Annotated in this window: 201 protein-coding genes, 1 rRNA gene, 5 pseudogenes and 1 riboswitch (1 of these 208 cut by a window edge); of the genes and pseudogenes, 29 read left to right on the forward strand and 178 right to left on the reverse strand. The window is 37.5% G+C overall.

The genetic code is table 11. The features are described 5' to 3' along the window. The 13 genes from ACYQ73_RS11675 to ACYQ73_RS11735 all read right to left on the reverse strand — a co-directional run. Positions 1-126, reverse strand: a 16S ribosomal RNA gene (locus tag ACYQ73_RS11675); the annotation flags it as partial. Between the two features lie 788 nt (positions 127-914). Beyond that, complete coding sequence (locus tag ACYQ73_RS11680) at positions 915-2,363, reverse strand: S41 family peptidase (RefSeq protein WP_460012661.1); 1,449 nt, start codon at positions 2,361-2,363, stop codon at positions 915-917. A gap of 273 nt (positions 2,364-2,636) precedes the next feature. Beyond that, positions 2,637-2,807 carry a hypothetical protein gene (locus tag ACYQ73_RS11685; RefSeq protein WP_460012662.1) on the reverse strand — a complete coding sequence of 57 codons (171 nt, stop codon included), beginning with the start codon at positions 2,805-2,807 and terminating at the stop codon, positions 2,637-2,639. Next, positions 2,804-2,947 carry a hypothetical protein gene (locus ACYQ73_RS11690; protein ID WP_460012663.1) on the reverse strand — a complete coding sequence of 48 codons (144 nt, stop codon included), beginning with the start codon at positions 2,945-2,947 and terminating at the stop codon, positions 2,804-2,806. The genes ACYQ73_RS11685 and ACYQ73_RS11690 overlap by 4 nt, the downstream gene beginning before the upstream one ends. Positions 2,948-3,090: 143 nt before the next feature. Beyond that, positions 3,091-3,684 (reverse strand): redoxin domain-containing protein, encoded by a 594-nt coding sequence (locus tag ACYQ73_RS11695; protein WP_460012664.1) that lies wholly within the window; start codon positions 3,682-3,684, stop codon positions 3,091-3,093. 42 nt (positions 3,685-3,726) lie between these two features. Further along, a complete protein-coding gene (locus tag ACYQ73_RS11700) occupies positions 3,727-4,350 on the reverse strand; it encodes a hypothetical protein (RefSeq protein WP_460012665.1) in 624 nt (207 codons plus the stop codon). A gap of 647 nt (positions 4,351-4,997) precedes the next feature. Continuing rightward, the gene (locus ACYQ73_RS11705; RefSeq protein WP_460012666.1) at positions 4,998-6,329 is read right to left on the reverse strand and encodes a murein hydrolase activator EnvC family protein; all 1,332 of its coding nucleotides are present in this window, start codon (positions 6,327-6,329) and stop codon (positions 4,998-5,000) included. Between the two features lie 76 nt (positions 6,330-6,405). Next, complete coding sequence (gene ftsX / locus ACYQ73_RS11710; RefSeq protein ID WP_460012667.1) at positions 6,406-7,290, reverse strand: permease-like cell division protein FtsX; 885 nt, start codon at positions 7,288-7,290, stop codon at positions 6,406-6,408. Next, positions 7,280-7,966: a cell division ATP-binding protein FtsE gene (ftsE, locus tag ACYQ73_RS11715; protein ID WP_460012668.1), complete on the reverse strand. Its 687-nt coding sequence runs from the start codon at positions 7,964-7,966 to the stop codon at positions 7,280-7,282. Before ftsE ends, ftsX begins: the two co-directional genes overlap by 11 nt. A gap of 275 nt (positions 7,967-8,241) precedes the next feature. Continuing rightward, positions 8,242-9,435 (reverse strand): DUF4097 family beta strand repeat-containing protein, encoded by a 1,194-nt coding sequence (locus tag ACYQ73_RS11720; protein WP_460012669.1) that lies wholly within the window; start codon positions 9,433-9,435, stop codon positions 8,242-8,244. Positions 9,436-9,824: 389 nt separating this feature from the next. Beyond that, the gene (uvrA, locus tag ACYQ73_RS11725; protein ID WP_460012670.1) at positions 9,825-12,689 is read right to left on the reverse strand and encodes an excinuclease ABC subunit UvrA; all 2,865 of its coding nucleotides are present in this window, start codon (positions 12,687-12,689) and stop codon (positions 9,825-9,827) included. 7 nt (positions 12,690-12,696) lie between these two features. Continuing rightward, positions 12,697-14,676, reverse strand: a complete 1,980-nt coding sequence (gene uvrB / locus ACYQ73_RS11730) for an excinuclease ABC subunit UvrB (RefSeq protein WP_460012671.1) — start codon at positions 14,674-14,676, stop codon at positions 12,697-12,699. 313 nt (positions 14,677-14,989) lie between these two features. Next, a complete protein-coding gene (locus ACYQ73_RS11735; RefSeq protein WP_460012672.1) occupies positions 14,990-15,232 on the reverse strand; it encodes an IDEAL domain-containing protein in 243 nt (80 codons plus the stop codon). A gap of 225 nt (positions 15,233-15,457) precedes the next feature. Between ACYQ73_RS11735 and ACYQ73_RS11740 the strand changes: the two genes are divergently transcribed. Beyond that, positions 15,458-15,967 carry a competence protein ComK gene (locus ACYQ73_RS11740; protein ID WP_460012673.1) on the forward strand — a complete coding sequence of 170 codons (510 nt, stop codon included), beginning with the start codon at positions 15,458-15,460 and terminating at the stop codon, positions 15,965-15,967. Positions 15,968-16,036: 69 nt separating this feature from the next. Here the strand turns inward: ACYQ73_RS11740 and prfB are convergent. The 9 genes and pseudogenes from prfB to ACYQ73_RS11785 all read right to left on the reverse strand — a co-directional run bounded on the left by prfB (position 16,037) and on the right by ACYQ73_RS11785 (position 25,958). Next, a protein-coding gene (gene prfB / locus ACYQ73_RS11745; protein ID WP_460012674.1) for a peptide chain release factor 2 occupies positions 16,037-17,141 on the reverse strand; the annotation gives its coding sequence in 2 pieces (ribosomal slippage) (positions 16,037-17,065 and positions 17,067-17,141; 1,104 coding nt in all). Positions 17,142-17,283: 142 nt separating this feature from the next. Beyond that, positions 17,284-17,829, reverse strand: a complete 546-nt coding sequence (locus ACYQ73_RS11750; protein ID WP_460012675.1) for a competence protein ComK — start codon at positions 17,827-17,829, stop codon at positions 17,284-17,286. Between the two features lie 450 nt (positions 17,830-18,279). Continuing rightward, a complete protein-coding gene (gene secA, locus ACYQ73_RS11755) occupies positions 18,280-20,790 on the reverse strand; it encodes a preprotein translocase subunit SecA (RefSeq protein ID WP_460012676.1) in 2,511 nt (836 codons plus the stop codon). A gap of 139 nt (positions 20,791-20,929) precedes the next feature. After that, a complete protein-coding gene (gene hpf / locus ACYQ73_RS11760) occupies positions 20,930-21,481 on the reverse strand; it encodes a ribosome hibernation-promoting factor, HPF/YfiA family (RefSeq protein ID WP_460012677.1) in 552 nt (183 codons plus the stop codon). 174 nt (positions 21,482-21,655) lie between these two features. After that, positions 21,656-22,039 (reverse strand): PilZ domain-containing protein, encoded by a 384-nt coding sequence (locus ACYQ73_RS11765; protein ID WP_460012678.1) that lies wholly within the window; start codon positions 22,037-22,039, stop codon positions 21,656-21,658. A gap of 212 nt (positions 22,040-22,251) precedes the next feature. Continuing rightward, positions 22,252-22,424 (reverse strand): annotated as a pseudogene (locus ACYQ73_RS11770) (flagellar export chaperone FliS); the annotation flags it as partial. 533 nt (positions 22,425-22,957) lie between these two features. Next, a complete protein-coding gene (locus tag ACYQ73_RS11775; RefSeq protein WP_460012679.1) occupies positions 22,958-23,650 on the reverse strand; it encodes an NTP transferase domain-containing protein in 693 nt (230 codons plus the stop codon). Next, positions 23,647-24,612 carry a DMT family transporter gene (locus ACYQ73_RS11780; protein WP_268636189.1) on the reverse strand — a complete coding sequence of 322 codons (966 nt, stop codon included), beginning with the start codon at positions 24,610-24,612 and terminating at the stop codon, positions 23,647-23,649. The genes ACYQ73_RS11775 and ACYQ73_RS11780 overlap by 4 nt, the downstream gene beginning before the upstream one ends. Next, the gene (locus tag ACYQ73_RS11785; RefSeq protein WP_460012680.1) at positions 24,609-25,958 is read right to left on the reverse strand and encodes a phosphotransferase; all 1,350 of its coding nucleotides are present in this window, start codon (positions 25,956-25,958) and stop codon (positions 24,609-24,611) included. The genes ACYQ73_RS11780 and ACYQ73_RS11785 overlap by 4 nt, the downstream gene beginning before the upstream one ends. A 92-nt stretch (positions 25,959-26,050) precedes the next feature. Between ACYQ73_RS11785 and ACYQ73_RS11790 the strand changes: the two genes are divergently transcribed. Continuing rightward, positions 26,051-28,072, forward strand: a complete 2,022-nt coding sequence (locus ACYQ73_RS11790) for a sulfatase-like hydrolase/transferase (protein ID WP_460012681.1) — start codon at positions 26,051-26,053, stop codon at positions 28,070-28,072. A 202-nt stretch (positions 28,073-28,274) separates the two neighbouring features. Here the strand turns inward: ACYQ73_RS11790 and ACYQ73_RS11795 are convergent. The 34 genes and pseudogenes from ACYQ73_RS11795 to ACYQ73_RS11960 form a co-directional block, all read right to left on the reverse strand. After that, positions 28,275-29,300 (reverse strand): annotated as a pseudogene (locus tag ACYQ73_RS11795) (ISL3 family transposase). Positions 29,301-29,536: 236 nt separating this feature from the next. After that, complete coding sequence (gene fliS, locus ACYQ73_RS11800) at positions 29,537-29,947, reverse strand: flagellar export chaperone FliS (RefSeq protein ID WP_403027491.1); 411 nt, start codon at positions 29,945-29,947, stop codon at positions 29,537-29,539. A 245-nt stretch (positions 29,948-30,192) separates the two neighbouring features. Next, positions 30,193-30,552 carry a flagellar protein FliT gene (locus ACYQ73_RS11805; RefSeq protein WP_460012682.1) on the reverse strand — a complete coding sequence of 120 codons (360 nt, stop codon included), beginning with the start codon at positions 30,550-30,552 and terminating at the stop codon, positions 30,193-30,195. Positions 30,553-30,598: 46 nt separating this feature from the next. Next, positions 30,599-32,932: a flagellar filament capping protein FliD gene (fliD, locus tag ACYQ73_RS11810; RefSeq protein ID WP_460012683.1), complete on the reverse strand. Its 2,334-nt coding sequence runs from the start codon at positions 32,930-32,932 to the stop codon at positions 30,599-30,601. A gap of 25 nt (positions 32,933-32,957) precedes the next feature. Next, a complete protein-coding gene (locus tag ACYQ73_RS11815; RefSeq protein WP_460012684.1) occupies positions 32,958-33,347 on the reverse strand; it encodes a flagellar protein FlaG in 390 nt (129 codons plus the stop codon). Positions 33,348-33,672: 325 nt separating this feature from the next. After that, positions 33,673-34,896 (reverse strand): flagellin lysine-N-methylase, encoded by a 1,224-nt coding sequence (gene fliB, locus ACYQ73_RS11820; RefSeq protein WP_100545298.1) that lies wholly within the window; start codon positions 34,894-34,896, stop codon positions 33,673-33,675. A gap of 51 nt (positions 34,897-34,947) precedes the next feature. Continuing rightward, complete coding sequence (locus ACYQ73_RS11825) at positions 34,948-35,628, reverse strand: acylneuraminate cytidylyltransferase family protein (protein WP_460012685.1); 681 nt, start codon at positions 35,626-35,628, stop codon at positions 34,948-34,950. After that, entirely contained in the window at positions 35,618-36,670 is a 1,053-nt protein-coding gene (locus tag ACYQ73_RS11830; protein WP_460012686.1) for a nucleotidyltransferase family protein, read from the reverse strand. Before ACYQ73_RS11830 ends, ACYQ73_RS11825 begins: the two co-directional genes overlap by 11 nt. A gap of 4 nt (positions 36,671-36,674) precedes the next feature. Further along, entirely contained in the window at positions 36,675-37,298 is a 624-nt protein-coding gene (locus ACYQ73_RS11835) for an acetyltransferase (RefSeq protein WP_460012687.1), read from the reverse strand. Continuing rightward, positions 37,291-38,364 carry an N-acetylneuraminate synthase gene (neuB, locus tag ACYQ73_RS11840; RefSeq protein ID WP_460012688.1) on the reverse strand — a complete coding sequence of 358 codons (1,074 nt, stop codon included), beginning with the start codon at positions 38,362-38,364 and terminating at the stop codon, positions 37,291-37,293. Before neuB ends, ACYQ73_RS11835 begins: the two co-directional genes overlap by 8 nt. Beyond that, positions 38,361-39,023: a PIG-L deacetylase family protein gene (locus ACYQ73_RS11845; RefSeq protein WP_460012689.1), complete on the reverse strand. Its 663-nt coding sequence runs from the start codon at positions 39,021-39,023 to the stop codon at positions 38,361-38,363. The genes neuB and ACYQ73_RS11845 overlap by 4 nt, the downstream gene beginning before the upstream one ends. Positions 39,024-39,025: 2 nt before the next feature. Continuing rightward, on the reverse strand, positions 39,026-39,646 hold the full coding sequence (locus ACYQ73_RS11850; RefSeq protein ID WP_460012690.1) for a formyltransferase family protein: 621 nt from the start codon (positions 39,644-39,646) through the stop codon (positions 39,026-39,028). Next, positions 39,643-40,347, reverse strand: coding sequence for a WbqC family protein (locus ACYQ73_RS11855; RefSeq protein ID WP_460012691.1), 705 nt, complete (start codon positions 40,345-40,347; stop codon positions 39,643-39,645). The genes ACYQ73_RS11850 and ACYQ73_RS11855 overlap by 4 nt, the downstream gene beginning before the upstream one ends. Then, positions 40,344-41,534, reverse strand: coding sequence for a UDP-N-acetylglucosamine 2-epimerase (gene neuC, locus ACYQ73_RS11860; RefSeq protein ID WP_460012692.1), 1,191 nt, complete (start codon positions 41,532-41,534; stop codon positions 40,344-40,346). Before neuC ends, ACYQ73_RS11855 begins: the two co-directional genes overlap by 4 nt. Beyond that, a complete protein-coding gene (locus tag ACYQ73_RS11865; protein ID WP_460012693.1) occupies positions 41,531-42,694 on the reverse strand; it encodes a LegC family aminotransferase in 1,164 nt (387 codons plus the stop codon). The genes neuC and ACYQ73_RS11865 overlap by 4 nt, the downstream gene beginning before the upstream one ends. After that, positions 42,691-43,692, reverse strand: coding sequence for an NAD-dependent 4,6-dehydratase LegB (locus ACYQ73_RS11870; RefSeq protein ID WP_460012906.1), 1,002 nt, complete (start codon positions 43,690-43,692; stop codon positions 42,691-42,693). The genes ACYQ73_RS11865 and ACYQ73_RS11870 overlap by 4 nt, the downstream gene beginning before the upstream one ends. A 5-nt stretch (positions 43,693-43,697) precedes the next feature. Next, positions 43,698-44,924, reverse strand: a complete 1,227-nt coding sequence (locus ACYQ73_RS11875) for a 6-hydroxymethylpterin diphosphokinase MptE-like protein (protein ID WP_460012694.1) — start codon at positions 44,922-44,924, stop codon at positions 43,698-43,700. Between the two features lies 1 nt (position 44,925). Next, positions 44,926-45,267, reverse strand: a complete 342-nt coding sequence (locus tag ACYQ73_RS11880; protein ID WP_268636159.1) for a hypothetical protein — start codon at positions 45,265-45,267, stop codon at positions 44,926-44,928. 2 nt (positions 45,268-45,269) lie between these two features. Beyond that, positions 45,270-46,967, reverse strand: a complete 1,698-nt coding sequence (locus tag ACYQ73_RS11885) for a motility associated factor glycosyltransferase family protein (RefSeq protein ID WP_460012695.1) — start codon at positions 46,965-46,967, stop codon at positions 45,270-45,272. 99 nt (positions 46,968-47,066) lie between these two features. Next, entirely contained in the window at positions 47,067-47,879 is an 813-nt protein-coding gene (locus tag ACYQ73_RS11890) for a flagellin N-terminal helical domain-containing protein (RefSeq protein WP_403027516.1), read from the reverse strand. Positions 47,880-48,075: 196 nt separating this feature from the next. Next, the gene (csrA, locus tag ACYQ73_RS11895) at positions 48,076-48,294 is read right to left on the reverse strand and encodes a carbon storage regulator CsrA (protein WP_100545308.1); all 219 of its coding nucleotides are present in this window, start codon (positions 48,292-48,294) and stop codon (positions 48,076-48,078) included. After that, positions 48,294-48,737 (reverse strand): flagellar assembly protein FliW, encoded by a 444-nt coding sequence (gene fliW / locus ACYQ73_RS11900; RefSeq protein WP_460012696.1) that lies wholly within the window; start codon positions 48,735-48,737, stop codon positions 48,294-48,296. The genes csrA and fliW overlap by 1 nt, the downstream gene beginning before the upstream one ends. A gap of 14 nt (positions 48,738-48,751) precedes the next feature. Then, positions 48,752-49,315, reverse strand: a complete 564-nt coding sequence (locus ACYQ73_RS11905) for a DUF6470 family protein (protein WP_268636148.1) — start codon at positions 49,313-49,315, stop codon at positions 48,752-48,754. Between the two features lie 111 nt (positions 49,316-49,426). Then, entirely contained in the window at positions 49,427-50,347 is a 921-nt protein-coding gene (gene flgL / locus ACYQ73_RS11910) for a flagellar hook-associated protein FlgL (RefSeq protein WP_460012697.1), read from the reverse strand. Positions 50,348-50,376: 29 nt separating this feature from the next. Next, positions 50,377-51,918 (reverse strand): flagellar hook-associated protein FlgK, encoded by a 1,542-nt coding sequence (flgK, locus tag ACYQ73_RS11915; protein ID WP_460012698.1) that lies wholly within the window; start codon positions 51,916-51,918, stop codon positions 50,377-50,379. 49 nt (positions 51,919-51,967) lie between these two features. Next, entirely contained in the window at positions 51,968-52,468 is a 501-nt protein-coding gene (locus tag ACYQ73_RS11920; RefSeq protein WP_460012699.1) for a flagellar protein FlgN, read from the reverse strand. A gap of 27 nt (positions 52,469-52,495) precedes the next feature. Further along, positions 52,496-52,756, reverse strand: a complete 261-nt coding sequence (gene flgM / locus ACYQ73_RS11925; RefSeq protein ID WP_132360526.1) for a flagellar biosynthesis anti-sigma factor FlgM — start codon at positions 52,754-52,756, stop codon at positions 52,496-52,498. A gap of 275 nt (positions 52,757-53,031) precedes the next feature. Beyond that, a complete protein-coding gene (locus tag ACYQ73_RS11930; protein ID WP_337991578.1) occupies positions 53,032-53,445 on the reverse strand; it encodes a TIGR03826 family flagellar region protein in 414 nt (137 codons plus the stop codon). An 82-nt stretch (positions 53,446-53,527) separates the two neighbouring features. Further along, entirely contained in the window at positions 53,528-54,118 is a 591-nt protein-coding gene (locus tag ACYQ73_RS11935; protein WP_460012700.1) for a ComF family protein, read from the reverse strand. Further along, positions 54,115-55,482, reverse strand: a complete 1,368-nt coding sequence (locus tag ACYQ73_RS11940; RefSeq protein ID WP_460012701.1) for a DEAD/DEAH box helicase — start codon at positions 55,480-55,482, stop codon at positions 54,115-54,117. Before ACYQ73_RS11940 ends, ACYQ73_RS11935 begins: the two co-directional genes overlap by 4 nt. Positions 55,483-55,647: 165 nt before the next feature. Beyond that, a complete protein-coding gene (locus tag ACYQ73_RS11945) occupies positions 55,648-56,490 on the reverse strand; it encodes a DegV family protein (protein WP_460012907.1) in 843 nt (280 codons plus the stop codon). A 550-nt stretch (positions 56,491-57,040) separates the two neighbouring features. Next, positions 57,041-57,604 carry a nuclear transport factor 2 family protein gene (locus tag ACYQ73_RS11950; protein ID WP_460012702.1) on the reverse strand — a complete coding sequence of 188 codons (564 nt, stop codon included), beginning with the start codon at positions 57,602-57,604 and terminating at the stop codon, positions 57,041-57,043. 297 nt (positions 57,605-57,901) lie between these two features. Next, on the reverse strand, positions 57,902-58,576 hold the full coding sequence (locus ACYQ73_RS11955; protein WP_132360514.1) for a response regulator: 675 nt from the start codon (positions 58,574-58,576) through the stop codon (positions 57,902-57,904). A gap of 13 nt (positions 58,577-58,589) precedes the next feature. Then, positions 58,590-59,759, reverse strand: a complete 1,170-nt coding sequence (locus ACYQ73_RS11960) for a sensor histidine kinase (RefSeq protein WP_460012703.1) — start codon at positions 59,757-59,759, stop codon at positions 58,590-58,592. A gap of 156 nt (positions 59,760-59,915) precedes the next feature. Here ACYQ73_RS11960 and ACYQ73_RS11965 point away from each other — a divergent pair, with 156 nt between their 5' ends. Both ACYQ73_RS11965 and ACYQ73_RS11970 read left to right on the forward strand, forming a co-directional pair. Beyond that, complete coding sequence (locus ACYQ73_RS11965; RefSeq protein ID WP_323657230.1) at positions 59,916-60,551, forward strand: YigZ family protein; 636 nt, start codon at positions 59,916-59,918, stop codon at positions 60,549-60,551. A gap of 146 nt (positions 60,552-60,697) precedes the next feature. Continuing rightward, positions 60,698-61,759, forward strand: a complete 1,062-nt coding sequence (locus ACYQ73_RS11970; protein WP_460012704.1) for an LCP family protein — start codon at positions 60,698-60,700, stop codon at positions 61,757-61,759. 379 nt (positions 61,760-62,138) lie between these two features. Here the strand turns inward: ACYQ73_RS11970 and ACYQ73_RS11975 are convergent, their stop codons facing one another. Beyond that, entirely contained in the window at positions 62,139-63,203 is a 1,065-nt protein-coding gene (locus tag ACYQ73_RS11975; protein ID WP_427448389.1) for a glycosyltransferase family 4 protein, read from the reverse strand. Positions 63,204-63,428: 225 nt separating this feature from the next. Between ACYQ73_RS11975 and secA2 the strand changes: the two genes are divergently transcribed. Genes secA2 through ACYQ73_RS11990 form a run of 3 tightly spaced genes read left to right on the forward strand, consistent with a single transcriptional unit; the run spans position 63,429 to position 67,205 of the window. Then, positions 63,429-65,792, forward strand: coding sequence for an accessory Sec system translocase SecA2 (gene secA2, locus ACYQ73_RS11980; RefSeq protein ID WP_460012705.1), 2,364 nt, complete (start codon positions 63,429-63,431; stop codon positions 65,790-65,792). Continuing rightward, complete coding sequence (locus tag ACYQ73_RS11985; protein WP_460012706.1) at positions 65,792-66,694, forward strand: accessory Sec system S-layer assembly protein; 903 nt, start codon at positions 65,792-65,794, stop codon at positions 66,692-66,694. The genes secA2 and ACYQ73_RS11985 overlap by 1 nt, the downstream gene beginning before the upstream one ends. Positions 66,695-66,752: 58 nt before the next feature. After that, positions 66,753-67,205: a hypothetical protein gene (locus ACYQ73_RS11990; RefSeq protein WP_460012707.1), complete on the forward strand. Its 453-nt coding sequence runs from the start codon at positions 66,753-66,755 to the stop codon at positions 67,203-67,205. 47 nt (positions 67,206-67,252) lie between these two features. On the opposite strand, the gene ACYQ73_RS11995 is transcribed toward ACYQ73_RS11990, so the two are convergent. Next, positions 67,253-68,173, reverse strand: a complete 921-nt coding sequence (locus tag ACYQ73_RS11995) for a C40 family peptidase (protein ID WP_460012708.1) — start codon at positions 68,171-68,173, stop codon at positions 67,253-67,255. A 249-nt stretch (positions 68,174-68,422) separates the two neighbouring features. Between ACYQ73_RS11995 and brnQ the strand changes: the two genes are divergently transcribed. Both brnQ and ACYQ73_RS12005 read left to right on the forward strand, forming a co-directional pair. Then, on the forward strand, positions 68,423-69,742 hold the full coding sequence (gene brnQ / locus ACYQ73_RS12000) for a branched-chain amino acid transport system II carrier protein (protein WP_460012709.1): 1,320 nt from the start codon (positions 68,423-68,425) through the stop codon (positions 69,740-69,742). Between the two features lie 221 nt (positions 69,743-69,963). Then, positions 69,964-71,349: a S41 family peptidase gene (locus tag ACYQ73_RS12005; protein ID WP_460012710.1), complete on the forward strand. Its 1,386-nt coding sequence runs from the start codon at positions 69,964-69,966 to the stop codon at positions 71,347-71,349. 393 nt (positions 71,350-71,742) lie between these two features. Here the strand turns inward: ACYQ73_RS12005 and ACYQ73_RS12010 are convergent, their stop codons facing one another. The 5 genes from ACYQ73_RS12010 to ACYQ73_RS12030 all read right to left on the reverse strand — a co-directional run bounded on the left by ACYQ73_RS12010 (position 71,743) and on the right by ACYQ73_RS12030 (position 79,186). Continuing rightward, on the reverse strand, positions 71,743-72,339 hold the full coding sequence (locus ACYQ73_RS12010) for a TetR/AcrR family transcriptional regulator (protein ID WP_460012711.1): 597 nt from the start codon (positions 72,337-72,339) through the stop codon (positions 71,743-71,745). A gap of 418 nt (positions 72,340-72,757) precedes the next feature. Continuing rightward, on the reverse strand, positions 72,758-74,293 hold the full coding sequence (gene murJ / locus ACYQ73_RS12015) for a murein biosynthesis integral membrane protein MurJ (RefSeq protein WP_460012712.1): 1,536 nt from the start codon (positions 74,291-74,293) through the stop codon (positions 72,758-72,760). Beyond that, positions 74,290-75,390: a glycosyltransferase gene (locus tag ACYQ73_RS12020; RefSeq protein ID WP_460012713.1), complete on the reverse strand. Its 1,101-nt coding sequence runs from the start codon at positions 75,388-75,390 to the stop codon at positions 74,290-74,292. Before ACYQ73_RS12020 ends, murJ begins: the two co-directional genes overlap by 4 nt. Then, positions 75,387-76,532: a polysaccharide pyruvyl transferase family protein gene (locus ACYQ73_RS12025; protein ID WP_460012714.1), complete on the reverse strand. Its 1,146-nt coding sequence runs from the start codon at positions 76,530-76,532 to the stop codon at positions 75,387-75,389. The genes ACYQ73_RS12020 and ACYQ73_RS12025 overlap by 4 nt, the downstream gene beginning before the upstream one ends. A 392-nt stretch (positions 76,533-76,924) precedes the next feature. After that, on the reverse strand, positions 76,925-79,186 hold the full coding sequence (locus tag ACYQ73_RS12030) for an S-layer homology domain-containing protein (protein WP_460012715.1): 2,262 nt from the start codon (positions 79,184-79,186) through the stop codon (positions 76,925-76,927). A gap of 237 nt (positions 79,187-79,423) precedes the next feature. On the opposite strand from ACYQ73_RS12030, the gene ACYQ73_RS12035 reads away from it, so the two are divergent. Beyond that, entirely contained in the window at positions 79,424-81,580 is a 2,157-nt protein-coding gene (locus tag ACYQ73_RS12035; RefSeq protein ID WP_460012716.1) for an S-layer homology domain-containing protein, read from the forward strand. A 254-nt stretch (positions 81,581-81,834) separates the two neighbouring features. On the opposite strand, the gene ACYQ73_RS12040 is transcribed toward ACYQ73_RS12035, so the two are convergent. Beyond that, entirely contained in the window at positions 81,835-83,118 is a 1,284-nt protein-coding gene (locus ACYQ73_RS12040; RefSeq protein WP_460012717.1) for an oligosaccharide repeat unit polymerase, read from the reverse strand. Positions 83,119-83,552: 434 nt separating this feature from the next. On the opposite strand from ACYQ73_RS12040, the gene ACYQ73_RS12045 reads away from it, so the two are divergent. Next, on the forward strand, positions 83,553-85,478 hold the full coding sequence (locus tag ACYQ73_RS12045; RefSeq protein ID WP_460012718.1) for an S-layer homology domain-containing protein: 1,926 nt from the start codon (positions 83,553-83,555) through the stop codon (positions 85,476-85,478). Positions 85,479-85,776: 298 nt separating this feature from the next. Here the strand turns inward: ACYQ73_RS12045 and ACYQ73_RS12050 are convergent, their stop codons facing one another. The 10 genes from ACYQ73_RS12050 to ACYQ73_RS12095 all read right to left on the reverse strand — a co-directional run bounded on the left by ACYQ73_RS12050 (position 85,777) and on the right by ACYQ73_RS12095 (position 99,961). Next, on the reverse strand, positions 85,777-87,690 hold the full coding sequence (locus ACYQ73_RS12050) for an N-acetylmuramoyl-L-alanine amidase (RefSeq protein ID WP_460012719.1): 1,914 nt from the start codon (positions 87,688-87,690) through the stop codon (positions 85,777-85,779). A 202-nt stretch (positions 87,691-87,892) separates the two neighbouring features. Beyond that, positions 87,893-89,854 (reverse strand): N-acetylmuramoyl-L-alanine amidase, encoded by a 1,962-nt coding sequence (locus ACYQ73_RS12055; RefSeq protein WP_460012720.1) that lies wholly within the window; start codon positions 89,852-89,854, stop codon positions 87,893-87,895. Positions 89,855-90,031: 177 nt separating this feature from the next. Further along, on the reverse strand, positions 90,032-91,873 hold the full coding sequence (locus ACYQ73_RS12060; protein WP_460012721.1) for an N-acetylmuramoyl-L-alanine amidase: 1,842 nt from the start codon (positions 91,871-91,873) through the stop codon (positions 90,032-90,034). Between the two features lie 301 nt (positions 91,874-92,174). After that, positions 92,175-93,098 (reverse strand): C40 family peptidase, encoded by a 924-nt coding sequence (locus ACYQ73_RS12065; protein ID WP_460012722.1) that lies wholly within the window; start codon positions 93,096-93,098, stop codon positions 92,175-92,177. 241 nt (positions 93,099-93,339) lie between these two features. Further along, a complete protein-coding gene (locus ACYQ73_RS12070; RefSeq protein ID WP_460012723.1) occupies positions 93,340-93,819 on the reverse strand; it encodes a hypothetical protein in 480 nt (159 codons plus the stop codon). Then, positions 93,794-93,985, reverse strand: a complete 192-nt coding sequence (locus ACYQ73_RS12075) for a hypothetical protein (protein WP_460012724.1) — start codon at positions 93,983-93,985, stop codon at positions 93,794-93,796. Before ACYQ73_RS12075 ends, ACYQ73_RS12070 begins: the two co-directional genes overlap by 26 nt. Next, complete coding sequence (locus ACYQ73_RS12080; protein WP_460012725.1) at positions 93,982-94,329, reverse strand: hypothetical protein; 348 nt, start codon at positions 94,327-94,329, stop codon at positions 93,982-93,984. The genes ACYQ73_RS12075 and ACYQ73_RS12080 overlap by 4 nt, the downstream gene beginning before the upstream one ends. A gap of 40 nt (positions 94,330-94,369) precedes the next feature. Further along, on the reverse strand, positions 94,370-95,452 hold the full coding sequence (locus tag ACYQ73_RS12085) for a CAP and S-layer homology domain-containing protein (RefSeq protein ID WP_460012726.1): 1,083 nt from the start codon (positions 95,450-95,452) through the stop codon (positions 94,370-94,372). Positions 95,453-95,762: 310 nt separating this feature from the next. Beyond that, positions 95,763-96,422: an S-layer homology domain-containing protein gene (locus tag ACYQ73_RS12090; protein ID WP_460012727.1), complete on the reverse strand. Its 660-nt coding sequence runs from the start codon at positions 96,420-96,422 to the stop codon at positions 95,763-95,765. Between the two features lie 56 nt (positions 96,423-96,478). Beyond that, positions 96,479-99,961, reverse strand: a complete 3,483-nt coding sequence (locus ACYQ73_RS12095) for a hypothetical protein (RefSeq protein ID WP_460012728.1) — start codon at positions 99,959-99,961, stop codon at positions 96,479-96,481. Between the two features lie 595 nt (positions 99,962-100,556). On the opposite strand from ACYQ73_RS12095, the gene ACYQ73_RS12100 reads away from it, so the two are divergent. Further along, entirely contained in the window at positions 100,557-101,234 is a 678-nt protein-coding gene (locus ACYQ73_RS12100; RefSeq protein WP_460012729.1) for a hypothetical protein, read from the forward strand. Next, complete coding sequence (locus ACYQ73_RS12105) at positions 101,231-102,490, forward strand: efflux RND transporter periplasmic adaptor subunit (protein WP_460012730.1); 1,260 nt, start codon at positions 101,231-101,233, stop codon at positions 102,488-102,490. The genes ACYQ73_RS12100 and ACYQ73_RS12105 overlap by 4 nt, the downstream gene beginning before the upstream one ends. 828 nt (positions 102,491-103,318) lie before the next feature. Here the strand turns inward: ACYQ73_RS12105 and ACYQ73_RS12110 are convergent. Further along, complete coding sequence (locus tag ACYQ73_RS12110; protein ID WP_460012731.1) at positions 103,319-103,753, reverse strand: hypothetical protein; 435 nt, start codon at positions 103,751-103,753, stop codon at positions 103,319-103,321. A gap of 306 nt (positions 103,754-104,059) precedes the next feature. Here ACYQ73_RS12110 and ACYQ73_RS12115 point away from each other — a divergent pair, with 306 nt between their 5' ends. After that, the gene (locus tag ACYQ73_RS12115) at positions 104,060-105,121 is read left to right on the forward strand and encodes a hypothetical protein (RefSeq protein ID WP_460012732.1); all 1,062 of its coding nucleotides are present in this window, start codon (positions 104,060-104,062) and stop codon (positions 105,119-105,121) included. Between the two features lie 700 nt (positions 105,122-105,821). Here the strand turns inward: ACYQ73_RS12115 and ACYQ73_RS12120 are convergent. The 4 genes from ACYQ73_RS12120 to ACYQ73_RS12135 all read right to left on the reverse strand — a co-directional run bounded on the left by ACYQ73_RS12120 (position 105,822) and on the right by ACYQ73_RS12135 (position 107,824). Then, the gene (locus ACYQ73_RS12120) at positions 105,822-106,001 is read right to left on the reverse strand and encodes a hypothetical protein (RefSeq protein WP_400907331.1); all 180 of its coding nucleotides are present in this window, start codon (positions 105,999-106,001) and stop codon (positions 105,822-105,824) included. A 273-nt stretch (positions 106,002-106,274) separates the two neighbouring features. Then, complete coding sequence (locus tag ACYQ73_RS12125; RefSeq protein ID WP_460012733.1) at positions 106,275-107,093, reverse strand: CPBP family intramembrane glutamic endopeptidase; 819 nt, start codon at positions 107,091-107,093, stop codon at positions 106,275-106,277. 12 nt (positions 107,094-107,105) lie between these two features. After that, positions 107,106-107,288 carry a hypothetical protein gene (locus ACYQ73_RS12130; RefSeq protein WP_460012734.1) on the reverse strand — a complete coding sequence of 61 codons (183 nt, stop codon included), beginning with the start codon at positions 107,286-107,288 and terminating at the stop codon, positions 107,106-107,108. 44 nt (positions 107,289-107,332) lie between these two features. Beyond that, a complete protein-coding gene (locus ACYQ73_RS12135) occupies positions 107,333-107,824 on the reverse strand; it encodes a DUF4871 domain-containing protein (protein WP_460012735.1) in 492 nt (163 codons plus the stop codon). 397 nt (positions 107,825-108,221) lie between these two features. Between ACYQ73_RS12135 and ACYQ73_RS12140 the strand changes: the two genes are divergently transcribed. Beyond that, positions 108,222-108,650: a HEAT repeat domain-containing protein gene (locus tag ACYQ73_RS12140; RefSeq protein ID WP_460012736.1), complete on the forward strand. Its 429-nt coding sequence runs from the start codon at positions 108,222-108,224 to the stop codon at positions 108,648-108,650. A gap of 268 nt (positions 108,651-108,918) precedes the next feature. Here ACYQ73_RS12140 and ACYQ73_RS12145 read toward each other — a convergent pair whose 3' ends face one another. From ACYQ73_RS12145 to ACYQ73_RS12170, 6 genes and pseudogenes are all read right to left on the reverse strand, one after another. Continuing rightward, a complete protein-coding gene (locus tag ACYQ73_RS12145) occupies positions 108,919-109,485 on the reverse strand; it encodes a GNAT family N-acetyltransferase (RefSeq protein WP_460012737.1) in 567 nt (188 codons plus the stop codon). A 115-nt stretch (positions 109,486-109,600) separates the two neighbouring features. Next, positions 109,601-110,167 (reverse strand): group-specific protein, encoded by a 567-nt coding sequence (locus ACYQ73_RS12150; RefSeq protein WP_460012738.1) that lies wholly within the window; start codon positions 110,165-110,167, stop codon positions 109,601-109,603. Positions 110,168-110,495: 328 nt separating this feature from the next. After that, positions 110,496-110,920 (reverse strand): annotated as a pseudogene (locus tag ACYQ73_RS12155) (DUF4279 domain-containing protein). Between the two features lie 201 nt (positions 110,921-111,121). Then, entirely contained in the window at positions 111,122-111,538 is a 417-nt protein-coding gene (locus ACYQ73_RS12160) for a hypothetical protein (protein ID WP_460012739.1), read from the reverse strand. A gap of 478 nt (positions 111,539-112,016) precedes the next feature. Beyond that, on the reverse strand, positions 112,017-112,532 hold the full coding sequence (locus ACYQ73_RS12165) for a DUF4871 domain-containing protein (protein ID WP_460012740.1): 516 nt from the start codon (positions 112,530-112,532) through the stop codon (positions 112,017-112,019). A 351-nt stretch (positions 112,533-112,883) separates the two neighbouring features. Beyond that, positions 112,884-113,291, reverse strand: coding sequence for a carboxymuconolactone decarboxylase family protein (locus tag ACYQ73_RS12170; RefSeq protein ID WP_460012741.1), 408 nt, complete (start codon positions 113,289-113,291; stop codon positions 112,884-112,886). A gap of 132 nt (positions 113,292-113,423) precedes the next feature. On the opposite strand from ACYQ73_RS12170, the gene ACYQ73_RS12175 reads away from it, so the two are divergent. Continuing rightward, positions 113,424-113,864 carry an Lrp/AsnC family transcriptional regulator gene (locus ACYQ73_RS12175; RefSeq protein ID WP_460012742.1) on the forward strand — a complete coding sequence of 147 codons (441 nt, stop codon included), beginning with the start codon at positions 113,424-113,426 and terminating at the stop codon, positions 113,862-113,864. A gap of 280 nt (positions 113,865-114,144) precedes the next feature. On the opposite strand, the gene ACYQ73_RS12180 is transcribed toward ACYQ73_RS12175, so the two are convergent. The 12 genes and pseudogenes from ACYQ73_RS12180 to ACYQ73_RS12235 form a co-directional block, all read right to left on the reverse strand. Further along, on the reverse strand, positions 114,145-115,641 hold the full coding sequence (locus ACYQ73_RS12180) for an S-layer homology domain-containing protein (RefSeq protein ID WP_460012743.1): 1,497 nt from the start codon (positions 115,639-115,641) through the stop codon (positions 114,145-114,147). Positions 115,642-115,953: 312 nt separating this feature from the next. Next, a complete protein-coding gene (locus tag ACYQ73_RS12185) occupies positions 115,954-119,013 on the reverse strand; it encodes an S-layer homology domain-containing protein (protein ID WP_460012744.1) in 3,060 nt (1,019 codons plus the stop codon). 760 nt (positions 119,014-119,773) lie between these two features. Further along, positions 119,774-120,778 (reverse strand): acyltransferase family protein, encoded by a 1,005-nt coding sequence (locus ACYQ73_RS12190; protein WP_460012745.1) that lies wholly within the window; start codon positions 120,776-120,778, stop codon positions 119,774-119,776. Between the two features lie 520 nt (positions 120,779-121,298). Beyond that, the gene (locus ACYQ73_RS12195) at positions 121,299-125,774 is read right to left on the reverse strand and encodes an endonuclease (RefSeq protein ID WP_460012746.1); all 4,476 of its coding nucleotides are present in this window, start codon (positions 125,772-125,774) and stop codon (positions 121,299-121,301) included. An 86-nt stretch (positions 125,775-125,860) separates the two neighbouring features. Further along, positions 125,861-127,696, reverse strand: a pseudogene (locus ACYQ73_RS12200) (bifunctional metallophosphatase/5'-nucleotidase); the annotation flags it as partial. 1,115 nt (positions 127,697-128,811) lie between these two features. After that, positions 128,812-132,384 (reverse strand): S-layer homology domain-containing protein, encoded by a 3,573-nt coding sequence (locus ACYQ73_RS12205; RefSeq protein ID WP_460012747.1) that lies wholly within the window; start codon positions 132,382-132,384, stop codon positions 128,812-128,814. Positions 132,385-132,984: 600 nt separating this feature from the next. Then, complete coding sequence (locus ACYQ73_RS12210; protein ID WP_460012748.1) at positions 132,985-133,701, reverse strand: WecB/TagA/CpsF family glycosyltransferase; 717 nt, start codon at positions 133,699-133,701, stop codon at positions 132,985-132,987. After that, entirely contained in the window at positions 133,698-134,969 is a 1,272-nt protein-coding gene (locus tag ACYQ73_RS12215) for a nucleotide sugar dehydrogenase (RefSeq protein ID WP_460012749.1), read from the reverse strand. The genes ACYQ73_RS12210 and ACYQ73_RS12215 overlap by 4 nt, the downstream gene beginning before the upstream one ends. A gap of 281 nt (positions 134,970-135,250) precedes the next feature. Further along, positions 135,251-136,141 carry a nuclease-related domain-containing protein gene (locus tag ACYQ73_RS12220; RefSeq protein WP_460012908.1) on the reverse strand — a complete coding sequence of 297 codons (891 nt, stop codon included), beginning with the start codon at positions 136,139-136,141 and terminating at the stop codon, positions 135,251-135,253. Positions 136,142-136,285: 144 nt separating this feature from the next. Then, entirely contained in the window at positions 136,286-136,582 is a 297-nt protein-coding gene (locus ACYQ73_RS12225; protein ID WP_460012750.1) for a hypothetical protein, read from the reverse strand. Between the two features lie 38 nt (positions 136,583-136,620). Further along, positions 136,621-137,469 carry a flagellin N-terminal helical domain-containing protein gene (locus tag ACYQ73_RS12230; RefSeq protein WP_460012909.1) on the reverse strand — a complete coding sequence of 283 codons (849 nt, stop codon included), beginning with the start codon at positions 137,467-137,469 and terminating at the stop codon, positions 136,621-136,623. A gap of 203 nt (positions 137,470-137,672) precedes the next feature. Then, entirely contained in the window at positions 137,673-138,146 is a 474-nt protein-coding gene (locus ACYQ73_RS12235) for a transcriptional regulator (RefSeq protein ID WP_460012751.1), read from the reverse strand. 199 nt (positions 138,147-138,345) lie between these two features. Here ACYQ73_RS12235 and ACYQ73_RS12240 point away from each other — a divergent pair, with 199 nt between their 5' ends. Both ACYQ73_RS12240 and ACYQ73_RS12245 read left to right on the forward strand, forming a co-directional pair. Beyond that, positions 138,346-139,920, forward strand: a complete 1,575-nt coding sequence (locus ACYQ73_RS12240) for a hypothetical protein (protein WP_460012752.1) — start codon at positions 138,346-138,348, stop codon at positions 139,918-139,920. Continuing rightward, positions 139,917-142,679: a DEAD/DEAH box helicase gene (locus tag ACYQ73_RS12245; RefSeq protein ID WP_460012753.1), complete on the forward strand. Its 2,763-nt coding sequence runs from the start codon at positions 139,917-139,919 to the stop codon at positions 142,677-142,679. The genes ACYQ73_RS12240 and ACYQ73_RS12245 overlap by 4 nt, the downstream gene beginning before the upstream one ends. Positions 142,680-142,938: 259 nt before the next feature. On the opposite strand, the gene ACYQ73_RS12250 is transcribed toward ACYQ73_RS12245, so the two are convergent. After that, complete coding sequence (locus ACYQ73_RS12250) at positions 142,939-143,361, reverse strand: single-stranded DNA-binding protein (protein ID WP_460012754.1); 423 nt, start codon at positions 143,359-143,361, stop codon at positions 142,939-142,941. A 285-nt stretch (positions 143,362-143,646) separates the two neighbouring features. Then, complete coding sequence (locus ACYQ73_RS12255) at positions 143,647-143,844, reverse strand: hypothetical protein (RefSeq protein WP_460012755.1); 198 nt, start codon at positions 143,842-143,844, stop codon at positions 143,647-143,649. A 123-nt stretch (positions 143,845-143,967) separates the two neighbouring features. On the opposite strand from ACYQ73_RS12255, the gene ACYQ73_RS12260 reads away from it, so the two are divergent. Beyond that, positions 143,968-144,393 (forward strand): YwpF family protein, encoded by a 426-nt coding sequence (locus tag ACYQ73_RS12260; RefSeq protein WP_460012756.1) that lies wholly within the window; start codon positions 143,968-143,970, stop codon positions 144,391-144,393. Between the two features lie 102 nt (positions 144,394-144,495). Continuing rightward, positions 144,496-145,476 carry a nuclease-related domain-containing protein gene (locus ACYQ73_RS12265; RefSeq protein WP_460012757.1) on the forward strand — a complete coding sequence of 327 codons (981 nt, stop codon included), beginning with the start codon at positions 144,496-144,498 and terminating at the stop codon, positions 145,474-145,476. Between the two features lie 41 nt (positions 145,477-145,517). Here ACYQ73_RS12265 and ACYQ73_RS12270 read toward each other — a convergent pair whose 3' ends face one another. The 29 genes from ACYQ73_RS12270 to wecB all read right to left on the reverse strand — a co-directional run bounded on the left by ACYQ73_RS12270 (position 145,518) and on the right by wecB (position 166,024). Continuing rightward, positions 145,518-145,706, reverse strand: coding sequence for a hypothetical protein (locus tag ACYQ73_RS12270; RefSeq protein WP_460012758.1), 189 nt, complete (start codon positions 145,704-145,706; stop codon positions 145,518-145,520). Beyond that, complete coding sequence (locus ACYQ73_RS12275; RefSeq protein WP_460012759.1) at positions 145,642-146,034, reverse strand: hypothetical protein; 393 nt, start codon at positions 146,032-146,034, stop codon at positions 145,642-145,644. The genes ACYQ73_RS12270 and ACYQ73_RS12275 overlap by 65 nt, the downstream gene beginning before the upstream one ends. 183 nt (positions 146,035-146,217) lie before the next feature. Further along, complete coding sequence (locus ACYQ73_RS12280; RefSeq protein WP_460012760.1) at positions 146,218-146,445, reverse strand: hypothetical protein; 228 nt, start codon at positions 146,443-146,445, stop codon at positions 146,218-146,220. Beyond that, a complete protein-coding gene (locus ACYQ73_RS12285) occupies positions 146,442-146,630 on the reverse strand; it encodes a hypothetical protein (protein ID WP_460012761.1) in 189 nt (62 codons plus the stop codon). The genes ACYQ73_RS12280 and ACYQ73_RS12285 overlap by 4 nt, the downstream gene beginning before the upstream one ends. Continuing rightward, the gene (locus tag ACYQ73_RS12290) at positions 146,545-146,982 is read right to left on the reverse strand and encodes a hypothetical protein (protein WP_460012762.1); all 438 of its coding nucleotides are present in this window, start codon (positions 146,980-146,982) and stop codon (positions 146,545-146,547) included. The genes ACYQ73_RS12285 and ACYQ73_RS12290 overlap by 86 nt, the downstream gene beginning before the upstream one ends. Positions 146,983-147,102: 120 nt before the next feature. After that, positions 147,103-147,228: a hypothetical protein gene (locus ACYQ73_RS12295; protein WP_460012763.1), complete on the reverse strand. Its 126-nt coding sequence runs from the start codon at positions 147,226-147,228 to the stop codon at positions 147,103-147,105. After that, positions 147,185-147,538 carry a hypothetical protein gene (locus ACYQ73_RS12300; RefSeq protein WP_460012764.1) on the reverse strand — a complete coding sequence of 118 codons (354 nt, stop codon included), beginning with the start codon at positions 147,536-147,538 and terminating at the stop codon, positions 147,185-147,187. The genes ACYQ73_RS12295 and ACYQ73_RS12300 overlap by 44 nt, the downstream gene beginning before the upstream one ends. Positions 147,539-147,583: 45 nt before the next feature. Continuing rightward, positions 147,584-147,949 (reverse strand): hypothetical protein, encoded by a 366-nt coding sequence (locus ACYQ73_RS12305; RefSeq protein WP_460012765.1) that lies wholly within the window; start codon positions 147,947-147,949, stop codon positions 147,584-147,586. 107 nt (positions 147,950-148,056) lie between these two features. Further along, positions 148,057-148,440 (reverse strand): hypothetical protein, encoded by a 384-nt coding sequence (locus tag ACYQ73_RS12310; RefSeq protein ID WP_248717834.1) that lies wholly within the window; start codon positions 148,438-148,440, stop codon positions 148,057-148,059. A 229-nt stretch (positions 148,441-148,669) separates the two neighbouring features. Further along, entirely contained in the window at positions 148,670-149,107 is a 438-nt protein-coding gene (gene fabZ, locus ACYQ73_RS12315; RefSeq protein WP_460012766.1) for a 3-hydroxyacyl-ACP dehydratase FabZ, read from the reverse strand. A gap of 163 nt (positions 149,108-149,270) precedes the next feature. Beyond that, entirely contained in the window at positions 149,271-149,546 is a 276-nt protein-coding gene (locus tag ACYQ73_RS12320) for a DNA-directed RNA polymerase subunit beta (protein ID WP_460012767.1), read from the reverse strand. A gap of 47 nt (positions 149,547-149,593) precedes the next feature. Continuing rightward, positions 149,594-150,433 (reverse strand): flagellar hook-basal body protein, encoded by an 840-nt coding sequence (locus tag ACYQ73_RS12325; protein WP_460012768.1) that lies wholly within the window; start codon positions 150,431-150,433, stop codon positions 149,594-149,596. A gap of 24 nt (positions 150,434-150,457) precedes the next feature. Beyond that, positions 150,458-151,291: a flagellar hook-basal body protein gene (locus tag ACYQ73_RS12330; protein ID WP_460012769.1), complete on the reverse strand. Its 834-nt coding sequence runs from the start codon at positions 151,289-151,291 to the stop codon at positions 150,458-150,460. A gap of 21 nt (positions 151,292-151,312) precedes the next feature. After that, positions 151,313-152,308: a rod shape-determining protein gene (gene mreB / locus ACYQ73_RS12335; RefSeq protein WP_053484433.1), complete on the reverse strand. Its 996-nt coding sequence runs from the start codon at positions 152,306-152,308 to the stop codon at positions 151,313-151,315. 490 nt (positions 152,309-152,798) lie between these two features. Further along, positions 152,799-153,059 (reverse strand): sporulation transcriptional regulator SpoIIID, encoded by a 261-nt coding sequence (locus tag ACYQ73_RS12340; RefSeq protein WP_049668034.1) that lies wholly within the window; start codon positions 153,057-153,059, stop codon positions 152,799-152,801. A gap of 295 nt (positions 153,060-153,354) precedes the next feature. Beyond that, the gene (locus tag ACYQ73_RS12345) at positions 153,355-154,023 is read right to left on the reverse strand and encodes a peptidoglycan DD-metalloendopeptidase family protein (protein ID WP_460012770.1); all 669 of its coding nucleotides are present in this window, start codon (positions 154,021-154,023) and stop codon (positions 153,355-153,357) included. Between the two features lie 37 nt (positions 154,024-154,060). After that, positions 154,061-154,981, reverse strand: a complete 921-nt coding sequence (gene spoIID, locus ACYQ73_RS12350; protein ID WP_460012771.1) for a stage II sporulation protein D — start codon at positions 154,979-154,981, stop codon at positions 154,061-154,063. Positions 154,982-155,183: 202 nt separating this feature from the next. Further along, positions 155,184-156,497: a UDP-N-acetylglucosamine 1-carboxyvinyltransferase gene (gene murA, locus ACYQ73_RS12355; RefSeq protein WP_460012772.1), complete on the reverse strand. Its 1,314-nt coding sequence runs from the start codon at positions 156,495-156,497 to the stop codon at positions 155,184-155,186. A gap of 573 nt (positions 156,498-157,070) precedes the next feature. Further along, positions 157,071-157,310: a DUF1146 family protein gene (locus ACYQ73_RS12360; protein WP_460012773.1), complete on the reverse strand. Its 240-nt coding sequence runs from the start codon at positions 157,308-157,310 to the stop codon at positions 157,071-157,073. 97 nt (positions 157,311-157,407) lie between these two features. Next, positions 157,408-157,815: a F0F1 ATP synthase subunit epsilon gene (locus ACYQ73_RS12365; protein WP_268636088.1), complete on the reverse strand. Its 408-nt coding sequence runs from the start codon at positions 157,813-157,815 to the stop codon at positions 157,408-157,410. Positions 157,816-157,839: 24 nt separating this feature from the next. Further along, positions 157,840-159,255, reverse strand: a complete 1,416-nt coding sequence (gene atpD, locus ACYQ73_RS12370) for a F0F1 ATP synthase subunit beta (protein WP_053484439.1) — start codon at positions 159,253-159,255, stop codon at positions 157,840-157,842. A gap of 49 nt (positions 159,256-159,304) precedes the next feature. Further along, positions 159,305-160,162, reverse strand: a complete 858-nt coding sequence (atpG, locus tag ACYQ73_RS12375) for an ATP synthase F1 subunit gamma (protein ID WP_053484440.1) — start codon at positions 160,160-160,162, stop codon at positions 159,305-159,307. Positions 160,163-160,209: 47 nt separating this feature from the next. After that, on the reverse strand, positions 160,210-161,718 hold the full coding sequence (gene atpA / locus ACYQ73_RS12380) for a F0F1 ATP synthase subunit alpha (RefSeq protein ID WP_370044621.1): 1,509 nt from the start codon (positions 161,716-161,718) through the stop codon (positions 160,210-160,212). Positions 161,719-161,746: 28 nt separating this feature from the next. Next, positions 161,747-162,283 carry a F0F1 ATP synthase subunit delta gene (locus ACYQ73_RS12385; RefSeq protein WP_142509184.1) on the reverse strand — a complete coding sequence of 179 codons (537 nt, stop codon included), beginning with the start codon at positions 162,281-162,283 and terminating at the stop codon, positions 161,747-161,749. Further along, positions 162,280-162,801 carry a F0F1 ATP synthase subunit B gene (atpF, locus tag ACYQ73_RS12390; RefSeq protein WP_132360364.1) on the reverse strand — a complete coding sequence of 174 codons (522 nt, stop codon included), beginning with the start codon at positions 162,799-162,801 and terminating at the stop codon, positions 162,280-162,282. The genes ACYQ73_RS12385 and atpF overlap by 4 nt, the downstream gene beginning before the upstream one ends. 173 nt (positions 162,802-162,974) lie before the next feature. After that, on the reverse strand, positions 162,975-163,187 hold the full coding sequence (gene atpE, locus ACYQ73_RS12395; protein ID WP_049668022.1) for a F0F1 ATP synthase subunit C: 213 nt from the start codon (positions 163,185-163,187) through the stop codon (positions 162,975-162,977). A gap of 66 nt (positions 163,188-163,253) precedes the next feature. Continuing rightward, positions 163,254-163,976 (reverse strand): F0F1 ATP synthase subunit A, encoded by a 723-nt coding sequence (gene atpB / locus ACYQ73_RS12400; protein WP_460012774.1) that lies wholly within the window; start codon positions 163,974-163,976, stop codon positions 163,254-163,256. A 36-nt stretch (positions 163,977-164,012) separates the two neighbouring features. Continuing rightward, positions 164,013-164,384 (reverse strand): ATP synthase subunit I, encoded by a 372-nt coding sequence (locus tag ACYQ73_RS12405; RefSeq protein WP_197139682.1) that lies wholly within the window; start codon positions 164,382-164,384, stop codon positions 164,013-164,015. A 518-nt stretch (positions 164,385-164,902) separates the two neighbouring features. After that, positions 164,903-166,024: a non-hydrolyzing UDP-N-acetylglucosamine 2-epimerase gene (gene wecB / locus ACYQ73_RS12410; RefSeq protein ID WP_460012775.1), complete on the reverse strand. Its 1,122-nt coding sequence runs from the start codon at positions 166,022-166,024 to the stop codon at positions 164,903-164,905. 254 nt (positions 166,025-166,278) lie between these two features. On the opposite strand from wecB, the gene ACYQ73_RS12415 reads away from it, so the two are divergent. Further along, the gene (locus ACYQ73_RS12415) at positions 166,279-166,422 is read left to right on the forward strand and encodes a hypothetical protein (RefSeq protein ID WP_460012776.1); all 144 of its coding nucleotides are present in this window, start codon (positions 166,279-166,281) and stop codon (positions 166,420-166,422) included. A 22-nt stretch (positions 166,423-166,444) separates the two neighbouring features. Here ACYQ73_RS12415 and upp read toward each other — a convergent pair whose 3' ends face one another. Both upp and ACYQ73_RS12425 read right to left on the reverse strand, forming a co-directional pair. Further along, the gene (gene upp, locus ACYQ73_RS12420; protein ID WP_460012777.1) at positions 166,445-167,074 is read right to left on the reverse strand and encodes a uracil phosphoribosyltransferase; all 630 of its coding nucleotides are present in this window, start codon (positions 167,072-167,074) and stop codon (positions 166,445-166,447) included. Positions 167,075-167,200: 126 nt separating this feature from the next. Next, positions 167,201-169,354 carry an EAL domain-containing protein gene (locus ACYQ73_RS12425; protein ID WP_460012778.1) on the reverse strand — a complete coding sequence of 718 codons (2,154 nt, stop codon included), beginning with the start codon at positions 169,352-169,354 and terminating at the stop codon, positions 167,201-167,203. 481 nt (positions 169,355-169,835) lie between these two features. Here ACYQ73_RS12425 and ACYQ73_RS12430 point away from each other — a divergent pair, with 481 nt between their 5' ends. Continuing rightward, positions 169,836-170,042 carry a hypothetical protein gene (locus ACYQ73_RS12430; RefSeq protein ID WP_460012779.1) on the forward strand — a complete coding sequence of 69 codons (207 nt, stop codon included), beginning with the start codon at positions 169,836-169,838 and terminating at the stop codon, positions 170,040-170,042. A gap of 20 nt (positions 170,043-170,062) precedes the next feature. Here ACYQ73_RS12430 and glyA read toward each other — a convergent pair whose 3' ends face one another. From glyA to rpiB, 3 genes are all read right to left on the reverse strand, one after another. Further along, a complete protein-coding gene (glyA, locus tag ACYQ73_RS12435) occupies positions 170,063-171,304 on the reverse strand; it encodes a serine hydroxymethyltransferase (RefSeq protein WP_460012780.1) in 1,242 nt (413 codons plus the stop codon). 60 nt (positions 171,305-171,364) lie between these two features. Beyond that, a complete protein-coding gene (locus ACYQ73_RS12440) occupies positions 171,365-171,907 on the reverse strand; it encodes a TIGR01440 family protein (protein WP_460012781.1) in 543 nt (180 codons plus the stop codon). A gap of 106 nt (positions 171,908-172,013) precedes the next feature. Further along, a complete protein-coding gene (gene rpiB / locus ACYQ73_RS12445) occupies positions 172,014-172,451 on the reverse strand; it encodes a ribose 5-phosphate isomerase B (RefSeq protein WP_400725737.1) in 438 nt (145 codons plus the stop codon). 326 nt (positions 172,452-172,777) lie between these two features. On the opposite strand from rpiB, the gene ACYQ73_RS12450 reads away from it, so the two are divergent. Beyond that, the gene (locus ACYQ73_RS12450; RefSeq protein WP_460012782.1) at positions 172,778-174,283 is read left to right on the forward strand and encodes a hypothetical protein; all 1,506 of its coding nucleotides are present in this window, start codon (positions 172,778-172,780) and stop codon (positions 174,281-174,283) included. A 66-nt stretch (positions 174,284-174,349) separates the two neighbouring features. Here ACYQ73_RS12450 and ACYQ73_RS12455 read toward each other — a convergent pair whose 3' ends face one another. The 7 genes from ACYQ73_RS12455 to prfA all read right to left on the reverse strand — a co-directional run bounded on the left by ACYQ73_RS12455 (position 174,350) and on the right by prfA (position 180,719). Beyond that, positions 174,350-175,633 carry a methyl-accepting chemotaxis protein gene (locus ACYQ73_RS12455; RefSeq protein ID WP_460012783.1) on the reverse strand — a complete coding sequence of 428 codons (1,284 nt, stop codon included), beginning with the start codon at positions 175,631-175,633 and terminating at the stop codon, positions 174,350-174,352. A gap of 8 nt (positions 175,634-175,641) precedes the next feature. Further along, the gene (locus tag ACYQ73_RS12460) at positions 175,642-176,082 is read right to left on the reverse strand and encodes a low molecular weight protein arginine phosphatase (RefSeq protein ID WP_460012784.1); all 441 of its coding nucleotides are present in this window, start codon (positions 176,080-176,082) and stop codon (positions 175,642-175,644) included. A 19-nt stretch (positions 176,083-176,101) separates the two neighbouring features. Continuing rightward, positions 176,102-176,599 carry a manganese efflux pump MntP gene (locus ACYQ73_RS12465; RefSeq protein ID WP_460012785.1) on the reverse strand — a complete coding sequence of 166 codons (498 nt, stop codon included), beginning with the start codon at positions 176,597-176,599 and terminating at the stop codon, positions 176,102-176,104. Positions 176,600-177,003: 404 nt separating this feature from the next. Further along, a complete protein-coding gene (locus ACYQ73_RS12470; RefSeq protein WP_460012786.1) occupies positions 177,004-178,038 on the reverse strand; it encodes an L-threonylcarbamoyladenylate synthase in 1,035 nt (344 codons plus the stop codon). Positions 178,039-178,139: 101 nt separating this feature from the next. Next, on the reverse strand, positions 178,140-178,751 hold the full coding sequence (locus tag ACYQ73_RS12475; RefSeq protein ID WP_460012787.1) for a stage II sporulation protein R: 612 nt from the start codon (positions 178,749-178,751) through the stop codon (positions 178,140-178,142). A 44-nt stretch (positions 178,752-178,795) separates the two neighbouring features. Then, positions 178,796-179,656, reverse strand: coding sequence for a peptide chain release factor N(5)-glutamine methyltransferase (gene prmC, locus ACYQ73_RS12480; RefSeq protein ID WP_460012788.1), 861 nt, complete (start codon positions 179,654-179,656; stop codon positions 178,796-178,798). Further along, a complete protein-coding gene (gene prfA / locus ACYQ73_RS12485) occupies positions 179,643-180,719 on the reverse strand; it encodes a peptide chain release factor 1 (protein WP_460012789.1) in 1,077 nt (358 codons plus the stop codon). The genes prmC and prfA overlap by 14 nt, the downstream gene beginning before the upstream one ends. An 88-nt stretch (positions 180,720-180,807) precedes the next feature. Here prfA and ACYQ73_RS12490 point away from each other — a divergent pair, with 88 nt between their 5' ends. Next, the gene (locus ACYQ73_RS12490) at positions 180,808-180,996 is read left to right on the forward strand and encodes a hypothetical protein (RefSeq protein ID WP_460012790.1); all 189 of its coding nucleotides are present in this window, start codon (positions 180,808-180,810) and stop codon (positions 180,994-180,996) included. 180 nt (positions 180,997-181,176) lie between these two features. Here the strand turns inward: ACYQ73_RS12490 and ACYQ73_RS12495 are convergent, their stop codons facing one another. The 17 genes and pseudogenes from ACYQ73_RS12495 to ACYQ73_RS12575 all read right to left on the reverse strand — a co-directional run bounded on the left by ACYQ73_RS12495 (position 181,177) and on the right by ACYQ73_RS12575 (position 199,179). After that, entirely contained in the window at positions 181,177-181,749 is a 573-nt protein-coding gene (locus tag ACYQ73_RS12495) for a thymidine kinase (RefSeq protein ID WP_049668006.1), read from the reverse strand. A gap of 119 nt (positions 181,750-181,868) precedes the next feature. Then, positions 181,869-182,072, reverse strand: a complete 204-nt coding sequence (gene rpmE / locus ACYQ73_RS12500; RefSeq protein WP_053484459.1) for a 50S ribosomal protein L31 — start codon at positions 182,070-182,072, stop codon at positions 181,869-181,871. Positions 182,073-182,228: 156 nt separating this feature from the next. Continuing rightward, positions 182,229-183,035, reverse strand: a complete 807-nt coding sequence (locus ACYQ73_RS12505) for a hypothetical protein (RefSeq protein ID WP_460012791.1) — start codon at positions 183,033-183,035, stop codon at positions 182,229-182,231. An 88-nt stretch (positions 183,036-183,123) separates the two neighbouring features. Further along, positions 183,124-183,204: pseudogene (locus ACYQ73_RS12510) on the reverse strand (zinc-ribbon domain-containing protein); the annotation flags it as partial. A 242-nt stretch (positions 183,205-183,446) separates the two neighbouring features. Beyond that, positions 183,447-184,496: an NAD(P)/FAD-dependent oxidoreductase gene (locus ACYQ73_RS12515; RefSeq protein WP_460012792.1), complete on the reverse strand. Its 1,050-nt coding sequence runs from the start codon at positions 184,494-184,496 to the stop codon at positions 183,447-183,449. A 62-nt stretch (positions 184,497-184,558) separates the two neighbouring features. After that, positions 184,559-185,530 carry an ABC transporter substrate-binding protein gene (locus ACYQ73_RS12520; RefSeq protein WP_460012793.1) on the reverse strand — a complete coding sequence of 324 codons (972 nt, stop codon included), beginning with the start codon at positions 185,528-185,530 and terminating at the stop codon, positions 184,559-184,561. Positions 185,531-185,560: 30 nt separating this feature from the next. Further along, positions 185,561-186,595: a FecCD family ABC transporter permease gene (locus ACYQ73_RS12525; RefSeq protein WP_460012794.1), complete on the reverse strand. Its 1,035-nt coding sequence runs from the start codon at positions 186,593-186,595 to the stop codon at positions 185,561-185,563. Beyond that, complete coding sequence (locus tag ACYQ73_RS12530; protein ID WP_460012795.1) at positions 186,592-187,644, reverse strand: FecCD family ABC transporter permease; 1,053 nt, start codon at positions 187,642-187,644, stop codon at positions 186,592-186,594. Before ACYQ73_RS12530 ends, ACYQ73_RS12525 begins: the two co-directional genes overlap by 4 nt. Before the next feature lie 40 nt (positions 187,645-187,684). Next, positions 187,685-188,479, reverse strand: coding sequence for an ABC transporter ATP-binding protein (locus ACYQ73_RS12535; RefSeq protein ID WP_460012796.1), 795 nt, complete (start codon positions 188,477-188,479; stop codon positions 187,685-187,687). Between the two features lie 39 nt (positions 188,480-188,518). Continuing rightward, on the reverse strand, positions 188,519-190,243 hold the full coding sequence (locus ACYQ73_RS12540; RefSeq protein ID WP_460012797.1) for an ABC transporter ATP-binding protein: 1,725 nt from the start codon (positions 190,241-190,243) through the stop codon (positions 188,519-188,521). A gap of 92 nt (positions 190,244-190,335) precedes the next feature. Beyond that, entirely contained in the window at positions 190,336-192,243 is a 1,908-nt protein-coding gene (locus ACYQ73_RS12545) for an AraC family transcriptional regulator (RefSeq protein ID WP_460012798.1), read from the reverse strand. A 233-nt stretch (positions 192,244-192,476) separates the two neighbouring features. Continuing rightward, on the reverse strand, positions 192,477-193,760 hold the full coding sequence (gene rho / locus ACYQ73_RS12550; protein ID WP_053484460.1) for a transcription termination factor Rho: 1,284 nt from the start codon (positions 193,758-193,760) through the stop codon (positions 192,477-192,479). Between the two features lie 247 nt (positions 193,761-194,007). After that, a complete protein-coding gene (gene glpX / locus ACYQ73_RS12555; RefSeq protein ID WP_100546229.1) occupies positions 194,008-194,964 on the reverse strand; it encodes a class II fructose-bisphosphatase in 957 nt (318 codons plus the stop codon). Between the two features lie 95 nt (positions 194,965-195,059). Further along, positions 195,060-196,346 carry a UDP-N-acetylglucosamine 1-carboxyvinyltransferase gene (locus ACYQ73_RS12560; RefSeq protein ID WP_460012799.1) on the reverse strand — a complete coding sequence of 429 codons (1,287 nt, stop codon included), beginning with the start codon at positions 196,344-196,346 and terminating at the stop codon, positions 195,060-195,062. A gap of 63 nt (positions 196,347-196,409) precedes the next feature. After that, positions 196,410-197,060 (reverse strand): fructose-6-phosphate aldolase, encoded by a 651-nt coding sequence (gene fsa, locus ACYQ73_RS12565; RefSeq protein WP_370083030.1) that lies wholly within the window; start codon positions 197,058-197,060, stop codon positions 196,410-196,412. A gap of 285 nt (positions 197,061-197,345) precedes the next feature. Beyond that, positions 197,346-198,200 (reverse strand): class II fructose-bisphosphate aldolase, encoded by an 855-nt coding sequence (locus tag ACYQ73_RS12570; RefSeq protein WP_387083909.1) that lies wholly within the window; start codon positions 198,198-198,200, stop codon positions 197,346-197,348. A 622-nt stretch (positions 198,201-198,822) separates the two neighbouring features. Then, entirely contained in the window at positions 198,823-199,179 is a 357-nt protein-coding gene (locus tag ACYQ73_RS12575; RefSeq protein ID WP_427425994.1) for a response regulator, read from the reverse strand. Positions 199,180-199,335: 156 nt separating this feature from the next. Here ACYQ73_RS12575 and ACYQ73_RS12580 point away from each other — a divergent pair, with 156 nt between their 5' ends. Further along, on the forward strand, positions 199,336-199,866 hold the full coding sequence (locus ACYQ73_RS12580) for a DUF2529 family protein (RefSeq protein ID WP_460012800.1): 531 nt from the start codon (positions 199,336-199,338) through the stop codon (positions 199,864-199,866). 102 nt (positions 199,867-199,968) lie between these two features. On the opposite strand, the gene ACYQ73_RS12585 is transcribed toward ACYQ73_RS12580, so the two are convergent. From ACYQ73_RS12585 to ACYQ73_RS12665, 17 genes are all read right to left on the reverse strand, one after another. Further along, positions 199,969-201,561 carry a CTP synthase gene (locus tag ACYQ73_RS12585; protein ID WP_460012801.1) on the reverse strand — a complete coding sequence of 531 codons (1,593 nt, stop codon included), beginning with the start codon at positions 201,559-201,561 and terminating at the stop codon, positions 199,969-199,971. Between the two features lie 565 nt (positions 201,562-202,126). Continuing rightward, positions 202,127-202,666 carry a DNA-directed RNA polymerase subunit delta gene (rpoE, locus tag ACYQ73_RS12590; protein WP_460012802.1) on the reverse strand — a complete coding sequence of 180 codons (540 nt, stop codon included), beginning with the start codon at positions 202,664-202,666 and terminating at the stop codon, positions 202,127-202,129. A 151-nt stretch (positions 202,667-202,817) separates the two neighbouring features. Then, complete coding sequence (locus ACYQ73_RS12595) at positions 202,818-202,979, reverse strand: hypothetical protein (RefSeq protein ID WP_460012803.1); 162 nt, start codon at positions 202,977-202,979, stop codon at positions 202,818-202,820. Positions 202,980-203,129: 150 nt separating this feature from the next. Further along, a complete protein-coding gene (gene icmF, locus ACYQ73_RS12600; protein WP_460012804.1) occupies positions 203,130-206,378 on the reverse strand; it encodes a fused isobutyryl-CoA mutase/GTPase IcmF in 3,249 nt (1,082 codons plus the stop codon). A 129-nt stretch (positions 206,379-206,507) separates the two neighbouring features. After that, a complete protein-coding gene (locus tag ACYQ73_RS12605; RefSeq protein WP_323654254.1) occupies positions 206,508-207,140 on the reverse strand; it encodes a TetR/AcrR family transcriptional regulator in 633 nt (210 codons plus the stop codon). A 3-nt stretch (positions 207,141-207,143) separates the two neighbouring features. Continuing rightward, complete coding sequence (locus ACYQ73_RS12610; RefSeq protein ID WP_460012805.1) at positions 207,144-208,280, reverse strand: acyl-CoA dehydrogenase; 1,137 nt, start codon at positions 208,278-208,280, stop codon at positions 207,144-207,146. Between the two features lie 227 nt (positions 208,281-208,507). Beyond that, complete coding sequence (locus tag ACYQ73_RS12615; protein ID WP_460012806.1) at positions 208,508-209,644, reverse strand: acyl-CoA dehydrogenase; 1,137 nt, start codon at positions 209,642-209,644, stop codon at positions 208,508-208,510. Positions 209,645-209,713: 69 nt separating this feature from the next. Beyond that, entirely contained in the window at positions 209,714-210,565 is an 852-nt protein-coding gene (locus ACYQ73_RS12620) for a 3-hydroxybutyryl-CoA dehydrogenase (protein ID WP_460012910.1), read from the reverse strand. Continuing rightward, on the reverse strand, positions 210,565-211,770 hold the full coding sequence (locus tag ACYQ73_RS12625) for an acetyl-CoA C-acetyltransferase (protein WP_460012807.1): 1,206 nt from the start codon (positions 211,768-211,770) through the stop codon (positions 210,565-210,567). The genes ACYQ73_RS12620 and ACYQ73_RS12625 overlap by 1 nt, the downstream gene beginning before the upstream one ends. Before the next feature lie 198 nt (positions 211,771-211,968). Continuing rightward, positions 211,969-214,191 carry a heterodisulfide reductase-related iron-sulfur binding cluster gene (locus tag ACYQ73_RS12630; protein WP_460012808.1) on the reverse strand — a complete coding sequence of 741 codons (2,223 nt, stop codon included), beginning with the start codon at positions 214,189-214,191 and terminating at the stop codon, positions 211,969-211,971. Between the two features lie 475 nt (positions 214,192-214,666). Further along, positions 214,667-215,230, reverse strand: coding sequence for a cob(I)yrinic acid a,c-diamide adenosyltransferase (locus ACYQ73_RS12635; protein WP_248717808.1), 564 nt, complete (start codon positions 215,228-215,230; stop codon positions 214,667-214,669). A gap of 275 nt (positions 215,231-215,505) precedes the next feature. Beyond that, the gene (locus tag ACYQ73_RS12640; RefSeq protein WP_460012809.1) at positions 215,506-216,981 is read right to left on the reverse strand and encodes an adenosylcobinamide amidohydrolase; all 1,476 of its coding nucleotides are present in this window, start codon (positions 216,979-216,981) and stop codon (positions 215,506-215,508) included. Continuing rightward, positions 216,978-217,979, reverse strand: a complete 1,002-nt coding sequence (locus ACYQ73_RS12645) for a FecCD family ABC transporter permease (protein ID WP_460012810.1) — start codon at positions 217,977-217,979, stop codon at positions 216,978-216,980. Before ACYQ73_RS12645 ends, ACYQ73_RS12640 begins: the two co-directional genes overlap by 4 nt. Next, on the reverse strand, positions 217,976-218,941 hold the full coding sequence (locus ACYQ73_RS12650; protein WP_460012811.1) for an ABC transporter substrate-binding protein: 966 nt from the start codon (positions 218,939-218,941) through the stop codon (positions 217,976-217,978). The genes ACYQ73_RS12645 and ACYQ73_RS12650 overlap by 4 nt, the downstream gene beginning before the upstream one ends. A 285-nt stretch (positions 218,942-219,226) precedes the next feature. Beyond that, positions 219,227-219,409: riboswitch (cobalamin riboswitch) on the reverse strand. A 215-nt stretch (positions 219,410-219,624) separates the two neighbouring features. After that, positions 219,625-221,292, reverse strand: coding sequence for an acyl-CoA dehydrogenase family protein (locus ACYQ73_RS12655; protein ID WP_460012812.1), 1,668 nt, complete (start codon positions 221,290-221,292; stop codon positions 219,625-219,627). A gap of 1 nt (position 221,293) precedes the next feature. Further along, on the reverse strand, positions 221,294-222,796 hold the full coding sequence (locus ACYQ73_RS12660) for a class I adenylate-forming enzyme family protein (protein ID WP_460012813.1): 1,503 nt from the start codon (positions 222,794-222,796) through the stop codon (positions 221,294-221,296). Beyond that, on the reverse strand, positions 222,789-223,178 hold the full coding sequence (locus tag ACYQ73_RS12665) for a MerR family transcriptional regulator (RefSeq protein ID WP_460012814.1): 390 nt from the start codon (positions 223,176-223,178) through the stop codon (positions 222,789-222,791). Before ACYQ73_RS12665 ends, ACYQ73_RS12660 begins: the two co-directional genes overlap by 8 nt. 118 nt (positions 223,179-223,296) lie before the next feature. Here ACYQ73_RS12665 and ACYQ73_RS12670 point away from each other — a divergent pair, with 118 nt between their 5' ends. Continuing rightward, complete coding sequence (locus ACYQ73_RS12670; RefSeq protein ID WP_460012815.1) at positions 223,297-223,452, forward strand: hypothetical protein; 156 nt, start codon at positions 223,297-223,299, stop codon at positions 223,450-223,452. Positions 223,453-223,966: 514 nt separating this feature from the next. Beyond that, entirely contained in the window at positions 223,967-224,884 is a 918-nt protein-coding gene (locus tag ACYQ73_RS12675; RefSeq protein WP_460012816.1) for a hypothetical protein, read from the forward strand. 184 nt (positions 224,885-225,068) lie between these two features. Here the strand turns inward: ACYQ73_RS12675 and argS are convergent, their stop codons facing one another. Continuing rightward, entirely contained in the window at positions 225,069-226,736 is a 1,668-nt protein-coding gene (gene argS / locus ACYQ73_RS12680; protein WP_460012817.1) for an arginine--tRNA ligase, read from the reverse strand. Further along, the gene (locus tag ACYQ73_RS12685; protein WP_460012818.1) at positions 226,736-227,167 is read right to left on the reverse strand and encodes a YwiB family protein; all 432 of its coding nucleotides are present in this window, start codon (positions 227,165-227,167) and stop codon (positions 226,736-226,738) included. The genes argS and ACYQ73_RS12685 overlap by 1 nt, the downstream gene beginning before the upstream one ends. A 205-nt stretch (positions 227,168-227,372) precedes the next feature. Between ACYQ73_RS12685 and ACYQ73_RS12690 the strand changes: the two genes are divergently transcribed. Further along, positions 227,373-228,302 (forward strand): threonine ammonia-lyase, encoded by a 930-nt coding sequence (locus tag ACYQ73_RS12690; protein ID WP_460012819.1) that lies wholly within the window; start codon positions 227,373-227,375, stop codon positions 228,300-228,302. Positions 228,303-228,365: 63 nt separating this feature from the next. Here ACYQ73_RS12690 and ACYQ73_RS12695 read toward each other — a convergent pair whose 3' ends face one another. Both ACYQ73_RS12695 and ACYQ73_RS12700 read right to left on the reverse strand, forming a co-directional pair. Continuing rightward, positions 228,366-229,124, reverse strand: coding sequence for a CPBP family intramembrane glutamic endopeptidase (locus ACYQ73_RS12695; RefSeq protein ID WP_460012820.1), 759 nt, complete (start codon positions 229,122-229,124; stop codon positions 228,366-228,368). Further along, entirely contained in the window at positions 229,121-229,690 is a 570-nt protein-coding gene (locus tag ACYQ73_RS12700) for a TetR/AcrR family transcriptional regulator (RefSeq protein ID WP_460012821.1), read from the reverse strand. Before ACYQ73_RS12700 ends, ACYQ73_RS12695 begins: the two co-directional genes overlap by 4 nt. Before the next feature lie 523 nt (positions 229,691-230,213). On the opposite strand from ACYQ73_RS12700, the gene ACYQ73_RS12705 reads away from it, so the two are divergent. Further along, positions 230,214-230,686, forward strand: partial view of a methyl-accepting chemotaxis protein gene (locus ACYQ73_RS12705; protein ID WP_460012822.1) — the beginning only. The gene runs 1,237 nt beyond the window's last position; only the first 473 of its 1,710 coding nucleotides appear in the window; the start codon lies at positions 230,214-230,216; the stop codon falls past the right edge of the window.

The following is a 230,686-nucleotide window of genomic DNA, read 5'->3' on the forward strand; positions in this document are numbered from 1 at the left end:
CCCACGTGTTACTCACCCGTCCGCCGCTAACGTCAAAGGAGCAAGCTCCTTCTCTGTTCGCTCGACTTGCATGTATTAGGCACGCCGCCAGCGTTCGTCCTGAGCCAGGATCAAACTCTCCATAAAAGAAATTTGATTAGCTCAAATTGTTTTGCTGGCATCATGTTTGATGTCCAAAATTTTGTTTCGTTCACTAACTCAAGGTTAGTTACTAAAAACTTTATTGATTACGTTTTGCTTGTTCAGTTTTCAAGGTTCATTTCGTCACCGTTTTCTCAACAGCAACTTTTATATAATATCATGTCGTTCGCTATATGTCAACAACTAATTTCATTTAATTTCATTGTTTTCAGCAGCTGTCTTAACGACTTTTATAATATTACACTCTTAATTTAAAAAGGTCAACACTTTTTCTAAAGAAAATTTATGTTTTTTTACTTTATCGAGAAACTTCCTATTATATTGATTAAGAAATAATTTAATATTAGACTCACAATCTGAAGTTAATGTAAAGTTATAATCTATCATTTCTTCATAATTTCTATTAAAAAATTAAACAAAAAGAGTCTGGGACATACAAGAATAGACAATCAATTATACCTCGGCATAATTGCGTCCGGAATCCGCCGGAGACTTAGGCCAACAGATGTTTGCTGAAAGAAGTTAAAAAAGAGCATGTTTTGATCAATTTTTTCAAAACATACTCTTTAGATATGTTCCCATATTAAGGTTAATATCTTTAATTTAATCAAACTTAAAAATAAAGCTACAACGGGCCTACGGAATGCTTCGCTATGCGACAGAAGCACAGTAGCCCTCCACTACAATCAGCTAAATACGGGGATACAAAACAAAATATCAACAAAAGAATCCTTTTACCAGTCTACATTCCAAATCAACACACCTAATATTTTTTATTCTCCTTCAATATTGTGCAATAAAAAGCTTGTCGCCATTTGGAACTGTAAATCATTTTGACGGTCCTCTTTATATTTTTTCAACGTTTCGTTTAAGCTGTTAAAGAAGGTTGTATCCAAATTAAAATTATCTTCTGCCTTTTTCAATTTCTTATCCTCCCGATAAAGCTTAACAGCCTCCTCCGTCGATTCATCCAAGTAACCGTCTAAACGAGCAATTTTAAAGCCTAGCTTTTTCAAAGCATTTTGCGTATAAGCAATTTCCTCACTCATATCGCCCTCTTTAAATTTCCCTGATAATGGATGCATTTGGAAAGCGAATAATTCATTTGGTTCAACCACTAAATTAGCCTCAATCCCTTGCCCATGAATCCATTCGCGCTTTGGTGTCAGCCATTTATTTGTGGACAGTTTAAGCTCTCCACCATTTTTCAACGACCAAGACTCCTGTACTGTTCCCTTCCCAAAACTCTTGACACCAACAAGGGAGGCACGTCCCCAACTTTTTAATGCGCCACTAAGTACTTCACTAGCAGATGCACTGCCCGCATTCTGTAAAACAACAATCGGTATCTTATACATTGTCTGTAAATACTTCTCATCAAAGCTTTTTGATTCCGTTTTTAATGGTTCCATAGCACCTTCAGCATTTTGCATATAGGCAAACACTTTGCCTTTCTCCAATACTGTGCTCAGTAGCGCTGCGACGCTATGTAAATAACCACCTGGATTATCCCGCACATCAATCACTAACCCTTTTATATCTTTTCGAAGTAACTTACTCGTTTCGGCAACCCACTCATTTGCCGTTTTCTCACCAAAAAGCGAGATTTCCACATAACCTATCGGAGTATTTTCTACGTTCACTACTTCGCTCGTTACTGTTTTATTAGAAATTGCAGCTCGTTCCATCGTCATTTTAATATGTTTATCTTCACTTGGACGATAGACGACAATAGTTACTTTCGTCCCCTTCTCCCCTTGAATTAAATGCATTAATTCACTCATCTTTTTACCATCTACTCGAACGCCATCAACTTGTACAATTTCATCAAGAGAGCGCATTCCTGCTTTATCTGCCGGGGATGAACGGACTGGAGATACAACAATAAATTTTCCGTTATTTTCAGATAACTCAATCCCAATGCCTACTCTTTCCTCGGCTAACATTTGTCGGTGTTGTTCTGCCTCTTCCTTCGAATAATAAGTGCTGTAAGGGTCCTTTATAGCATCTGCCATACCACGAAGCGCCCCCTCCACCAATACATCTTTTTTCGTACTGTATACAGATTTTTCCTCAATTAAATTCAATGCTTCATTAATCGAATCAACCTCTGCGACGACCGGCTCCTTTTTATCCCCTAAATTAAACCAGTCAAAATAAACTCCACTACCTAGCAATAGACTACTAGCAAGTACGCCGACACCAGCCATTATTTTGCGCAAACCTTCCCTCCTCCGTCTCTTCTACTGTATGAAGTTTATTTTTCAAACATACAAGATTAAACTTCAAAATAATTTGTTGAATACTATGATTTTTGTTTCAAGAGTATTCTATTGCGTATCGTGAGTATTTGATTTCTAGCGCAGGTATTCTATCGACAATCGCGGGTATTTTCCTTCCTTCCGCTGGTATTCTCACCTATCGCGAGTATTTGCTTTCCTTCCGCGGGTATTCTATCTCCTATCGCGGGTATTTTCCTTCCTTCCCCGGGTATTCTATCTCCAATCGCGGGTATTTTCCTTCCTTCCGCTGGTATTCTCACCTATCGCGGGTATTTTCCTTCCTTCCGCGGGTATTCTATCTCCAATCGCGGGTATTTGCTTTCCTTCCGCGGGTATTCTTTCTCCAATCGCGGGTATTTTCCTTCCTTCCGCTGGTATTCTCACCTATCGCGGGTATTCTCACCTATCGCGGGTATTTCCCCTCCTACTGTGGGTATTCTCACCATTCGCGGGTATTTTCCTTCCTTCCGCTGGTATTCTATCTCCAATCGCGGGTATTCCTCTTCCTTCCGCGGGTATTCCATCTCCTATCGCGGGTATTCCATCACCTATCGCGAGTATTCGCCTCCCTACCGTGGGTATCCATCACAAATTGCGGGCGCTTTATAAACAAATAAAAAAAATCTGCTTCGTTTCTTCAAGAAAACGAGCAGATTCTTTGATTTGATTAATCTAATGCGTCTACATATTTTTTTAACATTTCTGCATTCATTGGCCCTTTAATAGCACGTTGAATATATCCATTTGAATCAATAAAATAGGTTGTTGGAATCGTTATTATTTGATAAGAAATGCCGATTGAGTTTTTCGGGTCTTGATCAAGTAAAATAGGAAATGTTAAATCAAAGCTATCTCTAAATGTCATCACAGAGTCTACTTTTGCGTCAGCTGTAACATCTCGTTCTTCACTTGTTAAATTGACAGCTATTATTTCTACATTATCTTTTTTAGCATATTGTTCATAATAATTTTGCATATGCGGCATTTCTGCCTTACACGGTGGACACCATGTTGCCCAAAAGTTTAACACAACTTTTTTTCCACGAAGGTCACTCAAAGTCACATTTTTACCATCCAAACTTGTTAAAGTAAAATCCGGTGGCGTATCTCCATTGCTTAAACCAATCTTTCGTTCATCCATTTCTTTTCCAAGAGAAGTTGTTTCAATTTCACGATCCTTATCAATCTGCTGTTTAACATATGTACCAATCATCACAGCTACTAATAACACGACGATAAGTAGCCCAATATTTTTTTTCATTCCTTACCTCCCAATAATTCAGTACTTTATTTTTGAACCGCATCATTTAGACGTGCCAGCAAAACGCTGAATCACCATACCTAATATAAGTAATATGACGCTCACACCTACAGCCGGTTGCCATAAACCATACGGCTGAAAGAGAGCAACCATCATAAAACCAATCGTATATAAAAACAAAGCACGATTGATAGCTGTTATTTTCCATAATATGAGGACTGTTAGTGTACTTAGCACAAGTAAAGTTATCACTTCGCTAGTGGTTTGATTGTCATTTAGTAACACTACAAGCCATTGATAAATCGATTGCGTTAAAACGATTGCCCAACTACAGGCAGCCACTCCAGTTGCGTCAAACTGAAATTGTTGTCGCTTCCACCAAAGCTGTAACGATGCTGCCACTACGCCTAAAAAGACACCCATTGTCCCACCATTAAAATAAAGAAGCGCAAATGGTTGGGCGATAACTGCTTTAAAATCAGTGACAATTATGCTAAATTTCCAAACGATAATAAAGGTAAAGACCGCGTCACCATATACCCCCGCCCATTTCTTTGGAAATTGCACCCGTAAAACTAGCCATACAATGAAAAAGGCCACAAGAAGAGCGACAGCTGTTGCTGGTAATGTTAGTGCTCGAATAGAGAACCATTCTGTATTATTCATCTAATAAATCCTCCAGATAGCTACAGCATAGCATATAATCTTTATATGAACTGTCATTTCACACTGTGTTCAAAAAATCTCCCTGAAACATGCAAATAATAGACTCTTGATAAACAATTCTATTGAAATACCCATCTAGGTATTCATACTACAAATATATTACATAAAATGATGGCATACTAGGAAAAAGGCTTCCCAATTATGCATCTGCTAATAAAATAAGTACAAGGTTCTACAGATGAGTATATTTTTAATTTCAAAAATCGAGATGAGCATATTATGTTGCTTTCCCTAACGTTATTCAGACTGCTCCTACCTAAATGAACTTAGTTGACGTTCTATCCACCACTTTGACGGTTCTATCCATCATTTCGATAATTCTATCCGTCACTTTGCCTTTACTATCAGCCTTAATCATTTCTAAGCGCACAATGCGAAGATTCCCCAACATTTTGCGCTGATTGACAGCTAATCTTCCTCTGTTTATTGACATTACTCAATCTTGACTAACGAATCTTTTTTAGTAGAAGTGTCGAACATTCGCTTTCATCTTGATGTGTCGATACCCAATCAATATTATAGAAATTTAATAGAAATATAAAAAAGCTATACATTAGCGTAATCCTAATGTATAGCTTTCAATATTTTTATACTGGAATATATTTCAATGGGTTTACACTTCCGACTGCTTGTCCACGCCAAGCGCCAATATGCACTTCGAAGTGTAGGTGCGGTCCTGTTACGCGTCCAGTCATACCCATTGTTGCAATTTGCTGACCTTGGGATACCTCTGAACCAACACTAACATTGAAAGAATTTAAGTGTGCATATACTGTTGTATATATTTCGCCATTGATAGAATGTGTAATGATAACAACATTACCATACGTGCTAAGTGGTGCAGCATAGGCAACAACACCGTCAGCAGCAGCCCAAATTGGAGTGCCTGTACTATTTGCAAGATCGACTCCATAGTGGAATTCTGGACCTGCACCAATATTACGCCAGCCATAAGGTGATGTTAAACGACCATTTGTTGGCTTAATCCATGTACCATTCGATTGTGGGGCATCCACTGTTGAAGATCCTGATCCTGATCCTGATCCAGATCCACCACCACTATTGTTTGAATTAGCTGCCTTAGCTGCGGCAGCAGCGGCTGCCTTACGTTTCGCTTCTTGTTGACGAGCAATTTCAGCTAATCGATTTTGTTCATCGATGATTTTTTGTTGTAATTCTGCACTAACCTCAAGGGCCTCAGAATATTCTTTCTCAAGCAATACTTTTTCTGATTTCAGCTTTTCTTGCTCTTTTTCTAATTGATCAACTAATTTATTTTTTTCAGCTTTCTGTCCATCCAATGATGCTTTTAAACGATCAAGCTCAGCTTTTTTATCTTCGAGCTTTTGACGTTTACTTTCTAAGACTTGCTTTTGTTCCTCTAATTTTTGCTTGTCTTCTTTTTGATCCTGGATAATTTGTCGATCCGCTTCAAGCAATGCATTAACAGCAGAGAATCGATCGATAAAATCTACGAAGCTATTAGAACTAAGTAACACGTCTAAATAGCTAACGGAACCACCCGCCTGAATGGCACGGGCACGATCCTCTAACAATAAATCACGTTCTTCAATTTTGTGCAAAAGCTCCGCAATAGAATCTTCTAATGTTTTTATTTCTGCATTTGTAGATTGAATATCCGCCTTCACATTTTTGATATTGCCATTTGTTTTATCAATTTCAGCATTTAATGTTTGAATTTGATCTAATAATTTTTGTTGCTTGTTTTCATTTGCATTAATAGCATTTGTTTTATTATTGATGGATGAATTTAAGCCATCTTTCTTTGATTCAATTTGTTTTTTTTCATCTTTTAAATCCGATAAACTAGTTGCATACGCTGATGGAGTTTGGATAAAAAGAAATAGTGCAGATGCTGCAGCAAGTGTTTTCAATGAGTTTTTCGCCATACTTTTCACCGGTTGAACTCCTTTTCGACTATTATTTTGGTTGATTGTCATTCCGGCTAACACAACTTGTGAAGCCTAACGAAAGCTAGATTTTTAAAAACTTACGTACAGACATGAAACTTCCCCAAATACCAATTAGAACACCGATGAGTAATAGTAGACCGCTTACTTGGTACACAAGTGGTGAGAAATCAAGTACTTGAACAAGTTCGCCTTTTAATCGAGGCGCAATAATTTTATATACATTGTGGTAAAGGGTTGCGATGACCGCAATCGGAATAATAGAACCTAAAATTCCGAGCCACATTCCTTCTAATAAAAATGGGATACGCACGAATGAATTCGTTGCTCCGACAAGTTTCATAATTTCTATTTCATCACCACGTGCAATAATAGTAATTCGAATCGTATTAGAAATTAAGAAAATTGCTGTAAATAATAATCCACAAATAAGCACTATCCCTACGTTGCGACCAATATTTAAGAAATTAAATAGTTTTTCTACTTTGCCTTCACCATACATAACGTCATATGTATACTCAAATTTATCAATCTTTTTAGCAACAGTAGCTGTTTGTTGAGGATCTGAAGCCTTCACATAAATAACATTACGCAATGGATTACTTTGCTCAAATAATTTAAAATCGTCCCCAAAATCTTTTACTAATTTCGTTAATTCATTTTCCTTTGTTGAATAGGTCATCTCTGCGACATCTGGCAATTTCTTTATTTTTTCCATGAGCGCTTTTTCAGCCGCTTTATCTGCTGTTTCATCAATTAACACTTTAATTTCAACATCGTTCTCTAAATCAGATGCTACTTTATTTAAATTCATCATAATAAGCGCGAATACGCCTACTAATATTAATGTAACTGTAACTGCACTTACTGAGGCAATAGTCATCCAGCTATTACGACCAAGAGACTTTACACTTTCTCGGAAGTGGCGTTTTACTGTATTAAACTTCATAGCCGTAGTCACCTCCGTGCTCATCACGGACAATCATTCCGCCTTCAATTGCAATTACTCGACGACGAATCGTATTTACGATTTCACGGTTATGGGTTGCCATCACAATAGTTGTACCTCTTGCATTAATTTCTTCGAATAAATTCATAATGTCCCAAGATGTCTCAGGGTCAAGATTCCCAGTAGGTTCATCTGCAATAACGACCTTCGGCACATTCACAATAGATCGTGCAATCGAAACACGCTGCTGTTCGCCACCCGAAAGTTCATTAGGGAACATTCTTGCCTTTTGCTTCAGCCCCACGAGCTCTAAAACTTCCATTACCCGACGGCGAATTTCTATTGGGTCTTCCTCGATTACCTCTAGTGCAAACGCTACATTTTCATAAACATTCAAACGAGGTAGCAGTTTAAAGTCTTGGAAAACAACACCAATTTGACGACGTAAAAAAGGTACCTTTTTATTTTTCAATTCTGCTAAATTTATGCCATTAACAGTGATTTCTCCAGAAGTAGCTTTTTCCTCGCGGTACATTAATTTAATAAATGTAGATTTACCTGCACCACTTGGACCTACAACATAGACAAATTCACCTTGCTTTATGTTAACGGAAATCCCATTTGTCGCAACAACGCCATTTGAGTACTTCTTTGTCACATTCTTCATTTCTATCATATTTAAACCACCTAAATCTCTTACCATGTAAGAGGTATTTCGTTCTCTATTATAGCACTCTATTTCTCCCTTTATTATTACAGTTTCATTTCATTACGTGGTAGTTCCTGTTATTTCGTTATTTGATTGCCATAAAAATATCATAAACTCGACATACGAGAAAACAAAAACCGAGCCCAATAGCGGAAAGTCGATTTCTGCTTTTCTTATGTTTTTAAGCAACAAAAAAGCATTCAAGCTATGCTGTTTTGCATAGCCTGAATGCCTTATATTAGTTAAATTTGCTGCTCGTCAGTTGTTGTATAGCGTACTAAAACTGCACCTGTTTTAGACTCACCTTCGATAAATAAACGATTAGCATTCTCTACCTCTTTATCAAAGCGTACTACTTTTGATAAAAATTGATCCTGCGATTCCATTTTCGAAGCGTCTTGAATACCAACATCTACTTTACCAAAATTCGTAACAATTTTACCGCTTAACGATATTGTACGTGGCACATACAATTCAACGGCTCCTGCGACTGTTTGTGCTTTGATTTTTGATGAATTAGTAGAGCAAGTTGTGACAACAACATGTCCATTAACCGATTTTGCTTCAACTTCATCCAATGCCCCATCTAAATAGACACGGCCATTCAATGTTTCAGCCTCTAAATCTTTACCACGAACATTTGTTAATTCGATGGAACCATTAGAAGAATCTACTTCTGCCTTTCCAAAGTTAAACTTAGAGCCTTTAATCGCACCGTTTAATGTTTTTACTTTTAATTGCTCGAAATCCGTATCTTGTAACGTAACACTACCGTTCATTAAACGTACTGATAATTTTTCTAATTTATCCTTTGGAACAAGTACTTTAACATTTACTTGAACAAGCTTAAGTTGACTTAAAATCCGTAGTGAATCTCCATCTTCCTTGACAACGAATTGCTCTAGGAAGTTCGCGCGCGTTTCTTCTTCACTATCATTAACAAGAGGTGCCTTCACCTTGCAAATGACTTGGAAGCTATCTCCTTCAGCAGTTTCTAATGAAAAATTGCCATTCGGTAATTCCGCAATTATTTTGTCTACATGTTCAGCTGCAACTTCTTCCGTATGTGTAAACTCGAATTTATCTCCAAATGGAGAAGTTACATCAAATTCTTTGACCTTTTTTACTGCCGTATTCATCATATCCATAAAGAGTGAACCAATTTGTGATAAATCTTTACGGAAATCTCGCATTTCTTCTTGGAAATATTTCGAGAAATCTTCATCTTTTTGCGATTGTTGATCTTTTTGACTTTCGTCTTTAAATACTGACTCTTTTTCTGTTGAGGAATGCTGGTCCTCATTTACCACATCATTCATAACATTTTGAGTGGACTTGCTAGGTTGCTCTAATGCTTCTAATAATGTAATCGCCTCTTGCGCTGAAATTGTTCCTTTTTCCACAAGTTCTAGAATTCGTTGACGTTCATTTTGCATAATAAAAATAGCCTCCCTCAGTTCGTTATATTATTTATACGATTCATCTTGTGAAAAGTTTCACCATAAATGAAAATAATGGGTATATATCTTTTTTAGGCTTCGTTCCTCTCTTGGCTCCCTCCAGGTTCTCATCTGTGACGCTAATCCCCAAGGAGTCGCCCACCCTCCACTCCAATCAACCTATCCACATGACATACGTTTTAACGTAATATCATCCAACTTTTGAATTATATCGAAACACTTTTAAGTATTATCGCCCAACTTTTGAATTATATCGATAAACCTTCGACTTTTATCACCCAACTTCCGATTTTTATCGACATCTGCCTTCGTGCATAAAAAAAAAGTTCGCAACTCCCCTTAGGGAGTTTGCGAACTTTTTATAATTATTGAGAAGCTTTTGCTAAAACAGCTTCCATACGCAGACGATCTCTTGTTAATATCGGTTTTAAATATTTCCCAGTATAAGAGCCATTTACTTCAGCGACTTCTTCTGGTGTACCTGTCGCAACGATAGTACCACCTTTATCTCCACCTTCAGGCCCTAAATCGATAATGTAGTCTGCTGTTTTGATGACATCTAAATTATGTTCGATTACTAGCACGGAATCGCCATTTTCTACAAGACGCTGTAAAACAACGAGTAAACGTGCAATATCATGCGCATGTAGGCCCGTTGTCGGCTCATCTAAAATATAGAATGATTTACCTGTTGAACGACGGTGTAATTCAGAGGCTAATTTTACACGCTGTGCCTCACCACCGGATAGAGTTGTAGCAGGTTGTCCTAATTTCATATAGCCTAATCCTACATCCACGATCGTTTGTAGCTTACGTTGGATTTTCGGAATATTTTCGAAGAATACTACTGCATTTTCAATCGTCATATCTAAAATATCCGCAATGCTTTTATCTTTATATTTCACTTCAAGCGTTTCACGATTATAACGCTTCCCATGACAGACTTCACATGGCACGTAAACATCTGGTAGGAAATGCATTTCGATTTTTATAATACCGTCACCACGACAAGCCTCACAACGGCCTCCCTTAACGTTGAAGCTAAAGCGACCTTTTTTATAGCCACGTACCTTCGCTTCATTTGTTGTTGCAAAAACATCTCGAATATCATCAAAAACGCCTGTATACGTTGCTGGATTAGAGCGAGGCGTACGACCGATTGGTGATTGGTCAATATCAATAACCTTTTCTAGCTCATCAATCCCCGTTACTTCTTTATGTTCGCCCGGTTTCACTTTTGATCGATTAAGCTTTTGAGCTAATGATTTATATAAAATTTCATTAATAAGCGTTGATTTACCTGACCCTGAAACCCCTGTTACGGCAACGAATAAACCAAGTGGTACATCAACCTTCACATTTCTAAGATTATTTTCCTTGGCACCTTTAATCGATAATTTGCGCCCATTCGGTTTGCGACGTTCAATTGGCAATGGAATAAACTTCTTGCCACTTAAATATTGCCCTGTCAAAGACTTTTCATTTTCCATTACTACCTGCGGTGTTCCCGCAGCTACAATTTGACCACCGTGCACACCTGCACCAGGACCAACATCAATAAGATAATCAGCCGCCAGCATTGTATCTTCATCGTGCTCGACAACAATAAGCGTATTGCCTATATCACGCATATTTTGCAGTGTACTAATAAGACGGTCATTATCACGTTGATGCAAACCGATTGATGGCTCATCTAAAATATAGAGCACGCCCGTTAAACGCGAGCCGATTTGTGTCGCAAGGCGAATTCGTTGAGCTTCTCCTCCTGAAAGTGTACCCGCTGCTCGACTTAACGTTAAATAATCTAACCCTACATTGACAAGGAAGCCCAGACGTTCCTCAATTTCGCGTAACACAAGTCGAGCAATTTTCATATCCTTTTCTGATAAATCCAGCTCTTTGAAAAATGTATCAGCTTCCTGAATCGAATACTGTGTAACTTCACCAATATGTTTATCTGCTAGTTTTACAGCTAATGTTTCAGGCTTTAAGCGATAACCTTTACAAGATGGACATGCTTGCTGCGCCATATATTTTTCCATTTGTTCTCGCACATAATCAGACGTTGTCTCTTTAAAACGTCGCTCCACATTACGGACAACACCTTCGAATTCAATCATTTGGTCTCGCACATTGCCAAACTCATTTTCATAATGGAAGTGGATTTTATCTTTACCAGACCCATATAAAATTTTATCCATCTTTTCTTTCGGAAGATCCTTTACTGGGACGTCCATTGGGATATCATAATGATCGCATACAGCCTTTAATAATTGTGGGTAGTATTGAGAGCTTGTCGGTTCCCATGGTGCTATAGCATGCTCTAATAAACTACGATTCCAATCAGGCACTACTAAATCAAGATCTACCTCTTGCGTCGAGCCTAAACCATCACAGCTTGGACAAGCTCCAAATGGACTATTAAATGAAAACATGCGAGGCTCTAGCTCACCGATTGAAAATCCACATAACGGACAAGCATGATGCTCACTAAATAATAATTCCTCATGCTCCATCACATCCACAAGTACACGCCCGTCTGCCAAACGTAATGCTGTCTCTAAGGAATCACTAAGACGTGCCGCGACACCTTCCTTCATCACAACACGATCGATGACTACTTCTATTGAATGCTTTTTGTTTTTATCAAGTTCAATTGCATCATCTAAATCACGTAGCTCACCGTCGATACGTACTCGAACAAAGCCTTGCTTTTTTAAATCTTCCAGTAGCTTTACATGCGTCCCCTTACGCCCTGATACCATCGGAGCAAGTAACTGCATTTTCGTTCTTTCTGGATAAATTAATAAACGATCGACCATTTGCTCAATTGTTTGGGAGGTAATTTCAATACCATGATTTGGACAAATAGGCTTACCGATACGCGCAAATAGTAAACGTAAATAATCATAGATTTCCGTTACTGTCCCAACTGTAGAACGTGGGTTACGGCTCGTCGTTTTTTGATCGATTGAAATAGCAGGAGATAATCCCTCTATTGCATCAACATCTGGTTTATCCATTTGACCAAGGAATTGACGGGCATAGGCTGAAAGGGATTCTACATAACGACGTTGCCCTTCGGCATAAATCGTATCGAACGCTAATGATGATTTCCCTGAGCCCGATAACCCTGTTAGCACGACTAATTGATCGCGTGGAATTGTGACATTGATATTTTTTAAATTATGAGCTCGTGCACCTTGCACGACTATTTCAGTATTTTTCACAAGCCATTCACCCTTCTACCTTCAATTCAAATATTGTATCGCGCAGCTCAGCAGCACGTTCGAAATCGAGTGCTTTTGCTGCTTCCTTCATTTCTACTTCTAGAGTAGCAAGTAACTGCTCTCTTTCCGCCTTCGTCAGCTTCTTACCTTTTGTTGCCTTCGTTACATAGGATTCTTCTTCCTCTGCCACCTGTGTCGCACGAATAACATCAGGAATTTTCTTAACAATCGTTTTCGGTGTGATGCCATGCTCTTCGTTATACGCCTTTTGCAGTGCTCGACGACGCTTCGTTTCCTCAATCGCCTTTTTCATCGAATCCGTCATATTATCTGCGTACATAATGACATGACCATTAGCATTACGAGCGGCACGTCCAATCGTTTGGATTAATGAACGCTCTGAACGTAAAAACCCTTCCTTGTCAGCATCTAAAATCGCCACAAGAGAAACCTCTGGAATATCTAGCCCTTCTCGTAATAAGTTAATGCCGATAAGAACATCGTAAGTACCTTTTCTCAGCTCGCGAATAATTTCAATTCGCTCTAGCGTCTTAATCTCAGAATGCAAGTACTCCACTTTTAAGCCCATTTCTTTCAAATAAGCTGATAAATCCTCTGACATTTTTTTCGTCAATGTTGTAACGAGCACTCGTTCATCACGAGCAATACGACCTTGAATCTCATCGATTAAATCATCAATTTGCCCTTCAATAGGACGTACTTCAATTTGTGGATCAAGGAGCCCTGTTGGTCGAATAATTTGCTGCACCATTTCTGGAGAATGCTCAAGCTCATACGGGCCAGGCGTTGCTGATACATAAATAGCTTGATGTATATGTTTCTCATATTCTTCAAAACGTAAAGGGCGGTTATCTAGTGCTGATGGCAGACGGAATCCATGCTCAACTAGCACACCTTTACGTGCTTGGTCCCCGTTATACATCCCTCGAACTTGTGGCAAAGTAACGTGACTCTCATCGACAACAAGTAAAAAATCATCAGGGAAATAATCAAGTAGCGTATATGGCGTTGCTCCCGCTTCACGCAATGTTAAATGACGCGAGTAGTTTTCGATACCTGAGCAAAAGCCCATTTCACTCATCATTTCTAAATCATAACGAGTACGTTGCTCTAAACGCTGTGCCTCCAATAATCTATCCTCTGCACGTAAAAGAGCTAAACGCTCCTCCAACTCTTTTTCAATATTTTCAATGGCTTTTCGCATTTTTTCTTCTCGTGTAACGAAGTGGGATGCCGGGAAAATAGCTACATGATCACGATCCGCTAGTATTTCTCCAGTTAACGCATCCACTTCGCGTATCCGATCGATCTCGTCCCCAAAAAATTCCACGCGGATACATTGTTCGTCACGGGATGCTGGGAATATTTCCACTACATCGCCACGTACCCGAAACGTCCCACGTGTAAAACTCACATCATTACGCTCATACTGTACATCGACCAGTTTTCGAAGCAACTGATTACGTTCAATTTCCATTCCAGTACGCACCGATACGACCATTTCACGATATTCTTCTGGAGAACCTAGACCATATATACAGGACACGGATGCAATAATAATGACATCATCACGCTCGAATAATGCAGATGTTGCCGAGTGACGCAACTTATCAATTTCATCATTAATGCTTGAATCTTTCTCGATATAAGTATCCGTCTGCGGTACATATGCCTCTGGCTGAAAGTAATCATAGTAGCTGACAAAGTATTCAACTGCATTATTAGGGAAGAACTCTTTAAACTCACTATATAATTGACCCGCTAGTGTTTTATTGTGTGCCATAATAAGTGTCGGTTTTTTCACCTGTTTAATGACATTAGAGATCGTAAACGTTTTTCCTGTTCCTGTAGCACCGAGCAACGTTTGATGACGTTTACCTGCACGTACACCCTCCACTAATTCCGCAATTGCCTGTGGCTGATCTCCATTAGGCGTATATGGCGCTTGTAAATCAAATGTTTGCACACATGTCCCCGTCCTTTCCTACCAATTTGATACATATATTTTAGCATAGCATTATTAAAATTTCGAACATTTAACGAACGAATGTTTGTAAAAATTTTTCCGTTTGCTATATTTAAGGTGATTACGATAGAACGTACGTACTAATGACAACGTATCTATAAATAGATTACCCTTTCCAAATGTTAGCTAATCGAGATAGGACGATGTAAATGCATTACCTTAGAGGGGATTCGATTCCCGTAGATCTGATCTACTGGAACGAAAATAGCAAAAAAATCCCGCCCTCCAATAAGCGGAGAGCGGGCTCGTCATATTATTCACTTGCTTCTTGATGTAAAGTTACTAGTTCGGCTGCGTATAGATGAAATGCCTTTTCATCTTTTTCATCGAGTGCTCTATCTATCAGAACCATGAGCTGCTCTTCACGATGCATACGCTGGATATGATTTAAAAATAAATCTAAATAAATCTCGTTTAATAATTTCTCTGCCTCATCAACTTTCTTTGACTGACCAACGGCTTTTAGAAAATCTGTATACGAATAATATTTATCCAACGATCTCACCTCGATCCTTTTCTAAATTATAAGAAAATTGAAATTAAAATGCAATGCATAAGAACTGAAAATCACTTCGATTTACTATTAATCTCGTGCAATTTCAAGCAATTTCTCTATACAATCGCTTGATATATCAATGATTTTCTCCCTTTATCTATATTTTCAGAATTTAATTTTATGTTCTACACTTCAATAACAAATAGAAAAAGGAGGTTTACATAGATGTCAGCAAACTACATCAATGGATATTTAATGTCTTTCAACACCTATTTACTTCAGCCAATGCAGTATGACTCTAAAATTTTCACACGGGTAATTGATAAGCATAATGAAATTATCGTCACACGGAAACCAATGCATATATTACGAAAATCTTGTATTTCACTAGGAACAACCTATGAAGCAGCAAGACAATCCGCCAAACGCTTTTTTGGCAATCAACATAAGCTTCCAATCGTTGTTGCTTATGATTATGGTTATCCTTGTATTTTTCTACCAACGTATTCTCCAAACTCTAACCACAATATTTGGATTGGACTTCACGCCATTTCGAATATTGTACCGAGTAAAATAGGCTGTATCGTTACACTGAAAAATGATCAACAGATTGAACTTCCTATTCAATATGCTTCGATTAGCAAGCAATTTGTCAATGCATCGATGCTCTATAAACATTACATGAATGAACGTAAGGAGATTAGCCAAGACACTCCGTATCATCCCCCTTTTTAATTTGAATGACCTATCAAACTAAAAAACCCCTCAAAAGCACAATTTCCATGTGCCTCTGAGGGGCTTTCATTACCCGATTTTCGAACGTAAATATGCATTAATGAATGGATCTACATCACCATCCATCACCGCACCTACATTACCTGTTTCTTCATTTGTACGATGATCCTTTACCATTGAATATGGATGGAATACATATGAACGAATTTGTGAGCCCCAGCCGATTTCCTTCTGTTCACCACGGATTTCATCTAGCTGTGCCTGCTGCTTTTCGATCTCTAATTGATAGAGTTTCCCTTTTAACATCGTCATGGCTTTTTCACGGTTTTTAATTTGTGAACGTTCTGCCTGACATTGTACGACTGTACCAGTTGGAGTGTGCGTAATACGAACAGCTGAATCTGTCGTATTAATGTGCTGACCACCTGCACCTGTTGCACGATACGTATCAATTTTTAAATCCTCTGTACGAATATCAATTTCAATATTGTCATCGAATTCAGGCATAACATCACAAGAAACGAACGATGTATGACGACGACCCGAAGAGTCAAATGGTGAAATACGTACTAAACGATGGACACCTTTTTCTGCTTGCAAATAGCCGTAAGCATTATGACCCTTAATGGACAATGTAACAGATTTAATCCCAGCTTCATCGCCTGGAAGGTAATCAACTGTCTCGACTTTAAAGCCACGTTTTTCCGCCCAGCGCGTGTACATACGAAGCAGCATTGAGCCCCAATCCTGAGATTCCGTACCACCTGCTCCTGGATGCAGCTCTAAAATTGCATTATTTTGATCGTATGGACCGCTTAATAGTAATTGCAGCTCAAAATCGCCCATTTTTTGCTGGAATTCTACTAATTCATTGCCAAGCTCCTCCTGCAATTCTTCATCAGGCTCTTCGCGCAATAGCTCTAGCGTCATATCTAGATTCTCATATGTTTCCAATAAATCTTTATACTCATTAACAGTTGCCTTTAAGCCATTACTCTCATTAATGATTACCTGTGCCCCTTGCTGATCATCCCAGAAACCTGGCTCAAGCATCATTTCATCTAATTCTTGAATGCGTGCCTCTTTGTTTTCTAAGTCAAAGAGACCCCCTAAAATCCGCCAATTTTTTGGCTGAAGTGTCTAACGCGTTACGTACATCTGCTAATTCAATCATTGTTAAATCCTCCGAACATTATTAATGGGGCAAACTTGTAAAACTTCTATGATAGTTACAATGGATACATTAAAGCCCCGATCTCTTTATTATAACGTTTTTACGGCGGAAAACATACTTTTTTACAAACACAGCATTCGTTTCAGTCTTTTTCAGCTTCATCCTCAAAGATCACATCGTTTGTCATACGTTGGAATACTTTATCTTGATCGTATTGAACGGATAAATTCTTTGTTCGTTTCTCCAGTTTATATTTTAGTAAAAAAGCTCTTTGAATTCTGTTTTCAAATGCTCTAACACTTAGATCCACATTCGTTTCATAGCCATTCATAAAAAGTACTCTTGTATTCTTTTTATCGACAGCTAGATAGTCCTGAATATGATGAACAGCAAACCATATACAGTCACGTCGTACATAAGACTTACTTGGAAACCATACAATATTACTTTGTTCATGAACAACTATTGGATTTTTATTCAACTTTCCAAGTATCATTCTCGATCCATCGAAAGCACCTCTTAAGCTAGAACCAAAATAACGTAGATTATAATCCATTAATTTTGTCGGTGCTAATTTTGATAGATATTCGTAATCCCGTTCTATTACACGTGTACACAAGTTACCATGGGCATCATACTCCGGTATATACAGCATCGTTTTACTACTCATAATGTCATCACTATGCATGTCAATCCTCCTTAATATAGTATTTATTTTTTCTAGTAAAGAGGCGTATACTAATAAATATATCGGTATACGCCAATGTATTTCCTTGAGAAGGTCTGGCCAGGACATCTTTTCTCGAGGATTTTTTATATTCACCCATGAATCACCCCCTTTATTCAAAGAATAGGTTCAAATCAACGAAACTTTCCTAACTATTTATATTCATAATAAATCAGAAAAAAGTTATAAACATTACCCTTTTCATTGAACTATTTACCTATTGTTGTAGTATTATATACCTTTATCTGAATTTTCAGTTTTTTATTCATTTAAACTCTGATTGAAAAACCTTCCACCGACTTTTTGGCGATTGTTCGTACATTCGCCATGGCCTTGACTATCGTGAAAATATCCTAAAACAAAGAAAAAAAGACCATTTTAACATAAAGTTAAAATGATCTTTTTCGAATATTATTGACCTGCACCATGGCAGTTTTTAAATTTCTTACCGCTTCCGCATGGACATAAATCATTACGTCCGACATTTTCAGCCTTACGGACAGGTTGCTTTTTCGGAGCTGAACCGCCATCCTCTTTCGGATTAACAGCTTGGCCTTTTGCAACTTCTTCACGCTCTAAATTATTATGGATTTCTGCCTTCATCGCATATTTTGCTACATCTTCGCGAATGGAAGCGACCATATCTTCAAACATAGCAAAGCCCTCTTGTTGATACTCACGAAGTGGATCATTTTGACCATATGCACGAAGATGGATACCTTGACGTAGCTGATCCATAGCATCGATATGATCAATCCACTTTGTATCAATTGAACGTAGTAAGATAACCTTTTCAAATTCACGCATACGCTCTGGTGTAAGCTGTTCTTCTTTTTCATCATAACGCACTTGAACAGCATTAGAAATTAGCTGATTAATCTCTTCTGCGGATTTACCTTGGAAATCTTCCACCTTTAGATCGCCTTCATCTAATAGATTTGCTGCGACAAAGTCATCAATTGCTTTTAAGTGCCAATCTTTTTGCTCACCTTGCGTATACAATGCGACAACATTGTCGATTGTTTCTTGAATCATAGACTCAACAAGCACACGCATATTTTCTGTTTCTAATACGTCGTAACGCTCTTTATAAATAATCTCACGTTGCTGACGTAACACATCATCATATTGTAATAAGCGTTTACGAGCATCGAAGTTATTACCTTCAACTCGTTTTTGAGCTGATTCTACTGCTCTTGAAACAACTTTAGATTGTAATGGCTGTGAATCATCCATCCCTAATTTCATCATCATGTTCTTCATATTATCAGAGCCAAAACGACGCATTAATTCATCTTCTAGTGACAGATAGAATTGAGTAATCCCTGGGTTCCCTTGACGACCAGAACGACCACGTAGCTGATTATCGATACGACGAGACTCATGACGTTCCGTACCAATTACCGCTAAACCGCCAAGCTCCATTACACCTTCTCCAGGCTTAATGTCCGTACCACGACCAGCCATGTTCGTAGCGATGGTTACTGCACCCTGCGTACCAGCATTCGCAATAATTTCCGCTTCACGCTCATGGTTTTTCGCGTTTAAGACGTTATGTGGGATTTTATGTTTATTCAATAAATTCGAAATAATTTCAGATGTTTCAATTGCAACAGTACCAACAAGAACAGGTTGTCCTGCTTTATAGCGCTCTGCAATATCTGCCGCTACCGCTTTATATTTCCCTTCCATCGAAGCAAAAATTAAGTCCGGACGGTCGTCACGAGCAATCGGCTTATTCGTAGGAATCGCTACAACACTCATATTATAAATATTACGGAATTCCTCTTCCTCAGTTTTCGCTGTACCTGTCATACCCGAAAGCTTTTGATACATACGGAAGTAGTTTTGGAACGTAATTGTCGCCATCGTCATCGATTCATTTTGAATCTCTACGCCCTCTTTAGCTTCAATTGCCTGATGCAGTCCATCTGAATAACGACGACCTTTCATTAAACGACCTGTAAAGCCGTCAACAATAATGATTTCGCCCTCTTGTACAACATAATCAACATCATTATGCATACTTACATGAGCCTTTAACGATTGGTTAATCGCATGGTTTAAACGTACATGTGTTAAATCAAATAGGTTATCAATGCCAAATGCTTTCTCTGCTTTTTCAACACCAGCATCTGTTAACGTAACACCTTTTGTCGACTCTTCATATGTGTAATCTGTTTCCGCACTTAACATACGAACAAATGCATTAGACTGTTTATAAAGCTGTGCTGATTTCCCAGCCTGACCCGAAATAATTAATGGCGTACGCGCTTCATCAATTAAAATCGAGTCAACCTCATCAATTACCGCATAATGTAGCGGACGTTGTACACGTTCTTCTTTATAAAGCACCATATTATCACGTAAATAGTCAAAGCCAAGCTCATTGTTTGTACTATACGTAATATCAGCTTCATAGGCTGCACGTTTTTCTTCTTTTGACAGGCTGTTCAAGTTTAAACCAACCGTTAAGCCTAAGAAATTATACAAATGTCCCATTTCCTCAGCGTCACGACTCGCTAAATACTCGTTGACTGTCACAACATGTACGCCTTTACCAGTAATAGCATTTAGGTAAACAGCCATCGTAGCCGTTAACGTTTTACCTTCACCGGTTTTCATTTCCGCAATATTACCTTCATCTAGTGCCGCAGCACCCATAATTTGTACACGGAATGGGTACATCTCTAACACACGCTTTGACCCTTCTCGACAAACGGCAAAAGCTTCCGCACGAATCGAGTCTAAATGCTCTCCGTCGGCATAGCGCTTTTTAAACTCTTCTGTTTTCGCTTGTAATTGATCATCTGAAAGCTGTTCCATTTGAGAAGCGAATCCCTCAACCTGGTCAGCGATTTTTTCTAATTTTTTTAGTTCACGTTTATTGAAATCAAATAATTTATTTAATAGGTTTACCATGAATTTTTTCACTTCCTATATAGTCTCAACTTCCATTTTACCATTGTGTAACAGTTTCATGCAAACAGAGTCCCTAGCATGAAAGGAAAGCTTGAAAAAGGCTCCCGCTTTTCGCGAGAGCCTTTGTGCATATTAAAGTTTAAGTTGTTTCAATTAAGCCATATTTACCGTCTTTGCGTTTGTAGACAATATTTGTGCCGTTTGATTCTGCATCTGTAAAGATATAGAAATCATGCCCTAGCATATTCATTTGTAAGACAGCTTCTTCTTGATCCATCGGTTTTAGATCAAATTGCTTTGTGCGAACAATAGAGTATTCGTCTTCCTCTGTTGATACATCTGCTGCTGCTTGAGAAGTAGCAAAATAAAGGCCTGTACCTTCACGCTCACGGAATTTACGGTTTACTTTTGTTTTATGCTTACGGATTTGACGTTCTAATTTATCAACGATTAAGTCAATTGCAGCATACATATCATTATGACGCTCTTCAGCACGAAGAGTTAAGTTCTTCATTGGAATTGTAACTTCCACTTTAGTTTGCTTGTCATTATAAACCTTTAAATTTACGTTAGCGTTGGCGTTAACATCTTCGTTAAAATAACGTTCAACTTTCTCGACTTTGTTCTCAACATACTCTCGAATAGCTGGAGTTACCTCAATATTTTCACCGCGAATGTTAAAGTTTAACATGTAAACTCCTCCTTTATAACTGCTATACTTACTATTTCTACACAAGTGTGCGAAATTCCTCTAAAATAATTCTTTTTTTCAAAAAAATTTTTTCTGCAATAATGTATAGCATCTGCGAAAGCAAAGAAGTTAGATATGGGATGAACAAAATCCCCCACTGATGAATGTTTCACCTTATGAATGAATGCTATTTAGTTTTGCCTCTTCAGCTTCTCTTCTTCGGCGCAGTTTCAACTCTTCGACAATCAAATCTTCAACCGATTCCTGATCATTGAAATTCACGCCATATTGCTTGCCCTTGCCAAAAGGACGACTCCAAATTATTTCACCATAAGCTCGTACCTCACTAGTATCAAGAACAAAGCGTAAATCCAAAGGAGGCGGATTAACACCTAAATCCACCTCAGTAAACATCTTTAAACCTCGTGGACTAATATCAAGCAAATCAGCCATTGCCGTTTGCGCTTGATTGACTCTTCCATCCTCATATATCGCAAAAGTCATTTTAACAGGCTCATCGAACTTAAATCGAAAGCCTTCTTGGCGTTTAAATATCATCTACCCACCCCAATACTATTCTAAACATCTATTTAGCTTGATTATGACACGATGCATGTTTTACATCTAGAGGGAATAAGTAACATATTTTACCGGATAAAGACCTATTTTATGACTAATTAAATGTTTCCCTTTTGTATGATATAAAATGCCATGTCTCGTATTTCTTGCAAAGAAAAGAGACCATCATGTATCGATGGCCTCTATGCTGTCTAAATTTGTCCAGTGTTTCCCTGACCGTATTGCTGCTGTCGATTGATGCGAATAACTTCCTTCCATGTATCACGGAATTCCGTCACTAATCCCTCTACTTCTTCAATGATAGCGACATCGTTTTGAATATTTGCCTCGACTAACGACGATTCATATATTCATATTGAGTTAGCTTATCTCTATTGGCCTGCCTTCACGCCTAAATCACGGCGGATTTCATTAATCGGCATGATTTCTTTTATCTCCTCAACTAGCTGTACTTGAATTTTTGGGACCCTTCCTTCTCCAACACTGCTTACTTTTATAAAACTTCAATTTGCTGCTTTAAATAACGATTCTCCAGTTTGTAACTTAGCAAAACTTACTCCTCCTTTGTCATAGGTATATTATTTTCCTACAGGCTGTTTAAGGCGATGTAATTCGTCATTCTTGTACCATTTCATCCATATTTTAAGCTAAAAATAATTACGAATAATCGATTCTTGTAAAACTTGTTTTGTAGGATTTCCCGCTAATCTTAGTTCAATTGCTTTCATTTTTACTTCTAAAGCGGGACTATCTTCCCCATAGAAAAAACACCTTCACGTTGATTTGATAGGGTATATACCCATTTTTCAACGAAAGGTGTTTTTATTTATCATATTTTTGTAGGGCAGTTCAATAACAAGTTTTAAAACCTTTTATCTTACTCCTAAAATAGAGTTATTATGAAATTGACTTGATAATTTTTAAATAGTCTTTTTGATTGTCCATCTCATATAAAGTATTTTGTTTTAATTGAAAAATAGTGATATTTAAAGTTTCAATTAAATCCAAAGGTATGTTATCCCAGTATAAGGAAGGTTTTTTAAGATTTTTGGATTGTAAGTATTTTGAAAAGTGTTGTTTTATTATTTTACAGTCTTTCATTTCCCAAAAGGAAACCCCAGATAAAGATGGGAGTTGTTCGTCAGTGATTTTTATATCTATTACTTTTTGATTGTTGTCTAATATTGGACACCATTCATTTTCTTGATCAACTCGAATAATTGTAAAATATGTACTTTGTATAGGTTTAAGGTTTAAAAAAACATTTTCAAGAAAGACCGTATCTGCATCGATGATAAATGAATCCTCAAAATAAGGCAGGGCTAATTTGAAGCTATAAATACTATTGTATTCTTTATACATTTTATTGAAGATTAATTTTACTCCTGGAAATTTTTTTGTCAGATATTCAAATTGATTAGCTAAATGTCCAGTAACAATGTAAATCTCATTGATTTTTGCTTCAATTAAAAATTGAATAGTTCTTTCTATATTAGGTACTTTATTTATTGGCAAAAGTGCTTTATGTTTTGTTTTTGTCCATTCTTCGAAACGAGATCCGAGTCCCGCTGCAAGTATAATTGCGTTCATATTTTCAAACCTCTTTTGAAAGATATAATTGTAAAAAATTCTTTTGGATTATTTGTTGTCAAGATAGATCCTGTAATAATAAGCAAGGCTAATAAAAATTCTTTTACTCCTGCTTCAAATCCTAATAATAGTCCAAATAAAACAGCCCACGCAGAGTAACTAATATTTAATCCCATAGCTTTAATAGGACCAACGCGATTAATCGATGTGTAGTAAAATAAATATGAAGCAGTGCCCGCTAATGCAGTTAATGCAAATAAAATAATTGTAAAGTCTTGTAATACTAATTTTACTAAAGGAATGCCCCCAATAATTGGGACTATTAAAAAGCCATAAACTATTGCAGAAACTGTTTGTCTTATTTGTAAAGCTATAGAAGGTAATACGTCATTTTTCATACCATATGCGGAGATAACAGATTCAGATCCCCATCCTAAAACGCATAACAAAGCGCAAGATAATCCTAAAATTAAATTTTGCGGTTCTTCTTGTGAAGTTAACCCTAAAGAAATTGTTGCTATTATGGCAAGAGAAAGTCCTATAATGTTTTTCTTAGTCACTTTTTCTTTTAAAAATAAAAAGCTTAAAAAAGATCCTACTGCAGGATATATTGCAGATATAATGGCCGTATAGGAAGGACCAATAAAATTAATTGACAACATAAATCCTGACATACCTATTGGTCCCCCTAAAAGTGCGGCAATCATTACTACTTTACCATCCCTACTTTTTAATGATTGTTTGAGCTGATGTGTTCTTTTAAAAAGTAAAGTATGAAATATCATCCATATACTCGAAAAAGCATCATGTAAAAAAGTTGAGATTAAAGGTGCAATAAAAATATAATCTTTAAAAATCGAGCATGATAGTATAATTCCTATGATTATCGTATTCACACCCCATAGAATTCCACCCAAAAGACCAATCCATTGTCCCCTTATCTCGTATTGTGAAATTTTCAACAGTAATCCAACCCCTTTAATAGGTTGGATCCTCTTTCATATCTTTTGTAACCATAATTCCCAAAAGAATCACCATGTAACTCTTTTATAATTGTCCAGAGGCTCCAAAGGATATCCTGTACAGATTTATAAAAATTCAACTGAAAATATTCCTCTTCTAAAAGAGGACGCTGAAAATAGAATTTTAAAAATTTTTGTTCATCATCGCTCGTCAATTCACTTTCTAAAATAAAGGCAGCCAAATCCCAAAAAGGATTATTATATCCAGAATATTCCCAGTCGATTAAAAAAATTTTTCCATCGCTCGATTTAATGAAATTTTCTGGAACTAGATCATTGTGGCAAGGACATACGGAAAAGGATTTTAGTTGCTGAATTTTATCATTTAAGAATTTTATTTTTTCTTTTTTCTCGGAAAAATTAGGGTATTTTTTATCTATGTAATATTTATTTGTTTTGGTGATAATAACAGATTCATAATCTTGGATTATACTTATAAATGAAAAAGTATTATTCATTTTAATATCAGAAGAGTGTAATTTCTTTAAAATAGCAGCTATATTCTCCATATTATTTGTAATTCCAGCTGTTTGTTTCGACAAAGTCTGTGCATTTTTTACATATTTCGCAATTTTGACACCGTCATGAGCATTAAAGTAAAAAATAGGTACATCAATTTCTAGAGCTGCTATCGACTTAGCGTTGATAATTTCATTTTGTCGGTTTACTAGACTATTTGTTCCAGCTCCTGGTATTCTAATTTGCAATTCATTACCATCTATTAAAGTAATTTTATAATTTCTATTGGTCATACCTCCAGAAAATTCAATTCCCCTAATTTCTTCAGGCTGAGTTCCAATAGCTTGATGTAAATAATTTGTAATAAACTGAATTGTTTTTCCGCTGATATTTCGATTGATATTAGAATATATAACGTCAATAGCTTTATTAAATTGTTCATTAGAATCTATATTAATCCATGTATTATTATTTACATTAATATAAGATATAGGCCTATTACCTTCTATTAGAAGGTAATCTTTATTTAGATATTTTTCTAGTAGACTTACTGATTTCATCGTGCCAGTGGATGTATATATGGAAATGATTATAAAATTTACATTTTCATTTTCTAACTCTTCTATAATTAAATCCTTTTTATAATCCACGATGATAAAAATCTCGTGAATATTTCTGTTTTTCAAAATATTTACTGTTCTTTTTATCAAGGTTTGGTGGTCAACTTTTAATAAACAAGATGGTATGTCGAAAGCATTGGAATATCCTGAAGCTAAAATAACAGCAGTATTTATATTATGTATCATTTCTTTAAACCTTTCATTCAATATCAAAACTTGGTAAAATGTGTTTATGTATTATAAAGATTATACTATATAAAAACTTTAAATACATGAGTTTATAGTAGGAGGAAAAAGTTTTGTCAAGTAAAAATGTAATTGAAATTGTAAAAAATTTACACAATCGAATTGAAGATAGTATGAGGAAAGAAAAAAGAGAAGAAGTAAAAAATGCTTTAGATGAGTTATCAAAAATTGCAAAAACCGAGACTTATTACATCGTTAGCACAACATTATTTTTCGAATCTGGGGACATTGAAGAAGCAGCTTTGAAAGTCAAAGAAGGATTACAGCAATTTTCATATTCCTATTCACTGCATTTTAATGCTGCTTTAATTCACTTTACTTTACAAAAATTTGATAATAGCTTTTATCATTTTGGAAGATGTCTAAGATTATCAGAGAATAAAGAAGAGATAGAAGCTGTACGAAATAATCTCAATGAAATGGTATATACATTAAAAAAACAACAAATTTATTCATCAGAACAATTACAAAAGTACCTAAATAAAGTTGATCAACTTTCTAAAGAAATTGATGAACGGGTCTATCCTTTAAATAAATTTGGGGAAAGCATAATTCGTAAGGTTCAAAATCGTGGCACTGAAAATGAAAATATGACGAATTTATACAAATCATTATTTATTGAAAATATTGATGATTTACACAGATTTTTTACAAAGACAGAATATTTTCAAGGACATGAAGCAAAACGTTATCAATTTGCTTTTATTAAGAAAACAACTTTACCTTTTTCATTTTTAGAAAAAGATACTGAGTTAACAATTAAAATAAATAATACTACATATGATTTTACTAATTCTCTTTTAAAGTTTAATCAATATAACTACTTGACATTTGATCCAGGAGAAATTGAAATAACTGCTAATAAACCTATATTTATTGGTAATCCGATTGCATTGAATGATGAGCCAAAAAGATATAGATTAGTAGCTCATGTTTTTATCGATGGTTTATCTGGTAAGTACTTAGAAGAAAACGATAGAGAATTATTGATTCCGAATATTTCAAATACTTTTAATAGTAAATACGAAAATACAAATTGCTATGCTTCTGCTGATTGGACTTTTCCAAGTAACGCAGGGCTAGTTACCGCAATGGATACTATTGCACATGGCCAATACCACTCAACATTTGGACATGATTTTTCAGAGAAGCAAGAATCACTAATTGAAAAGATTCGTAAATCAGGATATTTTACTGCTTCCTTTACTGGTGATTGGCGTGGCACACCACCCCACGGCTATGGAAAGAGTTTTGATCGAATTGTATTTAAAAACTCTATGGGTGGTTTTGGTGCAGGAGAAATCATGGAAGAGGTTATCGATCATTTAGAAACATTCAAAGAAAAAAATAACTATATTTGGTTAGTTCTACCTGATTTACATGATGTAGCAGATGAAATCTTCCCATCCATTAATAGTCAAGTAAATACTAACGTACTAAATCGATTATTTTCTAAGAAGGGAGATACTTCTGTTCTCACAGATTATGATAAAAATAAAATTATTCGGTATGGAGAAGAGTTGAAAAGAATAGATTTACACTTATCAGTTCTTTTCAATTATATCAAACATAACTATGATGAAGATGATGTTCTTGTTATTATTCACTCTGATCATGGGCAAGGGTATTTTGAGAAAGAACCAAATCATTTCCTAAACTATGGAAGAACCAAAGTACCATTTATGTTGTTAGGGGGGGGAATGCAAGGAACTAGTGATAAATTAATGAGCAATCTTGATATCTACCCTACAATATTGGATTTATTAAATATCGAATATGATAAAGAAAAATTGCATGGTAAAACATTAGAGGATTTCGGTGGCAAACAACGTAAAGAAGTCATGACAGAATCTTATCATCCGAATCAAACTTATAAAGCTGTAATTTATACGAGGGATTTTCAATTTTATTTTGAAACAGAGGATAGTGTTGATAATTATGGAAGAGTCGATTTAGAACACTTTAAGACAGATTTAATTAAATTAAATGATAATTTAAATGATACTAATGTAGAAGAAATAATAGACTACTATACAAATTGGATTTTAGAGAAGAGAGTAATTCTTCAGAAATAGAAAATAACATACACTTCAATAGAATAAATCCGGAAGCTTAAAATTTTTATCATGCGAAATAACATAATTGATTAATATTACTAATCATAATCCTTCTATCAAAAAATAGGAATTCGCTATATCTCATTAGCATATACTAGTATTCATCTCTTTAAATAAAGGTTCTAAGTTTAATGTTTGGGTACCCTAATCTTTCAGCACGTTAGCCCAAATGAACTCCGATTTCTTTATACTTTAAATTTAATAAGATTTTTGCTCGAAAGTGATCGAAGCGTCGAAAGCCATATGCATTCCGTTTCATCACTTTTGTTTTATTATTAATGCCTTCCAAGAAGCCGTTGGAATAACCAAAACTAAAGCTATTTAAGATTTCTACTTGAGAGTTTTTAAATGTTTGAATTGCCTTTAAGAAAGCTGGTAATTTTGTCTCTTCTACCTTACGGTAAAAAGCTAGTAATCGCTTCTTCACTTCTACGACATCAATCTTTGTCTTTGCCCAATCAATAGGCTTCCTTTAATTCATGAGCTACTTTTAATGTTTTAAACAATTCTGTATAGCGCTGTAAGTACCACTGTTGTTTCGGTGATAATTTAGATGCACGTTTATAAAATACATGACACATACATTTACATTTTGTGCGATTGTATTTGTCCCATTCTTTTTGTACTTGACGGCCCACTTCATCCATTGCCCAGTAGATATAACGGCTAAAATGAAAGCGGTCTGCCACAATAACAGGTCAACCTAGCGATTGACGAACAGCTGCTTTAAAACTTGGATTCATATCCATGACCACTATCTCAACATCTACTCCATACTGACTTAAGTAATTTTTTATTGTTTCTTTTTTACGATTCGGTAAAATATCAATCGGCTCATGTGCCTCCGCATTCGCAATTATTAGTTGATACGTACCTACATCTGTATCTCCTTTATACTCATTAATCGCGATCGCTTTTGGTAAACGTACATCCTCTACTAATTGTTTATTCCAACCTTTTTAAAACAGCGAATGATCGTCGTGGTTGATGTACCTAGTACTTCTGCAACTTCTTTAAATGTTTTGGCTTTAATAGCACGTATACTCACCACTTGATTCTATTCTTTTGAGTAGTGTTGATATTTATCTATGAAGAGGGAGTTTTGCAATTGTAAATACAACGCGATTCGATCAGCTACTTCTTCTATTTTCGTAATCTCTACATCTTTTAATCCTGGAATATTCATGTTACTCACTTGCACAGTTCACCTTTCTATTACTTGTTTCTCGACAATTCAAGTATATATGAATTAGTGAATCTCTGTTTTTTTATGCATGTAATTTTTTGAATACCCAAAAAAATATTATAGAACCTAACCTAGAAATAGGTTAAATATTTCCTTTTCTTATGATATAAATGCCGTGTCTCACATTTCTCGCAAAGAAAAGAGACCATCGATTAATCGATGGCCTCTTTTGTTGTCTAAATTTGCCCAGTGTTTCCCTGACCGAATTGCTGCTGTCGATTGATGCGAATTACTTCCTTCCATGTATCACGGAATTCCGTCACTAATCCCTCAACTTCTTCAATAATAGCGACATCACTTTGAATATTTGCCTCGACTAAACGACGATTCATATATTCATAGAGAGCAAGCATATTTTTTGATATTTCGATGTCCATATTTAATGTCGCCATAAGCTCACTAATAATCGCTTGTGCTTTTATAAGATTCGTATTTTTTTCCTGGACATTTTTTTCCTGAATCGCATGTTTTGCTTTATGTAGGAACTTTAAACAACCATTATAAAGCATTAACGTCAGCTCACCAGGAGAAGCAGTTGTAACACTATTTTGTTTGTATGCATTTTGTGCTGTTAAATTTGCTGCCAATAAAGGACAACTCCTTTGAAATGTTACTTTTCTACTAGTTTAAACCATTTTATGAAGAAAAGCTATTAACTCAAATACGCCTCTGCGGTATTGTTGCTGTCGCTTCGCTTTCGGACAGATAAACAATGCGTCTGGATTTTGAATTGTTTTATCACAATTCACTTCTTTTAAAATCCATGATATCCGCCGAGGCTTTATCTTTCATTAAGCTTGCGGCGTCCGCCACGCTAAATAGAGATAAAATGTTAATTCTTTTTGTCATAATACATCCCATCCATTACACGAACATTCGAGTAGGGATTGAAGTATTGCTGTTCACTTTTTTTCGTTTTCTGTAGGTTTGCCATATCCTGTTTTACATCATTCATGACAGCAGTCAATCGTTCTTTTATCCCGTTATCTAATTCAAGTAACGTACTGTGTATGCGATTTTGTTCATCGAAATGAAAGCCTTCCTGAATCAAAGCCTCAATAATCGTTTCACGTTTGTCCAACATGCTATTGATGTTGTCAATGTATTCATCACGCTCTTCACCATTTGGGCTGTCTCCCAATAGCTTAAATAAATTAGCTGATACCTGTAATAGTTGATCTATTAATTGCATAATGTTCTCCTACTTTGCTAATTAGAAACAAGCCAAAACCTTAACCTTATGAGAACAAACTTGATTGCTTGTTTGCTTTATTGATTGCTTGCTCCATAGCTGTAAATTGTTTCCAATAACGAGCTTCGACATCTCTTAGTTTAGCTTGTAATTTCGTCATACGCGTATCTGATTCGTTAATTGCCCTACCCAAACTAAATGTATTGTTAACAGCTCCATCTCTTCCTGCTTGTTTCTCAATTTGGGTTGTCATTTTTTTCATCTCATCGCGTAAACGCCATGCAATCCCACGACTATCTTCTGTAACTTTTACTGTTTTTCCATTCACTATTTGTTCTTTTACAGTGACATCACCCGTTTGTGAGAACATTTTAAACACTTGATCTGGATCTTTTTCTAATGCAGCATCTAGTTTTCCTTCATTAATAACAAGCTTACCACTATTTTTCATATCTTTTGAAGTAGTAATCCCAATTTCAGCTAATGAATCCATAAATTTATCGCCAAGGCCTGCAACACTACCCATAAATGTATCGCGCATTTTTGCCATACCATCTCGAATAATTGAATCACTACGCAATAAACCACTCTTCGCTTTTTCATCCCAAAGCTTTTGCTCATTTTCACTCATATCTTTACGTTGCTCAGCTGTTAGTGGTGCATAATCACGATATTTACTTTCTTTTAGCTGTTTATTAAACTCATCAATCATTTCGTTATATTTTTCAACAAACTCCGTGATTTGTTCCTTCGCAGCCTTTGTATCAGAAGTAGCTTGCATTGTGACAGGGGCTGCTGTCGTACCACCTGTTGGAGTATTGTTCTTTACTTCTTCAGCATTAGCATAAGCTTGTTCCGCATCTTTTTCGCGTTGCAAGCCAGCTTCATAGTTGCTTTTTACACTATCATAACTCGCTTTTTCTTTTTCATAAGTAACTTGCTTTGCCGCAATATCTTTAAACTCAGTTAGTCTAGTAGAATCCTGCGCAAGGAACTGTAATTGTTCTACATTTGTTCCTTTCAGCATTGTTTTTAAAGAGCCATCTGCAAGATCATTAATAGCAGTTGTAATTTCTTCTGTTGACTTACCGTTCATGCTATTTAAAAACGTAATAGCATCATCATTTGTAAGTAAATTTTTATTAGTTGCTTGATAAAGTCTTTCATCTGCTTCTTTATTCGCTTGGTTACGGAAATTCTCAAGGCTATCTGCATTATCTTTCATTCTATTTAAATCTGCATCACTATAAGCGCTAAACTGGCTCATCGTTCTTAATGTATCAAAATCATTATTTTTAATTGTATCAATATCATTATCACTTAACTTCGCAATACGATTTTTATCAGCAAAATCTTTGTAAACCGATTGCTCCTGCTCAGTTAAAGTTGAAGCAAATTTACCATTGTATGCAGTATCAAAATCTGTTTTAAATGCGCTAGGAGGCAATGTAGCATTTTTAAATTCATCTATCGTAGAAAAAGATGTCCCAAAATAACGATTCGCAGCATCGATGTATTTTTGAGTAAGCCCATTTGGTCCTGCCATAGCATCTTGTGCATTTTGAAGCTCTAATTCTGCTGCCTCATATTGCTTTAAAGCAACATCACCAGCATTAAAAGTCTGTTTTAATGTCATTTCATAACCTGAAATTGTAAAAGTATTAGATGAACGCTCTGTTTGAATACCATTCACTTCAAACATAGCATTTTTACCATTGCTTGCTAATTTACCATCAGTTGATGCGAAGCCTAGTTTATTAAATACTTCCAATCCGCCTGTAACAATAATTTCACCTTGTCCACCTTTTTCACTACCTGTATTTTTAGCAGTTAGGGACAATTTTCCACCTTCAAATAAAGCAGTAACACCTGCACCAGTACCGTTAATTGTCTTTACTAAATCATTAATTGTCATATCATTAGTAAAATTAACTTTTGTTGCCTCTGTTGTTAATCTACCATCCTTACCAATTGATTGGATAGAAATAGAATTTACACTCAAATTTAGCTCACTTAACTTTGAGTCACCGGTATATTCAGTTTGATTACCTACAACTTGAGCTGCAGAAGCTAATTGTGATACACCACCAATTGTAATATTACCAGTTGCTCCTGAAGTAGCCTTTACTGATACTAAATTTTCATTTGATGACGTTGCAGTTTTTTGATTCATTTTTCCTGAAAGAATCATTTTATCTAATAAGAAAGTATCGAATGTTTTTAACTTTGCATTAACATTACGATATGCATCACGTTTCCATTCTAATGATTGTTTTTGTTGAAACGTTTTATTCAAAGGCATACGTTCTGCCTTCATTAATTTCTCTACAAGTGAATCAATATCCATACCAGACGCTAAACCGCCAATTCTTGTTACCATACTCTTTTCCTCCTCTTTAATGTTTTTATATTTTCTTGTCTACAATCATACCAAGCATTTTCTGCATTTCATAAAATGCGTCCAATAGCTTTTTGGGAGGTATTTCTTTTACTACCTCCTCGGTATTTTGGTCAACCACCGTCACATAATATCGTTCTAACCCTTCATGATATACAAACTTCGCTGCGCTGTGTGTAACTTCTAACATTTGGTTCATTGTATTAACTGCTTGTTGAACTTTAGCTTTAGTTTCCTCATCATTTTCAAGTAATTGGACTTGTTCAACTTTAGATGTAGATATTTTTATAGTAACTTCACTTCCTTGATTCGTTCCTCCCTCGACTGCTGGTTTATTTTTAGTACCAGTTTGCATTATCAGCGTTGCATCCATATTTGTATTTTCTGATATACGCATGTTTCCACATCCCCCTTGAATTTCTTACAGGCGTTACTAAAAATAATATCGGACAAATTAAAAAGAATTTCAGTTTTTCCAGAAATCATCAAGAAAAACTGAAATTCTCATATTTATAATGGAGTTCTTGGGATAAAAAGTTGAGAATAATATAAATAACTCATTATTACGGCTAACGAGTGTACGAGTGTACCAGTGTTTAATTCCAGAGGATTTTATTCCTAAGTTTTGCAGAGAGGCCGTTATGGGCTTCCATAAAAGTGTTTTTTAAATTTTTTTCATATCTAACCCTGGTTTTATCCTACGTTGCCACAACTAACTATAATTAATTACTAATCATCACAAACATATGTCCCATTGTAGTATAACCAGAGTCCTCCATACCCTTACGAACGCCTTGTAAATAAGAAGAATTATGTTCAATTGCTTTTGCAAGTTGTTGTATACATTCAATTACCATGTCTTGAGTTAATTTTTGCTGCTTTGAGGCCATACCAATCATATGTAATTTAATGAGTGTAAAATGAATAACAAGCATCATATAACTCTCGAACATTGTATTATAATCATATGGAAATAGGTTTTTAAATATATAATTGACAACATAATTTTCAAGCATATAGCCTTGCTTTTTCATAAATGGTTCATACAATTCTAGATAGCTCTGTTGGTATTTAGCAATTGATTGATCCATGTCCTGCACTTCTTTATTGTCATTTTCGTCTAATAGTAATCCATCTAATAATTGATGTAGAATCGCTAAATACTTTTCCGATGACACCCCACCATCAGACATGCGATAACGTATTAAGTCTCTAGCCAAATTTAACTGAAAATTTAAGTTCCCTTCAATATTTTTTAATGATTCAATGAATTCTTCGTTATCTAAGCGGTTTAAATAATCTTCCATAATTGTAGGTAGCTGTTGCTCTAAGTCACTTAATTTTAATCGCTCAATTTTCTGAATAAATAGACCTAAAATTATTAATCGGATTTCAATAGGTTGTTTACGATTTTGCATCAGTTGGATAGTAAAAACTCTCAAATTCCAAAATAGTGGATGCTTCTCCAAATTAAGTTCATTACTCATTAATCCACGAGTATCTTTGGGCTCCTCTGTCTCAATAAAACCTAAACCTTCTTCACGCAAGAGAGCAACTCTTGCTGCCTCAGGGCAAGATAAAGTTAAACTTTTTTCAACAAAAGAACCTACTTTAGTAAATTGTCTTGGATAAGTAGCACAAGTATTACATAAAAACTGTTCTCCCAATTCTTTATGAATACCACATAACCCATCCTCTAACATCATATGACAATTCTTATTCTCATCTAAAATTAATTTTGCGTAACTCGAATCGTCCTGTTGACTTCGGTTACGCTTCACATAACGTTGTAACTTCTCTCTTATTTCTGGATGTTTTACTTTACGATAGTTTTGATAAGTCCTTTTATCTACCGCAATATTCCACCCAGCACAACAAGTATCTTCACAAGCACCACCAATACAACTAAACTCTTCAAAATAATCTGGAATTAAAATCGGTCTCATATTTATATTTACACATCCTAATTTCTCTTATTATAAATTAAATGGTTTGTATTAGAGGTTCGTATAAAGGTATTCACATATCTTAAAATCTTCTTCTGTATCAATATCGTACGATCTCTCAACTGGCATAACATATGCTATAGTTTCTTCTGTTATAAAGTTTCTCGTTTGTTTTAAAAGATCGATATTCGCAAGATATATTGCCCCATTTAACGTATATACTTTCGGCAAATCCTGACGTCTCGTTATCAAAGTCTGTTGTTTTAACAATGGTTGCATTTTAGTAGAACTATCTAATGTGTACATCCAATAAGGCGATTGCCCTACCTCACATACACTAACGCAGAACTCTGCATTTTCTTGTAAAAGCTGCTCTATACATCCATCTATATCTTCAACTAAACGTAGAGGAGATGTTGGCTGTAACATAACAACATATTCATAGTCAGAAAAATGTTCTAAAGCATGTAAAACTGGTTCAATCCCAGCTGTCGTATCTTCTGCTAAATTAGCAGGTCGTACAAATGGAACATCTGCACCAAATTTTTGGGCCACCTGTAAGATTTCTTTATCCTCTGACGAAACAATTATTCTATCAATATATTTTGACTTTTTTGCTTCTTCAATTGTCCATTCAATTAATGGTTTTCCTGCTAATTCTTTAATGTTTTTCCGTGGCACACCTTTTGAACCTCCGCGTGCAGGTATAATTGCTAAAACTTTAGGCTTCATTTAAAAGCTCCTTAATTTCATTATTTGCTTTATTAAAATCATCCATTTGCCCAATATCTAGCCAATATTCTCTAATTGGAAATACAGATGTTTTACTATTTTTTTCAATCAATTTCTCAAAAAGAGAAGGCATATCATAAAACTTGTCCTGTGGAATCTGGTCAAGCACATCAGGATTTAATACATAAATTCCAGCATTTACAAAACTACGATGAATTGGTTTTTCTCTAATTGTCACCAAATCTGTACCATCAGTTTCAATAACACCATATGGAATTTGATATTCATATTCTCTTACACACATCGTTGCAACTGATTTATGCTCCATATGGAATTGCATAAGTTGGTCAAAGTTAATTTGTGTTAGCAAATCTCCATTCATCACAAAAAATGGTTTCGTCGGTCTATTTTTTAGTAATGAAAGAGCCCCGGCAGTCCCCATTTTCTTGTCTTCCTCAATATACTCAATTGTTACATCCAATGCTTCTCCATTTTGAAAATAGTCCTGGATAACTTCTTTTTTGTAATTCACAGAGAAAATAAAGTCAGTATAGCCATATTGTTTGAAACCTTCTATTATTGTTTCTAAAATAGGTTTATTCCCAACTCTAAGCATTGGTTTTGGTGTATCATTTGTTAATGGTCGCAACCTTGTACCTAGTCCACCAAGCATTAATACAACCTTGTTTTTATTTAAAGAAGTTTCAATATTATCAGCAAAAAGTATATTAATAATTCTATTATTATCATCCACTATAGGTAACTGCTTAAGCATTTTAGATTTCATTAGTTGCTTATATTTATGATATTTTTGACCTCTCCTTGCACTTATTGGATCTGGGTTCATTATAGATGTAATTGTTACATCGAGACCCTCACCTCGCAAAATACCACGGCGAATATCTCCGTCCGTTACAGTCCCAAGTAAATGTTGTTCTTCATCAACGACTACTGCAAATTGCAAAGAAGAATCATCAATGATTTTCATTGTATCTAGTAAAGTATTATTTTTATTAACTAATGTTTTTTGCCATTGCTTCATAGAATTACACTTCCTTTGCAGGTACGCCAACTGCTTTTATGCCATTTGCAATATTATTAACCACAACTGCTCCTGCACCAATTAAACAGTTTGATCCTATATGAATGCCTTGAATAATTGTTGCACCTGTTCCGACATGTGTCCCTTTTTGGATATGGACACTACCCGATATCTTAGTGCCTGGCGCAATATGTATATGGGAACCTATTTGACAATCATGATCAATTAGCGCACCAGTGTTTATAATACTATTATCGGCAACTGTTGTATTCGTTTGAATAATAGTACCAGCCATTATTTGAACTCCTTGTCCTAATTGAACGGAAGGAGCAATAATGGCTGAAGGATGGATTACAGATTTAAAAAGATACTTTCTTTGCGTAAACGTATTAAATATTTTTTCTCGTAATGGTGACGGCTTAATTGTCCCTATTCCAAGTACTAGTTCAATGTCAGATGAATTATGATCTTCTATTACCTCATCAGATCCTAAGTAAGTTAAATCAAAATCATTCTCTTCTATAGTCGGTGCAGTAAATCCGATAATCGTTTGCTTCTGTGCAAGTAAAATTTCTGTTAATACCGAGGCATGTCCCCCATTCCCAATAATAATAATTGGTTTATTCATCTATTAGCTCATCCTCTTCATATGATTTTGAAGCAATTTCTCCGATAAAAGACCAGTATTTAGAAGGTTGAATACCATCCCCAGGTCTTTTTACAGTCAAATTGCTAACAGAGAATACTTCACCTGCTTGTATCGGATTTTTAGCAACTAAGCTTTTCCGTGCAGGAATACGATTTTGTAGTTCTATAGCTGTTGGACTTTTTATGCCATCTCCTAATGCCTGTTCCACTTCTCTAATCCCTATTATCATTGACTTAAGTTCATCTGGATTTAATGAGGCCACATGATCCGGTCCTTCTAACGTTTTATCTAATGTAAAATGCTTTTCTATTACTGTTGCACCTATACCTACTGCTGCAAGCGGGATATGGATTCCTTCAGAATGATCTGATAATCCAATAGGTAACTGAAAGACTTTTTTCATTTCACGCATTGCTTTTAAATTAATGGAATCCATTGGCGCTGGATATTGTGTGGTACAATGTAAAAGTGTTACGAATTTTTGTAACGCTGCTTTCGCTTCTTCAGTAGCATAAAAACTATATACTCGCTCTATCGTAACAGGTTCCTTAGATTTCACTAAACCATAGGCTATAAATGCTAATGCCTCGTGAATCTCTTCGATAGTTGCCATTCCAGTGGATAAGATAATTGGTTTTTGTTTCGTTGCAATATAATGAATAAATGGTGCATTCGTTAATTCTCCTGAAGGAATTTTAACCGTTGCAATCTCAATTTCATCTAGTAAAAAATCGACACTTTCAAAGTCAAAAGGTGTCGATAGAAATTCAATTTGCTCTGTTTGACAAAATGACTGCAATTCAATAAATTCCTCGTAAGTTAATTCTAGCTTTTTTAACATTGCAAATTGAGATGTTGCTTCTTTCAAATTTTCAACTTGATATGCTGCTTGCTGTGCCTGCTTTGTAACTAGATTTTCTGCTTTAAATGTTTGAAATTTTACCGCGTCTGCCCCAGCTTCTTTTGCAACCATTACAAGCTCTTTTGCCATTTTCAATGAACCATTATGATTGACACCTGCTTCAGCGATGATAAAAGTCTTCATAAAATTCGCTCCTTCAATATCATAAATGCCTCTGCTGCTTCAAAGCCACTTGCAGCCCCTCGAATATATGCAAGCGATTGAATAGCCTTCACGCTACGTGGAAAAGGAAATTCACTTATTTCTGATTCATAAACTTTCATAATTTCAATTTTCTTGTCAAGAAACGACTCGATATTTACAAATACATTTGGTCTAAAACCATTTGCATCTGGGTTTATAGTAAAATCCGTCTCTGACAATGTCTCATACGCCAGTACTTTTTCAACAGACGGATATCTAAACCATTTTGTACAGGCCATGGTAGCATCAAAAACAGCTTTATGGTCAGAATGTATATCACTTGGATATGGAACATATACAAAATTAGGTTGTATCTCCTTAAAAACCTCACTTATTTTACTGATTAATTCACTACTCGGAACTTGATCTAACATCGAGGCTTCAAATTCTAATTCAAATACTTTTTCGAATTCGTATTTTTCTGCAACTTTTCTTATTTCTTCAAATCTTTTTTCTTTTTTTTCTTTATCAAAAGATTTACCCATGTGTGTAATAATAAACCAATATACTTTATCACCTTGCTCAATATGCTTTAACAATGTTCCTCCGCATCCAAGTGTTTCATCATCTGGATGCGGAGTTAAAATTACTACTTTCATAATTATCTCTCCATTAATTTAGTTATTTGATTTAATCTTAGATTCCAATCGAATTCAAAATCAATACTTTCACAATATGTAACTTGAAAACCATCTTGCTCAAGGCCATTTAACTTAGAGGCTACCAACCCTAATGAAATTATTAATGCTGAAGGCACTAATGTAATATATTGATTCATTAATTCTTCCATAGTTTGCTCATAATCTAGATACCAAAAATTCTGAACAAGAATATTACCTGCATCTACAGCTGAAGTCATATAATGTATAGTAAATCCTATTGTGTCTGCTCTATCTTTTAATGCCATTAATACAGGCGATTTCCCCCGATATGAAGGCAAAATAGACTGATGAATATTTATACCTCCAAATTTTGCTTTACTTAAATGATTTTCAGAAATAATTTTATTGAACATGCATGAAACAATTAAATCGTGTTCCTCATAAAAAGCATTTTCCCAATCATTGTTATTTTCCAATCTTATATATTTTAATGAATTTGCAATGCAATATTCCACAATTTCCTCATTATCAGTAATTACACTAACAATATCGTGAAACTCATTAATAGTTTGTAAAACTTTTTTTCCTAATCTCCATCTAACACATACTATTATTTTCATTTTACAATACTCTCCAAATAAAGTTTTGCTTCATTTGGGGATTCCAACAAAAATTCAAGTGCCATAGATCCTTGTACAAAATCCCCACCATGACTTTGATTATATATAGGATGATTAAATTGCTGATAAATAACTTGTATTCCTTCATGATTAAATAAATCTTCATCCATATAATTCTTTGCACCTACACCAGATAGATATATATCTCCCTCTGCTTTTTTTATAAGATCTATTAACAAATCATTTTTATTTCCTTCTCCATCTAATTCCGAAGCTCTAACAATCTCTTTTTTTATTCCAAATAACTCCAAAGTAAACAACATAGAATTATATATTAAATCAAAAGCAGTTTCATATTCTTTGAAAAAAAAATCTTCTATTTCCCTATTAAATTGTTTCCATCCTAAAGTTTTACCATATCGATGCCTTAATGTTTCAAAATGTTGCTTGCAAACTTTCCTACTTTCATCAGAAAAAGTTAAATCTTTAATTTCCAAAGAATTTATTTGATGTTTTTTTGAATGTACTGGAATGGTTAAATATTTGCCTCCTTCTTTTGTTGAGTATAATGCTCTATTTTGAAAAGAACGTTTATTAAATTGTACATTATCTAATAGTATATAAATATCTGACATACAAATTTTTTCTAACAAACCTATCCACGGAAGATATTGTGGTTGATGAATCGTTATAGTTTTCATAAATAATTTGGAACCCTTTCCAATTCAGTTTTAAACTCTGATTGTAACTTCTTTAACATTAAATTTGGGGAATCTAGGTAACTTTTTATGTGTTCTATAATGTTATTAGGATATTCTTTATTAAAAAAAACATTTTTAAAGTCACTTTCTTTAATACAATCAATATCTTTGATAGCTTCTGTTATTAAATCCACTTTAGCATTTATATCAATGACACTTTTCCCATGTAACCTTCCACCTTGTCTGACTCCTACATTAATTGTAGGGCATTTATAAATAGGCGCTTCATATAAACCACTTGATGAGTTTCCAATCGTAAATTTAGCATTTTGTAAAAGAGAGTGATATATACTTCCTCCAAGTGAATCAAAATATATATGATTTTTTTGATTTTGTATTTCCTTTAAAAGATACTCCTTCATCTCAGAACTATCTGGATCTGAGTTTATCCCAGTCCATAAAAATACGTATTTATCTTGAAAATAACTAAGTGCTTCAATAATACTAGGCAACTCTTTTTTCCAGAATCCCTTTTTCCATGTGGGAGGATGATAACAACAATTGACTAGAGACATATGCTCAGGAATATGTATTTTCCTTTCTTTTAAGAATGAATAAATACTATCTGAATGAATGGAGAGATCATTTAATAAGTTAGAATTACCTGTTACACTTATTCTCCATCCCTCTTCTCCCATTGCAATTAAACGATTGGAATAGTCTTGATGTGGTACAAAAAATAAATGGGCGCTTTTAGTTATAGCATCTCGAATTTGTGTATCTATACAGTAGCTTATATCACATTCAGCAGGATATAGATGTCCAATCGGAACTCTATTTAAAATTAATGCATTAAGGATTGGAAGTAATTCGTATCTATCCCCTAATATTAAAACCAATTCTGGTCTTGTTTGGGGATTTCTCAAAATTTCATTATACTTATTAAAAATATTTGATAAAAACTCATAGTTTTTAGCATTGTCTCCTACAGGTATTTCTGTTAAATAAGAATCACTTATATTACTTTTAACTTCGGTATAAGTTAGTCCTAAATCCTCAAAATAGTGAGTACCTGTGACTACAACTTTTATATCAAACTGATTGTCTTGAATAAAGCATTTTATTATTGGTAACCATATTGTAAAATCCGCTCTAGAGGTCGTAATAATGTGAATCTTTTTTTTCAATTGATATCATCCTCACTTACTGGAGTACTTGGAATATTAACAACACTTCTATTCAACTGTTCTGTTACATTTAAATTTGATTTCGGACACTTTTGATAGATTGCTAAGTGGTGCATCGGAGTCCAAATCGGACGACTCATTACACCTTGCTCATTTAAAAAGCCCAATACCTCATCACGACTAAACTGCTCATCGAGTAGAATAGTTTGTAGCCAATAATTACTTCTAGTATTTGCAGGCTCTTTAAATAAATGAACACCATCTAAATTAAATAACCATTGCTCATACTGCTTGGTTAACTCGCGCTTTTGTTGGATAAACATCGGCATTTTTTCTAATTGCGCACAACCTAACGCTGCATTTAAATTCGGCATGCGGTAATTAAATCCGATTACATCGTGCTCATATGCCCAACGATGTGGAATTTTAGCAGTCGTTGTTAAATGTTTTGCATAGTCAGCTATTGCATCATCATTTGTCACAATCGCACCGCCACCGCCAGTTGTCATTATTTTATTGCCGTTAAAACTGATTGCACTTACTTTTCCAAAGCTACCTGTATGTTTTCCGTTATAATACGAACCTAATGACTCTGCTGCATCTTCAACAAGAGTCAAATTATACATTTTACATACTTGAAGTAAACCTTCTACATCAACTGCATGACCAAATGTATGCATCGGTACAAGTGCTGAAATACGTCTTCCAGTTTCTCTATTATAAAGCTGATTGTTTTGTAGTTTTCCAATTTGCTTTAAGTAGATTTTTAATTTATCTGCATCAACACCTAATGTATTAAAGGAAACATCTATAAAGTGTGGAACTGCACCTAAATATGACACAGCATTTGCTGTTGCAATAAAAGTAAGTGAAGGCATTAAAACTTCGTCTTCAGCCTTTACGCCTGCAACCTTTAATGCAATATGCAGTGCGGCTGTACCATTTACAACAGCAACTGCACGCTTAACACCGACAAATTTAGCTAAATCTTCCTCAAAACGATTAACATAAGCTCCCACTGAGGAAACCCAACCTGTTTTTACACAATCCGTCACATATTCAACTTCTTTATCATTGAATGTGGGCTCATGTAAAGGCACAAACTCTTTTCCATAAAACTGCTTTACATTATCTGCAAATTTCAACCATTGAGTATTCATATATTATAAACATCTGCCTTATATTGAGATAAGTTCTTAGGATTTGTAAACCATTCTATTGTTTCTTCAAGACCTCGATGGAAGCCTTCTTTGCCACCATATTGTGGCTCCCACCCAAGTAGTTCCTTCGCCTTTTTATTCTCTGCCCAAAGGCGTTCGACTTCACTTTTTTCAGGACGGAAACGTTGTTCATCTGTTTCGATAGTTAAATCTACACCCATAATATCTGCAATCATTTGTGCCGTTTCACCAATTGAAACCTCATAATTTGACCCAATATTAATGACTTCACCAATCGAATTAGTAGATTCCATTACAGATATAAAACCGTTAACTGTATCTTTCACATAGTTAAAATCACGTGTAGGGCTTATAGCTCCTAGCTTAATATTTGTTTTGCCACTTGCCAGCTGACTTATAATCGTCGGTATAACCGCGCGAGCAGATTGTCGTGGTCCATATGTATTAAACGGACGAATAATAGATACAGGTGTATCAAATGAGCGATAAAATGACAAAGCCATTTGATCAGCTCCTATTTTTGATGCAGAATATGGTGATTGCCCTTGTAATGGATGCTCTTCATCGATTGGTACATATAATGCTGTTCCATATACTTCACTTGTAGAAGTGTGTACCACCTTTTCTACACCTAACTCTTTCGCTGCTTGTACAACATTTAAAGTCCCTGTCACATTCGTATCTATATAAGTTGCTGGAGAATGATAGGAATACGGAATTGCAATTAAAGCTGCTAAATTAAGGACATGAGTACAGCCCTTCATAGCTTCTTTTACACCATATGGATCACGAATATCCCCCGAAAACACATCCAATGATGCTTTAATTTTCGGTGAAGACTGGTCTAACCAGCCCCATGAATTAAATGAATTATAATAAACAAACGCACGAACATCATAACCTTGTCGTACTAATGTTTCTGTTAAATGTGAGCCTATGAAGCCATCTGCTCCGGTTACCAAAATCTTTTTTTGCATCACACTTATCCCTCTTCTTCTAAATAATTATTCATTTTTTTTGCTATTAATTCTGCAAATTCCTCTTCTCTTATCAAAGGAACATTCTTGATTTTGGCTCCTTTTATAGCCGTGTTAAATACTTTCACTTTTGTTTTTTCCATTTTTTGATCATACCAATACCAAAATACTTGGAACATCGCTGTTGTATGAATATTGCTTTCATCATTTGCCTCTATATTTCTTAAAAAAGTATCATTAGAAGCATTTCTCCCTGATGTAGAATCTATTGCATGCGTTTGATTACCCGGGAATCCCAAATCTTGACCAAATAAAACTACAGTATCGTATCCTAAATACTCAAGTAAGCTAAAGGCTGTGGTCCCTACAGATCCCCCTGTTTCAATTAGCGGTGCATTTCGCTTTTCAGCCTCTTCCTCAGCTAATTTATATCCTTGCTGGAAAAGTATATAGCGTTTACTACAATGTAGAGCTACGCTTTTATAGTTTGCAGTACATAAATAATACAACTCACCTTCAAAATTTAAATCTTGAAACTGGAGTATAGTCTCATCATTAGCATCAGATATAATCGCACCTTTTGGTATAATTCCATTTGCCAATAATTTTTTTAATGCCGCCCCTACAACATAAATATCCACTTGATGTTGATACTTTTTTAACCATAGTATTGTATCGTTCAGCGATGGTCCCGCTGCAACTAAACAACCAATTCTACTCTGTTTTTTTACTTGAATGATGTCGTCATCTAAAATAGTATTGTAGTAAAAATTTTCTTCCATTTTACTTGAATCTCTTTTAAGAGAAAGTTGGTTTATTTTTATCACTTCTAAAATTGAAAATAAGGGATGACTTTGACCAATCCCTTTAATCCAGACATTTGGAAGTAAAATCTGAACATTATCATGAAGTTCTTTTTGACTTAAATCATGAACTATATGTACATTTTCCTTTTTCCACCACTGATCACTATTATGAGCTAAAAACAATTCATATTCATGTTTATCAAAATAATATACCGTCACGGGTTTATTTTTACTTTGGCTAATAAGTGCCTTTAAATGATATCCTAAACCCAAACCAATTAATAAGTAACTTTTTGCCTCTGCATTAATCTCGGCATTTATCCAGCGCAAAGCATCTTCTTTTGGTCGGTACTTGCTATAGATAAAGACCCCATTTAACTGTAATGTAGGTTCTTCATTTTTCGCTCGTTCTACTATCCATTGCAATTTATTGTACCGTACCTTTTGCGCGAACTACTTCTTCAAAAAAAGGAGCAATTTCATATTCAAACATATCGGCAACTAATACATAATCTTGCTTTTCTAAACCATCGTTTACCTCTATTAAAAACTCTTGTATTTGCTCAATATTTAATGCTACTTCAGCACCGTTTTTTACTAATAGGTCACATGCTTGCGAAAGCCAAAGTACACCTTCTGAAAAAGCTTTAATCGCTATTAAAGCATCATTTAGTTTGTCCTCACGTAAGTAGTTAGCAATATATATAGCCCCACCTGGTATCTTCTTAACATAGTCATTATAACTTTCGATAAGTTCATTAATCTCCATTTTTACTCCCCCTTAAGCTCTTCCGCTTCTCTAATTGCATCTAGTGTATACTGAATAGATTGTTCAGTAGCCTTGCTTAGTCTGTCATATAACTCTTTATTTTGTTCATAAACACGTTGGTATTTTTGTTCTGGAGTTTCTTCTCCTTGAGCCTCATAATTAGTCATAACATCTAACGTAATAGGATCATTAATACGCTCCATAACTACTTTTTTCATTAGTTTTGCTACCTTAATATCTACATCATCTAACGTTTTTAAAACACTAGGAGCAAATTCTGTAGTTAAAGTATTTTTTTCTAATGCCTGTTGAGCCAACTTTAACTCTAAAATAATATTTTTATAAATTCTTATCTCCTCTCTAGCAGAACTTACATATTTTGCCAAATCTTTTTTGTTCTCGTTTACATTATATAATTTCACTTCACTATTTCGATTTACAAATTGATGACAGAAATGTTCAAACGATTTTTGCTGTATATTCATTATCTTCAATCCACCCTCTGTACAATTAAAAATTGTATTAGGGTCTTCAATCTGCTTCAATATTTCCTCAAAACTTTCTTTCATAGAAAATAACGAATAGTCTGTCATTACTTTATCACCATAGTATCCTTCTATTTCAAATGCTCCTTGAAAAGTTAGAAACGTTGTATCAGCTGCTTTTAAATTCTTATTTCCCTCTGCGTGAGTCTTTCCTTCAGTATAAGCTAAATCCTGTCCTATTAAGGCTATTGGTCCTGTAGATAGATAACGAGCAATACTTAATGCAAAATTTGCTACCGAGCCACCTCCTAAAATATTAGGCAAGTCAATTCCAAGTGTATTGTTCACATGCTCCTTATATTTATTTTCCCTAGTATCTAAAAAAGCATATTGTCTATTTTTAAAATTTTGTTGTATTTTATAATGACTAGTTGAAGCATACATTAGCTCAGCTGACTTAACTTTTAAATCTTTAAAGTGAGAATCATAATTTATTTCAGACCCATCAATTGTTATGATATAATCAGGTTCAATATTGTGTGTTATCAAGGTATTTACAGTTGAACCAGCCGCAATTAATATAACATTTTTTCTAATATTCTTCAGTAAATTCAATTGTTTAGTTAATGACGGTCCTCCAGATGCCACTATTACTGGGCAATTATAATATTTTTCTAATACATTTAAAGATCCATTAGTATATGTTGGTAGCATATTACGAATACTATTTTCCTGCCATGTAACACTCAAATCCCTAACTGTATTATTGTAAACAATGTTTAAATTCTGGAGGTCTTTCACCTTTTTCAAAACATTCACATATAAAGAAGGGAAAATTTTATCATAGTTAGGTGCACAAATTACATTAATCTTTCTACTAAAAAAACGGAGCTTTCCTTCAATTGCTTCTTGTATTGTATCTAAATTATCCCCAAAAACAATATCATATTGTTTAGTATTAAATCTTTCAAAAGTGGTAATAGGTTCAATAAATAATATTTTATCATTACTTATTTCATCTTCTACTAGTGCATTAGCGAGGTATCCACCTCCAAATCCCAAAATAACATTTACGTAATTTTTATTAATCTCTTTCTTTATCAAACTTTCCGCTTCTCGATTAGGATTATATTTACTATGCAATAAATAACCATTCACTTCAAACGTTTCATTGCCGTCTTTTGCAGTTATACTTTTAATATTTAGTAATTCCATATATACATCTATCACCTCATTTTGTATATCGGCATTTTTTGAAAAAAATAAAGAAGGCTCTCTCAATATTCGGAGAGAGCCTTCTAAAGAATTTAAGTCTTATCGTAATAATTGTAGGACACCTTGAGGTTGTTGATTAGCTTGAGCTAACATAGATTGAGCAGCTTGCATTAAGATATTGTTCTTAGTGAAGCCCATCATCTCTTTAGCCATATCTGTATCACGAATACGTGATTCAGCAGCTGTTAAGTTTTCAGAAGTAGCACCTAAGTTGTTGATTGTATGCTCTAAACGGTTTTGTACTGCACCAAGAGCAGAACGTTGTGTAGATACTGTTTCTAAAGCTTTGTTGATAGTCGAGATAGCTCCGTTAGCTGCAGATTGTTTATCAATCTTAACTCCACTTACACCAACACCTTTAGCACCCATATCTTTAATAGTTAATGTAATATTTTGGCCTTTGTTCGCACCAATATGGAATACTTTCCCTTGGAAGCTACTGTTTAATAATTTTTGAGTATTGAACTCTGTATCAGTTGAAATACGAGTAATCTCAGAAGTTAATGCATCTACTTCTTTTTGAAGTGCACCACGATCTGTAGATACGTTTGTATCGTTCGCAGATTGTACTGCTAATTCACGCATACGTTGTAGGATAGCGTGTGTTTCGTTAAGAGCACCCTCAGCAGTTTGGATTAAAGATACTGAATCTTGAGCGTTTTTAGTCGCCATGTCAAGACCACGAATTTGTCCGCGCATTTTTTCAGAGATTGCTAAACCAGCAGCGTCATCGCCAGCACGGTTGATTTTGTAACCTGAAGATAATTTCTCTAAGTTTTTAGAAGCTTCAGTGTTGTTGAAAGAAAGGTTACGGTGTGTGTTTAAAGCTGAAATGTTGTGTTGAATTCTCATTTGGAATTCCTCCTTGAATGTTTGTTTTGTCATTCCACATCCGTGTGGAATATCGGATTAGGTAGTATGTATGTACTTCCTGCCCCTTACAATTTATATATCGTAATTAGTTGGAAATGTTTAATAGTTTTTTAAAAAATTTTTTTATTTTTTTATGTAATAAAAGATTACTAGTGTTTGTAAAGAAACATAATCTTTATTTTTTCTTTAGTTGTTCTAAGAAGCTTGATGATGCTGTTAAAGCTTCCTTATTCTGTGCTTGTATGGCTTCAAAAACTTCGGAGCGATGTACTTTCACTGTTTTTGGTGCAACAATGCCGATTTTAATTTGCTCGCCATCTACTGCTAATATTTTAATTTCTATTTGATCACCTATCATAATAGATTCATCTTTTTTACGTGAGAGCACTAACATTATTTCGCACTCCCTTCCAATGTCTGCATTGGGTAGCGTAGCGGATATGACTTATTATCTTGGAGGACAATTTGTTTACCTTGTTTTTTATCCATATTAATAATTATAGGTGCTAGCAAATTAATAGTGGAATCCTGCAATGTTCCCTTCATCGTAACAATAGTGTATGTAAGAACCTCTTCCTCTTTTTCGATTTGTAGTTGTTCACGATCCTCATCACTAATGTCAAAGCTATAATCTTTTTTGAAGGCAAATGGATAGGCTATTACAAAGCCAATTTCCATTTCATCAACTGATTGTAGTAATATTAATGGAAGGTTTGCATCAATAGGTAGTAATACGAATTTTTTGTAATCTTCAAAACCTAATAAGCCTTGCTCAAATGTTAGAATATCCTGTTCTATAATTTCGATTTCACCTAAAAATTTAGTAGCTATTTTCATTCTTTCATGCTCCTTTAAATGATAACGTCGATGTTAACATCCGGTCTTTGTACCATTGTACTAGTTACTTTACCAGGTGTGTAGTCGTGAATAGGTTTGTTCACCTTTGCGTCAATAATTGGTTCTCTTCTCTCAAAATTGATGTCTGTAGTACCTGGTGTATAATCGATTTTCACAGAACCTACAGATGGGACAAATTTAATATTAAACGGAGTACGATGAGGACCATGATTCTGTTTTGCGATATTTTGAATAGTCGCACGTCCTTGTCCTTTACCTGCATTCCCCATTAATTGACGTCCCTCTCTTGCTCTACGGGCAATCCCCTCAAGTGCTCCTTGTTTGCCCTCTTCTGCGTAGTTTGAACTTGATTCCAAAGGACTAATCATCCCTATATCTCGTCTAGCTTGGGAAGAGTCGATTTGTAAAACCCCTTTAGTTGTATGAATCTCCAAGATAGCTGCTGGTTGTTCAATAGATTGGGTGGCTCTCGGCTGTTCAATATGCTGCTGAGGCTTGCTAATTTCAAGTTCTATTTTTGCATCGGTTGTTTGAATTTGAATTTGTGGAAGTCGCATTTACAATTCTCCTTTCAAGAAAAGCGTCTGAACATATTGTCCAAACGCTTTTTTATTCAAAATAAAGTTCGCCCCTGCTACTTCGCTTTCGGGGCAGAACCTTAGTAGATTTTATCGGATAAAATCTACTAAGGTTTGCTGAATGATTTTTGCTCCTACGGATAGAGCGGCTTGGTGGATGGATTCTTGTGTGACCATTTCTGTAATCGTCTTCGCATAGTCTGTATCTTCATTTTTAGATAGTTGTTTCGTTACATTAACTTCTTGAAGACTTAGTCGATTTTCCATCATCTCTACACGGTTTTGACGAGCGCCGACATCTGCTCTTAAAGTCAATGTATTTTCATAAATACCATCTAAACCTGGAATTTTATTAGCACCATTGGCTACTTCTAAACCAAGTGCATTGCCAATCTCCGGACCTGTTGCACCACTTTCTAAAAGTGTTGTTACGTGCGTCATAAACCCATCAATATTCTCAAATAAATCAGCACCTGGAGTATTAATATTCATTGAGATACCATCAAAAACGTTGATTTCAATCGCCTTCTGTCCTCCAGTAGTAATATCTGGGTTTTGCGGTCCTGTTTCATCAGTATAAAGCGGTTGATTTGTGTGCGTGCCTGAAAAGATATAGTTTTCGCCCACTTTTGTATTGGCGATATCACGCAATTGCCCCTTAATTTGTTGCATTTCCGCATTGATCTTTTGACGATCATCAGTAGTATTTGTATCATTAGCAGCTTGTACAATAAGCTCCTTTACACGTTTTAATGCTCCGCCTACTTGATCAAGCGCTTCGTCTGTTGTATCTAGCCATGTATTTGCTTCACGTAGATTTCGTTGGTATTGTTGGTTTTTATCAAGATCTATACGATAGCCCATTCCCTTTACCGCTACAACTGGGTCATCGGATGGTCTTGTAATTACACTACCTGAGTCCAACATATTTTGATATTTAGACATTTTACTATAGCTTGTATTTAAATTGCGTAGCATATTACTCGATAGCATTGATTGTGTAACGCGCATAAATTTATCTCCTCTCAGTTAAGTGGCTATTATAGCCCTACTCTCCCCATACCGTTTATGATTTTATCTAATGTTTCATCTACCACTGTAATCATACGTGCATTGGCATTGTATGCTTGCTGGAATGTAATCATATTCGTCATCTCTTCATCTAAGGAAACGGAATTCATTGAATCACGACGCTTAGAAATTTCCAAATGACTTGTTTCAAAGTTAAATGCATGACGCTCAGCTTCCTGTCCCTTTACTGCTAAATCCCCTACTAACGATTTATAATAGTTTTGGAATGTACCTTTCTTTAAGTTATCCTGAGCCTGCGATTGTAGCGCTGCTAACTTACGCATGTTTCCGTTATTACCTTCCTCACCCTTCGTATCAGATACTGCTACCTGCTTCGCATCAGTAATTGCTACGTCAAAATCACGTGCAGTCGTCCCAGAGAAAAAGTTCTGACCTGTACTATCATCTAAACCAAAGCCTTTACTATGAACTTCATTAAATTTTGTTATAAATTCATTTGCTAGATTATCTAAATTAGCAAGCATTTCTGGATAAGTACCTTGTCCACCGCTATGCCCATACGCATCAATTAGTGCACGTAATGTACCTTTACCAGGTTCCATTTGACTGTAATCAATTGATATTCCATTCGCTGGATCTCCTGGTGGCTCGCCAATATTAGCAATTTTAATTTCCTTAAAGTTAGCATAGCTCCCAGTTGCTTGATCATCTACATCACCATCAATGCGCTTATCGTTTGTGTCCATCGTTGCAAGTGCAGCATATTGTCTACCATCCACTAATTTAATAGGAGTACCGTCCGCTGATACATATGTAATCGTCATTGAACCTTCAGCTACATCTTTTGCTAAACCACCTGATTTTTGCAATGAAACAGTTACAGGAATATATTCATTTAACTGATCTACTAATACATCACGTGCATCATATAAATCATTTGGCACATAACCACTCGGCTCAACTTCTTGAATTTGTTTATTAAGGGCTGCAATCTGTTTAAGAATTGAATTCACTTTATCCGTCGAAACACTAATTTCATTCCCGATATTGCCTTGGATTTGTTTTAGCTGTCTATCCATATAATTAAAGGAATCAGCAATTGCCTTTCCTTTAGAAATTAATACCTGACGTGCAGCTGTATCTTTTGGATTGTCAATAACATCCTCCATAGACTTCCAAAAATCTGTAAATGATTGGTTAATACCAAACTGTGAAGGCTCTGACATGATATCTTCCATCTGCGAAATCGATTTTGCCGTTGAATCCCAATAACCTAACTTATTCGTTTCTTGACGATATTGTCGATCGGTAAATTGATCGCGGATGCGTTGAATCGAGCTTACTTCTACCCCTGTTCCAAGATGTCCTGGATAGACAGGCTGATTTAAGCCTGGACTTGGAAAACCAGGAGTTGCTTGCATATTTGCTCGTTGACGAGTGTAACCTAATGTATTTGCATTGGAAATATTATGTCCAGTTGTGTATAAAGCTGTTTGTTGTGTAAATAAACCGCGTTTACTTGCTTCTAAGCCCATAAATGTTGAGCGCATTCTTTTTCCTCCCTTAGTAACTGTTTTTCAGTCATCGATTTCATAAAAACTATGCTTGAGAATCGAAATATGATTTTTTTGCCACTGTATTTGTGCCACGAACCTCATTGCCAGAATAGTTGATTTGCTCAGGACGAGGTTGTAAAGCGTCCAATGTAAAGTTGACAAATTGTAGTGATTGGAACACTAGCTTTTGATTTAAATCGTTTTGCTTTTTTAAGTCGTTGATGATTTGCAATAATCGATTGCGCACTGCTGAGAGCGTTTCTTTTTCAGTCTGTTGTTCAGCAGCCTCGATGACATCAGCCACAGTTGCTTTGTCAGTTGAAGCAAATCCTTTTGCTTCAAGGTAGTCCGTTACCTGTTTCTGACGCTGTTGCTCGAGCTTATCGATGGCCGCTACATGCGCTTGCTCATCCTTGAGCATTTGGTCCAGTGCTTCGATATTCCCAGCTGTAATGATTTCAGTTTTTTTAATGGCTAGTTCAAGTAAGCTTTTATGCATTCTTTCTAGCATTGTTAATGTAGAACAGATCGCTTCTGTAGACATTTTGCTAAGCACCCTTTCTGATATTCCTTAGAAACGATAATATTTCAGCATATCTTCTGCAACTTTGCGAGCGTCCACTTTGTATTCACCAGAAGCGATATCTTTTTTTAGTTGTTGTACGCGTTCTGCACGCTCTGTGCTGTATGTTGAAACTCCTTGCATTTCCTGTGCAGTCTTAGAAATTTCGATTTTATCTGCGAAGGATGCTTTGTTAGTGCTTGATTTTACATTGCGCACCTGATTTTTATAGGCGTTCACCGCATTAATCCCATAAGATGTAATTTTCATTTAATAACCCCCTATCTAAAAAGCTTATCTTCCTATTATTTCGGATTGTCTCACATAATGTTAAGTTTTCAAATATAAAAAAGTGTGCTAATTTTGTTTAAAATTAACACACTTTAGGCCTGCAAATGTTTTTTGTGCGAAAGCGCAGTGCTAACGTAGCGGCAGCAACAGATGTTGCGCGCTTCGCTTTCACACAGATACATTGCCACAGGACGTGGCGTTCTTAGACTGAGTTCCTCTATTTCAGCGGGTGTTTGGACACTCGCTGAAAGAAGTTAACGTTTTCGTTCTGCGTGATATGTTACACGATCACGTTCTGCCACACTGTCTCGGAACTCCTTCGCCGCTTCAAATGTACGTAGCTCCGACTTTAATTCATCCTGACATTTTGTACATAGCTTACCTTTTGTCGTTAGATGACCACAGTTATCACATGGATAGCCAAGATTAGGGAACATGGCAGTCTGTAAGCGCCCCTTGCGTACCCATTTATACAATAACTCCTCTTCAGCTCCAGTTGCTTCAACAATACGTTCTACTGTCGCAGCACGGTTTTCACGTTTACGTAAAAAGCGATAAACGATTTGATATAGGTCCTCTTCAGATTGGGCGCACTTATGACATACTTCTCTGACCCCTATATAATTAAAAAACTCATTACATTTCGGACAATTACGAACCTCTGCCATCTACTCTTCCTCCTCTTACATATAACTGCTAGATACGAATCTTATTTACTCGTAATCTATTATACACAATGCATTAGCATTTTCATCCATTAATTAGTGTGAAGCTTTTGACATTTCTAGCACCAGCATTCATTAAAATTTCGGTGGCATGCTGCAAAGTAGTTCCTGTCGTTTTTATATCGTCAAAAAGAAGATATTCTTTATGCTCTACATGTGCTCCTGCCATCAGACGGAAAAGGGGAGCTGCTTGGATTCGTTGCTCTCTATTTTTGGAGCTTTGCGTTTCTGCCGTTGTCTTTTCTAAAAGTTGTATAAAAGGAATAGTAGCAGCCTTTAATAGCTCCTCCGTATGCGAAAAGGTACGCTCCCTTTGTTTAGTGGGATGCATTGGAATCGGTATAATGGTTGCTTTTTCATGTTTGAATCGTGCATGTAGCTCCTGCCGAAATACTTTAGCAAGTGCGACATCCTGAAGAAATTTATATTGATGCAAATAATCTTTCATCGCATCGTTATATTGGTAAAGTGCTGTTGCTGTTAAAGAATATTCAAATCGAACCGAGCATCTATCACAGATGGTTGATTGAAATTGTTTAGTTAAAAGTATTTTCCATGAAATTGCAGATGGCAAAGGCTGTGAGCATAATAAGCAAAGTGTTTCAATTTTATTCATTGTGAAAATCCTTTCTTATTATAATAAAGAATTTTGGTACGTGCATCATCCATTTCAATCGTAATACCATGATGAAAAAATACAACGTCTCCATCTGCAAAATCAGCATTTCGTCCAACTCGCCCAGCTATTTGTATAAGTGCACTTGAAGTAAAAATTGTTGATTCTGCCCCAATCACTGCGACCTGCACATTCTTTATCGTAATTCCTCTTTCTAAAATGGTCGTTGTCAGTAAACCCGGAATTTCTTCATGGCGTAGTTTAAGCACTTTTTCATTACAATCAGGGTCTTCCGCATGCACCGCCATGATGCTTCCATCTAATAACTGAAAAAGGGGCGTAGCTATTTTCATTAACTCTACTGTCGGGAAAAATAATAGAAAAGGCTCTTTGCGTGCAAGGCGCTTCTCTGTCCATTGCTTTAGCTTTCGTGGGATTTTTCTCCGTTTTAAGCTTTTTTCATAGTTCCATAGGGAATGAAATCGAGGGACCGGTAATGGACGATTATGAAAGCGCTTCGGGATAAATGAATAGCTTTCATTTTGATACTGAGTCAGTAATTTATGTGAAGGTGTTGCTGTGACCAACAATATTGGTGCATTTTCTGTTTTTGCCTTTTGCACAGCGCTTTGTAAGGTTGCATCAAATGTATAGGGAAATGCATCAGCTTCATCAACAATCATGACATCAAACGCTCGTTCAAAACGATACAGCTGATGAGTTGTAGCCAACACAAGCTGTGCATAACCCTCCTGCTTCGGCGATCCACCATATAGTGCATGGATTATCGTTTGCGGGAAAACTGTTTGAAAGCGTGGATATAACTCTAGCACTACATCTGTACGAGGCGTAGCGATACATACCCGTAAGCCTTGCTCTAACGCATAATGTACAGTCGGAAAAAGAAGCTCTGTTTTTCCTGCTCCACATACTGCATGAATAAGGTGGGAACGTTGTGCTTTAACACTTACTAGCATTTCATTTGCCGCCTGCTGTTGAAGCACTGTAAATTGCCCCGCCCATTTGAGTGTATGCTTTCTTGATTTAATTGCGCGAGGGCCTGTCCAAATCATCAATTGCGTACAGCTACTCACTCTGCCCATATTCAGACAATGTCTACAATATACACATTGCTGCTGGCACTTTGAACAATCAAACGTTGTAAATTGCTGCGGATTATCATTATGGCAACGATTGCATTTTAGATGTGGCTCTTTTTGAATCCCTTCTATTACATAGAAATATTTGTGATTAATTGATCTCTCGATATCTTTCTTTGAAAATGGGGTATGCTCCTTTAACCAAATACGTCCTTCATGAAAATCTCGTAATACAGGTGACAACAACCAGCCTTTGTATTTCATTGCTTTGCTCCTTTCAAGTGATTGATTTTTTCAGCGATTCTAGAAAGTTTAGCGGCGATATTCATGGGTTTACCGGCGATCTCTCCGCTTCACCCGGCAAAACGGTATTCCCCAAAATAAAAAACAGCCTCTACAAATTTGCTGTAGAGACTGTCTCACTTAGTATTATTTTTTTGTCCAGCCTAGCCCCATTGCGCCTTCACCTAAGTGTGTGCCAATGACAGGGCCGAAATAGCTTAATTTAAAGTTAACGCTCGGGTAGGTTGCTGCTAGATGCGCTAGCCATTCTTCTGCTTCAGCCTGACAATTGGCGTGAATCACGACAGCTTCCAGTGCTTCATACTTTTGAACATCCTCCGCTAGTAGTTCCTCCGCACGCTTTAATGCTTTTTTACGCGTACGAATTTTTTCAAAAGGTACAATAACCTTGTCCACAAAATGCAGTACTGGCTTTACTTGTAATAAGCCGCCAATTAATGCTGCTGCTGAAGACAAACGTCCCCCACGTTGTAAGTGCGCTAAGTCATCTACAATGAAGTAAGCACGAATTGATTGCTTCATGTCCACCAATGTAGCGAGAATTTCTTTTGCAGAAGAGCCCTGAGCCGCCATTTCAGCTGCTCGTAGAGCGTAAAAACCCTGTACCGCACAGGATATTTCACTATCAAAAGTGTATACATCAATGTCTTCCACCATTTCGCCTGCTTGAATTGCACCTTGATAGGTTCCACTGATTCCACTTGATAAATGAATAGATATTACTTCATCATACTCTTTTGCCAGCTCTTCAAAGAGAGAGGCAAATTCTCCAATTGGGGGCTGCGTTGTTTTTGGGAATTCTTTTGCCCCACGTACTTTATCATAAAATTCAGATGCTGTGATATCTACTTCTTCTGCAAATAGTTGCCCTGAGATATTTACACTTAACGGAATCATATGAATGTTTAAGCGTCCTCGTTCCTCAGCCGGAATATATGCAGTACTATCTGTTACGATTGCTGTCCTCATCCATGTCCACTCTCCTATTCTACTTAGTTTACAATCAATTGCGCCTCGACGCAATTGTTGCTGTCGCTTTGCTTTCGCTACAGAAAACATTTGTTGCTGTCGCTTCGCTTTCGCTACAGATAAATTGCCACGGGACGTGGCGTTCTTAGACTGAGCTCCTCTATTTCAGTAGGTACCTACTGAATGAAGAAAAAAAGAAATGAATATGAAATGAATTACGCCATTGCGTAAACCCGTCCGAATGTTGAATAGTGGTAAGTACACTTCCTTCTTTCAACATTCTAGACATCTGCTAAATTGTTAAACTTAGCTTCCATTTCACATTCATTTTCTATGTATACAGATTGATCTTCATTCAATTCCTTCTATTAAATAAATAAAGGCTCATCACTATAACTTGGGGTTGATTTCCGTTCCAGCTAGGCAAGTCCAACGTTGGGCGTCATGCTTTTTGCCTTCGTTCCTTTATCTAGCTCGCTCTTGACGCTAATCTCAGAAAATCACCCAACCTCAACTCTTAGTGATGAGCCCGAATGAAGATATCCTCATTTTATTTGCCAGTAGTTGATTTCGTTTCATCTCCAGTATAGAAGACGCTAGTGACCTTCCAGAGTCCATCTTCTTTGACGAATACTGTAACTTGTTGCCCTACACTTTCATGCTTTACATTTGTTGTAGTTTGTACAAAATGCGATGTTAAATTTGAATAGACCTGTGCTTCATTTTCGCTATATTTTATAATCGTAGTATCTTTAGCATCTCGTTTAACGTCTGACTGTTTAAATACTTCTATAATGTAGTTCTTTTCTCCTTCATAATTGAAACCTTTTGGATTCTTTGAGAGTGTTTGCATATAACGATCAATTTCTTTTGAATTGAAAGCTGCAATATATTCATTAAAGGCTGCTAATATCGCTTTGTTTTCTTCAGCAGGGATATTTTCTGCCTTTGTTATTTTCCCACCATTCATTTCATACCCGACGGTTCCATCATCAATGATTTTTTGTCTTTCTTCTGCACTCATTTCATCATCTTTTTTATTACCACAGGCAGTTAACATTAATGTAGTTAACATTAATAAGGTAAAAACTGCTAGAAAACTTTTCTTTAACATCAAAAAACCTCCCGCGCATATTGTAGCATATAAATCCCGTTGTAGGAATTTTGTTGTGCATTTTCAACATTTAGGTGTTACATCTTCCTTATGACGCCCATGGTTTCAAAATGTTGCACTATTTAAGTGATCTCTATGTATAAATTGTTACACTTTGTCACACACAGGGATGGGACGGATTGAATAGGTATGAAGCTATGATTCCGCAAATTGCTGCAGTTTACACTAAAAAAACTGCTTTAAAAACTACTAAATAATTTAGTAGCCTTTAAAAACAGCTTTAAATTCAATGTGCTATTAGCGTACTTCAACCCATCCATTTTTAATGGCTGTAACAACAGCTTGTGTACGGTCGTTTACATTCATTTTTTGTAAAATGCTTGAAACGTGGTTTTTAACTGTTTTTTCAGAAATGAACAGTGTCTCACCAATTGTACGGTTAGATTGTCCATCTGTTAATAATTGTAATACTTCACATTCACGTTTTGTTAGTAAATGGAATGGACGACGAATTTCTGTTTGATGGAAGTTACCTTTATTTTCATGCTCAGAAAGACGACGGAATTCCGCTACTAAATTTTTAGTTACTTTTGGATGTAGGTAAGATCCTCCATTCGCGACTACTTTAATAGCTTCAACAATTTCGTCAGCATCCATCTCTTTTAGCATATAGCCAAGTGAGCCAGATTTTAGCGCGTGTGTTACGTATGTTTCATCATCATGAATGGATAACATAATAACCTTCGCATCTGGGAATTCACTAATTAATTCTGCCGTTGCCTCTACTCCATTTTTCCCCGGCATATTAATATCCATTAGTACAACATCTGGTTGATTTTCAGCATATAAAGAAACCACATCTGTACCATCGTCACCTTCTGCTACTACGTCAAATGTATCTTCAAAATCTAAAATACGTTTTACTCCTTCGCGGAATAGCTGGTGATCGTCTACAATAATAATCTTCGTCATTTGTCTTTACCCCCTAAATTTCTCCAACAATCGTTTCACTTACTTTTAACGGAATTTTAAATAAAACCGTCGTACCCCGATTTATCTCACTTTTAATCGAGATTGTCCCATCCAAAATTTCGATACGTTCTTTCATACCTAAAATCCCAAAGGAATGGTCTTTAACTTCCTGAACATCGAAACCTATGCCATCGTCCTTTACAACGATATTTACGGCATTTTTTAACCATTCCAGTTTCACCCAAATATCCTTGCATTTCCCGTGCTTCATAGAATTTGTTACACATTCTTGTACTAATCGGAAAATAGATACTTCATAGTTTGAAGGTATACGCTTTTCAGTGCTTCTCGATTGGAAATGAACTTCAACACCAGGATTATATTCAGTCACTGTCGATAAGTATTTTTTTAATGTCGGAACAATTCCCAAATCATCAAGTGCCATTGGTCTTAAATCATAGATTATACGTCGCACCTCTGATAATGCATTACGCACCGTTTTCTTTAAATCAACTATTTCAGCCAAAGCATATTCAATGCCCTTTTCACGATACGTTCTGTCTATTAAATCAGTGCGCATTAGTACATTTGCTAGCATTTGAGCAGGTCCATCATGAATTTCCCTAGATAGACGTTTGCGCTCTTCTTCTTGTGCTGCAATAATACGTATACCAAAATCTTGCTTCATTTTTGCTTGTTCAAGTGCTAAACCAACATTTTTTAAATCTGAAGTTAAGTAATTCAAAACGACATTTACTTGATTGACAATATGGTCAGCACGTTCAATCGTATCGAGTAATGCTCTTAATCTTCTCTCTAAATCATCTCTTTTATCCCGTAGCTGCTTTTCTTGTGTTCTAATAACAGAGAGCTTCACTTGAAAATCATGTGCAGTTTCATATGCTTCTCTAACTTGTTCTTCGGTATAATTATCAAAAGCTTTACTCACTAACACAAGTCTTTGCTTTGCAAGCTGTGTACTTTTTTCTAAAGCATCGCCTTCATCAATAACAATTGAAACTTGTTTTCGAACAATTTCTAGCTCTATTTTCATATCTTCAAAACTTCTTCGGCTTTGTTCGCTTATAATAAAGATATCATCTTTTGAGCTCATGATTGTTGCTAACATTCGATTAAATATGTCATCAAGCGACTTTAAATCGAAGGTATCATTTGAAAACATAGTATACTCCCCAGTCTAATGTCTTATGATTACTTACTATTTCAATAGACCAATTGCATAGTCTATACCTATTATAGCATTCCCATGTTAAAATTTAATGCTTTTTCTTTATGAAAATTATAGAATAGAACTCTACTTTAAAGGAGATTGATACGGATGAGAGAAAACTATTTAACTGTAAAAGGATACGGAGAAAGTGAAATTGTTATTTCAAAATCTCGCTTCCTTACTTATATAGAACGTGCAGAAACGGAAGAGGATGCAATTTCTTTTATTGAACGTATAAAAAAAATGCATCATAATGCAACACATAATTGTTCAGCCTATATTATTGGAGAGCATGATCATATTCAAAAAGCAAACGATGACGGGGAACCTAGTGGTACGGCTGGCGTCCCTATGTTAGAAGTGCTAAAAAAACAAGGATTAAAGGATACGGTCGTTGTCGTCACACGCTACTTTGGTGGCATTAAGCTTGGTGGTGGCGGTCTTATTCGTGCGTACGGAAAAGCGACAACAGAAGGATTACTTGCTGCCCAAGTAGTGGAACGCAAGCTTCACCATTTTATGAACATTTCCATTGATTATACATGGCTAGGTAAAGTAGAAAATGAAATTCGAGGTTCTTCCTATACTTTAGAAGAAATCCGCTATTTAGAAGGCGTCGAAATTATTGTATCCGTATTAAAAGAGGAAGAAGAACAGTTCCAAAACTGGGTAACAGAAATGACAAACGGACAAGCAAACATCACTTTTGAGAATGCTCAATTTATTGAATTTGTTGTGAAATAAATAGTTTTAATTGTCGAAAGCCAAATATCCATAGTATAATTTTAATATTGAGCTATTTTATCATTTACACATATTCTAAAAGTACTTGAATAAGTTTAGTTTCATCGCGTTATTATTCCCAAAATTTAGAGGAGAATATAAAAAATATGAACAATAGAATTAAAAAGAAAAGCAAAAAGAGGTCTTCTAAAGCTTCCCTAATTATAAAAGTTTCCCTTCTTCTTGTTGCTAGTTTACTAATTTGCGCGACTGCTTATGGTGTTTATATCGCGAAGCAAGCAGAGCATGCAGCTGACTCAGCACATGAGGAATTAAAAGGTCGAGACATTTCTGCACTTCGTAATGAGAAGGTAGAACCAGTACACGATAATGTTTCAATCCTATTTGTCGGTGTTGATGATAGTGAAAATCGCGGGCAAGGCTCTGAGCACTCACGTTCGGACGCATTAATCCTAGCAACATTAAATAATAAAACAAAAACAATTAAAATGTTGAGTATCCCTCGAGATTCATATGTATACATTCCTTCTGTACAACATAAGGATAAAATTACTCATGCACATGCCTATGGTGGAACAATTTCAACAATTGATACAGTAGAAAAACTTTTAGATGTGCCGATTGACTATTATGTTCGTATGAACTTTAATGCGTTTATTGACGTTGTTGATGCATTAGGTGGAATTGAAGCTGATGTACCGTACAAGTTACACGAAAAAGACGAATTCGATCGCAATGCCATCAACTTAGAGCCTGGTTTACAGCATTTAAACGGAAGTCAAGCACTTGCACTCGCAAGAACACGTAAGCAAGACAGTGATATTGAACGCGGCAAACGTCAACAAGAGATTTTAACAGCGATCATCAATAAAGTTTCTTCTGTAGGATCCATTACAAAATACGATGATGTCATTAAAGCACTTGGTGATAACATGAAGACAAATATGACATTTAAGGAAATGAAGTCATTCCTATCTTATTTATCACAAGGGATGCCACGTATTGATTCTTTAACATTAGATGGTACAGATGATATGTCTACTGGTGTTTACTACTATAAATTAAATCAAGATTCAGTTGATGAAGTATCACAAACGCTAAATAACCATCTTGACACTAATAAAGCATCTAGTAGCTTAACGAATAAAAATACTGATAAAGATAACGCTGCTGGCGAAGATTCAACAGATAAAGATAGCACTCAGTAACTATAAAAGCCTTTCCACTTTCATTAAATTTGTGGAAAGGCTTTTTGTATGGCATGATTTCGTGATGTTAAAACTCTATACAAAGTTTTTCAACCCTGACTTTAATTTTGTCAAATTGTCCAGCTTATATTGGGATTCGTCGCTAAAAGTATGAGTTGCGCCGCTAACCAAGCAAAGAACGCCGCTAAAACCCGAAATCCCGCCGTTAATTAAGTAAGGAACACACACTGCCGTTTTTCTCTTTACCCGAGCAGTTCTCTGGTCCACCTGAACACTTTCCCACTCTATCTGAGTTTTTTTTTCGCATAGACTCGAATTTCTTTCTGTCTCATAAAGTAAAAAAGCAACCATCCATAAAATGGGTGGTTGCTTGAATGTTTTATTTATTAAATATCCGCACAAAATTCAATAGTGGTTTATAGTTTTTACCCGCGAGTCCGATGACTTCAACCAAAATTTCAATTGCAGTTAAAATGACAGCTACGAGTAAAATGGCACCCCATACCTTTGCCATTGAGAAAATGATGGCTGCTAAACCAAACATGATGGCAATCCCATAAATAATGAGTACTGTTTGACGATGTGTGAAGCCCATATCTAGTAAACGGTGATGTAAGTGTGATTTATCTGGATCAGACCATTTTTTCTTCATACGCACGCGACGAACAATCGCGAAGAATGTATCAGAAATTGGCACACCTAGTATAATAACCGGGATAATTAATGTTACGACCGTTACATTTTTAAATCCAAGCAATGCGAGCACTGATATCATAAAGCCAAGGAATAAGGCTCCTGTATCTCCCATGAAGATTTTCGCTGGGTGGAAATTGTAAAATAAAAATCCAAATGTTGCTGCTGCTAAAATGGCTGCGATTGCTAAAACGAACATATTGCCCATAATAAATGCCATAACGGCTAAAGTAATAAGAGCAATCGTTGAAACACCTGCTGCTAGACCATCTAAGCCATCGATTAAATTAATGGCATTTGTAATACCAACAATCCAAAGAATTGTTAAAGGGATACTTAGTAATCCAAAATTTAATTCACCTACAAATGGTAAATTAATCATATCAATTTGAATGCCACCTACAAAAATAACGATAAGTGCCGCAACAAGCTGACCAATTAATTTTGCTTTTGCGGAAATTTCACGCATATCGTCTATGACACCTGTTGCTACGATAATACAAGCTCCAATTATAATTGCCAGTAAAAAATCGCTGCCATTTTCATTGTATATCAAAATCGGCTGGAATATAGCCACAGCTATTAAAAACGCAAGGAAAATCGCCAATCCCCCAAGTCTTGGCATAATTCGTGCATGTACTTTTCGATAGTTTGGTGCATCGACAGCACCTATTCTGAATGCTAATCGTTTAACTAGTGGAGTTAACAATATTGAAGCAACAAATGCTGCTATTAAAGACACGTAAAGCATGTCTCTCCTCCTCAAAAAAATAATCTACATTTAAATTCTAATTGATTATAGCACGAACAGACGCCGAAATATACTTTTTCTATTTATTTTCCACCATTTCACAAATATTATTCTTCTTTTTCAAATTGGAAGAATGCTGCATGTCAAATGTAGTCATCATTCGTAAAATTTGATAAAATAATGTAGTGTCTAGCATTTAGACAACTTAAAAGGAGCGTAAATTTCATGTTCTCAATTTTTAAACGCAACAATGAGCAAACTAGTGCTCGTCAATTAAAACGCTACTATAAAATAGTAGATCAAATTAATAGTCTAGAAGAAAAATATGTTAATAAGTCAGATGAAGAATTAAAAGAAATGACTTTTATTTTCAAGGATCGTTTAGAACAAGGTGAACCAATTACATCGATCATCCCAGACGCATTTGCTGTTGTACGCGAAGCCTCAAAACGTGTATTAGGTATGCGTCATTTTGATGTACAGCTTATCGGTGGTCTTGTTTTAACTGAAGGCAATATTGCAGAAATGCCTACAGGTGAAGGTAAAACGCTTGTCGCTTCTCTTCCTTCGTATGTACGCGCATTAGAAGGTAAAGGTGTTCACGTTATTACTGTTAATGACTATCTTGCTAAGCGTGACTACGAGCTTGTCGGTCAAATCCATCGTTTCCTTGGTTTAACAGTTGGTTTAAATATACCGATGATGGAGCCAGATGCCAAAAAAGAAGCCTATAACGCAGATATTACATACGGTGTAGGTACTGAGTTTGGATTTGATTACTTACGCGACAACATGGCTCATAGTTTGGCTGATAAAGTACAGCGTCCTTATCACTTTGCCATTATCGATGAAGTCGATAGTGTACTTATAGATGAGGCAAAAACACCACTTATTATCGCTGGGAAAATGGCTGCGAATGATGAACTACATCGCATTGCCTCTATGCTAGCTAAACGTTTTAAAGAAGAAGAAGATTATGATTTTGATGATGAAACAAAAGCTACTTCTTTAACAGATAAAGGCATTGAAAAGGTTGAGGCTGCCTTCAATGTTGATAATCTATATGATCTTGAACACCAAACACTTTACCATTACGTGATCCAAGCAGTGCGTGCACACGTAATGTTCAAGCGTGATGTTGATTACATCGTAAAAGATGACAAAATCGAGCTTGTTGATATGTTCACAGGTCGTATTTTAGAAGGTCGCTCGCTATCTGATGGCTTACATCAAGCAATTGAAGCAAAAGAAGGCGTAACGATTACTGAAGAAAATAAATCACAGGCACAGGTAACAATTCAAAACTATTTCCGTATGTATCCGAAACTTTCTGGGATGACGGGTACGGCGAAAACTCAGGAAAAAGAAATCCGTGAAGTATACGGCATGGAAGTTATTCAAATTCCAACAAACCGTCCACGTCAACGTGTCGATCAGCCTGATATTATTTTCAACAAACAAGAAGATAAATATAAATTCGTAGCAGCTGAAGCTAAACGTCGTCACGACAAGGGACAACCTGTTTTAATTGGGACAACGTCAATACTGCAATCCGAAACAGTGGCCGACTACTTAAAGAAAGCAGGCTTAAAATTCCAATTGCTGAACGCTAAAACAGTTGAGCAAGAGGTTGAGCTGATTTCACAAGCTGGTCAGAAAGGTCGTGTTACTGTAGCAACAAATATGGCCGGTCGCGGTACAGATATTGTACTAGATGAAGCAGTTCACCAGCTTGGAGGCTTATATGTTATCGGTACCGAAAAGCATGAAAGCCGCCGTGTAGATAATCAGTTGCGTGGTCGTTCAGGTCGCCAAGGTGACGTAGGTGAAAGCCGCTTCATTCTCTCTATTGAAGATGATATGTTCCGCCGTTATGCAAAAGAAGAGGTTGAAAAATTCTCAGAAAAAATGATTGTCGATGAAAACGGCATTATCCAAAATAAAGAGGTTCAAGAACTTATTAACCGTACTCAACGTATTGTTGAAGGCTCTCAACACGGTATGCGTGAATACAACCTAAAATTAGATGATGTTATAAATGACCAGCGTACAGTTATTTACGGTCTACGTGATAAAATTTTAGCTGGTGAAGATTTAATGGGTGAGCTGAAAAAAATGCTAAGTGAAACGGTTGATTTTGCTGTTCGCGAAGCTGCTTCAGATGAACTCCCTTCAGTTGAATGGGATTACGATCAAATGGAAAGCTCTCTCAATTCACTATTTATTACTCCTGTCACAATAGATCGTGAAGTGGGTAAAGTAAAACAAATTTTAGCTGATATTCAACCTTCTGAACAAGAGTTGCTTGATCGCATGGAAAAATTTGCTGATAACGCAGAAGTAATGACTATTATTCCGAATGTGATGCTAAGCTACATAGACAGTGGCTGGGTAAAGCATTTAGAAAACATGGCACACTTAAAAGAAGGAATCGGCTTACGCCATTACCAACAAGAAGACCCGATGCGAATTTACCAACGTGAAGGACTTGAATTATTCGGAAGGAATTTCCAAGAATTACGTCGTTCTATAATTATTGAAATTACAGGCTTCATGAAAATGATTGAAGCACAAATGGAGGTACAATAATGGGCTTATTCTCATTCTTTAAAAAATCAGACAAACTAGGGCAAGAAAATACAATCGATTCTAAGGATTTACTTCAAAACATCAAAGTGGAAAATTCAGGAAACAACCAAGATGTTGTGACAAAATTATCTTACCATCCAGATTGGGAAGTGCCTCAAGAGCAAAAATATATATTTAATTTCCTTGCTAATGAGCTAGAACCATTGAAGCCAAATCAATTATCACTTTCTTCTATTAGTATAGAAGAAGACATGCGCTCTAAAAAATGGCAAGTACGTGCATTTTTCCGCTCATCATTATCTCAAGCAATTGAGCTTGGTGAAATTGAGCTGTTTATTATGGATAAAAATGACGAGCTTGTAGCATCTAAAAAATTCGACTTTGCAGCACTTGGCACAATTCCAGCAGAAAGTGCTCGTCCATGGGTATTTGAATTTGAAAAATCAACGATAAAAGTCGATGAAGTACCAGAAGATGGCTGGAAAATCGCATTCAACCTTGTTTCCCTTCGCGGTCACCAATTAGAATTAGACCCATCTTGGGAAAAACAACTACCTGAAGCACAAAAAGAGGAACTTGCAAAAATCGTAAAAACTTTACCTAAGTTAGGTGAAACAGAAGTTAACTTCACCGGCCTACAAGCAAAACTTGCTGATAACGGTAATTTAAATGTGTCTATCTTCATTCGTAACGGACATAATAAAGCTATCAACCTAGAACAATTACCACTAGAAATTATTGACGCAACAGGCAAACAAATTGCTAAAGGTTCATTTAAAATGGATCCAATATTAACTGTACAACCAGACTCAACAAAGCCATGGACATTTATCTTCCCTGCAGACCTTGTTGACGCGAAAGATGCCGACCTTTCTCGTTGGACAGCACGCGTAACGCAATAAAGTGTTTAAAACCCTTCTTTTTCTAGAAAGAAGGGTTTTTTTTGTTTGTTTATCAGCGATGGTTGATGTTTTATCAGCGATTTCGGCTCTTCTATCAGCGATGTTCGGTGGTCTATCAGTGATTTTGGCTCTTTTATCAGCGATGTTCCGTGGTTTATCAGCGATTCTGGCTCTTTTATCAGCGGTGGTCGATGTTCTATCAGCGATTCTGACACTTCTATCAGCGATGGTCGATGTTCTATCAGCGATCCTAGCACTTTTATCAGCGATGGTCGATGGTCTATCAGCGATCCTGGCTCTTTTATCAGCGATGTTCAGTGTTCTATCAGCGATCCTGGCTCTTTTATCAGCGATGTTCAGTGTTCTATCAGCGATTTCGGCTCTTTTATCAGCGATGTTCAGTGGTTTATCAGCGATTATGTCACTTTTATCAGCGATGTTCCGTGGTTTATCAGCGATGTCCAACCTTTTATCAGTAAATGCTCACTTTCAATCCTGCTCTTTTATCTAACTCCATAAAAAAAGCGATTTTTGCGTATTTGCAAAATCGCTTTTACTTTATTTGATAGCGTCGAATCGTTTATAAGCTACTAATCTTGTAGACCAGTAAGAGTATGTAACGTCCGAAATTTCAACACCGTCTGACCCTGCATGGATAAATTTATTGTTACCTATATAAATACCCATATGAGATATTCCATCTTTATAGGTATTTTGGAAAAATACTAAATCTCCCGCTATCGGATTTTTAACTTGTGTTGTATTACCGTTGAAATATCCTTCGCTACTGTCTCTTACGATTTTTAAACCACCTTGATTAAAGGCGTAGTAAATAAGGCCACTGCAATCTAGGCCTTCAGGTGTGTTGCCACCATAAAGATATGGTGTTCCTACTAATGAATTAGCTACGTCTACTGTTTTCTTATTAATAGCTTGTCCATTAGCTGTAGGATCTTTAGTTGTTTCTGTTGATGTTCCCGCACCTGAAGATCCGTTATTATGTACTGTATCACTCTCGGGTATTGAAGCTACTGAAGATAATTTTAACACCTGTCCAACGTAAATTGTGTCTGTCGTAAGTCCATTCCAGTCTTTAATGTCCTTTACTGCCACATTATATTGCTTAGCGATTTTGGATAATGAATCGCCTTTCACTACTGTATGCGAAACAGCTGTTGGCTTTGATGGTGTTGTCGGCTTTGTTGTTGATGGATTTGTCGTTGATGGATTTGAAGGTTTTACCACATCATTAGTAGCTTGTTTTGTAACTTCAAGCTTTTGCGCGACATAAATCAGATCATTTTTTAAATTGTTCCAGCTTTTTATGTCTTGTACTGTTACTTTATTGTTTTGAGCGATTTTAGTTAAAGTATCGCCTTTTTGCACGGTATATGTAGCTGCCTCTGCGGTCTGCAATGCTAAAAATGAAGTAGCAATAGTGCTTAAAGCAAGAATTCTTAATTTTTTTGTCTTTTTCATATCAATTTGCCTCCGTTCATGCTAAAATATTTCCTTGTGTGTCTATCATACTAGATATTTTAAAAATCAGATATCGGAAAAACTGACTATTTTTCAAACAATTTATGAAAATTACTGATTCCGACAGATTCTTACAAATTGTCATAGAATATTAATTGCAAGATTAGTATTCATATGATAACATACACTTCTGTATTTAAAATTTTTAGAAAGTTTTATCTTTTCAATCTTAAAGGAGTTTTAATTTTTATGAAAAACATTTTGCTTTTCATCAAGGAAAATTTGGCAGTAGGTTTACTATTATTCGCCTTATTTTTAGGTGCTGGAAATATTATCTTCCCCCCATTATTAGGTCAACAAGCTGGTGAGCATATAACGACTGCAATGATTGGTTTCTTAATAACAGGTGTAGGATTACCACTTTTAGCAATCGTTGCTATTGCGAAAGCGGGTGGCGATTTACAAATACTTGCTAATCGTGTCGGCCCTACCTTTGGTGTTATTTTTACATCAATCGTTTATTTAGCGATTGGACCATTTTTTGCAGTACCACGTACAGGTTCTGTATCCTATGAAATTGCGATCGCCCCATTTCTCTCAGAGGCAGCAACTGATCATTGGGCACCACTTTTCATTACTTCTGTAATATTTTTTACCTTTATACTATTCTTAGCTATCAACCCTTCAAAGCTAGTCGATCGCGTTGGGAAAATTTTAACGCCTGCTCTATTAGCCGTTATTTTACTACTAGCGATTAAAAGCTTTATTTCCCCAATGGGTGAACCAGGGTCAGCTATAGGAAAATACACTAAGTCCCCGTTGACTGAAGGCTTTGTTCAAGGCTATTTAACAATGGATGTACTAAGTGCACTCGTTTTCGGAATCGTTATTTTGCAAGCATTGCGCGACATGGGTATGTCAGATACTAAAAAGCAAGTCAAAACAACAATTTTCGCGGGAATTGTCGCCGCTATTGGCTTATCATTTGTCTATATTTCACTTGGACAAATTGGTAATACTAGTATTGATGCCATTGGTACTTTTGATAATGGTGGTACTATTATTGCGAAGTCAGCTGAAGTTCTTTTTGGTAATCTTGGAAGTATCATATTATCTGCCACAATTTTACTAGCGTGTATATCTACTGCTGTAGGTTTACTAACTGCCAATGCTCAATTTTTCCATAAACTATTTCCTAAAGTTTCGTATAAAACGTTTTTAGTAATTTTCACAATATTCAGTGCTGCAATTACAAACGTAGGTCTTTCTACAATTATTAGTGCATCACTACCTGTATTATTAATCATCTATCCGCTAGCGATGGTGTTAATGGTTCTGTCGCTTTTCGATAACTTCTTTAAAGGTGGAAAAATTGTCTACATTTTAGCTTTAATTCCTACATTCTTTGTTAGTCTGAATGATGGCTTAAAGGAAATGAAGATTACAATTGCACCATATGTGAACATTTTGAAAGCTTTGCCATTATACGAGCAAAGTTTAGCATGGCTTGTACCTGCAATAACCGGTGCGCTTATCGGCTTGGTCATTCATAAACTCACAAAAAAATAAAAAAGACTTATCTAATTTCTTCATCTAACTAGAATCTGCTTGCTTTTTGCGAATAAGCCTCAAGCTTCTTTTAGACAACGACTGTCTAAGAATCTTGCATAAACTTACTTTTTTCGCAAATGGCTAGTAGATTCTTTTTTTGTAGCTAATCCCCTCCTTTTCCTATTCACGGTTATATGGAAATTCATGTATAATAAAGGTAATTAGAAAAGAGGTGTCCCATGAAAAAAGTATTGTGGTCTTTTGTATTCGTTCTATGCTTTTTCACCATTCCATTTACAAATGCATCTGCTACAAGCAATGAACAACAGCTTGTAAAGGAAATCAAAGCAATTATTGAGGAAAACTACGTTGGAACCATCCACGGAGATTTGCAAAAAGCTAAAACAATTCCTGAAATCATTGATATGCTAGACCCTTATTCCACATATTTTACGAAAAAGGAACTTGAGGATTATATGAATAGCATCGATCTATCAACAATAGGGATTGGTGTAATTATCGAAGAACATGAAGATGGCATTCATATTTTACAAGTGTTTGAGGATAGCGGTGCATCTAATGCGGGTGTAGTTGCTGGAGACATAATTATCGCTATTAACGGACAATCCGTAGTAGGAAGCTCTACCCAAGAAGTCTCGTCCTTATTAATTGGGGATGAAAATACTAAAATTGAAGTGAAACTCCAGCATGCAGATGGTAAAACTTCAACTACAACCATTACACGAAAAAAATTCACATTACCGAATGTGGAATCTGCGTTACTATTTGGGGATGTTGGCTATATTGCTATGTCATCGTTCTCAGAAGACGGTGCAAAGCTTGTCAAGGATGCGCTTATTCAATTAAAACAGCGTGGTGCAACCTCTTTTATACTTGATTTACAAAACAATGGTGGCGGCTATGTATCAACAGCTGAGGAGATTGCAGGGCTTTTCCCGAATGCAAAAATTGCCTACTTACTGGAAGAAGCACATGCCTCTTATAAAATACGTGCAGTCAAACAAAACGAAAAATTCCCAGCTGATACACGTATTCTAGTAAACCGCTATAGTGCTAGCGCCTCTGAAATGTTATCAGCAACATTACAAGATCAGCAATCTGCTATTTTATACGGAGAAACTACGTATGGAAAAGGCTGTATGCAAGGCTTTTTTGAACTGCAGGATGGAAGTTATTTAAAGCTTACGATTGGTAATTTTACAGGTCCATTAGGGAAAACGATTAATGAGGTAGGAGTAAAACCGAACGTGCAAACAAAGACTGCTCCTATTTTCCAGGCACATTATGATGCAATTAAAGTAAAATATACAAATTATAAAGAGCTTGCAAGCTTCAAAAATGTACCAACTTCTAAAACGTTTACTGTGAAATTCTCACAAGCTCTCTCTTCGCAAATTGCTGAAGGTAGTGTACAACTCGTTGCTTTAGGCGGTAACGAAGTACCTATTACTACAAAAGTTGATGGTAGTTCATTACTTGTTACCCCATCAAAACCGTTAAACAGTGGGCAGGAGTATATGCTACTCGTTCATCCATCTATTCAAAAAGAAACAGGCGATAAGCTTCAAAAAGGCGTTTATCTTCATATTACAGTTAAGAAATAACAAAGAGGATGGGACATTAGTAAGTTTTTGAAGCATAATTTTAAAATTTCGCATGAGAAAAGCGCGAGAAATCAACGTTTTTAAAATTGATTTCTCGCGCTTTTTAAGATTTTGACCAGTTTTCCCCAGCATCTTTTTTTAAGGATCATTACCAAAAATTGTGGATGACATTTTTTAACGTATGCCATTTATATAAGTTGATTGGAGTGGAGACTGGGCGACTCCTTGGGGATTAGCGTTAGGGGAACGAAGGCTAAAACCATCACGTCCTGTGATAACGCCTTCGTGACCAACATCGTGTTGGCCCGAGACCCTGCAGCGAAGCGGCTCATCGGACGCCCCCAGGAAAGCGCCCAGTCGGAAAGGAAATCAACCACACGTTTTGGTTATGAGCTATTTATAATTTCCTTCTCTTAAAAAGTATAAATGAATTAAGTCGCTCGCTAACTCGCATGGCTGTTTTTTTTGTTCAAGTAAATTTGTTAATATTAAACGCTCTAAGGACCCTACAAAACTATCTACAACTATGTTTATGTCTGCACAATATGATTGTAATATATGGGCACAATCATAACGATGTATAAGGTGAGTAAATTGCTGTGTAAGTCGAGATTTAATTATAAGTGACTGCTCTGATTCGAATAATCCAATTTTCGTTAATTTAGGATTATCAATTATGTAAACGAATAACATATGTATTTTTTGCTTTAGCTCTCTAACAAAGCCTTCTAACCCCTCTTCAACTTCATCTGATTGTTTACTCATAATTTCATCAAATCCATACTGAAATCGTTTATTCAGATCGTTGTAGAGAGAGTCCTTACTTTTAAAATATAAATAAAAAGTTGGCTGTGTTACATTAGCAGCTTTTACAACGTCACTAATCTTTGTATTATGATAACCTTTTTCAGAAAATAACTCTAAAGCCTTTTCAAGCAATAATTGTTTACTTCGTTCACCATTTGAATTAACCTTCCTACCTCTTGCCATACTTCCCACCTTATCTAATTTGTAGTAGACATAGTCCTTTAGGCATCATTATATAATGCCAATTTATCCATATGTTCATAAAAAATTCCACTGTTAATAAAACTAATTATAATACAGCTCCTATTTTTTCACTATAAAATATTATAAATATAACAACTTTTTTGCAGCAAGACCTTATAGTGCCCAATGAGGTTTTATTCCCAAAGACGTAAAAATAAGCAGGTGTGTTAATGACCTTTTTTCCACTCGATTTAATTAGAGGTCACTGATATCCACTACAGGATACTCGTTTTTTCACTGGGACCAAATGGGTGCATCTTAGTAAAATCCCTTTATCGAGCAACAATATGCATATCAACACGCAAGAAAAATAAAAAAATGGGTATCCAATGCTTTCTAAGATACCCACTTTTCCCTATTATTTTAAAAATTTCCGTTTTAGTTTATCACTAAATTCTTTTACTTCCTTCACGCCAAATAATAAGTATGAGCCAACAACTACTGCACTAAAAATAACAAGGCCTACAATGAAAGTTAGCCATATGTTGTCAAATACTAAAAACTCGCTTGAAAGATACAAAACAATCGTGATAATAATCATTGGCGGAACTGATCTGAAAAATTGAAGCTCTTTGCTAAAGATCCCCATTTTCAAGTCATATTTATAGGCTGCATAAATAATCAGCATAATAAAGTTTGTTACTGAACTCACTAATGTACCCCATGCAATTGCTTCTGCTCCACACTTATCGACAAGTAACATAATAACGGCAATGTTAATAACAAATACATTTATTAAGCTAAAGATAACCGGTGCCATTGAGTCACCCTTTGCATAGTAAAAACGCGTTATATACCCGTTTGCAGCTAAAAAATACATCGATAAACAGAAGATTGCCAGTACTGGTGTAGTAATTGCAGTTGAAGCTGCATCAAAATTACCACGTTGATAAACAACCTGCACAAGATTCTCTGCGTAAAAATATGAGTAGACTGTTACAGGATAAAGTAACAACAATAGATAATGTAACCCTTTTGTGTATAAGCTTTTAATGGAAGTAAGGTCATTCTCTGCTTCTTTTTGACTCAAAATTGGAAAGATAACTGTCGTTACTGCTGTAATTAAAATTGCTTGCGGGAATTGCATAAGCCTTGATGCATAGTTTACAGCAGCTACTGCCCCTTCAGATAACATTCCTGCAAAAACACGCTGTAATAATGCATAAATTTGAATGGTAGCGCCACCGAGCATAATCGGTAAAGTCATTATCCACAATTGCTTTGATGCAATATTTCGTTCAAATGAAAAACCAACCTTATGTGAATCCAACTTACGATATCCAACAATTAGGAAATATACCATTATTACTGCACTGACTAATGCACTAATACCATATCCCATTGCGTCGATGCTTGGAATTTTAGATAAACCTACAGCAATCACTAAAAAGATTGCATTATAAATTAAAATGGCAAAGCTAGACAAATGGAATTTTTGATTGGCGTTTAGCAATCCACTATACCATGAGGACAATACAAGTAAAATTGACGAAGGCATCATCCAATAATATAGATTTTTAGCTAAATCTAGCTCACTTTGACTAAATGTTTTTTTATCTTTACTTTGGTTAAACATCTCCATAATTGGGTTAGTGAACGCTAACATTAGAACTGTCATGATTGAAACCGTTAACAAGACAATTGTGAAGGACTGTTTAACAAATAGTGCACGATCCGTTGTTTCTCGATTATAAATTGAGATAACAGCAGTAGTAAATGCACCACCTACGACTAGATATAAAAAATTTGGAATTGTGTAAGCTGTGAAAATACTATCAGCAATGTGGCTACTACCATATTGGTATCCGATAATCATTTCACGTAAAAATCCGAATACACGGGCCACGACATTAATAATCGCAACTGCCCCAACTATTTTTATAAACTTATTCATTGGCCATCCCCACCTTCAATGGCCGACTTATAAATCTCAATACAGCGAGCTGTTATATTTTTTTCATCGTGAATGGCTAATACTTCGTCGACCGCTTCACGGTTCATGTATTGTTCTTTTGGCGTGTTCACGGCACGCAGCATCTCCTCAGATAAAACCATAGCATTTTCGGGCTCCACTAAATGCCCTGCGCCTTCTCCAAGCAATGATACAAGTCCACCTACATTTGAAGCAATAACAGGTGTATCTGTCGCTAATGCCTCTAATGCTACTAATCCAAAACCTTCTAAATGGGATGGTAATACAAAGACATCACTTGCTTGGAACCACTTTACTAGTTCTTGTTGTTTTAGTGGATCTATAAATTTGACGTCTTCACTGATTAATGGTTGCAAAGATTGGAAAAATGCTTGATCTCTTCTAGAACCTACAATATTTAACTCTAAAGGCCGAGATACTTTTGTTTTTAGCATTTGGAAAGCCTGTAACAGCTCTTCAACGCCTTTTTGTTTTATAACATTTCCTACAAATAAAAATCTGAATGGCTCAGTAGCTAATTGCAGTTCTTTGCACACCGCTACTTGATTTCCTTTGGTGAAAACCTCACGATTCACACCCATGCTAACGACAGAGATTTTACCTTTTTCAATCCCAAAATCTTGTTCAATTTGTTGAGCTAAGACAGGACCTACTGCGATAACATGTTCACTTTCACGTAAAATACTCGCTGTCCAATTGCGAATTCTTGTGTTCTTCTTCGCCATGCGCTCAATATCGCCACCATGAGCTGTAACGATAAATGGTATACCAAACATTTTCTTTAATAGGAGCGACAGCATACCAGATGGAAACACATAATGAGCATGTGTGACATCAATAGACTTTTTGTTTTTTAAGCCTTTCATCAATGTCGATAAACCCCATTTTGTATATTTCATAATGGTGTTCTTCTTACCTGTTGCCGGATTAGTATTTACAGATATATCTACGTCTAGTCCTGCTTTTTCAAGAGCAGTGACTTGGTTTTTCACAAAAATACCGAATGATAAATGATCAGATGTTGGATACATATTACTAATGACGAGTACTTTTTTCATAGACGTGTCACTGCCTTTTTCATTAATTCCTGACCACGCATGGCCTCTTTATGAATATGGGTAGCAATTTGTTTCGTCTCTGCAATCGACTGTTCCCAATTGCTACTTAGTTTGCCAACTAATGTGGATAGAGCCTTCACATCATCCTCAATATCCTGCATTTGTAAGCAACGATCTGATACGCCCACAAAGGACATAAAATCCTGTACTTTTGTATGATAGGATATCGCAATAATCGGAGTTTCTGAATTTGTTGCCAAAATAAGCGAGTGCAGACGTGTACCGATAATAATATCCTGCTCCTCAGTTACATCAAGTAATCGCTCCGGCACCAAATTTTCATCAATAATTTTTGTATGTGCATGTTGTTGCATTTTTTTCTGAATATCTTTCGTCACAGTGACGTCCTGCGGGTATTTTGTGGCAAAGAATGTAATTTCGACATTATGCTCAGAAATTACATGATCTAAATTTTTTGCCATGCCTGTAACGTACGCATCATATTTTTCAACATTGCCCTCTGGCCAATAGTTTGCATTATAGTACGGAACCGCTGATACACCTATTTTAATTGGTTTTTCGGCGTAATGTTGACGATCACCTTTTAATGTAAATGCAGGATCACCAATAATATCTATTGGTTTTTTCACCCCAATACTTTGCAAAAGCTTTTTAGACTGGGGATCACGTACAGAGATATTTGCTGCATAACGACACATTGCGCGAATACTAATTTTCCCAGAAATCGTATCAAGTGGTCCTGCGCCACATCCGTAAATAATGTAGGGAACATTACTTTGTTTTGCCATCATTGCATACGCTCCATACAGGTGAGCCTCACGTTTATAAAAATCCATTAAAATACCACCACCACCAATGATGAGGAGGTCAAATGTCGATACATATTGTTTATTGTTTTTATAGGTATGGATAAACGTTTTAAATAAATTACTCTTCCTGTAATACAATGGATAGCTATGTACCCCATAACGTTCGGATGTTTGTTGTGTGTTATTACTAAAAACGGTAATGTCATCACTAGTTACCGAAAATGTTTGTTTTACTTGTTGAAGAATGCCGTATAATATTGATTCATCACCATTATTATCATTGCCGTAATTCCCCACAATGCCTATTTTCATTAAAAAACATCCTTTTACTTTTTAATACTGAGATTATACCACAATTGCACATTTACGTTCTTTTAAAAATAGTAAATATAAGATGAGCTTCAAAAGTCGCTACTAATCTTGTGATATATTTGCTCATCAACATAACGTAAGGTTGATTTCCGTTGCGGCTGAGAGCTTTCCTGGGGGCGTCCGATGAATCGCTAAGCCACAAGGAGTTGCTTAGTCTACTCGCTAATCAACTTGTATGGTTATAAATAAATATCAATCCAATATCTATTTGCATTGTATACAAGCTTAACTGCCCAATCTATACCCTTTATTTAAAAGAGAAAAATAGCAAACTAGGTAATACTACTAGTTTGCTATTTTTTAAATGCTAAGCCATTCTTTAAGGACGACTATTATTGATTAATTGCTCTATAAAGGAATAATCCGAAATGCGCGCGACTAATCGCTTCATCTGGCTTAAAGGTGTTATCACCATAACCAGTTGTAATTTTGTTTGCAGCTAACTGTTGAACATATGGGTATGCCCAATGATCCTTCGATACATCTTTAAAGTTAGTGCTGCTTGTTCCTTTTAGATTATAAGCTAATGCTACAACCTTCGCCATTTGTGCACGAGTTAAAGTAGCATCTGGATCAAAGACATTATTGCCCTTACCGCTCATAATACCGGACTCAACTACAGCTGCAATTTGTTTATAATAAGTGTGATTCGCAGGAATATCTTTAAAGCCTGGATTTTTGACGTTTGACGTTTTTAAATCAAGTGCGCGACTAATAATAACTGCTGCATGTGCACGTGTAAGTTTGTCATTTGGTCTAAATGTGCCATCTGGATGACCTGTAATAATACTATTTTTTGTTAAATACTCAATTTCTTTATAGTACACATAATTACTTGGAATATCTTTAAACAATGAAGCTTTTGCTACAGTTACAGGAGCTTCTACACGTTTTGTTCCTAAAGTCGCTACTACTTTACCAGTAGCACCTGGATTTTTAGCTGTAAACTTACCATCATTAGTAATCGTACCGATATTACCTTCTACAGACCATTTCACCTGTGATGCATTGTAAACTAGAGGTTTGCCACCTTCATCCTTTGCATCTATAGTAAATTTGACTGTTTCGCCGGCGCCCACTGTTTTTGATTTTGGTTCAATGTTCATTGTTGCTGGAGCATCTACTACTTTCACTTGGAATGATTGCACTGGTGTGCCATCGTGGTTGATGAAAATACGATCATCGCCAGCTGTCGTTGAAGTATAGTTCAAGCCGTTAACTTTTAAAGTATTATTCTCAGAAGTTAGCGATACATGACCGTCTAATGGTAGCGCATTATAGTTTTCATCTAAAATATATTGTACTGCTATACTAGACGAAGCACCTGCTAAAAGAGTTGCATTGTTTGTACTATTCGTATATTTAATTTGTGTGCCTTTGCCAGTTGGTGCCGTACTTACAGCTTGTAATGTTGCGGACACAAGACGTTGCGCATTGCCTGCATTTAAAGGTAGGTTCGCTAATACGACATTATTATTACCGTGATTTCGAATACCCATCGTTGTTGAGCCGCCACCATCTAAGTTAATTGCTCGATCAACACCAAGCGACACTAAATAGTTCGCAAGTTGAACCATATTCATCCCTGCGCTATGTTTCTGTTTTCCATCAACCGTAATAAAGTGTACTGTTTTTCCATTATTACTTGTCGCCACAATAGTACGTGCTGTAACCTCTGTTGCACGCTTACTAGATGTGCTCATCATAATGTAAGGTTTATTATCTTTTACTAAATACGGACCACTTGCCATGATAAATTTTGCATCCTGCCATTGCTTATCAATAGCGAAGTTAACACTCAACTCATCTCCAACTGCAATTTGGCCTAGCTTACTGTGCCAATCCCCACCTTGTAATGATACGACAAAGCCAGTTGAAGGGATGGATATTTTTTCTTTTGATCCATAAGGTGTAATTTGTGTAACTTTCCCTGTCAATGTTTGACCAAATTTATTTTCAGTAATCGGAGCTCCTGTATCTACTACGATTTCAAAGCCATATTCATTTGTATTTGTTGTTTTACTATAAAATTGTGGTGTGTAAACAATCCCTTCATATATATTACGGGCACGATTCATCCCTGTCATTTTATAGTCTTTACCTTTGTGAGAAAGGGTTACATTAAAATCAAAATAGTCAATGACACCACTGCCATCTGGAGAAACACCAAAAGCTGTAGGGACATTCATATATTCATCGGAGCCGTTTGAAACAGCACCACCGTTTAAAATAACATTATCTTTACTTAGTAAAAATAATGGGAAACCTGCAGACATATCAAAGAAACTTGCATTAATAGCACCAACTACACGATTCCCCTCGCGTGAATTACGATTAGCATTTGCTACTGTCGATTCTCTGCCATTGACATTTGCGGGCATACCTAATTGTACTTCCGTCGTTTCGTCTACATTAATAGCAAGATGATTAATAGAATTTGTTTTGGTACTGCTGTATGTATATTGTTTATACTGCACACCATGTGATAAATTATATTCCTTTTTGACCGTTTGGGCAGCATAGGCATTTAACGGACTAACAACCATTGACAATAATACAACTAAAACTAGTAAATTTTTCGCTATTTTTTTCATTTTTTTGCGCTCCTGAGTAAAATGGAGCCTTCAACTCTCCCTTCACATGTTTTACCTCTACAACACTATCAAAAATATGACAAAATATCCATGGAACATTTATGCTATTTTCTAGTTTTATATGAATTGTCATGAAAACTATTTATATAGTCTCATTTAATGATTTTTCTAACATTTGACCCTTATCGTCACTCTATAACTTTGGTAAAATGATGTAGAAGTCTAGGAGGGTAAAATATGAAAAAACTATCAATCATTGCTTTGCTCATGACAGTAATTGGCATGCTTCTTTGGCAACCCCACCTGGCATCTGCTGACGAACTAACAGGGCATTCACATGAGAAGGGTCTTCGTTATTTAATTTCCAAAAATGCATTAGTAAAAGATGCAAAAGGAAGTTATCGTCCAGATGCCAATGTGACACGCGGAGAGTTTGCTTCTTATTTAGCTAAAGCCATGAATCTTGAAGCGACAAGCGACATAGTCTTTAAAGATGTCCCAGATACATATGTACATGCAAAGGGTATTAAACTTGCTGCTTCAGCTGGGATTATTACCGGCTACGGAGATGGTTCATTTAAGCCTAATGCCGCTATTTCAAGACAGCATATGGCGGTTATGCTTGAGAGAGCTATCAATTATTTAAACATTCCTAAAGGTACTTCTACTATTACCTTTAAGGATAATGCAGCTATATTAAAAGACTACCGTCAAGCGGTAGCTATAGGTGCACAACTAGGAATCATTCAAGGCGCAAATGGCTACTTTATGCCTAAAAAAAATGCAACTATTGGACAAGCATCTTCGTTTATTCTACGTTTAATGCAACTTGCTGGTGATAGTGCGCCAAACGATGGTAATACTAACAGTGGTAATTCAAACGGTGGCAACACTAATGGCGGCAATACTACCGGTGGTAATACTAACGGCGGTAACACTAACGGTGGTAACACCAACGGCGGTAACACCAACGGCGGTAACACTAACGGTGGTAACACTAACGGTGGTAACACCAACGGCGGTAACACTAACGGTGGTAACACTAACGGTGGTAACACCAACGGCGGTAACACTAACGGTGGTAACACTAACGGTGGCGATACAAATACCGAATCTTCTAAATATGCTATTAAGGAAATTTCAAACGGCACATTAGTTGGTAATCAAGGATTCTCTACCTTCGAAGCTGCTGAAAAAGCTGTGACAAAAAACACTCAGGTTATTGTCCAAAGTGATAAAATTGTGAAAATGTCTTCAGGCTATGTTGTTACAAATAATTATGTAGCACTAAAATCTGAAACAATTAATGACTCGCTTGGTGTTGCGGCTAATACAGAAATGGAATACCTAAGTAGTGATGCAACACAAGTAAAAGTTCGATTAGCTGGTCAAGTCGGCTACTTAAAACACGCTGATGTTACATTAATCCCATTTTCGATGAGCAAAGGTCGTTCTTACTATGAAAATGTAAATGGTGAAATTAAACACACACTTTACGATTACAACACAAATAAATATTCTTCTAGCTATGTTTTCGGAAAAGCGCCCTCATTTATGAAGCAAAACGAAAAATACTATAGCTGGGACGGTATTTATTTCACAAACGGCAACGGCTCCTCTAAAGGCGAGGCCTATAACTATTATCAATTTTTACCTGCCCGTGCCCAAACACAATATACGGCACAAGAACTAGATGCTTATATAATGAATAAGCTAGCAGAGGTTGAGAGTACAGGAGTTAGCCGTTATAAAGATGCTACAAAGAAAAGTAAGTTAATAGGTTTAGGGAAAACATTGAAAGATGTGGAAGAAAAATCTCAAATTAACGCAATGCTTGTTTTGGCACTTGCTCAGCATGAGAGTGCTTATGGTATGAGTGATCAGGCACAAGACTTAAACAACTTATTTGGTTTGTACGTGACTGATACGAACCCACTAAACAAAAAGTTTGATAGTATAGCTGACAATATCAATGAGCTTGTTGAAAAATTCCTACAGCCAAACTACATTACTCCAGGGGGCTCAACTGGTAAAAACTTTGCTAATGGTGCAGTAGTAGGTTCAAAAGCTCTTGGCTTTAACGTGAAATACGCTTCTGATCCATTCTGGGGTGCAAAAATTGCAGGACACTATTACCGTGCTGAAAAAGCGTTAGGCTTTAAGGATGCCAAAAATCCATACACAATCGGTATAACAACAACAAACGGCTTAAACGTTCGTACAGGCGCAGCTACTAGCTTTAGCCCACTATTCACATATACACGAAGTGGTATGCCTGTGATCATCACAAGCTCTGCGACAAACGGTTGGTATGAGGTCCTTTCTGATAAACTGTATACAGGAAAAGCTTTCGTTAGCAAAGACTATGTACAAGTGATCAATACAGTAAAATAAAAAAAGAAGTCGTCCTATAACGTAGGGCGACTTTTTATGTTGTTGAAAAGCTATTATGGCAATGTTAAGGTGTCACATTAAATTTCGGTAAAGCAAGGGGTAACAAAATGTCAACCAACTTTATAATTTTATCGGAACACTTGTTTTATCGCCTAACTTCTGAATTATAACGACATTCACCTGCCAACTGACTGATAGGAACACCTAATAAAAAAGAGATGCCTCAAATAATATTTGAGACATCTCTATTATTGTTAATAAGAAAGCTTTTTCTTATCTGTTTTAATAATCGCTGATGCAATTATGACAAAGCCAAGCATTAAAATAAAGATTAAATCAAGTAAGCCTGTATGCATAGACACTGTAAATACGGTAATGACAAATGCATAAGCTACTGAATGGAAGGTACGAATACCGCCTTGCTTCACTTTATTATAAATTAATGAGATTAATACACCATATAAGAAGAAGCCTATCGCTACAAGCAGATAACCGCCGTCTAAGAATAATTGACCAATAAATGTTGGTGTTGTTGTTCTGTTAGGACGTGTAATATATTTACCTTCAGATTCGGCTAGAGAGTTTACAACTTCCGTTACTTTCATACGTGGCGAAACTTGTTCACCTGGTAAAATTGTACTGAAGATACCACCATGGATTGCCCCATTTAGGTAACCTTCCTCCTGCGTATATTCGATAATTTTACTTAAAACAATATGGCCTGTTACACTCTCACCATTTATTGAACGAATCCATTTTGGTGTTAAGTTAACTTTCTGCTCTACTGATAACAGTTTTTCCTTTTCTGTTTCAGTCATTTCTACATCTGGTTGTTCACGGCTATTAAAATCTTTCGTTGTATCCTCTGTTACAACACGAAGGAAGCCAAACATTGAGAACGCTACTCCGATAACAAACAGAGCTGTAAGGAACCATGTTAATTTCACTCGTTTTACAACGTAATGGAAAATGATAATACCAGTAAATAACATAATAATTAATGGTGTACGGTAACCCATTAATAGGAATAAGAACATTACTGCAGCATAAATGGAGCCGTAGATTAATGTTTTTTTCCATGTTATATTTTTTTCTAAAATCATTTTATATGATAATAACAGTAAAATGCCATACCATAATAATTGAGCAAAGAAGTTTAATTTTGGATCAAGGTTACGTCGATTAGATTCATCAGAAATTCCTAATCCACCACCTTTAATCATCATTAATACATATGCAACTAAACCAAGTAAAGTTAAAAATACGATAAAATGAACAACATATTTCCCTAAGAAGGATAAACCAAATGATGGGATTGTCCATTGTAACTTATCAATAATATACACACCAATGTAATAGCATATTACTGCTAAAAATACTGCTGGCCAAATTGATACTCGTAAATTAAATAATTCAAATCGGTGGAAATCAAAAAGACTTGTAAAGAAATAGAGCATTAATATAAAAGGTAAAAAGAAATACGGCGAAAACGTATCAATTTTGTTGACCTTTGCAAAAGTTTGTTTCAGTTTATTCATAAATGTCATACATCTCAGAAGATGTGATTGCCCTCCTCTATCGCGAATCAAAATTGTTTATTCTTTTATTTACTAAGCAAAACAAGAGTTATTATATCATAAATACAGGTAGACTTATAGAAAGGAATGAATTGATTTTGTATAAAATTATGCAATATTTTTCTTTTTTCCCTAAATTACGAGTTTTTACCCGAAATCTACTGCGTAATTCCCCCATTAATTATTCTTCTTCGCTCTGACAATACCCTTTTAGCCTTACATTAATCGACAATCTATTTCAAAACGCCATACGACGACAACCAATTTTTAATGTTTTATCCATTATTTAGTTGTATGATAAATAAGTAGTGCAAATTTCACGGTTTAAGCACAATTCAAAATCAGGACGCAATCGCGTAATTGAAGAAAAATACAAAAATAAGGATGTGGATTTAATGAAGAAATTATTCATTTCATTACTCTTAGCATGCTCTTTTATGCTCGTAGTTTTTTTAGCACCCTCACAAGCTAAAGCTGCACAGAAAATCGGTGTCGTTTTCTCTGAAAGTAGTGAAAAATATGCCAATACTACACACCCTGGTGGAACATTTAATGGCAAACGTGTTTCTGAAAAGGTTGACTATAGCTCCACATATAATAAGGAACTAAAAGCTTTTCTTCTCTATCAGCAACAAGGTTTCCAAGTAGAGAAAATTTATGAGAAGGACTTAAATAATTTAGAAAATTTAAGTCAATATGATGCAATCGTTTTGGCCTATACAGTTATGATGAATCATCAGCAACGCGAAAATGTCAAAATGTACGTTCGAAATGGCGGTGGTGCAATTTTTGCCTTCCAAACAGCCCGTAATGAATCTACAAAATTCCCTAAACTCGGTCAAATGGATCTCTCTCCATTGATCTACGATGTCGATTCTTGGGTAATGGAGTGGGATAATTTAACTGAAGTCTTTAATTCCCGTTTTATTGACGATATTGTGTTAGGAAATACTACAATAAGCAATATAAATACTGTTCATCCAATTATTCAAAATACAACAAAAGAGCTTGGCAAAAGTAAGCTTAATCTAACAAAAACAGGCCGTGATTGGGTAGAAGTCATGAAGCCTTGGCGAGGTGGATCTGCAACACCTATTTTATATTTCTCAGATTACAATTACACAGACAAACCTAAAACAATGAAAAAAAATGAATTTGGCGCAGCCCATGCAATCGAATACGGCAAAGGCAGAGTTGTTCAAATTGGATTCAAAATCTATGACTATATAAATATTAATGATAAAGCAGATTGGCAGGATAACGAAAATGGTGCTGCTTATATAACAACTAATGGTGACAAAGATGCACAAGTATTTATGAAGCATGCTTTAAATTGGGTAGCCGAAAAACATAATGGCTACGTGCCCCGCCGTTATAACCTTTCTCTTTACTCTGACGGGGTGCAAAGTTATGTAGCACCGTCTGGTAAATTTATTTTCTACTCCACTGTAACGGTTAAAAACAATGGTAATGTGCCTGCACGCGGTACATTGAAAGTAGAAATTTTAGACGCAAACGATAAAGTTGTAGGTAATGGACATGAACGTTACATTCCAGGACTTGCTGCTGATTCCACAACAGACAATGCTGATCAAAAAGATATTAGTACCCATGCGGAAAAATATCAGATTTCTATGCCTGGTAATTTAGCCGCCGGAACATATACAATACGTACATCCTTTACAGAAGGACGCGATGATCGCAAAAATGCTGATGAAAAATTTGCAACGATTGCAGAAATTAAAACGCTCACACGTGCAAAAGGTTCCAACAAAGCGACAATTGCTTCCGCTCCATTCTTCCCAGATGTATCTTCATCGAATGGTGCCTATTATGATATTAAAAACTTATATGCGCTAGGCATTGTGAAAGGAACTAATGGAAAATTTAATCCACAGGGTACATTAACTCGCCTACAAGCAACAGAAATGATTTTGCGCGCATTAGGAATTCCAGTATCAAGCTCCGCTGCCTTAAATGTAAGTGACATCAAAGCAGGTGATTATGGCTACGCTGTTTTAGCAACAGGCTTACGCTACGGCATTATTGCAGTAGAAAATGGCAAAATCAATGCCCACCAGCCAATGACCCGCGCTGCCATGGCACGAGCACTTGTCAACGGCTTCAAGCTACAAGGCTACACAAATAATACTTTCTCAGATGTGCCGACATCTCATGCATATTATAAAGATGTCCAAGCCTTATATGCACTTGGCATCACTACAGGCTATGCCGATAATACATTTAAACCAAATGGTACCGTAACACGTCAAAACTTTGCTCAATTCGTAAATAGAACACTTAATGCAAATTCAAAATAACTACTAAGGTGAAAGTTGATTTTTTAGTGCGTCGATTGGGATGTTTTTTATCGTTGGTAGAAGTGTTGTATCACTGGTAGACTTGGGGATTTCGTCGGTAAAAGTGCTCGTTTCGCCGGTAGACTCGTGTGGATTTTGCGGGTAGAAGTGCGTTGCGCCGCTAAACTCAGGAATTCCGCCGCTAAAATATCAAATCGCTGATAGATCGCTTTTTTGCGCTGATAAAATTCCTTTGAATACTACTAATCAAACGAAAAGAGCTACATCGTTCACTTTTAAACGATGTAGCTCTTCGTTATTATTGTTTTGAGTAATATTCTAAAATTCCTTTGTAGATAGATTCCGCAAATAACTCAATATATTTATCATCAGTCAACTTAGCACGGTCTTCACTATTTGATAGGAAGCCTAGCTCGACTAGAATAGCTGGAATATTCGTATTTTTAACTACGATGTAATTATTATTTTCTCTGACCTTACGATCATTCATATTTACGTTTTTAACAATTTGGTTGTTTACAAATGTTGCAAGTTCAATATCTTCTTGATACATATCACCTGGTGTTTTAGCGTAATATGTCTCAGTACCTTTTGCAGAAGTATTTGCTGCAGAGTTCACATGAATACTTACGAAGATTTCGCCGTAATTATCATGTGCAAAGTCAATATGTTTTTGTGGCGGAGAGAACGTATCTCCAGTACGAGGCATCAATACCTTTGCCCCTGCAGCCTCCAGTTTGTTCTTGACAATAGTACTAACCTTTAATGTAATGTCCTTTTCGAGAATAGTTTTACCGTAACTAGTTCCTGGGTCATTACCACCATGACCTGGATCAATAATGATAATTCGATCTTTTACCGGATTACCACTTTGATTTAATAGCTTTAAATAAGATTTATGGACATACCCTTTTTGACCTTGATAGGTAACTTGTGCCCAATAACCGTTAATACTGTTCACTTGAACATATTCGCCCTTTTTCAGCTTACTTACTACCGCAGAAGTAGAGTTAGCTTCTTGGCGGATATTTAAACTGTCAACCGTCACTCGACCTAATACATCACCAGAAACTGTTGGTGGAGTTGGATCTGGTTTTGGATCTGGAGTAGAAGGTTTTTCTACTTCAACGTCCGCTGTACTATTAACCAATATATAACCTGGTACACCGTTCACTACAGTTAGATGGTAACCACTTACCGTCTTATAAACAGGTAAATGCACTTTACTATTCACAGTTGAAATTACCTTTGATGAAGAAGTTGGTTTTGCGTAAAGATTTATATTTTGTGTTGTCGCAACTTGCTTTTGGACATTCCCTAATGCGTTACCATCTGCATCTAAAAACTGTGCATACGTTTTATAAATATAAGCAAAGGTATCTTTATAGGAAACTTTTAACCAATCTCCCTCAACTGCATAGACTGATAGTTTACCACCATTGTTTACTGTACCTACTATATTAGTAGTAGATGAAGAATCCTTGGATTTACGAATATTTAATCCGTCAGCTGTTGCAGAAATTAAACCAATGACCTGTGATGAATCAGGTGCAGCTACATCTTTAACAGGGATATCTAAACGATATTTTTCTTCTTTTGCACGCGCTACAAATAACGCGAACTGTTTACGTGTCACTTGTTCATTTGGATTATAATTTTGATTGCTTCCTTTTGTAATACCATTATAGTAAATCGTATTCACGTATGAAACGTACGGATGAGTTATGCCTACGTCTACAAAAGGAGAATCGATATTTTGATATTCACTTGTATCAAGCTTAAACGCGTTTGATAACACATAACTCATTTCATCTCGAGTTAAAGGTTTGTTTGGTAAAAATTGTCCCTTTGTATTTGTTTTAAAGAGACCAGACTGTACAGCACGTTCTACATAGCCTGAAAGCTCCGTGCCGGCTGTTACGTCCGTGAAGCTTGATTTATTCACAACTAGTGGCTTTTTGCCCGATGCAACAACAACCATTTTGGCAACTTGTCCACGCGTTACGGTGTTGTTAGGTTTATAATACGTTTTGCCCTTTTCTGTATATCCTTTAATAACACCTAAATTAACTAAATAATTGATTTCTTCATATGCGTCATCCTTGTTCGTAACATCTACAAAACCGCCTTTTGCTTGTGCACTATGTATTGTAAATATTGAAGCAGAAACGAAAAGGACGCATAATATAAGACTAATTTTCTTGAGATACAATGTCTTATTTCCTCCCTTCTTGTTCTACCATTAATATTAACAAAATTTCCTAGGTAAAACTATTACACATATGTAATTATTATATCGAAATTTCAAATAATAGAATTCAATTCTACAATAATCATACTATTTAAAGCGCAAAGAGTTAAATCAAACAAAAAGAGCTACATCGCCTACTATTGAACGATGTAGCTCTTCATTATTATTGTTTTGAGTAATATTCTAAAATTCCTTTGTAGATAGATTCAGCGAATAACTCAACATATTGATCATCTGTCATTTTAGCGCGGTCTTCGCTATTTGTTAGGAAGCCTAACTCAACTAAGATGGCTGGAATAATCGTGTTGCGAATAACATAATATTGTTCTTTTTTAACACCACGATTTTTCATATTTAAGTTATTAACGATTTGATTGTTTACAAAAGTCGCTAAATCAATATCTTCCTTAAACATATCCCCTGTTGAAATTGCATAATATGTTTCAGTACCTTGTGCAGAAGTATTTGCTGCTGAGTTTACATGAATGCTTACGAAGATTTCACCGTAATTAGCATTTGTAAAGTCAACGCGGTCTTGTAATGACGGATACGTATCCCCTGTACGAGTGATAGATACCTTCGCACCTGCAGCCTCTAGCTTTTGCTTCACAAGTGTGCTGACCTTTAATGTAATAGCTTTTTCGGAATTAGACCCTACAACAGTTCCAGGATCCTTACCGCCATGACCTGGATCAAGAATGATAATTCGATCTTTCAACGGATTACCATTTTGATTTAGTAGCTTTATATAAGATTTATGGACATACCCTTTTTGACCTTGATAAGTCACTTGTGCCCAATAACCGTTAATACTGTTCACTTGAACATATTCGCCATTTTTCAGCTTACTTACTACCGCAGAAGTAGAGTTAGCTTCTTGGCGGATATTTAAATTATCAACTGTCACTCGACCTAATAGATCCCCAGAAACTGTTGGTGGAGTTGGTTCTGGTTTTGGTTCTGGTTTTGGTTCTGGTTTTGGTTTTGGCTCTGGTTTTGGAGTCGGAGTTGGTTCTGGAGTAGAAGGTTTTTCTACTTCAACGTCCGTTGTACTATTAGCCACGATATAGCCTGGTACACCATTCACTACAGTTAGATGGTAACCACTTACTGTCTTATATACAGGTAAATTCACTTTACTATTCACAGTTGAAATAACCTTTGATGAAGAGGTTGGTTTTACGTAAAGATTCATATTTTGTGTTGTCGTAACTTGCTTTTGGACATTTCCTAATGCGTTACCATCTGCATCTAAAAACTGTGCATACGTTTTATAAATATAAGCAAAGGTATCTTTATAGGAAACTTTTAACCAATCTCCCTCAATTGCATATACTGATAGTTTTCCACCTTTATTGACAGTTCCTACAATATTAACAGTAGATGAAGAATCTTTTGATTTACGAATATTTAATCCGTCAGTTGTTGCAGAAACTAAGCCAATGACCTGTGATGAATCAGGTGCAGCTACACCTTTAACAGGGATATCTAAGCGATATTTTTCTTCTTTCGCACGCGCTACAAATAACGCGAACTGTTTACGTGTCACTTGTTCATTTGGATTATATTTTTGATTACTTCCCTTTGTAATACCATTATAGTAAATCGTATTCACGTATGAAACGTACGGATTATTAATGCCCACGTCTACAAAAGGAGAATCGATGTTTTCATAATTGCTTGTATCAAGCTTAAACGCTTTTGTTAATACATAACTCATTTCATCACGAGTTAAAGGTTTGTTTGGTAAAAACTGTCCCTTGATATTTGTTTTAAAGTAGCCAAGCTGTACAGCGCGTTCCACATAGCCTGAAAGCTCTGTGCCGACTGCTACATCTGAGAAGTTTGATTTATTGACAGCTAGTGGCTTGTTACCCGATGCAACAACAACCATTTTGGCAACTTGTCCACGCGTTACGGTGTTGTTAGGTTTATAATACGTTTTGCCCTTTTCTGTATACCCTTTAATAACACCTAAATTAACTAAATAATTGATTTCTTCATATGCGTCATCCTTGTTCGTAACATCTACAAAACCGCCTTTTGCTTGTGCACTATTTATTGTAAATATTGAAGCAGAAACGAAAAGGACGCATAATATAAGACTAATTTTTTTGAGATACAATGTCTTATTTCCTCCCTTCTTGTTCTACCATTTATATTAACAAAATCTCACAGGTAAAACTATCAAATAGATGAAAGTGTTACACTTAAATTCTAAATAATAGAATTTACCATAGTATTTAAAGCATCAAACAAAAAGAGCTACATCGTTCATATTGAACAATGCAGCCCTTTTTTATTATTTTTTTGCGTAGTATTGTGAAATACCTTTGTAGATAGAATCAGCGAATAACTCAACATATTGATCATTCGTCATTTTACCGCGGTCTTCGCTATTTGTTAGGAAGCCTAGCTCGACTAAAATCGCTGGAATAATCGTGTTGCGAATTACGTAGTATTGTTGCTCTTTAACACCACGATTTTTCATATTTAAGTTATTAACGATTTGATTATTTACAAATGTCGCAAGATCAATGTCTTCTTGATACATATCGCCTGTTGAAATTGCATAATATGTTTCAGTACCTAGTGCAGAAGTATTTGTTGCTGAGTTAACATGAATACTTACGAAAATTTCACCGTAATTAGCATTTGTAAAGTCAACGCGGTCTTGTAATGACGGATACGTATCCCCTGTTCGAGTCATATATACCTTCGCACCTGCAGCCTCTAGCTTTTGCTTCACAAGTGTGCCGACTTTTAATGTGATAGCTTTTTCGGAATAAGAACCTACAACAGTTCCAGGGTCCTTACCACCATGACCTGGATCAAGAATGATAATTCGATTTTTCAACGGATTACCACTTTGATTTAGTAGCTTTATATAAGATTTATGGACATACCCTTTTTGACCTTGATAAGTAACTTGTGCCCAATAGCCGCTAATACTGTTTACTTGAATATATTCGCCTTTTTTCAGCTTACCTAGTACCGTAGAAGTAGAGTTAGCTTCTTTGCGAATATTTAAACTGTCAACCGTCACTCGACCTAGTACATCACCAGAAACTGTAGGTGGAGTTGGATCTGGAGTAGAAGGTTTTTCTACTTCAACGTCCTCTGTACTATTTGCCACGACATAGCCTGGTATACCGTTTACTACAGTTAGATGGTAGCCACTTACTGTCTTATAAACTGGTAATTTTGTTTTGCTATTAACTGTTGTAATAACTTTTGATGAAGAAGTTGATTTTACGTAAACATTTAAATTCTGTGTTGCAGTAACTTGCTTTTGGACATTCCCTAATGCGTTACCGTCAGCATCTAAAAACTGTGCATACGTTTTATAAATATAAGCAAATGCACCTTTATAAGTAACCTTTAACCAGTCCCCTTCAACTGCATAGACTGATAGTTTACCACCTTTGTTTACTGTACCTACTACATTAGTAGTAGATGAAGAATCTTTTGATTTACGAATATTTAATCCGTCAGTTGTTACAGAAACTAAGCCAATGACCTGTGTTGTATCAGGTACACCTACTCCTTTAACTGGTAACTCTAAACGATACTTTTCACTTTTCGCACGCGCTATAAATAATGCAAACTGCGCACGTGTCACTTGGTTATTTGGATAATAATTTTGACCCGTTCCCTTTGTAATACCATTATAGTAAATCGTATTCACAAATGTAACATACGGATGAGTAATCCCTACGTCCACAAAAGGAGAATCGATATTTTGATATTCACTTGTATCAAGTTTAAAGGCTTTTGTTAATACATAACTCATTTCATCACGAGTTAAAGGTTTATCCGGTAAGAATTTACCCTGAGTATTTGTTTTAAATAGGCCAAGCTGTATAGCGCGTTCTACATAGCCTGAAAGCTCTGTGCCGACTGTTACATCGGAGAAGCTTGATTTATTGACAACTAGTGGCTTGTTACCTGAAGCAATTACAGCCATTTTGGCAACTTGTCCACGTGTTACGTTATTATAAGGTTTATAATACGTTTTGCCGTTTTCCGTATATCCTTTAATAACACCTAAACTAACTAAATAATTGATTTCTTCATACGCTTCTTGATCTTTAGGAACATCTACAAACCCACCACTTGCTTGGGCACTATGTATTGTAAACATAGAAGCTGAAATGAATAAGACGCATAATATAAGACTGACTTTTTTGAGGTTCAATGTCTTATTTCCTCCCTTCCTGTTCTCGTGTCCATTCTAGCAAAATTGCATAGACAAAACTATCATACGAATGTAACTAATCAGCTGTTTTCTAGGCATCACTCCTATTTTTGGTAAATTTCATAAAAAGAAGAGAGCCTGCAAGTGCAAACTCTCCTCAATTTATACTTATATAAAAGAACTTCCTTGCAATGTATTACTTTAAACGTAGCCCTTGTCTAAGTAATACGGAATTTGATTATTATTGTTATTTTTGTGCGCGTGCAATAAATGTTTGAAGTTGAGAAATTTTTAACATCTCATCGTAACCGAAGTTACCATTTCCAATACCTTCTGCAATACCATTTGAAGCAAGAATTGAAATAAATTCATTTGCCCAATGATTTGCAGGAGCATCAGCAAATGTTACAACATCGCCTTGTTGCTTTAATTCGAAGGCATGTACTAATACTTTCGAGATTTGAGCACGTGTTATCGGTGAAGATGGATTAAATTTGCCACTACCATCACCAGCAAAGATACCTAACTTCGATACAGCAGCAATTGCACCAGCATGTTCATTTGTTGGTTTTACGTCTGTAAAATTCGTATTTTTATCGGATGTATCCAAGTTAAGTGCTTTAGCAATTTGCACTGCCACTTCAGCACGAGAAGCATAAACTGTAAAGTCAATCGCAGCGTCCTTTACTTCTTCTTTAACAGCTTCTGCTTGTTCACTATCAAATGTTGCTACACGTTTAGCACCGATGTAACGAGAACCCCAATAATAAGGATCATCTACATTTGAGTAACTAACACCTTTACCTGTTTGTGAATGGATCATTTTCCCGTCACCCATGTAAATAGCTACATGCGAGACACCTTTACCACTAGTATTGAAGAATAATAAATCTCCAACTTGAATATCACTCTTTGCTACCGCAGTACCTTGTTGATATTGCGAGCCTGAAGTACGGTTTAATTCAACACCTAAATCTGCAAATACTTTAGTTGTATATCCTGAGCAATCGAGCCCTTTAGTAGTTGTACCTCCATAAAGATATGGAACACCTAAATATTTTGACGCTGTATCAGTTACATCAGATGTTGTGGCTGCTTCAGCTTTATCTATTTGAGTTGTTGTAAATAACATGAAAGATGCAAAAATCGGTAATAACCATTTCTTTTTCATATATTCGGTATTCCCCTCTCAGAACTTTTTTGCCTATAAATAGACTATCATAAAAGATGCTATTTTAACTTTTCAATTGTGTAACGGTTTTGAGAGCACAAAAAAACACTGATATACCAACGTTTCGTGGTTTATCAGCGCTAAATTATGGGTATTAAATAATGGATAATCGGGATTTTTGTAACATTCCTGTAATATTCGCTACGCTTTGTCACAATAGATTACAAGATTTAGTGCAATTTCAATTTTTAACAGTTGGATACGAGCATTTTCGATCCAATTTTCTGTTTAATGATGGAAGGTGTTCGCGTGGTAGTTGATCACCTTTCGCGGGTATTTCTCTTGGTTCGCGTGGGTATTCGCACCTGCTTCGCGGGTATTTGCACCTGGCTTCGCGGGTATTTGTCTCTGCTCCGCGGGTATTCATCTCTGCTTCGCGAGTATTCGCACCTGCTTCGCGGATATTCTCCCCTGCTCCGCGGGGGTTTGCACCTGCTCCGCGGGTATCTGCACCTGCTCCGCGGGGATTTGCCTCTGCTCCGCGGGTATTCTCCTCTGCTCCGCGGGTATTTACCTCTGTTCCGCGGGTATTCTCCTCTACTTCGCGGGTATTTGCCTCTGCTTCGCGGGTATCGTCACTGCTTCGCGGGGATTCTCCTCTGCTTCGCGAGTATTCGCACCTGCTTCGCGGGGATTCATCTCTGCCCGCGAGTATTCGCACCTGCTCCGCGGGGATTTGACTCTGCTCCGCGGGTATCTGCACCTGCTTCGCGGGTATTTGCCTCTGCTCCGCGGGTATTTGCACCTGCTTCGCGGAGATTTGCCTCTGCTCCGCGGGTATTCTCCTCTGCTTCGCAGGTATTTGCCTCTGCTTCGCGGGGATTCATCTCTGCTTCGCGAGTATTTTCCCATCTTCGCTCCGCGGGGATTCTCCTCTGCTTCGCGAGTATTCGCACCTGCTTCGCGGATATTCTCCCCTGCTCCGCGGGTATTCGCACCTGCTTCGCGGATATTCGCACCTGCTTCGCGGGGATTTGCCTCTGCTCCGCGGGTATTCGCTTCTGCTCCGCGGGGATTTGCCTCTGCTCCGCGGGGATTTGCACCTGCTCCGCGGATATTCGACCCTGCTCCGCGGGTATTCACCTCTGCTCCGCGGGTATTCACCTCTGCTCCGCGGATATTCGACCCTGCTCCGCGGGTATTCACCTCTGCTCCGCGAGTATTCGCTCATCTTCGCTCCGCGGGTATTCCTTCATCCCGCTTCGCACAGGTTATTGACTAGAAAATAACTGCACCCAATAGTAATATCCATTGCTATCTACTGCAATCGCTACCCCGGTATTTGTGTAATTTTCTCGTAAAATATTTTCACGATGTGCTGGTGAAGCCATCCATGCTTTGACGGCAGCTTCGGGTGTTGGAATTTTTCTTCCTATATTCTCTCCTAAGCTCGTGTATGGATAATCGAATAATGTTGCCAAATCCCATGGCATTCCGTAGTAAGGTGATTCGTGTTCAAAATAATGTCGGTTCACCATATCTTGTGCCTTAATAACGGCAATTTGTGTTAAAGCTGCATCATAGTTAAGGGGTTGTAGCTTTCTTTTTTGTCGTTCGACGTTGACTAAACGTATTACATCATTAGACATGGTTGATGAATAATTTTTTGTCGGAATATAGGATTTGGATAAATAGTCGTAGGCTACCTCGAGATTTGTTACCTTCGTTGTAAAGTCGAGACTTCTTTCAACCAAAGAAGCAAATTGCGCACGTGTTACCAATCGATTTGGTGCAAATTGCTGTGCGTTGATCCCTTTAATAACACCAACATCTGCAAGTGATTCAATATAGTCTTTTGCCCAATGTCCTGCATTAACATCGCTAAACTTACTATGATTTTGGGAATCGACTTCAATTTGATACGCGAGCGTTAACATTTTGGCAATTTGTGCACGCTGTAAAGGTGCATCAGGGTTGAAGCAATCACCATTTTGTAATATCCCTAATTCCACTAGGGCACAAATTTCTTTATAGTACGGATGATTGGTTGATAAGTCTGTAAAATTAGGAGTGTAATCGGTATCCAGTTTTAGCTTCATAGAACGAGCAATTGCAGCTGCAGCTTCTGCCCTAGTAATCGGTTGTTCTGGTTTAAAGAAGCCATCTTGATAATTTGTCATATAATGCTTTTCTAGCATATGTTCTATTGAGCTTTTTGCCCAATGTGTTTGTGAAACATCCTTTGCAATATTAGCTGCCAATACTTCTTCAGATGTGTTTGTCAGAGGCACAGCATATGATGTAGTCAGCAAAATAAGAGACATGCCAACAACACTAGATACTTTTTTAAACATAGCTACCTCCTCCTTCATTTAAATTATGTATAGTACCCTAATGGAACAAATTTGCCACCACATGTTTTCCTAACGACCAAAATAGGGATTGCATCCATTTCAGGATACTCATGTTTGATTTCCCTCATGGGCTACACGACGCGGAATAAAAGCGATATCACCGTTCTAATTTGCAGTTTAAAGGTCGACTGGTCCTCACACCCGACTTTAGTTATTAGATACTCACATCCCATTATTACCTAATTTTACCTTTAGTATTTCAAAAAAACCACTCTAAGATTGAAAATAACCTAAGAGTGAGTCTTCGCGTTTATTCAACGCTAATAATATAGAAATCGTCTTCAGTTTTTTGCAAAGTGCGGTATAGGAATAAAGCCATTTGACCGCGTCGAACATCTGTATAGGGTGAAAATGTCGTCGCGCTAGTTCCTTGTGTAATCTCATAATTTAATAACGTTTGAATGTACTTATTAGTTTCATTATCTTTCGTAAAATCTAAAAAAGATGCAGATAATGTTGTTGCCTGTTGTAAATTAAATCCAAGTGTCAATATCTTTGCCATTTGACTTCGTTTAATAAATTGATCTGGATTATAATTTGTACCTTTTTGGATAATACCCTTTTCAGCAAGCGCGGCAATATGCCCGTAATATTTATGAGAGGTCGGTACATCACTGAAGCCAGGATTTACTACATTTTTTGTCTCCAATTTTAGAGCTTCAGCCAAAAAGTATGCCGCTTCCCCTCGTGTTAAATTTTGATAAGGACTAAACGTAGTCGATGTTGTCCCAAATACAATTCCCTGGCTATATAATTCACTAACTGCCTTGTATAGTTCTGCTTCGCTTCCACTATTTTTTATATCTGTAAATGGCATTGCAGCTGCTTCTGCAGGCATGGCTGCAACACAGGGAACAACTACTGCTGCGGTTGCAAAAGCCCATGCTTTATGTACCTTCTTAGTCGACAAATTAACGCTTCCTTTCCTTATTATAAAGAAAGAAAAGAGGGACTTGCCCTCTCTCCTTATAATAGGCCTAATGTTTTTAAGTGATCCTGTAAAATACGATAATTATATACTAAGTCCTGCTGCTCAAGAGTAAGTGCGTCGTAAAGTTTTTGTGCAGCCAGTACTTTCTTTTCAAATGTTTTAGCGTCTGGGTCCAGCTCGCCAATCGCATTCACTACTTTTAACACTGCTGCTACATCTTTTTCTGCTTTCTTTAAAGTATCGTAGTTAAGAACTTGTCCTTTTACTTTAGAATCTAATGCTTTATATGCAGCAGAAGCATTCGCTACATCTTGAATATATGTGCTAGAAGCCGGATTAAGACCAGCTATAATCCCAACAACTTTCTTTACTTCACTCATATTTTTCTCAGCTTCAAGCAAAATATTGTAATTAGATACTCTTTGCTTATCTGTAGTACTTAAGCTATCGTAATCTTTTCGCACAGATTCTATCATACCAAAATACAATTTATCACTTGGCTTTAAAGCTGCAATACTCTGATAAACTTTAATAACGTTATCTAATGATAGAAGCAGCTGCTCGTTATAAACATATTTACGCTGAGTGGCAGTAAGATTATCATATGCTTTTAAAACCTTTTGATATTGGCTGTCCATATTTTTCGATGTCATCAGTTTATCAATCTCATTGACAACACTAATGACAGGCTTAATATTTTTTTCTTGCTCTTGCAATGTTTTATAGTTTTCAACCGCATATTGTTGATCTTTTGGTAATGCATTATATGCTGCACGTATCTCTTCAATACGTTTAATATATTGATTTGCTGGGATGGTCGGAAGCTCATCAATCATGCGCTGTACATTTCCTGCACCTAAGATGCTTCCTTCAGCAGCTTGTAATAAATTGTAGTTTGTGACATATTGCTGCATGTCCTTACTCAGAGCATTGTATAATGCTCGAGCTTGTACTGTATCCGCATTGAAGGTTTTACTTGACGGCTTTAGCTTGCCAATTAATTCAATCACTTTGGCAGTTGGCTCGTAGCTTTGTAAAATAGCAATATTATTAACATATAGCTTTTGATCCTTTGTCAGCTTATCGTACGCTTTTCGTGCTGAGTTTACTTGACTGACAAATTTATTTGAGCCCGGCTCTATACCATCGATTTGCACCATAGTATTTAAAATTGCTTTTACTTCTTTTTCACGATCTGTTAATACCTTCACATTAGAGACAAGCTTTTTCTGTCCTGATGTTAGTTTATCGTAAGCAACGCGAGCATTCATAAGCTTCGTTAAATAATCCGGATCAGTAGGCACTGCCGCATCTATCAATGCAATAACTGTATGTGCAGATTTCAGCTCAGTCTCAGCTGTGACAAGCTTTTCATAGTTTGTTACAGCCTTTTGCTTTTCTGGTGATAATGCATCGTAATTTTTGCGTGCAGAATCTAAATCATTTAAAAATGTTTTACTTGTCGGTTTCAATGTTTCAATCAAACCTATTAATGTAGCAACATCTTCAACTGCTGCCAGCTGATTGTAGTTTGTTACGCGTTTTTGTGAGGCAGGGTCTAGTGCATTGTATGCTTTACGTGCTGCCAAAACCTTTTTTGTATAATCCTTATTTGCTGGATTTAAAGCTGATATTGCATTAATAACCTTCACAACATTGGCATTATTTTTCTCATAAGTTGTTAATGTCTTGGATTGTGTTACTAATTTTTTTGCATTTTTATCCATCGTTTTATATTCTGCAGTCATCGCTGCTACTTTCCCTACAAACGTAGCATCTGGCTCATTAGCTAAAGCGATAACACGATTGTCGAAATCTTTAGCTGTTGTAATATAGCCATTCGCGGTTTGAAGAGCAGGATAATTCGTTACAAGTTTTTGCACGTTAGGTGATAGTTTCCCATAATCTGCATTTAACTGTGTAACTACTTCCGTATATGTTTTTTGCGATGGGTTTAAGGCCATTATGCGTGACACAATATCCATTGCCTCTACTTGATCCTTCAACGACTTATAGCCTTTCACGTATTCGCGTTTTGCAGAATCCAGCTTTTGATAAGCAGTATTCGCTGCCTTCGCTTTTTTAGTATAATCTTTCGCAGCTGGGTCTAGCTTTTCCACTAACGCAATTACATTTAAAACTGCTTTATATGATGTTTCTGAGCTTGTTAGCACTGACAAATTGTTGACGATTTTTTTGACAGTAGCTGCTTCTATTTTCTTCCCGTCAGGTGATACTGGTGAATTGTAAGCTGCACGCGCTTGCTCTATTTGTGTAATTTTATCCGTAGCATTGGCAATTTCAGCAATGAGTTTCTCAACTTCTTGCGCTGCTGCTATATTTGCCTCAGCTAATTCTAAGTCAGCGATATTTTTTACAAATCTGTTATCGCTTAATTTTGTGAATGCGTCTCTAGCTGTTTTCACTGCTGTTCGATAATCTGCATTATTTGACGGTTTTAGTGCTGTAATTTGCTTGGAAATATTAGCAGCATCCTGATATGGCTTAAACGCTTCATAATTTGTAACTAAGCGCTGTGAACCTGCATCTAATTTTTTGTAGGCAGTTTCAATTGCTGTTACTGCACTAATAAAGCTTGTAGCAGATGCGAAGTCTTCTGGTTTTTTTTCCATCAGCTTTGTAATATTCGCAATTACTTGATCAGCTGAAGATAGATTGGCCAACACGTCTGTATATTTTTTGTATGGTGTTACCGCTGCATTATTTGGATTATAGGCTGTAATAATTTTCTTTTGATCAGCTGTAAGTTTGTTTAATTCAGTTGTTACTTCAGTAGCAGCTGCGGCAATGTCAGAAGAAGTGGATGACTGGTTGTTTAGAATACCAATAAAAGAATCCAACTTTATAATTGCCTGACCTACATCTTCTGCATCCTTGTACATTTTTAAAAGCTTCTCAGTATCTGCACCGTTCTTTTTGAAATAATCATTACGCTCTTGTACTCCATAGCCGTATTGCGTTGATGTACCTCGAACTGCTGAAACAAGGTCCTTAGCATCTGCTGACGCAAGGGCTGCATTTACAGCACTCTCGAAAGTCTTTTGGACTTTTAAATAAGAGCCGGCTTCAGTGTCTGAACCTAAAAAAGTATTGTACTCTTTATTAACTTCTGTAGCTTCATCAACAAATGTTTTACTTGTATAAGACAACTTACTTATTTTGGCTCCAATAGTCTTTAATTTAGCCAATAAATCTCGTTGGGCTACAACATAATCGTATTTCGCTTTAATAAAATTGATTTCATCGGGTTTGAAGTCTGTAGTACTTAAAACTGCTACATCCCCCTTTGCTATCACCATTTCATCATTGGTTGAAGTAACAGATAATTTGCCAAATTGTGCAATTGTTTGTGATTTAGTGTCTGTTGCTGCTACATTCACATTAGCTACTTGATTTGCCTGAGAGATTGTTTGAGGTTGTCCTTCTTGAGCATTGGCAATCGCTGTCGGAGTTAGTAATAGACTTGTTATTACACCAGCTTGTATTGTTTTTTTCAAATTGCCCACCCTTTCTTTTTTATAGGTAAATAGATATGTATCATTTATTTCTAATTTGCTACCTTTTGTATCGGTGCATTTTATCCTATTTCAAGCTAATCTATTAAAGTAGCTCATCCTCTTCACTAACAGAAAGATAATTTTTTTAGATTGCATAGTCTTTTTATAGGAAGTTATTGTTAGGATACTATATAATTGAATTATGTGCATTGATCTGGAAGAATTTTTGGCAAAAGATGACTAATTATGAGTAAAAATGCTAATAGACTTTAGATGAACAAATTTACCACCTAAAAGATACGTGCAGCTGACGACAATTTTCGTGTAAAAATGAAGCGTAGAGGAATCAGCGCTCGTCTGCGGAAAGCGCTACTCTATATGTACTTGCAACCTTATATTTTCCAGGAAATATTTTGTTGAAACATTACACAGATTAGCGAATAAATGCTTTGTATAATTCTCTAAAATAACGATTAAAATTTCTCTTTTTTCGAGGGAAATCGATGAAAAACTTAGCATTTCTACTATATTATTTTCCAGTAATTAGATGTATACTACAACTTTACGATTTAATTTACGAGAAAGGGAGCTATATATGTTTTATCAATATAAATTTTGGCACAGCTTATTGCATCCCACTTATTTTACCCAAGCTGTTGAGCAAGGAGAAATAAGAGGATATAAAAAGCGATCGTTCACAGTTTTTATACTCTTTATGCTTCTATTCATCGTTCGTGAGTTTTGGGGCATGGGTACTGAAAGCTTAACAACATTATTTGCATCGAATCACCCAACTGAATACTATACAGCACGTTTACTATCAATGGTTGGGGTTATTGCCTGGGGAGTCATCTATTATTGCTTCCATTATTATGGCGTTACATACTTGTTACATCTGTTAACAGATATTCCTTACAAGTGGATTCAGAAGGTACAACTTTATGTAATGGTATTTTTACTTATTGAAAAAACAATTTTATTTGCCGTGTTTTATGCAGTTGGTTACACTACAAACTTCTCGTTCTTCTCACTTGCACCTATAGCTCAGCAAGTAATTGAAAAAGATTATGTACTATTTGCTATCAACCAACTAACCGTAGCAACAGTATTAACAATTATTGTGCAATACACGTTCCTTTCAAAATGGGAGGAATGGTCAGATCGTAAGGCATTATTAGCAAAAATTATTGGGCTATATGTAATAATGGCTATTTTTATCGGAATGATTAGTGCGTTACCACTACAAGAATGGATTACAAGGGGGTTAGGATGATGCGCTTTATTAAATCCAGACCTTGGACAAGTTTAAGTATTATTGTGATAGCGTTATTAATTGGTGTAAATGCTTATTTTGTATTTAAGGATGATAGTAAAGTAGCCAGATCCTACTTTATCAATGAATTCCAAAGAGCAACAACTAGTGATCGTGTAGAGACGGTGGAAAAGGATGCGATTGTTGCACCAACACAAACCTATACGATTTCAGCAGATGCGAAAAATCTTGCTGCAATAGATGTAACACGTGGACAGGAAGTACATGCCAACGATTTACTAGCTACCTACAAAACAGAGGAAGTTGACGGTGAATTAGCAAAGCTTGAGGCTGAACGCACTGCTTACGAAACCGAATTAAGTGATTTAGAATCTGCTTTAGCGGACATAGAATCTGAATACGGTGGAGGCAATGACCCAAAAAGCTCTATTAATACCGACCAAATTAGTGAGAAGTTAAATGTCTCTGTTAAATTTGAATTAGGTCAGCAAGCTTCTCCCTCAACTGCAGTGGCAATACTGAACCGTCACATTGCGGAGACCAATCGTCAAATAGCTTTAATGGATGCACAAATTGGCCAAATTAAAGCGCGCCAAGGTGTTATTTGCCCAGTAGATGGTGTCATCTCAAAAATCACTGAAGAAGCTGGTGCAGTAACATTTGAAATCTATTCATCTGAAAAGTCTATGCTTGCCTACTTATCCGAGGATGAATGGCAAAAGGTTGAAGATGGGCAAACCGTTAATTTTAAACTGCCGCATAACGACAATGATCTATCAGGTATTGTAGTTCAAAAACAAATGATACCAACAAATAAAGAATCCCTTTGGGCAAATGAACTAGCTAAGTCAGCAAAGCTACCAAAGCCTACAAGCTATGAGGTAATATTGCATCAGGATGACGTACTGGAAAACATTCCATTCTCTACTGTTGGTAAGGCTTCTATTACCGTAAATCAGGCATCCAACGCACTTAAGGTGAAGTCCGCATGGGTGAAGGCTAGAAAGAATAATAAACATAGCGTTTATACGATTGATGGAAATGGTAAAATACGCCTTGAGGATATCGAGGTTGCCTTTAAAACGGCAGATTCTACTATCTTTACAGGCTATATGGATGCCGGAACACCTATTATTGCCAATGAACAACGCAATATTTTAGCTCGCTCCTTCCGTTCAATACCTCTTAAAAAAATCGAGTGGCAAAATTTTAAAGAGATCGGTTGGAAAGACTACGTGAAATATATTGTCTTTTAGTATATAAAAGCCTCCCCGATACTCTGTAAAATTAAAGACAAGTGAATGTGTTATTAATCAGTACTATCAGAATGTTATCTTTAATGTCACACATTATATTAAATAATTAGTACATCACTTATATAAGTGGTGTACTTTTTTGTTTATTAAACTAAAAATAGCGATAAAGAAGGTTGGAGAGTTATTGAATCTGATTTATTAAAACTTAATAAAGTGATACCAGTTAGTGAGGTTGAACAGAAAAGTGGGTATAGAACCATAGAATGCAACAGAATTAGTGAAACGGGCGTGCCAAGTAGTGACCCTTACTTTTCCTGATGAAGAAATGTTGTCGATTGGGGATGAAACGTACTTTGGAAATATTATTGATAATGCAGCAGTCGCCATCAAAAGTGAAGAACTCTGACAGCTTCAAAAAGCAATATGTAAAAATTGGAGTCCAACTTCAACTCCTATCAAGTTATCGAGAAAATCAAGCAAACGATTGTACGACTTACTACTACAAAAAAATATTTACCACGACATATCTTAGTCATTAAACTAGTAATAAGAAATCTAGCAAGAAGTCGAAGTCCCCTTTATAAAAAATATCCCTCAATCTTTATCTAACAACAACTTCAAAAACTCCATTTTGAAAAAAGATTGATCAAAATGGTGTTACTCTTTTTAGATACGAATGAGATTTTTATAAAAAAGTTTGATCATTTTCCACCTATGTTATTCAAGAATAGCACCCGTTAGCCTCCTTGTAACGCAAAAACCGCGCTACACCACAGAAAATGAAAGACGATCACGTTCTTCCATGGGAGTTCAATAAGGAATAGCAATTTAATGGTATTGAAACCAAACAAACCATCCTTTTTCCTTACTTTTAGCTAAAAATATTTGACCCTGGGCTAAGTCAGCTCCAGGTGCTTTTGGGAAATCTAAACGTACAAGCCATGACTTTTCAGCAATTTCTTTGCCACAAAAGGTTTTTGCCATTCCAAAATAGGCTTTTTCTTCCTTATTACCAACTGTATTGGGAAAAGGTTTAGCAGTTACTACACTCCACTTAGTATACATGTCAGGAAAGTCATCTATCCCAATTCCATAAGTTTCTGGTATTAAAGTATTTAACGCTTCTATTACATCTTTTTTATCCTTAAGTGATGTTTTCTCTAAATCACTTAATACAGGACAGTTCTTAGGCTGTGCATAAGATTCAAATGACACAAAAATAAATAAAGATATGATTAAAATCAGTGCATAAAGTTTTTTCAAGATAAATTCACCTCTTTTCTAATCTTTCCGAATTAGAAAAGTGTTATCCATCCTTCTTCAAGTAACCTGCTCCTTTAGTTCAATAAAAAAAGAGCTGCATATGCAACTCAATGATCTTCAAGTAAAGCAACCCAAGTAGCCTAATCGATTGCATAAAAAAAATAAAATGAAGGTTGTTTTTTTCCCCCTCTTAAACACTTTACTTATATGAGAGCGAGAAATCGTTGATAACAAGGTTCGTGGATAACCTTAATCAACGACATCCACTAGTCTCACATCTCAAATAACTTTTAGGGGGAAATATTAATGGCTTCATGTACTCAATCTGATTTAACTGCTGTGACAATCCCAAATGTTGTACCATCTTTAAACTTATACGGTAAAGCAAGTAATAATCAACGTTTTTTCTTGTCTGATAATCCAGAAACTATTAATAGCTCTGTTCCATTTACTAATGGTTATGCAACGCTTTGGGCAGATACTGCACCTGGGTTACAGAGTGTAACTTATCGAATGTTTGTTTGGCATCTAAATAACACAGGTGCGACTATCAAGTTCGGTGTTACCATTGGTAATGGTTCAAGTGGCAGTACTTATAAAGTCTCTGGTGTTAAAGACTGTATCGATACTATTACCGGCTTTGTAGCTCATGGGAAATGTGCCGCAAAAGCTTTACTCGGAAATACACTAACTCCTAGTTCTCCAGTTGATAGTTCCATTGCAGCGGGGAAAGTTGGATTAGTGAAAGAATGGAAAGTACCAAATGGTTATTTGGTAGGTGGAATTATTGAGTTTACTTTATCGTCTAGTTCTGCAATGTCTTATAAAGTCAGAACAGTAGCTGCTAAAAGTACTACTGCCGATCTTCGTAGTAATCAAAATGCAGTTGTGTCACCAATTGGAACGCATCCGCGTGGTTCTTGGAACTTTTCCAATATTGACGGCTTTGGTACTTCAGGTGGCTCTGCTGCTCTATATACTGTCGGAGACGGCAATAAAAGTTTCTCCATAAATAATGGTATTAATGACAACTTAATGACTAAAGACACTAGCTATACGCCTGGCGATGCTGTAGCAACTAATAAGGGGCATTATGGTGTTATTTACAAGGCGAATATCACTTTCAATAATCCAACTCAAGCCGATAAGGCATTAAAGGTATATTTGACAGGTCGTGGAGGTCCATACGGCGGTGCTGTACGTTGGAACAACGGTACAACTCACGGTGTTCCTACACTGTCTTCCAATACCCAAGGTGTTCGGATTGCTACATTTACTGTACCTAAAGGAACTAGTGTTACACATTCAGTCTATACTTCTACAGCTGGCTCGCTTAACACCCCAGCGGCGATACTGATTACAGAGTAATTAAATATATTAAAGAATTTCTCGTAAAATAAAGGAACCCTGTAGCTTATCGCAAATTCTCCGATGAGCTACAGGGTTCTCTACATATCATCATATAATATTCATTCAGAAACATCTTGGAACGTTAAACCAGGGAAAACGGTATAACTGCTTAATTAGGTATCACTAATTATTTGAGCTTTATCTATAAGGATAAAACCTGAAAGAATCTCTCCCCATCCCCACATTAAGATACTTCCCTTCGTTCTAAAGATTTTTCCTTAGAATATTTAACCTATCAAATCTTTACAATATATTGCTTTATTTCATATATGTAATTTTTTCCTTATTCAACTAAACTGCACCGTTAAATCAATAAGAAAAAAAGAGCTTCATTTGCAACTCACGTTAAGGAATCCGCTGTATATGCAAGATTTTATTCAAAATATGATTCAGTACAATTTCTTTTGAACAGCATTGAAAGCTTTGTTGTATCTAAGTTCAAACGATAGTGCATAAAAAGGTGTATATGAATGAAATACAGAAAAACACTTAATACATTGCTATGACAACGTTTTAAGTGTTTTATTTCGTCCCAAAACTTTTGTTTGGGAACGTTATTTTATATGTGATTGTATAGCTTAAATAAACGTATCAATCGAACTCGATGTAGGTTTTACTCGCTGTTGTGCTTCTCCTTTTAAAGCATTGAGTGTTTATTTTATCCGACTTTAGATTGAATGTTTTTAGTGTTCTTTTTTAATCCCGTTGCAAACCCAATCATACTAAGTGTTATTGCAAGAGAAGACCAATTGAAAGTGCCTAACTTAACTAAATCATAAGTAAAAGTGATAATAGCAAGAACTGCGATAGTGTAAAAAAAGTAAAGTAATAATTTCATAAGAAACACCTCATATATTAATATAATCCTACAGATTGTAACATTATTCCTTTCTTGTTTCTATATTAGTCAAATAATTTCTAAACAAGTTCCCAAAGCGTCGTTTGGTAACATAAAGTGCGTAACGTTGTAAATCCGCATTTTTCTGATGTATAGCGATAATAAAGTTGTTTAATTGTTATTTAACTAAAGCACCCGTTACTTTAAGTACAACATTTCACAATCTTACACATTGATGTTAATCACATTTCTTTCAGAGAGGGGAAATATAGGTTAATTTGCGCCCCTGTTAGATACTGTGGAGCTGTTCTTTTTGTCGTATATCACAACGGTTACAATTGAAACAAGAACAATTACAGCATTTGCGGCAATGGTTCCTACCCAAGTCATAGTCATGGTGCCGAAGATGGGGGATGCCGCATTGAACATGGTGTGGAATAATACGCACATAAACACATGGCCTTTTCCTGATATTTTGTAGATTGCCCCGTTGAAAAACCGAAACGCAATGAGTTGAACTGCAAACATCCAAAAGTCAATGAGTCCCTCTCCGTGATTCGTCCCCGGAATGAAGAAGAGAGGGATATGCCATAAAATCCAAATAATTCCAACTAAAACAGAAGACAAAACAAAACCGTATTTTTTGTCAAGCTCAGGCTGCAATATGTACATCCAGCCAGCTTCCTCTAAGCCACCGATAATAAGATTACCAGGCAGGGAAAGGAAGAACACATAAAATGGAAGCACCATTTCCGTGTGGCCAGAAACTGCAATATGTATCACAAAATACAGTGCAAGTCCTGCAACAACGAACAAATAGAGAGATATGCTATTTTTGGCATAAAAAACAGTTCTCAACCATTCCTTGAAACCTACTATTTTGCTATTTTTCTTCAGAACGATATATGAAGCAATAGCGGGCGACAAAATATAGATTGCAAAAGGGATATTCATCCCGAATTGCTGTAACGAGTGAACCCAATTGTGAACCGAATATCCAAATTGCCCCAGGGCAATCAAAGCACCTGACACAAGATAGGCTATGTAAAATGTCAGCATCGTAAATTGTACTGTGATTTTTTTGTGTGTCACGATTTCTTCACCTCACATTTTAAAGTAAAATTGATTTTTATCACCTAATGTTTGCTTTCTGACAATTCTAAGTTGTGCTCCTACCTGCTTCGTTAGTTCAATAAAGAAAAAGAGAGCTGCATATACAACTCTTTGATCTTCAAGAAAAGCACCCGTTAGCCATCCATGTAGCGTAAAACCCGCGCTACACCACATAAAATGAAAGATGATCACGTTCTTTCATGGGAGTTGAAGATAATTTAACTTTCTTCGACGTTTATAACAATTTCCCCAAATAATTTCTCATTAAAATATATTTCTAATTTCCATAATCCACTTGTAGGGAACATCATATTCGATGGGATATAGGAAAAAGTATTGGAATATTGCCATACTGTATCATCGACAGATACCAACACGGGATGTTCTTTCCCTTCTTTGTCAGTTCCAACTACTTTAAAATTACCACTGATACTATCTTTATCTCCCCAAAAATACCACATATACTTATTTACTTTATTAGCAATAATCTTTTCTTCTACTACCTCACCTTTTTTACCAATACCAACCAAAAAACCAACTTTCCCTTCTTCGCCAATCAACAAATACTCTCCTTCTGTCCCATCACCCAAAGTAATGGGCAATGAAAAAGTAGAACTTACCTCACGTGTTTCTTTCTTATCAATATTGTTACAACCGACAAGTGTCATTAAAAATAGCATAGAAATCAACATAATCATTTTGTTCCTCATATTTCTCCCCCTTATCAATTAGGCATTACCTGTTATGAAATAATATAGATAAATTCTTCTTAGATGAACGATATTTATAGTACTACTTCAACATTCTTATAAATATCCCTTCTTATTAAACTAACCTGCCCGTTAGCCATCCATGTAGCGCAAAACCCGCGCTACACCACAGAAAATGAAAGATGACCACGTTCTTTCATGGGAGTTTAATAAGAAAAGCAAATCTAATCAAGAATAGTACATACTTATGATACGGTTCACCTTAATGTAGTTAGTTCCCATTTTCTATATATATCCTTACTAGCGATTCATCGCTATTTTCACCCAGACAACGTATAATAAGAGAAGCAGAAGAAGAATTCATTTTTCCTCTAGTTAAAAAAAGAGGTGCAATTACTTGAAACAGTTTGAAACAGCATTACCTGAGCAGTATGAAACATTAAAAAAACAGGCCAATTATACATCTAGCTGGCGAGAGCGTTTAGACGCAGTCGAAATGTTATCGGCTTATCAACATGACAAAATCATAGATTTATTAAAAAATCGTATGCAGCATGATACTGTCAACAAGGTGCAATTAGCAGCCTATGAAGCACTCGCGGCGTTTGGTGAGGACGTAGAGAAGCCATCACCTGCACGTTTTGATATTATCAAAGGCACAGACAAAATTTTCCTGCGGGTGAAAAAGAGCTTGCCGAACGACCATACAGTGGCAGACTTTGCGGATAAACTAAAACGTATGCGTTTAGATGTCTTTGATGCGTATGAAGGCGACAAAGGTGTAGAATTTATGAGCTGGTTAGAGGAACGTTGGGCAAAACTATAATCAATAGTTTTGCGATTTATGAAGAAAAGTCATTCTCTCCGCTTGTGGAGGGAATGGCTTTTTTCTTATCTTTCGCTGCGGTTCATCGAAACTAATATTAAATTGTATTACTTCTTTTCTTTGATCATCTATCTTTATTGTTTAATGATAAAACAAACACCTTATTAAACTAACCTGCTCCGTTAGCACAATAAGAAAAAAGAGCTGTTTAAGCAGCTCAATGACCTTCAAGTAAAGCATCCGATAGTTTAAGTGAACTTATACAAAGTTACTTTATTATTGAATAAATGCAAGTGTCTGTTAATCGACATCCATCTGCTGACAAATCCTCATTCCTTAGTGTTCCTTCTAACTTAAATCCGAGTTTTTCTGGGATGGAACGACTCTTATAATTTGTTGATTCACACCTAATTTCAATTCTTCTAAATATGATTTGATTTAATCCGAAATTAATTAACTCTTTTATAGCTTCTGTCATATATCCATTGCCACTAAAAGTTGAATTAATCCAGTATCCAATTTCACATTTTGGAATATTCCAATCAATCCCCTGAAAGCTCGCTGCTCCAATAAATTCATCAGTATTTTTATGAAAGATAAGAAAACGAAAGCTTTCTCTTTTTAAAAAGTTGATATGAGCATTTCTTAGGTTAATCTCTGTTTCTTCAATACTAGGAATTTCTTGAGCAAAGGGCATCCACGCTTTTAATTCAGTGAAGGAATCTCTAATTGCTTGGTTAACAATATTTCCGTCTCCAGAATGATTTGGAGCACGAAGAATTAATCTTTCTGTAGTTAATTGTGTTGGAATATCTAATAGTAAAGGATTATACATTTCATTTTCCCCTTTTAGATTTTTTGATTAATAAAGGCTGTTTTCTCAAAGATTGTTGCTGTTAAAACAAAAAGGCAGATTTAATAAAATTTATCTAACCACTCAATTAAATCAATTATGTTTGAACTGGAGCACACCAATTAATCATATTTACACCTTTAATATTAATGTTTCCTAAACTCAAAATATGAGGAATATGTGCAAACATCCCAAAGTTCACACCCTTTTTATGTTCTTCTGTGAAGTAGGCTAATGTGTCTGATGGTAAAGCTGAACATTCTGGATATAAAATGATATCAATGATTTGAATTTCTTCATCAGGTATATCCGAAGCAGGACCTATATAATTCTCTTTATTATAGAAATACACAGCATTTTTATATTTCATCAATCTTTCCGTTGGTATTTCATAAAACATCAAATCTTTTTTAATACTTACTCCAAGTGAACGTAATGCTTCGTAAACATAGTAAGGGTGAAGAGGTAGTAAAAAAATCACATCATTCCATAAACAATTTAATTTGGGGATACTTTTCAATAATAAGCTTGGCCTTTCTGGATGGTCAGAATACTTTTTTGAGTAAGTTTTATAAAGTTCGGGATGTATCAATTTTATCTTGTTAAGAGAAATAAGAACCTCCCCCGTCATTTTTTTAGGTATCATATGATAAACGTAATCCATCAAATTCCCTCCCCCATCAAAGTTTATTTTTCAAAAGATGGTTTCTTCAATTTCCTTTTATTCACTTTCTATCGCTCATATTACCAAGTAAACAAGATGAAAAACAGACTGGCAATATTTGGGATAATATGCTATAATTGAATTAACTTAGAAACAAAAAACCGCTAGAGAGTGTAATTCTTCTCTAGCGGTTTTATATTGTTCTGAAAGTTTAATCTTCAACTAACCTGTACCGTTAGCCATCCATGAAGCACAAAAATCAGCACTTCACCACAGAAAATGAAAGATGATTAAGTTCTTTCATGGGAGTGTAATAAAGTTTATGCTCTTATTCGCCAAAATCATCATAAGGATTAGCGTACAAATCTACATCAATTTCAGCTTCAATACTTGAAGCAAATTTTATGATGTCTTTCTCCAGATATAAAGCAGGGGTATTTCCCTTTTCTATTTTAATTACAATAAAGAATTTACACTCCAAGGAATAAGCCTCTTTTATTTCGTTAATTATTGATGACTTATTTTGTAGCATACCTATAATTTGCTTTAGTTGGTCATTTACATCAAGCGAAAATTGGTAGCCTGTTCCTAAATCCCAACTTGTCTCTTTTCTAAAAAAATCGAACGGTTTTGAATTAAATTGCCTTTTTTATAGGTGTCGGTAGGTGTAATTTCTAACTTTTCTGTTACATCATCTATTGGAAAGTCATCTCCAAACAAGCTGAAATAAATCTTTACTTGGGTCTTATTCAAGTGTAATTTCGCCTCCCATTAAGCCTCATTTTAACACTTATAATATCTTTCCTTATTCAACTAAACTGCCCCGTAGTTCAATAAGAAAAAAAGAGTTGCATATGCAACTCTATGATCTTCAAGTAACGCGCCCGATTGTTAAATAGGCAGCCAAAAGCTTGCTTGTTATAAGCAATCGTAATTTAATCATTACACTTTGTTCTATTTTCTAGTCAATACAATAACTTCAGATTTGCCGTTCCACTCTATTTTCGCTTCCATAATTTCATCATCTCTAATAATTACTGCACAACTTTCATTATTTATGGGAGGTCCAGTGCATTCACTATTACCAGAATTAATATTGTTATCTTGATGATTGAATCGTTCTTCTTTGCTTGTTAATTCAAACCATTTACTTTTTAAGTTATATCCAAACATTTCTGGTGCAGCTTCTTCTCCAACATATTCAAATGAAAAATCAGCCCATCCTTTGGCTTCACTTATTTCAGTTTCGTACTTAACAACCCAGTTATTACTTGTTCCATAAAAATTATATTCTTTTTCATCTTGTGAACAGGCACTTAAGGTTAGTAATAAAAAAATAGATATAACACTTAAAAGCATATTTGATTTCATTGTTACACCTCCCAAACAATATATATCCTAATATTACCATACGAGAAAAGTTTTATATAGTTGCTGTTTGAGTGAATTTTTTTGATAGTTGATAATACAAAAGTTACCAAAGCGTGGTGTAGGGACATACTGATTATAAGCAGCAAAAAACAAACACCTCATTTAATTGAATGAGGTGTTTTATTCCCTAATTTTCATTTGGGAACGTTATTTCTGATTTGCGTGTATATTTTATAAATCTTTGTTGTACTAGGGGTCCTGCCAACATTTTAACGAAAATATACGCTAAGCCTTACTGAAAATTGTACTATCTTTGTATAAGGAAACAAAATGTAAAAATTAACAAAATGCTACTTGTTATATATAGATATAATCTTCAACTAATCTGCACCGTTAGCCACCCATGTAGCGCAAAAATTAACACTTCACCACAGAAAATGAAAGATGATTAAGTTCTTTTATGGGGGTTGAAGATAATTTAACTATCTTCGACGTTTATAACAATTTCCCCAAATAATTTCTCATTAAAATATATTTCTAATTTCCATGATCCACTTGTAGGGAACACCATATTCGATGGGATATGGGAATCGGCACCGTTATTAGGGCTAATAGAAGGATTGGAATATTGCCATACTGTATCATCGCCAGATACCAACACGGGATGTTCTTTCCCTTCTTTGTCAGTTCCAACTACTTTAAAATCACCACTGATACTATCTTTATCTCCCCAAAAATACCACATATACTTATTTACTTTATTAGCAATAATCTTTTCTTCTACTACCTCACCTTTTTTACCCGAACCAACCAAAAAACCAACTTTCCCTTCTTCGCCAATCAACAAATACTCGCCTTCTGTCCCATCACCCAAAGTAATGGGCAATGAAAAAGTAGAACTTACCTTACGAGTTTCTTTCTTATCAATATTGTTACAACCGACAATTGTCATTAAAAATAGCATAGAAATCAACATAATCATTTTGTTCCTCATATTTCTCCCCCTTATCAATTAGACATTCCCTGTTATTAAATAATATAGTTAAATTCTTCTTCGATGAACGATATTATAGTACTACTTCAACATTCTTATAAATATCCCTTCTTATTCAACTAACCTGCCCCTTTAGTGCAATAAGAAAAAAGAGCTGCATATGCAACTCTTTGATCTTCAAGTAACGCACTCCGTTAGCCACCCATGAAGCGCAAAAATTAGCACTTCACCACAGAAAATGAAAGATGATTAAGTTCTTTTATGGGAGTTGAACAAAAAAAGATGGGATCTCTGTGGAATCCCATCTTGAAGTAGAGCACTCGTTTAGTTGAATAAATAAGATTATTAATTTTAAGGTTCTAATTTCATCATTGCACCAAAATATTGTGAAGCAGTCGTAAAAGAAATAAATGCGCATAATTCACTTATCTCCTCTTCGGTGAAACACTCTCTCAAAATATCAAATATTGAGTCAGCTATGTCACCATTTTGTTTTAAAAAGACTTCTGCAAATCCTACTGCAATCGATGTTTTTTCATCAAACTTACCTGGATCAGGTTTTCCTTTGGCCCTACAATACTCACATCCGTTACTTTGAGCTAATGTTCTCCTTACTTGTTCCTTTAATTTAGATGTTAGTAATCCATCTTTTTCTAACACATTTCCTAACTGATTCCATCCTTCCATTACACCTTTATTATGCCCCAATAGTCTTTGAAAAGGTGTTTCCCCGAAATTAGATTCAACAATTCTTGCCATGTAAGTCCCTCCTTGTTATATTTGAACATGAATTAATTATAAAAAACAAAATAACTAAATCACATTAAATTTACAATGATTTTCAAATAAATTCTTTTTAAAATTAATGATTATAGGGAGGAAACTATAAAAATGAAAATAGACGATATGGACAAAAATATATTAGATGAACTACATAATAACAGCCGTTTATCAATGAGCGAGCTTGGGAGAAGGGTGAATCTGTCCTCCCCATCAGTAACTGAACGGGTAAGACAAATGGAGTCATTTGGTATTATAAAGAAATATACTTTAGAGGTTGATTATGAGAAAGTAGGTTTACCAATCCAATGCATAATTGAAGCAACAGTTAAAAATGGTGACTATAAATCTTTTAAAAATTATATTGAGAAACTTCCAAATGTAGAATTCTGTTATCGAATAGCAGGAAGTGCATGCTATATGCTTAAAATGCAGTTTGAAACTTTCGCTAAAGCAGAAAAATTCATTGATGAAGTAAACCCAATCGCACATACTGTAACACATTTTATTTTTTCACAAGTTCCAGTGAATTTAGAAGTTAATAGGAATTGAAGAGTGTTTAGGTGAAGTCATCACTCCTTAAATGGCCCTATAAAGAAAGAGCGCAATTTATACCCTAGAATTGCGCCCGATTGTTGGATAGAATGACTCGTGGTAAAAAAGAGGATAGATAGAGCGAATTTATTTAAGCTCTTCTATCCTCTTAATTTCTATACATATAATGTGTGACATTACATAAGAATTCACTATTTAAAATAGTTTCAGCGATTTACTTGGTTTTATCAGCGATTCTTCGATGTTTATCAGCGATGTTCTCTTTTCTACCGGTTTCTTAATTAAATGATGAATTCTCCATTTGTTCCTGTGTCACTAGTTCATAGTTCATTGCTGCTATACCACTTACCTCATGGATCATGCCATGTACATATAGTTTCTCACCATTTTCTCCATTCAGACGGACAGAAAAAGCAGAATTACCTTTTCCTACTCTTTTTACAGTGACACCATCTGCTGAAAGCTCAACATCAACTATTTTATGATCATGCATTGCACCTGTGTATTGCTCTATTTTGAAATCTTTCACCTTAAAGCCAATTTCACTTTTTGGGATGAACGCACTGCTCATTTCAATCGCTGCTGTTGTATACAATTCATAACCATCAGATTCTGCACGGATGCCTACACGTACCGAATGTCCTTTATTATCAGAGAAAGTCGCAATATAGTCACCTGCTTGTGATAACGACAGCACATAGTTACCGCCTTTAGGAATATCTTGTTCCTCCCAGCCATCAAATTGATATGGCTTATAGCTGAAAACTTTATCACTTACAGCATGACCAGCAGCTGTAGTTAGCCGAATATTTTTCGGATCAAAGCCTAAATCTTGCTCTAAAAACAGTGCTGAGCCAGGTGTAACTTCATCTGTTGGCTGACAGTTGATTTGTAATTTTCCATCTACTTTTGTTACATCAATTTTATATTTTTGCATGTCGACGATTTCATAATTTTCATCATTATCGATATTGTAGCCAATCAGCATGAAATAGCCCGATCCCTCTCGTAACGCCTCTATCTTCATATCGTTATTTGTTCGAAGAATGCGGAAGAATTCATGCTCTCCATCTGGTGCTAGATTATCGTTAGAATAAGCATCAATATTAGTTGAATTAAACTCCTGTGCAGTAAATGTTTGGATCACTCGTTTAGCCTTCATAGCTTCAAGACGGTGAATAAATAAAGCAAGCTGCGAACGATTGACAGTCTCTTTTAAACCAAAAGTAGTTGGTGTAGTCCCCTTCGTTATATTATTTTCAAACAATGGAGCTACTGCGTAATAAGCATCTGAATATTTTACAATATCCTTAAATGGTAATGTTTGGTCAATAATAGGTTCTAACTGATATGCCGTTGTTAGCATTCGCGCTAATTGTTCACGTGTAATCGGTTGATTGACACCGAAGGATCCATCAGCAAACCCTGAGATAATCCCTTCACTTTCCAAGGCTGCGATTGCCCCATAATATTCATCGCTCGGTTTTACATCAGTAAATTGTGGATCCGTTACATTTTTAGTATCCAACCCTAGAAGACCTGCTAAAATCTTCGATGCCTGTCCACGCGTCACATCAGCGAATGGCTTAAATGTGCCATCTGCATAACCTTTAATAATCCCGCGTTCTGCTAAATCCTTTACTGCCGCACCGTATTCCTTCGTGTAATCAACATCAGAAAATTTATCTGTGGCCTGTGCAGTTGGTACTACTACAATCGCACTTGTCGCTAAAGCAGCAACGATTGCTCCCTGAAATAAAGTATGCTTCTTCATAACTAGCTCAACCCCTTAACATATTTTGTCTATCATACTATTATAATACGTATAAGGGAATCCAAATATTTCATAATCTACTATTGTTATGTATTCTAGAATGTGTTGTTGAGCTTTTCTCCATGTTTTACTACAAATAGAAATAGCCCTAACATCTGTATTAACTGTTAAGGCTATAACTTCATTACATATACAAAAAATTACGGAGATTTCTCTCCATCAAAAAGCCTTGTGACCATAATGAAACAAAAAGTTTCATCTAATCACAAGGCTAAGTTACTAGATCACTAGTTTATAGCATAACCCTTTTAATTAAGGAGCAGCTACAATTGTTACTTTCAATTCTTTTGTTGCGTTACCTACTTTAATTTTTAATGTTACTTTAGCTTCTTTAACATCTGTATTTAATGTAGCTTTTGCATCAGCAGTACCGTTACCAGTAATTTTAACATCTGCTACTTTTTCAGGTACGATTGTAACTGTATCTGCAGCAAGTGCTGTGATTGCTTTTTTACCGTATTGATCAACAGTTGCAACGTTTACTACTGCAGGTGCATCACCTGTAGATTTTAAGCTTGCTACAGTTGAACCAGATACTAATGTAGCTTCTGTAATAGCTTTAGCTAGGTTGTAATCAGCTGTTGTTTCTGATGCTGTAAAGAAGAAATCTTGCGTTTTTTCAGCGTCAGCTGAAACAACGAATTTTTGTTCTAAGATTTCACCAGTAGCATTAATTGTTACTTTTAATGTGAATTCTGTATCTACTTTATTAGCTGGTGTAGCTGAATCTGTGTTTAAAGCTGTGTCAGCAATATTTACTTTACCTTTAGATACAGCTTGTGGTGCAGTTAATTTACCGCCAGTTACTGTCGCAGTATATTCGCTGTCAGCAAGTGCTACTTTACCACCGTTTAGTAAACCGTTAACTGTAATATCTTTTTCTGCTCCTACTTTTGTTTTACCAATTTCAGCAATTTCATAACCGTTGTATTCTGTACCATCAGTTACTTGTACTTTTACTTCTACAGCAGAATCAATTGTGCCATTTGGAGTTACAAGTGCCACATTTAATGTTGCAGTACCGTTTTTAAGAGCAGTTACTTGATTTGCACTTACTGATACTACATCTGAAGTTCCAACTAATGTTACTGTTACAGGTTCAGTAGAGTTTTTCATTTCACGACCGTATTGGTCTTCAATGATTAAGTGGTCTTTTGCTGTAATTGTAACTGGAGATTTAGAAGTTGAAATTACTAAAGGCTTTTTAAGTCCACGAACAACAGTTGGTACTGCTTTTGCTTTTACATCTACAGTAATAGTAGCAACTTTGTAAGTTGAAGTTTGGAATACTAATGCTTGTGTTCCAGCAGCATTAAATGTTGTTTTGTAGTATACTTGACCATCTTTTACTTCAAGAGCTGATTCAGTAACTGTAGTACCACCAACTTTAATACCTTTGTTAGCATCAGCTAACACTTTTTTGTTAGTGATTACATTGCCTTCTTTATCAGTAACTGTTAATGGGATTAATGTAGATTCCCCAGCTACAGCAATTTCTGGTTGAGAAACAGAAATAGCGTTAGTTGTAGCCGTTTCTGCAACTTTAACAGTATATTTAGCTGATTGGCCATTAGTTGTTGAAATTAATAATACATCCGTATCACCAGCTTTTAAGATTGATGATAATGCAACTACTAATTTATCTTTATCGCCAATTTTAACTTTTGAAACAGTGTTAGCGATTGTTAAGTTTGTTGTGTTTGTGTTTGTAATTACTAAACCAGTTGCTTTTGCAGTGTCAGTAATTTCTTTTCCGTATTGATCTTTAAGATTTAATACGATATATGCATCAGAAGCTTTAGAAGAATCATTTAAAGCTACTTCTTCACCTTTAGCGTTGTAAACACCAGCTACTTCAATTGAAGAAACTGTAGATTCAGCAGATAGTTTTACAGTTTTTGAAACTGATGTACCTGTAGCAGAATCAAATAATACTACTGGTACTAAATCGCCGATTTTTTTGCCTTCAACAACAGCACCTGATAATTTAACTACACCTTTAGCTGAATCAGCAACTACAGTTGTGTTAGCATTATCATTTGTTTTTAAAGAAGTTGTTTTTGTAATATCTGTACCATATTGATCTTTAACTACATAACCAACAGTTGCAGTAGTACCAACATTGAAAGTACCGTCAGTTTTAACAGCTTTGTCTACTACAGCTACTTCGTCTAAGATTTCAATTGAAGTTACTTTTTGAGCTTCAATTTTAACATCGCTAGTTAATACTTTTTCAGTTAAACCAGATACATTTACAGTATAGTCAGCTGCTTGGAAGTTTGTAGCACCTACTAATTGAACTGATTTTTTGTCTTCAGACCAAGTAAGAGTAACGTTTTGTTTGAAAGTACCGCGTAATAATTCAACTGCAGCTTTAGAAGTATCTTCTACGGCTTTATTGAATTTAACTTCGATTGTTTTAGCGTTAATAGCTTTTACTGATTCTAATTTAACTTCAGTTACTTCATATGTAACTACAGCTGAATAAGATTTACCTTCAATTTCGAAATCTACTTTAGTTTCTTTGTTTTCTGGAAGAGCAGTTCCTAATTTTACAGTATGTTTTGTATCATCAGAAAGTGTTACTTCTAAAGTTGTTGCATCAACAACTTTAGCTTCTTTAACAGTTAAAGGAGCTTCTTCACCAATTTTATCAATTGTACGGTTTAAGAATGATGCAAATTGACCGCGTGTTAATGAGTTTTTAGGATTGAACTGTTGTATAGTTTTAACGTTTGTAATACCAGCATATTCTAATGCGATGATTGCTTCACGATTTTCTGTAGCTGTAGCTTTGTCTAAATCAGTGATAACAGATTTGAAGTCAGCATCTTTGTAATCAGCTACTAAGTCTACGTTATAAACAGTTTTGATAGCACGTACTAAAACAACTGCCATTTGCTCACGGCTCATGTTATTAGCTTGCATTAATTGGTTGTTTGAGCCTTTGAATACGCCAGCATCTTTAACAAGTGCTGCATATTGTAATAACTCTTTGTCAGATGTTGTTGTTGGTAAATCAGAGAAACGAGCTTTTGTTGCATAGTCTGCAGGAATTTCGTAATTTTCTGACACTAACCATTTTCCTAAGAACTTTGTTACATTACCGCGTGTAACAACAGCATTCGGTTTGAATGTACCATCTGGGTAACCTGCTACGATTTTAGCGTCTGCTAATGCTAAAATAGCGTCCTCGTGATCATTGTCTTTAATATCAGAAAAGCTTGCTGCGCTTGCTGCTGGTACGATTGCTGATGCTACTAGGGCTGCTGAAGCTGCGCCTACAACCCATTTACTATATTTTTGTTTCATATGAAATTACCTCCTAGATAAATTAGCCAATATTCATGACTACGACTTCATTATAAGATTACGAGATAATAAATTTCAAAATGAAATACTTGGAATGAAAAATGTGGTAACACCTTAATTTCAAAGGTTTTTTAACCATATTTTGTACAAATATTGTTACCGCTGCCATCCTGAAAATTAACAGACAAACCTTACTGCCACAAGGAAAATATACCATCTTACCCATGTCATATTTACCATCCACATTTCTACAATTTTTTACTTTTATGCAATAATTGATTAAAAACCATTAGTGAACAATTCGTGAACTCATGTCACAATTAGTTAGGTAATTTATTCTTGTATTTCCTATATTCTATTAGATTTTTCCAGAAGTTTTATATATCATTAGTTTTTTGGTATATTTCACAAGCCACTTTTCGTTCAGAAATTGACTTATGAAATCGGCATTTTTTAATCAGCAATTACACCGATTTTGTCAACATTTGGTATATTATCAGCGGTTTTTTTGAGGGTATCATCGGTTCTTGACTTTTTATCAGCGATCTTTTTGAGGGTATCAGCGATCTTCTTGATCTTATCAGCGATTCTAGTTTTTTATCAGCGATCTTCTTGATCTTATCAGCGATTCTTTGCTTTTTATCAGCGATTTTCTTGATCTTATCAGCGATTCTTCTATCCCTAGCGGCGGATTCCTATTTGCTACCGGTGAAACAAAAAAAAGCAGTGATTTCTATAATTAAAGAAATCACTGCTTTTCTTATGCGGTACGCTTTTTTATTCTCCCAATGACCAACTGACTAAATGGAAGCATAGAAATCAACTTCGTCACCGTAATACAAACGATTAGCGCCCACAGCATTAGTAATGGCACTCGGACAAGCGTGCTATTAAAATGATCCACAAACCATCCGGTTGATATCCGTAGAACCTCCCAATGAATGAGATAGATCATAAACGCATATCGACTTAGCACTTGAAGCGTCTTCGTATAAGGTAGCGACTGCCCCCAGGCAATTACAATCAAGGCGATACTTATAACAAGCGGTATTAAATCAAGTCGTCTTGAATGCGTCTCTGTATAACCGAGCTGCAGACGGATATATAAAAAGATAGCAGATAACACGAGCAACACAATCGTCGCGTAACGATACTTTTTCGCAAGCGCAGCAATCTGCGTATAATACACACCCATCGCATAAGCTATCGCAAAATAACCAAGCCATCCCGTAAAGAGTAAACGCAACATGAGTTCATTCTCTTCAAAAAATGGATGTGGCAATGCAATCAATGAATGATGGATAAACATAGTCAGCACACATAACGGTAAAAACCAAGCCATAGACCATTTAAAACGCTTCATCAACGCAAAGACTACATATAACTGCATCATAACCACAACAAACCAGCCTACAAACTCGCCGTAAACAACATTACTGACAAACTTTTCCCATACTAAGCCTTTGCGATAAATTAACTCTACAATTACAGAATCAAGCATTGCCCACATTAAATACGGTAGAAAAATATATTGAATTCTATTCGGCCAAAAGTTATTCGGTATTTTAACCTGATAACGATTCGCCAAAATTAAAATAGATAATAAAATAAACGTTGGCGTCGCATAACAGAGCGCAATCCGTAAAAACAGATAAAACGACTGCTCTGGCTCTACTCCTACCTCCATAATAATCCATGAAGAAGTGTGTAATAGTAAAATAGACAAACACGCCACCACACGTAGTAAATCCCACTCTTTAATCACTAAACATTCTCCTAAAACTATTATATCTCATTTAAGTCTGTCATAGTTTGTCGATGAAAGCAATGGTGATACTTGTAATCTATGCAATAATGAGGGGACTATATTAAAGAGAGATGAAATCGGTGGAGGAAGTTTTAAGCGAATTAAAGCAAATCAATCAACGTCTTGATTCTATCGATAATCGTCTTGAAATAGTAAATTTGAGCAGGAACAAATCAAACAAGCCGTTCTAGAATCGAACGAAAAAGTAAACCGACTAGTAGCTATTCAAGAAAGCCGCAAGCCCGCTCGATCCAGCATGAGGCTGAGTTGAGAAGAGTAAGCGAACTACAAGGTGTTGTCTGAAAAGTTCCTTCCTAAGAAAAAAATCCGCTTCGCTTACCTCATAGAAGGCACGAGCCGTATCAGTGTACGCCTTCAATTCGTCACCTTTATGAGAAGAATATAATAAACAAACGCCACTTCAAATTAAACCTTGAAGTGGCGTTTTGAGTACTCTTCTATACATATATTAATTAACTCACCAAATCTTCTCTACCCATTCAGGATGATCTATAAATGGATTTCGATTGCCTTGGATTTCGTAAATTCTTTCATTTCTTTGTTTTTCATATTCATCTACTGGATCTTGCTTGTGCCATTGTAAAAGAACAGAGAGTTTACCGTGATAAGGGGCTGTTCCATTATTGACTTTGTCATTTAATTCAAGATCAACCTTATCTCCAGGCTCATAACGAGTTGCCATATATAATAGTATACGTGCTACATCACCTTTTACGCGATTAGGTGGTTCGAATGAATCTGAATCTTTAAAGCAGCCATTACAACCAGCCACTGGACTGCCCCCATTGTCAAAGTCTAAATTTCCTCTTGAGCTATTCACTTGTACATCAGTTGCGCGTAAATGATGGATATCTGTTCCGGGTCCTTTACTTGTCCCAAAGTTTCCGTGTGATTTTGCCCACGTATGCTCTCGGTTCCAGTTTCCTACATTGCCGCCATTGTTTGTTTTCGGACTAGATTTCCCAGAGTAAAATAAAACGACATTGTTCGAATTATTAGGGTCTTCATCCGTATACTTTAATGCATCCCAAACATCATCATAAGAAAGTACCTTTTGTTCAGAAATGATATCATGAAGAGCCTTTTTTAGTGCTTGACCTTCCTTGTTATAGGATCCTGCATAATAATCATTGGCAATCACTGTAACGCTGAAACTTGTAGTGACACTTTTCTTGCCATCAGATGCTGTAACGCCAACAATATGACTACCCTCATCTAAATTGATTGTTAATAACTTTCCATTGATAGTGCCTTTTGTAGCCGTAAATGAAAGTTCATCACCATCAGGATCGGAAAAATGATTTATTAAATCAATTTTAATCTCCTCTCCAACAGCTACAGTTTTGTTTGAAATCGGATTTTTAATGATTGGTTGATTGTTTTCAGATGGCAAAGAAGGATCCACAATGGGATCCCCTTTCGAATTTGTAAATTTAATTTGCTCAGGAGCTGCACCCTTTTTATAGATTATCGATTGTCTATCTATATTTTCGGCGCCTCTTATTTCACTGACATTTGGACCTTCAATTGTGAGTGTTTTCACGCTATTGCCTTTAAGGTCGATAATCATCCCTGCTTTAGCTGGACTAAGGATAACATCAGTCGTCTTAAAGCCTTCTCCATGTAATTCCGCATAAGCACCTTTAAGGAATACACCTTTTGGAATAACAGATTGCGCATCTAAATGCACTGCCACACTACGTTTATTTATTGTCAATTTGTTTGTTTTGAAGTTCTTATAATCATATACTATTTCAGGCTGAATCGGTTCAATAGTTGAACCTTTATTAACATCGATTTGAACCATTACAGGGTCATGGTCACTTGCACGGCCAGCCATGTCTGTAAAATCAGCATTAATATGAAGAATATCGACATCAGTTTTGTCTTTTAGATTGTTTGACACTAAAATATGGTCTAATACTTGTGAGTTCCCCTGATAAACATATGTGTAACGATCCGAAGCATCCACTTTATTAATCATATTTGTCATCAATTGACCTTCATGGATTTTAAGAGCATCTGCAAATTGGTAATCATTAAAATCACCTAAAGAAACAATATTTGCATCTGGATTTTTTGATTTAATGTCCCCAACAAAATTATAAACAATGTTGGCGATTTTTTTACGTTGCACTTCACTTCCATACTGTGGCGGCTGAATTGCACCAAATAAAGGCGTATCTCCATTTTTAGAATTCCAATGATTTGCGATAACAATTACATCTTCACCTTGGAATTCAAATTGTGCAGCTAAAGGTTTGCGGCTACTATTAAACGCTTCATTTGCCGGATCAATACGCCCTGGGTTCAATGTTAATTTTCCATCTTGATAACCAACAGCTGTTGTGGCATCTCCTGCTGGGATACCTTCTTTCAGCTTAACTCGCTTTGGATTATAAAGGAAGCCAACTCGAATATTTGCATCCGGTGCTCCACCGTCTTTATTGTTAATTGGATCGATATTAACATACTGATACTCGACACCGCCAACACCTTTAATAGCGTCAATTAATCTTTTATAACTTTGATCCGCTTTTGAATCTCCGGCAGATGGCCCATTATTATCCTGCACCTCAGTTACACCAACAATATCAGGGCTGCCCATATCAATACCAATTGCTCTTGCTAGTTTTCTCGCTTTATCATCAGTAGTAGAAGTTTTATTATTAGAAAAGTTCTCTAAATTATACGAGGCAATTGTTAACTTATCTTCTGCCTTTACTATTTTTGTAGTCTCTGGTGATGTATCTCCTTTTTTATAAGCTGCCTTCATCTCATCTAAAGAAGCATAGATTTTAAAGTTTTGATAAGAATAGCCTACAATTCCCGTAATTGGCCCTTTAAATTTATCTCCTGTAGCCACTTCAAAATCGCGTGCAGCCCCATTCGGTTCTAAGCGGAATTGAATTCTGTTAGGATTTGCATTTTCTTTCTCATACAATACCCCACCGTGAATTGTGTCCGTTGGTTCATCCTCAAGTACTGTTACTAAATCTCCATGCTCCTGTGGTGCTACTGCCTTCACGTTGCCAACTTCTACTCGCATACCTTCAATACTTTCCCAAAAATCAATAGCGTCGATTGTTGGATTAAAAGTTTGGAGTTGATCACTGTCGATTTGACTAAATGACATTTTTAACTTATCGATTTCAATTGCTTTTGGTAAAGCTACACTACTTTTAATGACTTCTACTTTTCCATCTTGATCGTCACGTACATTAATTTGAGTTGTTTTTAAATCTGTTTGCTGCCTATCATCATAGCCATCGTAAGCATATTCGCTTACTTTACCTTTAACAGATACTAAATCCCCTACCTTTATTGGCCATGGTTTCTTTCCACTATACAGAAAAATTCCTTCAGAAGTATTCGGATCATGATCAGCCAATTCATCTGGCGTTTGAATCGTATAATACCAATTATTATTTAACGAAAATGAATAAGTTACGATTCCTTCAATTCCTTCAACTGTTTTACCATCAAATGTTGAAGCATGCCCCGCACCTTGAATATCATGAATTTGTAATTTATCTGCAATGCTATAATCAAATGTAGTTATTTCACTAAATGTGCCATCTTTCGCTTTAACTATTGTTTTCAAAGCAGTATTTTTGCTAATTTCAATTGGTGTCTCATATTTAAGACTTTTATCAGTTGGCACCGTGCCATCTAATGTGTAATAAATTTCTGCATCGGCTGTCGGAGTTGTTAAAGTAACTGTTGTTTTTCCAACAAACGTTCCACTTCCAGGAGATGCACTAGCAGGCTTTAATGCTGAACTATCCACTACAATATCTGCTTTTGATCGAGGAATGACTTGATAGTCTTTATCGAATTGTTGAACAATACCCGTGATAGATTCATAGTTTGTACCGACAGCTAAGCCAAGTGAATTTGTTTCATCTCGTACGAGGAAGTTCGTTCCGTCACTTGCAGTAAAGTTTGCCCATCCAGCCCCTTGTTGAACATCTGTAAGCGTAACATTTTTCACTGTTACTAACTGTGATTCGCTATCTTCATTTACTTGAGCACCTGTTACAACCTTTGGAGAAGGTACACCGGCATTTTCAACCTTTTCAACAATTGTAGCACCATCTAATTGTAGTAGCCCACGATAGTCAGCTAACTTACCTTTTAAAGTAACTTCATCCCCGATAGACATAGCTAGATTAGGAGGCCTTACAGCAATACCACCTGTTTCGTCTTGGACGGAGAACGTATTTTTCAAGCCCGCCGCAACTCTACCTTTGATAGTTACCGTTTCACCTATTCCTTTATTCCGAGCATCTCCAATTGAGAGAATGGCCGGTGCTTCAGGGTCAACAGGCTCACCTGAATTTGTATCCATAACGTGCTGCCCTAAATTAGAAAAATCATCTTTATTAAACTTGTCCCATTCCAATGTTGAATCGAACGCGTCGTCTATAATTGTATCACCAGAAGTAACGGATTTTTTCCTTACTAGAGTTACATCAACACCAAAATTTTCCCTAACACCTGCCTGTCCAATGGAGTCAACAACCTCTCCAGATTTCCTTAATACTATAGGGTCATCACCATTGAAGTTAATAACCGTTGAGTCTTCTAAATTTCCTTTTGCTTTAATGCTTGGACTTGCATCTTTATGGTACAAAACATACGTAGCTCCACTTTCTAGAGTACCCGTCAGATTCACTTTATTTTTCGCGGTAACTTCCCCGTTCGTATGAAGCTCTAACGAATAATTACTTAAGTCTACCGCGGCACCTGTACCATTATATATTTCAATGGCTTTATTGAAGGAGCTTCCTTCTATATACTCTGAAATAATTAAATCCTTTGCTAATGTTTCAGCTTTTGCAGTGAGAGGTGTTACTGGTGCGACAACACTCGCGACTAGCGTTGTTGCTAAAAAGGCGTTTATCGGCTTCTTCCAATTCTTCTTTGACATCTAGTTAATTCTCCTTTCAAATTTAGGAAAGTTAGTTTTAAAAATGCAAAGCCTTCCCTCTATTAAGAGAAGACTTTGCAAAAGAATTATAGAATTGTTTCTCCATTAACTCTGATTCCATCAAAATTAATTTTTTTAGCATCTGTTTCTGTAAGATCTAGATTCCCTTCTACTTGTATGTTTGAAAAAGTTAATTTATCCTTTACAGCACCTGTTATAATCAAATTTCCTTTCACTACCGCATTTTCTAATAAAGAAATATTGTTAATATCTACTGTTACATTTCCTTCATACACTTTTGGTTTGGCTACTGTACCAGAGAATTCTGACTCTGGGATATTTTTATCAGGCACTTGACTATTAGCAACGTCTACAATTCTTCCTTCAATTTTTGGATTGACTTTGCCTAGGGACTTAAGTTGTTCAGCAAGGTTTTCCCAGTCGGATAAGCCTAAGTCTGTCACTCGCCCTTCCTCATATGCCTTTTTAAAGACATCAAAGCCATCTCCACCTTTTGCAGTGAATGCATTCGTTGCAATTGTATAAGTCTCGTTATCTTGAATTTCTTTGTAATTTCCTTGTGCATCCTTATATGAAATTTTTACGATACGTTGACCTGCTGCTTTAGAAGAATCAAACTCTACCTTTGCACCTGAAACATGTAGGAAACCACCATTTTCAGCTGGGTATTGCCCAACACTTATTTCAAATGCTTGTTTCAATTCTTTTCCTGTCAAAGACATTGTCGCTAATGTATTACCGAAAGGAAGTACAGTTATTACTTCACCAACTGTAATAGGTCCTTGATCGATTCCAGCACGGATACCTCCACCGTTTTGAAGAGCCATAATGACATTTGCATTATACTTTTTCGCTTTCGCAAGCATGCCATCTGTAATAACATTGCCTAAAGGTGTTTCATTTCTACGTACACTTGGCTTTGTGTTATCTCCACCAGTACGTGGATTCTCTAACGCAACTAACGCTTCTGCACCTATTTCTTTCTTTGAAACTTCTTCTACTTTTTTCTTAAAAGGCTTTAACATTTCTACTGCTTGTGCATCTTCAGCATAATCAGCTACTTTTAATAAAGCACCATTATGCTCAACGACAACACCTTTTTGGTTAAAGGTAACGTCCAAAGTACCTAAATAATCATTGTACTGATATGCTTGTACAATTACCGTTGGATCTTTTGCTTGTCCAGTCGTACTTTTATTTACAACTGTTGGTTTATCAAGCTGTGTATGACTATGCCCACCAACAATAATATCGATACCTTCTACAGATTTTGCTAAGATAAGATCATTATCGTATTCAGGGTTATCATCATACCCAATATGCGTTAAGGCAATTATTTTATTGACACCTTTATCTTCAAAGGCTTTTACCGCTTTTTTGGCTTCCTCGATGTAGTTTTCGAATGCAACACTGCCAGGAGAGGAAATCTCTTTTGTTTCTGCAGTTGTTAATCCGAAAATCCCCACTTTTTCACCATTTATTTCTTTAATAATACCGTTATAAATCTTACCTTTTTGTGGCTCACTTGAGATAAGGTCCGTAAATAGACCTTTAAACTTCTCATCCTTCGAAAAATCTACGTTAGCTGAAACGAATGGGAATTGTGCTCCCTTAATGAAATCAACTAAAGCTTGATGTCCCTCAGGTGTCGAACCTAAATCAAATTCATGGTTACCAAATGTCATCACGTCATAACGCATTAAATTCATAAATGCTAGATCAGCTTGTCCCTTAAATTCGTTAAAATATAATGTTCCAGAGAAAACATCTCCAGCATCCAATAGCAATGCATTAGGTTTTTTCGCTCTAACCTCCTTAACTGCTGTCACCTTTTTAGCAATATTATTTAAATTCGCATGTGTGTCGTTTGAATGCATTAACGACAAGGTAAACTTATCTTTGCTATTCCCACCTTATACCGTTTCTTTCTATCTAGGCTTTCGGTTTGGGCCTACACCGTACAAGCGACTTTCATCGCATACGGCGTGCCATCAACAGTCGAAATATTCATAACTTATTTCCCCACTACATATATATGTAAACATATTATTGTTAATACACTATTTTTATAGTATTTATATTATGTTAATAAATTGTAATAATGGAAATATACACATTCTATAGAGATTTGATAATTTACATCAGATTAATAACATATAAACAAATTAACCCTACATAGAGATTACACATTCCATCTTATTTGCATAACGATAAAAGCAAAGGCAGAACATATTTATATCAAAAGAAATAGCCTCTCAACCAGTTACAGGTTGAGAGGCTATTTTATACTTCTCTTAACTAAAAAAAGAGGCAATCTCATACATGATTGCCTCTGGAAAATACCATATGGAAAGAAACAAATTTTTGGGGAAATAAGTTTCTCATAGAACTACTACTGACTGGGTTCCTTCGCTCCTACTAGTTTTACCCTTCTCATATGTTACCATACAAGTCCAATCGGCTAGCAATCCACACTACTATGAACCCGCTGCCATCTCTTCGGCTTCGTAGGTTTTCTATCGAACCTCTTCCGAAAAGACTTCAAACGTTCCATCGTCTTGTTCCCTCTTTTTAATGACCTTAGGCTCCCACTATACAGTATGCACATCATCTGTTTAACAGTTCCTAAATTATACAGATAACCTCATCATTATTACAAATGTAAGAATTATGCATGAACCCCTAGCAATTACGCACACATAATCGACACATACAGCCTACATGGATTCGTCGACCTAGCCATAGCCATTTTTTAAAGAACCCCGCCTCAATTCCCTGAGTACGACTTCACCTGACTTCACCCCTTTGAGCGGATAGACACTCGCACTGGATGCAGGAGGATTAGGCTCGTGAGCAAACGGAACTGTTTCCCACGCATCAGAACTTCCCCGATGAATACAAACACGATAGTTAGAAAAGACCCCGTAGAGTCAAACTAATTAAAGTTATATCTACGGGGCCATCAACTACTTATTTCACTAGCAAGCTAGTTTATAAAGTAACGTTTCGTTTAGTTTTATTTAGAAGTTACTGTCCATTGTTTATCAGGTGTTGCTGTTGGATCAAATTTCACAGTATATGTGAAATCTTTTTCATTAGTTGTAGTAGTTTTAGCCACTTTAACTTTAATTGTCTCTGTAGCTGTCTCTGCAGCTGCATTTGCAGGAGCTACTGCAAATGTGATTGTTGCTTTGTCAGCGCCTGCTGTAGCAACAGTACCTTTTTTACCATCAATTGTAATTTCTTGACCAACTTCAAGTGTTACGTTTGTAGAGAATGTAACTGTAACAATTTTACCAGCAGCATCTACTGTAGCTGTAGCTGTTGGAGTAGCTGGATCAACAAGTACTACTACTTTGTCTAATGTTGCAAGATTAGCTTCTAATTCAGCTTTTGCTTTTTCATAATCAGCTTTTGTAGAAGTTGAGTTGTCTAATACATCAGTTGCAACTTTTACAAATGCTTTTGCAGCTGCAGGAGATTTATAATCTGCTTCTTTAACAGCTTTAATTGCATCAGCTAAAGCTGTTTTTGCTGCAGCTTTATCTGCTTCTGATGTTGCAGATGGTTTTAAGTCTTTTTTAGCAGTAGCTAAAGCATCAGTTGCTTTTTTAATATCTTTAGTTGAAGCTGTTTTTACGTCTACAGCTTTTGCTGCTTTTAATGCATCAGAATATACTGTCCAAGAAGCTGCAGTGTAGTCTGCTTCTTTTAAGGCAGCAGTTTCTTCTGCTTTAATTGCTGCATCTAAAGCTTTTGCTGCTTCTGCTTTTTCTGCTCCTGCAGTATCTGTAGGTGTAGTACCATTATTATTAATGTTAATAACAGTGAATGTTACTGTGTTACCTTCTAAATTGTAAGTTACAGTAACTTCAGCTTTCTTAATAATATCGATGAATGCATCAGCATCACTAATTGTTGATGAACCTAAACCTTTGTATACATAAGTTTTACCAGATTCACCAGCATATTTAACTGGTTTTTTATCATTGATTACTAGTTCTTCTTTATCTGTATTGAATGATTTTACAACACCAGTGTAAGTAGTTCCAACTTCACTTGTGTTTGTGAATGTTGCAGTAGCTTCTTTAGAAGTAAATGCAAACGTTTTTGTTGTATTTGAATTTTTATCAAAGAATTCAGCATTACCTGTAGCTACTACTTTTACTGATGTAGTTTTTCCATCTTTTGATTTTACTTGTAAATCAACAACATTTGGTTCTTTTACTGTGTTATTGATTGTTGTTGTAAAGTTACGGTTTGGAGAAACCTCTTTCCACTCTTTAGTTGCAACATCATATACCACAATTTCATGTGCACCAGTATTTGTAACAGTATAAGTTACTGATGTGAATTTATCATTACCAGCTAAAGTGTAATTTTTACCACTTTGGTTTGTTAGAGCTGGTTTAAATGTTGCTACAGCAGTATCTTTGAATTTATCTGTTTTAGTACCACCATCATAAGATGTTAATTTTGCACCATCAAGATATTCTTCTTGGAAATATGAAATTGCACCAAGAGTTGATGGTTCACCTTTATCTAATTTACCGTCTGATGCACTTGATGTATTGATATCAATCCATGCAATTGGAGTAACATAATCATTAGGTGTACTGCTTCCAACTACAAATGAAGCTTCACCTTTTTCATTTGTTTTTACAGTAATTTGACTTTCTGTATTCCCTTTATCAGGAGTTTTTGTGTAGAATGATTGATTACCATCATCATCTACTTTAATAAATCTAGCTTTTGTAGTTGTAGCAATTACTCCGTCGATATCTTCGTTAAATGCAACATTTACAATTTCATTCTTAGCTACTTTACCATCTTTATCTTTTACAACGATGTTATATTTACGACCACCGTTTTTATCTCCGATAGCAGCTACTTCTCCACCGTCACGTTTAAGATCGATAGTGTATTCAGCTTGAAGTGCAGCAAATTTCACTTTTGTAGCTGATGCTTGTAATGCTGATGCTTCATATTTTGAAGAATAAGAAGTTACTTTATTATTTGCATCATAAACAGGTGCTGCTTCATAAACTACTGGTGTTACTTCAGCGTTTGTACCTGATACTGTGAATGTAGCTTCACCTTTTGCATCAGTAGTAATTTGTGCTGCTTTAACTACAGTACCGTTACTTAATTGAGCCACTGCAGTACCGTTTACAGTTACATTTTGTAATTTGTCAGCTGGTACATCAATGTTTTCTAATACAGAAACGTTGAATGTTTTATTAGCTTCAGCTTTACCAGTTGTAGCATTTTTAAATGTAACTTTATATGTTTTATTAGCTCCATTGTTAACAGATGTGCCTTCATTTACATCTGTAATTGTAAGGATTGTATCAACACCCCAGAATACGTAACCGATAGAGAATTTTGAACGATCACCAGTTGCATAAGCAGTTACAGTGTCAGTTTTTGCAGTATAACGAGTGTAAGTGTAAGTTGCAATACCTTCGTCATTAGTAACTGCTTCACCAGTAAGTGTTGGGTTAACAGCATCGTTGTTGTTACCAGGAACGTTGAAAGTTACTGGAATACCTGCTTTAGATTGACCTTCAGCAACAGTAACTTGTGCTTTAACAGTTACTTGTTGACCAAGTTTACCTTGTACAGATTTAGAAACGATATCAACTTTAGTTGGTACTACAGCTGAAATACCTTTGAATTTACCGATTTCTTCACCGCCAAGAGATACAGTGTACTCTTTGTCAGCAGTTTGAGGTGCAGTAGTTAAAACAACAACTTTTTTGTTAGTTTGTTTTACAGCTGCGTTTTTAACTTCTAAATCTTTGATTTCGAAGTTAAGAGCTTGTACGTTTTCAACTTCTTCGCTAAATGTTACTTCAACAGTTGTGCTGTTGATAGCTTTTACAGCAGCTTTTGCAGGAGCTGTTAATTCAAGTTTCATTGTGCGGTCTAAGAAAGACGCAAATTGAGCACGTGTAATTGTGTCATTTGGTTTGAATGCTTTACCTGGTAGTGTAGCTGCTTTTGTTAACTCAGCAAACTCTAAAGCAGTGATTGCTTCACGTTGTTCAGTATTAAGACCGCCTAAGTCAGAGATTTCGCTCGTGAATTTAGCATCTTTGTATTCTTTAACTAGATCTACTTCTTGGATTTCTTTGATAGCACGAACTAAAACGATTGCCATTTGTTGACGTGCCATATTTTGTGAGTAGTTTAAGTTGCCGTTTGCACCATTAAATGCGCCTGCATCTTTAGCAAGTGCAGCATATTTCACTAATTCTTTATCAGCAGTTGTTACTGGTAGATCGTTGAAGCGTTGTTTTGTTTCCCAGTCAGCTGGAATTTCATAACCTTCAGTTTCTAACCAGCGACCTAATAATTTAACTACTTGACCACGAGAAACAAATTGGTCTGGTTTGAATGTGCCATCTGGATATCCTTTGATGATACCAGCGTCTACAAGATTGCTGATTGCCTCTTTGTGCGAGTTAGTGTCTGTTACATCTGTAAAACTTGCTGCAGAAGCCACTGGAACGATAGCTGCTGCTACTAATGTAGCTGTAGCAGCTGTTGCTACGAATTTTTTGTATTTCTTTGGTTGGTTAGCCATTGAAAAATTTCCTCCTCTAAGTTCATAAAATATGTCTCTACTACAAATACATAGAAATGCAGTAAATAAACAACTACACATAAAAGTATAGTTGCATACCTAAAAGTTGTCAATCATATTTTGGGAAAGTTTCTAATTCATTTCCGGAAAAACATGGGCATGCAACTCTCTTTTACCATTGTTATCTATTTAAGCTGATTTTTCAAGTATTATTACACATCTTTTCCAACAATAATTTGGAACACGACCCTTAAATGTTCATTGTTTTTACAATAATAAACAATTATAGGTTCATCACCCATTTTTATTAATATGAAAATTGGTAATTCTTTTTAGTTCTTTGGAAAATGTAAGGGAGTAAAATAGGAGGGCATTTCGATGAATGTTCTGTGGGATCTTTGGATAATACATCTATGTTTTAAGTGTAGAATTATATTTCTAGACACGAAAAAAGCTCAAGCATATAAATGCTTGAGCTTTTTTCGCTTGGGCTACCAACCGTTTTTCCTTGCAGGGAATTCTATTTATTTCATAGAGGAAATTCCTATACAAATACAGTCTAACACTTTCAATTTAAAACGACAATACCAATTTTTAAAATTATTGACGTTTCTTCCTTGCAACTTCCAATAAAAATAATGGAAGTGCAATTTGACGCTTGATACGCTTAGGTTCTTTCATTAATCGATAAAACCATTCAAGACCAAATTTTTGGAAAATCTCTGGTGCACGTTTAACTGTACCAGCAAGCACATCAAATGATCCACCCACGCCTTGATAAATGGTTGGATGCAATTGATCGCGATTTGCATTAATCCAGTTTTCTTGCTTTGGACTGCCCATCGCTACAAAAAGTAGATCGGGCTGTGCTTCATTAATGCGGTCAAGTACCTTCTGTTCGTCCTTTTCATAGCCGTCCTGTGTGCCGACTACTTTAATAGAAGGAAATAATGATTCTAGCTTTGCTTTGGCCGCATCTGCAATACCCGGTTTTCCTCCATAAAGGAAAATAGGCTTATCACGTTTTGCCGCTTCCTCGCAAAGCTTCATCATCATATCGACGCCTGTAACACGTTCACGAATTTGCCCTTTTTGGATTTTGGAAGCAAGAATAACACCAATGCCATCTGGAATTTGAAATTCCGCTTCGTTAAGTAGCTTCTTTAGAGCAGGGTCTTCTTTTGCCTTGATAATCTTTTCTGGATTGATGGCAACAACGAGCGCCTTTTGCTTCGTTTCAATACGCTCGAATGCCATCTCCATTAATTCATCGTAGCCTTCCGTATTGACATTGATGCCAAGTACTGTTTCTTTCATCGGTTTTTCGCATCTCCTAAAAGGTGGAACTGGAAGCCTGCTTCTTCCCATTTATCGCGTTTTAAGCAGTTTTTCGTATCGAAGACGATTTTTGATTTCGCTGTAATTTCTGATGCTTCTAATGCTTTGAATTCATTATGATCCGTTAGTACAACGATGATATCTGCGTCTTTTGTAGCTTCTTCTAAGCTTTGTGTTTGTGTAGCATGTTTGTTTTCTTTAATGTGTGGATCGTATGAAATAACTTCTAATCCAAGATTTTGTAACTCATCAATAACGATTGTGGATGGACTTTCGCGCATGTCATCTACGTTACCTTTGAAGGCTAGTCCAAGAACAGCTACTTTGCCACCAGCAATTTTGTTTTGGTTTAAGATTGCTTGTGTTTTTTGTGCTGTGAAGCTTGGCATACTATCATTTGTATTACGAGATAGGTGAATAATTTGTGCTGTCTCCCCACCTAACTCAACTAGGAACCAAGGGTCAACCGCGATACAGTGACCACCTACACCTGGGCCTGGGAAGTGAACATTTACACGTGGGTGATAGTTCGCAAATTTAATCGCTTCCCAAATGTTTACGTCTAACTTCTCTGCTAATTTTGCAAGCTCATTGGCAAAAGCAATGTTTACATCACGGTAAGTGTTTTCCATTACTTTTACTAACTCAGCTGTAGTTGCATCTGTAAGGTGAATTGTACCATTCACAAATGTTTGATAAAGTTCTTTTGTCATTTGTGAAGACTTGTCATCAATCCCACCAACAATACGGTCGTTGTTCACTAATTCTTCAAAAATACGACCAGGAATAACACGCTCTGGTGAATGCGATACAAATAAATCTACACCAAATTCAAGATTTGCTTTGATTAACTCTGGTAGCATAATGTGCTCTACAGTTTTCGGTGGTACTGTCGATTCAAGAATGACAAGGTCACCTTTTTTCAAGAATGGCACAATCGAAGCCGTAGCTTGACGCACATATTCTAAATTCGCTGTATTATCAGGATTAATTGGCGACGGAACAGCAACGATAAATACATCCGCTTCCTGTGGTGTCGTTGACGCCGTTAAGAAACCTTCATCTACTGCTTTGTTCAGGCGCTCCTGCAATCCATTTTCTTCAATATGAAGTTTTTTCTCTTGAATACTTTTTACTGCTGCTGGGTTTACGTCCACCCCATGTACTTTTATGCCGTGGTTGGCAAACATTACAGCCGTTGGTAAACCGATGTAGCCAAGTCCAACGACACAAATTGATTTAGTCATTCTCTATTCTTCCTTCCGTTTCAAAAACGAGTAGTTATGTTATATGTTCTTTAAATGCGTGATGCATTTTGTTCTGCATTATAGTATACATCTTTCCAATGAAAGTGTGAATCAATTTGTTATTTTGAAGTTATTTTCTGTGTCCGATTAGCAAAAGTTTTGTCGGTTAGTGGCGGTTTGGCGTGTTTATCAGCGATTTTTCGAGTTTTATCAGCGATTATCAGGGGTTTATCAGCGATTATGCTCGTTCTATCAGCGATGTTCAGGAGTTTATCAGCGATTCATCTATAAACCAGACAATTTGTAACTCGAGTATTTATTAGATCCGCTTCGTGTTGTAATTTTTGTAATGTACGTTTTGCTATATGCTCGCTTTCAATCATCAAAAAATCGCGACATTCACGATTCGTTATCGTTTCTCCAACAAGCATATAATAATCTTTTAGCGCCTGAATATGAGCATCGCGACACCGATGTTGACACATCTGGCACTGCCAACCTATTTTCAATTTCTCCATCCCAAACTCCCCACAGTTTTCACAATAAACACCACGGCGCAAAGCAAGGACATCAATTTGATAATATTGGCAAAGCGGAAATGGCGTTCTGTTTTGCAAATGTGACAAAATAATGTTTTTGATTTCTGTCATTGTTGCTGTCTCTTTGTCTTTCTTTAAATGTTGATGCAGAAATATCGGTAGCTCTTTTGCCATTAAAATTGGCAATCGTCCGTCCTCTCGATGAATATTTACATTATTAAAAGGAAAAACAACAGCTCCATAAATGGGGATAGATACATGTTGAGCTTCTAAGAAATATTTCATACCTTGAATATACTGTTCAAGCTGAATTTCAGGATGCGTAAAAACGTTAACCTCTCCAGATTCCGAAGTACGAATGAGCTGGCGTGGGTCACTTTTAAAATGTACAGTTCCTCGAATATTTTTAATTTCTAATAGTATGATAGCGTTGGGGACAATGAGTAAAATATCAATTTGCATGGGAAGAACAGAGGGAAGTATTACATTGTGGAAAATGTAGCAATCGTTGAGCAGTGCTATTTGCTGTAATTCCTTCATAACATATTGCTCACCAAAATCGCCTGCTTCTTTATTTTTAAGTTCCTGCTGAAAATTTTTATATTGTGGGTGCGTGGGCTGTAACCGAGTCACAAGGGCTTGGAGTCCTATTGTCAATGGAGATGGTGCAAAGGGTTTTACTAGCAATTAATTCTCTCCTTTTCTATTTAAATTTTTATAGGTTTATCAGCTAGTTTAGGATTCTTTCAGCGATTATAGCATGTCTATCAGCGGTTTTCACTTTTTATCAGCGATTGTTGTACTTTTATCAGCGATGTTCATTTTTTTATCAGCGATTGCTTCATTTTTATCAGTGATATCCTCCTCTTTATCAGCGATTGCTTCACCTTTATCAGTGATGTTCTCTTCTTTATCAGCGATTATTTCTCTTTTATCAGCGATGTTCTCTTCTTTATCAGCGATTATTTCTCTTTTATCAGCGATGTTTACCTTTTTATCAGCGATTATCTCACTCTTATCAGCGGTCCTCACTTTTTTATCAGCGATTGCTTCATTTTTATCAGTGATGTCCACTCTCTATCAGCGGTTTCCCACTAAAAAAGGAATCTCCTTTAGTATCGGGGATTCCTCGTTGTTCCGCTTTCGAGTAGTTTTAGAATCGATTGTGCTTGTTGCATGTGCATTGCTAGTACGTATTGGCTTGCTTGCATTAGGATTTGTGCTTTTACCATGTTCATCATTTCTTTTGCGATGTCGGCATCGCGAATGCGGGATTCAGCATCTTGTAGGTTTTCTGCTGTGTTTACGTTTGCATTATAGGCGTGCTCTAGGCGATTTTGGTAGGCACCTAGTCTTGAGCGCTCGCTTGATACGTGCTTTAAAGCATCGTCCATTGTGGAAATTGCTTTGTTGGCGTCGTCTCGAGTTGCGATGGATGTCTTATCGTCCAAGCCAAGTGCTCCAGCACCCATATTGCCAATAAACAGCTCGATACTTTGGCCTGCATTGGCACCTGCCTGAATTTTAATACCGTTTGTAGCATAATCCCCATTTAGTAATGTCTTTGTGTTAAACTCAGTGTCTTTCGAGATGCGTTGAATTTCTTTCTTCAATTCTTGAAATTCCTTATCGAGGTTCTCCCGATCACTATCTGTCGAAGTATCATTGCTCGCCTGGACTGCGAGCTCACGCATGCGCTGAATCATATCATGTACTTCATTTAGTGCACCCTCAGCTGTTTGAACAAGTGAAATACCGTCCTGGATATTTTTCGCTGCCATGTTCAAGCCGCGAATTTGCGCACGCATTTTTTCGGAAATCGCAAGTCCCGCTGGATCATCCGCAGCACTATTGATGCGATAGCCAGAAGAAATTCGAAGCATTGCCTTGTTCATTGCACCATAATGTCTATTCATATTATTTAAAATTGATAACCCCGTTGCTGACCATTTTCCAAGCATCATTTCACCACCCCTATTGTTGTTTATATCGGTCTATGTTAGATTCTTTTAAGTTTATTTTGGTAATGTATTCTAATTTAGTAGGTTCTATACAGTAATGATTTTTAGTTCATTTTCACATTTTAGACTTTAGACCTAACAACATATAAAAGCACCTGCTTTTCACATATGAAAAGTAGGTGCTTAATTGCAATACCGTGTATTCAATTTTCGAAACCTCCGAGTTGGTGGCTCTTTTGTTGTAGTAGTTCAAAAAAGAGATCTTTATTATGATCTAGTAATGCCTGGTCTATTAAATTATCAATGTTTTGCTGCTCCAATTCTGTAATGAGCTGATCTACTTCACCAACAGTCACTGAAGATACAAGTGGTAACTGAGGCTTTGGAGTAGCGCTTTCAAGAATCGGTGCTAGATGCTCATGAACATTTGTAATTAATAATAATTGATATAATGGCAGTCGGATAAAACGATTCCCTTTCTGGAAAACAAATACCTCGGATATATTTTCAATTTGTTGTGTATTCAAGTTGATAATCATCTCTTTACCTTCGATGGGAATGAAATGGAAAATCTCATTCTCTTTTAAAATAGAGAAATATTGATAAGCAAACACCAGACGTAGTTTATCTCCAGTGATTTTTGTATAAAATGGCTTCATATATTGAACTTGCATCATCCTTATCCCTCCCTATTTATCTGATTATTCAGATTTTAACACAAATAAATTATCTTGTTAACTATCTTCTCCTTGATTTTTTTATTTCAAATCATTCAGCTTATCATGTACGCATTTTAATCGTATAATGGAAGGACAGTCTTTTTTCCTTCATACTTACACATGCTCACTAGCTATACATTTTGAAAGGAGTGAGGTTATGGCATTGTCTATTGCCCAATTAGCTAAGGAACACCAAGAATTTATCCTTACCAAATTACAGGAAGCTGAACAGGCGTTACATCCTTCCTCTATTGAAGACGAAGAGCTAGTGCGTCGTGCTGTTTTTTCAGTGCGGAATAAATCAGTTGTCTTTGAACGTTTTAATGGAGCGAGTTCTACATTATATGCAAGCGTACAGGATGTCAGACCTGCTACTGTAGAAATTGATTTTGCCAAAGAGGAGCTACACTGCAACTGTCCTCAGCTGAAATGGTGTAGACATCAGGTTGGCTCATTGCTTGCTCTTTATCAGTATTTTGATTCGGTGCAAAATTGGTCAAGTGCGTGGCGCGCTCAAAAATCAGTGCAATTAAAATCATTAGCAGATGAACGAAGTCCGGAAAGCTGGAGATTGATGGTTGATGAAGTCATGAAACGTTTATTGCCACCTGGGCGAATTCTAGAAGGGTATGGCCTTTCTGCTATACGAACAGATGCATTGGAACGACTTCAACGGCATATGCCTTTCGAGCGTGAGTGGCAGCCACTTTATAAGCTTTTTATAGAGCTATCCATCTTTAATACAATATGGCGCCATTTAAATGAAACAAAAGGACATTCTTTGGATTCTCCTTATATGAAATATTTTATTGATCAAAGTGTTCAATCATTCGAAAGTATAATGGCGGAGCTAACGGGTCGATCACGACTTTTTGCCACTGATCCATTTTATGATGCGATTCAGGAGTTAGTTCGAGAATTTTTATTGGAACGACAAGGATTATTTGCTGATCGACTACAAATATATATGCTGCTTTGGGCAGTACTTTTTTACGAAAAGCCTCGTCGTGAACAGGAATTAGCACTTATAAATAGCCTTGAGAATCCTTCACCTGAGATTTCCTTACAGTCATTAAAATTGCTATTTTATGTGCTGCTACAAAAAGAAAGTTTATTACAGGAAAGCATTGCACATATTGATGGGCAACATATGCAGGACCTATTTGAGCTAGCTACTTTTGCAAAACGTGCTGGCGAATCACATGCACAGTCCATTATTTTACATGCGATGCTACCATTTGCCGAAGTCTTTTTACAGCAAACAGTGCCAGTTGTAAAGCGTGCTCAATATGTAAGGCAATTTCAGCTTTTATACGATGACATACAGCTTACGGAAGAACAGGAAGTCACATTATATAGTGCATTTGGTGTTTATGGGCTCCAACCGTTTTCGTTCTTTCTTATAAAAAAAGAACGTTATCGTGAATGGGCAGCCCTCCATCAGTTAAATCTCTCCTCCCTTTCATATTTAGAAATGTGTGGATTAAAAGATGTGCTTCAGGTTGCGCCTGCAACAGTATTGCCCTTATATCATCTATACGCCATGACTGAAATTACGCAAAAATCACGCATGAACTATAAGCAGGCTGTACGAATCTGGAAAAGTATGCGCAGTGCAGCAAAGCGTGCTGGTAAAACTGCTTATTTTGAGACATATATGCAAACAATTCGTGCAGAGTATAAACGACTTCGTGCATTACAGGAAGAAATTGAGAAAGGAAACTTAGTATGATGACTATAAATGCTCCTTCCCCGTTTTCAAAAAAACAACAGCTTCGTATTCAAGCAGCACAGGAAGGATATTTTACGTTACAGGGAATTACTGCTGATGGTGCAGCAATGGAAGCGGACTCACTCATTTCTTCATTATTTTTTAACTATGAAGCGAATGTCTATGGTTTATTAACCAATCGTTCAGAACGTACGATTGAAGTTTCAACCTCTGAGCTCCTTGATATTTTTTCACAGCGCTATCTGCATCCTTTTATTGACTGGCAAGGTGCGGACGCAGAAAGTCAGGTGTGGCTAGAAAAAGCGTCTACTTTACAAACGTATTGGCAGGAGCCCTCGCTCTGGTCACACGCAGTGATTGCAGATGATTTTTCCGCGCTAACATTCCCTATAGACGGTGAAGATACAGCTTTATTAGAAATAGCCGTGCAGCAAAAACTAGCCCAAGTAGGTCTTGTACTGTCTGATTTACCAAAGCTAATGCCATTTTTCTTGCGTGGTGGTTGGCCACTAGAGCAGGAACGACAGGCAGGTGCAGTTACTGTCTCCCTACGCTTAGGTGAGCCTGAGGAAGATTCAGATGTTTGGCTTTTAGAAACAGTTCTTAGTACGGCTACAGCCAAAAACTACTGGACGCCAGCTATGCGAAAGCAGTCACTACCAATTGCTGATGCTCTACCGGCAAAATGGCAAATGTATGCTGATGCTATTGAACAACAACAAGGACAAATTGTAGATCTTCTTTCTATTGAAGATTTACGTAGCGATATTTTTATCCGTATTATGCTTGACGATTTACAAGTTCGAACATTTTTACGTGAAGATTTAGCAAGATTACAAGCACTCGGCTTTGACGTTGTATTACCGGCTTGGCTAAAGGATTTAAAACAGTCAAAAATGCGTGTTCGCGTAAGTACTGGCAATGTAGCGACAAAGAAGGTTGCTGGACTAGATGATATTTTAACGTTCAAATGGCAGTTTTCTATGAATGGACAGTCCATTTCACCTGAGCAATTTAAAAAGCTTGTAGATGAGAAACGCGAATTCATTCGTATTGGTACAGAATGGTTTCGAGTCGATGCGAACTGGATGCAAGAAATGCGCGCATTAATGCAGCAAGCAGAAGATGAAAGCTGGACCGTTCGTGAATTACTATTCCGTGAGCTACCAGAGGATTTATCCTTACCTCCTGAAGAAGAGGATGCCGATGATGCAATGCGAGATGACCCGATTTTTGCATTCGAATTGCAAAAATCGCTTAAATCCTATATGGAGCAGCTGCAGGAAAAAAAAGGACTCCCTACTGTGCAGGTTCCTACATCTTTGCAGGCAGAATTACGTCCTTATCAGCATGAGGGCTTTGAATGGCTTGTCTTCATGCGAGAACAAGGCTTTGGTGCATGCTTAGCTGATGATATGGGTCTTGGTAAAACGGTTCAGCTTATTTCATATTTACTTCATCTTTATGAAACAATTGAGGATACAAAGCCATCCATCATTATTTGCCCTACGTCTGTGCTAGGCAACTGGCAAAAGGAACTTGCTCGTTTTGCTCCTTCCTTGAGTGTGCATACGCATTATCAGGCGAATCGAGCAAAGGAGGACGCTTTTAAACAGCTAGTAGGAAAAGAAAAACCACATGTCATTTTATCTACCTATGGCACGGTATCACAGGATGCAGAGTTTTTACAGGAAGTAGAATGGGCGACCGTTGTGCTAGACGAGGCTCAAAATATTAAAAATATGCAAACGCTACAATCAAGGGCCATTCGTAAATTACAAGGGACGCATCATATTGCTTTAACAGGTACACCAGTGGAAAACCGTTTATCCGAGCTATGGGCAATTTTTGACTTTATCCATAAGGGCTATTTAGGTAGCTTCGGTCGCTTTAATGAAGAATTTATTTTACCGATAGAACGAGATGAGTCTGAGTCACATAAACAGAAGTTACGTGCAAAAATTCAAGCGTTTTTACTTCGTCGTACAAAACGTGACCCACACTTACAGCTTAACTTACCAGATAAACAAGAGTCTCATGAGTACTGCCCATTAACAACTGAGCAAGCATCTCTATACGAAGGATATATATTAGAGACGCTCGATCAGCTGGAGCAATTAACAGGCTTTCAAAAGAAGGGACGCGTCTTAAAGATGCTCAGTAAGTTAAAGCAATTATGTAATCATCCTGCCTTGTATTTAAAAGAACCTTTAGAGGATGCCGAATCAATGCTAACTCGTTCTACAAAATTAGAACGTATCGTGCAAATGGCTACAGAAATCGTGGACAATGGCGAGCAGTGCCTCATTTTCACACAATATATCGGAATGGGGCAATTACTACAGCATTGTTTTAGTGAACTATATAATATTGATGCACCTTTCTTAACAGGTGCAATGCCTAAGCAGCAGCGTGACCGCTTAGTAGAGACGTTCCAGGCAGGAGATTTCCCAATCTTTATCCTTTCCTTAAAAGCGGGTGGAACAGGGCTCAATTTAACAGCAGCAAATCATGTATTACACGCAGATCGCTGGTGGAATCCTGCTGTTGAAAATCAAGCGACAGACCGTGCATATCGAATTGGCCAAACACAATTTGTACAAGTGCATAAGTTTGTTACAATTGGTACTATCGAAGAGAAAATCGATAAAATGCTAGCCCAAAAATCTGCACTATCAGAAGAACTAATTCAATCAAGCCAGTGGTTAACTGAATTAGAAGATGACGAACTCCGTGATTTAATGAAGCTCGATTTTTAAAGATGTGAGATGCGCCAAGAGCACAACGTTCTTGGCGCTCTTTTATTTCAGTGGATCTTACTGTTACTTCTTCCCCTACTTACTTCATATTCATATTTAGTTGTGTTAAACATGCTCATTGCTGTGCGGTCTTCAGCAATGAACTACGTTATGAAATGTAGACATCATTCCTTTCAAAAATTGATTACGGCGCAAGTAATAGAAGGAAATGGCGGATCAGACAACTTGTCCCTTGCCCCGTATGTACCAAATAGAGCTGCTATATTGCTGGCAATTGTACTTCTGCCTCAGGTAGCACAAAATCCTTTAAGCCTTCCTGCTCATCTGGTGGCTTTGGAGGCACAATCGCCTCATCGCTATCCCTTGGCTTAAGCCGATAAAATCGGACATCTTCTACGACTACTTCTGTTATAAAAACCTTTGTGCTTTCTTCATTTAAAAATGATCTTGATTGAATACGACCATTCACCCCAATTAATGAGCCTTTTCCGCAATATTTGACGATATGCTCTGCAAGCCTTCCCCATACTGTACAAAGAATAAAGTCAGCATCCACTTCCCCACGACTGTTTTTGTAATTGCGATTAATGGCTAGAGTAAAATGTGCTTGCACGCGATTTCCAGATAAGTGTCGTAACACTGGATCCTTTGTTAACCTTCCGACCAGTCCGACTTGGTTCATTGATTCACCTCCTTTGCTTTTGATTGCTCTCATCTTACAAAAATTAATCCACCGTTGGCAAAAGTCGATTTTTATCATTTCCCTTATTTTTTAATCATAAATTGGGTATATTGAGTATTTTATTTTTCATTTATTGAAAGATTTTTTGGGCCGAATGCTTTCCGCTGTAATAGCAAATGCTAATTGTTGAAATATACAATTTCGCTGTTTTTGCAGATTGTGCGAAAACACAGCATTGACCCTATCATCAATTATGCCTCGGCGTAATTGTTGCTGTCGCTTCAGTTAAACAATGCGTCCGGATTCGGCTTTGTGCTTAGGGCGGCAGATGGTTTTGGCGTGAAAGCGTAGCGGCAGCGGCAGTTGGGTTTTGGCGCGAAAGCGTAGCGGCAGCGGCAGTTGGGTTTTGGCGCGAAAGCGTAGCGGCAGCGGCAGTTGGGTTTTGGCGCGAAAGCGTAGCGGCAGCGGTATGATGCTCGTCACTCAGTCGTGTGTTGTTGCTGACGTTTCGCTTTCGCTACCAAAACACTTGCTGAATGAAGTAAAACATGGCTAATTGAATATGTTATACTAAAAAGGATGACCGACTTAGGAGGATTTTACATAATGAAAACATTTAAGATGCTTTCCTTTGACCTTGTCACAAAAGACGGCATGCAACCTTTCCCTTTAGTCGATGGTATTATTATTAACCAGGAGAACAGCCATCAATCTTGGATTCTCGAACTGTTTATGGACCGGCAATATCGTTCAATTTTTGATGAACTTTTAGCAAATGCTACTGTCTTTAATGTACGTGCGGTTATTTCATTTCCAGATAATGAGCCTGCTCCTTTCCAGGTTGTCGTACATACAGTTCAAGAAATTGGCGAGCACATCTCTGTCCTTTTAAAAGGGACACTAAAGACAAAACGCTCGAAATATGCCGAGCAATTACTAGCCGAATTACTAGCTGAGGGAGTTACGTTAGATAAGCTATTGGACCGCTTCTCACACGGTATGAAAGAACGACCAAAACTCAAAAATGATTGAACTCGATTTAACGATGCAAAAATTTGCATCGTTATTTTTTTATTGGACAGGTAGAGATTTTAAGGTAAAATACGATGTAAAAATTATAGGAGGTAACTACACTTGAATATTGCTATTAGGGAAAAGCCTTTTAAATTATTGTGGCTTGAGGCTTTAAAGAAGAGGTTGTTCGAGAAGGACCCTGATTTTAGCTATTATAATGAGCAATTTCGAAGATTAGATGCTGGCTTTGCTGGTGAAAGAAGAGTTGACCGTGAATGGCTTGAATTAGTATGTCCCTATACTTTTTTGGTGTTACATAATTTAATTCTGATGAATTCTGCTCAGCATTCACATCAACTCGATACGCTTTTCATTTGCAGTCATTTTATGCTAGTTGTTGAAATTAAAAATATTAACGGACGTCTTGATTTTGACGACATTACTCATCAATGTATTCGAACGAAGCCAGATGGAACTGTCGAAGGATTTCCCAATGCAATTACTCAGATCCAGCGACATATGCAATTTCTTAAAGTTATTTTTCAAAACTATTCTCTCCCCATTGAGGGTGCGGTTATCATTGCTAACCCCTCTGCTATCATTGCCAGTCATCCAAATACAATTCCGATTTTCCATGTTTCAGGACTTCAAAAACATCTTCATTCCCTTTTTAAAAAATATACACAAACCATTTTAAGCGCTGAACAGCTAACTCAGATTGCACAACAACTCCATAATAGACATCAGCCATCGAAAATTCCGGCTTCTATTGATTCATCAAGATATCGCCAAGGCGTGCTTTGTCCGAAATGCCAATATAAATCTCAAATGCACCATGCTCGCGGTATTTGGCGATGTTCGTACTGTCAATTTGCAAACGAAGAAATTTTTGCTGAAGCGTTACAAGATTATCGATACTTAGTTGGATCAACAATCACCAATAAACAGTTACGTGAATTTTTCGGTATTCATTCCAGTGATGCTGCAAATCGCTTACTTAGAAAATTTCAATTTCCCTATACAGGTTCATATAAAAATCGTGTTTACCAATTACCCGAAAATTTAGTGGAAAATATGAAGCCATTTTTCCGCTCTTCTTGAGGATATTTAATGGGTTGGTTCGTTACCTTCGCGTGGGGGATTCATTCTCTTCGCGGGTATTCTCCTCTCTTCCGCGGGTAATTCCCTTTCTTCCGCGGGTATTTCCTCCTCTTCCGCGGGTATTCACTCCTCTTCCGCGGATATTTCCCTCTCTTCCGCGGGTATTCACTTCTCTTCCGCGGGTATTCGCTCTCTTCGCGGGTATTCTCCTCTCTTCCGCGGGTATTCACTTCTCTTCCGCGGATATTCACCTCTCTTCCGCGGGTATTTCCCTCTCTTCCGCGGGTATTCACTTCTCTTCCGCGGATATTTCCCTCTCTTCCGCGGGTATTTCCTCCTCTTCCGCGGGTATTTCCTTCTCTTCCGCGGATATTCTCTTCTCTTCCGCATTCGCTCTCTTCGCGGGTATTCATTTCTCTTCCGCGGATATTCGCTCTCTTCGCGGGTATTTCCTTCTCTTCCGCGGGTATTTACCTCTCTTCCGCGGGTATTCTCCTCTCTTCCGCGGGTATTCTCCTCTCTTCCGCGGGTACTCTCTTCTCTTCCGCGGATATTCACCTCTCTTTCGCGGGTATTCACTTCTCTTCCGCGGGTATTCGCTCTCTTCGCGGGTATTCTCCTCTCTTCCGCGGGTATTCTCTTCTCTTCCGCGGGTATTCTCCTCTCTTCCGCGGGTACTCTCTTCTCTTCCGCGGATATTCACCTCTCTTCCGCGGGTATTCTCTTCTCTTCCGCGGGTATTCACTTCTCTTCCGCGGATATTTCCCTCTCTTCCGCGGGTATTCGCTCTCTTCGCGGGTATTCGCTCTCTTCGCGGATATTCTCTTCTCTTCCGCGGGTATTTCCTTCTCTTCCGCGGGTATTCACTCCTCTTCCGCGGGTATTCACTCCTCTTCCGCGGGTATTTCCTTCTCCGCGGGTATTTCCTTCTCTTCCGCGGGTATTTCCCTTTCTTCCGCGGGTATTCACTTCTCTTCCGCGGGTATTCGCTCTCTTCGCGGGTATTCTCCTCTCTTCCGCGGGTATTTACCTCTCTTCCGCGGGTATTTACCTCTCTTCCGCGGGTATTTACCTCTCTTCCGCGGGTATTCGCTCTCTTCGCGGGTATTCTCCTCTCTTCCGCGGGTATTTCCTTCTCTTCCGCGGGTATTCACTCCTCTTCCGCGGGTATTCTCCTCTCTTCCGCGGGTATTCTCCTCTCTTCCGCGGGTATTTCCCTTTCTTCCGCGGGTAATTCCCTTTCTTCCGCGGGTATTCACTCTCTTCGCGGGTATTCTCCTCTCTTCCGCGGGTATTTCCTTCTCTTCCGCGGGTATTCACTCCTCTTCCGCGGGTATTTACCTCTCTTCCGCGGGTATTCTCCTCTCTTCGCGGGTATTCACTTCTCTTCCGCGGGTATTCGCTCTCTTCGCGGGTATTCTCTTCTCTTCCGCGGGTATTTCCTTCTCTTCCGCGGGTATTCACTCCTCTTCCGCGGGTATTCACTCCTCTTCCGCGGGTATTCACTCCTCTTCCGCGGGTATTCACTCCTCTTCTGCGGGTATTTCCTTCTCTTCCGCGGGTATTCACTTCTCTTCCGCGGATATTCACCTCTCTTCCGCGGGTATTCGCTCTCTTCGCGGGTATTCACTTCTCTTCCGCGGGTATTCGCTCTCTTCGCGGGTATTCTCCTCTCTTCCGCGGGTACTCTCTTCTCTTCCGCGGATATTCACCTCTCTTCCGCGGGTATCCGCTCTCTTCGCGGGTATTCACTTCTCTTCCGCGGGTATTCACTCCTCTTCCGCGGGTATTTACCTCTCTTCCGCGGGTATTCACTCCTCTTCCGCGGGTATTCACTCCTCTTCCGCGGGTATTTACTTCTCTTCCGCGGGTATTCTCCTCTCTCCCGCGGGTATTCTCCTCTCTCCCGCGGGTATCTCCCTTTCTCCCGCGGGTATCTCCCTTTCTCCCGCGAATATTCTTCTCTCCCGCGGGTATTCTCTTCTCTCCCGCGGGTATTACCTTTCTCTCCTGCGAATATTCTTCTCTCCCGAGCGGGGATTTCTCCCTTTCGTGAATTCAAAATGAAAAAAGAGTGTTCCATTGGATGGAAACACTCTTTTTTATATTATCGCGTTACTTTCTCTTCGACGATCTTTTCTTTAACAACACCGTTTGCATTTGGTACGTTGTTTGTACCATTTAGATCAGCATTTGTTCCTGGCGTTGTAGTAGTCCCTGGTACTGTTGTTCCCGGTACTGTCGTCGTACCTGGTGTTGTAGTTCTTGGTACGGTAGTGCCTGGTGTTGTGGCTTCAGGAAGAACAGTATTTCTTCGAGACGGCTCTACAACGTCTTCTACTTTCTCAACACCTCGGCGAACGTCGTGTTTAACATTCTCGACTGGTCTTGTTTCAACAGCCTTGTTTCCCCAGTTACAACCTCCAAGGAATAAAGCAGCAAGAATAATTGCCAAAAATGACATTCTCCACATATAAAAATCCTCCTTTCTCGATGCTATGTCAGCAAATACAATGTGTGTATTTGTGATCCTACATAGATTGCCCGGGAAAGGAGGGAACTATCCGATTTTTTTACAAACTATTTTTGTTTTTCTTTTAATAGTTGTTCAACGTATGCTGCTTCTGCTTTACAGTTGTAGCTATAATTTGTACCTAGCTCTTTTTGCATGGCCTCGATTGTTTCAATTTGCTTAGCTGTTGGTTCTTCATTTAAAATTTTAGCAATTACTTCATCAATTTTTTGCGCCATCTCTTCATGGAATTCAGTACTCATCAAAACATCTGCTGGGATTTTTTCGATCCATGCGGCATTTTCTTGAAAATAAGTTTGCCAGCTAGCAATAAAGTCTTCCATAGAAAAACGCTCTTCTTTCCAATCAATACTTGCTAAGTATGATTCAAAAGATGTTGAAATCGAACGCGTAATGCTAATTTTAACACCTGAAGACAATTCCTTATACATCTATATAATCCTCCTACGTTTTAAAAACAAAACTAAAATTACATGTATTTCAATTCACAATCACATATATGCCATTGCATTTTTATAAAACATCTCAATCCTTGATATCTTTAACTGCATTCCCGTCACTGAAAGTGCTGAATGTAATAAACTATTAAAAAGATTAACAGTAAAGACATTATTCGACATCATTATTTTAAATCTTTTAGCCTATAATTGCAAATTAAGCCTATTTTGGTTGCTCAGGTCCAATAGCGAATAAAATATCCGCTTCACATACTAGTTCTCCATCGACTGTGGCCACACCGTGACCTTTGCCCATTACTCCACGTAGTTTTACGAACTCTACCTCTAATCGAAGTTGATCTCCCGGTACTACTTGGCGCTTGAAACGACAATTATCAATACCCGTCAAGAAAGCTAGACGACCTTTGAATTCATCTGCATTTAATAATGCTACACCACCAACTTGTGCTAACGCCTCTACAATTAAAACCCCAGGCATTACTGGATAGCCAGGGAAATGTCCATTAAAAAAGTCTTCGTTCATAGAGACATTTTTTAAACCAACTGCACGCTTGCCTTCTTCTAATTCAATAATACGATCAACGAATAAAAAAGGATAACGATGCGGTAAAATTGCTTGAATTTGTTCTGCTGTTAACATTTTCTTTTCCCCCTTAATATCAATTTCGCCTTGGCGTAATGCGGCCGGATTTTGAATAAAAATCCATGACATCCGCCAGAGGCTATATCTTCATTCAGTAGGTGTAGGACACCCACTAAATGAAGATATTTTATGTAAACACAAAGTATGGTAAAGAATAATTTTATTCTTTACCATTCATAATATCAAATATATGCTGCCATGTTTCTGGTTTGAAAACGTCCATGGCTTTACCTTGTCCAATTACACTATAGCCAAACATTGCACCTACAACTGCGGCAATAACAACTAAGATGATAATAAGTACAACGCGAAGCCAAATCGGAATCAGCCGTATTTGCACCCATCGAACCTCTCCATTTGAGCCGTGTTCCTTCTCTTCTGGTGGCGTATCGGTTTCTTTTGTTTGCATAGAACCTCGACTTGAATCGTTTGTCATAGATTGTACTCCTCTTCATTACTTACTAAACAGTAATAACGGATTTACTATCGAATACCATTAATGAGCCCAAGCATTTGGTCAGCTAAAGTGACAGCTCTTGCATTGAATTGATAAGAACGCTGCGTCTGAATTAAATCCGTCATTTCCTTTGAAAGATTTACATTCGACATTTCTAGCGAACCGTTCTGCATGCCAATTTGCTGACGATTTGCTCCTCGTAATTCAGTGACAACTTCAGCTTGTGTATATCCAAGCTGAGCTAGGTTATTCGGCAATCCAACGTAGGAGCCAGAAATTTTCTCCATTAGCTGTGGCTTTTGGAACTCTGTCACTGCTACATCAGTACGAATAACATCTCCATTTGGATAGGATGCCTCTAATACGCCTCCATCACGGATCGCGAAACTTTTTACATTATCAGGTAATGTAATAGCTTGTCCTGTTGAATTTGCCAATGGATATCCATCTGCATTTACAACCATTACTGTTCCATTATTTAATGGTGATAAATAAAAGTCACCTTGACGAGTATACACTGTTTTCGTGCCATTTTCACCATCTGGCATTAAAATATTGAAATATTGCTTTGATTTTGTAAAGGCTAAATCAAGGTCACGATTGGTTGTTTGTAGAGAGCCTTGCTTTTGATTTGATTGGATTTGTCCAAGCATTGCACCTGATCCATAACGGATGCCAACAGGTGATTGTCGATCAGCTCGGTCTAGCTTGTCATTATTATATTGCTGATAAAGTAATTCATTAAATGTAGCTTCTTGTGTTTTATAGCCGAGTGTGCTGCTATTGGCAATGTTATTACTAATTGTATCTAGTCTATTTTGTAATTGCCCCATTGTGTTTGTTGCAGTCATCATTGTACGTAGCATGTTCAAACGCCTCCAGTTTGCCTATTATACTTTTCCGATTTCATTTGCAGCCTTTTCCATACTGCGATCGTAAGCCTGTAACACTTTTTGGTTAGCTTCGAAAGCGCGATATGCTGTCATTAAATCAGTCATTGTACGACTAGAGTCTACGTTTGAGCCCTCTAGAAAATTTTGACGCAGTGTAAAGGCTACGCCATTGGCACCGTAAGCTGTCGGCAAGTTCTCACCATTTTCAGTTCGAATTAAACCATTATCCTGCTTACGTAGCATGTTCGGATTCGCTGAAAATGATACTCCAACACGAGCTACTTGCTGATTATTGACATAAATCGCCCCGTTCTCATCTAGGCGAAAATCATCATTCGGTAGCTGGATGCGTTGACCTCTGTCTGATAGCACATACAGTCCCTGTGGATTTACTAAATAGCCTTGGCCATCTAATGTAAAATTCCCGTTGCGTGTATATGCTTCGCCCCCATCTGGATGTGCTAAACGGAAGAAAATAGATCCAGAAGTACCATCTTCATTTTGCGGTAAGTTTCCATCGATCAAAGCCATATCTGTCGTAAAATCAGTGCTATAGATTTGACCTTGTATGTAATTTGGTAATGTTTCTTGCATATAAATCCCTGTATTTAATGCGCCTACTTGACTCATATATTGAGAGCCTGCTTGCTGGTTAGCAGGTGCATTCGTTTTTCCTACACTTGACATGAGCATATCAGGAAATGAGCGGATTGTTGATTGGTCTGCTTTAAATCCTGGTGTATTCGCATTTGATAGATTGTTGGTAAGTAATTCTGTTCTTCTTTGTTGTGCAATCATACCAGTTGCAACTGTATAAAACCCTTTAAACAAAGGAATCACCTCATTATGTTTTTATAAGGATGCGGGCACTCGATCAATGTTTTCAAGCATAATGCCTGTACCAATTGCTACACAATCCATAGGTTGCTCTGCAATGAACACAGGTACTTTTAGCTCTTCGATTAATAGCTGGTCCATACCATGTAATAATGCACCACCGCCAGTAATAATGACCCCACGATCAATTATATCTGCTGATAGCTCTGGTGGTGTTTTTTCTAATACATTTTTAGCAGATTGAACAATCATAGCAACCGATTCATGTAATGCACGTTCAATCTCCTCAGAGTGAATCGTTATTGTACGTGGTAATCCTGTTACCATGTCTCGCCCACGAATGTCCATTGAATCATTTCGGCTACCTTTAAAGACTGTACCGATTGTAATTTTTATGGCTTCTGCAGTACGTTCACCAATTAGCAATTTATATTCTTTTTTAATATATTGTAAAATATCATTATCAAAAATGTCTCCTGCCACCTTGATGGACTCGCTCGTTACAATATCACCCATTGATAGGACTGCAATATCTGTTGTTCCGCCGCCAATATCGACTACCATATTGCCGCTAGGTTGGAATATATCCATGCCTGCTCCAATAGCTGCCACTTTTGGTTCTTCTTCTAAGTATACTTTTTTTCCGCCTGATTTTTCTGCAGCTTCACGAATAGCTTTTTGTTCAACACTAGTAATGTTTGTTGGACAGCAAATTAAAATACGTGGCTTAGCTAAAAATCCTTTGACGTTTAATTTGTTGATGAAATGTTTTAGCATCGCTTCTGTAACGTCAAAATCTGCAATGACACCATCTCGTAGTGGACGAATTGCAGTAATATTACCCGGTGTACGCCCTACCATTTGGCGAGCCTCTTCTCCCACCGCTAATACTTTATTTGTTTTTTTATCGATCGCCACAACTGATGGTTCATTTAAGACGATTCCTTTGCCTTTAACGTGTATTAATACGTTCGCAGTTCCTAAGTCAATGCCAATATCTTTCGAAAACATTTTATAATTTCTCCTTCCCGCCATTTCCAACTACATAACGTTCGTTTTTATCTGTTTATCTAGAATATTTTATCATATACCACTGGTAATTACACCTAATTTTAGTTAATTGAACTGCATTCTTTCAATTATATGAACACTTATTGAAAAGAAGAAATCGTTTCAGCATTTTTTTGATTCATCTCCTAAAGTGGTGTTGATATCCGTTCAGACTGGGCGCATTCCTGGGGGTGTCTGGACAACAGGTGTTTTTTTGTACGAAAGCGTAGCGATAGCAAACAGCAGAATGTTGGTCACGAGGCGATATTATAGGGCGTGATGCTTTCCCCTACACGCTTCGCTGCGCTCCAAGGCCTCATCTGTGATGCTGATCCCCAAGGAGTCGCTAAGTCTCTACTACAATCAACTAATATACGCAATGTTTATCCCAACTTTGTGCTGAGTCGATTTTATGTAAGGAAGCTTGTCCTTTGCATCAAAAAAGAACGAATCAATCTTGACTCGTTCTTTCCTTCCACTTGTTTTTCGTTGCCTCTCCTCCGCGAATATGACGTACGGCCTTATGGTAGGCGAGTATTTCCTTTACTTGCTCAGCTAATCCTTCATGAATTGTTGGCAGTCGCTCTGTTAAATCTTTGTGCACCGTACTTTTTGAATAACCTGTCATTTTCGCGAGGACACGCACAGTTTCACGCGTCTCAATCAATAATTCACCGAGGCGTATGCAGCGCTTCCGAATGTGCTCGTGCACGTTCTTCGTCCTTTCCACACAATTTCACAAATGGCATCAGATGCACGTCTGCGCATTTCTTCACCTTATGTGAGGACAAAGCTATTCAGAACACGTTTTACATTTTCACGATAAAGTACCGATTTTTTATGCATTTTTTAGTATTCGTTTCTTCCAATGTAAATTATCATTTACTATATTAAAAATCTACGAATTTCCTATCACCAATTTGCCAAGGTTTGGTTACTGCTGAAAAGTGTCTTAAACCAGTAGAAGTCTCCCACCTATAAAGGTGAGAGACTTCTACTGAAATAAATTAAAATGCTAGTGATTTTTTCGGATTAATATATTTCCCGTTTTCTAGTACTTCAAAATGCAAGTTTACGCCAGCGCTTTGGTTCCACTCATTGTCAGTTGCTTTTCCAAGTACTTGACCTTGTGTTACCTCATCGCCTTCCTTGACAGCAATGTCTTTTACAGAGCTGTAATGTGTTTCCTTACCATCTGCATGCTCAATAACAATTTTATTGCCTGTAAATGCATCAAGCTTTACTTGTTTTACTTTACCACTTAGAGCAGCAAGTACTTCAAATTCTTCACCATTCATAGAAAGAGTAATACCGGAAGATGTCGTAAATGTTTGATTAAATACCATTAGTGCTTTTTCACGTGACTCTGCATTAGCCTCTACTTCATAAAACTCTTGTGAAACTTGAATTTTACTAAGATTCGCTTCTTTGAATGGGTACTTCATTGTTTCTGTTTTTGCATTTGTTTCAACTACAGGACCTGAATCTACTTCTGCTACATTTGTTGACGGAGCCTCTTCTACTTTTGATACGAGACTATTGTAACCAAGCAGTATACCTGCTAGCATTAGAGCCCCACCAGCGTAAACGGCTGGCCAAAACCACGGTTTCTTCTGTAATTGAACTTTTTCATCTTGTTGACTTTGAGAAGTTTTACTATTTTTATCCTCTCTCATTTTCATCACCTCTAGTTGCAGTGTGAACAACTAGAAGTTATTTTAAACATGCATCTATCTTTTTTATTTCAATATCTTGATAATAATAGTGTAAAATTTCGTCAGCAGTTTTCCCATCACTTGCCATAGCCTCTGCTCCATATTGACTCATTCCTACCCCGTGCCCGTATCCTTTCGTACTCACTTGCACTTTTCCAGCGGCAGAATTATAGTCAATTTTAAAATCCGTTGATGATATTTCTAAAAGTGTTCGTACTTCTCGTCCTGACCATACATTCTTACCTAACTGCATGCGCTCAACACGTCCTGAATCATTAAAAAAAAGCTGTACACGGCTGAAGTCACTTACCTGCCATTTAACAGGCCACAGTGCATTCCATTCAGCTAATGTCCATTCTTTCATCGCTGAAAACTTTGGTGATGTTAGATCCGAATTACTCGCAACACTTTGTAAATAAGGGACATCATTGCCACTAAAATCGTAGGCACTTTCAGTTTTCCCATTGCTCGTAGAATGAAACATTGCCGTAATTAATTCATTATTATATAGAAGAACTTGTCCTTTCGTTTCATTAATAGCCTCGACAATTTTCTTTTCATTCCCCGGGAAATTGCTAGTCCAATTCGCTTTTCTTTGCTCCTTATTGTAAAAAACTTGTCTAGCAACAGTAGGAGCGATAGCTATTTTACCGTAATTTGTCGATTTCAACGCGTATGTCCTCGCTGCAATAGCTTGCGCCTTTAAAGCTTCTTCTTTAAATGAAACAGGCATTTCTGCAGCTACCACACCAGTTACGTAAGTTTCTAAAGGGATTTTCTCCTGTTGTCCCTCCACTTCTATGAATATTTCACAAGCTTGTTCTGTTGTTGCAGGCGAATCCTTAACCGTAAGTCTCTCACCAAATGCCACAGGAAGCATATATAATGCTCCAATCAAACAAATTATGCCTATACTCATTATCCATTTTTTCATAAGGAATAATATGCTAGAATTCTTCAAAATATGTGGACGTTGACGAAAGTGTAGCGACAACGTTCCGATAAAATATAAAATTGTTCCGATAAATCTCGAAATCATTCCGATAAAACTAAACAAATGTGCTAAAGCGCTCAACAACGAAAAAACCCTCTGCTCGTAAGCAAAGGGTTTATAAATTTATTTAGTTTGCTGGTAATTCAACAGTTGCTTTCTCTTTAATGATAACTTCCTCAACTGGTACACGTTCAATTTGTGCGCCAAGTGCAGCCAGCTTGCCATGGAAATCGACATAACCGCGATCTAAATGATGAAGCTTTGTCACTCTAGTCACACCTTCTGATACAAGACCTGCTAAAATTAGTGCAGCCGCAGCTCGTAAATCAGTCGCCATTACTTCAGCACCCTGAAGATTTACAGGCCCTTCGATAAACACAGAACGTCCTTCTATTTTAGCACCGGCATTCATGCGACGGAACTCCTCAACATGCATAAAACGATTTTCAAATACCGTTTCCGTAATAATACTCGTACCTTCAGCAGTTAACATTAAGGCCATCATTTGAGATTGCATATCTGTCGGGAAGCCTGGATGTGGCATAGTTTTAATATCAACAGCTTTTAATGTTTTAGGAGCGCGTACACGGATTCCTTCATCTAGCTCAGTTATTTCTACACCCATTTCACGCATTTTTGCAATTAATGCTGTCATATGTTCAGGAACAGCATTTTCAATCGTTACATCCCCTTTTGTAATTGCTGCTGCAACCATAAATGTGCCAGCTTCAATTCGGTCAGGAATAATATGATGTTCTGTTCCATATAATGTATCGACTCCTTCGATACGAATCGTATTCGTACCTGCACCGATGACACGACCACCCATATTATTAATGAAGTTTGCAAGATCTACAATTTCAGGTTCTTTTGCAGCATTTTCAATTACAGTTGTTCCTTGCGCTAAGGCTGCAGCTGTCATAATATTTTCAGTTGCTCCAACGCTAGGGAAGTCCAAATACACATTTGCGCCTTTTAAACGTCCTTCTGCCTTCGCCTCTACATATCCATGACCAAAAGAAATTTTTGCCCCCATAGCTTCAAAACCCTTTAAATGTAACTCAATTGGACGGGAACCGATTGCACAGCCCCCAGGTAAAGCAACACGAGCATAGCCATTTCGAGCAAGTAAAGAACCCATCACTAAAATCGAAGCACGCATTTTACTAACAAATTCAAATTGAGCTTCACTAGAAAGTTCTTTTGTTGTATCTATATATACTGTATTGTCCTCAGGTATATATGTAACTGCCGCATTTAAACTTTTTAGTACTTCATTTATAGTAAAGACATCTGCTAAGTTAGGGACTTCTTTAATTACATTTTCTCCTTTAGAAGCAAGTAAAGCCGCTGCTAGGATTGGTAACACCGCATTTTTTGCGCCCTCTACGCGCACTTTTCCCTGTAGCTTTTGGCCGCCAGTCACTATTATTTTTTCCACCCTATGTCCCTCCGAATTCAATCTATTAATCTATCAAAATTTTATTTTAAAAAGAAGTATAATGTCATAATCAGTAAACAAACAACTCTATAGTACAACTTTTCTTACGCTCGTTCAAGCATCCAAATCACTATTTTACGTCATTTATTGATATTTTGCTATTTATTTATTGTACGCATGATTTTTTTTTTTGTGAATGACCAATAACACGGAAGAAAAGCGTTAATTTTCTAATATTTACCCATAGAATTGTGAACAAAAACCAAATCTAATGGATTTATATCAATTATTCCGAGGAATAATTGCGTCCGAATTCATCTCATCACCTTAAGAGATGGGAGACTTCTGTACCCGTCGCTAAGCTGCTTTCGGTACATAAATAATTGTAGCTGATGCTTTGCTTTCGCTACGAAAAACATCTGTAGCTGACGCTTTGCTTTCGCTACAAAAAACATCTGCTGAAAAAAGTTAAACTAATTTTTACATATTTCAAAGGACCGCATAAATTATGTTATAAAGCCCTGTGAAACATGTAGATTCAATTACTAACGTAAAGATAGTAATAAGGGGCTATTAAAATAAATATGGAAGCTTCCCTGACCAGTTTGAAATTTGCAGAAAGAAATTAGAAACGGCTGATCCTATCGCAATACTCACTAAAATATAAATTAATTGGATTTGAAAAACTTTATTCTTCTTAAAAATTTTTTCTAGCATAAACGCTTGTAGTGCATAAAAAGTAATAGCGATAAAAAATATATGCGATAAAATCCCTATTAAAGCTTCCTGCCCTATTGCCTCATATATTTCCATATTGGTTCCTCCATATTGATTCCTCTAGCGATACGCTCAAACGGTAGCATAATGTTAAAAAACGGACAGATGTTGAATCTGCCCGTTAAAATTTGAATTAGATATTACCCTCATGAACGTTGATACGATTCAACGCACGTTTTAATGCTAGGTCAGCACGTTTGAAATCAATGTTATCTTGTTTACCTTGAAGACGACCTTCAGCACGTTTAACGGCTTCTTTAGCACGTTTAACATCGATGCTTTCAGCAATTTCAGCAGACGGAGCTAAAATTGAGATTTTTTCAGGGCGAACTTCAATGAAACCACCGCTTAAAGCAACTAGTTCAGTTGAACCGTTTTCTTTTTTAAGCTTCACTGCACCAATAGCAAGTGGAGCAACCATAGGAATATGGCCTGCAAGAACACCGATTTCACCTGAAGTTGTTTTAGCGATTACCATTGATACTTCAGAATCGTATACTGGGCCGTCGGGAGTGACAATATTGACTAGAACTGTCTTCATATTTTTTCCTCCTCGTCCCTAGTATTAAACCTCTACGCCCATGCTTTTCGCTTTTTCAACTACTTCATCAATAGATCCAACTAGACGGAAAGCGTCTTCTGGTAGGTGATCCCATTTGCCATCAAGGATTTCCTTGAATGAGCGAACAGTTTCTTTAACAGGTACATAAGAACCTTTTTGACCAGTAAATTGTTCCGCAACGTGGAAGTTTTGAGATAAGAAGAATTGAATACGACGAGCACGTTCTACTGTTTGTTTATCTTCATCAGATAATTCATCCATACCTAAGATAGCAATGATATCTTGTAATTCACGGTAACGTTGGATTGTACGTTGTACACCAGTAGCGATTGCGTAGTGCTCAGCGCCTACGATTTCTGGTGATAAAGCACGAGAAGTCGAAGCTAATGGGTCAACCGCAGGGTAGATACCCATTTCTGATAATTTACGCTCAAGGTTAGTAGTTGCATCTAAGTGGGCGAAAGTTGTAGCCGGAGCCGGGTCAGTATAGTCATCGGCTGGTACATAGATCGCTTGAATAGAAGTTACAGAACCTTTGTTAGTAGATGTGATACGTTCTTGTAATTTACCCATTTCAGTTGCAAGTGTTGGTTGGTAACCTACCGCCGAAGGCATACGACCTAATAGGGCAGAAACCTCAGAACCTGCTTGTGTGAAACGGAAGATATTGTCGATGAATAAAAGTACGTCAGCACCTTGCTCATCACGGAAGTATTCTGCCATTGTAAGACCAGTTAAAGCTACACGCATACGTGCACCTGGTGGCTCGTTCATTTGACCGAATACCATCGCTGTTTGCTTGATAACGCCTGAATCGCTCATCTCGAAGAATAAGTCGTTCCCTTCACGAGTACGCTCACCTACACCAGCGAATACAGAGATACCTGAGTGCTCTTGTGCGATGTTGTTGATTAATTCTTGGATTAATACAGTTTTACCTACACCGGCACCACCGAATAGACCGATTTTACCACCTTTGATATATGGTGCTAATAAGTCTACTACTTTGATACCTGTTTCAAGAATTTCAACTGTAGTTGAAAGTTCATCGAAAGCTGGTGCTTCGCGGTGAATTGAATCACGACGAACGTCAGCTGGAATCTCTTCGCCTAAGTCGATTACTTCTCCAAGTACGTTGAATACACGACCTAAAGTAACTTCACCAACTGGTACTGAGATAGCTTTTCCTGAGTCTGTTACTTCTGCTCCACGTTGTAAGCCATCAGTAGATGACATTGCAATTGTACGAACAGAATCATCACCTAAATGAAGAGCAACTTCTAATGCAAGAATTGTTGGTTCTTCATTAGGACGTTCAATCTTAACTGTTAATGAGTTATAGATTGCTGGTAATTGGCCATTGTCAAACTTTACGTCAACAACTGGACCCATTACTTGAATAACATGTCCTTTATTCATTACTGTGTATCCTCCTATCGTATTCTTATACGACATTGGGAAGCTGGGCCTATTCTAAGGCTGCAGCTCCACCAACGATTTCTGTAATTTCTTGTGTAATCGCCGCTTGACGCGCACGGTTATATTGCAATGAAAGGTCTGAAATAAGATCAGATGCATTATCAGTTGCATTTTTCATAGCCGTCATACGAGAAGCATGTTCACTTGCTTTTCCATCTAATAATGCGCCGTAAACTAAGCTTTCCGCGTATTGTGGAAGTAATACTTCAAGAATTGCTTCACCAGATGGCTCAAATTCGTAAGAAGCATTACTGCTAGCAGGTGCAAGATCCGTTAATGGAAGAAGTTTTTTCTCTGTCACTTCGCTAGCAATAGCGCTGACAAAGTGATTGTAGTACATATAAAGTTCATCATACGTACCATCAGTGAACATACCAACAGCTTTACGAGCGATTTCTTTAATATCAGCAAATGATGGTTGGTCCGGAAGACCGACAACATCGCTGATGACATTATGATCACGTTTCACAAAGTAGTCACGAACAACTCGACCTACCGCTAAAATAACGTATTCGTCTTTTGATTTATGACGCTCGTCAATTGTACGTTGTACTTGACGTAGGATACTTGAGTTGTAAGCACCTGCAAGACCACGGTCAGAACCAATGACTAAGTAAGCTGTTTTCTTAACAGGACGAGCAGTTAACATTGGATGTCCACTGTCTTTTGTTCCTGAAGCGATCGCGCCTACTACATCCTGGATTTTTTCCATGTAAGGAACGTACGCTTTAGCGTTTTGCTCTGCACGACGTAACTTGGAAGAAGAAACCATCTGCATCGCTTTCGTAATCTGTTTCGTACTCTTTGTAGAATTAATACGACCTTTAATTTCGCGTAAGTTTACCACTGGTATTTCACCACCTTTTGTTTTTTAATCAAGTGACTAGCTCGAACTTATTCTGATTTAGCGAAAGTTTTTTTGAACTCAGTTAAAGCTGCTACGTAATCAGCATCAGGAGCAAGCTCTTTTGTAGTACGAACATGATCTAAAACGTTTGTGTGGTTTGTATCTAACCAGCTTAAGAATTCACCTTCGAAACGAACGATATCTTGTACTGGAATATCATCTAAGTGACCTTTAGTTAATGCATAAAGGATAGCAACTTGCTTTTCAACTTTAAGTGGTTTGTTTAGGTCTTGTTTAAGAACTTCAACCGTACGTTTACCACGCTCAAGTTTAGCTAGTGTGATTTTATCTAAATCAGAACCGAATTGAGCAAATGATTCAAGTTCACGGAATGCAGCTAAGTCAAGACGTAGTGTACCCGCAACTTTTTTCATTGCTTTAATTTGAGCAGATCCACCTACACGTGATACAGAAAGACCGGCGTTAATCGCTGGACGTACACCTGAGTTGAATAAGTCAGATTGTAAGAAAATTTGTCCATCAGTGATTGAGATTACGTTAGTTGGGATGTATGCAGAGATATCCCCAGCTTGTGTCTCAACGAATGGAAGAGCTGTAATAGAACCATTTTGGTATGTTTCGTTTAACTTCGCAGCACGTTCAAGTAAGCGGCTGTGTAAGTAGAAAACGTCACCAGGGTATGCTTCACGACCTGGAGGACGGCGTAGAAGAAGTGAAAGTTCACGGTAAGCTGATGCTTGTTTAGAAAGATCATCATACACGATTAATACGTGCTTACCTTGTAACATGAATTCTTCTGCCATAGAAACACCAGCAAATGGTGCTAAGTATAGTAATGGAGCTGGTTGAGATGCAGCAGCAGTTACAACGATTGTATAATCTAATGCACCGTGCTTACGTAACGTTTCAACTACACCACGTACAGTTGATTCTTTTTGACCGATAGCAACATAGATACAAATCATATTTTCACCAGTTTGGTTTAAGATTGTATCGATTGCTACAGATGTTTTACCTACTTGACGGTCACCGATGATTAACTCACGTTGACCACGACCGATTGGTACTAAAGCGTCAATCGCTTTGATACCAGTTTGTAGTGGTTCGTGTACTGATTTACGAGCCATTACACCGAAAGCTGGACTTTCGATTGGACGAGATTTTGTTGTGTTGATTGGACCTTGTCCATCCACTGGTTGACCAAGTGGGTTTACAACACGGCCAATTAGTTCTTCACCAACTGGTACTTCCATGATACGACCTGTACGACGAACTTCATCGCCTTCTTTGATGTCAGCGTATGGACCTAAGATTACGATACCAACGTTACCTTCTTCTAGGTTTTGAGCCATACCCATAACACCGTTAGAGAACTCTAGAAGTTCTCCAGCCATGGCGTTGTCGAGGCCATGAGCAAGAGCGATACCGTCACCAATACGGATAACTGTACCAACTTCGCTTACTTTAAGTTCAGATTCATAATTCTCAATCTGTTGTTTAATCAGACTGCTGATTTCTTCAGCCTTGATGCCCATGTATGTCACCTCTCACATTTCTAAATTATTAACCGATTAATTCACGTTTTAGGCGCTCAAGCTTGTTCGCTACTGAGCTATCATAAATATGATTACCGATTTGAACACGAATACCACCAAGAAGTGATGGATCAATTTCGTTTGTAATGTTTAATGTTTGTTTCCCTACAAGTTTCGCAAATGTTGTAGAAATATTAGCGCTTTCTTCAGCAGAAAGTGCACGAGTAGAGAATACTGTTGCATCTGCAGAACCTTGTGCCTGTGCAGCAAGCTCAGCATATGCGTTCGCAATAAGCTTCACTTCGTTTACACGTTTTTTCTCAACAAGTAGTTGAACTGTGTGTAAAACCTCTGGAGTTGCACTTGCAAAGATTTCAGCTACCATTTGTTTCTTACGTTCGATAGAGAACTTAGGAGCATTTAATAGTGTTAAAAAATCAGGAGATTCTTTGACTACTTTTGTTAGCTCGTTTAAGTCTGCTCCAACTTCAGCAAGAATGTTTTTTTGTTGCGCTAATTCAAAAAGCGCCTGAGCGTAACGTTTTGCTACAGTTGAATTACTCATCGAGCTTCCCCTGCCTTCGCAATCGTCTCTTCAATTAGAGCACGGTTGTCTGCCTCAGAAATCTCTTTGCTAAGGACTTTAGATGCTGCAAGTACAGATAATGAAACGACTTCATCACGTACAGCTGCAATAGCTTTTTCTTTTTCAGACTCAATTTCACGTAAAGCCGATTCTTTTAAGCGGTTTGCTTCATTGCGAGCTGCAGTAAGAATTTCTTCTTTTTGCATTTCGCCTTGCTTCTTAGCGCCCTCAACAATCGATTGTGCTTCCGTACGAGCTTCTTTAAGAAGGCTCTTTTGTTCTTCTAAATATTGGTGAGAATCTTTGCGAGCTTTTTCAGCTGCTTCGATTTCACTAGCTACTAATTCTTCACGTTGTTGCATGATGCCCATAAGTGGACCCCAAGCGAACTTTTTAAGTAATAGCATTAGTAATAAGAAGATAACTAATGTTGCGGCGATATCACCACTATTGAAACCAGGACTAGCGTTGCCTAGTACAAGATTATCTAAAAACACGATTGTTTCACTCCCTTCAAGAGCTTTGACTTCAACATAATAATTTAGTTACTTGAGAAACTTCCTATTTTAAAAAGCTATATTTACACATAGCTTTTATCCGTTCCAAAATGAAGGGCGAAGTTTCATCTGAAGATTCCTGCTTCGCCACTAGAATTCAGTGTACAACTGAATTATTTGTTCATTACGATGAATGCGATTACTACTGCGATGATTGGTAGGGCTTCAACTAATGCTACCCCGATGAACATTGTAGTTTGAAGAACGCCACGTGCTTCTGGTTGACGAGCGATACCTTCTACTGTTTTTGAAACGATAAGACCGTTACCGATACCTGCGCCAAGTGCACCTAGACCGATTGCGATTGCTGCTGCTAATAAACCCATTTGAAAATTTCCTCCTTGGAATTGTTTGTTTTTTTTTTGGTTCAAGCATAAAGTGTATGCTTTATATTAATGGTCATCGCTCACTTTATGAGCCATGTAAACCATTGTTAACATTGTGAAGATAAAGGCTTGGATAAAGCCGATGAAAATAGAGAAACCTTGCCATGCCATCATTGGAACAATTGCTCCGATGAATCCAACTGGACCCGTAACAGCTAAACTTGCGATTAAGCCAAGTAGAATCTCACCCGCATAAATGTTACCGTAAAGACGAAGACCTAATGTTAAAGTGTTCGCAAACTCTTCAACGATTTTTAGCGGAAACATAAATGACATTGGTTTGAAGAATGTACCAACATAATGGCCTGTCCCCTTCATTTTAATACCATAGAAATGTGTTAAGGCTAAAATCATTACTGCAAGCGTCATTGTAACAGTTGGGTCAGCTGTAGGAGATTTCCACCAAAGTTCGCCGTTATAAGCGATAGAGAATGGAAGACCTAATAAGTTAGATACAGCGATAAACATAATTAACGTGATACCTAAAATATGGAATCGTCCACCAGTTTTCCAGTCCATGTTGCTTTTGATGATGTTCTTTACGAAATCCATAATCCATTCCATAAAGTTTTGCATACCTGTAGGTTTTAGCTTAAGGCTTCTAGTTGAGATAAATGCGATTAAGAAAACGATTACAGCCGCAACTAGTAACATCATCACAGTTGAAAGGTTGAATGTTAGCTTAAACAACCCAAAATCAACTACTTGTAATGGAGCTTCATGATTCATTGTTATTTTTCACCTCTCTTTCTAATTTAAAGCACATTAGCGGTTCCTTACATGTGACACAATTCTCTCGACAAAGAGAAAAACGTACGGAATCATTAGCCCTATGACCGTGCTAATTAAGTGAAAATAGTTTGGCAACGAAATGGCTAAAGCGACTGCCGCTACACCTGATCCAAAGCGAAGCATTGTCCCAAGTGAGCCTATTTTCTTCCCTTCACTAATGGATCTATCAAACTTCTCCATACGGCGAACTAAAATCCAAAAATTATACGTACCAAAGAATGCACCGATTGCGATGCCCGCAAAAACCGTCTGATAGGGTGTAAATCCCCAGCCTAATGCACAGAGTGCGAGCAAAAAAAATAACGCTCTCTTCTGCACAGCAAAAATGTGATGCAAATCTAGCATTGGTTTGTAATCTCCTGAATCATTTTTTCGAGTAAAGAAACGTTTGCTGACCACTATGTGAAATCAGAAAAGAGCAGTGAAAAACACTACTCACAGCGGAATAGTAACGGGAGAGCGTCATTTTGAAATTACAGGTGTAAATCCCAAAAAATATCTTACACCCCGAAACGCACAAAACGTTGCAAATCGACAGTTTATGGTTTGAACTGTCAATTTAGTAGAAACTTGATATAACAAGTGTTTCAACCTCTATTTACGATTTGAAACCCTTATCATTATTACCCTTTGTAAGCATACAATAGGAGATATTTGAAGTCAATTAGTAAAGGAGAAAAACTTCACAGCCACTATACTCTTGTCAAATTGTTGACAAATTTGTGTATGAAAATTCATAGCTTTAAAATCAATGTTCACGTTTGCGCAAAAAAAAGCTAATTCACGACACATTTATGCTCGCAAATTAGCTCACTCATCACAATTAGTACATTAGACTCATTTTTCATTTCCGAAAAGGGATATTACTTGCTTTTTTGTAAAAACTCTAAAAGAGCCTTCACAATACGTTCAGAAGCATGTCCATCACCATAAGGGTTGGATGCTTTTGCCATAGCTTCATAGGCAGTTGAATCTTCTAGCAATTGCTTAGCTAGAGAGTAGATTGTTTCTTCTTCCGTGCCTGCTAGCTTTAGAGTCCCTGCAGCAATACCTTCTGGGCGCTCTGTTGTATCTCTAAGTACTAAAACTGGTTTACCTAATGAAGGGGCTTCTTCTTGGACGCCACCTGAATCGGTTAAAATCATATAAGAATTAGCCGCAAAGTTATGGAAATCAAAGACCTCAAGAGGTTCAATTAAATGTACACGCTTATGATCTCCTAAAATCTCATTTGCTATTTCTCGTACAGCTGGGTTCATATGAACTGGGTAAACAACTTGTACATCCTCATGCTCTGCTAAAATTCTAGTAATCGCTCTAAACATATGACGCATAGGCTCTCCTAGATTTTCACGACGATGTGCTGTTAATAAAATCATACGATCTGATCCTATTTTTTCTAGCACAGGGTGTGTGTAGTGTTCATTTACTGTTGTGGCTAATGCATCGATAGCTGTGTTACCAGTAACAAAAATAGTGTCAGAATTTTTATTTTCATCTAAAAGGTTTTTCTTTGATACTTCCGTTGGTGCGAAATGAAGGTCAGCCATAACACCTGTTAACTGGCGGTTCATTTCCTCTGGGTATGGTGAATACTTATTCCAAGTTCGAAGACCTGCTTCCACATGGCCGATTGCAATTTGGTTATAAAATGCAGCTAGACTTGCAATGAAAGTTGTTGCTGTATCGCCATGGACTAAAACAATATCCGGTTTTGCTTCTTTCATGACTTTGTCTAAGCCTTGTAATGCATTAGTCGTCACGTCAATTAATGTTTGACGATCCTTCATAATGTTTAAATCGTAGTCTGGTGTTATTTTAAATGTTTCTAAAACTTGATCGAGCATTTGGCGATGTTGGGCTGTTACCGTCACAATCGATTCTATTTGCTCAGGATGCTTTTGTAATTCCAATACTAGTGGGGCCATTTTAATAGCCTCTGGTCTCGTACCGAAAATCGTCATTACTTTCCATTTTTTCGTCAAAACGATTTGCACCGTCCTTTGTTATATTTGTATGAAAAGTGCTTTACTTCCATTGATTTGCGTCATATGAGGCAAGTGTCGAACTTTAAGAGAAGTAATTCGCCTAACATACTATGAAACGTCCTTCAATATTGAAGGACGCTCCCAAAAATTATAAGTTTCCTAAAAATTACATACTGAACCTATTTTCACGGCTTATCATCATAACGTAGGTTGATTTCCGTTACGACTGGGCGCTTTTCTGGGGGCGTCCGATGAGCCGCTTCGCTTCGCTCCAGGGTCTCATCTGTGACGCTGATCCCCTAGGAGTCGCCCAGTCTCCACTCCAATCAACTTATCATCATGATATACGTTTTAACAAAATGTCATCCCTATTTTCCGTTGTTGAATCTTGTTAATACCATTGAATAGTGTTCAGTGTTATTTTGTACCAAATAGGCGGTCGCCTGCATCACCTAGACCAGGAACAATGTAGCCATGGTCATTTAGTTTTTCATCAAGTGCAGCAATATAAATATCTACACCTGGATGCTGTTCTTGAATTTCTTTTACACCCTCTGGCGCAGCGATTAAGCACATAAATTTAATGCTTTTCGCACCACGTTTTTTCAGTGAGTTGATCGCTTCCACTGCCGATCCACCTGTTGCAAGCATTGGGTCTACAATGATGAAATCACGTTCTTCTACATCTGCAGGAAGTTTTGCATAGTATTCTACAGGTTTTAACGTTTCTGGATCACGATAAAGACCGATATGACCAACTTTAGCTGCTGGAATTAGATTTAATACGCCATCTACCATGCCAATACCTGCACGTAAAATCGGTACAATCGCAATTTTCTTACCAGAAAGTACTTTTGTTTTAGCAACTGTAACAGGTGTCTCAATTTCAATTTCCTCTACTGGCATATCACGTGTAATTTCGAATGCCATTAATGTTGCAACTTCGTCTACTAGCTCACGAAATTCTTTTGTTCCTGTATTCTTATCACGAATATAAGTTAACTTGTGTTGGATTAGTGGATGATCAAATACGTATACTTTGCTCAAAGGGATTCTCTCCTAACCGTTCGGATTTCATTTTTATCTCACCTAGTATAACAGAAAAAAGGAGTCGTCTCAAAAATAAATTTGGGACAACTCCTTTTCAAGAATGTTTGCTACATATACTAGCGATTATTTATCGAGTATTGCATCTAACTGTTCTATTGTCATCGGCTTGTAATAGAAATAACCTTGTCCTACTGTACAGCCGAGTGCACGTAAAATTTCAACCTGCTCTTTATTTTCAATACCTTCTGCAACTGAAGTCATTCCTAAGTTTAATGCTAATTGAATAATGGATCGCACAATAGCAAGTGTAGCTGCATCATTTATATCATTAATAAAGCTTCGATCTATTTTCATTTCAGTAAACGGTAGTCTTTGTAAATAACTTAGTGATGAAAAACCTGTTCCAAAATCGTCCACCGAAGTTTTAAAGCCATACTCCTTTAATTCCTGAATAATAGAAAAAGCAGTCTGAAAATCAACTAGTCCAATATTTTCAGTTACTTCTAAAATGATATATCTCGGATCAATATCGTATTTCCGAACGAGCTCCAGTGTATCCTGTACGAAATTAGCATAGTAAAAATGATTAGGCGAAATATTTACTGCTACTTTCACTAATTGTTTCCCTAATCTTTTGCGCTCTGCTAGCCAGGAAAGAACAATCTCTAATATTTGATTATCTATTTCTCGTACCTTTCCTGCACTTTCTGCCACAGGAATAAAAATTGCCGGTGACACGAAACCGAGTTTTGGCGAAATCCAGCGGGCAAGCGCTTCAATACTTTGAATCTCACCTGTCCGTAAATCAACCTTTGGCTGTAAATTCACCGAGATTTCTTTATTTTTTATTGCTTGTGCCAAATGATTTAACACTGTCATTTGCTGCTCGAGCACATCATTTCTTTCTTGAGTAAATATTTCCATATGAGTGCCTGGTTTATTGGCAGCAAACGATACAGCATTATCTGCAAAGCGAATCGCATCAGCAATTTTTATGTCATTGCTATATAAAGCAATTCCAGTTTTAAGTGTAATATAAATTTGCTTTCCACCCACAATAAAGGGCTGACGAATAATCTCTTTTATACGCCTCTTATAATAGAAGAAATCTTCATCGGATGCCGCATTTGCAATGATTAAACTAGAACTTGTAAATCTAGCAATATATTCGTTATAATCATGCTTCTCTTCATTTAAACGTTTAGCAATTTGTCTTAAAAGTTCATCTCCCGCTTCACGACCATATAATTCGACAATTTGATGGAATTCACTTGGCTTTAAGATTTTGATATTACCATTTTGACCGTATTCTTTTTCTACCTTGTTTAAAAAACCATGTCGATTGGGCAGCCCCGTTGTAATATCGATATAGGCTAAATCACATATCTTTTTTTGTACTTTTGCATATGAGTTGGCCAATGCAACAAGGGCACCGATTTTTCGGAACATAGATTCAAAAGACTTTAGGTCAGTACTAGAATGTTGCCTTAAAAACATTGCGAACAATCCAATTGCTTGATGTTGTTGATTGTATATTGGCATAAACCATCCAAATGGCATTTCAGATGAATTAGCAAACATTTTATGTTCTATTGGAATATCAATTTCATCCAAACTCTTAACTAGAATAGATGTCTCCTCTTGCATAACTCTCTTAAAAAATTCTTTGTTATCACAACGCTCCGGCAAACCTTTTATTTTGTCGTTCCCTTTAAAAATTTGTAATTGATCTGCCTCTGTTTTGACAAGTACCATACTTGACATGTTCGGCATAAAAAATTCATCTAGACTACTGCAAATAACACTCATCTTTTTATCAAAGGAATAGTCCTTTTCAATCGCTTCGTACATAGTTTTCTCAAGGCGCATTAAAAATTCTTCGGTATGATAGTAAGTAACATCCTTCACAACTACTAGGACAAATAATGTTTCATTTTTATTATTTTGAAATGGGAGTGCTTGTATCTCTGCCCAAAAAGGAGATTTATCGAAGCAACTATGGTGCAATTTTGCTTGTACTATGACTCCGCTATGTATTTTATCTTTAATCATTTCAATAGTTGTCTGTTCTTCGTTTGACATCAATGAAAAATAATCGTTATTTATTATTTGCGAACGAGTAGTATTTGTAAGTGCACAAAAAGAATCATTACATTCTACTATGCAATGGTTATTTGTTGCATCAAAAATAACGTAACTTTCTTTAGAATTATCACCTAACCTTCGAATTGTATTTAATAGCATTTCATGTTCTATGATCATTGTTTTAGTAGTCATTCTGCCCCTCCTCCCTTTATCTCTATCAATATGCCTCGGCATAATTGCGTCTTCTATTCAGCAGGTGTTGGGACACTCGCTGAAAAGTAACTTAAATCCGCATTTATCTCACCACCTATAGAGGTGTGAGACTTCTGTATCCGGCGCTTTGCTTTCGCTACAGAAAATAATAATTGTAGCTGATGCTTCGCTTTCGCTACTAAAACATCTGCTGAAAAGAAGTTAAATCTCTCTTACATTGTATATAAACATTCAATATTTTGTCACTTTTATGAAAACGATACAGGACATTATCTGTCTCTCTACTATATAATATATCCTTTCTTACTAAGTTTATGTAAATAAATTCAAAAATGAGAGTATTTTATTTCCAAATTAGCGAAAAATAGCTCACCACCGAAACGTATGGTCGATTTTCGTTCCACTTTGGATAACATATTTCTGTGCGAAAGCGAAGCGACAGCAAAAGGGTTTTGTCTGTGTGAAAGCGAAGCGACAGCAACAAGGTTTTATCTGCGCGAAAGCGGAGCGGCAACGGCAACAATATGAAGTGGGTCACGAGGAATTATCACAGGATATTGCCCCGCTCCACGGCTCATCTGTGACGCTAATCCTCAAAAAATCGCCCAGACTTCACTACAGACAATTGCAAAAAAAAACTGTGGTTAAAGTGTATTTATCACTTTAACCACAGCCTTATCTATTAGATTATACGTATAATGGATGTTTGTCAGTTAATGCTTTTACGCGAGCTTTCGCTTCAGCTTTTACTGCTTCATCTTCTGGATTTTTAAGAACCGTAGCAATAATGGCACCTACTTCTTTCATGTCCTCTTCATTGAAGCCACGAGATGTTACTGCCGGTGTACCAATACGGATACCAGAAGTTACGAATGGAGATTCTGTATCGTAAGGAATTGTATTTTTATTTGTTGTAATGCCTACTTCGTCAAGTGCGTGCTCTGCTACTTTTCCTGTTAGGCCAAGAGATTTCACATTAAGAAGTAACAAGTGGTTATCCGTACCACCAGATACAATTTCAACACCTTCTGCAATTAATACTTCTGCTAAAGCTTTTGCATTAGCTTTAATTTGCTTTGCATACTCTTTGAATTCTGGTTGTAATGCTTCACCGAATGCTACAGCTTTTGCAGCGATTACGTGCATTAATGGTCCACCTTGGATACCTGGGAATACAGATTTGTTAAGCTTTTGCTCCCATTCTTTCGAAGCAAGGATTAAACCACCACGTGGGCCACGTAATGTTTTATGTGTTGTAGATGTCACAAAATCAGCGTATGGCACTGGTGATTGGTGCTCACCAGCAGCTACAAGACCAGCGATATGCGCCATATCCACCATGAAATATGCTCCTATTTCATCAGCGATTTCACGGAATTTAGCAAAATCGATTTCTCGTGGGTAGGCAGATGCACCTGCAACAATTAGTTTTGGCTTATGTTCTAACGCTTTTTGGCGTACATCTTCATAATCGATTACTTGCGTATCTTTTGTTACGCCATATTCAACGAAGTTATATAGAATACCTGAGAAGTTTACAGGAGATCCATGTGTTAAGTGACCACCATGAGATAGGTTCATACCAAGTACAGTATCACCTGGTTCTAAAATAGTGTGGTATACAGCCATGTTTGCTTGTGCACCAGAGTGTGGTTGTACGTTTGCATATTCTGCTCCAAAGATTTCTTTCACACGATCACGTGCGATATCTTCCACAACATCTACGTGTTCACAGCCGCCATAGTAGCGTTTACCTGGATAACCTTCAGCATATTTATTTGTTAGAACAGAACCTTGTGCTTCCATTACTGCTTCAGATACAAAGTTTTCTGATGCGATTAACTCAATATTTGCTTGTTGACGTTTTTTTTCCGCAAGAATTCCGTCTAATACTGCTTTGTCTTGTACCGCTAATTTTTCGTATGCCATGTTTGAAAAAGCCTCCTAAGTATAATCATTCTTTGTATACCACTGATTTCAGAGGTAATTTTATTTATATACTGCACGTTCTCCGCCAATCAGCTTTGGACGTGTTGTTGCAATTGTCACAACTGCTTCTCCTACCATTCGCACAGAAGTACGAACTGGAACAGCTACTGCCTTTAAATGCATACCTATAAGTGTTTGACCAATGTCAATCCCTGCATTTGCTTGCACAGTTTCCACAACAACTGGATTTGTAAATTGCGTAAATGCATAAGCAGACATCGAACCGCCTGCTGTACGAACTGGTACAACTGTTACTGGTTCATAACCATATTGATCTGCCGTTGTTGCTTCCATTGTAATAGCACGATTAATATGCTCACAGCCCTGGAACGCTAGATGTAGTTGATGTTTCTTTGCAAATGCCTGCAACGGCTCAAAAATCGCCTCTCCAATTTCAAGCGCGCCTGCTGTGCCAATTTTCTGACCAATCACTTCAGATGTCGAGCAACCTACAACAAAAATAGTATTTGGTCGTAGGGTTACCTGCTCTTCAAATTCACTGAGTAACTGAGTCAAATGTGTTCGTATTTGTTGAACAACCACTATGCTCAGCCCCTTTATTTCTAATATTTATGTCCAACAGCTAAAAAGCACTCTTTGACGAAACTTTCTAGCTTAGGACATATGTTAACAAACTTAATTGCTTTTCTTATTGCTCAAGCTCAGCGATTTTTTCAATGCGTCGCGTATGACGACCACCTTCAAAATCTGTTTCAAGCCATACTTTAGCGATTTCACGTGCAAGGCCTGGCCCAATAACACGCTCACCCATTGCTAAAACATTTGAATCGTTGTGGCAACGCGTTGCTTTTGCGCTAAATAAATCATGCACTAAAGCACAACGAATCCCCTTAATTTTATTTGCAGCAATGGACATACCAATGCCTGTACCACAAATTAAAATACCTTTATCAAATTCCCCGCTAGCAACACCTTCAGTAACTGGTTTTGCATAATCAGGATAGTCTACTGAATCCGCAGATTGTGGACCAAAATCTTCGTAGCTAATATGTAGCTCATCTAACAGCTGCATAATCTCACGACGTAAGTTATTGCCTCCGTGATCAGAAGAAATTGCTATTCTCACTGGGTTCCCTCATTTCGATATTATAGTCAACACTAGTGTACCACTTCTATCTCAAGAATAACATGATTTTTCTTGCATTTTTATGCTGATTTCTCCTAAAAGACGAACATTTCTTGTAAGAACGAACAAAATCATTCACTTTTAATCTCATTTACCTGTGGATATTGTGAATATCATGTTGATAAATTCGGATAATGGTCTTTTGTTACAATATTCTAACTTCTAAAATTTTTTACCTTTGCAATTGCAGTGGACATGCTATATTAATATTTTTTCTATGTATTGCCAGTAGTTAGCACTATAGAGGGATTCTTTGCAAAATGCGAGTGTGGCGTAATGGATGTGAAGCTTTCTTTTTTGATGTTCTATCCGTCGATGTAGCTCTTCTTGCCGTCGGTTTCTTCTCTTCATCCGTCGCTTCGGCTTTTCTTTCCGTCGTTGCCGCTCCTCTTTCCGTCGCTTGGTGGGCTATCCTTCACTCCTGCTCTTCTTTCCGTCGGTTTCTTCTCTCTATCCGTCGCTTCGGCTTTTCTTTCCGTCGTTGCCGCACTTCTTTCCGTCGCTTGGCGGGCTATCCTTCGCTTCGGCTTTTCTTTCCGTCGTTGCCGCTCCTCTTTCCGTCGCTTGGCGGGCTATCCTTCACTTCGGCTCTTCTTTCCGTCGGTTTCTTCTCTCCATCCGTCGCTTCGGCTTTTCTTTCCGTCGTTGCCGCTCCTCTTTCCGTCGCTTGGTGGGCTATCCTTCACTCCTGCTCTTCTTTCCGTCGGTTTCTTCTCTCTATCCGTCGCTTCGGCAGTTCTTTCCGTCGTTGCCGCTCCTCTTTCCGTCGCTTGGCGAGCTATCCTTCACTTCTGCTCTTCTTTCCGTCGGTTTCTTCTCTTCATCCGTCGCTTCGGCTTTTCTTTCCGTCGTTGCCGCACTTCTTTCCGTCGCTTGGCGGGCTATCCGTTACTTCGGCTCTTCTTTCCGTCGGTTTCTTCTCTCTATCCGTCGCTTCAGCAGTTCTTTCCGTCGTTGCCGCTCCTCTTTCCGTCGCTTGGTGGGCTATCCTTCACTTCGGCTCTTCTTTCCGTCGGTTTCTTCTCTCTATCCGTCGCTTCAGCAGTTCTTTCCGTCGTTGCCGCTCCTCTTTCCGTCGCTTGGCGGGCTATCCTTCACTTTGGCTTTTCTTTCCGTCGCTTCGGCATTTCTTTCCGTCGCTTGGCGGGCTATCCTTCACTTCGGCTCTTCTTTCCGTCGGTTTCTTCTCTTCATCCGTCGCTTCAGCAGTTCTTTCCGTCGTTGCCGCTCCTCTTTCCGTCGCTTGGCGAGCTATCCTTCACTTCGGCTCTTCTTTCCGTCGGCTTCTTCTCTCCATCCGTCGCTTCAGCAGTTCTTTCTGTCGTTGCCGCTCCTCTATCCGTCGCTTCGGCATTTCTTTCCGTCGTTGCCGCACTTCTTTCCGTCGCTTGGCGGGCTATCCTTCACTTCGGCTTTTCTTTCCGTCGGTTTTTTCTCTTCATCCGTCGCTTCAGCAGTTCTTTCCGTCGTTGCCGCTCCTCTTTCCGTCGCTTGGTGGGCTATCCTTCACTTCGGCTTTTCTTTCCGTCGGTTTTTTCTCTCCATCCGTCGCTTCAGCAGTTCTTTCCGTCGTTGCCGCTCCTCTTTCCGTCGCTTGGCGGGCTATCCTTCACTTTTGGCTTTTCTTTCCGTCGCTTTCCTCTCTCTATCCGTCGCTCCGGCAGTTTTATCCGTCACTGCTCTCTTCTATCCGCCGCTTTGTAGGCTTCTTTCACTTCAGCTCTTCCATCTCGCCACTTTCATCTCTACAGGCACCATGCCACAAGTCTTAATACGACATAAAAAAAACTGTAGCAAACTCGATACCCACCCGAGTTTGCTACAGTCTAAAATCATATTTATGCTTGTCTATCAAATTGTTGAATCATTTTATGCAGCTCTTCTGATTGTTTCTTTAAACCTTCTGCTAGTTTTTCTACTTGTTCAATTGCGTATGCTTGTTCTTCTGCTGCACTATGAACTTCTTGTGCACTCGCTGATGTTTCTTGAGCAATGGCTGCAACTTCTTGAGATTGACGAGCAGTTGTTTCAATGTTATGCATTTGCTGCTCAATAAGTGTAGAAATTTCGACAATCGCTGTCGCCATTTCATGTACACTTGAAGACATTCCTTCTACTTCTGTCGTTGTTTCTGATACACGTGCAGCTTCTTTTGTCGCAAATGTCACCTGTTGATTCATTTGTTTTACAACAATTTCAACGTTTTGTTGCATGGATTGAATAAGAGAAGTAATGCCCTGTACCGCCTTCGCACTTTCATCCGCTAAACTACGAACTTCTTCAGCTACAACGGCAAAACCTTTGCCATGTTCACCAGCACGCGCTGCTTCAATCGAAGCGTTTAATGCTAGTAAATTTGTTTGTGCTGCAATATCGCCAACTAAGCTAATGATACGCTCTACCTGCCCAGCATTTTCCTCTAATAGACGAATGCTTTCTAATGCCTCAGTATTGCCAGCCGCGATTTGCTGAATACTATTCACTAATGTTTCGATTGCTTTTGTTGTTGTCGTTAAATTATGTAAAATCTCTTTAGATTGTGTTGCTGATGCTTCTGCTCTACTATTAACTTCTGTCGCGAGAGCTCGTACATCTTCAATTGCTTCAGCTGTATCTTGGACTGCCGTAGCAGATGTCTCTGCACCAGAAGAAATATGCTTTACTGTAGAAGCAATATTCTCTGCTTTTTTTGTTGCAACAGCTGCTTCATCAGATAGTTGGATAATAGATTGATTAGTCTGCTGGAAGTTATTATCTATACTTTCCACCATTCCTCTTAAATTCAACACCATTTGTTGGAATGCCTCTGCAACAGAACGAATCTCATCACTTGTTTTCGGCATTTCTACATCTTGACCAATTTTCCCTTCCGCTACACGAGAAGCTGAATTTTCGAGTTGCTGTAAAGGTTTAATTAAGATTACACTGAAAATTCCAGCCAGAATACATGACCACGCAATCCCTGACAGATAAGTAAAAATTTCAAACAGTTTACGATCAATTTCTGGGAAGAAGGTAGGTTGTAAATATTCGATAAATATAAAACTAATACTGTATGTGATTAGTGCAAGAATACCGACAAATAATACTAGTTTAAGTCGTAAGCCAAACTGTTTTTTCATAGAGACCCTCAATTCTCTTCAATTTTTTTTACTAATCGTTCTACCAATTCCGTTAATTCTGCAAATGTTTCTTTATATATTTCTTTACTACCACCGTAAGGATCTACAACATTTCCTACGCTACCTTCGCTTGTATACTCTTTTAAAGTAAAAACTTTTTGTTCTGCATTTGGATAATTAGCAATAATTGTATCTTTGTGAGCTGTTGTCATTGTTAAAATTAAATCTGCCCACTCCATTTCAATTTTTGATAATTGTGTTGCTAAATGCTGATGCGTCATATTTGCTTCATATAATACTTGTTGTGCATGTGCAGACATCTCCGCATTTGGCATGGCATAAATGCCCGCTGAACGGACCTCAACATTGTCAGTTTGTTTATGTTTTAAAATAACCTCTGCCATGGGACTGCGACAAGTATTTCCGGTGCAAACAAATAGTATTTTCATACTTATCACCCTCCTTTTTCTATTGCCGGATAGCTAGTACACTCATAATGATTAAAAAAACACCTGTAATTATTTGAAGTTTATTCCCGAGCAAGACTTGACTTCTACTGGCAATGACTAATGACCCATAAGAACAAATAAGTGCACTAACACCTGCACTTATAATAAATACTGCTTCCTCTAAGTGTAGCATACCAAAAGAAACACTTACTGAAAAGGCGTCTAGGCTTGCAGTCACAGCTAAAAGTATTGGTGAAATTGTAGCCTTTTCATCTTTTCGCGAAAATAATAGTAAATGCAAGCCCATGCAAAATAATAAAATACTTGAAATCCATTGTCCCCACTCTAAGAGTAAATGCACTAAAAAGTGTCCTAATTCAAAACCTAATAACGGGAAAAGCATGTGCAATGCAGCTGTCCAAACTGATAAAAAAAATCGGTATCTAACATTTGGCATTAATACATATAAGCCAATCACATCTACAGACGTTATTATACCTGCAAGAATTCCCTGCAAGAAAGCACTCCTTCGCTCTCTAATATTTTATCATTTTATGCTCGAAAATACAGTATTATCATAATACATTTTCCTTACAACTAAGTGTTAAAAGTCACTCCAACAATAAACAATCACCTTCATTTATAGTAAAAACTTGCTAGGCTTACTACAGCTATAGATCAAGTATAAAAGTCTAAGCAGATTTTTATCCCGCTTTAACGGGCAGTAATTATTCTGTACCGAAAGCGAAGCGTCTGGTACACGATTCCCCCCCTCACTTCCAGAGAGATTCACTGCCCGTAAAAGCCCGATTGGTGAAGACTAATAATCAGTGGGGATGATGTTAAAGATTCACTTTATCTTGAATACAAAAATAGCATGCCAGAAGTTACTTCTAGCATACTATTTTTGTAGGTATTTTATTAACGAGTATACCATTTTCCTCCGGCTGCTTTCTCAAGACGATTCATAATTGCAGCCCCTACACCTTCAGTGGATGTAGTTGTCGCCAGGATAATTGTAGCTGTTGTTTTATCGCAAGCTCTTAGAGCATGATACAATGTCGCACCCATTTCTTCTTTACTACCGGCCTCTCCTACAGAGAAATAAAAATCAGCTTTGCTGTCAACAAAGCTAGCTGGTGCAAGTAACGCTACTTTATGTCCTTGTTTTTGTAATTGATGTACAGCCTCATGGACTTTATCCAAATCACATTCAATTAATAGCACAGGGGCGTTAGGAGCATAGTGTGTATATTTCATACCAGGGGCTTTTGGGGTAGCTTCTAATTTCTGCTCTATTTTTGAAGGTTGCAGTACTTGACCAATCTTAGCCTCTAACATTTCCTTCGTAATTCCGCCTGGACGCAAAATTACTGGAGGTTCGTGTGTAACATCTAACACTGTGGATTCGAGTCCAATCCCAGTAGAGCCTCCATCTAAAATATAAGGTATGTACCCTCCCAAATCATCCTGAACATGTATTGCTTCTGTAGGACTTGGCTTTCCACTACGATTAGCACTCGGCGCAGCAAGTGGCTTTTTTAATTGTTGCAGTAAGGCAAGCGCAACTGGATGATCCGGCATACGAATGCCGACAGTCGATAGACCAGCTGTCACACTGTCCGCTAGCACATTTGGCTTAACGGGCATGACAAGTGTCAGTGGACCCGGCCAAAATAAATCCATGCATTTTTTGGCTACTTCAGAAATATGCTCTATATAAAGTCCAGCTTCCTCTTGCGTGCCAATGTGGACAATTAGCGGATTGTCAGAAGGACGACCTTTTGCTTCAAATATCTTTTTGACTGCCGTGTCATTTGTTGCAACAGCTCCTAGGCCATAAACCGTTTCTGTTGGAAATGCCACGACCTCACCTGCATTTAAGATATCCACAGCTTGTGTATAATTTGTCTGACTATTCACATTACTATCCACAATCTTGCAAACGGTTTCCATAATTAAAACCTTCCTTCAATTATTCTTTTTTACTGAATTATCCACATAATGTTTATAACTTATTAAAAATTGTGCATAAGTTGTCTGAATTCGTGAACAATTCATTCAAAAAAACCTTTAATCCATTCCCATATAAAAAATGTAACGTGTTCCTTCTCTTCTTTCACTTCTTCTTTTACTTCTTCTTTCGCTTCTACTTTATCAGGCTCACAAATTGATGGGAATACGCTACACCACCAGTTATCACCACGTGCATCACCGATTTTCACGACAATCGAATGATACAAATTTTGTGGATAAAGTACAGCGTCCTTTCTCTTTGGTGGAAATAAGTTATCCCCAAGTACAACTTGTGTATCCAGCTGTGGATAATTTTCTTTTATTTCTGTTTCAATTTTTTGTTTTAATAAAAGTATTTGCTCGTTATCCACAGTTTTAGCTCCCGCACTAGCTACTACTTGCGTAAAATAGGGCTTTAAATTTTTGACAAGCTGTTCTTTTTCAAGCTGATCCTGAGTCGTATTGCTATTGGCAATAACGCGTATACGAAAATCATTTTCTTGCTCATGATTGATAGACGCTTTCGCAAAACCTACTAATGTTGGAATATATAAAACACATAATTGTAAAGCAATCGCAATAAATACTAATCTTGCAAAAGCTAGAATGATATTTCGTTTAGGTAATCTAATAATCTTGTATTCGTTTAACATAAAAATCCCTCCTTGCTCAACATTGTGGGCAAGAAGTAGATACTTTATACATGAATTTCACAAAAAATCATTCGAGGCTTACCATTTATATCTTTTTCTATCGAAATTGTAGCCTGTGGAAAACTATTTTTAAAGAATTGAGCCACCTGCTCCCCTTGTGTATAACCGATTTCAAGACCAATGAGCGCAGGTTTATTCATAAGGGGCGGAAGCTGCTCCGCCAACTTTCTATATAAAATAAGCCCGTCTTCTTCTGCAAAAAGAGCACTATGCGGTTCATGCTCTAGCACGGTACTCGACATCTCTTTCGCCTCATCAAAAGCAATATACGGTGGATTCGATAACACGATATCAAATTTCTCACCTGTCAGAGGTTTCGTTAAATCCCCTAGTCGAAAATCAATATCCGCTGCTAATCTTTGTGCATTTCTTTGTGCTGTAGTTAAAGCAGCTTCGGATAAATCAGTGGCTACGACTGTTAGCTCTGGACATTCTAGCTTCATAGAAATTGCAATTGCACCACTACCCGTTCCGACGTCTGCAAGCTTCACTGATTGATCATTAAATATTTTGTTCATACGATTAATTGTTCCAAGCACTAATTCCTCGGTCTCAGGTCTAGGAATAAGTACTGACTCATCGACAATAAATGAACGACCATAAAATTCTTCACTACCGAGGCAATACTGTACAGGTCGTCCACTCGCATGCTCTTCGATGAGTTCTTTAAATTTTTCTTTTTGTTCAGCTGTTAATTCGTCTTGAAGGTGTAACATTACTTCTGAATAGCTAGTGCCCAGTATATGCTGCATGACAATGCGTGCTGCCGTTTCCTCCCGATCATTATCCACTAAAAAAGAAGAAGCCCATTGAAGGGCCTCCATTACACTATTATAGGTCATCATTTAATCGCTCTAACTTTGATGCTTGTTCCTCTAAAATGAGCGCATCAATAATTTCGCCTAGTCTACCTTCGACGATTTGATCTAGTTTTTGAATTGTTAAACCAATACGGTGGTCTGTTACACGGTTTTGTGGATAATTGTATGTGCGAATACGCTCAGAGCGATCGCCTGAACCTACAGCTGATTTACGTGTGGCATCGATTTCCTTTTGTGCTTCTTGCAAATACATATCAGCAACACGAGCACGTAAAATTTTCATCGCCTTTTCACGGTTTTTAATTTGTGATCGTTCATCCTGCATCGATACAACAACACCTGTCGGTAAGTGAGTCATACGAACAGCTGACATTGTAGTATTTACCGATTGACCACCAGCACCAGAAGATGCAAATGTATCAACTCGGATATCTTTTTCATGGATTTCAACATCTACTTCTTCAACCTCAGGTAAGCAAGCTACTGTCGCTGTCGATGTATGAATACGCCCTTGAGATTCTGTTGCAGGTACACGTTGCACACGGTGCGCACCATTTTCAAATTTGAATTTTGAATATGCACCTTGACCGTTAATCATGAAAATAACTTCTTTATAGCCGCCCATTGCGTTTGGCGTCGCTTCCATGATGTCAATTTTCCAGCCTTGTGTCTCTGCGTAACGAGAATACATACGGAACAAGTCTCCAGCGAAAATATTCGCCTCGTCTCCACCAGCTGCTCCACGAATCTCCATAATAACGTTTTTATTATCATTAGGATCTTTCGGAATTAATAAAATGCGTAAACGTTCTTCTAACTCTTCTTGCTGTTCTTTTAGTAGGTTAAATTCTTCTTTCACCATCTCGTGCATATCAGGATCTTTTTCACTATCTAACATTTCACGTGTTTCAACTAATTGCTCTTTTACAGTTTTATATTCACGATAAGCATCTACAGTTTCCTGAATATCTGATTGTTCTTTGGAATATTCACGTAATTTTTTACTATCATTCACAATATCGGGATCACTTAAAAGCTCTGTTAACCTTTCGTAACGATCCTCCACTGCTTGTAATCGATCGAACATGGATTTCACCTCTATTTAGTTTTTATGGATCATCACCAAAACGTGTGGTTGATTTCCGTTCCGGCTGGGCGCTTTCCTGGGGCGTCCGATGAGCCGCTTGGGCCTACACGATGTAGGTCACGAAGGCGTTATCACAGGACGTGATGCCCTTAGCCTTCGTTCTTCTACTTGCTCGCTGCAGGGTCTCATCTGTGACGCTAATCCCCGAGGAGTCGCCCAGCCTCCACTCCAATCAACTTATTTACATAGTGGACGTTTTAACAAAAGTCATCCATAACTTTTGGTGATGAACCTTTTTTATGAAGTTTGCTCTTACTGAAAAAGAGAAACTTTTAATTAGAATTACGCTAAGTGCGTAAGAATATTTTTGAACATGTTTCATTTCCACTACTTAGTATAAGGAAATTTCCGCATGTATGCTACTTTTTCTTAGTTCAAACAACTGAAACAGTTTACATTATAGCGGTGGATGCGCGTGACACTTTCGACATACCGGATAGTAGGAATCATTCCCGCCAATTTGAATTTGATCACCTGTATAAACAGGTTTTCCACTTTCATCAACACGCAAATTCATTGTCGCTTTTTTATGGCAGAACCAGCAAATCGTTTTCATTTCCTCAATTTTATCTGCATATGTAAGCATGTACTGACTGCCTTCAAATAACTCATTTTGGAAATCGTTTTTTAGACCGAAGCCCATGACCGGAATATCTAACTCATCTACGATATATGCTAATTGCAAAACATGCTCTTTTTTTAGAAATTGTACTTCATCAACAAGTACACAATATGGTTTTACAGCATTGTTTTTTACTAGCTCAAAAATATTTGTATCATCATTAACAGGAATGGCTTGTTGACGTAAGCCTACTCGACTTGAGATAAAGCCTACTTCATCTCGCGTATCTATGCCTGGTGTAAACATCATTACAGGTTTTTGTTGCTCTTCATAGTTATGCGCAACTTTTAAAATTTCTATGGATTTACCACTATTCATTGCACCATGTTTAAAATATAGCTGTGCCATGTTGTCTTCTCCCTTTCTTCATGTCGATCTGGATACCGAAAAGACTCGCATCAGGTGATTCTTTATTATACTGAAAAAAATACCTGCCAAGCACATGCTTGGCAGGTATTAAACTAACATTAGTTTTTAAGACCGTATTTTTTGTTGAAACGATCCACGCGACCATCAGTAGACGCGAATTTTTGACGGCCAGTATAGAATGGGTGACATTCGTTGCAGAACTCGACAACGATGTTTTCTTTTACTGAACCAGTTTTGAAAGAGTTACCGCAAGAGCAAGTTACTGTTGCTTCTTTGTAATCTGGATGAATTCCTTGTTTCATATTCGTTTTCTCCTCTCGCCCTGAACCATCTGGAACAGAGTATTATCGAACTGTACCTTACATAGCCCGAATATGTCGGCTGCATATGTACACGTTACATACCTTGCAATATTACCATATAAAATATACTTTTGACAATAGTTAATGGTTAGTTATTTATAACAGATAATTTAAATATTGCCCTATTGCAGAGTCGATAATAAAAGAGAAAATAATCTTAGATAAAATACCCGCTACTATTAAATAGAAAATAAAACCGTAAAAACTATCAATAGTTTTAGATTTATTACTTAACAACTTAATCATGACAAAAATAGGGATGATTCCAATAACTAACGCAACCCCACCGTATATCATCATTATTGAATACTTAAATGATTGAAATAACCCAAATAAAATACTTAAAACCGCAAAGGCTATAGGTAGTGTATAATAGTTCCCTATTTTCCTAATAACATTTGTAAAACTTTGACTTTCTGAAAATAGTTTCGAGGTTAAGAATATTCCTAAGACACTTATTGCGATTAGTAAAGAAATAAATAAAGACATATAAAAGAATACTTGAATAAAGGATGGACTAAGGCTTTGGAAGATACCGAATCCTCCAGAAAAGATATTTTTCGTTAACACGTATACTGATAATGCTGTTAATACAACATAGATAATCATACTAGCAAGGCTATTTTTCCAAGTCGCTTCAACGTTAAAATTTGCGGACGGCATTTTTAATTGTTCAAAAAAATAGTTAAAGTATAACTTAGAATTCTTTTTAATTAATTCAATTTGCTCATTACTTTGCGTAGTACTCTGAGCAGTCTGCGTATATTGTGAGTGTGGTTGTTCATCACTCATGCTATGCGTTGTTGCCGCTCGTTCTTGTGCAGCATTTTCAATCGGAGCTCCACATTTCCCACAAAATCTTCCGTCATCCTGCGCATGACCACATGCTAAACAGTTTTTCATATGTACACCTCATTAACATTTTGTCTTTTTCGTATGTAAGACGAAAAGACATATTTCTTTTTTATGTTCATAACTAGTGGAACCTTCTTTATAGCTCGATTGCAACTTTACTACAGTATGTACAAAACAATACTTCCTCACTATTTCGTTCCCCGCAATTTGTGCAAAATTACACTAATAATACCCATTACCTATATATTATAACAAAATTATACAACAAAAAATTTCGAAATAATAGATTTGTTTACTATATTTATTCAACCTTAGATGAATACTTTGAAGATTTATCGGTACAATTTTAACTTTTATCGGAATAACTTCAGTTTTTAGATTAGAAAAGCGCATCATCCTCACGTTATGGTAAAAAAAATCACCATCAATTATTACTAGTCGATGGTGATTTTTTTATAGTTAACCACGCACTTCACGATAGTCATTATCCGCTAAACCTATTTTTTTATTTCGTTCTTTGAATCGAATATTATGGGAAGACACGTACGCCACTTTTGGTGCATCCGGCTCTAAATAAAGCTTTGCACTATTCAATGCTAGAATACCATCCGTAAATGCACCTGCTATTAATCTTACCTTAGAAGGGTGATCTACAAAATCTCCTGCACCATAAACACCTTCTATATTTGTTTCACGTTTTTCATTGACAATAGCTACTCCGTCTTGAATATCTAAGCCCCACTCTTCAAGTGCGCTATAATCACATTTCAAGCCATGATTAACGATGACTGCATCTACTTCTAATTGTTCTATTTCGTCCGTCTCTTTATTGGCGATTGACACAGACTGTATTAAATCACCATCACCATGCAATTGCACCACTTCATAAGGTGTTTTTATAGATACAGTGGATTCGCGCATTTTTATAACATTTTTTTCATGACCACCAAATTCATCACGTCGATGAACAATTGTTACACTAGCAGCAATTGGCACTAGCTCATTTGCCCAATCTACAGCAGAATTACCACCACCAGAAATTAAAATATGCTTATTACGGAAAATTTCTAGCTCTTGTACTGTGTAATATAAATTTGTCACCTCATAGCGATCTACTCCTGCTATCTCAAGCTTTTGCATAGAAAGTACACCGTATCCAACTGCTAAAATGACCGTTTTCGAATAGTGTTTTTCCCCTGTTGAGGACGTTAAAATAAATGTACCATCACTCTGCTTCTCTAATCTTTCAACCTTTTGATTTAAGACAATAGTTGGTTCAAATGTTCTTGCCTGTTCAACTAGTTGTTCAATTAGCTGTCCACCTAATATTGGTGTTACACCACCAACATCCCAAATCATCTTTTCAGGATAAATTAACATTCGACCACCAAGCTGAGAGCTATATTCAATAATTTTCGTCTTTAAGTCGCGCATCCCACTATAAAAGGATGTATAAAGTCCTGCGGGTCCCCCACCAACAATCGTTACATCATACATTTCTAACGTCATAATCGGCATTCCTCATTTCATCTTTGTCAAATTTATCAATTTTTTTAAACATATACGACAATTTATTTTTCACTCTTTTTCTTCTCTAACAGCATATTTGTCACTTCTTCTACTTGTGCAAGTACAGCAATCGGGTCAAACGGCCAAAATCTTTTAGCATCTAAATAAAATACATTGTTGTTTTTTACTGCATCTATCGACTTCCATAGAGAATCTTCTCTGTTTAGCTCAGCACCATTTGTTTCATCAACGAAAATATAGTCTCCCGCATATTCAGGTAATACCTCGTAAGAAACTTGCTTGAACGTTTCCCCTTTTTCAATTAACTCCTCTTGAATATTTTGGGGCGCTTTAAGTTGCAATTTCTTATAAATTGCCTGCCCACCGCGATAAATACCATCACCGTATACATAAAATTCCTTGCCGTATGCACCAAAGATAGAAAACGTTTCATTTCGATCTAAAACTTCTGCTAGCTTTTCACGATTTTCTGACACTTGCTCTTCAAACATTTTCAACCAAGCTTCTCCTTCTGCTTGTTTTCCTAAAATTTCAGCAATCCCTCTTACTTCTACTTCCACACTACGGTAGGTTTCATACGGCAAAACAACAGTGGGTGCTATTTTTGATAACTTTTCGTACGATTCTGCATCCGCTTGAGCTGTAATAATTAAATCTGGCTTCAAGGCTAAAATAGATTCAATTGCACTTTCCCCTGTATTTTCTATATCATCAATTTGATCTTGAATGTGTACATTTTCTAAATCTTGTTTTGTCGCACCTACTGGCTTTACCCCTAATAGTAATGAAGTTGGCAAATATGCATCCACTACAAGTCGCTCAACTTTTGTAGGAATTTCAATTTCTCCATTAATAGTGGATATCTTTTTAGTCGTAGCACCTGTCTCTTCTTTAGGATCACTAGCCATTGAGTTCTCATCATTGCTACTACATCCCACAAGCATCAATGTTAATATAAATAAAAATATAGTTAGTTTTTTTATCATTCTCTCACCTTTGATAATAATATTCATTCTCAATAAAGATAATAAAAACACTCCCTTTTATTCCTTTAGACGTGCTAATAAATATAAGAAATATGGTGCGCCTAAAACTGCTACAACAATCCCAGCTGGAATTTCTGATGGCTCTAGAATAGAACGACCGATTGTATCAGCCATTAAAACTAATAAGCCCCCTAAGAGTGCTGCTGCTGGCAGTAAAAACTGATGTTTGGACCCAACAAGCTGACGTGCTAAATGTGGTGCAATTAATCCGACAAATCCAATACCACCACTAACTGACACACTTGCTCCAGCTAATCCTACTGATGCTACTAGAAGCCAACGACGTTCCCTTTCAATAGAAGCTCCCAATCCGACTGCTGTTATTTCTCCTAAATTTAATACATTCAATACACGGGATTTTGTATACACAAATGGTAGTAAAATTAGTAACCACGGCAATAAAGATAATACGAATCTCCAATTTGATCCCCAAATACTCCCCGCTAACCACGTTGCAACGAATTGGTAGTTTTCAGGTGTTAAACGCAGAGTTAGCACAATCATTGCTGAGCTAATACCCGCTGCTATTGCAATCCCTGTTAATATTAGGCGCATTGGTGTAATTCCTTCATGACGTCGATAAGAAAGTGTATAAATTAAAGCAGCTGCCATTCCTGATCCTACAAATGCTAACAATGGCAGTAAATATACAGGTGCTGCTTCAGTAGATGGAAAAAATGAAATATAAAGCATAACTGCAAGTCCAGCTCCTGCATTTATCCCCAAAATGCCTGGGTCAGCTAGAGCATTTTTAGAAATGCCTTGTAAAATAGCCCCCGAAATTGCTAAGCCCATCCCCACTAAAACAGCGATAACAATACGAGGTAGCCTAAATTCAAATAAAATAAGTTGTTGTTGGCTATCCCCCTGACCAAATAGTGTTCGAATAACCTCCATTGGTGTTAGTTTTATAACCCCTGTATTCATACTAATGACCAATGTGATGACTATTAGCAGAGCTAACGCACCTAGAATTAGGAAGTTTTTCTTTTTAGCTTTTTGTTGAGTTGGTGTTAAAAAGCTATTACTCATAGTTCTTTTCCTCCTTTACGTGCTAAATATAGGAAGAATGGAACTCCGATAAAGGCAATTAGCGCTCCAATCGGCGTTTCGTAAGGTGGATTAATCATCCGTGCAACAAGATCAGCCACCACAACAAGTAATGCTCCATATACTAATGAACACGAGATAATCCAACGATAATCGTGTCCAACTATGTATCTCATAAAATGCGGAACTATTAACCCAACAAACCCGACTGCTCCTACGACTGATACTGCCGCTCCAGCCAAAACTAAAACAATCACCATTCCCCATACTTTTACTACGTTAGTACGTTGCCCAAGTCCTACGGCAATTTCTTCTCCTAAACTCAGTAATGTTATGGAGCGTGATAAAATTAGAGCTCCAATCATTGCCGCCAGTATCCATGGCGACAATATTTGAAGATGATACCATTTTGTACCTGAAACACCTCCTGCATACCAAAAGGCTAAGTCTTGTCCAATACGATAATAAAGGGCAACTCCTTCCCCTAGCGCACCTAATAGAGCACTTACAGCAGCACCTGCCAGCACTAATCGCATTGGCGTTAGACCACCTTTTGACAGCGAACCTACGCCATAAACAATCGCAACACCTAAGCCCGCTCCAACAAATGACCATAAAATTATATACATGTACGATAAATCAGGGAAAAAAGCAAAGCATATTGCTAGCATAAACGCGGCCCCAGAATTTAAGCCTAATAACCCAGAATCAGCTAATGGATTGCGTGTCATGCCTTGCATAATCGCACCTGCGACCGCAAAGCATCCACCTACTAATCCTGCGCCCAACACTCGTGGTAATCGAATATCATGTATAATTTGATGTGTTGTTACATCCGGTGAAAAATGAGTAATAGCTGTCCATACAGTACTCAATGATATATCTGCCGCACCAAATGAAATAGACAAGCCGATGGCAAATATTAACCCTACCACCCCAACAATTAAAGCTACTACACCACGGACTGGATGAGATCGTTGCTGTAGGTCCTCTAAATCTCTATGCCCTCCTACTCCTGTAGACGTAGTCATACACTTCCTCCTTACTACTTATTCAATTCTCTACAAAACGTTATTCTTTCATGTCATACAGTTGGTAAGATAAGCAAATTGGATTTTTACTATATGGGCAGACGGCCATTTCTGCATCAATATTGAACACCTTTTGTAAATTTTCCTTTGTCATCACTTCATTTGGCTGACCATTCACAATTAATTGCCCTTCCCTCATAGCAATCATAAAGTGAGAAAAACGAGAAGCATGGTTCAAATCGTGTAATACCATCACAATCGTTCTTTTTTCCTCTTTATTTAGCTTTTGTAACAGTAATAAAATATCTAGCTGATGTGCTAAATCTAAATAAGTAGTTGGTTCATCAAGTACTAGAATATCTGTACCTTGAGCTAATGCCATAGCAATCCATACTCGTTGACGTTGGCCACCTGATAGCGCCTCTATAGGACGGTCACTAAACTCTCTAAGGCCTGTTACATCAATAGCCCAATGAATATATTCATAATCTTCCTTGTGTAATGTACCAAACCCCGCTTGGTGAGGGAAACGGCCATAGGATACTAATTCAAAAACTGTTAACCCTCCTGGTGCTGTTGCTGTTTGAGGCAAAATTGCCATTCTTTTTGCGACCTCTTTTGTCTTCAGCTGATGAATGGCCTTTCCATCTAAGTAAACTGCCCCATTTTGTGTTCGCAGTACACGTGCTACAGCCTTTAATAAAGTAGATTTACCACAGCCATTTGGACCAATAATCGTCGAGATTTGTCCCTTTGGAATTTCTACACTTAAATTATTTACAATGAGCGTCGAGGAATAACCAATAGCCACACGATCTATCTCAAGTACAGACATATAAAACTTCCTTCCCTTTTTAAAATGATAAATTACTGCTTAAATTTGTAAGCCGAATTGCGCTGTATACAAACCATAGTAAGCATTTTTTCTTTCCATTAATTGCTCATGAGTACCTTCTTCAATAACGCCTTTCTTCGATACAACGACAATTCGATCTGCGTCTTTTATCGTTGCTAAACGATGTGCAATTACTAATGTTGTACGCCCTACCGCAAGCTCGTTTAATGCTTGTTGAATTGCCTGTTCGGTTTCCGTATCTAATGCAGATGTTGCTTCATCCAAAATCAATATTTTGGGGTTTTTCAAGAAGATACGTGCTATCGATAATCTTTGCTTTTGCCCACCTGATAATTTCACACCACGTTCACCAATTAATGTATCCATGCCCTCGGGGAGATCTTTAATGACATCTGTAAGCTGCGCTCGCTGTGCAGCATCCCAAATATCTTCCTCATTTGCGTTTAAATCCCCATAAGCGATGTTTTCTCGAATTGTGCCATCAAACAAAAAGACATCCTGTTGTACAATTCCTATATGTGAACGTAACGACTGTAGCTTAAAGTCTCGTATATCAATGCCATCAATATTAATTGAACCTTCATTTACTTCATAAAAACGTGGTAATAAACTGCAGATGGTAGACTTCCCTGCACCAGATGGACCTACTAGCGCAACTGTTTCACCAGGACGTACCTTTAAATTAATATGATGTAAGGCACGATTATTTTCAGAATAACCGAACGATACTTTATTAAAAATAATTTCCCCATCAATTTCATCGATATCTTTTGCCTCTGAATGATCTGCAATTTCAGGTGCTGTTTCTAGAAATTCGATGTACCGTCTAAACCCTGCCATTCCTTTCGGATAGCTTTCAATAAACATATTAATTTTATTAATTGGATTTAAAAGAATACTTGATAATAAAATAAATGCGATAAATTCACCATTTGTTAAATGACCCTTTAAAACGAAATATGCCCCAACAAATAGAGTAAATAATGATAAAACCTTTGTGAGAATGCCTGAAATTGCTTCATTCCAAGCCATTACTTTATAGGAAAAGAGCTTTGTCATTCGAAATCTTTCATTGTTTACTTTAAAACGTTTTATCTCATGTTCTTCATTTGTAAAGGCTTGTACAACACGGATACCACTTACATTGTTTTCAACACGTGCATTAAAATCTGCGATATCTCCAAACATCTGACGGAATGCTTTGGACATTAACTTCCCAAAAATAATCGTTAAAATTAAGATAATTGGTACCAGTAAAAAAATAAGTATTGTAAAGGTTGGATCAATGTAGAACATAACACTGAATGTACCCACAATCGTCATCGCAGCAATGAACATATCCTCGGGACCATGGTGTGCAAGCTCACCAATATCCATTAAATCGTTCGTTAATCGTGAGACAAGATGACCTGTTTTATTATTATCAAAATATCGAAATGATAACTTTTGGATGTGACTGAAAGCTTCTTTTCGCATATCTGTTTCGATATTAATGCCAAGCATATGTCCCCAATAGGATACGGTAAAATCTAATATTGAATTGAATATGTAAAGCATTAGGAGCAATAAACTAGCCATAATAATCCATTTCATGTCACCGTCAGGAAGAATATCATCAATGACCTTATTTAAGACGATGGGAAAAGCCAGTTCAATAAGGGCTACTAATATGGCACAGGAAAAATCCAAAATAAATAATCCTTTATAGGGCTTGTAATATGAAAAGAAACGCTGTAATAACATTGAGAAGCCTCCTATTATCAATATCATTCATAGTTCTCTAGTAAATAAGCTACCTGATCATACACAGATAGCTCTCGTTTTTGTAATCCGCATTATTGTTGTTGAGCCTTTGTAAACTCTACTATTTTGTCAGCCATATCTTCAGCTTGGTGTAATCCAGAGAGTGGATCAGAAGCAAAATAATATTCTGGTTTTAATTCGATTGTTTTATTATTTTTTACAACATCTAAATTTGTCCATGTGGGAGGGAATTTCTCTTCTTTATTAAAGAAATTAATAACAAAAACATAATCCCCGACATAGTCTCCTACCACTTCATAGGATATTTCATAACGCCCACCTGAAGATTCTTTTGTATCAAAAAGCTTCTGCACCTTTTCCTGTGGCTTCATATTAAGTATTTGATAAAGGGCTCTTCCACCTGAAACACTTGAATTCGATACAACTGTTGCATTTTTTTCGAACACATCAAAAATAGTAAAAGTTGCTCCTTCTGGGATTGCATTATTTATTTTTTTCTGCGCTTGAGCTATTCTGTTCTCAAACTCTTGAACGAATGCGCTAGCTTCGTCCTGACGACCTAAATATTCGCCCATCGCTTTAACTTCCTCGGTAGCTGATTTATGTGCTGATTCAGCAAATACAATAGTTGGTGCAATCTTTTCATATTTCTCTACATCTTCTTTATTCCATGTAATGATTAAATCTGGCTTTAATTCTAAGATCTTTTCTAATGACGCATTACCATCTATACCAATATTAGAAATTTCCCCTTCCTTGTAATACTGTTTTAAAAATGCAGCATAGTCTAAATTAGCTGTCACTGCCCCTACTGGGACGACATCCAACGCTAGAATTTGTCCAAGGTACCAGTCTGTCACTACCCGTTCTGCTTTTGCTGGAATCTCTACCTGTCGTCCGCTATCATCAGTTACAGTTCTAGTCTGTGCTTCTTCTGACGTCGTTGCATTCTCTTTTTGTTCAGCAGATTGTTTTGTATCATTCCCACATGCTGCAAGTAAAACGAATAGACTTAATAAAAACGGTATCTTTAAATTCCTACTTATTTTTTTCATCATTATGTTATTTTCCTCATTTTCAAATTGTTTTGCTTGCGCGAGCTGATTCTTATTGTATTGAAAATGATTCTCATTTGTAATAGCGATTTCGGACAAGCTAGATGTACATTTCAGCCTAAAATTACTTGGCGCCATATTTGTTGCTTTTTTAAAAGCTCGACTAAAATAGTTTTCATCTTCAAATCCAAGTGAAATAGCAATTTCTTTTATGCTATAATGATTAGCTATTAAATAATGCTTGGCCTTTTCTATTCTTAGCTCCTGTAAATAAATTTGTGGACCAACTTCATAGCGAGCTTTAAAAATACGTAATAAATGACGTGTACTAATGTTCAATAAATCGGCAAGAGCTTGGACGGATAAAGGTTCACGAATGTGTTGCTCTATATACAGACGTGCTACTTCTGCCTTATCAATGTCATGTGGTTTCCCACGTCCCTCTGCTAATTCTTGAAAAATGCGATAGATGAATTCATAAAAGGATACTTTCACTGATAAATGCTCTTGGATAGAACCTGACTGCCATTTGCTGTACATATCTTGCAGAACTGTATGGATGGCTATTGGATTTGCTGGTACACAAGAGAAACTTGTTTGGAATGGCTGGTATTGCATCTGTAAGTGTTGCAAAAATGCGTCTTTGTATAGCACATCCCCTTTATAGGAAATGAGGAAGTAGCTAATACTATTTGGTGCTGTAATATGGAGAGATTGGGACTTTCCAATGTGGAAAATACTAAAGTGCTGAACATGATAAGGTTGCTCATCAATGATAATTTTTGCATCTCCTGCTGTCATAACAAGAAATGTGCTTTTTTTTAAAACCCTTGACATTCGTACAGCGGTATTACTGACATAATCAATTTGCTTCAACTGGATAAATGCATTTTGCCATAGAAGCATATAGGCGTCATAATTCATCTCTGTCTCCTTAAAAATAAGATTTCATGCTACCATTATATTGGTAATGATAATGATTATCAATATCATTGTTGTTTTATGAGATGAAAAATATACAAATAGTCAAAGCGAGACTATATTTTATTTAAACAATTTCAGCATTTATCGGAACAATCAGCTTTTATGTAACGCTATGCCCTTTTTAATCAATAAAAAATCACCATCGACTATTGCTAGTCAACGGTGATTTATGTTTATAGTAAGCCCTTACCTTTAGTAGCTTTTTTCATATCTTCATTTAATTTTTCAAAGAATTCTTCATTTGATTTTGTTGTACGTAATTTTTTCATGAAGCGCTCTGCAAAATCAGGTGCGTCCGAGAATGTTTTACGAATTGCCCATAGCTTTTCAAGTTGCTCAGGCTCAAGCAGAAGCTCTTCCTTACGTGTACCCGAACGGCGGATATCAAGCGCAGGGAAAATACGACGCTCAGCTAATTGGCGATCAAGATGAAGCTCTAAATTACCTGTTCCTTTAAATTCTTCATAAATGACCTCATCCATACGAGACCCTGTATCCACTAAAGCCGTCGCTAAAATTGTTAAGCTACCGCCTTCTTCAATATTACGTGCAGAACCAAAGAATCGTTTTGGTCTATGGAAGGCAGCAGGATCAATACCGCCTGAAAGCGTACGACCGCTCGGAGGAATAACTAAGTTATACGCTCGTGCTAAACGTGTAATAGAGTCCATTAAAATAATAACATCACGCTTATGCTCAACTAAGCGGCGTGCACGTTCTAATACAATTTCTGCAACTTTCACATGATTTTCTGGAACCTCATCGAAAGTCGAGCTCACTACATCTGCATTCACAGAACGTTCGATATCAGTTACTTCCTCAGGGCGTTCGTCAATAAGTAAGACAATTAACTCTGCATCCGGATAATTGGTTGTAATAGCATTCGCGATTTCTTTTAATAATGAAGTTTTCCCTGCCTTTGGTGGTGCAACGATCAATCCACGCTGTCCAAAGCCTACAGGTGCCACTAAATCCATAATACGAGTCGATAAATTACGTTGTGTTGTTTCAAGCTTAATTTGACGATCAGGATATAAAGGCGTTAATGCAGGAAAATGCACACGTTCCTTTGCTACTTCTGGGTCTTCGCCGTTAACAGCATCCACCTGTAGTAGTCCATAATAGCGTTCGTTTTCTTTAGGTGGACGTACTTTACCAGATACCTTGTCCCCATTTCGTAAGTCAAAGCGACGAATCTGAGACGCCGAAATATAAATATCTTCTTTACTTGGAGAATAGTTAATTGGTCGAAGGAAGCCAAAGCCCTCTTGCGAAACAATTTCTAGTACACCTTCCATAAAGAAATAGCCCTCTTGCTCCGAACGTGTTTTCAAAATAGCAAATATTAATTCTTTTTTCGTTAACTTGCTATAATATGAAATTTTGTATTGGCGTGCAAGGGCGTAAAGCTCTTTTAACGTCATGTTTTCTAATTGAGCGATTGTCAATGCAGACATATGCACAACTCCAGTCTTTTTCAAAATATAATTGCCGTTTTTGGGGTTAACAAAGAAGTTTTTTTTACGATAGGCTCTGTAGTCTATTCGTACCTGTCAGCTTGAATCAGAGCGATAGGTACTTGAATTCACTATGCAAAACAATGAAGCATAATTTGGCCTTATAAAACTATGGGATGGTTGAAAATTTAGAAGAAGGTACCTAGCGCAAAAAGATGCACTAGGTATATTTTAGAAGAAATTTTTATTAATAGCTAGGTTTTTTATCAAGAGCGTGACGACCTTCTACAAAACGTACAGTTCCAGATTTAGCTCGCATAACAACTGAATGTGTTAATGCATAGGCTCCTTTATACTGCACACCTTTTAAAAGCTCACAATCTGTTACAGCAGTCGCTGCAAAAATAGCATCGTCACCTTTAACTAGGTCATCTAAATAAAGAACTTTATCTACATCTACACCCATTTTTTTGCAACGTTCTAACTGTTCTTCATCTTCAGGCACTAGCTTCGCTTGGAAGTCTCCACCTAGACATTTTAATGCAACAGCTGAAATTACACCCTCTGGTGCACCACCTGTACCAAACATAATATCAATGCCAGTTTCATCAAAAGCAGTATTGATAGCTGCTCCAACGTCGCCGTCTTGAATAAATTTAATACGTGCCCCAGCTTCTCGGATTTCATCAACAATTGCTTGGTGACGTGGTCGATCTAAAAGTGTAGCTACTACGTCTGAAATATCTTTATTTTTAGCTTTTGCTACCTGTAATAAATTATACGTAACAGAAGCGTTAATATCTACCTTACCTGCTGCTTCGGGACCTACTGCAATTTTCTCCATGTACATATCAGGTGCGTTTAACAGATTACCTTTATCTGCAATAGCAAGAACTGTCATTGCACCATTTGTACCCTTCGCTACAATATTTGTACCTTCTAATGGGTCAACTGCGATATCTACTTGAGGACCTCCATTACGTAGGCCAAGCTCTTCACCAATATAAAGCATTGGTGCTTCATCCATCTCGCCTTCACCAATCACTACTGTAGCATGCATTGGAATTGTATCGAACATTACGCGCATCGCTGTCGTCGCTGCATCATCTGCCTCAATTTTCAAACCGCGACCCATCCATTTCCCGGATGCGATTGCTGCTGCCTCTGTTACTCGTACTACTTCCATCGATAAACTACGTTCCATTGTTTTATTTGCCTCCCGTTATCGGCATATTTCTTCGCCGAAACATTCAAATTACCTCTATTGTAACATAGTTAGTTCAAAACTTTTAGCTCTCATTATTCCTTTGTCTCTGCTACGCGGGCCATTATTGTTTCACGTCGAATATCAGCGCCTAAATCACGTAATTTCTCAATAAGTGAGCTATAACCACGCTCAATATGATAGATATCATGAATTTCCGTTTCGCCTTCAGCTAACAGACCTGCTAATACTAATGCGGCACCAGCACGAAGATCTGTAGCTGTTACAGTTGAACCATGTAATTTACTAGGCCCAGTAATAATAGCTGTATTTCCTTCAACGCGTGCATTGGAATTCATACGACGAAGTTCATCAATATGCTTAAATCGAGCTGTATAGATTGTATCTGTTATCTTTGAGGAACCAAATGCTTGAGACATTAAAACAGAAAGTGGTTGCTGAATATCAGTTGGGAATCCAGGATACACTAATGTTTTCACATCAACGGCTTGCAATGTGGAGAGATCCGTTTTTGGCACAAAAATACTTTCTTCACCGATTTCAATTTTTACACCCATTTCACGAAGCTTTGCAGTAATCGCCTCTAAATGCAATGGAATAACATTATCAATAGTAATGCCTTCACCTAAAGCGGCAGCCATAATCATAAATGTAGCAGCTTCAATACGATCTGGAATAATCGTATGCTCCGTACCATGAAGTTCCTCTACGCCTTCAATACGAATAACACTTGTACCTGCACCTTTAATATTAGCTCCCATGTTAGTGAGAAGAGTAGCTACATCAATAATTTCCGGCTCTTTTGCTGCATTTTCAATAACCGTACGTCCCTTCGCAAGGACTGCAGCTAACATAATATTAATTGTTGCGCCAACACTGGCAACGTCTAAATATATTTTTGCGCCAATTAATTCATCAGCACGTAAATAAATTGCTCCATGCTCATTAGTGATTTTCGCACCTAATGCCTCAAAGCCTTTTATATGTTGGTCAATAGGACGTGGCCCTAAGAAGCAGCCTCCTGGTAAACCAATCACAGCTTTTTTAAAGCGGCCAAGCATTGCTCCCATTAAATAATAGGAGGCACGAAGCTTTTTCACGTTGCCGTTTGGTAATGGCAACGCAATCATATCTGTCGGATCAATGGTCATTATGCCATCCTCAAATGACACTTCTCCACCGATTTCCTCTAATAATGCCTTTAACGTCCATGCATCAGAAATTTCTGGTATCCCTCCAATTGTCACTGGAGAGTTCGCCAAAATTGATGCTGGAATTAAGGCGACTGCACTATTTTTTGCACCACTAACTTTTATTGTACCCTTTAGACGATTTTCGCCTGTAATTTTATAAACATCCATTTTGCGTTCTCCCTCATGATTGGAAAGTAATTTTTTCTGCAATTGGCTCACTATATAATCTTATTATTTGCCTTTTCTCTTATTCCAATCCGTTAAAAATCCTTCAATTCCTTTTTCCGTTAATGGATGATGGAAAAGTTGCTTTAACACTTTAAAAGGAGTAGTTGCAATATGTGCACCAGCAAGTGCTGCCGCTGTTACATGCTGCGGATGACGAATAGATGCAGCGATAATTTGCGTATCGATATTATGAATTGTGAAAATATCTGCAATCGTTTCAATTAGTTCTACACCGTTTTGACCCATATCATCTAGACGACCGATAAATGGTGATACATATGTAGCACCCGCACGAGCAGCCATTAATGCTTGGTTGGCACTGAAGATTAATGTTACGTTCGTTTTAATACCTTTGTCTGCAAAGAAGCGACATGCCTCTAAGCCAGCTGGAGTCATTGGCAGTTTAACTGTAATATTCGGAGCAATTTCAGCCAATTCTAAGCCTTCTTTAATCATACCTTCCGCATCTAGAGCAATTACTTCCCCACTCACTGAGCCATCTACAAGCTCTGTGATTTCACGAAGTCGATCATGGAAAGAAACGTTCTCTTCTTTAGCAACTAACGATGGGTTTGTCGTAACACCTGATAAAATACCCCATGCGTGTGCTTCTTTAATCTCTTCAAAGTTTGCTGTATCAATGAAAAATTTCATTATATTCCCTCCTGATCACTGTTTGGCTCATTACCATACCGTTGGGTTAATTTCCATTCCGAATAAACGCCTTACTAGGGCCGTTCAGTTAGATGTGGAAATCAACTATTATACATTACATACGTTTTAACGCAAATGCCATCCCCAACTTTTGGTATAAGCCCTATATTTGAATTTTTGCCAAAAATTTATTATTTCAAAAACAAGAGAAGGTCGATAAAAGCATCAACACTTCTCTTATTATGTGTATTCATCTGTGCTTTTGTAGCATTTCAGATACAAAAATTATGCTTTTTGCGCACTACCAAATTCACGGATTTTCCCGATAACTGTTGCTTTAATCGCTTCACGTGCTGGAGCAAGGAATTTACGAGGGTCATAAACAACTTTATCATTATCAAGAACTTCACGAATTACTTTAGTAGCAGCAATTTGATTTTCAGTATTGACGTTAATTTTTGCTGTACCTAATGAAATTGAGCGTTGGATATCTTTTGTTGGAATTCCTGTACCACCATGTAATACTAATGGTAGATCTGCTAATTTAGAGATTTCTTCCATTTCTTTAAAGCCTAAATTTGGTTCACCTTTGTAAGGACCATGTACAGAGCCAAGTGCTGGTGCTAAGCAATCGATATCTGTTAGCTCAACCATTTTACGGCATTCTTCTGGATCAGCGTACATAATACCACCGATTACGCCATCCTCGTCACCACCTACTGTGCCAAGCTCAGCTTCAACAGAAACACCTTTTGAATGAGCGTACTCAACTACTTTTGAAGTAGTCGCAACATTTTCCTCGAATGGATGATGAGACGCATCAATCATAACGGAAGTAAAGCCTGCATCAATTGCTTCTTTACATTTTTCAAAGCTTGAACCATGGTCAAGATGAATAGCTACAGGTACTGTAGTGCCATAAGATTCCATTAAACCTTTTACCATGTGTACAACGGAGATAAATCCGCCCATATATTTTCCTGCACCTTCAGAAACGCCTAGAATAACTGGAGATTTTTCCTCTTCAGCTGCTTGTAAAATTGCTTGAGTCCACTCAAGGTTGTTGATGTTGAACTGACCAACCGCATAACCTTCTGCTTTTGCTTTAATTAACATCTCTTTCATAGATACTAATGCCATACTAAAAATCCTCCTCTTAGGACTATTCTTTTACATAGATATGCTATTTAATCATAGCAAAAACAAAGTAACCTGAAAAGCATTTCAAGTTACTTTGTTTTCTGCACGAAAGCGGAGTGCAACGCAGCGGCAGTGCCAACTGTAGTGCAGTGCAACCCAACGAAGGTTCTAGTTGCAGGGACAAAACTCGTCAAAACCTTAAAAAGCGCGAGAAATCAATTTAGAAACGTTGATTTCTTGTGCTTTTTTGATGTTAAATTTTGCGTAAAAAATATGCTATGTCATAAGCGGCGCAAATTATCAGTGCGGTCAGATAGTGTTGTATGAAAGTAGATGTCGATATTTTTCGAAAGTTGGGTGATAAATCGATAAAGTTGGTCGATAAACAATCAAAAGTTCTCGATAAATCTCAAAACTGCAGCTCATCGGACGCACCAAGGAAGCTTTGCACTGTGCGAAAGTGTAGCGACAACAACAAAGCGCCGAGTAGGAGCGGAAATAAAACCTCACGTTATGATGAGCCTTATATTTCGGAAGTAAATTGAATATGAAACGATAGTACATTACTTCAAATCGAATAATAACCATAAAAAACAGGCGGTGTTGACCACTGCCTGTTCATCTAAACTTTTAATGTTTTATTAACTTCATCTCGCACTTCAAAAATATCAAAAGGCTTAGTAAAATATCGAATTGCTCCTAAATCTAATGCCTCCTGTACAACGTCCAATTCACCATATGCAGTCATCATAAATACTGGGAGTTGTGGCCACTTCTCTTTTAAGCGCTTTAAAATTTCTATGCCATCCATCCCTGGAATTTTCATGTCTAATAGGACACAATCCATTTCCTCCTCAGCATATTTCAGTGCTTCCGTACCATTTGCAGCTAAATATGTAACATAACCTTCCTTTTTCAACACTTCATTTAAAAGCAAACGAATTCCTGGTTGATCATCAACAATTAGTAATCGTTTCACATTTCATTCCGCCCTTTTTGAGTTATTATTCTTACAGAAAAACTTCCTATATTATGTATTATTCTCCTTTAACCTCTTAATACCTTCTAGTATTATAAATTATCTGGTTTTGCTTTATGCTCTTTTCATACCTATAATATTGATTGAGGTGGGATCATGTCAAAAATTCTAACAACACAATTAAGTGGATTATTACAAAGAATAACACAAAATGAAGAGGAAGCTATTGAAGAAACAGCGCGATTACTTGCGCAAGCGGGTATTGGAGAAGGCAATGTCTATTTTGCATGTTTTGGCGAAATGCAAGTTGTCGAATTAAATGCGTGCCAAGCTGTGGAACGTTTTACCAAGTTAGTCCCTTGGACAAAAGATACAGTGATCACGGAAGCTGATCGTGTATGCATTTTTACACGTAGTGCACACGATGAGGATGCATTAGCATTAGCACAGCAATTAAGTAATCAGTATATTCCATTTGCAGCAGTTGCTAGCGAAGTTGTTAATTCCGAAAACCCACTAGCAGATTTAGCGTATACGTATATTTCAACACGCATGCGCGGTGGTTTATTACCGAACGATTTAGGCAAACGCATAGTCGTGCCACATGCTATTGCTGCCCTTTTTGTTTATGAAGCAGTAAAAATTGCGTATGATGAAATGCTTGGCCTTGATGACGAAGAGTTGTAATAATTCCATCATTTTCGCCTTTGCATAATTGATGCTGCCGCAGTCTCGCGGATTATGAAGATAAAAAGAGTTGTCTCAGCACTTGAGACAACTCTTTTTTCATTATTTGAATGTTGCTCCGATAAAATCACGGAACAATGGCTGTGGACGGTTTGGACGTGATACCAATTCAGGGTGGAATTGACATGCTACGAAGAAATTATTTTCTGGTAACTCGATAATTTCCACTAATTTACCGTCAGGGCTTGTACCTGAGAAGACAAGACCTTCAGCTTCCATCGCTTCACGATATTCATTGTTAAATTCATAACGATGGCGGTGACGTTCATAAACAAGTTCTTGACCATAGGCTTGGATTGCCTTTGAGTCTGCTTTTAACTTACATGGATATAAACCTAAACGTAATGTACCACCGATGTCTACACTGTCATTTTGATCTGGTAGGAAATCAATAATAGGATATTCCGTATTTGGATCAAGCTCTGTAGAATGCGCGCCTTGTAAACCAAGTACGTTACGAGCAAATTCTATTGTTGCAAGTTGCATACCTAGGCAAATACCTAAGAATGGTACATTATTTTCACGAGCATATTGTGTCGCTAAAATTTTACCTTCAACTCCACGATCACCGAAGCCACCTGGAACTAAAATTGCGTCAGCACCTTTTAATAATGAAACAACATTGTCAGCATCCACATGTTCTGCATTGATCCAGTCAATCTCAATATCAGAATTAAATGCATAGCCTGCATGCTTTAATGCCTCTACAACAGAAATGTAAGCATCTTGTAGTTCTACATATTTACCTACTAATGCTATTTTTCGTTTATTTGGTAAGCTCTTCACTTTTGCTACAAGCTCGCGCCATTCTTCCATATCCGCCTCTGGTGCTTCAATGCCAAAATGGTCAAGCACGATATCATCGATATCTTGTGCATGAAGGTTTAGTGGTACTTCATATAAATGTTCTGCATCGCGAGATTCAATAATTTCGTGTGGCTGAACATCACAGAATAACGCTAATTTTTCTTTCATATCCTGTGGCACTTCTTGCTCTGTGCGTACAACGATAATATTTGGTTGAATACCTAAAGAACGTAATTCTTTTACAGAGTGCTGAGTTGGTTTTGTTTTCAGCTCACCCGCAGCTTTAATATAAGGAATAAGCGTACAGTGAACATACATCACATTGTTATGACCTAAATTCGTTTTCATTTGGCGAATTGCTTCAAGGAATGGCAATGACTCAATATCCCCAACTGTTCCGCCTACTTCTGTAATAACTACGTCTGCATTTGTTTCGCGACCAGCTCGTTGAATACGATCTTTGATTTCATTTGTAATGTGAGGAATTACTTGTACTGTTCCACCGTTGTAATCACCGCGGCGTTCTTTTTGTAATACAGACTGATAAACACGCCCTGATGTTACTGTAGAATGTTTTCCTAGGTTAATATCAATGAAACGTTCGTAGTGACCTAAGTCTAAGTCAGCTTCTGCGCCATCATCTGTTACGAAAACCTCACCATGTTGATAAGGACTCATTGTACCTGGGTCAATATTGATATATGGGTCAAATTTTTGAATCGTTACTTCTAATCCACGATTTTTTAATAAACGACCTAGAGATGCTGCTACAATCCCTTTTCCAAGTGAAGACACAACCCCACCTGTTACAAAAATATACTTCGTCATGAAAAAATTCCTCCTTATGTTGTTCTAGAAATTCTAGTAAGAAAAGTGCATTCACGTCCTAAGCTAAGTAATCTTGAGCATTGGTGCAAATGTCTCTACGGCCTAAGAAATTGATATTTCTTATCCTTAAAATAAGAAAAGCCGAGAATGCCTACTAAATTGTAGTCGATTCGAAGCTGTAATCGTTTCTATCTCTTTTCTACTTTCCTTTTAAAAAATCCATCCTAACATATACTCAGTCACCGATTATTATACATCATGAATAATTTAGAGTATTTATATTCATTCCGTAGCTATAAACATGGGAGAACTTGACTGAATATAGTTAAAAAAATAAAAAAACGCTCCTCCTGCATAGGTTTGCAGGGGGAGCGTATTACATACACGGTCTTTCTCCTTTAATTAAGGAGCCCAAGTAAAAGATTAAACGGAACCGCGATAGAAGTCAAGATTTTTTACTACAAGGATAAAAGAAAGAAAATTTCAAAGAGTAATTACCATCCATTATGCCTCGGCATAATTGCGTCCGGAATCGGCTTATTTCAGCGATGTTTGCTGAAATAAGTTAGACTTCGTCCTCTTCTTCAAATTCCTCTTCATCTTCATCAGTAAAGTCCTCGTCGATTTCTTCATCGATGTCCTCTATATCTTCTTCATCAAAATCGATATCTTCTTTTTCATCTTCTTCTTCATCTAGATCATCTTCATCTTCAACGAATTCTTCATAATCTTCATCGAAGTCAATATCTTCTTCCTCTAGATCTTCATCTAAATCATCTTCATCTTCAACGGCAGCTTTAGATTTTTTCTTATGAGTTTTAACAGAAGGAGCTGTTTCTTCTTCAATCTGTTCAACTTTATACCATTCACGTAAGCCCCAGCCAGTTTCCTGATTAAATAAGAAGCGGCCATCTACATTGATATCTGTGTAAAATTGTAGCAGGCGAGTTTTCATTTCTTCATCACTATAGCCTACAAGCTCTTGAATAATTGTTAATAAGTCATTAAAAGACATTGAGGCACGTTTTTCATTTAAAATTGCGTACGCTAAGTTAATTAACGATTCTTCCGTTAATTGTTCTTTTGTCATTTCACGAAAATTCATTCGTGCACTTCCTTTCCCTCATCACAATGGACGTTTTAAAATTTATATAGCTTTATTGTCGGAGCGCAGCAAAAAAGGCCGCACAAAAGTAACTTTCCATATCATAAGCATAATACCCATTATATACAAAGTTTTATCCTCTTTGCTAGCTTCAATTACTGTTTTTTATATCACGCATTTTTTTTATCCCTAAGTAAAACAAATAGACAGATAATATTAATAATGGAACAGCGCCAAATTGCTTATCATACAGGAAAATAACTCCTACCACCAAAGCTAAAATAATGATGTAGTTAATAGCTGATTTCATCATTCTACTGCGCCTCCCCTTTTTTTACATTTCTTATTATAACGGAAATAAAAAGAAGTGCCTAATCCTAAGACTAGACACTTAAAACTTCACAAACTTTTTGCACAAAATAGAATAAATGTTAAACAATAAGAAAATTTACATGTTTATGAATTACATATTACGACGATATTGTCCGCCAACTTCATATAAAGCATTTGTGATCTGCCCTAAGCTAGCGACTTTTACGGTTTCCATAAGCTCAGCGAAAATATTACCGTTGTTTACAGCTACTTGTTGTAAACGAGCAAGGGCCGCTTCGTTCTCACCTTCATGTTGCTTCCAGAAGGCATGTAAATTATGAATTTGCGTCTCTTTTTCTTCCTTCGATGCACGCGCAATTTCCATATTGTTAATTTCATCTTCTGAAGGTGGATTCGGATTTAAGTATGTGTTCACACCAATGATTGGTAACTCACCTGAATGCTTCAGCATCTCGTAGTGCATGGATTCCTCTTGAATTTTACCACGTTGATATTGTGTTTCCATTGCACCTAGTACGCCACCACGATCATTGATACGATCAAACTCTTCTAGTACCGCTTCTTCTACAAGGTCTGTTAACTCTTCTACGATAAACGCTCCTTGTAATGGATTTTCGTTTTTCGCTAAGCCATGTTCCTTCGTAATAATCATTTGAATAGCCATTGCACGACGTACAGATTCTTCCGTAGGCGTTGTAATTGCCTCATCATATGCATTTGTATGCAATGAATTACAGTTATCCTGTAATGCCATTAACGCCTGTAACGTTGTGCGGATATCATTAAAATCAATCTCCTGTGCATGCAAACTGCGTCCAGATGTTTGGATATGATATTTTAATTTTTGTGCTCGTTCATTGGCACCGTACTTATCACGCATGACAACTGCCCAAATACGACGGGCTACACGTCCAATAACTGTGTACTCTGGATCAAGTCCGTTAGAGAAGAAGAATGATAGATTTGGCGCAAAGTCGTCAATATTCATTCCTCGGCTTAAATAATATTCCACATACGTGAAGCCATTTGCTAATGTGAAAGCCAATTGTGAAATTGGGTTCGCACCAGCTTCGGCAATATGGTAACCAGAAATAGATACGGAGTAATAATTACGAACTTTATGATCGATAAAGTATTGTTGAATATCTCCCATCATTCTTAACGCAAATTCTGTTGAGAAAATACATGTATTTTGCCCTTGGTCTTCTTTTAAAATATCTGCTTGCACGGTTCCACGTACAACCTGTAATGTTTTCTCTCGTGTCTCCGTAAATTCTTCAACTGTTAAAGGTCGACCAAGTTCTTCCTCACGTAGTTTCACTTGCTGATCAATAGCCGTATTCATGAACATCGCCAAAATAACCGGTGCTGGACCGTTAATTGTCATTGATACTGAAGTTGATGGTGCACATAAATCAAAGCCTGCATAAAGCTTTTTCATATCCTCTAGCGTACAAATAGATACACCCGACTCTCCAACCTTCCCATAAATATCTGGTCGGTAATCTGGATCCTCACCATAAAGCGTTACCGAATCAAACGCTGTTGATAAACGTTTTGCATCATCATCCTTCGATAAATAATGGAATCGTTTATTCGTACGCTCAGGCGTTCCTTCACCAGCAAATTGTCGCTTCGGATCTTCCCCTTCTCGTTTAAATTGGAATACCCCGGCTGTATACGGGAATTCACCAGGTACATTTTCCCTATAAACCCAGCGTAAAATTTCACCATAATCTACGAATTTCGGCAAAGCAACTTTAGGAATTTTTGTACCAGAAAGGCTCATTGTCTTTAAAATTGTTCGAATTTCTTTATCACGAACTTTCGTGATAAATTCGTCTCCTGCATACGCTTCTTTTAAAGCATGCCAATTATCTAATATACGTTTAGACTCAGCTGTCATTTCATCTCTAACACCTTCCGCTAAAGAAGTGAGAGATGCGATAAGTGCATCATTGGGCGCTTTTTCCTTAACCGCTGCAATAGCTCCCTCTAATTGGAATAGACGACGAGCAAATTCCACCTGTTGCTCTGATTTTTTATGATAGCCACGCACAGTATCTGTCAGTTCTCGTAAATAATAACGACGATCGTTTGGAATAATAACATCTTGCTTTTGAGTTTTCGCAAATTGCTCATAGCCTGTTTCCCAATTACTTCCTGTCTTCGTATTAATGATGTTTACTAATGCAGCAAATAAAGCATTCGTTCCTTTATCATTAAATTGACTGGCAATCGTACCGTACACAGGCATATTATCAAGTGATTCATCCCAAAGTTCTCGTGAACGTTGATATTGCTTCTGCACCTGACGTAGCGCATCCTCAGAGCCTTTACGTTCAAATTTATTGATAGCGATTACATCCGCAAAATCAATCATGTCAATTTTTTCAAGTTGTGTTGGAGCACCAAACTCACTTGTCATCACGTACATGGATAGATCAGTGTATTTTGTAATTTCTGCATCACCTTGACCAATACCACTTGTTTCTACAATGATTAAATCATAGTCCGCTACACGCACTACGTCTAGCACGTCCCCAATAGAAGCAGTAAGCTCTGTACGAGACCCACGGGTTGCTAAACTACGCATGTATACTCGATTATTGAAAATCGCATTCATACGAATTCGGTCACCAAGTAACGCGCCACCTGTTTTTTGCTTTGTCGGATCGACAGAAAGAATAGCTACGCGTTTATCCGGAAACTCCTTTAGGAAACGACGAATTAATTCATCCGTTAAGGAAGATTTACCTGCACCACCAGTTCCTGTAATACCTAATATAGGTGTCCCTTTTGAGCGTTTGCGAGCTTCTTCTAGCATCTTTTTCGTTTCTTCATCATCATTCGACTCAGCAGCAGTTATTAAATTTGCTAAAACTTCTGGTGTTTCTGTCGTTATGGCATCCAGCTTTTCTTGATAGCTACCTGTAGCAGTCGGGAAATCAGTCCCTTTAATTTTCTCATTAATCATCCCTTGTAATCCTAAGACACGACCATCCTCCGGCGAGAAAATCCCTGCAATCCCGTAAGCATGTAGCTCTTTAATTTCACGTGGTAAAATAACGCCACCGCCGCCACCATAAATTTTAATATGTGGCGCTCCTTTTTCACGCAGCAAATCATACATATATTTAAAGTATTCCATATGCCCGCCTTGATAAGAAGATACTGCAATGCCTTGTGCATCCTCTTGAATCGCAGCATTTACGACTTCTTCCACGGAGCGGTTATGTCCTAAATGGATTACCTCTACACCGCTTGATTGTAAAATACGTCGCATAATGTTAACCGAAGCATCATGTCCATCAAAAAGACTAGATGCTGTTACAAAACGTACGTGATTTTTTGGACGATATACTTCTACCTTTGTCATATGAAATCCCTACTTTCTCCCCTTAATCAATTACACCTTTGTGTTAAATGAAACAGCTTTATTCATAAAAAAAGTCGGTAATTGCAATGTCGCTCTATGCAATTACCGACAACCCCTTTACGGAACTTATTAGAACCCCTTTATGCCCGAAATAAACAATGTTATTTGCATTTCAATAAATTCGTCAATAGAATGCTGACGATGGAGCGCCCACTTACGGAATGCCCAGCTTTGTCCAGAAACGACTAAGTTATTTGCTGCCAAGTGAATTTGTTGATCCGTCATCGTTATTTCACCTGACTGCACACAGCGTTGTAGTAATCGCTCAAAAGTACCAACCATTTCAAACTCTTTACTAAATACATAACGTTGTGCTTCTTTTGATAATGATTTAGTTTCCTGATACATGATTGTCAGCTCATCAACCATACTATCAATTTGCAAGAAATACTCTCGAATCATTTCCTTTAACTCTTCTATAGTTCCTGCCTTAATCTCATAACTTGAAAGTCGCTCCATCGCATGGTGATAAATACTATCACATACAAGGTAAAGGACATCTTCCTTAGTACGAATATATTCATATAATGTTCCGATACTAAAGCCTGCAGCTTTTGCGATTTCTCTCGTGGTAGCACGATGAAAACCTTTTTCTTTAAATAATTTAATGGCTCCCTCTATCATTTGTTCTCGACGAATGGCGATGAGATTTTCATCTTTTACCGTTGACTGTACTTGGGGTCTTTTATCTCTTTCTGTCATACGTTATTTTGTCAACATACGAGAGATAACAAGTCGTTGAATCTCTTGCGTACCTTCATAAATTTGTGTGATTTTTGCATCACGCATGAAGCGCTCGACTGGATAATCTTTCGTATAACCATATCCACCAAAGACTTGAACCGCCTCAGTCGTTACATTCATCGCAGTATCGCCAGCCATTAATTTTGCCATTGCAGATGCCTTACCATAAGGTAGACCATTTGATTCCAACCAAGCCGCTTGGTATGTAAGCAGTCGAGATGCTTCAATTTGAGTTGCCATATCCGCTAGTTTAAAGGAGACACCTTGGTTAGCAGTAATCGGCTTACCAAATTGCACACGCTCTTTACCGTATTCAACCGCTGCATCCAATGCGCCTTGTGCAATCCCTACAGCTTGTGCCGCAATACCATTACGTCCTCCATCAAGTGTTGTCATCGCAATTTTGAAGCCTTCTCCCTCAGCCCCAAGCATGTTTTCTTTCGGAACGCGACAGTTATCAAAAATAATTTCAGTTGTAGGAGATGAACGAATTCCTAGTTTTTTCTCCTTCTTCCCTACCGAGAAACCTTCGAAGCCAGCTTCAACGATAAAAGCAGTTGTGCCATGTTTAGCTTCTGGATCTGTTACTGCAAATACAACATATGTATCTGCTACTCCACCATTGGTAATAAAAATTTTCGAGCCGTTTAAAATATAATCATCGCCATCACGTTTTGCATATGTTTTCATGCCACCAGCATCAGAGCCTGATCCTGGCTCTGTTAAGCCATAAGCACCGATATGTTTACCTTCTGCCATTGGACGAAGATATTTTTGTTTTTGTTCTTCATTACCGAATTTATAGATCGGCCAACCAGCAAGCGAAGTATGTGCTGATAAAGTTACCCCCGTTGAAGCACATACACGTGATAACTCCTCTACAGCAATGACATATGCAAGATAATCAAAGCCTGCACCGCCGTATTCTTCTGGCCATGGAATACCTGTTAAGCCTAGCTCCGCCATTTTATCGAAAATTGCACGGTCAAATTCTTCGTTCTCGTCACGTTCAGCTGCTGTTGGTGCTACTTCATTAATAGCAAAATCACGAATCATTTCGCGTAATTGCTCATGCTCTTCTGATAATTGAAAGTTCATTGTCCATTTCCCCTTTTTTGTTAGACTTTGTTTGTGCTATATTGTTGATTTCAATTTTTGGTTATTGCTTCGGAAACTAAGCAAATCTCTTGGTTACCTGAGCAGTTTTTCGAGGTACCCGAGCGTTTTATCGCTCGAACTGATCATTTCTTTAGATAACCCGAACAATTTCCTCGAGCAATCGACATCATCCTTGAAGGTTCAACATTGCAACATAACATCAGACTTTATTTAAGTAAATGTTTACTAATGACTAGCTTTTGAATTTCACTTGTACCCTCGTATATTTCTGTCACTTTTGCATCTCGGAAATAACGCTCTACTGGATAGTCTTTTGTATAGCCATAGCCACCAAAAATTTGTATAGCGTCGATCGCTGTTTGCACTGCCGTACGAGAAGCAAAAAGTTTCGCCATCGAGGCCTCAGCTCCACACGGTAACCCTTTTGTGCGTAAATCCGCTGCCCGATAGACTAATAATTTTGCTGCTTCTACAGCAGTCGCCATATCAGCAAGCTTGAAGCCAACTCCTTGTTGCGCTGCAATAGGCTTTCCAAATTGAACACGTTCTTTTGCATAGGCAGTAGCTGCCTCTAACGCTGCTTCAGCAATGCCTAGAGCTTGTGCTGCGATTCCAATACGTCCAACATCTAAATTGGCCATTGCAATTTTAAAGCCTTCCCCTTCCTCCCCAAGAAGGTTTGCGGCTGGAATGCGACAGTTGTCGAATGTTAGTTGAACTGTACGTGAGCCGTGTAAGCCCATTTTATGTTCATCTTTACCTATGATTAAGCCCGGTGTTCCTTTTTCAACAATAAATGCTGAAATACCACGTGTTTTTTCAGTAGGATTCGTTGAGGCAAAGACAATATAAACATCCGCTTCTCCACCGTTTGTAATAAACACCTTGGAGCCGTTGATGACATATTCATCTCCATCTCGCACCGCTTTGGATTGTAAAGAGCCAGCATCAGAACCGGCGCTAGGCTCCGTTAAACAAAATGCCCCTAAATATTCACCTGCTGCAAGCTTTGGAACATAACGTTTCTTCTGTTCATCGTTACCGAAATAAATAATAGGATTTGTTCCTACCGAAGTATGCACAGATAAAATAACCCCCATTACTGCACTAACCTTCGATAGTTCATTGATAGCAATTATGTACGATGTAAAATCCATCGCTGAGCCGCCTAATTCCTCAGGCGTCGTGATCCCCATTAAACCTAATTCTCCCATTTGTGCAAGGAGTTCACGAGGAAACTCTCCTGCCTCCATACGTTCTACCCACGGTTCGATTTTACCCTGAGCGAAATTACGAACCATATCACGCATCATTATTTGTTCGTCTGTAAATTGTAAATGCATCTATAATGTCACCCCTGTACGTTGTCCCGTAGCATTACACTTCGTTTGAATACTCCCATCCCCATAGGATTATTCGTAAACGTAAAAGCCTCTTCCAGATTTTTTACCTAGCCATCCTGCTGCCACATATTTACGAAGCAATGGACAAGGTCTATATTTACTATCCCCTAAGCCCTCATGTAAAATCTCCATGATGGATAGACATGTATCAAGACCAATGAAATCTGCTAATGTTAATGGCCCCATCGGATGATTCATTCCGAGCTTCATCACATCATCAATAGCTTCTTTCGATGCTACGCCCTCATATAATGCGTAGATCGCTTCATTAATCATTGGTAATAAAATACGATTTGAAATAAAGCCTGGGAAGTCATTTACTTCCACTGGCGTTTTCGATAATTTTACTGTCATGTCTTCAACCGCTTTGTAGACTTCATCACTTGTAGCTAACCCTCTAATAATTTCTACTAGCTTCATAACAGGTACCGGATTCATAAAGTGCATACCAATCACTTGCTCTGGACGATTTGTTACAGCTGCAATTTCCGTAATTGGTAAAGATGATGTATTCGTAGCTAAAATGGCATGTGCCGGTGCAATCTGATCAATTTGCTTAAAGATGGATTGCTTTATTTCCATATTTTCCACGGCTGCCTCGATGATAATATCTACGTCACTAGCATCCTGTAAATCTAGTGACATATTAATACGACCTAGAATGGCCGCCTTCTCATCCTCAGTTTTACGACCCTTTTCGACATCACGTGTCAGGTTTTTCGTAATGACTCCTAAACCACGTTCGAAAAATTCTTGCTTCATGTCGTTCAGTTTGACGTCATAACCAGCTTGTGCACAAACTTGTGCAATGCCGGAGCCCATTTGCCCAGCACCAATAACCATTACTTTTTGAATTCCCATCATTCATGTCCCCCTGTTTTCGGTACTTCAATCATAATCGCATCGCCTTGCCCTCCACCTGAGCAGATAGCAGCAATTCCAATACCACCGCCACGGCGCTTTAATTCATGAGCAAGTGTTAAAATAATGCGTGCTCCAGATGCTCCGATTGGATGACCTAGTGCAACTGCACCACCGTTAACATTGACCTTTTCAGCATCTAAATCCGCCAACTGCTTGCTGACAAGAGCTACTGCTGCAAATGCTTCATTGATTTCAATCAAATCAATGTCAGCTAATGATTTCCCCGTCTTTTTCAGTAATTTGTTAATGACAAGCCCTGGTGTTTGTGGGAAGTTCTCTGGCTCAATAGCAATCTCTTCATGGCCGATAATAACCGCAAGTGGCTCTCTGCCTTCACGAGTTGCACGTTCCTCACTCATTACTACTAGGGCACATGCACCATCGTTAACGCCAGGTGCATTACCTGCTGTAATTGTTCCATCCTTGTCAAAGGCTGGCTTGAGTTTTGCAAGTACCTCCATTGATGTACCAGCTCTTGGTGCCTCGTCTGTATCGACTTGAAGCGGTTCTCCCTTACGTTGTGGAATTTCCACAGGCACGATTTCTTCAGCAAAGTAACCTTTTTCAATTGCTGCAAGTGCACGTTCATGACTGCGAACTGACCAAGCATCCTGCTCCTCACGGCTTAACGAATATTCTTTCGCCGTTGTATTACCGTAGCTTCCCATATGCGGCCTTGCCTGATTAAAGGCACATGTTAAGCCATCATATAGCATGCCATCCACCATTGTTGAGTCGCCCATGCGTAAGCCTGTTCGACCATTTTGTAAATAATATGGTGCATTGGACATGGACTCCATACCACCAGCGATCATTACTTCTTCGTCCCCTAATCGAATTAGCTGATCTGCTAGTGTTACAGCACGCATCCCTGACGCACAAACCTTGTTAATCGTTTCTGTTTTCACTGCTATTGGTAAATTTGCTTTGATCGCAGCCTGCCTTGAAGGAATTTGGCCCTGTCCCCCTTGTAAAACGGAGCCTAAAATTACTTCATCCACTTCATCAGGCGCAATATTCGCTTTCTCAAGTGCCCCTTTGATGGCGATTGCACCTAAATCACTTGCGCTTAATGCTGATAATGAACCACCAAACTTACCAAATGCAGTTCTTGCTCCTGCTAAAATTACAGCTCTATTCAAGTAAAACACCCCTTTTGTTTTACGTTCTAGAAGAAGTATTAGAGCATCTGCGTTGACTGAACGCTCGCTCGACCTCTTGCGATGAAAAATGGGAGTTTATTGATCAACTCCCATCTCCATTTAATCTTATTCTACAAAACAATTATTTATTGTGCAATTTATATTTTTCAGATAACTAAAATATTTCTGCAATAACCATCATTTTTCTGCGTTAGTTTCTGCATTCTCGTTTTTTTCGACACTATCCACAGAAGCAACTACTTCTTCAATCATTACATCTGCTGCTTCTTCAACAGATTCCTCGACAGCTTTCACTTTTTCACCAAATACAGAACGCTCTAAAAGTTCTGCAACATCGAATGTACCGATTGAATCTTCAACCTCTTTTGCCTTTGTTCCATCCTCAAGCATTGTTAAGCAGTAAGGACATCCAGAAGAAATAACAGATGCATCAGTTGCTAAAGCTTGTTCTGTTCGTGCTACGTTAATACGGTTGCCGACATGCTCTTCCATCCACATTAAACCGCCACCTGCACCACAGCACATTGCCGTTTCACGATTACGCTCCATTTCCACAAGCTTCACACCTGGGATGCCACGTAATATTTCGCGTGGTGCATCATAAACATCGTTATAACGACCTAAATAACAAGAATCGTGGAAAACAATCGTTTCATGAACTTCGTAATTTAACGCTAAACGATTTTCATCAATCAATTGATTCAATAGTTCAGTATGGTGGTAGACCTCGCCCTTCCAGCCAAAGTCTTGGTATTCATTTTTAAAGATATTGTAAGCGTGCGGGTCAATCGTAACGATTTTCTTCACATCGTTTTTCTCAAATTCATCGATATTTGCTGTTGCCAGCTCTTGGAATAAGAACTCATTTCCTAAACGACGAGGAGTGTCCCCTGAGTTTTTCTCTTTATTTCCTAAAATCGCAAACTTCACGCCCGCCTCGTTTAATAAACGACAGAAAGCTAATGCAATTTTTTGCGAGCGGTTATCAAATGCACCCATGGAACCTACCCAGAATAAATATTCCATTTCCTCACCTGATTTTTTCAGCTCTTTCACTGTTGGAATATGAATCGCTGGATCTAGGTCACGCCAGTTTTCTTTTTCTTTACGGTTTAAGCCCCAAGGATTGCCTTGACGCTCGATATTTGTCATCGCGCGTTGTGCATCAGGGTTTACTTTTCCTTCAGTCATTGTTAAGTAACGACGTAAATCAATAATTTTATCAACATGTTCGTTCATAACAGGACATTGATCTTCACAGTTACGGCAAGTTGTACATGCCCAAATCTCTGATTCTGTAATAACATCGCCAATTAAAGATGGGTTATAGATATCTTCAATGACTGCCCCCTCAGCACCAGCTGCCATCGCTAGCTGATTCCCCTTTGTATTAGCAAAGAATTGATAAGGAACCCATGGCTTTTGCTTTGTTTCTACAGCACCTGTAAATGTTAAATGATCACGAAGCTTCACGATTAAATCCATCGGTGATAGCATTTTCCCTGTTCCTGATGCTGGACACATATTTGTACAGCGTCCGCACTCTACACAGGAATATAGATCTAACATTTGTTTTTGTGTAAAGTCTTGAATACGTCCAACACCAATTGCCGGAATATCCTCTTCATCTTCAGCATTTTCTAATGCTTCAAAGTCGATTGGTGTTAAAGTACCTGTACGATCTAAACGGTTCATGTACACATTAATCGGGCTTACAATCAAGTGGAAGTGCTTCGATTGTGGTACATACACTAAGAATGTCAAAAGAATTAATAAGTGTGCCCACCACATTACATAGAAAACAACAGCCGCTGCCGATGCTGGTAAGAAACTAAAAATAGCAGCAATGCCAGAAGCAACTGGCTCTGTATAAGTTAGTTCTTCACCATGCCAAATTATTCCCATACCATTTGCAAGTAATGTGGATACCATTAACCCACCAATGAAAATTAAGACAAGGCCATTTTTCCAGCCTCGTTTTAGACGTACTAGCTTTTCTACATAACGACGGTAAAATGCCCACACAACCGCCACTAAAATCATTAATACTACAAGCTCTTGGAAGAATGTAAACACACTGTAGAAAACGCCAAGCGGCAAATGTGATCCAGGTGCTAACCCCTTCCAAATTAAATCAATGGCACCTAGCTGCACCATCAAAAATCCATAGAAGAACATGACGTGAATCAAACCACTCTTCGGATCTTTTAATAGCTTGTTTTGGCCAAGTACATTGACCATAAGATAACGAACTCGTTCTTTAACACTTTCATCAAACTCAACCTTTTTCCCCAATTGCACAAACTTATAGCGTGTTTTTAACAGATAGAAGAACAATCCTACTGCATAAAGCACAACCACGACTGTTAGAACAATGTTTGCAATTACTAATGGACTCATGGTTGGTCCCCCCTTTAGTTTGTCGTAAGTTTCTCTCTTTGTGATAAATTAGCTAGTTCATACGTAAATGTACTTCATTCTATCATTATATTCCTATTCTAATAAATGAGTGAGCATTCAGTCAACATAAAACGGAAATATTTCTGATAATTTTATATTCTTACATTTTACTAGAAAAAAAGCCACCCTGAATTTTTCAAAGTGACCATTTTCTTCATTCTTTATAATACTGATTCTCACCATAACGTGGGATTGATTTCCGTTCCGACTGGGCGCTTTCCTGGGGGCGTCCGATGAGCCGCTTGGGCCAACACGATGTTGGTCACGAAGGAGTCGCCCAGTCTCCACTCCAATCAACCTATATCAAATATCATCCGTAATTTTTGAAAAAATGCGCCATCTGTCCAAAAATTTTGTTGTTGCTGCATTTCTTTAGCTAAAAATAAACATTTACTAAATGACAAAAAATTACAGACTATTTTTTAAAGACATTGCCACTTCGAATATATTCAACATCTGCGACATTCAATCTAAAATTAACAACACGTGCAGCTGCAAATAAATAGTCAGAAAGGCGGTTTAAATATTTTTGTACAATCGTCGGTACGTCTTCGATTTCCTTCATAAGCGTTACCATTTGACGCTCTGCTCGACGTGCTACTGTGCGAGCAATGTGTAAGGTTGCAGCTGCTGGTGCACCACCTGGTAGAATAAAGCGCTGTAACGGCGGTGCTTCATCTGACAATGCATCAATACGCGTTTCCAACACTTCAATTGGCTGCTCTGTCAGCTTATAATGACGTTCCTTCATGACGTTAGCAAGGTCGCCACCCGCATCGAAAAGCTCATGCTGAATTGTTTCTAAATCAATTAGAATATCCTTAAATAGTTCACGATCTAGTTCACTGACAGCCTTACCAATAAAAGAATTTAATTCATCAATGGCCCCATATGTTTCAACGCGTAAGCTATCTTTATCAACGCGTCCACCGATAAGACTTGTTTTCCCTGTATCCCCTGTTTTCGTGTAAAGCTTCATTTCTCTCATCTCCTAAAATTATTTTATCAATTTCGCCTTGGCGTAATTGCCGCTGACGCTTCGCTTTCGCGCAGATAAACAATGCGTCCGGATTTTGAATTGTGCCCAGGCCTGCACGAGGGCCGACACGATGTCGGTCATTTCGGTAATGCCACAGGACGTGGCGTTTTTACCGATGCAGGTCAGTTAGCCGTTTTCGCAAGATGCGAAGGTTTTAGGCTAACATCCTTTTTCATTCCTTTGAAAATCCGTGACATCCGCCGGAGGCATTATCTTCATTCAGCAGATGTTTCTGCCGAATGAAGATAATTTTTTATGGCCTGCACAGTTGTCTCAAAAACACCTTTACCGATAATCTTACCTACATCAGTAATGGGACCTCCGTACAGCATCTCTTCCCCTTTTTGTGTAGCTGCAATCAATAAACTATCTGTAGCAGTACTTGTCGCAATTGTACCACTAAGCTCATCACGAATATTTTCCGATTGCAATGCCTTTGTTTTTGCCTCGGTAGCCGTCATCATTGCTTGGAAAAACGCTTCTTCTGATAAACAACCATTAACAATAACCCACGTATTTATAGTACCAATATGTGGTTCATCTTGTCTTTCATGTGTACGAGACACATCAACTGCATTGCCAACTCCGGCCGTAACAGCAACAAGAACGCTACCAAAGGAAGCTTTAAATTCATTTATAGCTACAAGGTTTGTTGGGACAGCTGTTAACATGACGACTGTACCTGTAGCTGAAAAATGCTCTTTTAGTAAAAATTCAGTGACCTCTTTCTTTACATCACTAATGACATAATCTATTGGTACAGAGCGATTTAACAGACAATCATACCAACCGATACCTGGATTATGGACAGCTGAGGACACTGTTTTTAAAGGAAACTCTGATTGAAGTTTAATATAACGATCTGTAACAGTGAAATTTCCTTTTGTAATGACAGCACGCTGCTGCTGTTCAACAGATGCTGGCATCATTGTAATTTGTGGCTTTGGAATTTCTGGATGTGCATAAGTTGCAACACGGGCATGATAGACCTCTTCGATTTGCGCAGCGATTAATACTTCGTGTGGCGCCCCCAATGCCCGCATCCGTCCTTCCTCCATAAGTAATAATTCATCACAATAGAGGGAGGCTAAATTCATATCATGCAGTACCATAATAACGGTCAAACCACTTTCAATTGCTTCCTTTCGCACCATATCTAAAATTTGACGTTGATGGGCAATATCTAGATGGTTCGTTGGTTCATCTAACAGCAATATTTCCGCTGTTTGTGCAAGAGCTTGGGCAACAAAAACTCTTTGCTGTTCACCGCCCGACAAAAATTCCATCGGTGTCTGTTCATAGCGTTTCACACCCGTTTGCATCATCGCATGTTGGACTGCCTGTTCATCACGATCAGTCCAGCTCGAAAAGAAGCCTGTTTGATGTGGATAACGTCCAAGTGATACTGCCTCTCGAACACTGTTTGAAAAGGCATTAGCATGTAATTGTGGTAGCACCGCCATTTTTTTTGCTAATGCACGCGCATTGTACGAGCTACTATTTTTACCATCTACTAATATAGTGCCTGCGGTTGCTGGTAGTATGCCACTTATTACTTTTAACAGTGTGGATTTCCCACTACCATTCGGCCCTAAAATCCCTAGTATTTTGCCTTTTTCAACGGAAAAACTTATATCATGGACGATCGGTACGTCTTCATAGCCGCCAGAAAGATGTTCAACAGCAATCATGCCCGTACCCCCTTGCCTCTACGTTGCTTATAAAAAATATAAGAAAAAACGGGTGCCCCAATAAATGCAGTAATGACACCAATCGGTAGCTCTCTTGGCATAATAATTGTTCGTGCTATTAAATCACAAATAATTAGCAAAGTTGCCCCATTTAAAAATGATAATGGCAATAAATGACGGTGATCAGAACCCCAAACCATTCTCGTCATATGAGGAACAACTAAACCAACAAAGCCAATCGTTCCAGAAACAGCTACCGCAGCTCCTGTCAACATGGATCCACCCACTAAAATAATATATTTACTGCGCTTAACATTGACACCTAAATGCTTCGCGCGTTCTTCACCATATAACAGAACATTTAACTCGCGTCTTTGTGTCCAAAGCATAATAGAGCCAATTATGACAAATGGGATAATCATCTGGACGTATGGCCAACCACGCATCGATACTGAGCCGAGTAGCCAACCAATCACTTGGCGTAGCTCCTCACCAGATAATGCGATCATTAATGAAATCAAGGAACCTAAAAATGAACTAAATATAACTCCTGTTAAAATAAGAGTTTCCATTTTTAGTGAACGATCTACTATTCTAGCAAAGCCCATAACAGCAAACATCGTTAATATGGCACCTATCATACTAAAGGTTGGCAATGTAAAATGACCGATTACAGGTATTGAAACACTAAAGAAAATCGTCATCACTGCGCCCACTGATGCACCAGAGGAAACACCTAACGTATAAGGATCAGCCAAAGGATTTTTTAATAGGCCTTGAAAAGCTGCCCCTGCTATAGCAAGTGATGCCCCTACAAGCCCTGCTAGCATCACTCGAGGTAAACGAATCTTCCATAAAATATTGGCAGCTGTTTCATCAGCCGCCTTATTCCACAATACTTCTAATGGAATATGAACTGAGCCTATCGCCACACCACACCAGATGCTAATGATTAAAAGCGTAATTGCTGTTACATAGGCTGCAATTGTTTTACTCATTTAAACGCCTCTGGGTAAACGGCCTTTGCTAATTCCTCAAAACCATCTGCTAACCGAGGACCTTGACGACTTGTCGTACTTTCATCCACTTGTACAATAGCTTTATTTTTTACGGCAGTTATTGTCTCAAAGCCTGGACGTTGTGGAATTTTCGTTAAAATATTCGGTACATAATTATATGCCACAACAATGACATCTGGATTTTTCGCAATAATTTGTTCAGCTTCAATTGGATACCAGTCATTTACATCTGCTGCTACATTTTCAGCATGAATCATTTCTAGCATTTCATTCATAAATGTACCTTTACCAGCTGTATAAATCTGTGGCTCATCAGACGATTCTACAAAGACTTTCTTTGGCTCAACACCCTTAAGTTTTGTTTCAACTTCTTCAACTTTTGCCTTCATATTTGCGACCATTTTTTTAGCCTCTTCTAGTTTCCCCGTTGCACGACCAAGCTGTTCAATCGTTGTGTAAGTTTCATTAAAGTTTTTTGCATCCGCTACAACAAATACTTTTACACCGGCAGCCTCAAGCTGTTCAATTGCTCCTTTTGAATAACTCATACCCGATGCATGTGCAAAAACGATATCTGGCGTTAACGCAATAATTTGTTCAATATTATAATCTATACCGCCAACCTTATCTTTTTTAGTAGCCTCTGGTGGATAATCATCATTATCTGTCACGCCAACTATTTCATTATTTAAGCCAAGGCCAAATAAAATTTCTGTGTTACTCGGAATGAGTGAGACAATTTTTTCCGGAGGTGCTTCTAGCGTAATTTCCTTGCCAGTAGCATCCGTTATCGTCATTGGGAATGTTGCTTGATCTACTTTTGTTGTCTCTTGCTGCTCAGAAGATAACGGCTTTTCATTTGTTGCCTCTTTTGTATTACATGCTGCAAGCACGCCAATAGCTAAAAATGCTGATAAACCTATTTTCCAAATTTTCTTCATGTGAATCCTCCTTAGTCTATTTGTGCGTATAGTTTTTATTGTTTTTCTGATTGATCGATACATTTTAGTTTTTTTCGCCTAACATTGCGGGGTTATCATCAGCATTGCGAACTTCCAGCCAACATGTTGAGTTTATCGCCTAACATTGTGAATTTATCGCCCATGTTTTCAAATTTATCGACATTCATCTTCCAAAACAAATACCCCTCATCATAAAACAATGAGGGGGTCAAATTTGCACAAAAATACATATACAAAATCCACCATCCTATCCTCGTAGGCTACAACGTGTTTTCTATAAAGGCAGGTCTCCTGGCTCGTGCTCCATACGCTTTTTCAAGCCTTCCCGAAATTTCCAGTGGCGCAGATTGAAAAAACTCACACATACAGTGGCGGGACCGCATCGGAATTACACCGATTTCCCTTTTCACTTTACTTAAGTAAAGAACCTTTATAATATTCAGTTGATTGTATTATACATGAAAATGAAAGAAGTCGCCTCCATTCGAGACGACTTCTAAACAAATCAATTATGCCCGACATCCGCCGGAGGCTTTTGGCCAACAAGATGTTTTTTGTGCGAAAACGTAGCGACAACAACACTCAGTCATTGCCACAGGACGTGGCGTTCTTAGATTGAAATCCTCTATTTCATCTAGTGTTTGGACACCCACTGAAAGAAGTTATACGATATCTGAAAAATACTGTACCGTTTTCATTGGTGCACCCATTTCTCGCAATGCCCATGTATTCTCTAAATAAATATCTGCTAGCTTCTCATATTTGCCGCCGAATCTTTGTGCCCATTCGACTGCTACTACACTTTCATATAAATGCGCCATTTTCTCTGCGACCATTTTTGCTTCAAACGTTTTTGTTGCATCATCTAAACGGCTAAATGTCTGCAAAGTTGATTCTAGTTTTGCTAATTGATCCACTACAATTTCAACTAATGGACAGGCACCTAGTTTTTCTAGACGTTCTTCCATGACACGAACAAACATTTCGTGCGCATGAAACTTATCGACTAAACGAATAAGCTCTAAAGCTAAAATATTTGAAGTCCCTTCCCACACAGTAAGTACCTGTGCATCTCTTAATAACCGAGGTGTAACAAAATCTTCAATATAGCCGTTTCCGCCATGTAATTCAATGGCTTCACTTGCATAATGTACAGCTTGCTCTGCCGTTTCTTTTTTCATGATAGCAATATACAAGCGGTTTAAAATAATGTCCTCTTTATTCCCCTGCCCACTAGTTACTTTATCGTACAGCTGAATAAGATCAAAAACCGTGGCAACTTCTACATGAAGCTTGGCAGCGAATTTCCCTAGTGTATCCTGAATCATAGGATATTGCGTTAAAGGTTTACCAAAGGCATGACGATTTGTCACATAATGCTTCGCCTCTAAATATCCGCGGCGCATAATGCCGATAGAAGCAACCGCATTGCAAATTCTTGATAAATTAAGCGCCTCCAGCATATAGTAAATCCCTTTATTTGGGTCACCGACAACATATGCTAGTGCACCATCAAATTCCACCTCACCAGAAGGCACTGCTCTAACGCCAAGTTTATCCTTTAAACGCCGAATGCGCAGGTTATTAACTGTGCCATCCTCATTTCGCCATGGAACGGCAAACAATGTTAAGCCCTTTGAGCCTGCCTGAGCCCCTTCCATGCGCGCCAATACCATGGTTACTCCACACATTCCTGCGTTAGATGCAAAATATTTTTCCCCATATAAACGATACTGATTGCCGTCCTGTCTTGCTTCCACAACATTCGCCCCAACATCAGAGCCACCTTGCCGCTCCGTTAAAAATGTGGCCCCCTCATAGAGCTCTGTCTCTCCTGTTGCACAAACATGTGGTAAAAAGCGCTCCTTCACCTCATCACTCGCATAATGATCAAGTAAATAAGCCGTTGCCATTGTTAAAGTAACAGGACAGTAAAACCCTGGCTCAGCATGTGATAGTATATAGCCTTGAGCAAAGCTATAGACATAGTTGCCCTTCCTACCTAATTGCGGAATATCCTTATGCACATAGCCGACAATGCCAGTATTGTACGTCTCTTCAATTGTTCTTTTGTAGCCATCATTGACCCAAATCTCTGACACTTCTTCACCATAGGCATCATATCTTTGTAATCGAGGTTCACCCTCTCTATCCGTATGTTTGGCTCTCACATCAATATCTCCAGCACACAGCTCAGCGAAATCTGTTAGCTCACGTTTTGCATATTCCACAAACTCTTTATCTAGCATCATTTCTAAAACTTTATGAAGTGTATCATTATCGTTAAAAAAGTTTGTTGTTTTCATTTCTTCCTGCTGTAAAACCTTCATGCTATCTCACCTCTTGTCCCTTCAAGGATTGTTTTAGTATTTTGCCCGATGCATTTCGTGGTAACGCTTCCACACGTTCAAAGATGCGTGGAATTTTATATTTAGCAAGATGCTCCTCCAAATAAGCTTTAAGTTCGTCCTCGTCAATTTCCATTTTAGCGGCATAAACAGCCTTCACCGTTTCTCCCCACTCCGGATGTGGCACACCGATTACAGCCACTTCAAATATCCCCTTATAGCTCAACATACTATCTTCAATTTCTTTCGGATAAATATTCACACCGCCTGATAAAATGACATCCTTTTTACGATCGACAATCCAAATAAAGCCGTCCTCATCTAAGCGAGCTAAGTCACCTGTTTTCAGCCAGCCATCTATAAATGCAGCCTTCGTTGCAACATCATCCTTGTAATAGCCCAGCATATTGCCCTCACCGGACAACACAATTTCTCCTACTTCACCAACACTGACATCTTCTCCATTGTCGTTGATAATCCGCAGCTCTGCCCCAAGTGGTGCACGCCGACCAACGCTCCCCGCCTTCGTTGCATGCTCTTCACCAAACATTATTGAACCATTTGGACCAGCCTCCGTTAATCCATAGACACACGTTACATTATCCGTTCGGAAAGCTTTTTGGATAGAGCGAATTTCATTTTGCGATAACGGTGCTCCACCATATGCCCACCATTTCATCGATGATAAATCCGCTGTTTGCAATCTTGGCAGCTGGGCAGTTAACAAATAAGCAACTGGTGCTCCAAAGAAATGCGTTGTCCGTTCCTGCTCCATTGAATCAATAAATAAATCAGGTGTAAATGTTGGCGTTAGCACATTTGTCGAGCCTACAAGTACTCCTGCCATTAAAAATAAATGTAATGGGGCTGAATGCGTCAACGGCATCATAAGAAGGATCCGGCTTTCTGGCTTTACTTCCATTTCCACTGCAATCATTTGCGCTACAGTTAAAATATTGCGATAGCTAAACAATACACCCTTTGGTTTTCCCGTTGTACCCGACGTATATAAAATCGTTGAAACATCATCTTCATTCAACTGACAATCAATTGTTTGACTGCTTGCATGTTGAATAAGTGTTTCATAGTTTAACCAACCAGCCTGCTCTTGACCTGTTTTGATTTTTAAAGGAATTACCATGATATTTTCAACTGCTGCAAAAATTGCCTCATGTACTAGAATAGCTTTAGCATCAGCATGCTGCGCTACATACTCAACTTCTTGCAGCGTAAATTTCGCATTTACTGGAACAACAATAGCTCCAATGCGCTGAATAGCAAAATAGCTAACAACAAACTCTACAACATTAGGCATAAAAATGATTACTTTATCGCCTTGCCGGACTCCCTGCTCTAACAAAGCATGACTAAGACGTGTCACTTGCTCATCTAAATCACGATAAGTCACTCGTCTGCCCTGACAAACAACAGCTTCACTCATAGGGTACTTTCGCGCATTACGTGCTAACAAATTCGAACTATTCATCGTCCATCTCTCCCTTTAAAGTCGCTAATTTTTCTGTAAATATGCCTTGTAATTGCAGTAATTCACTCTTCATTTGTGCAAGCTCCGCTATTTTGCTATCAATCTCTTGAATTTTTTGCTCCCCATATTCGACCGTACGCTCCAACTGCTGAATGCCCGTACGATCAAAATCAAACAGCAACACCATCTCCTTGATCTCCTCAAGTGAAAAACCGTACCGCTTCCCCCGGAAAATAAGCTTAAGCTTCGCTAATTCTTTTTTTGAAAAGGTTCGCTGATTAGTAGATGATCGATTAGGATGAAGCAGCCCTAGCTCCTCATAATAACGAATTGTCCTTGTTGAAACATTAAACTGCTTAGCCACTTCTTGAATCGTCTTCAACACCATCTCCCCTTTCCTTTTTCCATCAGTATATCATTGACGTTAGCGTAAACCACAACAAGATTTCTGAATTTTACAGAAAATTATCGTTTGAAGTAGATGAATTAATTTATTTCGGATGTTATTCGTCGGTTGGGCTGGGCTTTCCGTCGCTTCCGATTCTTTCCGTTGCTCTGGCGGGGCTTTCTGTCATTTTGGCGATTCTTTTCGTCACTTCGTCGGCTCTATCCGTCGCCTCGGTGGGTCTATCTGCCAAGTCCTTAATATTGTGTAAAATTCTATAAAGAGTTTTTCAACCCTGACTTTAGTTTTGTCAAATTGTCCAGCTTATGTTGGATTTAGCCGCTAAAAGTGTGAGTTTCGCCGCTATAACTCAAAATTCCGCCGCTAACCAAGCAAAGAACAACGCTAAAACCCGATATTCCGCCGTTAACTAAGCAAAGAACGACGCTAAAACCCGATATCCCGCCGCTATCCAAGCAAGGAGCGACGCTAAAACCCGATATTCCGCCGCTATCCAAGCAAGGAGCGCCACTAAAACCCAAAATTCCGCCGCTAACTAAGCAAAGAACGACGCTAAAACCCGATATTCCGCCGCTAACTAAGCAAGGAGCGACGCTAAAACCCGATATTCCGCCGCTATCCAAGCAAGGAGCGCCACTAAAACCCAAAATTCCGCCGCTAACTAAGCAAAAAACGACGCTAAAACCCGATATTCCGCCGCTAACTACAAAACATTAGTCAAGTCACTTTGGCGGGGCGATCTGGCAGGACTTTCCGTCGCTTTGATGATTCTTTCCGTCGCTTCGGCGGATCCTTCCGTCGCCTCCAATTCTTTCCGTCGCTTCGACGATTCTTTCCGTCGCTCTGGCGAATCTTTCCGTCGCTTCGGCGGATCCTTCCGTCGCCTCCAATTCTTTCCGTCGCTTCGACGATTCTTTCCGTCGTTCTGGCGATTCTTTCCGTCGCTTCGGCGTATCCTTCCGTCGCCTCCAATTCTTTCCGTCGCTTCGACGATTCTTTCCGTCGCTTCGGCGTATCCTTCCGTCGCCTCCAATTCTTTCCGTCGCTTCGACGATTCTTTCCTTCACTTCGGCGGATCCTTCCGTCGCCTCCAATTCTTTCCGTCGCTTCGACGATTCTTTCCGTCACTTCGGCGGATCCTTCCGTCGCCCGATCAATTCTTTCCGTCGCTCTGGCGATTCTTTCCGTCGCTTCGGCGGATCCTTCCGTCGCCTCCAATTCTATCCGTCGCTCTGGCGAATCTTTCCGTCGCTTCGATGATTCTTTCCGTCACTTCGGCGGATCCTTCCGTCGCCTCCAATTCTTTCCGTCGCTCTGGCGATTCTTTCCGTCGCCCGATCAATTCTTTCCGTCGCTTCGGCGGATCCTTCCGTCGCCTCCAATTCTTTCCGTCGCTTCGGCGGATCCTTCCGTCGCCTCCAATTCTTTCCGTCGCTCTGGCGTTTCTTTCCGTCGCCCGATCAATTCTTCGCTCTGGCGAATCTTTCCGTCGCTTCGGCGGATCCTTCCGTCGCCTCAATTCTTTCCGTCGCTCTGGTGATTCTTTCCGTCGCTCTGGCGAATCTTTCTGTCGCTCTGGCGAATCTTTCTGTCGCTTCGACGATTCTTTCCTTCGCTCTGGCGATTCTTTCCGTCGCCCGATCAATTCTTTCCGTCGCTTCGGTGAATCCTTCTGTCGATGATTCTTTCCGTCGCTCTGGCGGGGCTTTCCGTCGCTTCGACGATTCTTTCTGTCACTTCGGCAGGACTATCCATCGCTCCAATGGCTCTTTCCGTCGCTTCAACTACTCAGCTCTAATTATCAAATCCAGTTCAACACAAAAAACCCCCGGCACATTGTCGTGCCGGGGGCTAGAAAAACTATTATTACATTTTTTCCGGTGCAGATACGCCGATTAAACGTAATGCGTTGGCAATTGTTGTACGTACAGCAGTAATAAGGGCTAAACGAGCTTCTGTTAGCTCTTTATTTGAAGCATCTAACACTTTTTCAGCGTTATAGAAGCTGTGGAATGCAGCTGCTGTTTCTTGAATATAGTTGGCGATACGGTGTGGTGTACGGTGCTTCGCAGCATCTGCTACCACTTTCGGGAAGTCGCCCACTTTTTTCAGTAAATCAATTTCTTTTTCTGCAGTTAACAGTGTTAAATGATCTGTTGTTGCAGCAAAGCCTTGCTCATTTGCTGAGCGTAAAATTGAAGAAATACGTGCATGCGCATATTGTGCATAATACACTGGGTTTTCATTTGATTGAGATACGGCAAGGTCAAGGTCAAAGTCCATGTGAGAATCGCCAGCAGTTTTCACGAAGAAATAACGAACTGCATCTAAGCCAACTTCTTCTACAAGCTCACGCATTGTAACAGCGTTCCCTGTACGTTTAGACATTTTGAATTTCTCACCGTTTTTATAAAGCTGAACCATCTGGATGATTTCTACTTCAAGTGTATCACGGTCGTAGCCAAGCGCCTGAATAGCCGCTTTCATACGTGGGATATAGCCGTGGTGGTCAGCTCCCCAAATATTAATTAATTTATCGAAGCCACGTACAATTTTGTCTTCATGGTAGGCGATATCTGGAGTCAGATATGTGAAAGAACCATCGTTTTTAATTAACACGCGGTCTTTATCGTCGCCAAATGTTGTTGAACGGAACCAAGTAGCACCGTCTTCTTCAAATACATGACCATTCGCTTTCAATTTATCTAACGCTACTTCGATTTTGCCGTTTTCGTATAGTGAAGTTTCTGAATACCACACATTAAAGTTTACACGGAAGTTTGCAAGGTCTGTTTTTAACTTGTCTAATTCTAACGCTAAACCATGTTGACGGAAGAATGCAAAACGTTCTTCATCAGATTTTGCTAAAATTGCATCGCCATGCTCGCTTGCTAGTTTACCAGCGATTTCAATAATATCTTGACCGTGGTAGCCGTCCTCTGGCATCTCAGCATCCATTCCTAAAGCTTGCTTATAACGCGCTTCAAGTGAATACGCTAAGTTATTAATTTGGTTACCCGCATCGTTAATGTAGTACTCACGAGATACATCGAAACCTGCCATATCTAGCACATTACATAATGAATCCCCTACAGAAGCTCCACGTGCGTGACCTAAATGAAGATCACCTGTTGGATTTGCAGATACAAATTCAACTTGAACTTTTTCTCCCGCACCAGCATTAGAACGACCATAGTCAGCACCTTGTTCAAGCACTGCTTTTACTACACCTGTTAAGAAATCTTTACGCACAGTAATATTCATGAAGCCAGGGCCAGCAATATCGATTTTCTCAATATCTGTGCCTGCTGTGTCAAGATTTTCTAAAATAGCTTCTGCAATTGCACGAGGTGGTTTTTTTGCTAATTTCGTTAATTGCATAGCAATATTTGTTGCATAGTCCCCGTTTGCTTTATCCTTCGGTGTTTCAAGGTGAATATTTAATTCTGTGCCAGCCTCGACTAAGCCAGCTTTTTCAACAGCCTGCGCAATCGCTGCTTTAATGGCTTGTTGTACTTGTTCTACTGCGTTCATCATTGTACCTCCGTAAATGTAATGTCTAATGTATAATTGCCAACGGATTGCCCATCCATTAGTAAATCGTACTGTACATGGAAATCTCCGCTTACCGCCTGCTTTGTAAACGTCATTTCTTTCGTGTCTACGACGAGTGGCATTGAACCGAAATCACTTTCATAATGACCCATTTGTTGTTCAATTATGTTAAGTGGTAGTCGCATTTTTACTGCTCCAGTACGCATAATTAATGCCTGTTCATTGCCTAGCTTCATAGTTGTGCGGATGGTTTTATCCTCCTGCACCTCTTCATATTTCAAATATATGCTTCCTGCTTTTTCAAGTAGCTGCCCTGTCAGCAACATTTCATAACCTTCAGACTCCCCATCAATCGGGCGAATCTTAGAAATGAGCTTAATGTTCACCTGCGATCTTGCTTCGTTCGCCATTATGGACGCTCCCTTTTATTGTTTTTACTATAACCTTTTTATTATAGGATGAATCCTCATATTTTTTCAAGGTAGAAGTGAGTATTCTATCCGATGTGGCAGTAATTTGTTCATTAATTAATGATTGACACAATTTGCCTGTAAATCTACAGTTATATTAAAGAAATCGAATATTCAATTATTTTAACGAAATGAGGGTTGCTGTATGTTAACACTTAAACAAATTCATGCTGCTAAACGAAGAATTTCATCTTATATATATGAAACGCCTATTATTCGATTAAATGGGCTCGATCAACTTTTAGGATGTCACGTCTATATAAAAGCCGAGAATATGCAAAAAACGAACTCCTTTAAGCTTCGAGGGGCTCTCAATAAAATGCTTTCCATGCCGGTAGAACAAATACAAAAAGGCGTAGTCGCTGCATCCTCAGGTAATCATGGCAAAGGTGTTGCCTATGCTGCCAAGCTATTAAATAGTAAGGCAACAATTGTTTTACCGGATTCAGCACCTACCGTTAAGGTTGACGGAATACTTGCCTTAGGTGCTGAGGTTGTTCAATGTAAGCTGGCAGAAAGACATGTACTAACAGAAAAACTCAGTCGTGATCATGGTTTTTGCAACATACACCCTTATGATGATTACGATATTATGGCTGGACAAGGAACAGCAGGTTTGGAAATATTAGCACAGCTTCCTGATGTCGATACTATTGTTGTTCCTATTGGTGGTGGTGGATTAATTAGTGGCGTTGCAACTGCTGTAAAATCTATGGCCCCTCATATCAAAATAATTGGTGTGGAGCCTGCTGTCGTTTCGCGTTATAGCAAAAGCTTAGCGGCTGGCGAAAGATTGCTGTTAGCGGAACAAAAATCTTTGGCTGATGCCCTACTAACTTTACAGCCTGGGGAACGGAACTTCCCAATTGTTCAACAGCTTGTCGATGAGGTTGTAAGTGTAGATGAAGTATTGATTCAACGCGGGATGAAAACCTTACTCTCAGAGGGTAAAATTATCGCAGAACCTTCCTCTTCTATCGGCATTGGCGCTGCCCTGCAAGGAGCTTTACCTATTCGTAAAAACGAAAAAGTATGCTTCCTTATTTCAGGGGGCAATGTTGGATTAGAGGTTTAAGAAGAATAAACAAAAAAAGCATCCGCTCAAATTTAACGAGTAGATGCTTTTTGCTTGTCAAGTTTAAACGTAACTCTCATGATTTTTTAAATTCATAACAGCCTTTTTAGGAAATAAAGCTCTCCAGAAATAAATTGCGAGACCAATTAACACTAAACAATGAAAGACATAAATAGAAACAGAAAGAACATTCGGCTCACTATCGGTCAAGAATGCAATAAAATCATGCGTAGCGTGCCAGACAATCGGGAAAATAATACTTTTTGTCTTTGCTACAATTTCTGCACAAACTAGCCCAAAGAGGGATGCAAAAATAAGTTGTAGTAATGTCATTAATAAATCAGCACCGGAAAGTATATTGGCAAGATGTCCGATACCAAACAAAATTGAGGAGCCTATAATCGCCACTTTAAGTCCTTTCGCTGATAAATATTTGAGAATTAGGCCACGGAAAATAAACTCTTCAAAAAGACCAACGGCAATAACAAACAGAAACAAAATAAGTACATATTGCGCAGAAAAACCAGCTCGATCTGTAATACCACTAAAGAATGCAGTCAACTCAGAAATAACGATAACAGCCATCCACGCCTCTGCTTTAAACTTTCTAAATCCGAAATCTTGGAAAGAAAATTTACTTTTTTTCATGATCCAAAGAGTAACTAGTACACCAACTGCAAAGGCAATAAATTGAATCAAAGTTATAGAGCTTAAGCTACTTATATTTTTGACAGCTATAATTACACCAGCTATGGTAGGAAAAACAATTGCAAGCAAAGTAAATACTATTGATAAAAGAATAGGCGAATTTTTCATTTTCATTTATTTTCTCCATTCAATAATTTTAGTTTAACGCCTTCAAAAACGTCTTTTAAAATATCTTCAATTTCCGAGCTATCTAAATCGCAAGTATTCGTCGCACACATTGTCGCTATCCCATGCGTAGTTAACCAAATATCTATAAATAGAGATTTAGCAGAGGTTTGAGTTAATCCTGTTAATTTAGAAATTAGCGCTATAATTCCTTGGTTTTCTACGTCATTTATTAAATCCGAAAAGCTTGAGATTTTATATTTATTGGATAGGAATAATAGCTCAAATAACTTTTTTTCCTCGCGAGCAAAGTTAATATAAGCTAACCCCATTCCTAAAAAAGAACTTTCTTGCAAGCCTTGAAACATTCTTTTGTTATAAAGATTGCTGGCTCTTTCATATATTGCATACTTTAAATCATCCATACTCGAGAATAATCGAAATATAGGCTTTGTCGAACAACCTAACTCTTTTGCTAAATCCCTTGCATTCACACTATCAATGCCACTCTTCCTAACCATTTCAAAAGCACAATCCAATAAAATTCCCTCTGTAAATCGCTCTTTTGGTGCCAAAAAAATTTGCCTCCTTCCAATAGGTAACGTCCGTTACCTATAATGTAACAGCATTTTCCTATTAATGTCAACAAGGTGTTCAATAATTATTCCTCTCAACTAAAAAGATCCCCATTAAATGAAGCGATGACTTATTATTCGAAGACCGCAAGTTTCACAAGAGTAAGACTAACCAGTTTGTAAGGTTTCCATAAAGCAGCTTTTAACGACTAAATTTGTAGGTACGTCCGCTTACTTTCCGTATGTAGTTGCACCAGTACATGCAAACAAGACATCATCATTTCGATAGACGACTTGCAAACTTTGAGTATAGAACTTTTTGATTTACTACCATCGAACTATTGTATGGGATTTTATGTACAGTGAAAATTAATAATTGTTTCATATTTCTTTCTTCTCAGCTTAAACACTTAGATGGAGTATAATATTACAAAAATAATTACTCAATATATCCAAAGTTATTAGTAAATACCACTATTATTACAATACTTTTAAAGATAGTTGAGCTAACGGAGGAAATATTTTGAAAGACTTATCAATAAAAAGGAAAATTCTCACACTCATAACATCCGCTGTTATTTTTTTGCTGATTATTTCAAGTTGTAGTTTTTATTACATCAACGATATGGCAAAAAAATCTAATGATATGTATAATGAGTCACTTTTGCCAATTCAATATATCGGTGAAATTCGAACTGACATTCGTGCGATGGATTCTTTCATTTTAGAACTCATGGTTATTACTACAGAGACAAATCGTATTGCCGACCTACAGACTAACATCTCAAAGAGAACTGAAAGTATTAAAGACTCAATCGTGAAATTCGAAGCCTCTTCCAATGGTAATGAAGATGAACGAAAACTGTTAGAATCTCTTAAACCTAATATCGATGGTTATTTTAACGCAATGACAGATGTTATTGATTTGGCTAGTCAGAACAAAAACACCGAAGCCTATTCTATGTACACCACAACTTTAGCTGATTTTCGTGAGAA

The organism is Lysinibacillus sp. CTST325, from assembly GCF_054665055.1.

Excerpts from the sequence above, each read along its gene's own strand:
- ACYQ73_RS11690 (WP_460012663.1), bottom strand. The coding sequence starts at position 2,947 with ATGGAATACCCGCGGAAGGAAGAGGAATACCCGCGATTGGAGATAGAA.
- ACYQ73_RS11695 (WP_460012664.1), bottom strand. The coding sequence starts at position 3,684 with ATGAAAAAAAATATTGGGCTACTTATCGTCGTGTTATTAGTAGCTGTG.
- ACYQ73_RS11700 (WP_460012665.1), bottom strand. The coding sequence starts at position 4,350 with ATGAATAATACAGAATGGTTCTCTATTCGAGCACTAACATTACCAGCA.
- ftsX (WP_460012667.1), bottom strand. The coding sequence starts at position 7,290 with ATGAAGTTTAATACAGTAAAACGCCACTTCCGAGAAAGTGTAAAGTCT.
- ftsE (WP_460012668.1), bottom strand. The coding sequence starts at position 7,966 with ATGATAGAAATGAAGAATGTGACAAAGAAGTACTCAAATGGCGTTGTT.
- ACYQ73_RS11720 (WP_460012669.1), bottom strand. The coding sequence starts at position 9,435 with ATGCAAAATGAACGTCAACGAATTCTAGAACTTGTGGAAAAAGGAACA.
- ACYQ73_RS11740 (WP_460012673.1), top strand. The coding sequence starts at position 15,458 with ATGTCAGCAAACTACATCAATGGATATTTAATGTCTTTCAACACCTAT.
- ACYQ73_RS11750 (WP_460012675.1), bottom strand. The coding sequence starts at position 17,829 with ATGCATAGTGATGACATTATGAGTAGTAAAACGATGCTGTATATACCG.
- secA (WP_460012676.1), bottom strand. The coding sequence starts at position 20,790 with ATGGTAAACCTATTAAATAAATTATTTGATTTCAATAAACGTGAACTA.
- hpf (WP_460012677.1), bottom strand. The coding sequence starts at position 21,481 with ATGTTAAACTTTAACATTCGCGGTGAAAATATTGAGGTAACTCCAGCT.
- ACYQ73_RS11765 (WP_460012678.1), bottom strand. The coding sequence starts at position 22,039 with ATGATATTTAAACGCCAAGAAGGCTTTCGATTTAAGTTCGATGAGCCT.
- ACYQ73_RS11775 (WP_460012679.1), bottom strand. The coding sequence starts at position 23,650 with ATGAACGCAATTATACTTGCAGCGGGACTCGGATCTCGTTTCGAAGAA.
- ACYQ73_RS11805 (WP_460012682.1), bottom strand. The coding sequence starts at position 30,552 with ATGCAATTAATAGATCAACTATTACAGGTATCAGCTAATTTATTTAAG.
- fliD (WP_460012683.1), bottom strand. The coding sequence starts at position 32,932 with ATGGTAACAAGAATTGGCGGTTTAGCGTCTGGTATGGATATTGATTCA.
- ACYQ73_RS11815 (WP_460012684.1), bottom strand. The coding sequence starts at position 33,347 with ATGCGTATATCAGAAAATACAAATATGGATGCAACGCTGATAATGCAA.
- fliB (WP_100545298.1), bottom strand. The coding sequence starts at position 34,896 with ATGAGACCGATTTTAATTCCAGATTATTTTGAAGAGTTTAGTTGTATT.
- ACYQ73_RS11825 (WP_460012685.1), bottom strand. The coding sequence starts at position 35,628 with ATGAAGCCTAAAGTTTTAGCAATTATACCTGCACGCGGAGGTTCAAAA.
- ACYQ73_RS11830 (WP_460012686.1), bottom strand. The coding sequence starts at position 36,670 with ATGAAGCAATGGCAAAAAACATTAGTTAATAAAAATAATACTTTACTA.
- ACYQ73_RS11835 (WP_460012687.1), bottom strand. The coding sequence starts at position 37,298 with ATGAATAAACCAATTATTATTATTGGGAATGGGGGACATGCCTCGGTA.
- neuB (WP_460012688.1), bottom strand. The coding sequence starts at position 38,364 with ATGAAGACTTTTATCATCGCTGAAGCAGGTGTCAATCATAATGGTTCA.
- ACYQ73_RS11845 (WP_460012689.1), bottom strand. The coding sequence starts at position 39,023 with ATGAAAGTAGTAATTTTAACTCCGCATCCAGATGATGAAACACTTGGA.
- ACYQ73_RS11850 (WP_460012690.1), bottom strand. The coding sequence starts at position 39,646 with ATGAAAATAATAGTATGTGTTAGATGGAGATTAGGAAAAAAAGTTTTA.
- ACYQ73_RS11855 (WP_460012691.1), bottom strand. The coding sequence starts at position 40,347 with ATGAAAACTATAACGATTCATCAACCACAATATCTTCCGTGGATAGGT.
- ACYQ73_RS11865 (WP_460012693.1), bottom strand. The coding sequence starts at position 42,694 with ATGAATACTCAATGGTTGAAATTTGCAGATAATGTAAAGCAGTTTTAT.
- ACYQ73_RS11870 (WP_460012906.1), bottom strand. The coding sequence starts at position 43,692 with ATGCAAAAAAAGATTTTGGTAACCGGAGCAGATGGCTTCATAGGCTCA.
- ACYQ73_RS11880 (WP_268636159.1), bottom strand. The coding sequence starts at position 45,267 with ATGGAGATTAATGAACTTATCGAAAGTTATAATGACTATGTTAAGAAG.
- ACYQ73_RS11885 (WP_460012695.1), bottom strand. The coding sequence starts at position 46,967 with ATGGAATTACTAAATATTAAAAGTATAACTGCAAAAGACGGCAATGAA.
- ACYQ73_RS11890 (WP_403027516.1), bottom strand. The coding sequence starts at position 47,879 with ATGAGAATTCAACACAACATTTCAGCTTTAAACACACACCGTAACCTT.
- csrA (WP_100545308.1), bottom strand. The coding sequence starts at position 48,294 with ATGTTAGTGCTCTCACGTAAAAAAGATGAATCTATTATGATAGGTGAT.
- fliW (WP_460012696.1), bottom strand. The coding sequence starts at position 48,737 with ATGAAAATAGCTACTAAATTTTTAGGTGAAATCGAAATTATAGAACAG.
- ACYQ73_RS11905 (WP_268636148.1), bottom strand. The coding sequence starts at position 49,315 with ATGCGACTTCCACAAATTCAAATTCAAACAACCGATGCAAAAATAGAA.
- flgL (WP_460012697.1), bottom strand. The coding sequence starts at position 50,347 with ATGCGCGTTACACAATCAATGCTATCGAGTAATATGCTACGCAATTTA.
- flgK (WP_460012698.1), bottom strand. The coding sequence starts at position 51,918 with ATGCGCTCAACATTTATGGGCTTAGAAGCAAGTAAACGCGGTTTATTT.
- ACYQ73_RS11920 (WP_460012699.1), bottom strand. The coding sequence starts at position 52,468 with ATGTCTACAGAAGCGATCTGTTCTACATTAACAATGCTAGAAAGAATG.
- flgM (WP_132360526.1), bottom strand. The coding sequence starts at position 52,756 with ATGAAAATTACATCTTATGGGATTAATGCGGTGAACGCCTATAAAAAT.
- ACYQ73_RS11930 (WP_337991578.1), bottom strand. The coding sequence starts at position 53,445 with ATGGCAGAGGTTCGTAATTGTCCGAAATGTAATGAGTTTTTTAATTAT.
- ACYQ73_RS11935 (WP_460012700.1), bottom strand. The coding sequence starts at position 54,118 with ATGAATAAAATTGAAACACTTTGCTTATTATGCTCACAGCCTTTGCCA.
- ACYQ73_RS11940 (WP_460012701.1), bottom strand. The coding sequence starts at position 55,482 with ATGAAATACAAAGGCTGGTTGTTGTCACCTGTATTACGAGATTTTCAT.
- ACYQ73_RS11945 (WP_460012907.1), bottom strand. The coding sequence starts at position 56,490 with ATGAGGACAGCAATCGTAACAGATAGTACTGCATATATTCCGGCTGAG.
- ACYQ73_RS11950 (WP_460012702.1), bottom strand. The coding sequence starts at position 57,604 with ATGTTAAAGAAAAGTTTTCTAGCAGTTTTTACCTTATTAATGTTAACT.
- ACYQ73_RS11955 (WP_132360514.1), bottom strand. The coding sequence starts at position 58,576 with ATGACGAAGATTATTATTGTAGACGATCACCAGCTATTCCGCGAAGGA.
- ACYQ73_RS11960 (WP_460012703.1), bottom strand. The coding sequence starts at position 59,759 with ATGTTTTCAAATGATACCTTCGATTTAAAGTCGCTTGATGACATATTT.
- ACYQ73_RS11965 (WP_323657230.1), top strand. The coding sequence starts at position 59,916 with ATGAGAGAAAACTATTTAACTGTAAAAGGATACGGAGAAAGTGAAATT.
- ACYQ73_RS11970 (WP_460012704.1), top strand. The coding sequence starts at position 60,698 with ATGAACAATAGAATTAAAAAGAAAAGCAAAAAGAGGTCTTCTAAAGCT.
- ACYQ73_RS11975 (WP_427448389.1), bottom strand. The coding sequence starts at position 63,203 with ATGCTTTACGTGTCTTTAATAGCAGCATTTGTTGCTTCAATATTGTTA.
- secA2 (WP_460012705.1), top strand. The coding sequence starts at position 63,429 with ATGTTCTCAATTTTTAAACGCAACAATGAGCAAACTAGTGCTCGTCAA.
- ACYQ73_RS11985 (WP_460012706.1), top strand. The coding sequence starts at position 65,792 with ATGGGCTTATTCTCATTCTTTAAAAAATCAGACAAACTAGGGCAAGAA.
- ACYQ73_RS11990 (WP_460012707.1), top strand. The coding sequence starts at position 66,753 with ATGGTTGATGTTTTATCAGCGATTTCGGCTCTTCTATCAGCGATGTTC.
- ACYQ73_RS11995 (WP_460012708.1), bottom strand. The coding sequence starts at position 68,173 with ATGAAAAAGACAAAAAAATTAAGAATTCTTGCTTTAAGCACTATTGCT.
- brnQ (WP_460012709.1), top strand. The coding sequence starts at position 68,423 with ATGAAAAACATTTTGCTTTTCATCAAGGAAAATTTGGCAGTAGGTTTA.
- ACYQ73_RS12005 (WP_460012710.1), top strand. The coding sequence starts at position 69,964 with ATGAAAAAAGTATTGTGGTCTTTTGTATTCGTTCTATGCTTTTTCACC.
- ACYQ73_RS12010 (WP_460012711.1), bottom strand. The coding sequence starts at position 72,339 with ATGGCAAGAGGTAGGAAGGTTAATTCAAATGGTGAACGAAGTAAACAA.
- murJ (WP_460012712.1), bottom strand. The coding sequence starts at position 74,293 with ATGAATAAGTTTATAAAAATAGTTGGGGCAGTTGCGATTATTAATGTC.
- ACYQ73_RS12020 (WP_460012713.1), bottom strand. The coding sequence starts at position 75,390 with ATGAAAAAAGTACTCGTCATTAGTAATATGTATCCAACATCTGATCAT.
- ACYQ73_RS12025 (WP_460012714.1), bottom strand. The coding sequence starts at position 76,532 with ATGAAAATAGGCATTGTGGGGAATTACGGCAATGATAATAATGGTGAT.
- ACYQ73_RS12030 (WP_460012715.1), bottom strand. The coding sequence starts at position 79,186 with ATGAAAAAAATAGCGAAAAATTTACTAGTTTTAGTTGTATTATTGTCA.
- ACYQ73_RS12035 (WP_460012716.1), top strand. The coding sequence starts at position 79,424 with ATGAAAAAACTATCAATCATTGCTTTGCTCATGACAGTAATTGGCATG.
- ACYQ73_RS12040 (WP_460012717.1), bottom strand. The coding sequence starts at position 83,118 with ATGAATAAACTGAAACAAACTTTTGCAAAGGTCAACAAAATTGATACG.
- ACYQ73_RS12045 (WP_460012718.1), top strand. The coding sequence starts at position 83,553 with ATGAAGAAATTATTCATTTCATTACTCTTAGCATGCTCTTTTATGCTC.
- ACYQ73_RS12060 (WP_460012721.1), bottom strand. The coding sequence starts at position 91,873 with ATGTTTACAATACATAGTGCCCAAGCAAGTGGTGGGTTTGTAGATGTT.
- ACYQ73_RS12065 (WP_460012722.1), bottom strand. The coding sequence starts at position 93,098 with ATGAAAAAGAAATGGTTATTACCGATTTTTGCATCTTTCATGTTATTT.
- ACYQ73_RS12075 (WP_460012724.1), bottom strand. The coding sequence starts at position 93,985 with ATGAATCCCCGCGAAGCAGAGGCAAATACCTGCGAAGCAGAGGAGAAT.
- ACYQ73_RS12080 (WP_460012725.1), bottom strand. The coding sequence starts at position 94,329 with ATGAGCGAATACTCGCGGAGCAGAGGTGAATACCCGCGGAGCAGGGTC.
- ACYQ73_RS12085 (WP_460012726.1), bottom strand. The coding sequence starts at position 95,452 with ATGTTTAAAAAAGTATCTAGTGTTGTTGGCATGTCTCTTATTTTGCTG.
- ACYQ73_RS12100 (WP_460012729.1), top strand. The coding sequence starts at position 100,557 with ATGTTTTATCAATATAAATTTTGGCACAGCTTATTGCATCCCACTTAT.
- ACYQ73_RS12105 (WP_460012730.1), top strand. The coding sequence starts at position 101,231 with ATGATGCGCTTTATTAAATCCAGACCTTGGACAAGTTTAAGTATTATT.
- ACYQ73_RS12115 (WP_460012732.1), top strand. The coding sequence starts at position 104,060 with ATGGCTTCATGTACTCAATCTGATTTAACTGCTGTGACAATCCCAAAT.
- ACYQ73_RS12120 (WP_400907331.1), bottom strand. The coding sequence starts at position 106,001 with ATGAAATTATTACTTTACTTTTTTTACACTATCGCAGTTCTTGCTATT.
- ACYQ73_RS12130 (WP_460012734.1), bottom strand. The coding sequence starts at position 107,288 with ATGTGGTGTAGCGCGGGTTTTACGCTACATGGATGGCTAACGGGTGCT.
- ACYQ73_RS12135 (WP_460012735.1), bottom strand. The coding sequence starts at position 107,824 with ATGAGGAACAAAATGATTATGTTGATTTCTATGCTATTTTTAATGACA.
- ACYQ73_RS12145 (WP_460012737.1), bottom strand. The coding sequence starts at position 109,485 with ATGTATAATCCTTTACTATTAGATATTCCAACACAATTAACTACAGAA.
- ACYQ73_RS12150 (WP_460012738.1), bottom strand. The coding sequence starts at position 110,167 with ATGGATTACGTTTATCATATGATACCTAAAAAAATGACGGGGGAGGTT.
- ACYQ73_RS12160 (WP_460012739.1), bottom strand. The coding sequence starts at position 111,538 with ATGAAATCAAATATGCTTTTAAGTGTTATATCTATTTTTTTATTACTA.
- ACYQ73_RS12165 (WP_460012740.1), bottom strand. The coding sequence starts at position 112,532 with ATGAGGAACAAAATGATTATGTTGATTTCTATGCTATTTTTAATGACA.
- ACYQ73_RS12170 (WP_460012741.1), bottom strand. The coding sequence starts at position 113,291 with ATGGCAAGAATTGTTGAATCTAATTTCGGGGAAACACCTTTTCAAAGA.
- ACYQ73_RS12175 (WP_460012742.1), top strand. The coding sequence starts at position 113,424 with ATGAAAATAGACGATATGGACAAAAATATATTAGATGAACTACATAAT.
- ACYQ73_RS12180 (WP_460012743.1), bottom strand. The coding sequence starts at position 115,641 with ATGAAGAAGCATACTTTATTTCAGGGAGCAATCGTTGCTGCTTTAGCG.
- ACYQ73_RS12185 (WP_460012744.1), bottom strand. The coding sequence starts at position 119,013 with ATGAAACAAAAATATAGTAAATGGGTTGTAGGCGCAGCTTCAGCAGCC.
- ACYQ73_RS12195 (WP_460012746.1), bottom strand. The coding sequence starts at position 125,774 with ATGTCAAAGAAGAATTGGAAGAAGCCGATAAACGCCTTTTTAGCAACA.
- ACYQ73_RS12205 (WP_460012747.1), bottom strand. The coding sequence starts at position 132,384 with ATGGCTAACCAACCAAAGAAATACAAAAAATTCGTAGCAACAGCTGCT.
- ACYQ73_RS12210 (WP_460012748.1), bottom strand. The coding sequence starts at position 133,701 with ATGAAAGAAACAGTACTTGGCATCAATGTCAATACGGAAGGCTACGAT.
- ACYQ73_RS12215 (WP_460012749.1), bottom strand. The coding sequence starts at position 134,969 with ATGACTAAATCAATTTGTGTCGTTGGACTTGGCTACATCGGTTTACCA.
- ACYQ73_RS12230 (WP_460012909.1), bottom strand. The coding sequence starts at position 137,469 with ATGCTTGGAAAATGGTCAGCAACGGGGTTATCAATTTTAAATAATATG.
- ACYQ73_RS12235 (WP_460012751.1), bottom strand. The coding sequence starts at position 138,146 with ATGATGCAAGTTCAATATATGAAGCCATTTTATACAAAAATCACTGGA.
- ACYQ73_RS12240 (WP_460012752.1), top strand. The coding sequence starts at position 138,346 with ATGGCATTGTCTATTGCCCAATTAGCTAAGGAACACCAAGAATTTATC.
- ACYQ73_RS12245 (WP_460012753.1), top strand. The coding sequence starts at position 139,917 with ATGATGACTATAAATGCTCCTTCCCCGTTTTCAAAAAAACAACAGCTT.
- ACYQ73_RS12250 (WP_460012754.1), bottom strand. The coding sequence starts at position 143,361 with ATGAACCAAGTCGGACTGGTCGGAAGGTTAACAAAGGATCCAGTGTTA.
- ACYQ73_RS12260 (WP_460012756.1), top strand. The coding sequence starts at position 143,968 with ATGAAAACATTTAAGATGCTTTCCTTTGACCTTGTCACAAAAGACGGC.
- ACYQ73_RS12305 (WP_460012765.1), bottom strand. The coding sequence starts at position 147,949 with ATGTGGAGAATGTCATTTTTGGCAATTATTCTTGCTGCTTTATTCCTT.
- ACYQ73_RS12310 (WP_248717834.1), bottom strand. The coding sequence starts at position 148,440 with ATGTATAAGGAATTGTCTTCAGGTGTTAAAATTAGCATTACGCGTTCG.
- fabZ (WP_460012766.1), bottom strand. The coding sequence starts at position 149,107 with ATGTTAACAGCAGAACAAATTCAAGCAATTTTACCGCATCGTTATCCT.
- ACYQ73_RS12320 (WP_460012767.1), bottom strand. The coding sequence starts at position 149,546 with ATGACAAACGATTCAAGTCGAGGTTCTATGCAAACAAAAGAAACCGAT.
- ACYQ73_RS12325 (WP_460012768.1), bottom strand. The coding sequence starts at position 150,433 with ATGCTACGTACAATGATGACTGCAACAAACACAATGGGGCAATTACAA.
- mreB (WP_053484433.1), bottom strand. The coding sequence starts at position 152,308 with ATGTTTTCGAAAGATATTGGCATTGACTTAGGAACTGCGAACGTATTA.
- ACYQ73_RS12345 (WP_460012770.1), bottom strand. The coding sequence starts at position 154,023 with ATGAGAGAGGATAAAAATAGTAAAACTTCTCAAAGTCAACAAGATGAA.
- spoIID (WP_460012771.1), bottom strand. The coding sequence starts at position 154,981 with ATGAGTATAGGCATAATTTGTTTGATTGGAGCATTATATATGCTTCCT.
- ACYQ73_RS12360 (WP_460012773.1), bottom strand. The coding sequence starts at position 157,310 with ATGGAAATATATGAGGCAATAGGGCAGGAAGCTTTAATAGGGATTTTA.
- ACYQ73_RS12365 (WP_268636088.1), bottom strand. The coding sequence starts at position 157,815 with ATGAAGACAGTTCTAGTCAATATTGTCACTCCCGACGGCCCAGTATAC.
- atpD (WP_053484439.1), bottom strand. The coding sequence starts at position 159,255 with ATGAATAAAGGACATGTTATTCAAGTAATGGGTCCAGTTGTTGACGTA.
- atpA (WP_370044621.1), bottom strand. The coding sequence starts at position 161,718 with ATGGGCATCAAGGCTGAAGAAATCAGCAGTCTGATTAAACAACAGATT.
- ACYQ73_RS12385 (WP_142509184.1), bottom strand. The coding sequence starts at position 162,283 with ATGAGTAATTCAACTGTAGCAAAACGTTACGCTCAGGCGCTTTTTGAA.
- atpE (WP_049668022.1), bottom strand. The coding sequence starts at position 163,187 with ATGGGTTTATTAGCAGCAGCAATCGCAATCGGTCTAGGTGCACTTGGC.
- atpB (WP_460012774.1), bottom strand. The coding sequence starts at position 163,976 with ATGAATCATGAAGCTCCATTACAAGTAGTTGATTTTGGGTTGTTTAAG.
- ACYQ73_RS12405 (WP_197139682.1), bottom strand. The coding sequence starts at position 164,384 with ATGCTAGATTTGCATCACATTTTTGCTGTGCAGAAGAGAGCGTTATTT.
- ACYQ73_RS12415 (WP_460012776.1), top strand. The coding sequence starts at position 166,279 with ATGAGCCGCTTCGCTTCGCTCCAGGGTCTCATCTGTGACGCTGATCCC.
- ACYQ73_RS12425 (WP_460012778.1), bottom strand. The coding sequence starts at position 169,354 with ATGACTACTAAAACAATGATCATAGAACATGAAATGCTATTAAATACA.
- glyA (WP_460012780.1), bottom strand. The coding sequence starts at position 171,304 with ATGGCATACGAAAAATTAGCGGTACAAGACAAAGCAGTATTAGACGGA.
- ACYQ73_RS12455 (WP_460012783.1), bottom strand. The coding sequence starts at position 175,633 with ATGAAAAAACAGTTTGGCTTACGACTTAAACTAGTATTATTTGTCGGT.
- ACYQ73_RS12460 (WP_460012784.1), bottom strand. The coding sequence starts at position 176,082 with ATGAAAATACTATTTGTTTGCACCGGAAATACTTGTCGCAGTCCCATG.
- ACYQ73_RS12470 (WP_460012786.1), bottom strand. The coding sequence starts at position 178,038 with ATGGAAACCGTTTGCAAGATTGTGGATAGTAATGTGAATAGTCAGACA.
- ACYQ73_RS12475 (WP_460012787.1), bottom strand. The coding sequence starts at position 178,751 with ATGTTAAACGAATACAAGATTATTAGATTACCTAAACGAAATATCATT.
- prmC (WP_460012788.1), bottom strand. The coding sequence starts at position 179,656 with ATGATGACCTATAATAGTGTAATGGAGGCCCTTCAATGGGCTTCTTCT.
- prfA (WP_460012789.1), bottom strand. The coding sequence starts at position 180,719 with ATGTTCGATCGATTACAAGCAGTGGAGGATCGTTACGAAAGGTTAACA.
- ACYQ73_RS12490 (WP_460012790.1), top strand. The coding sequence starts at position 180,808 with ATGAGCCGCTTGGGCCTACACGATGTAGGTCACGAAGGCGTTATCACA.
- ACYQ73_RS12495 (WP_049668006.1), bottom strand. The coding sequence starts at position 181,749 with ATGGCACAGCTATATTTTAAACATGGTGCAATGAATAGTGGTAAATCC.
- rpmE (WP_053484459.1), bottom strand. The coding sequence starts at position 182,072 with ATGAAACAAGGAATTCATCCAGATTACAAAGAAGCAACAGTAACTTGC.
- ACYQ73_RS12505 (WP_460012791.1), bottom strand. The coding sequence starts at position 183,035 with ATGAAAAACTGTTTAGCATGTGGTCATGCGCAGGATGACGGAAGATTT.
- ACYQ73_RS12515 (WP_460012792.1), bottom strand. The coding sequence starts at position 184,496 with ATGACGTTAGAAATGTATGATGTAACGATTGTTGGTGGGGGACCCGCA.
- ACYQ73_RS12520 (WP_460012793.1), bottom strand. The coding sequence starts at position 185,530 with ATGAATATTATTATCAAAGGTGAGAGAATGATAAAAAAACTAACTATA.
- ACYQ73_RS12525 (WP_460012794.1), bottom strand. The coding sequence starts at position 186,595 with ATGAGTAATAGCTTTTTAACACCAACTCAACAAAAAGCTAAAAAGAAA.
- ACYQ73_RS12530 (WP_460012795.1), bottom strand. The coding sequence starts at position 187,644 with ATGACTACGTCTACAGGAGTAGGAGGGCATAGAGATTTAGAGGACCTA.
- ACYQ73_RS12535 (WP_460012796.1), bottom strand. The coding sequence starts at position 188,479 with ATGTCTGTACTTGAGATAGATCGTGTGGCTATTGGTTATTCCTCGACG.
- ACYQ73_RS12540 (WP_460012797.1), bottom strand. The coding sequence starts at position 190,243 with ATGTTATTACAGCGTTTCTTTTCATATTACAAGCCCTATAAAGGATTA.
- ACYQ73_RS12545 (WP_460012798.1), bottom strand. The coding sequence starts at position 192,243 with ATGAATTATGACGCCTATATGCTTCTATGGCAAAATGCATTTATCCAG.
- rho (WP_053484460.1), bottom strand. The coding sequence starts at position 193,760 with ATGTCTGCATTGACAATCGCTCAATTAGAAAACATGACGTTAAAAGAG.
- glpX (WP_100546229.1), bottom strand. The coding sequence starts at position 194,964 with ATGGAACGTAGTTTATCGATGGAAGTAGTACGAGTAACAGAGGCAGCA.
- ACYQ73_RS12560 (WP_460012799.1), bottom strand. The coding sequence starts at position 196,346 with ATGGATGTTTATAAAATTACAGGCGAAAATCGTCTAAAGGGTACAATA.
- fsa (WP_370083030.1), bottom strand. The coding sequence starts at position 197,060 with ATGAAATTTTTCATTGATACAGCAAACTTTGAAGAGATTAAAGAAGCA.
- ACYQ73_RS12570 (WP_387083909.1), bottom strand. The coding sequence starts at position 198,200 with ATGGCATTAGTATCTATGAAAGAGATGTTAATTAAAGCAAAAGCAGAA.
- ACYQ73_RS12580 (WP_460012800.1), top strand. The coding sequence starts at position 199,336 with ATGTCAAAAATTCTAACAACACAATTAAGTGGATTATTACAAAGAATA.
- ACYQ73_RS12585 (WP_460012801.1), bottom strand. The coding sequence starts at position 201,561 with ATGACGAAGTATATTTTTGTAACAGGTGGGGTTGTGTCTTCACTTGGA.
- rpoE (WP_460012802.1), bottom strand. The coding sequence starts at position 202,666 with ATGAATTTTCGTGAAATGACAAAAGAACAATTAACGGAAGAATCGTTA.
- ACYQ73_RS12595 (WP_460012803.1), bottom strand. The coding sequence starts at position 202,979 with ATGATGAAATCAGCTATTAACTACATCATTATTTTAGCTTTGGTGGTA.
- icmF (WP_460012804.1), bottom strand. The coding sequence starts at position 206,378 with ATGACAAAGGTAGAAGTATATCGTCCAAAAAATCACGTACGTTTTGTA.
- ACYQ73_RS12605 (WP_323654254.1), bottom strand. The coding sequence starts at position 207,140 with ATGACAGAAAGAGATAAAAGACCCCAAGTACAGTCAACGGTAAAAGAT.
- ACYQ73_RS12610 (WP_460012805.1), bottom strand. The coding sequence starts at position 208,280 with ATGAACTTTCAATTATCAGAAGAGCATGAGCAATTACGCGAAATGATT.
- ACYQ73_RS12615 (WP_460012806.1), bottom strand. The coding sequence starts at position 209,644 with ATGCATTTACAATTTACAGACGAACAAATAATGATGCGTGATATGGTT.
- ACYQ73_RS12620 (WP_460012910.1), bottom strand. The coding sequence starts at position 210,565 with ATGGGAATTCAAAAAGTAATGGTTATTGGTGCTGGGCAAATGGGCTCC.
- ACYQ73_RS12630 (WP_460012808.1), bottom strand. The coding sequence starts at position 214,191 with ATGAGTCCATTAGTAATTGCAAACATTGTTCTAACAGTCGTGGTTGTG.
- ACYQ73_RS12635 (WP_248717808.1), bottom strand. The coding sequence starts at position 215,230 with ATGAAGCTTTACACGAAAACAGGGGATACAGGGAAAACAAGTCTTATC.
- ACYQ73_RS12640 (WP_460012809.1), bottom strand. The coding sequence starts at position 216,981 with ATGATTGCTGTTGAACATCTTTCTGGCGGCTATGAAGACGTACCGATC.
- ACYQ73_RS12645 (WP_460012810.1), bottom strand. The coding sequence starts at position 217,979 with ATGAGTAAAACAATTGCAGCCTATGTAACAGCAATTACGCTTTTAATC.
- ACYQ73_RS12650 (WP_460012811.1), bottom strand. The coding sequence starts at position 218,941 with ATGAAGAAAATTTGGAAAATAGGTTTATCAGCATTTTTAGCTATTGGC.
- ACYQ73_RS12655 (WP_460012812.1), bottom strand. The coding sequence starts at position 221,292 with ATGAAGGTTTTACAGCAGGAAGAAATGAAAACAACAAACTTTTTTAAC.
- ACYQ73_RS12660 (WP_460012813.1), bottom strand. The coding sequence starts at position 222,796 with ATGAATAGTTCGAATTTGTTAGCACGTAATGCGCGAAAGTACCCTATG.
- ACYQ73_RS12670 (WP_460012815.1), top strand. The coding sequence starts at position 223,297 with ATGTTATTCGTCGGTTGGGCTGGGCTTTCCGTCGCTTCCGATTCTTTC.
- ACYQ73_RS12675 (WP_460012816.1), top strand. The coding sequence starts at position 223,967 with ATGATTCTTTCCGTCGCTTCGGCGGATCCTTCCGTCGCCTCCAATTCT.
- argS (WP_460012817.1), bottom strand. The coding sequence starts at position 226,736 with ATGAACGCAGTAGAACAAGTACAACAAGCCATTAAAGCAGCGATTGCG.
- ACYQ73_RS12685 (WP_460012818.1), bottom strand. The coding sequence starts at position 227,167 with ATGGCGAACGAAGCAAGATCGCAGGTGAACATTAAGCTCATTTCTAAG.
- ACYQ73_RS12690 (WP_460012819.1), top strand. The coding sequence starts at position 227,373 with ATGTTAACACTTAAACAAATTCATGCTGCTAAACGAAGAATTTCATCT.
- ACYQ73_RS12695 (WP_460012820.1), bottom strand. The coding sequence starts at position 229,124 with ATGAAAATGAAAAATTCGCCTATTCTTTTATCAATAGTATTTACTTTG.